The organism is Bifidobacterium sp. WK041_4_12, assembly GCF_041080795.1.
Classification (GTDB): Bacteria; Actinomycetota; Actinomycetes; order Actinomycetales; family Bifidobacteriaceae; genus Bombiscardovia; species Bombiscardovia aquikefiricola.
On record NZ_CP129674.1, the window covers coordinates 1,384,117 to 1,614,802 of the forward strand.

Below are 230,686 nucleotides of genomic sequence, written 5' to 3' on the forward strand. Positions count from 1 at the left end.
ATCGATGAGATTGGATTGTACGGCAATGCCAATGATGGCAAGGCACTCAACCCGCAACAGCAGCAGAGTCTGACGGATAAGGTCAATGCAGTCCTTCCTTCCGGTTCGAAGGCAACGGCGATAACCGGCGACGAGATGCGCAGCGAGAAAACCAAGTCCACGCAGGATTCTCTTGGTTTCATCCAGCCCATGATTCTTATCTTCGCCCTGATCGCGCTCTTCGTTGGATCGTTCATCATAGCCAATACCTTCTCAATGATTGTGCGCGAATCCATGCGCGGGTATGCGTTGCTTCGATCGGTGGGAGCTTCTCCAAGTCAGGTATTTCTCACGGTTGTGGTTCAGGCCATCGTGCTTGGCGTTATTGGCTCTGCCGCTGGCATCGGACTCGGATGGGGCATGATCAAGCTGATCGTCTATGGGTTCGGACAGTCGGGCTCCACGCTCACCGGATCTTCGAACCCTACGATTTCCGACATGCTGATCGGAGTCCTCGTTGGTGTTGCGGTGTCCTTGATAGGCGCTGCGCTTCCGGCACGTCACGCCTCACTTGCTCCGCCCCTGCAAGCGATGAATGAGACGGTCAATCCTGAAAAACCCACGCGCGTGCGAGGCATTCTCGGCTTCGTGATGATAGTGGTCGGCATCGCGTTGTGGGGTCTGGCATGGCTTCAATCCTCCGAAGACAAGAAACTGCCTTGGGAATGGCTTAATTCCGCCAATCCCGCAATTTCGCTCGGCATTGGTGCTGCCCTGATTCTTGTGGGCACCATAGTCATGGCGCCTGCTATCGTTCAGCCCGTCAGCCGGATACTTGGATGGATTCCAACTCTGGCATTCCCTGTAACTGGGCGACTCGCCTCACGCAATCTGTCGCGTTCCAAACGCCGCACTGCCAATACCGCAGCCGCATTGTTTGTCGGCATTGCCATAGTCAGCTGCCTCGGCGTTGTAGCATCCTCGGTGAACGCATCGGTTTCAGGCATCGTTGAAAGCGGCATCAAGGCTGACTTTGCCGTGCTTGCCAACGGTGGAAGGGGAAGAATTCCGCAGCAGGGCTTGGATGACATGGGCAAGGTCGATGGCGTCAAATCGGTCAGCAGCATCAGCTATCTGATGGATGTGACCTATCCGGGGACCACTGACAAGCCCTCAACCTTCATGGCTCAGCCATCACTGTTCACCGATGTGTTCGATCCTGTCGAAACCGCTGGTAATGCTCGTCAGGCCATGGAAGATGGGCAGCTTGTCGTTTCCAAGAAGGTTGCGGACGACAACAACTGGCATGTTGGTCAATCGATTTCGGTGAAATATGCGCAGGGTTCGGAAAGGCTCACCATTGGCGCGATATCCGATAACTCGATTTTCTCGGGTGGCATATATGTGAACCAGGCCGTTGGAAACGCACTCACCACCGAGGCGACACGGTTCATCACCGAGGCGTTTGTCAAGGCTGATGCTGGCACGAACCACACTGCCTTGAAGAAGAATCTTATCGAGGCTGTCAAGCCCTACTATGTGATCAGCGTGATGACGAAGGACGAGTTCAAGTCGACCATCAGCTCGATGGTGAATCAGGTACTGCTGATTGTGAACGCTCTGCTGGCGCTCTCCATCGTGATAGCCATCTTCGGTATCATGAATACCCTCGCGCTCTCGGTTTCTGAACGCACGAAGGAGATAGGTCTGTTACGTGCCATCGGTGCGGGAAGAGGGCAGATTCGCGGCATGATAGCCATCGAAGCCTCGATGATTTCCGTGTTTGGCACGCTTCTCGGACTGATTGTTGGCACTGCGGCCGGTGTCGTGATTCGAAAGCTCTATGCAGGCCAAGGTCTGAGCAAGCTGGATATACCGATCGGCGAGTTGGTGATCTTCGTGATCCTTGCCATCCTTATCGGCATGATCACCAGTTTGCCACCGGCTCGTAAGGCGTTGAAGGTTCCCGTGCTCAACGCAGTCGCCAGCGAGTAGATTCAGGAATCGGCTACTGAGGCCGAGGATACTGAGGCCGAGAGGCTCCGTGCGATGATTCGGGCTTCATGGGTTGTTGCGAAGGCTGTGATCTGTTCTCCGGCCTTCGCAGATTCGATCAGAGCCTGCTGCCACCCACGCTCTGGAATCCTGATGGTATCGTGATTCGCTTCCGTCTGCTGGGTCAAGGAATGCTTATCGCTTGTTCTGCTATCGGTGCTCGCGCTCCCACTGCTGTCCCATGTCTTGCGCTTGTATATGCGAAATGGTTCAGGTGATTGGAAGAACGCGGCAAGCTGCTGCTGTGCCCTGCTCACGTCTGATTCATCCTTTTCGTCAACCGGTTTATCGGATGAAGCTTCACTCAACTGTTCCAGAGACTGCGCAACGGTGTTCAGTCGCGCTGAGAGCTGTCTGAGCAGCGACGCCACATTTGCGGCATCTTCCTCGACCATCGCCTTCGTCCGACCAGGGTCAGTCAAGGAGACCCTGGTCATGTCGCGCCATGAACCAGCGGCAAGAGCCGCCTCAATGTTGCGATCTTCGGAATCGACAAGCATGGATGACAGTGCCGTGGAGACGACATGCGGCATGTGTGAAATCATCGCAGCACTGCTGTCGTGAATGTGATCGTCCAGTGTGATGATTCGATTGCCGACACCCTGCGTAATCATGTCCGCGACCGTAAGAAATCGGTCATAACGAGTGTCGTCATCAACCGTCACTGCCCAGAGCGCATCATCGAACAGTGTGGGATCTGCTGCTGCAAATCCCGAACGTTCATTCCCCGCCATCGGATGAGCACCGACATAATAATGCGAAAGCCCTGCATTCCTGACCTGCTGGCGCACTTCGGTCTTCACGCTTCCGACATCCGTCAGCGTCGTAGCAGGAGACAGTACCGGAGCCAGCTTGGCCAGCACCGCAGGCATGGCTGTCAAAGGTGTGGCAAGGACCAGAACGTCAGGCTTTCCCGCAGCCAACGCTTCAAGCGAATCCACACAAAGGATATTATGTCTGGCAGCGGCCTCGTAGGGGCGGCTGTTATGGTTCCAGGCGATGACGTACCGTCCGCGCTGTGCCAGCCTCAAGGCAAGCGAGCCACCGATAAGGCCTAATCCCGCTATCGCTATCTTGTGTGCCGATGTGAGAATCGGAGAGGCCTGCATGCCGGGCATCGGATGCATGGAGTCGAAGATATGCGGATGATTGTCATCCCACGAGCCTTGGGAGTCCTTGGGACCGGTCGCTGCATGCTGCTGCGAATGTGTAGGCCTTGATTGATTGGTGCCTGAAACTTCACTCATATCCGTATCCTGATCTTCCCGATTCCTGTTCTCTTCATGACCTTTCCCCTCACGGTGGGCTTGCAGCTCACCGTTCCTTGCAACGGATAGTGAAAGCCTGGGCAAGGGCTCATCAGTTCACATGAATTGTGCCTGAAGTCCTGTCAGTGTCTCATGAGTGGCGAGGCTGCCATGCCCGCCCGCACCACCATCAGGGAGCATCCATGATGTCACCGGAGGGTCGGGACGCTCCTGTCTGGCATATACTGCGAGAGTCTTGACCCAATCGCCTCTCCTGATGATGTTCTCCAACGCTGTCTTCAAATCATGCTGCCATGGTGCTGCATCAATGGTGGCTATGAAACTGTAGGTCCCATCATGACCCTTGATGGGGCGAGATATGAAGCTGGTCATGTTCAGACCTGCGTCCCGAAGCAAATCAAGGAGACCAGCCAGCACACCTGCCCCGGTGCTTAAAGGAATGAAGGCGATCACCGATTCATATTCGGTGGATGCCTTGTCATCTCCAAGCATCAGACTTCTTGCTTCATCTCTGGGAGCGAGCAGCAGGAAGTCGGTTCTACTCCCCTGATAGTCTTGGACGCCACGCTGCTTGGTCACCAATCCGTACAGTTCACCACAGATTCGTGGTCCGAGTGCAATCTGCCCTGATGTGATGTCTCTGCATGCCGCAGCATTGGATGCCGCTGGAACTTCTCGAAGACCTAACTGTCTGGTGAATGCACGGCATTGAGCCAGTCCATGGGGGTGAGCGGTGACTTCCTTCGGTTCTGACGCATCATCGGGCAGCATAAAGGCATCGAATTCAATAGCGACGCTTAACCTTCCACATCCCACCACATTGTGAGCATCGATAAGACCATCGATATTGGGAACTACATATCCTTCGACATTGTTTTCCCAGGCTATGACTCCGAAGGCTTGACCTGCATTGACCGCCTCGAGTATCTGGGTGACGTCTTCTGCCGGTCGCAGCATCGTGGACTCTGAATCCTCCGAGGGAGCAGAAGCTGCTGCTCGTGCCATGATACGAGGCAGAAATTGTTTGGCAGCAGCATGGGTGAAGGATCCCTGCGGCCCAAGATAATACACCGGGCGACTATTCATCGTGGCGTTCCTTGCGATCCCACTCAGCATCCTTGACGGTCGATGGGTGCTCCTCTATCGCGCTCACATCTGAAATCGAGGCACTCGTAGCTTCAGCGGTCGGAATTGGAGCGTCATCAGACAGCCTTGGCACTACGACAAACCAGTGCAGGGGCAGCAGCGCGATGACGAACTGCACGACAATCAGCCCTAGCAGCCAGTAATATCCAACATACAATCCAAAGTATGTGGTGAATGCCGCTCCCCCAACGGGAATGAGCACATCACCCATCGGTCCCTGACCGGCAAGCATGCCTACGCCGAAACATGATGCAACCAGATGCAAGACCAGACCGATGATGCCGCTGCGGGCGCGTGCCTCCCATGCGGACAGGCCTGCGAGCACCAATGCCAACAGCAGTCCGTACGGTATGTTCATCGCAGCGCCCATGCGATGGGCGACAGTGCCGACAAGGGCGACAAAAAAACCGAGAAGCAATGAGATAAGAAGCCGCAACCCCATGCTGAAACGGAAGGTCAAGGGCATCAGTGAACGCTGTGCCCGGTCGATGTGCATTCCCAGCATCATCGTATTGAGTCCCTGCATACTCGATTTCATATGGCTCAGCCTAGTACAACGCCCGTTCAATGCCTGTTGTGCGTTCCGAAAAAACACCCGTGCAGCATAGAGAAACGCGCTGCATACTGATCAGCATGCAGCGCGTTCCAGCAGTATCGAATAGTACTCAACTGTTCTTGTTCTGACGACGCTGGCGGGCATTCCACTTGTACCATTGATCGCGATCGAGAATGATCTTGCGCACGCGAATGGATTCTGGCGTGACCTCCACGCATTCGTCCTCGTTGGCAAAGTCGAGCGATTCCTCAAGGCTCATGTCGATTGGAGGGGTCAAGGTTTCCAACACGTCTGCGGTCGCTGAACGCATGTTCGTCATATGCTTTTCGAGCGTCACGTTGATGTCCAGATCTCCTGGCTTATTGGCAATGCCCACGATCTGGCCTTCATATACAGGCGACTGCGGCTTGACGAAGAAGTTGCCGCGAGCCTGAAGCTTCTGCATGGCGTACGGGCTGGCCTTGCCTGAACGGTCGGAAACCATCGAACCGTTCTGACGGGTCGTGATTTCTCCCGCCCACGGTGCATAGCCTGCTGACAGTGACGATGCGATGCCAGTGCCACGGGTGGCGCTGAGAAGAGCGGTTCTGAAACCAATCAGACCACGGGATGGGACGGTGAACTGAAGACGAACCCAGCCTGAACCGTGGTTGCTCATGGAATCCATGCGACCCTTGCGGTCTGCCATCAGCTGGGTGATGGTACCCATGTATTCCTCAGGAACATCAATGGTCGTATTCTCCATTGGTTCATTGAGCTTGCCATCGATGTCCTTGGTCACGACCTGAGGACGACCCACCGTGAGTTCATATCCCTCGCGGCGCATCTCCTCTGCGAGCACGGCCAGAGCCAGCTCGCCACGACCCTGGACTTCCCATGCATCTGGACGGTCGGTATCCACGACATGTATGGAGACGTTGCCGATAAGTTCGTGATCGAGGCGATCCTTCAGCATGCGGGCGGTCAGCTTATGATCCTTGCCTTCGGTTCCTGCGATAGGAGAATCGTTGGTTGCGAAGGTCATTGAAATGGCTGGATCGTCGACATGGATCAGAGGCAAAGGCTTCGGATCGTTGGGATCCACGATGGTCTCGCCAATCATGATATCCGAAACGCCTGCAATGGCGACGATATCACCAGGACCAGCTTCATCGACTGGTGTGCGGTCAAGACCGACCGTGCGAAGAATCTCGGTCAGCTTGAAGTTTTCGATGGAGCCACCTACGCGGGAAAGCCCGTAGGTCTTGCCCTTCTCGAGCTTGCCGTTGTAGATACGCACCAAGCCAAGACGCCCAAGATAGTCGGATGCATCAATGTTCGTGACATGTGCCTGAACTGGAGCACCCTCTTCATATTCCGGTGCTGGAATGTTCTTCAGAATCGCGTCGAACAGTGGCTCCAAATCCTCATTGTCTGGAACTTCACCATCGGCAGGCTGCTTTGTCGAAGCATAGCCGGCCTTTGCCGCACAATAGATCACTGGCAAATCGAGCAATGAATCGAGGTCGAGATCGATGCCCTCTTCGCTGACGTCCTGTGCAAGCCCGAGCAGCAGGTCTGTGCTCTCTGAAACGACTTCCGATATGCGGGCATCGGGACGATCCGTTTTATTGATGGCCAGAATCACGGGGAGCTTGGCTTCAAGAGCCTTACGCAGCACAAATCGTGTCTGCGGCAATGGTCCCTCTGAAGCGTCGACCAGCAAGACAACGCCATCCACCATGGAGATGCCTCGTTCGACCTCGCCACCGAAATCGGCGTGTCCTGGCGTGTCGACAACGTTGATGGTTATGCCTTCCGGCTCATTCAATTCTGCAGCGAGAGGGCCGGTATATTTCACGGCCGTGTTCTTCGCCAGAATAGTGATGCCCTTCTCGCGTTCCAAAGCATTGGAATCGAGAACTCTATCGGGAACCTCTTCGCGCTCGGAAAACACATGCGACTGCTTGAGCATCGCATTAACCAACGTTGTCTTACCGTGATCAACGTGAGCTACAATCGCAACATTCCTGATATCACCGCGTACCGCCATTACAACCTCATTCTGTGGGTAACAATCCATGGGAAGACATTCCCTGGAAGACAAGAGTTCCTAAACCTTGGCAATTCTAGCCACATTTATCGACTTTGAGAGTTTCTTGAAAGTGAACATGCAGCGAATGTCGCGATAACGCTTGCAAATCATTGCAATTGGTCGTCTTCACTCTTCAACGCATTCGTCGCATTCGGCAGGAATGGGGCGAGTGCGGGCAGTTGTTCAAGCGAGTCCAACCCAATCTTTTCAAGGAAGTATGCTGTGGTGACCAGCAACGCTCCTCGAGTGTCCTCGTCGATGCCATTTTCGCGAATCAAGCCTCTGATCAGCAATGAACGCAGCACGCCATCGGAATTCACACCACGTATGGATGCAACCTGTGCGCGAGTCATCGGCTGCTTGTAGGCGATAATCGCCAATGCCTCAAGCGCAGCCTGAGAAAGCCTTGCCGTCTGACCATGGGTGACGAATGCGGCGACGACCGATTCGAACTCTCGCCGATTGACGAACTGCCAGCCTCGGGCTGTGTGTCGCAGGGTAAAGCCGTGTGGATGTGGCGATGCCGCTGCCTCGTAGCTGTCGGTGAGCTCGTGCAGGGCCTCGGCGACATCGGACGGTTCAACGGCGAGAACCCTTGCAAGGTCATCGCCGTGCTGCGGCTGGTCAGCAACCATGAGAATGGCTTCCAGACACGCTTTAAGACCTCCAGGAAAGTCGTTGACATCGAAGTCGACGTATTCTGGACGCGTATCGCTGAGATCTTGCTGAGCCTCGCGCTGTTCTTGATTCATCTGTTCTTGATTCGTCTGTTCTACAGGCACGTTTGGAGACACTGCTGTAAATGCTGTGTCGGAAGTATATTCAGCCATTCGTCAACCTTCTCACGCGAAATCACCGGCATCTATCGACAGAACCGCGCCATCGGTGTTCTTGGCAACCCAGCGAAGAGACAAGGGTGCAAACGGGCCGGACTGCTTGTATTGCACGAAGCCCTGCTTGAAGAATATCAGCACCGCCAAGAAGCGTGCGACTATCTCCAAGCGGCTCGAAGCATCGCGAATCAGCTCTTCGAAACTGCATGCAGCCCCTGGCCTTTCGGTCAACTTCTCACGAATCATCGCTGCCTGGGCTTGCAAATCAACCTGAGGCACATGCAGCTGTTCGAGCGCGACCTCTTCTGGAGGCGCATGCATGAAGGCTTCGGCTGCGAGTCTCGCGATGTCGAGCGCGTCGGTGCTCCACGTCAATTCTGGAAGCATCGCAGCCACCTGCTCAGTGACCACAGCCTGATGGGGAAAGAAGCCTGACTGCGCCGCCAAACGCTCGCGGAAGTTGTTTCCGGCCTCCTTAAAGGCCTTGTACTGCAAGAGTCGCGCAAACAAGAGATCACGATCTCGAAGTGCCTGCATTGTCTGCTCATCGCTGTCACTGGCTTCGGTGTGTGGCAGCAAGGCGGCACTTTTCGCCTCAATCAGAATCGATGCGACATCGATGAATGCGCTGACGGTATCGATGTTGTTGTTCATATCAAGCGTCTGCACAAAATCAAGAAACTCCTGGGTTATCGTTGAGAGTGCCAGTTCCGTAAGATCCAGACTGCGCCGTGCAAGCAGCCCCAGAAGCGCATCGAAAGGCCCTTGATAGACATCGAGATTCACCGAAAATTCTGCATTGCTGTCGCTTTCCAGAATGGAGACATCGCTGGCTTCGTCTGGAGCTATCGGCTGATTGTCGGATGTATGCGCTTCCATCGTCCCTTCTTCGGAGCAGTCGCTACGCTACGATGCCACGAGCGATGAGTTCGCGCGCCACTTCGCGATATTCCTTTGCGGTCTTGTGCTCAGGAGCATACATGGTTATCGGCTCGCCGGAGACTGTGGCGTCGGGAAGCTTGATTGAACGAGTGATGACCGAATGCAGCACCTTGCCCTTGAATGCCTCGTAGATACGCTGGAGCACCTCTTCGGAATGCAAGGTACGCGTATACATCGTCACCAGCACCCCATACACGGTGAGATCTGGATTGATTCGTGTCTGCACCTTTTCGATGGATTGCATGAGCAATGCAACGCCTCTGAGCGCAAAGAACTCGGCAGCTACCGGGATTATCACCCCATCCGCCGCTGTAAGCGCATTCACGGTCAACAGACCCAAGGAAGGCTGGCAATCGATGATAATCAAGTCATATTCGTTGCGAAGAGCGCGCAAGGTCCCAGCCAACACCTGTTCCCTGCCCACCTCGGTGACCAGCTGCACCTCTGCCGCAGAAAGATCGATGTTTGCGGGAATGATGTCCAGATTGGGGAAACGCGTGTGCACGACCACATCGTGAACGTCCATGGAAGGATTGAACAACGCCGTGTAGATCGTATTGTCAACGCTGTTTGCATTGATGCCCAATCCGACAGTCGATGCCCCCTGAGGATCGAAATCGACGATGAGAACACGGCGACCGTAGATGCTCAACGCACCCGCAATGTTAATGGAGCTTGTCGTTTTCCCGACACCGCCCTTTTGATTGCACATCGCAATGATTCTCGCAGGTCCATGCTGATGAAGAGACTCGGGTGCAGCGAAGGTCTCATACTCTCGTCCCAATAAATCCATAGGCATACTGCTACACTACCAACTTCCCCGCTCATGCGTTTGTACGTCTAAACTTGTGCGACATCGCCCCTGTGAGCGAGACTGCTGACGCACATCGTGAATCCGCTCCTTCGATGTATCGTACTCAACAGTGTAGGCACATCATCGAACAGCGCTCGCCATTCATTCATGCATGTTCGTTCCTTGCCGAACTTTCCCCCTTGCATATTCCCGTTCATCTTGCTCTCGGGTGTGCCATGACATAGCTTTCCTTGAGCGTTTCAGGACTCACATGCGTATATATCTGCGTCGTGGTGACCGAAGCATGTCCGAGAAGCTCCTGCACCGTTCGCACATCCGCGCCCCCTTGAATCAGATGCGTTGCAAACGAATGCCGTAGCGTATGCGGGTGTACCTTGTGCGACAGGCCCGCACGTGCTGCCGTATACTGTACGATTTCCCACACCGATTGACGGGAGAGCCTATGCCCGCGAGTGTTGAGAAATATCGCCCGCATCTCCAACTTCGTCTTAGACCTTTTCTGGAGCTCATCTCTTCCATGCTCGCAATATGCCTGAACCGCGCGCTGAGCGTATCCGCCAAAGGGCACGAGCCTCTGCTTTGAGCCTTTACCCATGAGTCGCACTACACGTCCGGCGAGATCGATGTCTTCCCTATTGATCGTCACCGCCTCGGAAACGCGGGCCCCCGTGGCATACATCAGCTCCAGCAACGCCCTGTCACGCAAGGCAATAGGGTCGGTGTCTCCTTTCGGACAGGCTGATTCGAGCATCGCGGCAACCTCGTCTATTGTCAACACATCGGGAAGATGCTGAGGAGCCTTTGGTGCCTTCACCTGCTGCGAGACATCGGCATCGATCTCATGCTCGGCCAGGGCAAAGCGGTGGAATTCATGCACTGAAGCCAGACGTCTGGCACGACTGCGCGCCGATTCCTTCTGCAGACTGGCGACAAAATCTTCCACGGTCTGCGCTTCGACGGTACTGAGGTTCTTGAATCCTTGGGATTGCAGCCATAGGCAGTATCGAAGCAGATCTGACTCATAGGCGTGAACGGTTGCCTTGGCCAGACCTCGCTCCACGTTGATATGTGCAAGGAATTGCGACAGCAGTTCCTTAAACCCTGCGTTCAATGCTGTCGCTTCGACTGTTCCCATACCTTCATCCGTACCTGAATCCATGCCTCAATCATAGATTCTCCAAATCATACGGGATTGCCGTGGTCACAAGAACAGGCCAAGCTCCTGCATTTCACGACTCCAATGGTGGAAAGCGGCATCACATAGCTTCATAGTGCGTAACATATGCAAAAACCCCGCATGAAGCGGGGTCTTTAACGCATATCTTCTCAGCTCAGGCTGCTACCGGAGCGTTGACATCATCGGGCAATGCCTGCTTTGCCTGTTCGACGATGGTCTTGAAGGTATCGGGATCATTCACAGCCAGATCGGCCAGAGCACGACGATCGAGTTCGATGCCTGCAAGGTGCAACCCTTGGATGAAACGGTTGTAAGTGATGCCCTCTGCACGAACCGCAGCGTTGATGCGCTGAATCCAGAGCTTGCGGAAATCGCCCTTGCGAGCCTTGCGGTCGCGGAAGCTGTAGTTGAATGAGTGGAGCAGCTGCTCTTTTGCCTTGCGATACAGACGTGAACGCTGTCCACGATAGCCTGAAGCTCTGTCTAATACGGTGCGACGCTTCTTCAGAGCGTTCACTGCGCGCTTTACACGTGCCATAATCTATTCCTGCTTTCCTTGATAACTAAGATTCGCTACGCTCAGTGATTGAGCATCTTTCGCATGTTCTTGCTCTGGCTTGGAGCAAGAACCTGATCTGCCTTCAACACACGACGCTTGCGAGCTGACTTGTGTTCGAGATTATGGCGCATGGCACTGCCGGCCTGCATCAGCTTTCCCGTGCCAGTGACGCGGATACGCTTCGAAGCCGCGGAATTACTTTTCATCTTCGGCATTGCTGCCCTCCTTGTTATTTATTGTTCTGAGAAGTCTTTGCAGAGGCGATGCGGTGCATGTTCTGTGCCGCACTGCTGGCTGCCGCACTGCTGCGAGTTGGTGTACTCGCATGCCCTGATCCGCTGCGACGTGCACCCGCATCATGCGATGCATGCGAAGTGGATTGTGAGGCGCGACGCTCATGCTGATGCGTTTCGTGAGACTCATGCGTTGCTGCATGATGCTGCTCACGCTTCTCATGCTGCTCCTGAGGCTCTGCAGCCTTCACGGGCTGACCGCCATTCTCCTCTTGCTTGGTCGCCAGACGAGCTGCCTGACGAGCCTGGCGTTCCGCTCTTGACTGGTTGCCACGACGGCGCTGCTCGGATTGCGTATGCACCTTCTTGCCCTTGGGAGCCAATGTCATGATGATATTGCGCCCCTCCTGCTTCGGTGCGAATTCGACAGTCCCCAGATCGCCGACTTCCTGAGCAAGCCTACGCAGTAGATCAACACCACCGATAGGACGGGACTGCTCCCTTCCTCTCAGCATGATGGTGACCTTCACCTTGTCCCCTCCAGAGAGGAAGCGTGAAACGTGACCCTTCTTCACTTCAAAATCGTGCTCGTCAATCTTGAGGCGGAAACGAATTTCCTTGATCTCAGCGGTGCTCTGGTTTCTGCGAGCTTCACGCGCCTTGATCTTTTCGTTGTATTTGAACTTGCCGTAATCAATGAGCTTGGTTACCGGCGGTTTGGCATTGGGCGCCACCTCGACTAAATCGAGACTCGCCTCACGTGCCAAATTCAATGCGACAGAGGTTGCGATAACCCCAACCTGCTCGCCGTTCGGGCCGATCAGGCGTACCTGAGGTACGCGAATCTCGTCGTTAATCCTTGGTTCGTCGCTAATGATGACTCCTTATACTTGCTGCCCTGTTCATTCCGCTATATACCCTATGAAAACCGCGCGGGATCAAGTCCTAAACTGCATGGCGAAGAAGACCCACAATGAATCTTCACTGTCATTCGCATGTGTACGCGAATGATGAAATGATATGCATCATTTCTTCGACTACAGTCGGACCCGAAGCCACAAAAGGCTTCCAGGTGGGATATCTCAACGGGATAGTCCACTTTCCTGATTTCTCAAGCGTTGAACATAATACCACAACACCAGACAATGCTCGCAGCTGTGGCGCTCACTCATGCCGTCTGCGGCGCTGCAGTGCGCACGAGTGTGGTGAATCACTTCACCTGAGACAGATACTTGCCATAGCCTTCCGTCTCCATCTGATCCTTGGGAATGAAGCGCAAGGAGGCGGAATTCATGCAGTAGCGCAACCCGCCCAGTTCTTGCGGCCCATCATTGAAGACATGCCCGAGGTGGATGTCGGATTGCGCTGCACGTACTTCTATTCTGGGTCTGCCAAACAGCGAACGGTCCTCACGATTCGTCACCGTATCGTCAGATATCGGTTTGGAGAATGACGGCCATCCACAGCCTGAATCGAACTTATCGTTTGAAAGAAACAGCGGTTCGCCACTGACGATATCGACGTAGATTCCCGGCTTGTAATTCTCGTCATACTCATTTTCAAACGGCCGCTCCGTTCCGGCATTCTGGGTCACGTCATACTGTTCGGGGGAAAGCTTCCAGATCTGCTCGATGAACTGCTGTCGTTGGGCAACGTTGAGGATCTTCTTCATGGGAATATGGCAGTATCCGCCGGGATTCTTGTCGAGATAATCCTGATGGTAGTCTTCAGCGGAATAGAAGTTTTGCAGCGCCCCTATCTCTATGGCACTCTCCCGCCCGAAACGAGCATGCAGTTCGCGAAGCACCTGGGCAAAGGTCTCTGCTTGATTCGAATCTTCGGCTTGCCAATAGATGCCGCTTCGATATTGTCTCCCGCGATCATTGCCCTGTCGATTCACCGAAAAGGGATCGATGGCATCTATGAACAGCAATGCAAGCGTATGTGCCGAGACCAGCTCGATGTCATAGCTGACTTCTACCGTTTCCACAGCATCGGTTTCGCCGGTGCACACCTGCTCATAGCTTGGATTCGCAAGCTTCGACTGGGCGTATCCGACTTCGGTTGCCGTAACTCCCTTGACACTCTGGAAGTAACGTTGTAAACCCCAGAAGCATCCGCCCGCAAAATATGTTGTTGTCGTCATGCCAAGCATTATTCTCGATTGTTCGAGAAAAGTCTACGACTTTTGCCACATTTTGCCGCAGCGCACAAGCTTTTCGATCACAATGTCGAGTTTTGCGGCAATTCAGAAGTATAAGCGCCCAAAAACCTTGAAATCGGCACGGGAAAATGCCAAAAAACGAGGAAGATACTTGGGAATTGCCGCAAAACTCGATAGTACGAAATTGGGATGGTCGGATTGCACAGTCGGATTGCACAGTCAGATTGATGAGAGAATCGCAGTTGCCATGAAGCATCAGTTCAAGTTCATCAGTCCGGCAATGCCTTGTTCCTTGAGTATCTTTCGATATGGCCCCGCCTGCTCCTTGATGAGTTCGTCAATCGCACGCATGCCGAGCACTTCGACCGGTGCCTTGTCATCGGTGAGCACATACCTCGAAGTGTCTGAAGAACTCATGACAGGCGTCATGCGCAGGGTGAGCGAACTCATGGCAGCGGCCAGGTCATCGCTTCCTGTTCGTTGCATGGTGGTTTCTGGAAGCGATTCGGATGATAGCCCATCGCTGCGGTTCATAGGCTTCTTGGCAAACAGCTCTCGGTTGGTGGTGTCGGGAACGTCCGCCGTTGCGACCAGCGGAGATGAAGCGGGACGCTTCGAACTGCTCCCCTCCTCAAAGACCGAGGAAATCGTTGCTTCCAAAGCTTCGTTGATGGATCCCTTGCCGTCAGAGATCATATTCATGTTCACCACCATGACTCCACCTGGATTGAGATGCTTTCGAACCAGTGTGAAAAACTCGGTGGTCGACATCTGGAAGGGAATGGTGATGTCCTGATAGGCATCGACCATGATCACATCGTATGTCTTCTTGTCGGATGCGAGCCACGCACGCCCGTCATAGGTACTTACCGGTATGTCATCGGGTTCGCTGAAATATCGGTGGGCAAGATTGGTGATCGACTGATCAATCTCCACACCAGTGATGGACATGCTGGGATAGTATTCGCGCAATTGACGTGCGTACGTTCCCGTTCCCATGCCGAGAATCAACGCCGATTGTGCATGTGCTGCCAAAGCCGGGGCTGCGAGCGCTGTGTCGTAATAGAGGCCTGTCAGCCCGCCTGCCTTCATCGTGACCGATTGCACGCCGAAGAGCACATTCGTGGAGAGTATGGTTCGATCGGAGAGATTCTTGACCTGGAGATAGTTGTATTCCGATTCTCCTTCGTAGGCCAGATTGCGCTCCCAGAACGCGAATCCCGACAGCGGCGATACGATCGCCGAGCCGACGAAGAGCACGATGCATACGATGCTGGTGATGATGTAGGTGCGACCGGAGAAGAAGTAGACCAGTGGCAGCGCGAGCAGAATGCCCGCGAAGATAAGGAAGGTCACGAAGGTTCCCACGGTGGGGATGGTAAGGAAGGTCGGAAGAAAGGTGCCGAGAATCGATCCAACCGTATTGCATGCGCCAAGTCGCCCGACGATGGTTGCATTGTCTTTCAGCGAGTCGGTTGTGAATTTCACGAGGCCTGGGGTCACGGTTCCCAGCAGAAACAGTGGGGGCACAAAGATCACCATGCAGCTGATGAATGCTGCAAGGATCAGAAAGTTCGTCGAGATGGTGACTATCAGCAGGCCGGAAATTGCGATGATGACGTATTTGCCGACCAAAGGCACCAATGCCAGCCATACCGCTGCAAACATGATGCGGCGATACAGAAGGTCAGGATCGGGATTCTTGTCTGCCTGCCGTCCTCCCCATACGTTGCCCAGTGCCATGGCAATCATGATGGTGCCGATGATGATGGTCCAGACTATCTGCGAACTGGAAAAATATGGCGCGAGCAGTCTCTGTGCTCCAAGCTCTGCAGCCATGACTGCCATGCCGGAGAAGAATTCAGTGAGATAGAGAAAGATTTTCGAGTTGAGAATCGCCTTTGGCACGTGGGTTTTCAGCATGAGAACCTTTCAATCAGCAGTCGTTGCTGCTATCACCTTACTGCGGGAACCGATCATGCGCCTACAGCAACACTGGATGGGGCGCATACAAAGCTGCCAATTCGATATGGCACTGACATCTCCGCACCGATTGCCTCGTCATGGCGCGTGGATACCGGCCCATTGTGTGTGACGCTGACACCAGCACAGTGTGACGCTGAGTACAAGGCACGCTATGATATGTTCCACACTCGGTGCGCTGCCCTTGTTACGATGCAGCTAAGATGCAGACACGATGCAGATCTGTCGCAACCCGACATGTCCGACGGTCAGTTGTCGTCAAGGCACCACCGACGAGTTCTGTCCAATTATGTTCTGTCGAGTGCGTTCTGTTATGCGATGCGAGGATTGATAGCTATGAACGATGTGCATGCAAGGCAGCAGGGCTCTCACCCTGCCAAGTCAGGCAGCGGCGGCAAAGAGCGGGTATGCGTCATCTTTGCAGCGGGAGACTATTTTGGTATGCCTGCCAAGATTCCTCGGGACGCGTACGTTATCGCTGCTGATGGAGGTTTCGATCATTGCCTCAGTCAGCATGTCCATGCCGACATTGTCATGGGTGATTTTGATTCCATCACCGTGGATGTTCCTGCCGGTACTGAGAGCTTTCATGTTCCATCGGAGAAGGATCTGACCGATACCGCAAGCGCGGTGGCTCTCGGCTGGGAGAAGGGCTATCGCGTGTTTCACATCTATGGCTCATTGGGCGGTCGGCTCGATCACTCGATAGCCAACATGCAGCTCGTGGCAGGGCTTGCGAATCATGGTGGCATAGGGTTTCTCTATGGTGACGATGTGGTGGTGACCGCCATTCGCAATGGCAGTCTGACTTTTCCAGCCTTCACGTGTCCGGAACGTACGATGCTTTCAGTCTTTTCGAGTTCAGACGCTTCACTTGGCGTGTATGAGAAGGGACTCAAGTACTTTCTCGACAACGCAAGTTTGACCAACGATCACGCCAATGCGGTAAGCAACGAGTTCGTCAGCGGCGTGCCGTCCCAGATCAGTGTGGAAACGGGAACCCTTCTTGTCACCTATGCCTCTCAAGCCGAGGCACCGAGCTGGTCCACGCGAGTCGCTCAAGAAGCAACATTTGACACCATAAGCACACAGGTAACTTCAGCTTTGAACACGCCAGGAAACAAGAACGCACACCTTGTCTAATTCTTTAACTCTGAGCCAATGTTCAGCGATATTGCCCCGACTTCTGCGATAATTGAATCGTGAACAGAGTTACTGAATCAATTCATACGTCGTCTGAAGACCACAGCGAACATCCAACGGAGCAAGTCAACGATAGTGGCACTGACAAAGCCCAAGAAGCCATTGAGTTCGTCTGCTACACACCGTGCTCCACATGTGCCAAAGCTCGCGTTTGGCTCAATGACCACGACATACCCTTCAATGAACGCGACATCAAGGGCGACAACCCTTCTGCGAGCGAGTTGAAGTCATGGTGGGAGATCAGCGGACTTCCGTTGAAGCGGTTTTTCAATACCTCAGGACAGGCCTATCGATCGTTGAACATGAAGGATCGCCTGCCTCGAATGTCCAGCGAAGAAGCGTTGGAAGTACTTGCGAGCAATGGGATGCTAGTGAAGAGACCCATAGTTGTGAGCGCTAACAATATTCTCGTGGGGTTTCGTCCTGAGCAATGGCAGGACACTCTGCTCTAGTACAGGCACACGATTACAGTAAATGTTGTTGAAATAACACATAGCCAGTACGCTCTGTAGTTCTCGCAGACGCACGGCCCAATTCCCATAGGGAGATGTAAATGACAGTAAAGATTGGCATTAACGGCTTCGGTCGTATCGGTCGTCTCGCATTCCGTCGTATTTTCGAGCTGCAACATCGTGGCGGCGAAGCCGGTGACATTGAGGTCGCAGCAATCAACGATCTGACCACTCCATCAATGCTGGCATACCTGCTGAAGTACGACAGCACTCATGGAACTTTCAAGCATGATGACGGCACGCCTGTCGAGGTCACCTCAACGGATACCGCAATCGTGGTTGATGGCAAGGAATACACCGTCTACGCCGAAAGAGATGCCTCCAACATTCCATGGGTGAAGAATGATGGCGTTGAATTCGTGCTCGAGTGCACCGGTTTCTACACTTCTGCCGCGAAGTCCCAGGCTCACCTTGATGCCGGTGCGAAGAAGGTTCTTATCTCCGCTCCTGCCAAGGATGATGTTCCTACCGTTGTCTACGGCGTAAACCACGAAATCCTGAAGCCAACGGATGCAATCGTGTCCGCAGGTTCATGCACGACGAACTCACTCGCCGCCATGGTCAAGCTGCTTGACGACAAGTTTGGCGTCAAGGTTGGATTCATGACCACCATCCACGCCTACACCGGCACCCAGATGCTGCTCGACGGACCGCGTGGCAGCAAGGGTCGCAACAACCGCGCTTCCGCGATCAACACCATCGAACACTCCACTGGTGCCGCCAAGGCAATCGGCAAGGTTGTTCCTTCAGTCGATGGCAAGCTGCAAGGCCACGCACAGCGTGTTGCAGTTCCAGATGGTTCCGTCACCGAACTCACCACCGTGCTCGACAAGAAGGTCACCGTTGAAGAGATCAACGATGCATTCAAGGCTGAGTTCTCGGACAAGGATTACTTCGGCTACAACCCAGATGGCATCGTCACCTCAGACATCATTGGCGACACCCACGGTGGCGTCTTCGATCCAACGCAGACCGATGTCAACCAGGCAGGCGACGATCAGCTCGTTCGCACCGTTTCCTTCTATGACAACGAATACGGTTTCACTTCAAACATGATCCGTACCCTGCTCTACTTCGCTGAAATCGCTGAGTGAGCAAGACTCGCAATCATTTCACGCACACGCCTCAAACTGGCACAATGCGTGAAATGATTGCGAACGCAGCTTCATAGTTCATAAGAATCCCCATGAAATCACAGATTTCATGGGGATTTCCTATATCTCATGAGCAGAGTTGCGAGTTTTGTTGCCTTTTCGAAGTATCCAAGCCTCTCTGGGGCTATTTTCAGTCCGGTTTTCCTCAAATTTCGACCTTGCTACTTAGAAAAGGCAACAAAACTCGCAACTCTCGTTTTCGAAGCTGAGATTGCCGCTCTAGAATGAGTGCTGTGAGCAGAAAGTCTAAGTCAAGCAAGGGAAAAGGATCGACGCCCGCAACCGTGATGCTCGAAAAGGCCGGTGTGGACTTCCACCTCTACGAATATGCACATTCGAATGAGCACATGGACGAGGGATACGGTGTCGAAGCAGCAGAGAAACTGGGGTTGAATCCGCATCAGATATTCAAGACCTTGCTCGCAGACACAGGTGCTGAACGTGTGGTCGGCATTGTGCCAGTGAGCGGACACCTCGATATGAAAGCGCTCGCAGCGGCAGTGGGCGCCAAGAAGGCGAGTATGGCAGATCCACGCCAAGCCGAGAGAGAAACCGGATACGTTGTCGGGGGCATATCGCCACTCGGACAGAGGACAAGACACCGCACCGTTCTCGACAGCAGTGCGCTTGAACATTCCGAGATTCTTGTCTCTGGCGGAAAGCGCGGCTTCGACATAGGCATCAATCCACAGGATCTGATCACCGTGCTCAAGGCAACAACCGCCGATATCGGCACATGGTAGAGAAGGGTGAGCAGGCTACCACTAGTATGGTTAGCGAGTATGGTTACCAATGACGATACTGGGAATGATCAATGACGATTTTCAGCAGACCGTAGCCAACCGTTCCTGTTACTTTTCCATGTATCAGAACTTTGCTCGTATCAAAACCTTGGGAGTACACGATGACCATAACCAACATTGAGAAAAGCGCACCACAGACGCTCACGCATGTATCCTCAACGGGTGCCGGACGGTGCGCACACTACACGCCAACACCCATAACCGGTCAGCAGTACTCAATTTCACACGGCACATACAAGGCAACGGTATCGCAGCTCGGCGCAGGATTGCGAAGCCTAACTTACGAAGGCAAGAACATCATCGTCTCCTACGATCCAAATGCGACGATACCCTGCTGCAACGGCTATGTGCTCGTACCATTTCCCAACCGACTCGAAGATGGCGAATATAGCTTCGAAGGCAAAAGCTACTCCATTCCCATCGATGAGCGGGAACGTCAGACTGCCCTGCATGGCCTTGGGTATCGATACCTCTGGCATCTGGAATCGCTCACCGATGCGTCTGTGACGCTCTCATGGCGCTCCCCTGCAATCATCGGCTACCCCTTCGATGTTGTGGTCACGGTGACCTATTCCCTAGACGACAATGGTCTGACCATGCTCACCACTGCCGCAAATCAGGGAAACACTGCAGCTCCCTGGGCATTCGGCATCCATCCATGGCTGTCGAATGGCAAGAATGGCTATGGCAACGACAAGATCGAGGCCGACAATGCTCGCTGCTCGCTACAGCTTCCGTGCGGTCAGCATGTGATTGCAAGCCCTGATAGACTGCTCCCCCAAGGTGAGGAATCCGTTGAAGGAACCCCATATGATCTTCGCGAAAGAACTTCTCTCAGCGGCAAGGCCTTCGACGATGCCTGGACAGGTGTCAATCGTGCCCATGACGGTTCAAGTACCGCGATCTTCACTCGACCAGACGGACTGGCAGTTCATCTGAAGGGCGATGACACGATCAACGCCTGGCAGGTATGCACCGGAACAGGATTCCCCGCCGATGCCCATCCTGCGGGGGTTGCTGTCGAGCCGATGACTGCATATGCCAATGCCTTCAGAACAGGCAAGAATCTGGTGATCCTCAAACCTGACACGACGTATTCAACGACGATCTCCTACCACGTTGAGCACGTCTGAAGACACTGTTCATGACGCTTGATTTGAATTGGTCTGGACAATGTGGGATAATTCATCAGGCTTATTCGCAAGGGAGTAAAGGAGTCCATCATGGGCATGCGTGGACGTAAGCGCAAAGATCGTCGCAAGAAAGCCGCTAACCACGGTAAAAGGCCAAACGCCTGATTTTTTAGCGAACTTAACATCCCTGGCACAGTCTCATTGCCATACATCATTGGAAAGAGATCATGTCAGGGATTTTTCATATTCTCAATACGAGATAATCCAGCGAGCGCAACTGTTCATCTCAGCTGTACTTCTTAATAGTGCAACGCAACAGTCGAGCTCAGCAATGACCGAACCCATGACGTTGCGACGACCTGACTCACTCATTGACGAGAGGTGTCGTCGTGCTTCAAATCTGAAGTGGTTTCATCCATGAAATGGCGCAGCCGCCGCAGCAGGCATTGCGGCGCGACCTGAGGGCGAAGATAATCACGCAAGGCCTCGATCACAGCACGCTCATGGGCATCACAGCACGTACTGGGGTCAAAGCACTGCGATGATGTGCTCACCTTGGTAACCTCAATGCTTGTCTCGACCAGTCGGCCATCAGAATCTCGGGTCAATGATACGTGTTCGGTATGCTCAATACGACCGTCCATATCCGCCCCTCTCCTTGATGCGTGGTGCGTACAACACCGCTGACTTGGTCTTCATGACCGTCATCATGATTGTTACTCTTCTACTCTTACTGTATCGCTGCCCATGGCTTTCGGCTTCACCTTTGGCACTTTATTGCTATCAGCAGCATGGGAATAATGACGAGATTCGGCTCGACCATTGCCATCGGCATCCTGTTCACGGTGAGATGGACGATTGCCTTGGCTGTGCTGACCATACCCTCGTTCGCGAGCGTATGCGGCAAGCTCCTCCTTCAGCTGCGCGCGGGCGCGGTTGAGTCTGCTCATCACTGTGCCAATCTTGATGCCCTCTTCTTCGGCCACCTGATTGTAGCTTTTGCCATCAATGGCCGCATCGATGAAGACCTTGCGACGTTCTGGACTCAACTTTTGCAGAGCCGCCAGAATCTCTTTCGGCGCGAATTTCTCAAGATATTCCTGCTCGGCAGATTTCAGCCCTTCCGAAGCATGGCCTGAAGCGGAGTAGATGTCCCAATCATCGTATTCACCGGTGGAATCGTTCGCTCGCTGCGGTCTGCGCTTGGCTTTCTGATACTGGTTGAAGAAGGCATTGCGCTCGATGGTCGTCATCCAAGCCTCGAAGTTGCTGCCAATCTCGAATCGATCGAAAGCCTTGAATCCGCGTTCGAACGTGTCCTGAACCAGATCCTGAGCATCGTCTGGATTGTTGGTGAGCCTCATCGCCTGCCTGTACAGTGCGTTGACAGCAGGCATGGCTAAAGCTTCGAAACGTCTGCGTTTTTCTTGCAGCTGTTCCGTATTGTCCTGTTGTTTCACAAGCCCCGTCTGATCCGCCACACCTCCATTGTGCCATTGCCGACGAATAAGCATTGTTTCGGAGTGTCCGTGTCAAAACGCACAATTACTGATATGAACGATTTGGCGCAAAGCGAGCAGCTGCTGAAGACATTGGGTTCGGCACCGCAGCAGACCAGTGAAACTCCATTATCGAAGTCATGGCTTCTTGGCTTCGACACAGAAACGACGGGGGCACGTCCCGGGCGCGATGCGATTGTCTCGGCAACGCTCGTGCTGAGAAATCCTGAGCTTGGCCATGACCACGATGTACTCGGCGAGTGGATCATCAACCCTCACCGACACATGAGTCCCGGCGCGAGCAAGGTGAATGGCTTTACCGATGACTATCTGGAAGAGCATGGGATTGAACCGGAAGAAGCTCTCGAATCCATCACTAAGGTGATTGTGAGCGCTCAGAACAGCAACATTCCCTTGCTGGCCTACAACGCACCTTTCGACGTTGCCATGCTCCAACACGATTTGGGTCAGTGGAAGCTTGACACTCTTGAATCCAGAATCACGAACGACTCTTTGCTCATCGTCGATCCTCTGGTCATTGACCGCGCGGTGTCCCATCGAAGCGGCAAGCGCACGCTCAGCTATACGACGGAATATTATGGCGTCGAACCGGACGGTGACTTTCATAATGCAACAGCCGACACGGTCGCTGCAGTCGATCTGATCGGGCCCATGACCACGCTGTATCCGCAGGTCGGTCGCTTGAAGATTGGCGAGCTCATGGCATGGCAGCAACACGCCCATGGCATCTGGAAGGACTCATTCAATCAGTGGTTGACATCCAAGGGACGACGTCCCATTCAGGATGGATGGTTCGAGTAGTCACCATAGCATCACCATTGGCGTTGTAGACTTGCAATGATTTTGTGAGGCTGCGTTGAATGGCTGCAGCATGATTGATCGCCGCACCATAGTGGTGCACCGTTACCATGGTGGAATAGGCATGGTAGGGATTCAGAAGGTGCCTATGGCTGGTGGCTGACGGCTGACGGCCTCGCGGCCTGAAAGATGGCTTGACAGATGGCGGCAGTGAGATCGCCTGGCGCGCATATGGATCGAGAGATTGAAGGAATGGTGTTATGGCTCTGACCTTGGCTTCTGCAACACGGCTGCTGAAACGCAATGGTTTGTTGCGAGAACTGATCCGAGCGGATCGTTGGACCTTGGATCCATACTCATTCGACGGTTTCGACGGTTTCTACGGTGCAGACACCAACTTCACTGACATCACCTACGACACACGCAAGGTCAGCCGAGGTGGTCTGCTGTTCTGCAAAGGACGGTTCCGCCCCGAATTTCTCGATGATATCGACGACACCGGCTTGGCTGCCTACGTTGCGGAAACTCCCTACGCAGACAAAACAGGCTCGGTTGGCATCATCGTCAATGATGTCCGCAAGGCAATGAGTCTGCTGGCATCCGAGTACTACTGCAGACCTCAGGACAGTCTGACAGTCGTGGGGATCACAGGCACCAAGGGCAAGACCACAACCGCATATTTTGTGCAAAGCATACTCAACAGTTTCAGCGGCAATAAGTCTGCTCTGTTCTCTTCGGTGGATGACTGCCTTGATGGCGTGCATTATCATGAATCGAATCTGACCACGCCGGAATCCTTGGATCTGTTCCGCATGATGAGAACCGCACTAGACAATGGCATGCGCTATCTCGTGATGGAGGTCTCGTCGCAGGCCTATAAGGTGGATCGCGTATACGGTCTGCATTTTGACGTGGGCGCGTTTCTCAATATTTCGCCCGATCACATCAGCCCAATCGAACATCCGACATTCGAGGATTACCTGTTCTGCAAGCGCCAGATCACGCAGCATTCATCCCATCTCGTGCTCGGTCGTGATTGCGCCTACGCTGATCTGATTCTCGAAGATGCCAAGGCCTCATCGACGACCGTCTCCCGCTTCGCACTGGGCAAGAGTTGTGTGCGCGATGGGTCTGTATCCTCCGAATCCTCCGAATCCTCCGAATCCTCCGATGCCATTCGCCGCGCCACCGATGGCGACGACTCCAACTCTTCTGCCACAGACAGCGTGGCAACGGTCTGCGCAGTTCCGGTCTCGAATTCTGGAACCGAACGCTACTCGATGTTCATCTCTCATGAATCGCTCACGAAGATCGGAGACTTCACACTCTCCATCGAGGGAGCTTTCAATGCCGCCAATGCCGCCGCAGCCATCGCCATCGCACTGCAACTGGGCATTCCACAGGACAGCGACGCGCTACATGCCTTGGAATCGGTGAAGATTCAGGGTCGGATGGAACGATTCTCTGCGCGCAACATCGTCGCCTACGTCGATTACGCGCATAACTATGCGAGCGTGACGGCACTTCTTGACTTCGTTGACCATAAATATGGCTCCAAACATCCACGAATCACGCTGATAACAGGTTCGGCAGGCGACAAAGCCTATGACCGTCGCAAGGAAATCGTCGACGCGGCGCAGAACCGAATCGCACGATTCATCTTCACCGAGGAAGACACCGAAACTGAACCACATGAGGCCATCTGCGAGCAGATGCTCGGCTATGTCACTAACCCCTCAGTCGAGGCAAGCATCATCATGGGTCGCACCGAAGCCATCGCACAGGCCATAGAAGAAAGCCGGGCTGACAGAACGACACTCAATGTCATTCTCGTCATCGGCAAGGGCGAGGAACGATGGATCAAGGATTACGGTCGGCATAAGCAATATGAAGGCGACGATCATGCTGTCGAGCGTCTTCTTGCACAGTACAATCAGCACGCAGAGGATTAAGGATTCGTTGTGAAAAAGTTTCAGCCATTTCTTCTCGGCAGTGACATCAATGTGTATGGCATGGCTCGTGCATTCCATGAGCAATATGGCATCGTTTCAAAGGCATATGCGCATTTCCAGCTTGCACCGACGAAATACAGCAGGATTGTCGATGTCACGATCGTTCCTCAATTCGATGAATTCGATGCTTTCAGGCACTATATGCTGCAGCTTGGCGCTGCGTTCAAGGCAGAGCACCCCGACACGGTTGCATTGCTTATTCCTTGCGGCGATGTGTATGCCAATCTGCTGAGCCAGTGTGGCGATGCGCTGCGCAAGTATTTTGTCTACAACACGCTCGATGACGATTTGAGCCACCGTCTGAGTAACAAGAGCAGCTTCTATCAGATTTGCGAGCAGTTCGACATTCCGCATCCACTCACCAAAACCGTCGATAAAGCCGACGTTGAGCGCGGCGAGTACCGCAATCTCCCCTTTGGTTTTCCAGTAGCCATGAAGCCTGCCAACAGTGTGGAATGGCTCGATATCGACTTCGAAGGTCGCAAGAAAGCCTTTATCCTCAACACTCCGGCAGAACTCGAAAAAGTCATCAAGCAGTCATACGAGGCTGGCTACAGCTCTGAAATGGTCATTCAGGACTTCATCCCGGGCGATGACGACCGCATGCGCGTTCTGAACGCCTATGTCGACCAGCATCATCGGGTTCGCATGATGTTTCTCGGTCATCCCCTGCTTGAAGATCCGACACCGATTGCAATAGGCAACTATGCTGCGATTCTACCAGACTACAACGAAGAGGTGTTTCGAAAGATAGCCGCATTCCTTGAAAAGATTCAGTACGAAGGCGTGGCCAACTTCGACATGAAGTTCGATGTGCGCGACCAGACATACAAGCTGTTTGAAATCAACCTGCGCCAGGGCAGAAGCAGCTACTTCGTGACACTGAATGGTTTCAATCTGGCCAAGTATTTCGTTGACGACCTGGTCGAAGACAGCGAATTCGATGGGCGTACCGTCTTTGGACGCGGCAGTAAGCTATGGCTTGAGATTCCGCGATCCATCTTTACGACCTACGTTGCCGACAATGCCGACAAGCGAGCCGCGCAGGAGATGCTGAAACGGGGCGACTGGGGCACTACCCTTGAATACTCTCATGACATGAATCCCTTGCGTTGGCTGCTCTTACGGCATATGTTCAATATTTACAAGAAGGGTTACAGGAAGTATTTCATCAAGAAGGCGGATAAGTCATGAAGCAATTCTTTGCAGTGATCGGCGGTATGGGCACACTCGCCACAGAAAGCTATATCCGGCTTGTCGATGAACTGACGCATGCTCACGAGGATCAGGAATTCCTCGATTACGTGGTGTTCAATGATTCAAGTGTCCCAGATCGCACGGAATTCATACTCGGCAACAGTGCAGACAGTCCATTCCCCTATATCGCCGACGACATCCGCAAGGCAACGGCCATCGGAGCTTCATTCATCACGCTCCCCTGCAATACGGCGCATTATTTCTTTGACGAACTTCAAGCCCTCACGCCGGTTCCCATCATTCACATGCCCAAAGTTGCGATTGAGCAGATGTCGAAGCTCTACCCTGCTTCCACGCATCCTCGCGTGGCTTTCATGGGCACGCGAGGCAGTCTGGTGTCTGGAATCTATAGCACGGCAGTCGAGGCAGCGGGCTACGAATTCGTTTCTCCTGACGAGACGATTCAAGAGAAGATCAGCTATTTGATCTATCACGATGTGAAAGAAACCGGCGATCTTAACAAGGAACGCTACGCTGAAGCCCTCGACGCCATGCTCACAGGTCTCAACTGCGATGTCGTCATACTGGGATGCACCGAACTGTCAGTGTTGAATGAGGCATTCCCGATGCCCCAGCTGCCCATAGTCGATGCGCAAGCCGTTTTGGCCGAAGAAACAGTGGTCCGCGCCAAACAACTACGCTAACTTCCCTCTCCATTCAGCATACGGCTCGTTCATTGTGAACTTGTCAAAGTATCAAAGCCGATAATCGTCAATTTTCGAAGGAAAATCGGGGCTATTTCGCGAAAATCTCGCTTGGATACTTTGACAAGTTCACAATGAGCAAAAGATCTGCGCATTTCGTGCGTGGTGAGGTGATTTAGCGTTCGATTTTCTGCGAAAAGACGGCAGTGACGCCGTCATCGCGCATGGTTATGCCGTACAGCGCATCGGCAATGCTCATCGTGCGCTGCTGATGGGTGATGACGATGAGCTGCGCGTGCGAGCGCAAGTCTTGCAGCGCGTTGAGCAGTCTCGTGAGGTTCACGTCATCGAGAGCGGCCTCGACTTCATCCATGACATAGAACGGGCTCGGACGTGCTGTGAAGATTGCGAAGAGCAGTGCAAGCGCCGTCAGGGAACGTTCTCCACCAGAAAGCAGCGAAAGCTGCTTGACTCGTTTTCCTGCCGGGCTTGCTTCGACGATCACGCCTGTATGCAGCAGATCGTCAGGATCCTCCAAGCGCAGACGTCCTGTTCCACCAGGGAACAGGGTGCTGAACACCTTGGTGAAGGCTTGGGCCGTATCGTCAAACGCGGTTCGGAACACGTCCATCATCGTCGTGTCAAGATTCTTTACCAAGCTCATCAGATCATCGCGAGACTGCGTCACATCGTTGCGCTGCTTGTTAAGGAATGCGTTGCGCGATTCCAATGACTCATATTCCTCGGCGGCCAACGGATTCACCTTGCCCAGCTTCGTCAAATCACGGCGAGCCTTCTCAAGCCTTGACTGCTGCTGCTCACGAGAATATGGAACAGTCTGGATACCTTCATCGGTTGAAACAGGCTTGCCGGTTTCATCGAGCACCGGAACCGGCTTGTCAGGTCCAAATCCACTGACGAGTTCATCAAGGTTCAATCCCAGAGTGTCGGAAACCTTTTGCGTAAGCTGGCCGAATTCAGTCGCCAGACGTTCTCGTTCAATGTCAAGAGCATGTTCCTGCTGCTGCAATGCAGCAACCTTAGGCTCCATGCCATCTCTGCGCGCACGCAGATCCTTCAATTGAGCATCGTGCTTGGACACTTCGGACTGCAAGGCGTCGCGCTTCTTCTGAGCGGCTGAAAGAGCAGACTCCACTAGCTTGATGACATGCTGCGCTGCATGGGCAACGGCAGATGACCTGTCGGCCTGCTTTTGTAGGGCTGCATTGTTGCGCTGAATGCGCTCTCGACGTTCGTCAGCGGACTTTGCATTGTCCCGAAGCATCTGTGATTGCCGCGTCAATGATTCTGCCTTCGAAACGGCTTCGTTCCACGCTATCTTCGCAGCAACCTCCTGCTCGCGCGTTGTTGCAAGGGACGCTTCGAGCGACTTTTCGCGCAGCCCGAGTTCATCGAAGCTTGTTTGAGCATCTGACGAATGTTCTGCCTCATTCAAGGTTTCTTGCAGATCATCCAGCTTGATTTCATGATTGTGCGCGTCTTCGCGAGCCTGGCTGCATTTCGCCTGAGCTTCGTGGATTTGATGCTCGATTTGCGTGATGCGACGTTGCAAGTCGTTCACTGATTCACGCATCTGCTTCAATCGGAGCTGAATCTCGGTGCGCTTGTTCCGCAGGGATTCCAAGCTTGAACGCGCCGAGCTATGCTCGGCACTCAGATGCTTCACCGATGTGGTGAGCTCTTCGAGCGTTGCATTCATGTCGTGAACCTGTTTCAAGGCAGCATCACGTCTCGAAACCAGCGAAAGATCGCTTTGTGAAAGTGAGGAGCCGCCTGATGCGCCCACGGCGTTCACGACGTCACCATCAACGGTGACCGCCTGCTGCCAACCCTCTCGAATCGCCGATCGTGCCTGTTCGAGCGAATCGACTGCGGCAATATCAGCCAGCAGTATCCTCACCGAATGCAAAACCGACAATGATATCTGGCTGTCGGCTTCGATGGATTCCCTGACCGAAACGTATTGTGCAAGCGAGGTGCATCCAGACTGACGCGCATGCGCATTCGTCGCATCGACATCGTTCGAGCCCTTGCTGCTTTCAAACCCTGAACTTGGGGACATCAGCACAGCCTTCCCCAGGTTATGGTCACGGACATGCTGGAGGGCGCGTTCAATCTGCTGCATGTCAGGCACGATCACGGCGTTGGCGAACACGTTCAAGGCGTGAGCGACCGGCTCTTCCCAACCGGGCTGCACATGAATGAAATCGGCAAGCTTCCCCATCACATCGATGGCTTCATCCTTTTCCAAGGCACCAGACGCATTGCGGCTCTCCAGAGTATCATCGAGCGCATCCGCCTTGGCCTGCAACGAGATTATCCGACCATTGATCTTTCGTTGCCGCTCATTGGTCTCGTTAAGCTGAAGACCCACTGCCTCGTAAGCTTTCTGAGCCGCGGCAAGCTGATCGTCAAGATCCTGCGCATCCATCTGCTCGCTTTGTGCAAGCATCTCGGCATGTCTGGCTTCAAGATCGCCCAACTGATGGCGCAGATTGCCGACCTGACCTTCAAAATCCTTGCCTCGACTCTGCGAGAGCTGCAACGCCGACTGTTCGCGGGCAACCATCTCACGCAGCTTCGACAGCTGGCGTTCACGCTGCTGCGTCGACTGTCGAAGCTCATTCAAGGTCTGACGGACCGAAGCGAGGTGCTTTTCGAATCCTGCGCGTTCTTCGGTGCTTCGATCAAAGGTCAGGCGAGCGGCATCGGTCAAGAGCTTCTGATGCTTTCCCTGCTGGTCGAGTTCATCAGCTCTGCTGCGTAACATCCCGGGATCATCGCCATTGGCCTGCTGAAATCTTCCCAGTGCGGATTCACTGCGTTCCTGTGCCAAGGCCTTCAAGGAGCGCAGCCTCTCCTGCACTCTGGTGAGCTCGTTGAACCCGTCATTCAGCTCCCGCATTTCAGGACTTGAAGCCGTGCTCTGGCTCTCAATCTGCTCAATCTGCGACTTGATGGTGACCAGTTCGCGCTGCTGCGCTGCAAGTGTCCCGCGTGCCTTGGTCAGTTCAGCCCTCACCGTATCCCGACGTGAACCGAGAGTGACGGCATCCTCCGCCAAAAGTCTGGCCTGTGCGTCGCGCAATGCTATCTGAATGCCATCGGCACGCCGTGAAATCTTCGCCTGTCGTCCCAAAGGCCCGAGCTGACGGTGAATTTCACTCACCAGATCATCGAGTCGAGACAGATTCGTCTCGGTATTCGCCAGCTTGCGCAAGGCTCGCTCCTTGCGCTTGCGATGCTTCAGGATGCCTGCTGCCTCTTCGATGAAAGCCCGGTGACCGGCAGGATCTGCTCTAAGAATCGAATCGAGCCTGCCCTGCCCGATGATGACGTGCATTTGCGAGCCCAGACCCGTGTCGCTCAGCAGTTCCTGAATGTCGAGCAGACGGCAGGACGTGCCGTTAATCGCATATTCCGATCCGCCATTTCTGAAAATCGTACGAGTGATCGTCACTTCGGAATATTCGATGTCCAGAGCATGATCGGTATTGTCAATCGTCAGACTGACCTGCGCACGGCCGAGTGGGGCACGTGCGGACGTGCCGGCAAAGATCACATCCTCCATCGACGTGCCCCGCAAGGTCTTTGCACCCTGCTCCCCCATGACCCATGCGAGAGCGTCAACGATATTCGACTTTCCTGAACCGTTGGGTCCCACGACAGCCGTGATTCCCGGCTCGAAGCGTAAGGTCGTCGCCGATGCGAAGGATTTGAAACCTCGTAGACTCAGATCCTTCAGATACATTACGCTCTCTCCGCCTTCGGTTTCTTCAATTCAGGATTGTCATGCTCTCTGAGGAGGATGCGGGCATCGCCTGCGGTGACGAAGCTGCCGCAAATCAGCACGCCCCGCCCATATCCGACGCCGAGCTCGTCTTCGCTATCTACCAGATTGACGGCTTTCTGAATAGCATCGGTGAGCATGTCCTGACGAATCACGCGGTCGCGGCCAAACACGTTGACGGCTATTTTCTCAAGCTCCTCTGCCGGCATGACACGATCACGCCATGAATTCTCGGTGACGATTATCTGACTGAGTATGGGCTCCAATATTCCGAGGAATTCCTCGACCTGCTTGTCCTTCATCATCGCGACCACGCCAACAAGCTGCTCGAAATGATAGCTTTCTTCTATCGCATCTCTTAAGGCCACTGCCGCATTCACATTATGGCCGCCATCGAGAATGATCGTCGGCGAATTGCGAATCTGTTCGATTCGACCTGGAATCTTGACGCTGCCAAGGGCTTCGGCTACCAGATCACCGTCAAGCGCACCATTGACAGGCAGCACGACTTCTGCAGCGGCGAGCGCTTCCAAGGCATTATGAGCCTGGTGCTTGCCGAACTTGGCAATCGGCACCTGTTCGTAGCGGCCGTTGGGAGTCACCAGGGTGGCGACCTGACCACCGACGGCAGGCATGCGTGATTCAACGCTCATTTCCTTGCCGTCACGAATCAGCTCACGCGCCTGATTCTTCGTGAATGCCTCTTCGATGATCGGCATGACCTTCTCTGCATGAGGTTGTGGGCCTATGACGACCGTTGAATCTTTCTTGATGATTCCAGCCTTTTCGGTGGCAATCTCCTCCACGGTATTGCCAAGCCACTGCATATGGTCCATGTCGACTGGCCCGATGATTGAAACGTCCCCATCAAGCACGTTTGTGGCATCCCACAATCCACCCATGCCGACTTCGATGACCGCCACGTCAACGGGAGCATCGGCAAACGCCCATATTGCCATGGTCGTCAACACCTCGAAGAAGCTCATCTTCGGGCCTCCACGCTTGACGGATTCGGCATCGACGATATCGATGAAATCCTTGACTTGGTTATACACGTCGATGAATCTATTGTCGGAGAGCTGCTGACCATTCACGCTGATCCGTTCGGTGATCTTCTGCAAATGCGGTGACGTATACAGGCCGGTGCTCAGACCATAGGTACGTACGATGGTTTCGACCATGCGGGCCGTCGATCCCTTGCCGTTGGTGCCGGTGATGTGCACGATGCGGAAGGACTTTTCAGGATGACCGAGAAGATCGAGAATCATCTTCATGCGGTCGAGATTGAGATTGGTCGTGTTATGTTCGGGAGGACGCTGCATAATCAGCCTCTGAACATCCTGTAGGCTTTCTCCGCCTTTATTTGGTTCTTCTAATGACAAGTCACGCCTTCTATCTCGTCTTTCTTTCCCCACGCAAGGGCCACTCGACCATTGTAAACGACGCGTGATACGGGTTTGAGGGTTATTGCATGCTCAGAGACGAACACGGTCATCGAAGGCCTCTGTAATCGTTCATGGGTAAGATGGAATGCGTTATTGGGGAACCGAGACGGCCCTGGTCGGTCGAAGGAGAATCATGTCGGAAGTGGAAGAGTTGAAAGCGTTGAATTCCAGCGAAGAAGCGGATAGCGACGATAGTCCAAACATTGAAAGTCGTATCAATAATCGGACATTGAGTCCCTCTTCTGCGAATTTCAAGAAGTTCATGACCACTGGGTGGGGCGAGGAAGACCAGCATGTCACGCCGCTGGAATCAAGCAAGTTCACTGCAAGAAGGCTTGAGGCGCTGGGTCACAGATTCCCGGGAGACCGCATCGTCATCCCTGCCGGCATGCCGAAAGTCCGCAACAATGACTGCGACTATGCGTTCCGTCCCGATACGACCTTTGCCTATTACACCGGTCTTGGAGAGGATCTGGAACCAGGTGCGGTCTTGGTCCTGAACCCCGTCGCGCCGGGATCGGCCGATGCCAAGGCTGGGAAAACCCATGTTCCTGAACTCTTTGTCCATCCTCGCGCCGACCAGAGTACCGAGGATTATTACCGGTCCTCGCAATATGGCGAATACTGGGTCGGATCTCGCGCAGGCATCGAAGAGCTTGGCATCATGACCGGCATTGAAACGCATGACATCGCGCAGCTTTCCGATGCGCTTTCCAAGGATGTAGGCACCGAACAGAGCGCCGTTCGTTTGCGGGTGGTACGTGAGGCCGATGCCGATGTGACCAATCTGGTACAGTCCATCCGCCGCACCCACGGCTTTGGCGATCCGGACAATAACCGTCTGGTCGATGGCAAGCTGCATGAGTTCGCCGCCGAAGCGCGCATGCTTAAGGATGCCTATGAAGTCGGCGAAATGCGTAAGGCCATTGCAGCGACGAAGGATGGTTTCGATCGCATGCTCACACGTCTGCCTCAGGTCAAGGACACGACACGTTCCGAAAGGAAGCTTGAAGGCGCGTTCAATGCCGTTGCTCGCGAAGAGGGCAATACCGTTGGCTATGACACCATTGTCGCCTCTGGCAGTAACGCACCGATTCTGCATTGGATGCGCAACACGGGTGATGTCTCTTCCGGAGATCTGCTTCTGATCGACGCGGGAGTAGAGGTGACAAGCCTGTATACGGCAGATATCACGAGGACTTTCCCCGTTTCAGGCAAGTTCACGCCCTTGCAGCGCAAACTCTACGAAACCGTGCTGAAGGCGCAGCAGGCTGGATTCGAAGCGGCACGACCTGGAGCGACGTATTCAAACATTCACCATGCCGTCATGAGGGTGCTGGCGCAGGCCCTCCACGATTGGGGCATTCTCAAGGTAAGCGTCGAAGAGGCGCTCAGCCCTGAAGGTCAGCAGCACCGTCGTTGGCACGCCTGCGGATGTGCGCATCATCTTGGATTGGACGTTCATGACTGCGCGCAGGCAAGATATGAGTCATATCAGGACGCGCCCATCACTCCGGGAATGATCTTCACGATTGAACCCGGGCTCTATTTCAAGGATAATGATCTGCTCATCCCACCCGAATATCGCGGTATCGGCATTCGCATCGAAGATGACGTGCTGATGACCAAGAATGGTCCGGAATGGCTTTCGTCTGCCATTCCCAAGCAGGTCGACGATGTCGAGGCATGGATGGCGCAGCAGGCACGGAAGGCTTGAGTCGGCGCTTCCGTGGCAATATCGGGATGATACATACCTATGCTGATAAACAAGAATGACGATAGGCACCTTTAACAATAGACAGGGAGTAGATATGGCAACACCAGAGTTCATTCTCAAACTGCGTAAGAAAATAGGTCACGACCCTCTGTGGCTTATTGGGATCACGGCATATGTCCAGTCTCAGGACGGCAGAATATTGCTGGGCAGACGCAGCGATACGGGCGAATGGGCCCTGGTGTATGGCATCAATGAACCGGGTGAAGAACCTGCAGATACCGTAGTGCGAGAGGTCAAGGAGGAAACTGGCATCGACGCAGTTCCCACGGAGCTCGCATCGATCAAGTCGTCCAGCCGCATGCTGACCTACGCCAATGGCGATCAGGCTCAATACATGGACTTGCTGTTTATATGCACCCTCAAGGATGGCGGAAACGCAGAACCGTACGTTGGAGATGAAGAGAGTCTTCAGATTGGATGGTTCAGTCCAAACGAATTGCCCCAACCGCTTGCAAAAACAACGGTCGAGAGGCTCGTCTACGTGCAGAAATTCAAAAATCGCTCCCAAGTCGGCAACAATGCCGCGCTTTTTACTCACAATCTCTGATTATTGTGTTCATTGTGAACTTGTCTGAGTAGAAACACTGAAAATTGGCATTCTGGCGTTGTGATAAAAGGAATTCTTGCTCTGTATACTTCGCAATGTTCACAATGAACGCTATCTGCCCCGAAAGTGACACCGTTGTCTCGCCCCTAAGGAGTACGCAATGAAGCACGCTGCATCCGAAGGCACTCCTTCATCGATGTCTGAGTTGAATCGATCCCGAATCATTGACTTTCTCTTCCATCATGGCGTAAGCTCCCGAGCCCAGATTGCCAAGGCCACCGGGCTTACCGCGGCAGCGATCACCAAAATAACGGCACGCCTCATCGATTATGGCGTAATCATCGAAACAGGCACTATGGAAGGTGCGTTGAACCGTCGCTCCATCGGATTGAAATTCAATGATTCCCAATACCAGGTCATAGCAGTGAAATTTGCTCGAAGTCTGGTACAGATCGGCATCTTTGACTTGAGCGGGCACTCCACTGCCATCCATGATTTTCCATCTGTCAATAACGAAGACGTTGTCGATATTGTTTCGCAGGTCAAGGAGTTTATCAATCGTGCTATTGAAACGAATCCGGCAATCGTGGCCGTTGGCATGGCGGTTCCTGGACCCTATCTAGCAGATGAAGGCAGAATCATCTCGGTCACCAGCATGCAGATGTGGAAAGAGATCAATTTCAAGGATGAATTTACCCAGACTTTCGCCGTCCCCACATTCATCGAGCACGACGCCCGATCAGGAGCACTGGCCCAAAGCCTCTTCGGCATGCACACTGATGAGAACTCACTTGCCTACTTTTTGATTGGTGAGGGCGTTGGGGCCGGAGTCATCGACCGCGACAATCTGATTTCCGGATCGCGCGGTGTTGCAACGGAAATCGGGCATGTGAGCATCGATGTCAATGGCCGACCATGTGAATGCGGCAATGTAGGATGCCTGGAACGCTACTGCTCGACTGGTGCGGTCAAGGCAATGCTACAGGAACCCGGCAATGAGGGAATCGTTGAGGATCTCGAAGCACTTCTGCCCAGGGAAGCGTGTAAACGCCTGTTCCAGAAGTCTGATGCAGGCGATGCGGAGGCGCAGCGGATAGTGCGCGAAATTGCACGCTACGTCGCCTATGGCTGCATCAATATCATCTACGGTTACAATCCCGGCCAAATCATCATCGGCGACATTATTGCCGAGGCTGGCAACACCTTGCTTGACGAGGTCAGAAGAATCGTTGCTGAGCGAGTACTGCCCGATCTCATGAAGAGCACAGCAATCGAGCTTTCAGACCTGCCCACCGATGCAACCCTGAGCGGCGCAGCAGCAGTTGCGGCAAGTCAATTCTTGCGAAACCCTTCCCGATTTGTTGCCGGCATGGACAACCCAAGGCAATGATTTCCAATCCAACGAATCAACATAGTCAACACCCGGTGAAAGGAACAACAATGAGCAAACCAATCGCCGTGAGCCTGGGAGAACTGCTGTGGGACATGTAGCCGAGCGGAAAACGCGCTGGGGGCGCCCCCGTGAACTTCAGCTATCATGCCACCAAGAATGGTGCCGATGGCTATGCGATCAGCGCCGTGGGCGAAGATGCGCTCGGCGATGAATTAATAGAAGCGCTTGCCGAAAGCGGCGTAAAGTCAATAGTTTAGCGCAATGCCTGGCCAACGAGCACGGTCGAGGTCAGTTTGAACGATGGCATACCCGGCACCTCGAATGAGGAAGCCTGCGACTGGTTCCTCCATCAATTCAAACTTGACTACGTAATTCTTACCGCAGGCTCGCAATTCAGTACCATCTTCAGTCATACAGGCGAATCATCAACGATTCCCACACCCCACGTGAGCGTGGTCGATACCGTTGGCGCAGGAGACTGCTTCTCTGGAACCTTTACCATCACCCTGTTGAAGGGCGCAAACCTGCATGATGCACATCGTGCGGCCGTCAATGCCGCAGCCTTTGTCTGCACGCAGCATGGTGCATGGCCCGAATATCCAGAAGTGATGCCAGACTTCCTTGCAGAAAGCGGCTACTCTGACGGCAAGCAGTGACAGCCCTTTGTATTTCAATCCTCACATGCATAGCTCAATTTCGGCTTGAAGCTTGGTTCAGGATCATTTTCGGAATAATGAAGCGTGTTGTGTTGTATAGTTAAATGTCCGACGGAATTTGTCGGGGTTTGATAATTTCATATTGGGGCTGATCGGTTTCGACGGTGACCTGTTCGTCGCAGGGAAGCGTGCCGAGAACGCGGGGGTCCACTCGTTAATGTCCTCCCGCAAACAACAAGTGCTAAATCTAATCGCACTGAGTTCGCTCTCGCTGCCTGAGCTTCGCGCCAGGAATAAACAGTGAGCAGCTGCTCCGTTCACTCCCCCTTGTCTTTGAGGGGATGCTGAGCGTCATTAAGAAGACTTGCCTGAATCATTGTGCTACAGGGTGATTCGGGGACTTTTACTGTGGATATGCTCGTCAATGGTTGTCTGCGACATCGTTGAGAGCAGATAAATTGCCACAAGGCCAGCAGACTACGCACGTAGAATTCTGAGGGTACGGTCATCGGACCCGGGTTCAATTCCCGGCAGCTCCACGAGTACATCAAGGGTCACCCCGCTTGGGGTGGCCTTTTTTGTTGCAAGGGTATGCGTTTCAGGTTATTTTGACATGATGTGTAGCATGGGTTGTAGGCGGTTTTGACCGGTTTAATAGGACATCTAATAGGACGACTAATAGGACAGATTGGTGTATGACGCTGACTGTGCTTTCGCATGAGAGCGCTATCATCCATGCAACTTGGACAGGTCTGATCGGTACAATCGTCGATACCGAGATTCCATGACTTCATTGACACGCATTCCAGCGACCCTGGATAGGATGCTGCGGATAGGATGCTGCGGATAGGATGCTGCTGTTGCAATGGTTGAACGATTCACGCATGTCAACGAAGATTCGTCAGTCCTGCACGCCGAGCATGGCAGCGGCCTGACTCAGTGACACATCCAACGCATCGAGCACCTTGTTGGCCATGTCATCGTTCATCAGCAAACCTGCCTTGAACTGCAGCACCCGCTGATCAAAGTTGGCTCGCATTGCCCACACCCCATTGCGGTAGAGCGCGGCCATCAGTGCGCTCGAACCTTCAGGATGGGTAGTGACAAGCCCCATGATCACGCCACGCTGCCGCACATCTGCAAGAAAACGATGACGAGACTGAATGTCTTGCAAACGCTTCGCGAACAGTTCGCTCAACTGATGCACGTTGCTTCTCGTGGAATCTCGTGAGGTGATTTCAAGAACTTTGCTTCCTACATAGCAGCCGAGCTCGGAAGTGCTGAACGAGGTGGTCTGTGCGAAGCCGTCATCCTTCAGCCATTGTCCGGCGCGGTCATTCATAATAACTGCGCTTATGGGGTAATACCCCCCTGATAGACCTTTGCCAGTAACGATCATGTCCGGTTGAGCACCGTATCCGACGGAACACCACATCGTGCCGCTGCGCATGAGACCGGTCTGCACTTCATCCGCGATATACAGCGCTCCATAGCGATGAGCCAGTTCGGTGACGGCCTTGAAGTAGCCTTCATGGGGAATGGGGAAGCCCGCTGTGGCGGGCAGGCTCTCCAACAGCACGCAGGCGGTGTCGTTCAGGCGCAGTATCTCTTCAAGCTGGTTGAGATCGTCATAATCTACCTGGCTGAACTCGTCCGGGTCCGGCTTCGAATTGAAGAATGCTGCAAAATCCTGAGACCCTGCCTGCATGGCAAACCCCGTTGCTCCGTGGAAGCATCCGTGCACGGTGATGACCCGCTTGCGGCCCGTGGCATGACGCGCAAACTTGATGGCTGAATCAATGGATTCGCCACCGCCTGTATTGACATTCACATAGCGCATGTAATCGGGAGAGATCTTCAGAAGGGCTTCTACGAAATCCATTTTGACGCGGGAGGGGAAATAATGATTTCCCGCATCATACTGTTCCGATCCTTCGATAAGGGCTTGACGAACCTCAGGATTGCAGTGACCTAGGTTGAAGACTCCCCCGTTGATGTGCATGTTGATGATCGTGCGACCGGATGCGAGGTCTTCAAATTCGTATCCGTGCCGCGGTCCGAGCACAATCTCAAGCCCATACTTACGAAATATATCCACTCGTGAGGGATTCCATTCCTCATAAGCCTGGTCATAGATGGCAGCGGTTGCCTGCCTGGAAAGGGTATTGTGATTCATGCTATTGCTCCTGTCAGTGTGTTGACAACGAATGGGATTCGAGTTGACGAATCCTTGAGGGATGATTTCAACGGTAGTGTCGCACGTATTTTCTAGCCAGTATTGCGGTGCCCTTGCCAACGAATGCGACAAGCTCTGGTGTGATGGAAGTCGCCTCGTTGCTCCCTGGATCCGCATTGGTCATGTGATACAGCAATGATTCAAACAGACCGATTCTACGGATCATGATGAAGGTAGGAATTTCGCGCTCCTCCTGCTCGTCAAGCGGGAATACGGTGCGGTATCCTCTCACGATCGCATTCAACACGGCAGGCAGATCGGGTCGATGTTCCATGAATCCGACAATGCCGGCAATGTCTGTCATGTACCATCCCATGCCACAGTCGTCAAAATCCAATACTGCGAGATCGCCGTCGTCGTCGAGCAGGTTTGCGGGACGCAGATCGCTATGGATGAGGCCATAGCGTTCGGGCGATGTGCCAAAAGCTTCCAGCCGCTGCTTCATAAGATCGCGGCAGCGGTCAATCGCTTCTATATCGTGTCTACTGAGCGTGCTGTCAATGTCCCAGTAATGGCTTCCATAGTAGTTGTTCCACTGTTCTCCGAAGGTTGCGCTCCAGTTCCATTCGATGCGGTGTGCGATGCTTTCACGATGGGTCGCGGTCCATGTCAGGGAATCACGACGTAGAATCGCTGCGACTGCACCAATGGAGTGATATAACTGTTCATCCTGCGGTGACAGGGTCGTTGCATTGCCCTCAAGCTTCGTCGTAAGGTTGAATTTCCCTCGTGTGCCGATGCTGTCGTACAGCATGGCGGCGGCCCGAGTGAGCGGAATAGTCACCGATTCAGGTATCGATGCGAGTCTGAGCATCAAGGTGCTGAGTGATTCTGTGTCATCCGTAGAATCGCGTGGTGCCTTTCCCGTCACGAACGTGAAGCAGACCACGTTGCGCTGAGCAGCGATGTCTGGGCAGTCGATGCATTGTATGCAATTGCCGTCAAGTCCGGGAATCGGAGTGGCAAGGCGCAGCTGAGTAGCCTTGCGAAGTTCTTCAATCCATTGGAGCTCTACCTGTATTGAGTCGCGTTGCGCGTAGTCCAGGCGATGTACACGCATGACGAAGCGAGAGTCATGCGCTGTCCCGTTAGCATGACAGTCGATCCGAAATGTGGCGTTCTCGGTGAGGTTGAGGAGCTTGATATCACATGATTGCGCGTCGTATCCCCAACGAGACAACGCTCGGGAGGCGACGTCGAAGAAATGAGCCTTCTGACGCTCCAATGGCAGTTCGTTGAAATGCAGTTGTGCTGCCGATATCATAGGGCCTCCTAGAAACCGTTATGATGAGTCACACGTTGAGCCGTCACCATTGCGGAGAACACACAACATATCATCCTATTAGATTGCATACAATTTATAATAAAGCTGACATGGGTCCCTTCGATATCATCGCTGTGAACGAGGGGTTACAAAGCTGTCAGGCAACGCCGCAATGACACGTTGGCACAGCGAATCCAAGACACAGTTGGCCCAAACACAGTTGGCCTAAAACACAGTGAATCCAGCAAAAGGCACCCTTTACGTACTATTGGTATGGAAAAAGCAGATGGAGCACACTCATGACGCACATGGACCCCTTCAACGAATTCGAGATTCTCGATGATCCACGGCAACTGCCTCGCTACATGTATATCTGCTCAAAAGAAATCATCAAGGCGTATACCCCTCACCTTGAACCACTGAATCTCACATATACGCAATACCTCACCATGATCGCACTGTGGGACGCACACGACGGGGGAAGCGACAATGGCAACGGAAGCAGAGGAAGCGGAGCTCCAAACGTGAAGGAGCTTGGAGCAACCCTTTACCTCGACTCGGGAACGCTTACTCCTTTGCTCAAGAAGCTCGAAGCACAGGGATTCATCACTCGTCTGCGGTCAAAGGTTGACGAGCGTAACGTCAACGTCGAACTGACCGACAAAGGCTTGGCGCTCCGTGCCAAAACAATAGGTATCTCAGGCCAGATTCTCGCAAGGGTGGGTCTGACTCAGAGCGAAGCCGTGGCTCTCTTCCGATTGCTGCGCAAGTCGCTGAAGAATCTTTCCGATTAACGAAGCTCGCCCTTAAACATCGCTTTTCGGTCCTTCATCCATATCGGAGCTACAGTCTTGGCGACACAGCAGCACAGCAGCACAGCAGCACAGCAGCCACAGCTAGTCGGCAATCTTGTAGGGCAGATTCAACGCTTTGGACGCTGCGGACGATGTTACGTCGCGGAAACACAGCGTGCTTTGTCGATGTCTTTCGTGTGTATACTCCAGTTTTACATCGCACACAATCATATTGAATTCGTGCGAATCGTGATCAGCGGGACTCCATCGCATTGCCTCGTCGTTCTCTTCGATGAATGCGCTGTCACCATCGTTATTGTCTGGTTTGCGATCTACGCGCAACACCGTGAAAACACAACGAAGGAGATGAGAGCGTATGACATCCAGAGCATATGAAACTGGCATTGACTCCGATCCGTCGACGGCCGCAATGTCTCATAATGCAACGACTCATAATGCAACGACTCATGATGCGGCGACCGCATCGGACACACCAATCTACGCGGTTTCACCGTATCGATGGGTTGTTCTGATCGCCGCAATACCGATGTTTGCCATCACACAGATGTTTTGGCTCACCTTCTCAACCATTTCCCCTCAGGCAACAGTCTTTTATCACACCACTCCCCTAGCCATTGCCTCACTATCGATGAGCTACATGGTAGCCTACATAGTGTTCTCCCTGCCGGCATCAATGCTGTGCGACCGAAAGGGCATCCGTGCATGCTTCACCCTGGCCGCCGTGTTGACATCGGTCTTCGCCATGACTCGCGGACTCCTATTTTGGAGCTTCCCGATGGTAGTCATCAGCCAATTAGGTTTGGCCATCGCCCAGCCATTCGTCATGAATCCCTTGACGAAGCTGGCCGCAAACTGGTTCCCTGTAAATCAGCGAGCCACGGTAACCGGCATCGGTTCCGTCGCAGGCTATGTGGGCATCGCCGTGGCAACCGCCACGACCCCAGCGCTGTATCAGGCAATGGGCATGGGAGGCATGCTCAAATCCATGGGGTACGTAGCCATACTATGTTCGCTGCTGCTCGTCGTGCTGATGAAGGAAGAGCCTAAGGTGCCTGCAGGCCCGAAGGCGCAACGCAACGGTCATTTTTCCCTTCGTGATGCCATGGCATTGCGACAAAACCACGACTACGTGCTGCTCCTTGTCACGGTCATGATCGCACTTGGGGTTTTCAACGCATTGCTTACCGCGATATCCGACATGTTCGTGTCGCATGGCATAGACAGCGATCAAAGTGGCATCATCGGCACGTCCATCATACTTGCAGGAATCATAGGTGGTGTGGTGCTTCCACTCGCCAGTGACCGAACGGGACACCGCAAGACGTTCATTGTGGTTTCAATGGCGATTGCAATTGTCGCCATCGCTGGGCTGTCCTATGCAAGCGCATATCCAGTGCTGGTGATTTGCGGCGCATTCGCTGGATTCTTCATCATGGGCGCAGGGCCGCTGATCTTTGAATACGGCACTGAGATCGCCTACCCGATACCAGAGAGCACATCATATGGTTTGCTCATGGGCTCCGGCCAAGTGACGGGCATTCTCTTCATTCTGCTGATGTATGGCCTTCAACTGCCGAACAAGTCGATGGTCATTCCACTGAGTGCGATGATCGCCCTGATGATTATTGCAGCTTTCGCCGCTGTGAGAGTTCGTGAATCGACATTGTTAACAGACAACCGTTAACAGACAACCATTTCGGCACAGACACCACGCGGTGACCTCCTACGTTCAACACATATCTCTGTTCGTATGAGAATTCAAATTTTCAATTCCAGTAGCACGCACAGCACCGATGAACGCATTGGCAGACATCGTATTCATATGCGTGTGCCGATGGAGACAGAGGCAGAAACCTTCACCTGATATGTTACTGTGCCCGTCGATGCTTGAAGATCAGGCGAATGATGGTGGCAACCACGAAGAGAGCGACATAGATACCCAACGCGATAAGGCTGTCCTTGTTGAAATGCATCCATATCGGTGGAGCTAAGAAGTGATGATGGTAAGGCGCAGCAAGACCAACTGTAGAATGCAGCACGAAAAATATGCCGTTCAACCACTGCACTGGTTCCATATAATCAGCCAACGTCATCTGCTCGCTGGGAGACGTGCCCGTAAAGTTCACGAACATGAACATCGACATTATCAGGAGATTCAGAGATATCGGCAATTTCCAAATTGGATCGATGATGTTGGGACCTAACACCATGAAGCATACAATCGCATCGCCCATCAGAAAGGCATAGGAACTCACTCCATACACGAAGCCGTGTCGTTTAAAAAATGCATACACTGTCGCCTGCACATGCTTCATCCTCTAGCCACACCACCCAACCGGTAATCACTACGCCCTTCATTCATGCCCTATAGTACTTCACCTCACACTGATGGGCCCACTCGCACACAGACAGACAAACAGCGTCAAGCAATGAACTGACAATCGTTGCTCATGACAGTGCAACCATTGCGCGGGACGATGCTGCGTGCGGCTCATTCCTGTAATAGGCTCGAAGCGCTTCAGCCGTGAAGGAATGCCCGTCCGCGATTAGCTGCTGTACCGGCCCTTCCGAGAGAATGCGCCCTCCCTGCTTCCCTGCACCGGGCCCAACATCGATAATCCAGTCGGCCTGTCCAATGAATCTCAGATTGTGCTCGATAACGACTACGGTGATACCACGTTTGTCGATGATTACCTTGAGCAGGTCGATGATCTGCTGGATGTTCGATTCATGCAAACCACTTGTCGGCTCGTCCAGAACCAATAGATCCGTTGTCTCGTTCATCAGGAGCTTGGCCAGTTTAAGACGTTGAAGTTCCCCTCCTGAAAGCGTGTTGAGCGACTGTCCGATCGACAGATATGGCAAGCCGACTTCCTGCAAGTGTCGCATGGCCGAACCCAGCGATTTCGGATAGAGGCGCTGAGCCTCTTGCGCAGTCAAGGCAAGTGCTTGAGCTATGTTGAGGCCACGATCACGATATTGCAAGGCCTGTTTGGAATATCGAACTCCGTCACATTCTTCGCATCGTGTCGAAGTCTCACCAAGATATGCAATATCAAGCGTTATCATCCCCTTGCCTTTGCATACAGGGCACCCACCTTTCCCATTGTATGAGAACATCGATGGTTCCTTATGCGTTGCTGACGCAAAATCATCACGCAGCATGTCAAAGACACCAAGATATGTTAGCAAATTCGAACGATTGGTTGCATGCACGGGTTTCTGGTCGAGCATGATGCCGTGATGCTGTCTGAGCAATCCTTCTGCGATGAGCGTGCTTTTCCCTGATCCAGCGACTCCAGTGACGACCGTGAGTCTGCGCTTCGGCAATCTTGCCGTCACATTATCGAGATTATGCTTCGTGACATTCGTAATCGTTATAAATTCATTGCTGGGGGCTGTCTGCTGCGACAGCATCCCAGGGTTCCTCAATGCTTGGCCAGTTTTCGTGTTGCTGGACAACAGTTCTGCATAGCTGCCTTGCATAGTTACTGTTCCGCCGTTCTTTCCACCTTCCGGCCCTAGATCGATGATATGGTCAGCAATCTTGATGAGGTCCGGATCGTGATCCACCATAACCAGCGTGTTTCCTTTATCTCGAAGGCCCTGAAAAATTTGAGCGACACCCGATAGGTCGTGTGGGTGAAGGCCGATGCTCGGCTCATCGAAGATATACAGGATGTCATTCAATGGACTGTTCAGAAAATTGGCCAACTTGAGTCGTTGAGTCTCACCGCCTGAAAGCGTCGTAGTCGTTCTATCAAGGCTGAGATATCCCAGACCGACTTCTATCAGGTTGGCAAGCTTTGCAGTCATCGCACCGACTATCACCTTCGAAGAACCTGCATTCAGACGATTTGCCCAGTCAAGTAGCCCCTGTATGCTCATTGAGCTGCAATCAGTGATGCTTGTCCCCTCAATTTTCGAAGACCTAGCCTTGTCGTTCAGACGGCTTCCTTTACAGGCTGGACAAGTTCCGATCTGCGAAATCCGTGCAATGTCCTTCTCATAAGCGTGTGAGTCACGATTCGTCATTGATTTTTCAATTGTTTTTTCAATTCGCGGAATAAGACCTTCATAGCTCGCGCTGCTATGCCATTGCGCCGAAGGATGCACAGGCTTCTGCTTTTTTCCGTGCAGCAGCAATTCCAACGAGGCAGCAGACCAGTCTTTGAGTGGCACATCATTGTTGAAAAATCCAGATTCCGTATATCTCGTCAGTCTCCAACCACCAGGCTGGAATGTAGGAAATCGCACAGCACCCTGATTCAACGACATCGACATGTCAAGAAGCGACTCGGGAGCAATATCTCTGACGAATCCCAGTCCCTGACACTTGGGGCACATGCCCGATGGAGTGTTGAAAGAGTATGCCATCGAATAACCGATGAAAGGCTTGGCCATCCTCGAGAAAAGAAGACGCAGTGAGGTATAGAGATCGCTGTAGGTCCCGACGGTAGAACGTGCGTTGCCACCTATGGGTTTTTGTCCGACCACCAAGGAGAAAGGCACATGTTCCATGCGACCAACCGAGGGAGCCGGATACTTCGGCAATAGCTGCTGAACGTACGCGCTGTATGACGCGTTCACGCTTCGTTGAGACTGCGCAGCAAGTGTCGAGAAGACAAGCGAGGACTTGCCGGAACCAGAGACGCCAGTGACTGCCGTGATCTTATGCTTGGGAATTGTTACCGTAATATCCTTAAGATTGTTGGTGGTCGCATGTTCGATCAGAATGTCACGACGATTCATTGAGCAACCCTGTCCTTGCGAAGCGCATCGATCAGCTTCTGCGACAGAACTTCAAACTGAGACTGCTCACTCTCCGACCAAACAGATCGTGCAACATCCACAAGCTCTTGATGCTGCTGATCAACCTCGTGCATAAATGTTTGGCCGAGCTTGGATAAGGTCGTCTGCAGCTCTCTTCTATCATCCGAGCCCGGCATCTGCTCGACATAGCCCAACGCTTTCAGCACACCGAGATTCTTCGAAAGCTTCGAACGCGCAATGCCTAAGCGTCTGCTGAGCACAGAGGGCAGGAATGGATCATCTCGCAATGCGAACAAGATGTCATATTGCAGCCACGTGACCCGCTGCGGATTCACTCGATTCCTTTCAGCGACAAACTCACACTGCAACAGCATAAGAGACTTTTCGAATGAGGAGATAGACGGATTTATTGATTTCATATGAGAAACTATATCATAGCGGAAACTATATCTGCTTCTGTGTCGAGCTGCGCACGACATACATCCACACGCATCATGCACCGTTGAATCAGGGCCTCGTTAGCCATGAATTCATCTCTACGACATGTCGTCGTCGTGGTGACATCCTATCGTGAAATGAGTCTATTCCTCGAACGCCATGATAGAAAGTTGGTTCCTCCAATGGCAGGATTCGCCGGAAAAACAACATCATGTGAATGTTTTTCCAAAAAGTCTGCCTGCCCTAAGCCTTGGAGAGAGGATAGATATAGTGAGTTGGGAAGGAAGACAATATGTGTGGGATAGCTGGATTCGTCAGCGATGCACCAGAAGACGTCAAGAGACGCGTACTCAAGGACATGACAGACATCATTGCTCATCGTGGACCTGATTCGGAAGGACATCTCGTTGATGCGCATGCGGCACTCGGGTTCAGGCGTCTGAGCATCATCGACCTCCGGGGCGGCGATCAACCGATCTATAACGAAGACCGCACCATGGCGATCACTTTCAATGGCGAGATCTACAACTTTGAAGAGCTTCGCAAGCAGCTCATCGAGCTTGGACATGATTTCACGACAAAGTCAGATACCGAGGTCATTCTCCACGGCTATGAGCAGTGGGGAACTGGAGTGCTGAACAAGTTGCGCGGCATGTTTGCCTTCGTAATCTGGAATAGCGTAACCAAGGAACTCTTTGGTGCACGAGATCAATTTGGCATCAAGCCATTCTACTATGCAATGATGGGCGATACCTTCATGTACGCCTCCGAAATCAAAAGCATGCTGCAGCATCCTGACTTCGTCAAGACTTTCAATGCCGACGCTCTCAAGCCATACATGACCTTCCAGTATTCGCCGCTTGACGAAACCTTCTTCAAAGGCGTGTTCAAGCTGAAGGAAGGACATTATTTCACTTACAAGAACCACAAGCTCGACATTCACGAGTACTGGGATCCTGCCTTTGGCGAGACCAAGCAGCATCTTGACGATCTGGTGGAGTCCGTTGATGAAACCGTCAAAGATTCTGTCCGACATCACCTGATCGCCGATGTAGAGGTCGGCTCGTTCCTTTCAAGCGGCGTGGATTCCAGCTATGTCACAGCTCTGGCAAAGCCTGAACACACGTATTCAATCGGCTTTGGCAAAGATACATACAATGAGTCCACGCAGGCCAAGGATCTTGCGAAGCTGCTCGATGTCGACAACACCTCGGCAACCGTTAAGGAAGACGAAGCATTCGCATACTTTCCGCAGATCCAATGGTATATGGATGAACCGGATTCGAATCCTTCATGCATCCCACTGTTCTTCCTGGCGAGAATGGCATCACGTGATCTGAGCGTCGTCCTGAGCGGTGAGGGCGCGGACGAGCTGTTCGGAGGATATCTTGGCTACGGCGTGCATACCAGGTCGAAGCTCATCAAGGTCATTACCCGCATCCTCGCCCATCTGCCATCCGGCGTGAGGCAGGGTATCGCGCAATGGTGCAAGGGCAAGTCATTCCATGGGGCATGGCACCTCTACGCAAACCTCTCTCAGGCCGAAAACTCCTTCATCGGACAGGCCAGGGTATTCAACGAGAAAGAGTCGGAGCAGCTGCTCAAGCCTGAATATCGGAATGGCCCTAGCGTCCGCTCAATCGTGTCGCGCATCTATGATCGAATCAAGGGGAAGCATCTGTCCGAGATCAAGAAGAAGCAGTATCTTGATCTTCATCAGTGGATGCCTGGTGACATCCTGCTCAAGGCCGACAAGCTCACCATGGCCAGCTCTCTCGAGCTTCGCGTGCCCCTGCTTGACATGGAACTCATGAAAGTCGCGGAAAAGGTTCCAACCAAGTATCTTATCAACGATGAGAACACGAAATATGCCTTCCGTCTCGCCGCAGCACGCCATATACCCAAAGAATGGTATGATCGCGAGAAACTGGGCTTCCCTGTTCCAATCAAGAAGTGGCTGCGCGAAGAACGCTGCTACCTTCACGTTCGTTCCATGTTCACGAAGGACTTTGTGCCCCAATTCTTCGACCAGCAAGCATTGCTCACCATGATTGATGACAATTATGCAAACCGTGTCGATGCAAGGCGAAAGATCTGGACCATCTATACCTTCCTTGTTTGGTATGACATCTATTTCATCCACGATGGTCTCAAACCAGTTCCCCAGTCGATAGCAACAGCCGCTTGATTTCGTAAACGCTGACCCAACGCTTCTGCCAGACCGTGATCATGCCTTTGCGCACTGTGCAAGGACATTCACGGTCTGTGCTTTTTCACCCTGACTCATGCTGAGATGGTACTGGTGCTTGATCGAGGCGCGCTTTGCCATGTAGTCGCAGCGCCAAGCAATGTTCGAGGGGAGCCATACAGGATTCGTGGCAGCGTCCCAATCCACGCCAGCGCCCTTTGCCTCATTGCTGGCCGCGTCCGAGGCTTGCAGCACTTGCGGGTCGTTGTAATAGGTGACTCGCTCCCCCGCTCTGGATGTTTGCCATAGGCCTGATGCCCAAGCATCCTGCACGGCAACAATATGATCGATCTGAATGGCATCACTCGTCTTGGGACCCTTGAGGAAATGCATGCTCTTTCCGGTATACGGATCAAGGAAATCACCGGATTGGACCTTGCAGTATTGATTCATGGCAACATTGGTCAGATCCCGTTGCAACACGTAGTCTCTGGTTGTTCCGTACCCGCACAGGGAGCTGCTTTTCTGCCAGTCTCCAAATTGACTGTTCCGACTATAGCCCTTGATATGTGGCGTTGCCACATTCGACTGCTGGGCATATCCCAGAGCGACTGCGTAGGAAACAGGTGCTTTGAATGCCGGTGCGAACGAGGCACCGGCATTCCCAGACAATACATCTGAAGTGCGTGAAGCCTCGCTCGATGCGGATGCTTGATTCGATGATCTGCTGGCTTGGTCTGATGCGCTGTGTGCATTCCCAAAGCCTTGCCACACCGCAATAAGCACCACGATGATGAGGGCAGCGAGCCAAGACAGTGGACTGTTGCTGAGTCCAGGCACCTGATGCCGTCTACTCATCAACCATTCTCCTGCCGATTATCATTCCCCTATCGGTCATTGTGCTCCCCTGTCGGTCGTCTCTTCCCCTGCCGACTATTTCACCAAATCGACTTGCAGTCCAGCGCAGCCTGCCTCTTCCAGCTCCACGATAATACACCGCCGAGCACTAGGCATGCGCAGTTCGGCGTCGTCGAGCGTGCGTCAGCACAGAAGACTCCGCTCAGACAAGCTTGAGATGCAAATCCATGTTCTTCCTCTGCATCGCGGTGAAGTATATCCAGAAATAGGCGAATGCTTCCAACTCTCGCGTCTTGCTTAAATCTGTGATGCCTTGGGCATCAAAGCCCGCATCCTTCACGATGGCGACAACCGTATCGACAGACGAAGCATCATTGCCGACTACGAACTGCAGTGCGCCACGAGGGTTTGCCAGCACTGGGGCATCAGCATGGTTAAAGGTCTCAATGATTGTTGAATCCTCAAGAAGCTGCTGTACATGCTCAGCTCCCGAATTGCCGTTGAATGTATTGAATCCTGAAAGATCGGCCTTCAGTGGATTCATCATATCGATGACGATCTTGCCTGCCAACTCGCTGGAATATTGCCGTGCCACTTCATATCCTGCATCATAGGGAAGTGCGACGATGACGATGTCGCTGGCTTTGATGGCTTCTTCAATAGAAACTGCGCCGTCCAGCTTGCCAGGATTACGAAGCCCGACGGTTATGGCATTGCCCGCCTTCTCAAGGGTGGCGGCGATGCTTGCTCCTGCATGACCATATCCAAGAATACTTATGCGATGTTCCATATTCATCCAATCTGTGAATCATCATCTCTCCACTTAAGAAATGATCGAAAACCTTAAGCTTAAGCGTGTTCCAGCAGAGCTGCATTCCATTATGCTCTCGACATGAATCCCTTGGTCTTCAGCGAAACATGCCTTCCTCTCCCCTCGCATTGGGAGCAATACAGCAGATACCGAAGCTTATCTAATCGAAATGTGAGATATCTGACATGCCTCAGGCTATTCCATTCGCACAATCGCATGGTGAAGTGAAGGGACTGTGCCTAGAATGTCCACGCTTGGAAAGCGACGCAAGAGAGTAAAAGCAAGAGAAATGGAACGATCAATGGCCTCCCACCAGAATCAACAGAGCTCAGATACGGATGACACGGCTCAACACCTTTCAAGGAACTGGACGTCCCTCGCCGTGCTGCTCCTGGGAGTGGCTATGTCCATGCTGGACACGACCATCGTCAACGTTGCGCTGCCGACGATACGCGTGAGCCTGAACGCTTCGGAAGCCGTGCTCTCGTGGGTGGTTTCTGGGTATGCTCTTGCCTTCGGTCTCGCATTGATTCCAGCAGGCCGCATAGGCGATAGGATTGGCCACAAATGGGTCTTTACCGTTGGGTTGGCTGGGTTCACGCTTGCGAGCTTCTGGTGCGGAATTTCTGACAGCTCCCTCAATCTGATATGTGCCAGAGTCGTTCAGGGACTGTTTGGAGGCATATTCTATCCAGCGGTAACCGCCCTCATTCAGCTGCTCTTCGTCAAGAGAACCAGAAGCCGAGCATTCTCAGTGATGGGTGCGGTCATCGGTTTCTCCACTGCCATAGGACCGGTTCTGGGTGGCTTGCTTATCGAATGGTTCGGTGAAAGCGATGGCTGGAGATCGGTCTTCTACGTGAATCTGCCTTTCGGCGTGATAGCGGTTATCGGTGGCGCTATTCTGCTCCCCACCGTCACGATGAGCGGACATCACCGAAAGTCGGACATCATTGGACTGGCGCTCATGACATGCGCGCTCAGCGCCTTGCTCGTTCCTCTGATACAGGGTCAAAGTTCAGGATGGCCAATGTGGACGTGGCTTCTGATGATTGCGGGCGTCGTTCTGCTGGCTGTCTTCGCTCTGTGGGAGATTCGACTGGAATCACGCGGCATCGTGCCGCTTATCCCTCCTAAGCTTTTCATAAGAGGCCAGTTCACGGGTGGCGTCATTCTTGCGATCGTCTATTTTGCAGCGTTCACCAGCATTTTCTTTACCCTTTCAATACTGTGGCAGGCAGGGCTGGGACACTCTGCTCTTGAATCCGGGTATATGGCAGCTCCATTCGCCATCGGTTCGATCCTGGGCGCTTCACAAAGTCACCGCCTCGCATATACGCTGGGCAGAACCGTGCTCAGCATTGGAACCGGCATGGTTGCGATAGGGCTCGTATGCATCTGGCTTCTGCTCGCATTGCTTCCGACCGGGCAGTTGAATAACTGGGTGCTGCTGCTTCCGCTGCTCATCGCCGGCATGGGGTCTGGTTTCTTCATCGCCCCGAACGTCGATTTCATCGTCGCCACCGTCAAACGTCCCGATGCCGGTGCAGCTTCAGGCATCGTAGGCACCGCTCAACGCGTCGGCGCAGCCTCGGGCATCGCGATCATCGGCTCACAGCTTTTCGGTTCGCTGAACTTTCCCCATGAACGTATCACACATGCCATTGTGGCAGCGACCTTCACCCATGCCGCATCAGTCGCCATGTTTACGAGTGCAGCCCTCGCAGTGCTTGCTTTCCTGCTGGTATTTGCCTTGCCGCGAAGAATCCAGCACTAGAGCGGCTCCCAGATATGGGTACACTTTAGTGGGACTGTAATGTACATGCTGGGGAAAAGGGAAAGCCATTGAATCAGGAAGTCATACTCGCTCACGATCTGCATCGGGTCAAGGTCAGACTCCATAGCGAGCAGAGCGCCGCTGAACCATATGCTGATCACTATCGCAAGCTTCTTGACAACCACGGCAAGATGCTCAGAGCATCACTGGTACTCCTTTTTGCACGAATGCAGCGTGGAGCATCGGCTCCTCTCGACGATTCAGTCATCACGGGGGCTGCATGCATCGAGATGCTGCATTTGGCGACACTGGTTCATGACGATGTCGTAGACGACGCCGACATGCGACGAAACGAGCCAACAGTACAGACCATAGTCGGTAACAAGGCAGCGATCTATTTAGGAGATCTGATCCTGTCCCGATACATTGAAATCATGGCGCAGATTGCACCAGACTTGGATTTCATGCGTGAGCAGGCATCGATTCTCTGCAAGATCCTCAATGGCGAACTCAGTCAGGAATCTGCACGACATCATACACAAACATCGGTAGATCACTATATTGGTGCCATCACGGGCAAGACTGCCGCCCTGTTCGAACATTCATGCATAACCGGCTTACGTCTAAGCACCAACGGGCATCCGAATCAATCGATGATCGAGGCAGCGGCGACATTTGGCAGACACCTCGGCATCGCCTTCCAGATTGCCGATGACATTGAAGATTTCAATCTTGCCGAGGATACCGGCAAACCGAAGCTCGAAGACATCTCCGACGGCATCTATACGCTTCCCGTTCTCCTGGCGCAACAGGAGAATCCAGCAATCACACAGCTGCTTCGTGACAATGACGTGAATGCCGTTCTCGCATATCTGGACAGCAATCCCCAGATTATCGAGACAAGCAAATCCTGGGCAAGGCAGCACATTGCGCAAGCAGAAGAGATCCTCAGCAAGATGTCGATGGAGCAGGGCATCCGTGATCTGCTCGTGTCGATGCTCGACCGTTTCAGTGCAGGCATCTAGCAATTCCGCGCCTCAACTGCTGGTTGCCAGCAGTTGAGCCGAATGATCACATATCGGCGACATCCATGCGGTAGAGCGTTCTGAATCGTTCGTTGCTTCTATACAGCTCGTCAGGATGACCCTGCATGAGGATGTGTCCATGTTCGAGGAAGACCATCCAGTCGGCATGCTCCAAACCTTGCAGATGGTGTGTGACCCACAGAAGCGTTCTGCGCTCATTCGCTTCGAATATCGTGGACATCAGATGTCTTTCGGTGATTGGGTCCAGTCCAATCGTCGGCTCGTCGAGCAACACGATGGGGGTGTCCTTGACAAGGATTCTGGCCAATGCCAGCCGCTCGCGCTGTCCTCCCGAAAGGGTGCTGCCCATTTCGCCGACTACAGTATTCAAGCCTTCTGGCATCTGGTGGACCGCTTCATCCAATTCCACGGTTTTCAAGGCATTCCAGAGTTCTTCGTCCGTTGCCTCTGCCTTGCCTAGACGGACATTGCTGGCAATGCTCGCCCGGAATATGAACGGGTCTTGATTGAGATATCCGAAGAGATGCTTTCTTGCATCCTGAAGTGCCCGGACGGGAATCCCGTTGATGCGAATCTCGCCGCTTGTGGGAATCAAGTCGCCGAGGAGCAGCTGCAGAATGGTGGTCTTGCCTTCGCCGCTTGGCCCGAGCAATGCAACCTTCTGCCCGACCGTAATATGCAGCGAGAAGTCGTCAAGCAGCAGCGTCTCCTCCGGGCCGTAACGGAAGGTGACGTGATCGAAGTCGATGGATTCTATCGGCCCGTCAAGCGGCTGCTGAGGCATTGACGGCAGCTCATTGGCTGCAACCCGAGCGCTCAATCCATTGAGATGTGCCAGAGATTCGCCATACAGCGGTACCTCTTCCACCGCTTGGGCAACCACGATGAAGCAGTCGATAAGCGGGAAGATTGAGAGCACGACCGCTGCAGCATAGTCCGCCAACGAAGTGGAGGAGGTCATCACCAGGGCTGCGGCAACCATGAGAACTACGGCGGCACATGCGAAGGCCAGCTGAATCCAGAAGTCACGCCAACGGTCGAAGGATTCGCGCGCGCTAGTGCTCTGTGCAATCGTATGGGATTCGCTCTCCCCTGCGCTCACGAATTCCTGTGAACGATGGGTTATCATCCAGTCGCTCAGTCCGAGATATTCCTCGGCAACCTTCGTGTATTCACTGTTGCGCGCAGCCTTCTCGCGGTAATAGTGAATGTCGGCATGCTGCAAGGAAATCATTGGCGCGAGCAGAAGGACCAGCGCAAATATGACCAGAATCAGCAGGCATGTCGGCCATGAGAAGATGCCCATGGAGATGGTGACGAGCACCCAGACGATGAATGCGACGATTGTCGGGAAGATGGTGCGCAGATAGAAGTTCTCCAGATGATCGAGATCATCGGCAAGCACGCCGAGTACGCTGCCAGTCTGCTCATGCTCATTGAGGAACGAGGCATCCTTGGCAAGGGTTTTGTACAGATTGAGACGCAGCTTCGAAACGACGTGCAGCACCCAGTCATGGCTGAGTATGCGCTCTGCGTAGCTGAATGTTGGTCTTCCCAGGCCAAAGGCACGGGTCAGTACGATGGGCACATACACCATCAACACGTTGTATGGGTGTCGAGCGGAGCGACTGATCAGATACCCAGAGGTAAACATCAGACCGGCTGCACACACGAAGGTGAGCGCACCCAGACAGAAGATCAATGCCAGATGCCAACGGTTCTGACGCAGGTATGGCCAGAACCAATGGTCATGCTGCCACGCCTGCAGATAGCTGGTCAAGCCATGATGTGCCGATGTCCTCTGAGTTGCAGCATCTTTTGCACTGATGTCGCTGCTGTTCGTACTAGTCGTCAACGTGACCGCCTCCGATCTCACCGATCAACGCTTGCAGCGGTCCAGCCTCTGTCAGCAATTCCTTGGGTACTCCGCTCTGTACCACCTTGCCCTTGTCCAGCACCACAACCCTGTCAACGCTGTCAAGCCAGTGCAGACGGTGCGTGGCGAAAATAACCAGATGGTGACGCATGATGGGCACCAGTGTCTGTTTCAGCTCATATTCCGTCTCAATGTCCAGGTGGGCGGTTGGCTCATCGAAAAGCAGAATCTCACGGCTGCTATCCAGCGTGACGCGAGCCAAAGCGATGCGTTGGGCCTGCCCGCCGCTGATTGCACGGTTGCCCTCCCCGATGGCAGTGTTCAGACCATCCTTCAAGGTGCTCAGCCAGTCTCCGAGTCCTGCTTGCATGGCGGCCGACTGAATCTGCTCATCAGAGGCATCAGGCGTATAGAAACGAATGTTGTCGGCAATGGTGCCATGGAAGATGTACGGCTTTTGTGGAATATACCAAATATGCCGCTGCCAGGATGCAATGTTCAGATGTGTTGTCGAAATCCCATCCAGAACGATGTTCCCCTCCTGCGGAGCGTGAAACCCTGCGAGCATGTCGATAAGGCTCGATTTGCCTGAACCAGATCGGCCTACTATGGCAATGCTCTGATATCCGTGAACATGCAGGGAAATATCCTGAAGCGCATGAGGCGTCGTGACTGTCGCATCCGACTTCTCTTCGTGTGGCATGTCGTATGCGAAGCTGATGTGAGAGAGTTTGAGGTCACTGTCTTCGCTCCATGCGTCAAGGTTGAGGTCTTCATCGCGGGCAGGATCCGGCGTCTGCAGGACGGTCGTGATGTCATTGAGCGCGTTCTTGCCGTTGAGCGTGGCATGATAATCATTGCCGAACTGTCGGATGGGCAAAAAGTATTCTGGGGCCAGAATCAGCACGAACAGCGCCGGAAACAGCGCTACGCTCGCGTGGATCAGGTTGACACCAAGGAACACCGCAACCACGGCAATGCTCAAGGTCGTGAAAAAGTCCAAAGCGAAGGATGATGACATCGCCACCATGATGACGCTCATCGTGCGTTTGCGGAATCGTTCGCTGACCTTGTATATTTCATCCTCATAGTTGTCGCTCACGCCGAGCATCTTGAGCGTGGGAAGGCCAAGGATCGTATCTACAAAGCGATTGTTTAGATTCTGGAATGCTGCATACTGCTTATCGGATTTATCACGAGCCGCTATTCCCAGAATTGCCATGAAGAACATGAGCAGGGGGAACACCACGAGCAGCACGATTCCTGCCAGCGAATTTTCCCACCAGACGACCACGAGAATCACCACAGGGATGATGCCCATATCCAGCATCTTCGGCATGATGGTTTGAATGTATGTTTTCGTCTGATCCAGCCCATCGAGCAGCATCGTAACGGTTGCGCCAGTCCCCCGCTGAGCCATTGAAGCTGGACCCGCCTTGAAAAGCTTGTGCTGCACCTGTGGGCGCAAGTCCTTGACGACCTGATCGGCAAAATGCGATGCGACCCATTTCTTGCCCACTTCGCAGAGCTGACGGGCGATGAAAGCCGTGACGAAGATGCAGACAGGCAGCACAATCGAGTTCAAGGAGTGGAGCTCCCATATGGAGACCAAGGCACGAGTCAGGCCATACGCCTGCCCAACCGTCGCCACCGCCTGAATCGTGGATAGTAGTGCCAGAACACCCATTCTGGTGCGGAATCCTTGAAACTCGAATAGTTTTTTGTCAATCACGGCAATCAATCCACCATTCTTGTTGACTTCAACTCGATACGGCCATCACAAGCTATCCGACATATGGGGAATGTTCGAGGGTCTTGGTGCTCACTCGGCCTCGCTGCATGACATAGCTCCAGATGATGTAGCCCAGCACGATGGGCAGCAGCATGCACAGGACTCCCGTCATGATTTCCAAGGTCAGCGGGGACGCCGAAGCATCCTTGACCAGCAGATCATGCACTCCGCCAGCGGAAACCATTACCCTTGGGAACATGCCATTGAAGATGAAGGCGATGATGCCCACCAGCGTCACGCCCGAAGCGATGAAGGCCGACGCTCCCCTGCTCTTCACCGCCGAACGATGGCCGTAGATGGTGGAAGCGAGGATGATAACCGTAATCAGCCACGTAGTGACGGGATGGACGCTATAGAAGTCGGTAAAGATCAGTGCCAGCACCACAAAGGCGACAAGAGCGGGATACGCAATCCAATACAGTTTGCTTGACGCGTTGAGCATGTGACGCGCATGATCCTTCTCCATCTTAAGACTGAGGAAATGCAGTCCATGCAGGAAGGAGAAGTACACCACGGCGATGCCGCCAACGACGGAAAGTCCGTTGACGATATCGAAGAAGCCCAGCCAGGCGTTGCCCTGTGCGTCCATCGGTACACCCTGAATCAGACTGGTCAGCATCATGCCAAGGAAGAATGGTGCGAACAGGCTTCCGACAAAGTTTGCCCATTGCCATAGGCTGCGTTCACGTATGGTGAGCGCGTGGCTGGCGAACTCGAAGGATACGCCACGGAGAATCAGCGCGACCAGAATCAGGAAGAGCGGAATGTAATAGCCCGAAAACAGGCTTGCATACCACATCGGGAATGCTGCGAACATCGCGCCACCGGCAGTGATCAGCCACACTTCATTGCCATCCCAGTGAGGACCGATGGCTCTCAGATACAGCTGACGTTCCGTATCGTTCTCAGCCATGAAACGGGTAGCCATGCCCACGCCGAAGTCAAATCCTTCGAGTAGAAGGAATACGGCAAACAACAGCGCTACAACGCAGAACCATAAAATCTGTAACACACTCATGCGAGGCTCACACTCCTATCGGCAAGTTTGCTCTGCTGCGACTCCACGTCAGAGATCAACGAACCCTTCCGGGCTGGAACCTTTCCATCGCCGTCGGGACCTTGATACAGCACTCGGCGCGAGTAGGTGATCATGACGGCTCCAATGACCAGGAACAGCAGGAAGTAGACAAGGTTGGTGAAGAACAGGCTGGGAACGGTTGCCGTTGGCGAAACACCATCCGCGATGGTCAGCATGCCATATACCAGCCACGGGTAACGACCGAGTTCGGTGATAAGCCATCCACCGGTGTTGCCGATGAAGGGCAGGAAGGTACATACGCCGATGATCCAGAGCAGCCACTTCGTCTTGTACAAGGTGTTCTTGTTCTTTCTCGTTCCCCACAGCGCCAGAATCGACACCAAGGCGGCGGCAAAACCGACTGCTGACATGAATCGGAAGCTCCAGAACAGCACATTGACGGGAACGTAATAGTTCATGTCCTTGCCGAATTTGCTGTCATACTGAGCATGCAACTGCTTGTTGACCGTATTCATGCCCTCAACCGAGCCTGTTGTCCTGTGATAGGTCAGCAGGGAAAGCATGTATGGCACTTCGATGCCATGGGCGGTCTTGTCGTTCTCGTTGATCAGCGATACCACTGACCAGGAGGCAGGATCGCCAGAATCCTCGTAGAGAGCCTCAGTGGCGGCAAACTTCATCGGCTGGTCGTGAACGACGAACTGTGTCTGCAAATCGCCGGCATAGATGGACAGCACGGCACCGATAAGGGTCACCACAGCGCTGAATCTCACCGACTTGGTGAAGAAGGCACGGTCTGACTCGCTGCTCTGCGTCTTCTTGTGCAGCAGACCAAACGCTGCCATGCCCAAAATGACCATGGCTCCGGTCAGCACGGCTCCAGCGAGCACATGTGGGAACTGTCTCCACAGCTGTGGATTGCCCAGCACGTCCCAGAAGTTTCTGAGTCTGACATGCCCGGTCTTGGTATCGATCTCGAAGCCGGTGGGATGCTGCATGAAGCTGTTGGCGGCAAGAATCCAGATCGCTGAAAGAATCGAGCCGAGGCAGGTAAGCCACATGAACATTGCATGGATGCCTGGCTTGAAGCGATTCCATGTAAACATCCAAGCGCCTATGAACACGGATTCGAGGAAGAATGCAAGCAAGGCCTCGATTGCCAGAGGTGCACCGAAGATATCGCCCATGAAACGCGAATAATTGGACCAGTTCATGCCGAACTGGAATTCCTGAATGATTCCGGTCACGACGCCGACAGCAAAGCTCAGCAGGAAGATCTTCCCCCAGAACTTAGCCATCTTCAGATATATGTCATCTTTCTTGAATACGTAGATTGTCTCCATGATGGCCACGCTTAAGGCCAGACCAATGGACAATGGAACGTAGAAGAAGTGGAATATCGTTGTCATCGCGAACTGAAAACGAGATAGACCCAAGATATTCACGTGTGCACTTCCTTTCTCGCACCTACATCAATTATGCAACAGCGTCAGTCTCAGCGGCTGGCAAGCATTTCCTTCACGTGCGCCAGCTCCAAAACGGAACGGTCGTTTACCAGACGTTTGAGGAGACCAACCTTGTGACCCTTGAACTTCCAGTGGCCCATTTGGTCGATTTCCGCCACACCAGAGCCGGGTCCCAGTGAACAGACGGTTCCGACACTGGAGAATTGGAAGTCGTGCGTAGGTTTGCCTGCGAGCAGAGCCACTATGTTCTCCGCCGCGCAGTCGGCCTGCGCGACTGCGATCTGGGCAGTCGTCGGATAGAAGCGGCCAGAATCGGGATTGGGCACGGCGGCCACATCACCAATCAGGAACTCATGAGGATGATCCTTCACGCTCAGATTGTTCTCGACAACTACACGATTGCGCTTCTGAGCGTAGCCAGAATCGCAGATAACGTGGCTGCCTTGCACGCCTGTCGTCCAGATAATGATGTTGCCTGGGAATTCCTTGTCGTTGCTCACAACCGAATGCTGTCTGACCTCGGTTATCGGTGTGCCGCTATGCATGGTGATGCCATGATCGGCAAGGAACTTCACCGCCCATGAAGAAAGATTTTCGGGAAGCATGGGAAGAATGGTTTTCCCAGCTTCGATGCAGTCCACGGTGATGCCGTTTTGTGGAAGATCATATTGTTTGTTCCACACGGGAATGCGCTCAACCAGTTCGCCGAGCAGCTCGATGCCGGTGAATCCTGCGCCGCAGACAATGATATGCAAGTCATTCTCGTCGTGACTTGTCGCATAATTGGCAAGCGTGTGCTCGATGTGATCTCGCACAGCCAGCGCGGAATCAATGTTATTGAAGGAAAGCGAGTATTCGTCAACGCCTTTGATGCCGAAGCTTTCACTTTCAAAGCCCAGCGCATTCACCAGATAGTCATATGCCACCGGTTGAGAATGCTTGAGCACGACCTGCTGCTTGTCTCTGTCGATGGAAGTCACGGTATCGACGATGAAATCAACTGAGTCCGGTAGCACTGCGCGAATATCGAAGCTGATGTCGGAAGGCTCCTTGTTGCCAACGGCCACCTCATGCAATTGCGTGGATTCGTAGTGATATTCGTTGTCATTGATCAGCACGATATGCGCATCGACTTTTTCGTGAGTCAGCCGCTTCACCATGCGTAGACCTGCGTAACCACCGCCAAGGACTGCAATCGTTTTCATAATAGACCCCCCTCGCACCATCATAGATCCCGGACTTCAGCATCCATAAATCCTGAAATTGGCCGTATAGGAACAAAAATCGACATTCAACTTTATCATGTCTTCACATCTGCGTGCAGACTGCAAAGCCGAAGTCTCAGTTTTCAATGAACCCCATTACCGTGCCGATCTCGAACTCATATGATACCGAATGGTTATTTTAATACCTCTTGCTCGCGTCGATACCGTTTTTCGTGATCTTTGTGAGACATCTCTCATTTCATGACCTTGACGGATGCTCCGTCGAAGGATGCGATGATGTAGGCACATCATCGGGAACTTCGCGCACCGATACGTTGGGGTGAATAACAGGTCTGCGAAGATAGCGGGTTTGCGTGATCAGATGCATATGAGTGCGCTTTGCAGCTCCAGGAAGCATGATGTTGAATTTCACGGAAAGAATTCGCATGGCCACGACAATCACCACTATGAGAATGTCGAGCGCCATCTCCTGACTGATGTCCAGCATGCGAGCCTTGACGAACTTGCCCACGATGACAGTGAGTACACAGCCAAAGAAGGATGGAACCGCGTACCAATGCTTGTCCCGAATGATTATTGGAACTTCATTGATGAGGATATCGCGGATAAGACCACCGGCGAGCGCGGTAATCATTCCCATGAACACTGCTGTCATGCCCGAAGTGTCGTATGCCATGGCCTTGGCTGTGCCGTTGACGGCGAACAGTCCCAATGCCATCGCATCGACAACGATCAGTGTCCAGATGAAATGACTGATCTCAAGATAGGCAAGCGCCACAACGATGCCGGATGCGAGCGCTGAGAGCACGAGTCCTCTATCGCTTATGCCCGCAGGGGGAACTGATCCGAGGAGAACGTCGCGGACTATGCCCCCGCCCAATGCGGTCACCCATGAGATGATGAGAATCGAGAAGATGTCATAGTGCTTGCGCACGGCTGCCAGTCCGCCCGCCAACCCTGAGCAGAATACGGCAAGATATTCGATGCCCATAAAAATGGCATTACTCTCTAACGCAACCTTCATGACTCTCCCCGCAGTGATCTCCGCGAAACCGCTGTACTCTCACATACACCGAGCGTATCGCCAACCATGCATCACTGCAATATGACATATGACTCTGTGACATATGACCCTGTGACATATGCCCCTGTGGCCCATTGCGATTCAGTGTGAGGACGTCGTTGATCCTGCTTCTGGCTGAGCGGTGGACGAGCTTGCCGAGGCAGACGGTGAGGTGCTGCTCGAACTGCTCGCTGATGCCGATGAACTTGGACTGCTGGAAGATGATGACGATGGGGTTGACGAGCTTCCAGAGCTCTGAGACGAGCTTGAGGATGGCGTGGCGGTGGAGTCGTCGTTTGTTGGTGCATGACTTGAAGGTGAAGCCTGTGACGGTTCCGGTTCGCTTGTCTCTTCGTTGGAACGGCTTGGACGAGGGCCGTTCGGCGTCGTATTGGACTGTGAGGGTTCTGGTGCAGCGGTTTTGCTTGGGCTCACGATGTTGCGGACGACCTGATCGGTGCCCTGGCCATTCGTCACGGCGTAGATGATGCCGGCCGTGCCACCGAATGCGACGATCGCACTGACTATGGCAACGATCAAAACCTTGCGTTTGCGCCCATCAAGTTTGTGCCCACCAAAGGGTGAAATCTTGGGTTTGCCTGTAATCTTGGTTTCACCTGCACCGTTCGCATGTGTCGAATGCCCGACAGCCTGCCTTCCAGTACGCTTCGACGTAGCGTCTGAAGCCGGTAAGGTCTGCGTTGCTTCGAGGTCTGACTGATCTTCAGACGTGGATTTGTCATCATCCCCATCGTTTTCTGAACGATTGGGGTTGTAGTGTACGCTGACGACGGTTTTCTGGATTTTCTTGCTGGATTCATCAAGTACTCGCTGATAGATCTGCGTCGTCACCGTCGAGACAATTGAACCAACGGCAACGCCAATGACCGAGCCAGCAATGCCGATCTTTGCAGATAGCAGGAAAGCCGTGACAGCGGCCAAAGCTCCTGCAAATATCTGTGCCCACGAGATATTGTGGAAAAATCGTTTCACAGCCAGCTCCCCTTATGCATCAGTCGTTGTATTGCCCTACGCAACTGTAGAAGACTCTAATGGGACACGCTGAACATTTTCTGAACGAGGTGCACTGCCGCGGAACTCAATGTCCGGAAATGTGAGGGTCTTCCCATTTTTCCGTCTCCGCGACGGAAGGTCCATGGTTGTAATCGATCATCCGCCAGCGCAGAGACCCATCGGGCATGTCGAGCGGAATCAGATGCGTCCAGTGAGCATTGCGCATGGAAATCAGACTCGCGAAGTCATCATGTATCAGGTTCAGTCCCAGCAGCGTCTGCAAGGTTTGAGAAATCCAGGCACCATGCGAGAACATGAAGAGATCGGTATCTGAACCTGCTCGTGAGGACCAATCCATGATCGCTGCAACGCCACGCTTGCCAACCTCTTCCTTGGGTTCAGCGCCATGCTTGAGTTCGCCACCCTGATAGTTTGCCCACAGCTTGTAATCCTGTGGCCACTTCGAACGCATTTCAGAAAGTGACAGGCCTTCCCAGTCTCCGAAGCTGCGCTCTCGGACTCGTTCATCTGTGTGAATCTCAATGCCGAGCGGGTCTGCAAAGGCGTGCGCGGTTGCCATGGCCCGTCCCAAATCCGATGATACGACAATCTGATGCGCCTGTTCCAGCACGGGGTTGACGTAGAGTTCGCCCAACGCAGCAGCGGTCTGCTGAACCTGCCATTGGCCCACTGAATCGAGCGGTATGTCGATCTGGCCCTGCAAACGCTGCGCAGCGTTATACGCAGTTCTTCCGTGGCGTACCAAGGTGATCGAACGCGCGTGCGGATGAGAGCTTGTGACACTCATGTCAGTTGCCTTGCGCAGGATTGGACGAATTCATGTCCGATGACGCAGAATTATCCGCTTCGGCATCTGCAGTGTGCTCCGGCAAATCCAACTCGATCGGTGGGCAATCACGCCAGAGCCGTTCCAGATCGTAATATTCGTGTGCCTCAGGATTCATCACATGGATGACGAAATCGCCATAGTCAAGCAGAATCCACTGAGCTTCCTGCAGCCCTTCACGCGAACGTGCATCTCGCTGCTTACTGATATGAAGCTGCTTCTCGATCTCCTCCGCTATGGCAAGCACCTGACGGTCATTGTTACCGACTGCAATCATGAAAATATCGGTTATTGCGAGTGGCTGCGTCACATCAAACGCCACGATGTGCTCAGCCTTGATTGCATCAGCTGCACGTGCTGCAACCTTCACGCAATCTATTGAGTCCTGAACTGCCGACACGAATCCGCCCTTCTTCTTACCATGCTGTCTTACGCATTGTCCTACCCATTATGCCGCATGTTCAGCGCTATGCCCGAACATGCGAATATATTCGCTCAGCGCTGCCAGGCAGGCTTCCAATGCTTCTTCTCATGCTGCGTATTTTCGGAATACACCATGGAGCCATCGGCAACCTGGTGGCGAATCACCGATCCGGCACCAGTGGTAACCCCATCGCCGACCTCAACGGGAGCGACGAACACATTGTCGGCTCCCACATGCACGTTCGAGCCAATTTCCGTATGGTTCTTGTGTACGCCGTCATAATTGGCCGTTATCGTTCCACCGCCAACGTTGGTGTGTTCCCCGATGTGGGCATCGCCGATATAGCTCAGATGGGGAACCTTCGAATCCTTGTCGACATGGGCCTTCTTCATTTCCACGAAGGCACCCGCCTTGGTGCGTTCCTTCAGCTCGTTGCCCGGACGCATGTACGTCCACGGGCCGATGTTCGCCTCGGCACCGATATGCGATTCCTGCACCCTCGAGCGCTCGACGGTCGCACCCTCGTCAACCCGTGCATCGATCAGCGTGGTATACGGGCCGACCACCGCCTGACTGGCAATAACCGTATGCCCTTGCAGGAAGCACCCGGGAAGCACCGTGACATCGTGAGCTATCTCAACGTCATCTTCGATCCACGTGGTTTCCGGATCGAGAATCGTCACTCCATTGAGCATCCAACGTTCGCATACACGTCGGTTGTGTGCCTTCGCGAGATGTGCCAACTGGATGCGATCATTCACACCTTCGACGGTAAGCGCATCCGAAGCCGAGAATGCTCCGACATGCCTTCCCTGCCGACGTGCCTCTTCAAGTGCGTCCGTAAGGTAGAATTCGCCTTGGGCGTTGTCGGCATCAAGCCCCTTAACTGAAGCGCTCAAGACGTCGGCATCAAAGACATATACGGAAGTGTTCACCTCATGTACCGCCAGTTCGGTGCTGTTCGCATCCTTCTGCTCGACAATGCGAAGCACGTTGCCCTGCTGATCGCGGATAATGCGTCCATAGCCGTGCGGGTTGTTAAGCATGGCGGTCAGCACGGTTGCACCGTTGCCGCTTTCGAGATGGGCATGGATCAAGGACTGCAAGGTCTGAGCATCCAGCAAAGGCATATCCGAGGCAGCAATGAGCACCGGTCCCGAGAAGGTACTGCTCTCTTGTTCACTACACGGTTGTTCACTACACAGTTGCTTCATGGCGCACTGAACCGCACGCCCCGTTCCTGGAACGTCATCCTGACGGATGATGACTGCATCATCATCGTAGGATCGTGCTGCTGCGGCCACGCGTTCGGCCTGATAGTGCACCACGACTGCCAGTCTGCCAGGATTGAGCTGCTGAACTGACGATATGACGCGGTTGAGCAAGGTCTTGCCACCCAGCGTGTGCAGCACCTTTGGAGTCTCGGAACGCATGCGGGTGCCCTCGCCCGCTGCCAGAATGATCGCAGCGGATATGCCTTCATCGCACTCGTGCTGAAGTTGTTCGTCGTGCTGCGCTTGCTGTGAATGCTCTATTGTCAATGTCTCGCCTTGATGTGTTGTTCTGCTTGCAAAATCGCCACGGCTCAAAGCTCAACCTCGCCTGTCTGCGCAACGGGTATGAGATCCTTGATGCCGTCGACGACCCAGTCTGGACGGAATGGGAAAGTCTCTACCTCATTGCGCTGCGTGATGCCCGAAAGGACAAGGAAGGTGTTCAGTCCAGCTTCGACTCCAGCCATGACATCGGTTGCCATGCGGTCACCGATCATGGCAGTTGTTTCCGAATGGCCGCCAACGCGATTCAAGGCGGTGCGGAACATGATGGGATTGGGCTTGCCGACGAAGTACGGCTCTCGACCTGTCGCCTTGGTAACCAGGGCTGCAACCGAGCCCGCTGCAGGCAGAACGCCAAGCTCGCTTGGGCCGGTCGGATCGGGATTGGTGCACAGGAATCGCGCACCTCCAAGAATGAGACGAATGGCCGTCGTGATGGCCTCGAATGAGTAGGTTCTTGTCTCGCCAAGAATGACATAGTCCGGCTTGGAGTCTGAAAGCACATACCCTGCCTCGTGCAGCGCTGTGGTGAGTCCGGCTTCGCCGATGACGTATGCCGAACCCTTGGGAATGGTGCGCGACACGAAGTCAGCGGTCGCCAATGCAGATGTCCAGATGTTTTCTTCAGGAACGTCGATGCCGCTGCGTTCTAGGCGTGCGGCCAAGTCTCGAGGCGTGTAGATGGGATTGTTCGTAAGCACCAAGAAACGTCGATTATTGCTCTTGAGGGTGTCAATAAATTCCGCTGCACCTGGAAGAGCAGTGTTTTCATGGACAAGAACACCGTCCATATCGGTCAGCCAGGTTTCGATTTTTGTAACCGTCATCGCAGATCCTTTCCTCCGACCGGAAAGCTTGCCGGTCGCCAGCGATATTGCATAACGACCGGTTGGCCCAACTTCGTTCCCCCACCTGGATTCGAACCAAGACTAGAGGTTCCAAAGACCCGTGTGCTGCCATTACACCATGGGGGAAAAGCGGAACGCATTCCGCCAACAAAACATTATGCCATGTTCTGTGGATTTAGAAAGTCCCGGCATGGCGAAAACTTCAGCTACCCCGGGTTCGCAAGACCTTTGAAACTGAAATTGCCACATGCCGAACGTTCGGCATGTGGCAATTTCAGGCAGAAGCCAGACTGAGCTGCGGTCAGGCGAACAGGAATCCCTGTCCGTGGTGCTCGGGATAGGTGTCGAAGAGCTCTGCGACAGAGCCGTCATCGAACACGGCCTTGATTGCACTGGCTAGAAGCGGTGCGATGGAAAGGACGGTGAGTCCGTCCCAGCGCTTTTCTTCAGGAATCGGAACGGTATCGGTCAGGACAACCTCGCGAGCCCCGCAGTTCTTCAAACGCTCAACTGCCGAAGCGGAAAGAATTCCATGCGTTGCCACCACGGTGATCGAGTGAGCTCCAGCCTCGTGCAACACGTTGATTGCCTGAATGATGGTGCCACCGGTATCGATCATGTCATCGACAAGCACGCAGTCCTTGCCTTTCACGTCTCCAACGACGCGGTTGGCAACAGCCTGATTTGGACGTGTGATATCTCTCGTCTTGTGAATGAAGGCGAGCGGACCGCCACCAAGTCGCTGCGCCCACTGCTCTGCAACGCGAATACGACCAGCATCTGGCGAAACGACGCTGATGTTGGAAAGATCAAGACGATCTCTGACATAGTCGACAAGCACCGGCATGGCGATCAAGTGGTCAACCGGGCCGTCGAAGAATCCCTGAGACTGAGCTGCATGCAAATCGACCGACATGATGCGGTCGGCTCCCGCAGTCTTGAGCAGGTCGAACATCAAGCGGCAGGAAATGGGTTCACGGCCACGATGCTTCTTGTCCTGTCTTGAATACCCGAGGAATGGGCATACGGCAGTAATGGAACGCGCAGAAGCTCGCTTAAGCGCATCAATCATGATGAGCTGTTCCATGATGGACTTGTTGATTGGTGTTGTATGACTTTGCAGTACGAATACGTCAGCACCGCGAACCGATTCGGTGTAGCGAACGTACATCTCGCCATTGGCGAAGTCATAAGCGGTTGTTTCCAACACCTCAATCCCCAACTGCTCTGCCACATCTGCAGCTAGCTTAGGATGAGACCTACCAGCAACCAGAATCAGATTCTTATCCGGATTTCCTTCGAGAATTGTGCTCACCATTTCTCCAAACTTGGTGTCATTGAAGCGGACAACATCACATAATAACTGCCTACTGTGACAGAAAGCTTTTTGGTGCCGACACTGCTGTCTCAGGCCGCATTCAGCTGCGGTACAGGCCGTGTTTGCCTATGTATTGCACAACGCCGTCAGGAACCAGATACCATATGGGCTCCTGTTTCTCGCAGCGTCTTCTCACATCGGTAGACGATATCGAAAGCGCAGGAATCTCGAGCATGTCGACACTATGTGGCGGCAGATCAAGATTTTTCGTCGTCGAGGAATATCCGGGTCGCGACACGGCCACAAAGTGAGCCAGATCCCACATCTGCTCAAAATCCTTCCACTGCATGATCTCGGCGACGGCATCGGCACCAGTGATGAAGAACAGTTCTGCATCGGGTCGTGCAGCCTTGATGTCTCGAAGCGTGTCGATGGTGTAGGTCACGCCGGGCCGATCAATGTCGACTCGAGACACCGTGAACTTTGGATTGGAAGCCGTGGCGATGACCGTCATCAAATACCGGTCCTCCGCGTTGGTGACCGTCTTGTCAAGTTTGAAGATCGGACGCCCAGTCGGTACGAAAATGACCTCATCCAAGTCATAGACCCAGGCCACCTCTGATGCTGCAACCAAATGCCCATGGTGAATGGGATCGAAGGTGCCGCCCATGATGCCCACTCTCGGCACCAGATGCTTGTTGCCGCGCGCAGAAAGTCGACTCGAATGGGCGATGTTTCGTTCCGTCGAAAGCGTGGCCATATGTCGTCTTGCAACAGCTTCCGTCACGCCTTGTTCTCCTGTTCGTCGCGCTCTTCGCTCTGGTGGTGCTGATGGTCCGTTTCCACCTTCATGCGTTCGATGTCGTCAACGGTCGGATTCGCATTGTCCGGATCGATTCGATCCATGTCTGCAGCCCATTCCTCTTGCACAACCCTGCTGATTTCAGCGAAGGTCGGCAGTGGAAAGTCTGGCTGATAGATTCTTCGCACCTCCGCCACACGTTCGGTAATGCGTATCAGCGTGTCTGCAAGCCCGTCGATGTTGCCCGCTCTTTCCATGTTCTGGAAGCGTGGGATGTAGCCTTCCATGCTGGCAATCTGCTCGTGTACGGTCGCCAGCTGCTGGGCGCCAACATCGACGACATCCTCGGCATCCTGTTCGGGCCAACCGATCAGCACGGCGTCCGCGTATTCCAGAGAAGCTCGCTGTGCGGCCGTGGCGATGCCGTCCTCAATCTGAACGAGGAACACGTATCGAGTCAGACTTAAACGTTCCGATGCCACGCGAAGCCAGATTTTCGGATCTTCCGATGCTTCGCGTATGCGCTTGACAACCGCTTCATTCATGGACGTATCTGCCCCATTCCGTATCCAATCCATTTGGTCGTGGTCAGTTCCTGGAGTCCCATCGGACCTCTTGCATGGAGTTTCTGCGTGGAGATGCCCAGCTCTGCACCAAGACCAAACATGCCCCCGTCGGTGAACCGCGTCGAGGCATTCACCATAACCACCGCAGAATCAACACGTTTCGTGAATTCTTCGATTGCCGCATAATCCTGTGAAAGAATCGCCTCGGTATGCCCGGTCGAATACCGGTTGATGTGCTCGATGGCTTCATCCATCGAGTCGACCGTTTTGATTCCCATCTTGAGCGCAAGGTATTCAGTGTCCCAATCTTCAGCTTCCGCAGCCTGGAGTTGCAAGCCTTCGATGGCCTCGATGCTATCTGCCCCTTCGATGATGTCCTTGGAAATCGCATCTGCATGGAGTTCGACCTGGTATGTGGACAGGGCACGGGCAATCACTGGTAGGAATTCCTTGGCGACATCCTTGTGAACGAGCAGCTTCTCTGCGGCGTTGCAGACACCGACACGCTGCGTTTTCGCATTGATGATGATGGGAACGGCCTTGTCCAGATCGGCGGCAGAGTCCACATAGATGTGAACGTTGCCCGCTCCAGTTTCAATGACCGGTACCTTGGAATTCTCGACGACCGAACGAATCAGTCCAGCTCCGCCGCGTGGCACCAGCAAATCGATGTATCCACGAGCCTGCATGAGCGCGTCGGCTCCCGCTCGTCCAAATTCGTCAACCGATAGCACAAGATTACTGGAAAAGCCCTGATCGGTGAGCGTCTGGGCGATGACGCTCAGAATGGCCTTGTTGGTTTCCTGGGCGGCATGACCACCGCGGAGCAGCACGGCATTGCCCGATTTCAAGGTCAGGGATGCAACGTCAATCGTCACATTGGGGCGAGCCTCATAAATCATGCCGACCACGCCAAGCGGAACACGAACCTGAGTGAGTCTAAGACCATTCGGCAGATTGTTGCCGCGAACCATCTCCCCAACGGGGTCAGGAAGTCCTGCCACATTGCGCACACCATCAGAGGTGGCGGCAATGCGCTCGACGGTAAAATGCAAGCGGTCCAGCAGACCCTGCGACATGCCGCCGTCATATGCTGCTTGCATGTCCACCTCGTTGGCAGCAGCGATGTCATCCGCATGCTCTACCAGCGCATCGGCAATCGCGTTCAGCAGAAGATTCTTACTCTGGCTGGTCGCCTGGGCAAGGCGCGTCTGTGCCTTGCGAGCCTTCGTCGCCATAGCGCAGACCTGTTCAAGCACTCGGGCGAACGGCACCGAAGATGACGCTGTTGATGACATGGATGATGACACCGTTGATGACACCGTAGCGTCTGCTGTCTGCGATTGAGCAGAGCCTGAGGATGGTGACGACGATGAAGCAATCACTGTTGACATGAGCCTTGTCCTTCTCTTGATGGTGTCGATTCTACGACTCATGCACAGTGTTTCGCAGCCATTAAGTCGTCGGTGGACGCAGAAGGAATCCACGCCCACGTTATCAACCGATTGTATGCGAAGCGGTGACTAGTCGATCTGATCAAGCCCAGGATACAGTGGGAAATCATCGACCAGCTTGTCTACGCGTGCTTTCAGAGAGTCCACATCGGCAGACTTGCCCTGGGCGAGCGCCGTGGCGATAATGTCAGCGACTTCCTCGTACTGCACACTGGAGAAGCCTCGTGTGGCAAGAGCTGATGTGCCGATTCGCAGGCCCGAGGCGATTGAGGCGGGACGGGGATCGAAGGGAACCGTATTGCGGTTGATGGTGATGCCTACCTTGGCGAGCAGATCCTCGCCCTGCTTGCCGTCCATGTCGCTGTGACGCAGATCGACCATGACCAGATGCACGTCGGTGCCCCCTGTCAGCACGGTGATGCCATTGTCAGCGACGTCCTTGGACATAAGCCTGTCGGCAAGAATGCGAGCGCCCTCCACGGTGCGCTCCATACGGTTCTTGAATGCTGGCGAACCGGCAACCTTGAATGCCACGGCCTTTGCGGCGACGACGTGCATCAACGGGCCGCCCTGCTCTCCGGGGAACACGGCTGAATTGATCTTCTTCGCATATTCCTTCTTGGCGAGAATGAAGCCCGAACGTGGACCTCCGAGTGTCTTGTGCGCTGTGGACGACACGACATCGGCGTAGGGAATTGGACTCGGATGCAATCCTGTGGCGACCAGACCGGCGAAGTGAGCCATGTCGACCCAGAATTTTGCACCAACCTCGTCGGCAATCTCCTTCATCGCCTTGAAATCCTCGATGCGGGGGTATGCGCTCCATCCACCGATAATCATCGCTGGATGCGTCTCAAGGGCGCGCTTGCGGATGATTTCGGGATCAATCAGGAAGGTGTCTGGATTCACGCCGTACGATTCGGCATGATAGAAGCGTCCTGAAAAATTGATTTTCATGCCGTGGGTCAAATGACCGCCGTGGGAAAGCGCAAGACCCAGGATCGTGTCTCCAGGATTCACCAAGGTCTGATATACGGCTGCATTGGCCTGTGCGCCTGAATGCGGCTGCACGTTGGCGAATTCGGCGTGGAAGAGTTCTTTGGCACGTTCCCTTGCAAGGGTTTCGACCTTGTCCACTTCTTCGCATCCGCCATAATAGCGTCGTCCCGGGTATCCTTCGGCATATTTGTTGGTCAGCACCGACCCCTGAGCCTGCAGCACGGCTTTGGGAACGAAGTTCTCAGAGGCGATCATCTCCAGTCCTCGCTGCTGGCGATCAAGTTCGGCGTTCAGGATCTCGGCGACTTCAGGATCGCTTTGTGAGATTGGAGCGTTGAACGTATCAGTTGTTGTTTGCGCGTGGACTGCTTGCACCATAGGTGTCCTCCTTGAACAGAAGAGATGTTGCCGCTTGCAGGCTCGTCGGGTCTGCAAGCGGTGTGATGTGGTCAGTCTAGCGCCAGAACATGTCACGGGAGGAAACGGAACGGAGCACGGCCTGAATTTGCCTAGAGAAACCGTTAGACTGAATCTGTTTGGATAATCAGGACAGGATCAATCAGGATTGTTGAGGATTCGATAGTGAACACATTTCATAGCACGCGCAGCAACGCTGACCAGCTCACCGCCAAGCAGGCAATACGCAAGGGAATTGCGGGCGATGGTGGGCTGTTCGTTTCCGACTCGCTCGGCGACGTGCAGATTGATCTGGATGCCATCACCGACAAGTCCTACCAAGACATCGCCCATATCGTTCTGGCAGCGCTGCTTCCCGACTTTACGCAGACTGAACTCGCCGAATGCATAGGCGGTGCCTACGGTCCGAAATGGACGGACTCGGGAATCACACCACTGCGTCCCGTTGCCGATGACTTCGTACTCGAACTCTTCCATGGCCCGACAAGCGCTTTCAAGGACGTTGCCCTGCAGATGCTGCCTCGACTGATGGCGAAAACCATCGCAGAGCCTTCCCAATGTGCGCAGGACAAGCATGCATCCAATCTGGATGGTGAGCGAGGTGTCTCCGCCAAGGAACGCATCATGATTCTGACGGCGACATCGGGAGATACAGGCAAGGCTGCGCTGGCAGGATTCTCGAATGCCCCTGACACTGCAATCACCGTGTTCTATCCTCAAGGTCAGGTCAGTGCGATTCAGCAATTGCAGATGACGACCCAGCTGGGCAGCAATGTTGCCGTATGCGCTGTGAAAGGCAATTTTGACGATGCCCAAAGTGCCGTCAAGGACATCTTCGCTGACGCTGATCTGGCCACGGAACTCTATGCGGATTCGAAGACGATACTCTCATCGGCCAACTCCATCAACATCGGCAGACTATTTCCCCAGGTTGTCTATTACTTCGTCGCATACTCGCGATTGCTCACCGATCAGGTCATCAATATCGGTGACGAAGTCGAATTCTGCGTGCCAACGGGAAACTTCGGGAATGTGCTGGCCGGGTATTACGCCATGCGGATGGGCTTGCCCGTGGCAAAGCTGACCGTGGCGAGCGACACCAATAACGTGCTCTGCGATTTCCTCACCACTGGCGTCTATGACCGCAATCGCCCCTTCTTCACCACCAACTCCCCCAGCATGGACATTCTCATATCGTCGAATCTGGAGCGCATGCTCTATTACATGTCTGACGGTGATACCGCGCTGATTTCATCCCTGATGAAGGACCTGAAGGAAACTGGGCGTTTCGAGATTCCTGAAACGCTCAAGACCAAGATTTCTCAGATATTCTCATGCGGTTGGACCAGCGAGGATCAGGTGAAAACGTCGATTCACGATTGCTGGGAACAGCACCACTACCTGATCGACCCGCATACGGCATGCGGCTATCACGTCATGAACGATATGGAAGCAGACCCGCTCACGCCAAGGATTCTTCTCTCCACGGCAAGCCCTTACAAGTTCCCACGCGTGGTGGGCGAATCGTTGGGGCTCAAGCTTCCGGACAACGATTTCCAGTGCATGGATGCCGTCGCCGATGCGACTGGCACCACGCCCCCAAGCCAGCTGCGCTTCCTTGAAACGGCTCCGGTCCGTTTCAAGGATGTCATTTCCATCGCAGACATGAAAAACTACGTGCGAAAAGCCTCAGCTCGCGCAAATCAGGACTGATTGCCGTTCATTGTGAACTTGTCGAAGTATAAACAGGAATTTTGCCCGATTTTTCAGCGGTATTTGGCCGAAAAATGCGGTTTATACTTTGGCAAGTTCACAATGAACATAGAACACAGCTTTAGTGGCGCTGCCAGCCCGGTTTCCAGGTCAGCTGCATGTCGTATGCGCTGCTCCAGAACATGTATTCGTGTTCAACGCCGGTGACGAAGATGTCCACAAGCTTGTCCTTCTCTGTTTCGCTGAGGTTTGCGGACAACCTGTCGATGGTATTGAGCAGCCACACCGAGCCTTGCCAGAAATCATCTGAAGCGTAGGTATTCACCCATGTCTGGTAAGGATTCGATCTGAGACCGTCCCCAGCTTCGAGATAGAGACGCCTGCCATAGTCTGCATACACCCATGCGCAGGGAAGGACAGCGACGAGTATGTCAAGCACGGGCCTGGAAAATGCGATCGCAAGAATGTTCGAAGTATATGCCCGAGAGAAGGCGGATTGCCGTGCATGCAATATCTCGTCCATGGTGATGCCATATTGCTTGACATACACTTCATGCACGGAACTGCGTTCCTTCGCAATCGCAGCCTGAATCTCTACCATGCGTTCGATGATGCTGTCATCCTCTGCCTTGGCCATGATAAGTGCGTGCACCTTGGCATAATCACTGAGATACAGGTAGTCCTGAAGCATGTAGAAGGTGAAGCGGGCACGCGTGAGCGTACCGGCTTCCAGGTCACGGATGAAGGGTTGCTTGTATCCCTCTGCCCACACCTGGCTGGCGGCCTTGTAGAAGCGTCTGGCCATCGGAGAATCAGGCATGTTTCGTAAGGGTGTGGTGAAATCGTTGAAGTCGGTATCTGATTCTTCTTGAAGCGACCGAGGCTCCGCAATCGAAATGGTATTGGTTTGGAGAAGCGCGGGCGATGTTGCCCCGGAAGTCGATGGTGCTTTGTTCTGTGACGTTATGGTTGACATGACAGTCCTTACATGTATGTGTTGCAGAAATACTGTGTTACAGAAATGCTGAGTAACAGATGGTGAGTTACGAAAATATTGAGTTACAGGATGCTTGGCGCATCGGAAAAGTCTTTCAGCGTGCCGTCCGCAGTCTGCTGGATCGCTGCCCAGTCCTTGTCCGAAGAGGCATCGTACATGGCCCAGGTCTGCATTCCTGCGGATTTCGCGGAACGAACGGCGGTGAGAATGTCTTCGAAAACCGTGCATGATTCCGGCCGAACACCGAGAAGTCGGGCAGCATGCAGGTAGATATCGGGATATTCCTTCCCTCTGCAGATCCCGTCGCCCGTACTGCAAACGGCATCAATGTAGGGTACAAGACCTGCATGTTTCATAGCCGGTTCTCGCAGGGTGGGAGGCAGAGTCGTTGCAATGGCGAGTCGTGCGCCCGTCTCATGCAGGTGGCGAATATACGCCAAGGCATGCGGCTTTGGCTTCACACGGTGCGCATATTCATCCGCAGCCATACGATTCCATATGGCCATCAGCTCTTCGGGCGTATCGGACAGGTGGAAGCGTTCCCTGACATACAAGGCGATGTCGTGGAACTGCATGGAGGCAACGGTTTTGGAAAAGTTCTGCGGGCATTCGATTCCCCGCTCTGCGAAGAATTTCATGTCCATGGTATGCCACACACCCATGGAATCCAGCAGAGTGCCATCGAGATCGAAAATCGCCGCCTTGCCTGCGTTCGAGGTTGACGAAATGCTCATGAGTTAACGAACCGTCTGGTTCTTGCCGACAACGGAATCATCCAAACCGTGTTCATAGAGATCCCAGAAATGGTTCGTCGGCCCATTGCCGTTGCCGAGCATAAGCCCATGCCGTATAGCCATGCTGACGTATCGTTTGGCACGCGCAATGGCCTGGTCTCTTCTATAGCCAAGCGCCAGCTGGGAAGCGATGGCCGACGAATAGGTGCAGCCCGTGCCATGCGTATTCTTCGTGTGAATTCTGGGTGCGGTGAACTCGTGGAAGCGCTCCCCGTCGAAGAGGATGTCTCTGGCGTCACCACTGGCATGGCCGCCCTTGACAAGCACGCTCAGACAGCCCATCCGCTGTATGATTTGCGCTGCCTTGCGCTGATCGTCAACGCCTTCGATGGATATGCCGGAGATTCGCTCGGCTTCGGGAATGTTGGGGGTCAGAACGTCAGCGAGCGGAATGATCGTTTCGATCAAGCTGCCCACGCAGCTTGGATCCATGAGCGGATCACCATTCTTGGCATACATGACTGGATCGATCACCACATGTTCGGGCTGGTACTGTTCAAGTTTCTCCGCCACGGCATGCATGATTGCAGCGCTGTCGAGCATGCCGATCTTGACTGCCTTGGGTGGGATGTCCTCGAAGACGGCATCGATCTGATCCTTGATGATGTTCACGTCGACGTTGTGCACGCTGATGACGCGAGCAGTATTTTCGGCAACGACCGAGGTGATGACCGATTCTGCGAACACGCCATTGGCGCTCATGGTCTTGATATCTGCCTGGACTCCAGCGCCGCCCGAGCAATCGGACCCCGCTATCGTGAGCACGGGAACCAACTGTGTTCCCTCATATGTGGCCGTGTTTGTGGTAGCGGCATCATGTATGGCCGTATGTTCCGAGGTGTTCTCCACCATTGTTCCTCCCTACGCTGGTATTAACCAACAGGTTCTAAGGGTCAGGCATATGCCTATCTCAACTCATGACGAGTTCCCCTGTAACTGACAACATGTTGAAACTAACTCGCGACACAGACAATACCTGGAAAAATCAGCGAACTATATCCGACTCGCTTCGAGCAGTTCCTGAGCGTGGCGCAACGAGGTAGCCGACTCACTGCCAGCCAGCATCCTTGCAATCTCGTGCTGTCGTGAATCGCCCTCGACCATGGTCACCTCAGTTTCGACATGGCTTCCCCGTGAACCGTCTGATGCAGATTGAACGGCTCGCTTGCTGACGGTACATTGAGTCTGCGCCCATGACGCCACCTGTGCGAGGTGAGTGACCACGATCACCTGAGCATGGCGGGAGAGCATGGCCAGTCGTCTGCCGAGCTCAACGGCTGCCTTGCCTCCGACTCCAGCGTCTACCTCGTCAAAGATGAAGACTTTGTCATGTTCCGCTGCTGAAGACGATGTCCTATGTCTCGCATCGCTGTCTGCCATGGAGAGTTCCAGGGCGAGCATCAGACGGCTCAGTTCGCCACCGGATGCGCTCTTGCCCATGGGCAGTCGTGCAGAACCTGGGAATGGCGTGAAGAGGAACTCAATATCATCGCAACCGTGTGAATCCAGCAGCCCTTCATCCACGTCAATCTGGGAAGCTTCCTTATCGGTGGAATTATTGGTGGAATTATCGGTGGAAGCGGTGTGGGCTGACTCGAGCGAAGCGTATGTGGAGTCATCGAATCGTGAAGTCACCTGAATATCAAGGCGAGACCCCTGCATGGCCAGGGAAGCGAGCTCCGAACTCACCTGAGCGCCAAGCTTCTTCGCTGCGCGCAACCGTGATTTCGAAAGTCGTACGGCACTGGTGCCGACGTCGTGAAGCAGCTTGACACGCTGCGCTTTCAGCTCGGCGACGTGTTCAGGCGATGCCTCCACATCCTCCAGTTCAAGCTGCGCCTCATCCCTCCATTGCAGCACATGCTCGACATCGGGACCCCACCGTTGGACAAGCTCGTTCAAGGTATGTATTCGACCGTTGATGGCATCCAGATCGCCGTCCTCGTCGTCATTGTCGAGTTGACCTGCGAGAGAGAACACGATGTCAGCAAGCTCCTCATCAACCGATTCGAGGCGTTTGACGCTCTCGTCGAAGACTGCGGGAACGCCTATGTCTTCCAGAGCTCGAATGGCGGCATGTATCGAGGTGACGGCATCGGACTGATCTTCATCCACATCGATCTGTGAAGCATCGAGCGCCGCGAGCGCTCTAGTGACTCCCTGCGTGATGGTTGCCGAATTCTCGATGCGTTCTCGCCGTGACTTCAACTCCTCCAGCTCACCCGTATGCGGCGCAGCATCGTCAATCGCCGCAATCGAGGCACGAAGATACTCCGCCCTATCCTGAGCCGAGCTGCGCTGCCGATTCAAGGTGCTGAGACGTTCATCCAATTGTTGCAGTGCATGCCAGAGCGTGGCGTATTCTTCCCTCGTCTGCTCGTTATGCGCATACAAGTCAAGCATGTCTCGTTGTCTGGCACTTGAAGCCAGCCTCATCTGGTCCGCCTGCCCATGGATGGTGACCAGTTCCGAACCAACATCGTGAAGCAGAGAACGCGGCACGGTATGCCCGTTGAGTATTGCGCGTGAGCGCCGATGTGCAGGCAGGGAACGCGTAAGGAACAGTTCCCCCTCTTCGGGTTCGATGCCTGCGCTTTGGATGATGGATAGCGCGGGGCAATCCTGCTCCACATGAAAGATACCCTGAGCCCATATGTCTGCGTTGGCGGAATCAGTGCGGCCTGTCTGGACACTCGCTCCAGAAATCAGACGAATGGCATCGAGAAGCATGGACTTTCCAGCACCAGTCTCCCCCGTAATGGCCGTCATACCTGTGCCAAAGCCAAGATTCGCATGCCGGATGGGTCCGAGATTGCGAATTTCAAGTTCTTCAAGCATCGAGGTCTCCGTTCGCAGCATCATGCACCGCCATGCTGCTTGGAGCCGTAACCGGCGAATCCGAACCTTCGCTGCGCCCGGCCGACAGCGGCGAGACAGCCTCATTGTCGGAGCCAAGCACGGGGTTGCTTCCCTCGGTTCGACGCGATTGCGCGTAGCTCATATTGCCGAACTGACCCTCATAGTGTCGGTTTTCTCTCCACCCGATGACCGGAAGACTGAACTTGGTCACCAGCCGCTTGGTGAATGATGTTCCGGAAAGCCTTGCCAGACGCAGCCTATCGTGGGACTCGCGCACCAGAACCCTTGAACCTTTGGGAACCCAGCGTTGGCGACGTCCATCGCAGCAAATCCATCCATCTGAAGTGGATTCCTCAAGAACGTCGAAGCTCAGGGTAGAGCTCGAGCCGATGATCAGAGGCCTGGCAAACAATGCGTGGGCAGCCAGCGGCACCATCTGCAACGCCTGAACATCGGGCCATACGATAGAACCGCCAGCAGAGAACGCGTAGGCCGTCGAACCGGTCGGTGTGGCGACAATGATGCCATCGCAGCCAAAGGAACTCATCTCGACGTCATTGACCCGGATGCTCAGTTCAATCATCTTGCCCCGGTCGGAGTGTTCGAGCGTCATGTCGTTGAGCGCCCAATCGGTTATGGGCTGCTTCGCCTCTGGAAGCCACAGGTCGATATGCGCAACCATGCGAGCATCGATGGAATAGTCACGGTCGGCAATCTTGCCAATGGCTTCGCTCATCTGGAAGCTTTCGAATTCAGCGAGAAAACCGACATGGCCGAGATTGATGCCGACTATCGGAACATTCGTGCATTTCACGAGTTCCGCAGCACCCAGCATGGTACCGTCACCTCCGAGAACCACCACGATCTCCGTGTCATCATCGACTACTCGTGGCTGTGAACCATACGCGGGGGCCTCAAGATTATCGATCACCTTGACGGTGAAACCCGAAGCCTGAAGCTGGTCCACGGCCTCGCTGACCACATTGCTGCTGGAACGAATGCGACGATGGGTGACGACCACAGCTTTGCGTTGAACCATAAATCCATGTTCCTTCCCCAGGCAGTACGCGCCGCATTCGGCAACGTTCATGTTCTGCCAACAATCCTAATATCACCCAAAGAACGTTGGGGCTTGTGGCTAAACTCCAGACATAGAGATTGACAATAACCGCGCTTCGAACATGCCTGCGCCTGTGCAATCCTCAGTGAAGCGTGGGTTCATTCAGTTCTTGGGAAAGTCTACCCAGAGCAAATATTCTGCATTGCCGTGAGTCCCCTCGATGGGTGAAGGGGCTGATTCTCGAATGACGAAGCCATGATCGCGTGCACAGTCGATGACCTTGTGCAAGGCTTCCTCACGCAATGTCTGACTCGCCACGATCCCGTGATGTCCCAGTCGCGTGCGGCCCACCTCAAACTGTGGCTTGACCAGCAGAATGCAGCTTGCTGGCTGCCGAAGCAATGAGGCAATTGCAGGAATCACATAGGTGAGCGAAATGAATGAGACATCAGAGACGACGTATTGCGGCTGAAATGGCAGATCATCTGCCGTGACGTCTCGAATATTGATACCATCCATCTCATAGACGCGAGAATCGGCAGCAATCCTGTCATTCAGCTGCCCATGGCCAACATCCAAGGCAATGACTCGCCGTGCTCCTCGGCGCAGTACAACATCGGTGAATCCACCGGTGGACGCTCCGATATCGAGACAATCCAGCCCTGCAACATCCGGCAGACCGTGCGGCAGAAAAGCTTCGAATGCTCCAGCGAGCTTCAAAGCGCCTCGTGAGACATAATGCTCACCCAGATCGACGGAAAGATGATCGCCAGGCTGCACCACGGTCGAACTTTTCACCACAATCTGATCATTGACTCTCACCTGACAGGCAGCGATGGCCTGGTGAGCCTTCGTTCGCGACTCAATGAGACCAGCATCGACAAGCGCCCTGTCAAGCCGCTGCGCAAGGGCAGGCACATGCGCCGGTGTATAGGGTGAATGGGACGCATGCGATGAATAATCAGTGCGTTGCGTCATCTAATTCCCGTTGCAGCCGTTGCAAAACCGTGGTAAAAGCGCGAATCTGATCGCTCAGTGTCGACTCGGTGACATGCTCAAGCTCCGGAAAGCGCTCTTCGATGCTTGCATCAGACGATTCCGAACTCGGAACTGAATTCGAAACAGCCGCCGTGCCTCGCCCGTGCTGCTCACCATGTTCCTGTGTCAGAGGTTCCTGTGTCAGATCAGGTGTCACATCATGTGTCGTATCCATGGTTCAGTCCTCGGATGCGGAGAGCTGCAGCGCCTGCTCGACGGCACTCGTATCGATCTCCTCTGCCGAGACACCGCTATCCATGGCTTCCCAGCAGACACAGCTGCCGGCACGAAGCGCATCAAGGCCATCATGCGCATGAATTGCGGCAGTCGAGGCCTCCAATGCAAGCCGCTTGCCATCGAGACGGACCACGCAATCCCGGCAACGCCACTCGCCTGCGCCGATCCTGTCTACGGCAGGATGCACCATATCGAGCCCCAGAAGGTCTCTGGCGATATAAGTTGGACGCTGAACGACCGAGGCAGTCATGATCATGCGGGCAGTGGCAACGCCGGTAAGCACTACCAGCGAATCATAATCGCCACGGTTGGCTGCTTCAATATCCGTATCCAGACGATCACCGACAGGAAGGCAGCTTTCACCAGGAATGGGCTGACCATCGTGTGAGAACAGCGTTCGTGCCTCGTCATACATTGCCGATTCGGGCTTTCCGGCAGAATCCTGCGGATGCTTGCCGGTTGTTTCGATGACGGGCAGCTGGAGCGCACCATTGCCGGGAGCTATCCCCTGCTCGCGAGGAATCGTCATGTCACGGTTGGTCACGTAATATTGAGCACCCTGCTCGATGGCATAACTCGCCTGAGCCAGTTCGTTGAAACTCAGGTCCTTGTGCCATGACTGCAGCACAGCGTCAGGATGCTCCCGCGCATCGTCAACGACTTCGAAGCCCACCTTGCGGACTTCATCGCGAAGATGCTCAGCGCCGACGATCAGTACCTTGGCACCGCTCGGCAGATGATGGGTAAGCATCCGTGCGGCAACGATGGCAGAGGTGATGATGTCAGCCCCCTGAGCGTTGACTCCGAAACCCTGAAGCTGACGTGCCACGGTATCGGGAAAGCGCGAGGGGTTGTTGGTGGTATATGAAGGCCTCATGCCATCGGATTGTGCCTTCGCGATGCCTTCGGATGCGTGCGCGACAGGATCATCGCCTCGATAGACCACCCCGTCCAAATCGAGCAAGGCAAGGGAATAGCGCCTCGCAAGCGGTTCTTTGCTTTCTTTCAGGCATCGCGTGTGATTCATAACCATCGACCTTCGCTATGTGAATGTCAGTTGTCACTGCTGTTCGTTACCAGTACTGTCAATTGCCACTGTATATCAGTTGTTGCTGGATTCCTTGTCTTCGGACTCAGATGCAGCGTTCGCAGAGTCGTGTTGAGGAGCATCCACAGTGTTTGCTGTAGCTGTTGCATCATCTGTATCGGCTGCATCGGTTACATCAGTTGTCGTTGTCTCAGTTGTCTCAGCTACATCAGCAGAATCTGTGACATAAGCTGATTCCTTGGTATCTGTGTCGGGTGCATCTGTAACATCTGTAACATCTGTGACTTCAGCTTCATCAGGCAGTTCGGCTTCCTGTGAAGCCTTCTGGTCTTGGGCATCGTTACGGAATGAATGGTCTCTGCGGGTCTCGTGTCGCTCATAGCGGCCAGGACGCTCCGAATACCGTTCATCATCCGCCTCAATGCCAAGAGTTTCGAGATCTCTGTCTGAGATCTCCTCCAGATCATGGTCAACGACTATGTCCTCAGCGGATTCATCGTCGTCGGCATCGGCATATTTGGTTTCAAGCTTATCGAGCAGCGTATCAAGTTCTGCTGCCTCATCGGCTCTGCCAGCCTGCTCCAGGAAGTTCTGCTGGGCCTGGACCGCACGCATGCGATATTCGCCGGAAAGCCCCTTGGCATTTGCCAACGTCGTCACGGTTTCTACGGCCTTGTCCAATAACCCAAGGTCTGCGAGAGCTCCTGCATAGACGAGGAACATCTCAGCCTTCGCCTCACCTCTCAGCTGCTTGCCCTCATCCGATGATGCGACTTCCAAGGCCTTCTTGGGATTGCCCACGCCACGCTCACAGTCAGCGATGAACGGCAGATAATCCAGATAGCCGTTCATGCGGAACGCAGTTCTGAATTCGCGCATGGCAAGCTTGTACTCGCCCTGACGGTACGCGATGAAAGCCAGGGTTTCGCGTGCCACATCGACGCGAGACGCCTGTCTGGCTATCCACTTCGCATGTTCCAAGGCAGCCTGCGGATCTTCTTCTTCAAGAGCATAGGCTGCAAGCATGTGCAGACCGGTATTCTCTGCATGCTCCTTGCTCAGGCCACGCAGACGTTCCTTTTCATCCTTGGAGAGCATGGACCATTCCATGCCCCGAGGCATCCGAGGCTCGCCAGGACGTCGGTCGGTATACGGATTCTGCGAAGGGAAACTGATCGTGCCATCCGAGTTGCGACGTGGCTTATCGAAACCACGCTCGTCACGATGCTGATAGCCGCCCGAACCGCCATGTTCGAAACGTCGATTGTCGCGATGTTCTCCGCGGTTGTCGCCATTCCTGTCGAAGCTACGACGCTCGAATCGATGCTCGCCACGCCCACCGTCATGACCATGATCACGACGGTCATCACGGCGATCATCACGATGATCGTTGTACCGGTTGAAATGACGCTCGCCACGATCATTGCGATCGTTGCGATCATGATGCTCGTTGCGATCGAAACGTCGGTTTCCATAGCTGCGATTGCCGCCATTGCGACGCTCCTCGCCACGACTGTCTCCACTGCGACGATCACGGCTGCGATTATCCCTGTCGTAACCTTCGCCATAGCGATGTTCGCCACCACGGTTATCGCGATGATCGTCATGGTTGTAGTTCCTGTGGAAACTGCGGCGCTCGCCACCTTCTTGGCGATCCCTGGATGGAAAACGACGATCACCGCTGCGATGGTCATTGCTGCGGTCGCGATTGTTGAAACGACGATCGCCCGAGCCGCGTCGATCATTGAATTTGCGATGCTCGCCATCATTGCGGCGGTCATCATTGCGACGCTCACCATTAGGGTGGTCATAACTGCGACGGTCATTACTGCGATGATCGTTGTCAACATGACGGTCACCATAGCTACGATGTTCGCCATAGCTGCGATGCTCACCGTAGTTACGATGTTCTCCCGAGTTCCTGTGTTCGTTAAAATTGCGGCGTTCTCCATCGGTGCCGCGATCGTTTCTGCGACGGTCATCAGCATTGCGATGGTCATTGCCGCGATAGCCATGGTCACGATTGTCGAAGCTGCGACGGTCGTTGTTACGGTGCGGTCCGCCGAAGCGACGGTTGCCACCATTGCCACTATTGTGGCGATCATTGCCACGATCATTACTGCGATCTGCACCGAAACGACGATGCTCGTTGTCTCCACCCTCACCATGTGAGCGACTGTGCTCGAATCTGCGAGATCCGCCGAACTTGCCGCGCGAACCCGAATGCTGTGAGCCTGAACGGCCCTTGTAGGATCCTCTTCGCTGCGATGAGCCACCGGCTCTGTTATGGTCGCCGCCACGATTGCCATTGTGTCCCGACTGTCGGGAATTACCTTCATGCTCTGCCATATTCTTATCCTTATTCATACATTGTGTGACATCACATTGATGCCAGTGCGTCGTTTTCCAAACGCCAAGTCATTCATCACTCACTCTTATGTTGTTGCCATGGGTCAGCGACACGTAGCACATGGCTACTGTCCAGCCGCAATCATGCAATGCTAGTCCTGCAGACGAACTGCACCTATGGTTTTCTTTCCCCTACGAATCACTGCAAATCCACCTTGCAGGAAGTCTTCGGCACCAAGTTCGGCATCGGCTTGTTCCACGCGAGCGTTGTTGAGATACATCCCACCCGATGTGACGATCTTACGCGCCTGCGAGACAGAAGCAAACAACCCTGCATGCACGGCTGCTTCGACAAGACGCTCGCCGACCGATGCCGACGCAAAGTCCTTGTCCGCGCCTTCGCCCATCGATACCTTGACTCCATCCAGCGAAGCTGCCAGTGTTTCGCTATCAATCTCGTGGAGATCAGCGCCTCGACCGAACAGTGCAGAAGCCGCGTCAATGGCCTGCTGTGTGGCGCGATCGCCATGCACGAAGCTCGTCACTTCCCAAGCCAACACTTTCTGTGCTTGCCGCGCTCCGGGGTTATCCACGACTTCCTTGGCAAGCTCTTCAATCTCCTGCTTGGAAAGGAAAGTGAAGTATTTCAAGAGTTTGATGACCTGATCGTCAGGCTGATTGAACCAGAACTGGTAGAAACGATATGGGCTCAGCATGGTCGGATCAAGCCAGATGGCTCCACCTTCCGACTTGCCGAACTTCTTACCCTGGGCATCGGTGATGATTGGCGATGTCATCACACTGACATTCTTGCCACGCACCTTGTGAATCAGATCGAGACCGCTGACGAGATTGCCCCACTGATCGTTGCCACCAAGTTCAAGCACGCAGTCATGGGTATCGAAAAGATGCAGGAAGTCATTGCCCTGCAATACCTGATAGCTGAATTCTGTGAAGGAGATTCCCTCGTCGGAGTTGAGACGGCGAGCCACGATGTCCTTGTTCAGCATGGTGCCGAGTCGGAAATTCTTGCCCACGTCACGCAAGAAATCGATGACCGACATCGAGGCAGTCCAGTCATAATTGTTCACGAATTGCACGGCATTGTCACCGTCAGCATCGAGAAATCTGCTGATCTGCTGACGCAGACGCTGCGCCCACTGCTCAACGATCTCAGCGGCATTGAGGGTTCGCTCCCCCGATTCGCGAGGATCGCCAATCAGACCCGTTGCCCCACCGACAAGCGCATAGGGTGTATGCCCTGCAGCCTGTAAATGACGCATGTTGATGAGCTGAACAAGATTGCCAATGTGGAGCGAAGCAGCCGTTGGATCAAAACCTGCGTAGAAACTGATCGGCTTTCCATTGAGGGTTTCGAAAAGCCGTGTCTCGTCAGTGTGCTGAGCTATTAAACCGCGCCATTGCAATTCGTCCGACAACGAATCGAATCCCGCCTGCCTGTAGTTCGTGACTTGCACCATGATCCGTGCTGCTCCCTCTGTACGCTAGAAAAACCGCGATTATCGCCACGCCAGTATGTCAGAGAGCACAGACACGCCAGTATGTCAAAGAGCACAGACACGCCAATCACGACAAGAGTGCACCGGATTGAGTGCACTGGATTGGCGTGGCGACATGTGCCTGCGTCAGGAACGTACCCCAGTCATTGCTTATCTATCCGGCTCGCAAGCGTCTTCAGCTGGATTTCGGCATCATGAATCTGTTCTGCAACGCGTTCGGGCGACGTACCGCCCTTGCCGTTGCGCGCCTTGACCGAACCTTGGGTGGTGAGCACCTCTCGAACCTGCGGAGCGAGGTCAGCATCGATGAAGCCATCGAAGATTTCACTGAACTCTGAATCCTTCAAATCCCACAGTTCTTCGCTTTGGCTTTCGGCACGCTTGACGCATGCTCCTGAAAGCTCATGGGCATGGCGGAACGGCACGCCATGCTTGACCAGCCATTCGGCGATGTCGGTGGCCAGCGCAAAGCCGGTCGGAGCTTCCTCCTCCAAACGTCTGCCATCGAACTGGAGTGTGGCGACCATGCCAGAGAAGGCAGGCAGCACCACTTCGAGCGTATCCACTTGGTCGAAGACCGCCTCCTTGTCCTCCTGCAGATCTCGTGCGTAGGCGGTCGGCAAGCCTTTCAGCGTGGTCATCAGTCCCGTCAGATCGCCAATCAGTCGACCTGCCTTGCCGCGAGCGAGCTCGGCAATGTCTGGATTCTTTTTCTGCGGCATGATCGACGAGCCGGTCGAATACGCATCATCCAGACGGACGAACGCGAACTCCTGCGTATTCCATATGATGATCTCTTCGCTCAACCGTGACAGATCGATGCCAATCATGGCAGCGACGAACGCAAATTCTGCAACTGCATCACGCGAAGCCGTGCCGTCAATGGAATTCTCGGTAACACGTGAAAAGCCGAGATCCTTGGCAACGGCCTGAGGGTCAAGTCCCAGCGTATTGCCCGCCAGAGCACCAGAACCATACGGGCTTGCATCGGCCCGTTTGTCCCAGTCAACAAGTCGGTCAACATCGCGCAACAGCGGCCATGCATGTGCCATGAGCTGATGAGCCAGCAACACGGGCTGAGCATGCTGCATATGCGTGCGACCAGGCATCACCGTCGTCCCGGCAGCATGGGATTGCTTGATGATCGACGCGACCAGGTCGAGCACGTCCTTGGCGACCACGCGAGCATGGCGTCGCAGCCACATGCGGATCAGGGCAGCGATCTGATCGTTTCGCGAACGCCCCGCTCTGAGCTTTCCGCCCAATTCGTCACCTGCAATCTCGAGCAGGCCACGTTCGAGAGCGGTAGCCTCATCCTCGTCCGATTCCTCGGGAACGAATTCACCCGCATCGACCCTGCGTTGAAGTTCATCAAGGGAAGTCTCCATGCGAGTGAGCTCATCATCGGTGAGCAGACCTGCCCGTGCCAGGGCACGGGCATGAGCGCGAGAACCCGCGATGTCATCATCGGCAAGACGCCAATCGAACTGCGTGGATTTGCTCAATCGTGACAGTTCTGGCGAAGGACCCGACGTGAAGCGTCCGCCCCATAATGCGATTGATTCATGACCTTGCTCAGCCATACTCATGCCCCTATTCCCATCGTCAATCCACCGGTGCCGACTATTTGACGTCACCTTGTGGAACTTCCACCGCATTGCCGAACTTCACATCACGCGCTGCGGCGACCTTGCTTGGAAGGCCGTAGATCTCGATGAAACCGTTCGATGCCTTCTGATCGAAGGAGTCGCCGGTCTCGTATGTGGCAAGGGAGTAGTCGTAGAGCGAGCTGTCTGAGCGACGACCCGTCACGACTGCGCGGCCACCGTGAAGGCTCATGCGAATCTGACCGGACACGTACTCCTGCGTGTCCTTGATGAAGGCTGTCAGGGACTTGACCGCTGGCGAATACCATTGTGCGTCATAGACCAGCTCGCCCCAGCGCTTGTCGATGTCACGCTTGATGCGATGCTGTTCACGCTCAAGGCAGCAGTTTTCAAGCTCCTCGTGAGCCGTTATCAAGGCAATGGCACCGGGTGCCTCGTACAGTTCGCGTGACTTGATGCCGACCAGTCGATCTTCAATCAGGTCGATGCGGCCGATGCCCTGTGCTCCTGCGCGGCGGTTCATCTCTTCGATGGCCTGCAGGGGCGTGACATCCTTGCCATCGATCTGGACGGGAATGCCCTTCTTGAAGGTGATCGTCACTTCGTCCTCAACCGGCGGGAATGCTGGGTCGTCAGTGTACGAATAGACATCCTTGGTGGGCGCGTTCCACGGATCCTCAAGATAGCCTGTCTCGATTGCGCGTCCCCATACGTTCTGGTCGATGGAATAGGGGCTTTTCTCCGTCTGCTCTATCGGCAGCTTGTGCTCCTTGGCATACGCGATTTCAACGTCACGCATCAGACCAAGATCGCGGATGGGGCTGATGGCCTTCAGCGTTGGATCGATGGACATGATGGACACTTCAAAGCGCACCTGGTCGTTGCCCTTGCCCGTGCATCCATGGGCAATCGTGTCTGCCCCAAACTGATGCGCCGCATGAACCAGATGCTTCGTAATCAATGGTCTGGAAATGGCGGATACCAGTGGGTATACACCCTCATACATGGCATTGGCCTGAAGTGCCATCATGCAGTATTCGTCCGCAAACTCGTTGCGTGCATCCACAACGTACGATTCGACGGCACCGCAAGCCAGTGCGCGCTGCTTGATTGTCTGGAGGCGTTCACCACCCTGACCCACGTCCAAGGAGACGGCAACGACATCCTTGCCGGTGCGATCCTTCAGATATGGAATGGCGACGGAGGTATCCAAACCTCCCGAATAGGCCAAGACGATTCTTTTGTTGTCACTCATAGCAACCCTTCCGATATATGTTTCACATGTATTATTCGTGCATCGCATGTCATGTGCGCAAGCCGGTGAGCGATACGCAGCAGACAGACGAGACTACCCTTGTTGTTTTGAACTCATATGTGACGATTCTCCTCCGGAGGCGAGCAGTAGAAACCATTCTGCCTTGTCCTGGGCGGTCTCGGCATCGACGGCAATGGCCATGACCGTGTCATCCCCGGCAATCGTTCCGACAACTCCCTGAATGGACTGACGATCCAACACGCTGGCAACGTATTGTGCAGCTCCCGAAGGCGTGTGAATCACCACAAGGTTCTGTGCAGTGGCTACAGAAGTCACGAGACCAGTCAGCGTTCTCGAAAGCTGCTGCTCAGCGCGGTTCAATGTGCTATGTTCTGCGCCATGCTCCGCATCATCCTCATCGTCAGGCATGGGCCGAACCTTGGAGAACTCTCCAGAAACAGTTGATTCCGGTACCACGTAGGCAAAGCTTCCATCGGGCTGACGCTGCTTGCTCGCATGCATCTCGTCCAGATCACGACTCAAGGTGGCCTGGGTTACCTCAATGCCCTGAGTGGCAAGCACCGTGGCCAGCTGCTGCTGAGAGGTTATGGCAGAGTTGGACAGTGCCTGCTGAATTGCACCGTGCCTTGCAGCTCGCGTCGGTGGTCTCCTGAGTCCTGAATATGCTTCATCGCTCATGCCATCACCTCCTTGTCCCAATGGTCGATTGTCAACATTTCACTGCAATTCATGCGAGAAGATCGTCGTCCTCGCGCTGCTTGCCAATCAGCCAGGTCATCAACGCCTTCTGCGCATGCAGACGATTTTCGGCTTCATCCCAGACGACGGACTGTGGGCCGTCGATAACCGAGCCGGTCACTTCCTTGCCACGGTATGCAGGAAGGCAATGCTGGAACAGCGCGTTCGGAGCGGCATGGCTCATGAGCTCGTCATTGACCTGATAATCCCAGAAGGGCTTCGAACGAGTGGCGTACTCACTCTCCTCTCCCATCGAAACCCAGGTATCAGTGAAAATGCAGTCGGCATCCTTCGCCGCTTCGAAAGGATCGGTGGTCACGAGAACCGAACCGTTGTTGTGCTTTGCAATGGTCTTGGCATCGTCGACGATTGCCGGATCGGGCAGATATCCGTAAGGTCCGGCAACGGCGACATGCATGCCCGCAGTGGCTCCCGCCAGCAGATATGAATTCGCCATATTGTTGCCGGCATCCCCGAGATACGCGATGCGCTTGCCTGCAAGGCTATCGACACCTCCACGATGCTGTGCGATGGTAAGAAAATCTGCAAGCACCTGGCATGGGTGGAATTCGTCGGTCAGGGCGTTGATGACGGGAACGGTGGCATAGCGAGCCATCTCCTCGACTCGATCCTGGCCGAAAGTCCTCCACACAATCGTCGAGGTCATGCGTGTGAGCACACGCGCAGTGTCGGCAACGGGCTCGCCACGGCCAAGTTGCGAACCGCCTTTGTCTATCACGAGAGGATACCCGCCAAGCTCGGCCACGCCCACGGAGAAGCTTGATCTCGTTCTGGTGCTGGGCTTGTCGAACAGCACCGCAACGGCTTGCGGGCCTTCGAAAGGTCGTGCATGAAAACGGTTTTCTCGGAATTTCATGCCCAGTCGTAAAATCTGCAGTTGCTCGTCATGTGAGACATCGTCATCGCGCAACATATGCCGTAAAGGTGCAGCCATCTCCATCTCTTCCTTTCATCCTTTGTTTTCAGCGTGAAAGACCTGTACTTCCACGCTGTACCACGTCAAATCCTTGCTCAGGTGAACACCGAGTGAGCTGCATGCTCAGTCATCGGGCAGATCCGAGGGAACTTGCGAGAGTATCGCAATGCAGCTATCGACATCCTCGGCGCTGACCACCAATGATGGAGCCAGACGCAGAGCGTTCGAGGCGACGGCGTTGACAATCAGCCCATGCTCCAAAGCCCAGTTGACCACGGCATGCGCGCATGGATGCGAGAGCAGCACTGCGTTCAGCAGACCTCGACCTCGTGTGGACACAAACAGCTCGTTATCACAGGCATCAAAGCCTGCACGAAGCTGTTCGCCTCGTTTTTCAGCATTATTGACGAGTCCGTCATCCTCAATGATCTGCAAGGTTGCCAGCGCTGCGGCAGCACCCAGAGGATTGCCGCCAAAAGTCGATCCGTGAAGCCCTGCGGTATACATGTCGGAAAGCCTCGAACCAAAGGCAATCATGCCGCCCATCGGGAAACCGCCCGCAACGCCCTTGGCGAAGGTGACGATATCGGGTTGGATTCCCCCGCTCAGGTCGTTGCGCTGGAAGGCGAACCAGGAACCGGTACGACCGATGCCCGTCTGCACTTCGTCAACGATCAGCAGCGCCTGATGCTGATCGCACAGAGCCCTTAACCCTTGCACATATGCAGGATCAAGCGGCAGGACTCCTGCCTCTCCCTGAATCATTTCGATGATCACCGCAGCCACAGGGCCTTTCGCATACTTGCCAATGCCGGTTCTGGCAAAGGCATCGTGCATGGCATCGATATCGTTGGCCTCGACAAACTCGACATCAGGAATCAACGGTTCGAAGGGCTGGCGGATGTCCGGTTTCCATGTGGCACTCAGAGAACCCATGGTGCGACCGTGGAAGCCATGCTTCAACGCTATGATTCTTGGCTCTTTGCCTCCCATGACCGAATGCGCGTTGGGCAAGGTGCAGCCATACAGCTTAGCCAGCTTCAGGGCCGCCTCATTGCCTTCGGTACCGGAATTGCCGAAATACACATGCGATCCGTGTGGTGCCCCCGACAGTTCGATAAGCTTCTCAGCCAGTCTGATCTGCGGCTCGGTGGCAAAATAGTTGCTGACATGGGCCGCCTTCGATGCCTGAGCGGTCAGAGCCTCAATCCAGCGAGGATTCGCATACCCTACCGAATTGACGGCGATGCCTCCAAGAAAATCGAGATATTCATTGCCGTCCACGTCCCAGACGTGGGTGCCCTTGCCATGATCGAGCACGCGAAGTGGCTTGCCAAAGACATGCATGTGCACATCCTGGTATTCGTCCAGCCACTGTTCGTCAAGCTTTCCCAATCGTTCACCTGCTGACATACGAACTCCTCATTTCTATTCCATCTTCAGGAACGACCATCGTGCCAATCCCATATGAAGTAAAAATCTCATTCAACAGGGAATGTGGCTTGCGGCCATCGATGATATGTGCCTGAACGACTCCCCCATCAAGTGCACGTACACACGCTTCCATCTTCGGTTTCATCCCGGTTTCCAAGTCTGGGAGCATGTCTCTGAGGTTTTCTACACCGATGCGACCAATCAGCGAATTCTCGTCCGGCCAATCGGCGTAAAGGCCATCGATGTCGGTCAGGATAAGGAATTTCGAGGCACCGACTGCCGCTGCAAGCGCTGCAGCCGCCGAATCCGCATTCACGTTCAATACCTGCATCGGATTCGATTCGTCAGGAGCGACCGAGGACACCACAGGAATCCTGCCAGCGCTGACGAGATCTTCGACAGCCGAGGCATCAACGCTGACAACGTCACCGACAAGACCGATATCCGTCGCAACACCTTCGATGATGGGCTTTCTCTGCATTGCCGAGAACAATCCGCCATCTTCGCCTGAAAGCCCGACCGCATATGGGCCATGAGCATTGATCATGCCGACCAGCTCTCGAGACACCTTGCCTGTCAGCACCATGCGAACGACATCCATGGCCTCAGGCGTGGTGACGCGCAGCCCGCCCTTGAATTCAGATTTGATACCCAAAGCCTTGAGCATTCTGGAAATCTGAGGTCCGCCCCCATGAACGACAATCGGATGCAGTCCAACCTGTCGTAGGAACACCATGTCTTCAGCAAAGCACTGCTTGAGACGCTGATCCACCATCGCATTGCCGCCATATTTGATGACAATGCGTTCGCCTGAGAATTCCTCAAGCCATGGCAACGCTTCAATGAGCACCTCAGCCTTTTGGTCGGCTCTCAAATCGGTGTGGACGTCGAAGCGGAAGCCTGGTCCCTTTATCTCGCTCATATCATCTGCCTTGTTGCGATGTTCGCCTGTGTCGGATTGTGTCTCATGATTCGTAGTCTGAATTGATTCGTACATATTCATGAGTCAAGTCGTCGGTCCATATGGTTCCCTGAGATTCTCCTGCGTGCAGATTGATAACGATGTCCACGTGACGTGGGGTCATGTCAACGAGCGAGCGGTCCTGACCGGGCTTGCCACCGTCACAGACGCGTATGCCATTGATGTCAACGGTCACCTTGTTGGGGTCGTAGGGAGCAATGGATTCTGGAACGGTGCCGATCGATGAAACGACTCTTCCCCAATTGGGATCGTTGCCCGCTATGGCGCATTTCATCAGATTCGACGATGCGACTGCTCGTGCGCACGCCAGAGCGGCCCGTTCATCGCTTGCGCCGATCACGGTCATGTCGACATCGTGCGAGGAGCCTTCTCCATCGCCGACAATCTGATGGGCAAGCGACGCACAGGCTTCGGCTACTGCCTTATTGAACTCTTGCGGCTCAGGGCTGATGCCGCTTGCACCCGAGGCGAGCAGCAAAACCGTATCGTTGGTGGACATGCAGCCGTCAACGTCGATGCGATTGAATGAGGTCTGAGTGCCTTGTTGCAGCGCCTGCTGCGCCTGCTCAGAGGTCACGACCGCGTCGGTGGTGAGTATGCAGATCATTGTGGCGAGTTGGGGGGCGATCATGCCTGAACCCTTGACCATGCCGCCCACGCGGAATCCTGAGCCTTGGATTTCAACGGTTTTCATCGTGGTATCGGTGGTCATGATCGCATGTGCCGCATCCGAACCGGCCTGTTCGCCATCATCGAGATGATCGAAGGCATCATGGACTCCGTGCAACACATGATCAAGAGGAAGCAGTTCGCCAATCAGCCCGGTCGAAGCGACAGCAACGGCATGTGCATCGGTCCCTATCAGCTTTGCGAGTTCTTGCGCAGTCTGTGTGCTTTGTTCAAGCCCTGCCTGACCCGTGCACGCATTGGCACCACCTGAATTGACCACAACACCCTTGAGATGCCCGTCCTGAACGGCCTTTCTGGACCACTGCACCGGTGCGGCGCAGAATCTGTTAGGCGTGAAGACACCGGCGACGACATCGAGAGGTCCCTGATTGACGACTACTGCAAGGTCGCGCTTGCCTTGATGGCTCGAAATTCCTGCAACAACCCCCGCTGCCTGAAAACCCTGTGCAAATGTGACGCTCATGGCGCTACTCCTATCGTTGTCAAACCGGTAATCTCGTTAAGACCTAAGGCAATGTTGAGTGACTGAATCGCCTGACCGGCAGTTCCTCGATTGAGGTTGTCAATCGCAGCGAAGGCATAGAGACGCTGTGAATTGCGGTCGATGGCGGTCTGAAGATGCGCACAGTTCGAACCGACGATGTTCTGGGTTGCCGGCATCACTCCTTCCGGCAAAAGGCTTACGAAATGTTCCTTGTCGTAGAGATTTTCCCAGCATGCGCGAATCTCGGCATCGCTCAGTTGCATTGCGGCGTCGCTCAGATGGGCCGAAACCGTGGCAAGAATTCCGCGGCTCATGGGAACCAGCATGGGTGTGAATCCAAGCGAAATCTCATGCCATTGTGCAGGTGCTCGCCCGGCTGCATGGGTGAGATTCTGAAGCATTTCAGGAATATGACGGTGAGTGCCGCCAACCGAATACGGTGTTGCAGAGTTGAAAGCCTCAGCCGCAAGCAGATTCATGCGTTTTAGATTCTTGCCAGCGCCCGAATAGGCCACAGCAAGATCCGCGACGATGTCGTGTTCATCCACGAGCTGGTGAGCAATGGCTGGCTGGAATGCGAGCGTCACTGCGGTGACATTGCACCCTGGCCCAGCGATGCGCGTGGCTCCCCTGAGGGAATCGCGCTGCTTTGACAGTCTGCCATGATCATTGCTGGCTATCATTTCAGGAAGGCCGTAGGTCCAGGAACTGGCATAGGCACCGCCATAGTAGCTGTCCCACATCTCCTGTTCCTCAAGACGATGGTCGGCTCCGAGGTCAACAACGACGGCTGAGTCATCCAGCTGTGCAGCCAAAGCGCCCGAAGCTCCGTGAGGCAAGGCAAGAATGATGATGTCATGCCCATTGAGCACGTCTGGAGTCGTATCCTGAATCTCTAGATTGGCTAGAGTAGGGATGTGCGGAAGATATTCACCAAGCCGATGCCCTATGGATGAATGGCCAGTGACGCACGTGACCTGCATGTTGGGGTGGGTTGCCAGAATACGCAACGCCTCACCACCCGCATAGCCCGTGGCACCTGCCACGGCGACTGAATAACGTGCCATGTATAACTCCAAAGCTGTTCAGGCGACAAATCTTGTCTACCAATGAGCAACATTATATACATGTATGCAAGACATTGCATAATTATGCAGAAACGGAGTTTCCTGTCGTCCCCGCTAGACTGCCGATCCAGTCATAGATATCCTGATAGAGCTGGTTCGCATTGATATGGTTGAACCACATCCACACCATCAAGGCCGAATACAGTAGGTTGATGACGATGGCCGCTATTGCAAGACCCTTGCCCTTCATGTGGAAGAATCGCGTTCGATAGACAGAAATCGCACCCATGATTGCCGGCATGAATGGGAAGGGGAAGAACAGCGCGAGCACGAAGGACAGCACTGCATACGGATCCCAGCGACCATACAGCGGATTTTGATTGGGATCATTGGGATCAATGGTCGGATACATGTGACGTCTATTGACGTTTCCCGCATTGCCATATGGCGAAGATGCCGATGATGGCGAAGCTTGCTGACGTGCATCTGGAGAATTGCTGCCGCTCAGTCCATCATTGCCGCCAACGGCCTGCGGAGAGCCAGCAAAGGGATTTCCTGCCCAGGCCCCCTGATGCTGCTGCTGACCCTGCGACGTGTCATCACCGGTCTTCTCCTGCTGAGACGGTTCAGGTCCGCCATACACATAGGGATTCCACCCTGGATACTGGCTGGCCATGGCACCATATTGGGGTTGCCTATTCTGAACGCTGCCGCCATTCGACTGCTGATCGACTGCACGGTGAGGGTAAGAACCCTGCGCTTGATCATGGTGAACATTGCCATGCTGGGGCGTTGGACTGTCAGAAGCTTGAATTCCATAATGCTCTGACGGCCCTGCATTCCTTGAAGGACCCATCTGATCTGGGTTACGTTCACTTGAGCTCATTGATACCGTCCCCCTTGTCGTTCATTCAAGTATAAGCCGCATATGGCACAATCCGGCGATATCAACGATACTAGTCGCCGGATAGAAAACAAAGGAGTCATGAGCATGGACTCAAGCTCTCAGCACAGCTCCCAAATCCTTTGCCGCATCGACGATATGCTTTCGGATCTGCTCGCTGTCCTGCGAGGTCAAGGTCTTGTCAGCCGATCTGAAGGTTACTGAGAAGGCAAGTGACTTTTCATTCTCTTCGACCTGATCCCCCGTATAGACATCGAAGAGTTCGATGGATTCGAGGTCGCTCCCGGCTGACTGGCGAATGCAGTCGGTGAGCTGGTCAGCGGTAACGGCCTTGGGCACCGTGAACGCCAAATCCTGACGCACTGGAGGGAAGGCTGAAATCGGCTTGGCTTGAACGGGCTTGCTGTCAACCGCTTCGAACAGATCGGTCAGATTGAGTTCGAATGCAGCCGTATGCTCGGGAAAGTCCAGCGCCTCATTCACATGCGGATGGAACTCCCCGACAGTACCGATAACAGACCCGTCAGGCAACACCACCTGAGCCGTCCGTCCTGGATGCCAGGAAGCTTCGACGTCTGCAGGCTGCGGCTGATGAAGTCTGAGATGTGCACCGATGCGATCGGAAATGCGACGCACGACCTCGACCGCATCGGTCCAATCCACGGCACGATTCTCGCCCAGCCAGCCGGAATGCTCGGCATGACCAGTGAGAATGCCTGCAACATGCAGCGGTTGCAGCGGCAATCCAGCATCAAGCGCCTTCAACTGATCATCGCTGGGCTTGACAGCTCCGGGAAGCGCTGGAATGGCTGGAGCCTTGGGATTCCACAGGAACACCGATCCAAGCTCATAGACGCTCACATCGTGCATGCCGCGACGAATGTTGCGCTGAGCAGTCAGGGCCAGGGTCATGAGCAGTTCTCTGCGAAGATACGGTCGATCACCAGCCAGAGGATTCTGCAACTCAACGCTCAGCGGCTCTATCTGCTCGGCATCGACCGAAAACGCCTTGAAATCTTCCTCGCCGACGAATGGGTAGCTCAGCGTTTCGACTAACCCATATTCGGCAAGCGTATCAGCGATCCAGCGCCGGCGCAGCTGCTGAGGAGTAAGCCCGCTCCTGCCAATCACAGGTGCAGAGGGGACCTTCACGGGAATTTTGTCATATCCGACAAGTCGTGCGATCTCTTCGACCAGATCGCAGGCTTCGGTGAGGTCTGGACGCCATGTCGGAGGGGCAACAAGGAATTCACCATTGCCACCGCCACCCAGACGGCAGCCAATGTCCTGAAGTCTGGAGGAAATCTCGTTCAGATCGCAGTTAAGACCCGCCAGGCGCGCGACTTCTCTAGCCTTGAAATGAATTGGCTTCGGAGCCTTCGTGTTGTCCACATCGGTTACGGCCGAACTGGCCTCACCCTGACCATAGTGAACAAGCATGTCAACGGCCAACTGAGCCGCTGCAGGCTGCAACATCGTATCGACACCGCGTTCGAAGCGTCTGGAAGCCTCGGAGGGAAGCTTGTGGCGGCGTGCGGAGCGCGCAATCGTAATCGGATCGAAATGTGCTGATTCAATCAGAATGTTCTTGGTGTCTTCCGTCACTTCGCCATATTGACCGCCCATGACACCGGCAAGTCCCAGTATGCGCGAGGCACGATTGCCTTCGGGAGAATCGGTGATTACCAGATCTTCGGGATTCAGCTCGCGCTGCTTGCCGTCAAGCGTCACCAGGCTCTCGCCCTGCTGGGCGCGGCGAACGACTATGGGCATCGAAATCTTGTCAAGATCGTAGGCGTGCAAAGGCTGGCCCAGATCCATCATGACATAATTCGTCACATCCACTGCCAGCGAGATGCTTCTCATGCCTGCGCGTACCAAGCGCCTGCGAATCACATGAGGCGTATGGGACTGTGCAGCGTCGTAACCGTGTATGGTGCGCGCATAGTAGCGATCGCAACCCACCACATCATGGATCGGGTTGCTGTCTTCAATCTCGACCGCAACCTCCGATGCATGTTCCTGAGACGTATCAGGCATCGTCAGCGATGGCTTGGGCAGTTCCTTGTTCAGTTCAAGCACCGGATCGGTGAATCTGGCACCCGTGGAATTGTGATATTCGCGAGCAACGCCGCGATAGGAGAACGCATAGCCGCGATCAGGGGTGATGTTGATCTCAAGAATCGGATTGTCGAGATGAAGCAGGTGCATGACATCGTCGCCAGGCTGCAAGGCATCATACTGTTCCTTGGTGAAGCCATAGTTGCGAAGCAGCAGAATGCCTTGATGTTCCTCGCTCAGGCCCAGCTCACGTTCGGATGCGCACATGCCGTCAGAAATGTGACCATAGGTCTTGCGTGGCTCTATCTTGAAGTCGCCGGGAAGCACGGCTCCGGGAAGCGTCACGACTACCTTCTCGCCTGCAGCCATGTTCGGTGCGCCGCAGACAATGCCGCGTGGTTGTGGCTTTCCGTCTTCGTCTCTGTCGTTATATTCATCACCGACATCAACCTTGCACCAGTTGATGGTCTTGCCATTCTTCTGCTTTTCAGCTTGGGCAGAAACGACATAGCCAACGACGATTGGTCCGACAATCGTCGTCTTATGAATCATTTCCTCTTCAAGTCCAACGCGAACGAGGTCCTTGGCAAGCTGTTCATACGAAAGATCGGCCGGTAGCTTCACATGCTCCGCAAGCCAATCAATATCAACCATTGGCATGACTGATCACTCTCCCATAACGAATTGACGGCTGAAACGCACATCGCCCTCTACGAGGTCGTGCATGTCATTGATATCGTGACGCAGCAATAGCGTTCGTTCCATGCCCATGCCGAAGGCGAAACCTGCATACACATCCGGGTCGATGCCCGCGGACTTCAACACATTCGGATTGACCATGCCGCAGCCTCCCCATTCAATCCAGCCGGGGCCACCCTTCTTGTCAGGGAACCAAAGATCCATCTCTGCACTCGGCTCAGTGAACGGGAAATACGACGGACGCAGACGTGTACGGGCATCCTTGCCGAACATGGCGACCGCAAGCTTGTCGAGCACGCCCTTCAGATCGGCCATCGTAAGATTCTTGTCAATCGCTATCGCTTCGCACTGGTGGAACACTGGTGTGTGCGTGGCATCGAGCTCGTCAGTTCTGAACACACAGCCCGGGCACGCAACGTAGAGTGGGACACCCCTGCTCAGCAGAGAACGAGCCTGCACGGGTGAAGTGTGGGTGCGCATGACCATGTTCGACCCGACAAACCCCGCTGCATCCTTGGCCTGGTTACCTTTGATGTAGAAGGTATCCTGCATTTGGCGGGCAGGATGATCCGGCCCGAAGTTCAGCGCATCGAAGTCATACCATTCCGCTTCTACCTCTGGCCCCTGTGCAATCTGCCATCCCATGGACACGAAGAAATCCTCGACATCTTCCAACAGTTTCGCAAGAGGGTGTCGAGCGCCTATCGGATCGCGTCGAACTGGCAAGGTCATGTCGACTGCCTGGCGTGCGAGTTTGTCGCCTTCTTCTTGTGCCGCAAGCGTTTCCATGCGATTGGAAAATGCTCGTCCGAAGTCCGCGCGCAACTTCCCCATAAGCTTTCCGGCATCTTTTTTCTGATCTGCCGGAAGCGACTTGATTGATTTGCTCCCCAACGTCATCGCAGAATCTGCGCCTGCATATTGTGTTCTGAGCTTGCTCAGCTCTGCTGTACTTGAGGCTTCCTGAATTTTGCTGATTCCCTCGGCAACCTGTGCCTTGATTTCGTCAGCGTCGAACGTTGCAACGTCTGCCAACTGCGGACCTTTCCTCAATTTCACGGTTCAAGCATTCGCAGTGTCTCCTAGGCATGCGAAGAGTCTGTCGCGGCAAGCCCCCATGAGCTTGCGCGACTCTAACAGAACTCATATTGTTCCAACATGACTCGACATCGCAAGGGTGTGCAGCATGATTGCAGCACTTGTGGCCAGATTCAATGATTCAGCTTTTCCGTACATGGGAATATATACGATTCTGCTGCTCTTGCGAAGAATCTCAGCAGGCAATCCACGAGCTTCGTTTCCGAAAAGAGTCGCATGAGAACCCTTGGTGAGCAACGGATCGCGCACCACCTCCTGCAAGGATTCGGACTCGCGCTCCTCAACCCCATGCACATCGGCTGCGATGACTGGAATGTCTGCTTTGTGCATCGAAGTGAAGAAATCGTCTGCGCTCATGCGAATCACAGGAATATGGAAGAGGGAACCCGCTGTCGAACGGATGACCTTGGTGTTGAGCGCATCGACGCAATCATCGACGAACACGACGGCAGAGCATCCTGCGGCATCTGCAGCTCGGATAACGGTGCCGGCATTGCCTGGGTCGCGTATCTGCCAGAATGCCGCCAGCGTCGTTGGCTTCTGCGACTCTGAAGCGTTGAGAAGCTCTTCTATCACATGGATCATGGCACCGGCCTCTGCCACGGCAACGATGCCCTGAGCATCATCGCTGATCTGCTTCATCACGGCATCGCTGACATAGTGCACATAGATGTCTCTCATACGGGGATGGTCGAGAATCCTTGCAATCACTGCACTTGAGTCATGCAGTCTGGCAACCGCGTTGCCATCCTCACGCACATCGTCGTAATTCAGCGCAGTTTGCACGTAGATGTCCTTGATAATCTCCGGACGGTATGTCACCAGCTCTCTGACCGATTGTGGTCCTTCAACGAGAAACAGGCCGGATTTCTTTCTGGCTCTCGATTGCGCGAGCTGTGCGATGCGCTTCACGCGATCAGCGTGAGGATTGTCCATAATCTCATTCGAAACATGCATAGCTCTACTCTAGACACCACCCTCACTCTGGCATTGCGCATGCGCAATGCTGAGATGCGTACTTCAACGCAGTCGGGAGGGATGCCCTCGACAGAACATCTGATTCAGGAAATCTTAAGAATCCTTTCGGACTCATGTAAGCAATGCCACAGACCCCATACACGAAAGCCGTGTTGTATCTACATTACGGGACGCATCGGCTGTACCAGGATCGGACCCGGTCACTTCATTAACGGTAAGGAATCCAATGTTCGTGTTCAAAAACGCATGGAAAAGCGTTGTGCGGAACAAAGGCCGCAATATTCTCATCGCGATAATCGTCGCAATCATCGCAGCAGCCGCGACCATCGGGCTGTCCATTCGTCAGGCCGCTGACTCGGCAAGAACCACCGGTCTGGAAAACACCTCGGTCACCGCGCAGATCAGTGTCAACAGAGAAAAACTCATTGCAGCGGCACAGTCAAGCGGCAGCAATTCCACCAGACCAGACTTCTCGGCAATCCGTACCGCACTGACCAGCAAATCGCTGTCCTTGGCCGATTACGAAACATATGCCAAGGCTTCAACGGTACCAACCTCAACCTATTACACAGAAACATCATCGGTTTCCAAGACCGATTCCTTCCAGCCCGTTTCCACGACTGACACTTCCTCTTCCTCCAGTTCAGGCAGCTCATCGTCAACAAACAGCACGCAACAAGGCGGCACGGAACGAGACCGAGGAGGAATGGGTGGCGGCTTCGGAGCTGAGGAGACACAAACCGGAGACTTCAAGCTCGTCGGCTTCTCCTCCGACACCGCGGTGAAGCACGCCACGAATGGCACCTTCACCATGACCTCAGGCAAGGTGTTCGGCTATACGAGCGCCTCGAACAATGACGTGATCATCAGCAAGCCACTTGCAGACTTCAACAAGGTTGCGGTTGGCGACACCATTTCCGTCACGAATCCGTATGACACAGCCAAGACGATTTCCTTGAAGGTCGTCGGCATCTATAAGAATTCAACCGACACCACAAGCACCAACAATGGTCCGCAGCAGTCGAACTCGTCTGACCCGTCCAACGCCATCTACACTTCAGTATCGACGCTGAAAGCCCTTGGACTCGACACTTCAAGCCAAGTCACGACAACCGATTCATCGGGAACCTCCACCAAGTCCTCAGCTGCACAGCTCAGCTTCTCCTACGTGCTCGGCAGCAAAAATGACTACACCACCTTCACCAAGGATGTGAAAAAGGCAGGCCTCTCCTCCGACTACACCGTATCTTCTGCCGACGTGGAAGAGTATGAGTCGAGCCTGCTGCCATTGAATAACCTGGCCAAGTTTGCGCTGACATTGCTGATTGTAGTGCTGGCAGTAGGCGGCGTGGTACTCATCGTGCTCAGCCTGTTCAACGTCCGCGAGCGCAAATACGAAGTTGGTGTTCTTACCGCGATGGGCGTGAAGAAGGCAAAGGTTGCCACTCAGTTTGCCATCGAGCTGCTGATTGTCACGATGATCGGTCTCGGCTTGGGCGCTGCGGCAGGAGCAGCCGCATCGGTGCCAGTTTCGAATCAGCTGCTCGCCAGCCAGGTTTCGCAGCAGGAATCTCAAACCGCATCGCAAGAGGCTCAGTTCGGACGCGGGGTTAATGCCGGAGCTCCTGGATCCTCCACAACAGGTCGCTCGAATTCAGCGAACGGTTCAGGTACAGGAACGAGTGGCAGAGCTGCAGCTCCAGCACAGGGTACAGGCAATCCGTTCAGAACTCGCGCCGTGAACTACATATCGTCCATCAACACGACGGTAAGCATTTCAGTGGTGGGCCAGCTTTTGCTTATCGGGCTTGGATTAACGCTGATATCCGCTCTGGTTGGCGTCATATTCGTCATGAGATACGAACCTCTGCAGATACTTGCCGACCGATCGTAGAAGGTCTTGTCACCATACATGCCCATGAATCACACACAGCTTTGAACGTAAGGAAATGCAATGAATACAACACAGCGGTTCGATGAAGCAGAGCCATCATCGAGCGATCACTCCCCCGTCAATCAAGATAAGCATGCACAGAACCCCGGTCTCAACGATGCCTTGGTGTCACGTCCCGCAAGCGATGCCGTCACGTCTGCTACGGGTCCGGCGATTTTGGAACTGGTCGATGTCTCATATGCATACAGCAAGGGTGGCAAGCAGATTCTGCATAATCTTTCGCATGCATTCAAGCCAGGCTTGGTGTACGCAATCACTGGTCCTTCCGGCGCGGGTAAGACGACACTGCTCTCCCTGATTTCAGGCCTGACGTCGCCAACGGGCGGCAAGGTGCTCTATCAGGGCAAGGACCTCGGCAAGCAGGACCGCTATGACTTCAGAAGTCACGACATTGGAGTCATCTTCCAGAGCTTCAATCTGCTCCCCGCTCTGACGGTGACCGAGAATATCGTGCTCTCGATGGATGCCTCGGGTAAGAAGTTCAACAAGCCCAAGCAAGAGATAGCTCTTGACCTTCTTGAAGCGGTACACCTGCCCAAGGAATATGCGAATGAGAGAATTCTGCATCTCTCCGGTGGCGAGCAACAGCGTGTCGCCATCGCACGCGCCTTGAGCTACGACCCGAAGATCATCGTCGCTGACGAGCCGACCGGCAACCTTGATCTGGGAACGCAGCGCGATATCATGGACATCTTTGCCAGACTGGCTCACGAGAATGATAAATGTGTGATTATCGTCACGCACAGTCCTGAAGTCGCGCAGGAATCCGATGAAGTCTTCCCATTGGCTCCCTTACGCAGAAACAAGCCGACAAGCGCGCTTCGCCCGGCAGCATCTGGCCGCCACTAGGGTGCGAACTCGTCACCCAGCACCGGTGGAATTATCGCCCAGTATCACTAAGCGCGAAGAATAAACGTTGGGAAAGCGGTGATGTTCCACTACTGTTAAGTCCTAAGGCCGGGTCTTTGGTCTGGAGCAACAACAAACAAACGAATCACTTCATGTGGTTTCAGGGGAAGTGTTCCCGAAACCCAGTCAAAGAGGAGAGTGCATATGCCTATCTATACTTTGCCGGATTTACCCTATGATTACTCGGCGTTGGAGCCGTATATCTCAGGAAAAATCATGGAACTTCATCATGACAAGCATCACAAGGCCTATGTCGATGGTGCGAACACGGCTTTGGAGCAAATCCATGATGCGGCGGATTCTGGAGATGTCAAGAACTCAAATCTGCTTGAGAAAAACCTCGCGTTCAACCTTGCAGGGCACAAGAACCACACCATCTTCTGGAAGAATATGGCCCCTTCCAACGGTCAGGAACCAGAGGGCGAGTTGAAGGCTGCCATCGAAGACCAGTTCGGCTCATTCGAGGGGTTCAAGACGTATTTCACCTCCATGACTGCGGGCATTCAGGGTTCCGGCTGGGCAGTTCTCGCATGGGATGCACTCGGCGAACGCCTGATTACGCTGCAGCTCTATGATCACCAGGGCAACTTGCCTGTTACCGTATTCCCATTGCTGCTTCTGGATCTGTGGGAGCACGCCTATTACCTTGATTATCTCAACGTTCGTGCCGACTATGTCAAGGCATGGTGGAACATCGTGAACTGGGAGGATGCCACCAAGCGTTTCGACGAGGTTCGCAACATCAACACCACGCTCGCGAAGTAACGAACAACTCAACCCAACAGCCAATCATTGATGTGAGTCCATGCTAGATACATAGCGATACCAATGGATGACACCACCAGTGGTTAGCAACTCAATATGTGGGGGGAAGACGCCTCGGCTTGCATCAAGCCGAGGCTTTGTTATGCGTGATTGCTTTTCTGTTGTGCTTGTTTGCTTGACAAATCTCTATCTGCCGCCTAGGAATACATAGCTTCCCGCGAATGCCGCTGCAACAAGGGCTGCTATGGGAATAAGCACGCAGAGGATAAGAAAGCCATAGTCTATGCCTCGCAGTCTAGAAACGCGGGCGTGGCTTCGTGGCAGTGCACTGCCAAAGCCTCGTGTCTCCATCGCCGTTGCCAGCATGGTCGAGCGACGAATTGAAAGCACCAGCAACGCGAATGCCTGTGGGAAGAACGCAGCAACGGCGTTCTCGTCACCCAATCCACGAGATCTGCGCGATGAAGTCAAGGCTGCCCAGTCATCCTGCAATACGCTGAACAGGCGTATGCCCGCCAGACCCCCATATACGAATCTGTCTGGCAGATGCAGAATCTGCGTGAACGAGTCGGCCAGATCGGTCGCATCAATGCCGAATACCATGATTATCGCGGGAATGCCGATAGCAAGAATACGGATGGCGGTCGCGATAGCCAGTGTTGCGGAACGGTCGGTGACATGGATCATTCCCCATTGCCACCATGTGTCGCCACCCACTTTTCCGTAGAGCAGCACCGCCAGTGCTGCGCCCGGCGCACCCACGAAAATCGGCCATGAATATGTAAGTATTCTCCATGGCGATAGACCAGCGCACAGGAAGCCCAGCAGCTCAAGGCCGAGTGCGACGCTTGCAGAAACCCAATCGAGGCTCAGCAATAGTGGGATGGTCATCATCATGGCACCAATGAGTCGTATCGCTGGATTCAAAGCCGCTATGAAACGGGAATGACTGGATTGGCGAGGAGGCTCTCGGCGATCTTCCGCGTCACTCACCGCAATCATGTCGTCATGGGTCTGACTGTTCGCATGCTCGGCTTTCCAAGCCTGTTCGGAATCAGACGACGATGGAACCAATTCAACGACACGCGCATCCAACGCCGTGACCATCTCGAGGTCATGCGTCACGACGATGATGCACACACCCTCGCGGCGCAGGGAGTCGATGTATCGAACGATCTGCATCCATGTGCATCGGTCCTGACCAAATGTGGGTTCATCGAGCAGAAGCACCTTTGGAGCCGCAGCCATGGCCGATGCGACCGTCAATCGTCGCTTCTCTCCGCCAGAAAGCGTGTAGGGATTCGCCTTCGCATACTGCAGAAGATTGAAGCGTTCCAGCAGCTTGCGGGCAATGGAATGTGCCTGCGCCTCGTCCATGCCGATCTTGAGCGGTGCAAGCATCACCTCTTCCAACACGGTTCCCTTGGCGAACTGATGCTCAGGATTCTGGAACACGTATGAGATTCTCGATGCCAGATCGGTTGACTTCCATGCATGCGGGTCGTCGCTCTTGAGATTCCCTGCAAGTTCAGGTGTGGCCCTGACCGTGCCATTCACCGGTTTCAGCAGTCCAGCAAGCGTCATCGAAAGCGTTGACTTCCCCACCCCGTTGGCTCCCACAAGCGCCGTTATCTGCCCTTGTGCAAACTCAAGGTTGATATGCTCGGCAATCGCCTGACCGTGACGTCCGATAGCGAGATCGCGCGTAGTGAGCATCGTCGTTCCCGTGCCCACCTGTGCAGATGTATCAGGCTTGCCTTCGCCGTGCACGCGCCGAATCTCGTCCGTGGCCTTGCGATATCGCCTGGGCATCCATATGCCCAATGCTGCGAAATCCAGCGTCGTGTCGGTGAACACTTCATCCGGCGTGCCATCGGCAACGATAACCGTGCGTCTGAAACCCTTCCGGGAAATTTCGTCAGTCGACGGATCGGATGGCTTGACAGGCGATGTACCCTCGCGTTCAAGCCCGAGCACGACAACCCTGTCGATCATATCGATCCAAGGCTCTGCCTTATGTTCCACGAGCACCATCGTGGCATGCTGAGTGTCGACGACATTGCGCACCGCGCCGACAATCTGGCGCACTCCATCCGGGTCGAGATTGGCAGTCGGTTCATCGAGAAGCAGCACACCTGGACGCATGGCGAGCACACCTGCAAGGGCAAGACGCTGCATCTGACCACCACTGAGATGCGTGGTCGAACGATGCAGCTGCACATCGTCCAGGCCGACTTCATGAAGGCACGCTTCGACACGTTTCCAGATCTGCGTCCGAGGCACGTTCATATTTTCCGGACCGAATGCCACATTGTCACCAAGACGCTGAAAAATCGTCTGGGCATCCGGGTCCTGCAGCACGAGTCCAACCCGTCCTATGGCATCGTACACGGGCTGATCTCCGACATAGATCGAACCTTCTGTCGTGCCACCATCGCTGTCAATGAGCTGCGTGGTTGACTGCGTGGTTGACTGCGAATGTGAATCAGATGACTCAACTGAATGAGATGACTCGGTCGGCGTGGCTTCGACTGCATCGACTCCCAGCAGGCCGGCAGCCCCTTCAAGAATCGTGGATTTGCCAATGCCGGATGCTCCAAGCAGCAGCACACGTTCTCCGGCACGAATGTTGAGATTCAGATTTCGCACTGAGAAGTTACGACGTGATGCATGTCGGTATCCCCAGTTGCGCCATGACAGCGAAGCCGCCTGTCCAGCGGCTATTGCCTCCGAACGGCTGGAGAGGGAGACCTGCTCCGTCTCCGTCTCCTTCTGCGCTGTATGGGAATTCACTTCAGGAACGTGTGTCTGCATTGCCATCGCCAAATGTCTTCTCCGTTATGTTTATGTGCATGACGTTCAGGCTGTGATTCCGCGAACATCGCGGCCTGATGCAAAGCGGTCGAGCGCACCCGTATGGGCTATGGCGATATAGAGATACCACATCAGAACTCCTGCGACGAGCATGGCAGAAATGATGGTGGTTATCAGGTTGATGAATCCGTATGAGCCAGCCCAGTTGATTGCCTGAAGATTCGTGAAGAATGTATATCCCCAGCAGCCGATGCCCGCGAGCACACCAGAGAGAGCAGTCACCGCAAGATTCCACGTGCGATACATGAAGATGACGAATGCGATCTCAGCCATGAAACCCTGAACCAGACCGATATAGAGCGTGGAAATTCCCCACGCGTTGCCTAGTATGGCTTCGAGCACTGCTGCGATGACTTCCGCGTACACCGCAGCCCCTGGCTTTCGAACGATGATGGCAGCAAGAGGCCCTGCGAACAGCCACAGGCCGTTAAGCAATCCGGAAAGACCTGGAACGACAGCCTCCATAGGGCTTCCTGCGACGTTCCAGAGCAGTGCAGCCGCCCAGAAAATCAATGAACTCACCACTCCGATGACTGATGCAACGGCGATGTCGACAACCCGCCAGCGGAGTGACGTGTGCGAAGAACTTGTAACTGATGTCATGATGTGCCTTATCTCTCAGATATGCATCTCTGATGTGCATATTCCCTAAAGGCACGGGAAAGATGGACTTCCGTGCGCCGGCATTACCCGGTATACGTTCGTTCGGTCGAGGCTAGGCCTCATCTCAGCCGTCCGCAATCCGGACAGCCCCCGTGTCTGCATTCGATAATAACCTATCCCATGACCAAGGCTGGATATCGAGCGATACTCCCTATTTTCAGTTATCACATCGTGCAGCAGTCAAGCCAGCTAACTCAAGCCAGATAGCGCAAATGAGCTAGCTGGCAGAGCGTGAGACATCACTCTATCGACCTAGGGCTTGCATCAGCAAGGCTTCGGCGACGATATTCCTACGCAGTCCATAGAGCGAGATGGATTCGTTCGGACTGTGAGCATTCGATTGTGGATCTTCCGGTCCCGTAACCAGCACCTGCGCATGGGGGAACAGCCTCTGCAGTTCGGGAATGAACGGGATCGAACCTCCCTCCCCTTTGTTGATGGGTTCAACGCCGAAAGCCTGTGCCATCGCTGCCTGCGCATCCTTGACTGCTTCGCTGCTGGGATCCATAGCCCAACCCATGCCGTTCTCCAAGGGCTTGACCTCAACGACCGCTCCGAATGGCGCATGCTCCTTCAAGAATTCCGTCAATGCCTGCTGCGCTTCTTCAGGGCGTTGCGAAGGCGCCGTACGCAAGGAAAGTCTGAAGGTGGCAGAATCCGCGAGCACGTTGAATGAACCTTCAACCGGATGGGCGTCAAATCCGATGACGGAAACGCTTGGCTTGGTCCAGAGCCGGGAAGCCAAGGAATCGGTGCCGGTCATCTTCCATGACGGCAGCACGGCAGCATCATGACGAAGCGTTGCCTCATCGATATCCTGCTGAAGTCCTCCAACGGGCTCCTGACTCTTCAGCCCTGGAATCTGCAAGGAACCATCGGCATCGTACATGCTTGCAATAAGCATGGCCGCCACGGTATTCGCATCAAGAATAGGGCCGCCGAACTGGCCGGAATGCACCGGATGTCCCAGAACCCGAACGGTCACGTCAACATCCGTATTGCCGCGCAAGGATGTGGTCAGACTGGGAATCTTATCGGACCAGTTGCCCGAATCCGCAACGATGATCACATCTGATTCGAAGGCATCCTTATGAGCCTTGATGAAGGGAATGAAGCTCGGTGAGCCCATCTCCTCCTCGCCTTCGAAGAACACCTTGATGTTGACTCTCAGGTCCTCGCCCAGCGCCAGCAGACTTCCGGCATGAATGGCAATTCCGCCGCCATCGTCGGCAGCCCCGCGACCGAACAGGCGATCACCCTTCGTAGTGGCGGTGAATGCGTCGGTATCCCATTGCGAAGGATCAGGAACAGGCTGCACATCATGATGCGCATATAGGAGAACGGTCGGAGCATTCTCGTCAACGATCTTGGAGCCAACCACTTCAAACGCGCCTGGCGTTCCATCGGGATTGGTCGACTGCACGACGCGAGTGTCAACACCCAGTTTCCTGAGCTCATTGGAAACGAAGTCTGCGGATCTGCGCATATGGTCCCCGGTGATTCCCTTCGCGGAAACGGCTGCGAGGGCAACCTTCTTCGACAGCACATCGACAATCGCATCCCAATGCCTGTCAACGCGAGACCTTATTTCGTCCAACGTGATTTCGGTCATAGCCTATCTCCTCCGCTCGCACATGTGGCCTGTTGAAACGCATCACGCGTCTATGCGTCACCGTAACCTGTTCGCATGACATGGAACCCACTCAAACGTAAGAATGACGCGGATAATGCGGCACAAGTAGCCTTCGATTCCGAGCCGGAAGGCACGGGCAAGGGACGCCCGACGCCAAAGCGAAAACAGGCCGAGGCAGAGAACCTTCACCCCATCGTTCCCAAGGATCGAAAAGCCAGTCGAAAGGTCGAACGCGAAAAGCTTCGTGTCCGCCAGGACAGCGAATATCAGGCCATGCGCACTGGCGACGTGAACCACATGCCAAAGGCGGAACGGCTTGCATCCCGCGTATACGTGAGGGATTACATCGATGCCAGGTGGAACATCGCAGAGTTCTTCGTTCCTATCGCATTCATTATTCTGCTGGGCTCGTTTATCGTCTCATCATTCTATCCAGTGCTTTCGGTGCCGCTGCTGATTCTGATGTATGTCTATCTGTTCGCCTCGGTAATCGATATTGCTATCATGTGGCGCGGTCTGAAACGCAAGCTCATCGCCAAGTTCGGCGAGCAGTCAGTGGCCAAGGGCTCCCGCATGGCAAGCTATGCATGGTCGCGTACGCTGCAGATGCGTCGCTGGCGCATGCCACGCCCCAGCAGCAAAAAACATGGGAACTGGCCAAAGTAACTCTCAACAGCGATACATCACTGCCATACGGCATCGTTATGTAGCTCTGTTTACGGCACACTCACAGAGCGCTGCCGCACAACAGTCGCACAACTGTCACACAGCGCTGTCGCACAACAATGCCGTTGCTGCGTTCATGCCACAGCCCTCGCATGCGCCCGCCGTCAATAAGGAATCAGCGAATCATCAATCCCGATCCCTATTCACGGTGGGCGTATTCCGTTCAATCCGTGTAAGAACGCTGCCATGTCCTTATGCTTGAAACCATGAACCCTACAGGAGTCGAACGCTTGACTCGTGCAGACGAAGTAACTGAATCGATACATCTAGGAGGCTTCACCGTTGACTGATTCATCGCATACACCAGGCTCAGAAGACACCTTTGATCTGGTAGTCATAGGCTCGGGCCCTGGAGGATACACGGCTGCACTGCGGGCTGCTGAGCTTGGTTCCAGCGTGGCAGTCATCGAAAAGGATGACGTCGTCGGTGGCGTGTGCCTGAATCGAGGATGCATCCCCACGAAGGCACTGATCACCGCCGTGCATGACATTGAGACCGCGAGGCACGCTCAGTCCGTTGGCGTCAATCTGGAATTTCATGGCATCGATTACGGTGCACTGATGAAGCATAAGCGTCATATGGTGCACACGATGACCGAAGGACTTTCTGCGCTGTTGTCGCATCGCAAGGTGAGAGTCGTCCACGGCGAGGCGAGCATTGCCATGAATCATGACGTCATCGTAGACGAGGGTGATTCCAAGCGCACGCTCAAGGCCAGTGACATCATCGTAGCCACCGGATCAGTAGCTCGACCTTTCAACGACCAACCATTCTCGCACTCAGTCATCGATTCAGATCGGGCTCTTGCGCTCGACACCTTCCCCACCAGTGCCGTAATCATCGGTTCGGGTGCGGTTGCCTTGGAGTTTGCCAGTCTGTGGAACACCGCCGGAACCAAGGTCACGCTCCTTGCTCGACGTGACCGTGTCCTCTCGCATTGGAGCCGCAGAGCAGGGGTGACCCTCACCAGAGAGCTGCAACGCAATGGGATCAAGGTCATCACACATGCCGACACCACCAGCATCGACAGTGGCGAGAATCTCGGCGTAACCGTCCACTACGACCTGGCTGAACAGCGAGCTTCTGAGTCCGAAAGCGGCGACAGCACAGAATCCACGTCGCATCAGGTATCTGCCGATGTGGTACTTGTGGCCATAGGCCGCACGCCGTCTACAGGCGCTGCATGGTTCAAGGAGGCAGGCATCGAACTCGATAACCATGGTCTGGTGAAAACCGACGAGCTGGGTCAGACCAGCGCCAAGCATATCTGGGCAGTCGGCGACATAACGGCCGGCCGTCAGATGGCCCATCGTGCCTTCGAACAGGGCATGACAACGGCTGAGGCGATTGCCGGGCTCAAGCCTGAGCCTGTTGACAACGATACGATTCCTTCAGTGGTCTTCAGCTCTCCCGAGGCTGCATGCGTCGGTCTGACGCTCGAAGATGCCGAGGCACGCGAAGAACTCAACGATGTCAAGGAGACCGCCTTCCCGATGCTTTCGAATGCGCGCGTGCAGATGACAGGGCAGAATGGCTCTCTTTCTGTGGTTACTGGCTGCGAACAGTCGCATCCAGACACTCCTATCATTCTTGGCATGCATATGGTTGGCCCGAGTGCCACCGAGCTGATAGCCGAGGCGGAAGAGATGGTGGGCAACAAGACACCATTGAGCAAGGCGGCGCGTCTGATCCACCCGCATCCAACCATCAGTGAAACCATAGGCGAGGCATTGCTCAAGGCAGACGGCAGACCGTTAAACTCACGTTGAGCCCATGGTGATTGTTTCACTGACAGTTGACTGACAGTTGTGAGGGTATGTGCAAAAATTCGTGGGTAGACATTCGTGGGTCGGCGGATAGTCGTCGCTCTAGAACCGTTCGTCAGCTTTCTTGATAGACTATCCTGTCAGAGATCCACATGCAGATGTTCCCGAAGTAACATCGCATGTGGAGCCTACATGCGTGGCCAAATCGAATGAGGGATGGTAATGGCAGACAAGACTGAGCAGACGAGCGCTAAGAAGTCCAAAAAGAAAAAGGACAGCACACTCTCCCAGATCATACAGATTTATAAGTTCACAGTGAAGGATGATCCGGCGCTTCCCTGGTTCCTTGCGGGCGCAGTGATAGCGCCAATCCTTGTGGCAGTCATCCTGGTACTCGTATTCCATATGGGCATCATTGCAACGATCATGACCGTCATCACCGGTATCATGCTCGGCGTTCTTCTCGCAACGATCACATTGACTCGCCGTTCCGACCGAGTCGGATACAAGCGCATGGAGTCTCGCACTGGCGCGACGGGTGCAGTGCTGAATCGCATCACCCGTGGCGGTTTCAATTTCCCACAGGTTCCGGTGTGGATCGACATGAAGACCAAGGATGCCGTCTGGCGCGGCTCTGGTCGAACAGGCGTATATCTGGTTGGCGAAGGCGATTATGGCCATGTCATGAGAGCTCTGGACCGCGAGGAATCCAAAATCAAGCGCATCACCCGTGGATCCGATATTCCCATCTATAAGATCAGCGTCGGCCATGGCGAGAAGCAGGTTCCTCTGAACCAGCTTCAGCGCACGGTCATGCGAAAGAAGATCAAGCTCACCAAGCTCGAACTCGGTGTGTTGAACGAGCGTCTGACCACATTGCAGCAGAAATCCTCCCTGGGTGTGCCCAAGGGCATAGATCCGACCAAGGTACGCGTCAATCGCAGAGCAATGCGGGGTCGCTGACCTTAAGTCCTGTCGTTCTGATAGCGCAAGGCTTCATAGCGCCAGACTTCATAGCGCCATGCAATTACATGTCGCTGAGGAGAGTCTTGCAGGACAGACGCTTGCTTGATGAATGAGAAACGCAGCAATGTTTCAACCAATAGGCGGTTTTGATGAGTTATGGCTCACCAGAACCGCTTTTTTATAGCCTTTTGCCATATTCAACACCCATCCGAAACATCCTCGTAACGTAAGCGGCCAGTTCGCGAAACCCATGCTTCTAGACTTAGGTAACGTACGTTCTCATGAAAGGAGCAGTTCATTGAGTGAACTGAAGACAAAGGCCGATTGCGAGGCTCTGATTAACAAAGAGGGTGTTGAGTACGTTTCCGTACGCTTCACCGATTTGATCGGCATCCAGCAGCATTTCACTGTGCCGGCACAGGACTTCCTGAACGATGCGTTCACTGATGGAATGCCATTCGATGGTTCCTCAGTGCAAGGCTTCCAGGCCATCAATGAATCGGACATGAAGCTCGTTCCAGATCCAACGACGGCTTTCATTGATCCATTCCGCAAGCACAAGACGCTTGATGTGGCTTTCTCCATCGTTGACCCTGTCACCGATGAACCATATTCACGCGATCCACGTCAGGTCGCTGCCAAGGCTGAGGCATTCCTCAAGTCCACCGGCATTGCCGACACTGCATCATTTGCTCCTGAAGCAGAATTCTTCATCTTCGACAAGGTTCGTTTCGAGAACAGCATGAACCGCTCCTTCTACGAAGTCGACTCCATCGAAGCTCCTTGGAATTCCGGTACAGACATCGAAGATGACGGCACACCGAACATTGGCTTCAAGAACCGTGTCAAGCGCGGTTACTTCCCAGTCCCTCCAACGGACCACAACCAGGATCTTCGCGACGACATGGTTGCCAACCTGCAGAAGGTCGGTTTGATTCTTGAGCGCTCTCACCACGAGGTTGCCGGTGCAGGTCAGCAAGAGATCAACTACCGCTTCAACACATTGCAGCATGCTGGCGATGATTTGATGAAGTACAAGTATGTCGTTCACGAGACCGCAGCACAGGCCGGCAAGGCAGCAACATTCATGCCTAAGCCCATGGCTGGAGATAACGGAACCGGCATGCACTGCCACCAGTCCCTCTGGAAAGACGGCAAGCCACTCTTCTACGACGAGCTCGGCTACGGCGGTCTCTCCGACATTGCACGCTGGTATGTTGGTGGTCTGATCAAGCACGCTTCAGCCGTGCTCGCCTTCACCAACCCTTCCATGAACTCTTACCACCGCTTGGTTCCAGGATATGAAGCTCCTGTCAACTTGGTCTATTCGGCACGTAACCGCTCTGCTGCCATCCGTATTCCTCTCGCAGGAACCTCACCGGCTGCAAAGCGCATCGAGTTCCGCGCACCAGATCCAAGCTCGAACCCATTCCTCGCCTTCTCCGCACAGATGATGGCAGGACTCGATGGCATTCTCAACCACATCGAGCCACCGGATCCAGTCGACAAGGATCTCTATGAGCTTCCACCAGAAGAGCATGAGAAGATTGCTCAGGTTCCAGGATCCCTTGAAGAGGCTCTCCACGCGTTGGAAGAGGATCATGACTTCCTTCAAGCTGGCGACGTCTTCACCGACGACCTGATCCAGACCTGGATCGACATGAAGAAGGGCGAACTCGACTTGGCTCGCCTCGCTCCAACTCCACTCGAGTACGAGCTCTACTTCCAGATCTGAAGCCTTGTGTAGCTGATAGCTTCTGTTTTCAAGAGTCGCCCCGCCACAGCAGTGGTAGGGCGACTCTTTTGGTTCTGCGGGCTTGAACCTGTCGGGATTTCCTACAGGTTCAAGTTGAGGGGAACCGCAATGTCACTAGAAACATCCCAAACTACAATCTTGATATGATTTTGTCAGTAGGATATCGCGTGAAAAGCAGAACCGCCACCCAATTCCGAATATGGGCAAATGATCGACTCCGCGATTTTCTTGTCAAAGGTATGACATCGTCACATAAGAGCCACGACATAGCAGTTTCATCGTGATACCAGCATGTGCGATGCCTCGGTAATCAACACAATCAACATGATGGCATCGAAAGTGCTGGTATCATAAACGTTAGGAATTCTGGATTTCTGAAATGCCAAGGAATCCACATCGAAAGGGATACTTCATTGAGTTCTCGTTGACTTCATACACGTAGCATTCATATCCATGCATTGTGGAAATACATAGTGAAATCACCTTGTGGAATCACATTGCTGGAGCACACTGTTGGAGCAACCATGAAACAATTATCCGTATTTTCTTTACACCATATTTCTTTTCAATATCCCGACTCTTCCGAGTATCTCTTCTCGGATATCTCGGTAACCTTTCCGCTCGGCTGGACTGCCCTTATCGGTGACAACGGCATGGGAAAAACAACCCTCATGCACATTGCAACTGGGCAGTTGAAACCCAGTGAGGGCACTGTCATACCTCATCCAGGACAGTTCATATCCGGCTATTGCCAGCAGACGACTGACCGGGCTCCAGCGAATCTCGATGATTTCGCCAATGACTGGTCTGCAGAGACCATGAATGTCAGACGCGCCCTTGAAATCGGGGATGATTGGCCTTGGCGGTATGACACATTATCGGGAGGCGAACGAAAACGTCTCCAGCTGGCCTGCGCTCTTGCGCTACGTCCAGAACTCCTGATCCTGGACGAACCAAGCAACCATGTCGATGCGCGCACGCGTTCAGCCATCGTCGCTGCAATGCAGACTTACCGTGGTGTGGGAATCCTGATTTCGCATGACATAGATCTGATCGATGCAACGGTACAGCAGTGTGTTGTACTGCAACGTCAGCACGTCAACGGGAAAAATCAAACTATGGCGATTACTCGCCCCGGAAATTATTCACAGGTGCATGAGCAGATCGCCGGCGAAACCGCCACAGCCGAGTCGAATCTTGCCCAGACACGGCACGAGCTCCACCGACTGAATCAGGTGAAGGCGCAGCGTTCACAAGCCGTACAGCATGTGGAGGCCTTGAAGGATGGCAGCCGCATCAATCGCAAGGATCATGATGCGCGAGCCAAGCACAAGCTGGCGAAGATGTCGGGCATGGATCTCAAAGCTTCTCAGGCAAGTGGCCGCCTGAACAATCGCTTGAAGCGCGCCGAAAATGCCCAGTCTCAAATTGTCACGGCCGCGAAGCGCTATGACGGGGATATCTGGTTTCATACAGAGCCAAGCCATCGCAAGGAACTCCTGCATATGCAGAAGGGCTTCATCCCCTTCGAAGCCAGTGTGCCGGTTGCACCACTACAAGGTACATCCTCACCAAGCGACGCTGCCAAGGCTGGTGCTTTCGGCGATGACTCTACTGCAAGGGATGCCTCCATGAGCAGCATTCCGGGCTTGTGGATTCCAACACTCAGCGTTGGCCCACTTGACCATATTGGCATTGTTGGAGACAACGGCACCGGAAAAACGACACTATTTCACCGGATGAAGGCGATGCTTGAGATCAGCGACACCAGCGATACAGATCTTGGATTCCCCTCTCCCGAAGCTTCGCCGCATCGTTCATCGTCACATGAAGCAGTGCGTGCACTTGTCATCGAGCAGGAACAGACTCAGGATCAAATCGAATCATTGTTCAACGCTGTCGAACAGCTGAACCATGAGGAATACTCTCAGCTTTGCAGTTCTCTGGCCCAGCTCAATGCCGATCCGGAGCGAATTCTCGACAATCGGGCACCCTCTGCTGGAGAATTCAGAAAGCTGCAACTCTGCCTCGGAGCGTTGCGGCACCCTCATCTGATTATGATGGACGAGCCGACCAACCATCTTGACCTTCATTCAGTCGAATCGCTTACTCGCGTTCTCCAAGCCTTCACCGGAGCGATCATCGTCATATCGCATAACGACCATTTTCTGAGTCACATCACCAGCATTCGGTGGCGAATCGAGCGGAAATCACGAATTTACACCACATTGAGCATCGCATAGTCGAGTTTTGTTGCCTTTTCTGAGTATCAATGCCTCATAACCGCATCATTGCTACGCAGAAAAGCCAATTTTGAGCTTGTCTACTGGAAAAAGGCCGCAAAACTCGATACTGAGCTATGAAAGTTGAACTATTCGGGCTTACCGGTGTCAAGAAGACGGTGGAATGCGGCTTCGTCTAGGGTTGGGACACCAAGCTGCTCCGCTTTGTCAGCCTTGGAGCCAGGATTTTCGCCAACAACCACATAGGTGGTTTTCTTGCTCACCGAACCCGATGCCTTGCCGCCATGCTCGATAATCGCTTCCTTGGCTGAATCACGCGAAAAGTCCTCAAGACCACCGGTCACCACAACCGTCATGCCATCCAATGTCTGAGGCCGATGAATCTCGGCAACTCCCTCACCAACACCGTTGCGCTTCCAGCTTTCAAGAATCTGCCCCCGCCAATCACCTGGCTTGTGCGCTTCAGTGAACCATTCGACAATGGATTGGGCTATCTCCTCGCCTACTCCATCGAGTTCGGCAAGCTCGTCTACGCTTGCCTCTTCAACCTTGGTGAGTGAGCCGAAACGAGAAGCAATGCCTCGCGCCGATGTCGGCCCCAAATGACGAATCGAAAGCGCTACCAGAACTCTCCACAAATCTGCTTGACGCGCCTGATCGATCTCTGCGATCATGGCTTGCGTCGTGCGTGAAGGAGATGCCTTGCGCACCGACTTCTGCTCTTCCTCGGAAGCATGGAGGGTCTGAGGCTGAGCTCCCGCAGTTTCCTTAGTCGTTCTTGCGTTCTTTGGCTGATTGTAGAAGGCATAGATCTGATGCCACAGACCACTGCCGCCAATCCTGCGCCGCTTTCGATGGCGCTTGCCATGCGATTCAGTCTCGCTTACCTCTATGATCGGAGCCTCGCGCCATACCCTGACATCCGCCAGATCTTCGCTGCGAATGTCGAAAAGACCAGCCTCACTGGACAGCACAGGGTGCTGAACGGGAGGAATCTTGAGTCCTTCCAGCGGCTCATAGGGTTCAGGTTCCTCGCCGGGCTTGACTATGACCTCGGTGATGTTCGGCGCAAATACCTCCACAGAGTCCGGCCGATTGTCTTCGGGATTGGTCAATGCAATGGCACTCTGCTCCCCCAGATGCTCGATGTCGAAGGCCTTTCGAGAAGCCATATGGATCACGCGTTCGGTTAGCTGGGCTGGGCAGGATTCGACATTGGGGCATCGTATATCAACGTCCCCCTCTTTCGCCGGGGCGAGTTCCGCGCCGCAGCTTGGACAATGCTGAGGCATCACGAATGCACGGAGCTTCGACTCTCTCCCCTTGCGTCTTTCGACAACCGGTCCGACCAACTCGGGAATCACGTCTCCCGCCTTGCGCACAACAACCGTATCCCCTATTTGGATGCCTTTGCGCTCAACCTCTGCAGCGTTGTGCAGCGTGGTTCTTGAAACGGTTGATCCAGCCACATATACCGGCTTAAGAATCGCTACAGGAGTCACACGCCCGGTTCTACCCACCTGCACGGTGATGTTCAACAGTTCGGTATTGACCTCTTCGGGTGGATACTTGTAGGCGATCGCCCATCGGGGCGCACGAGAGGTAGCTCCAAGCCGACGCTGCAGTCCCAGATCGTCCACCTTCACGACGATGCCATCCAATGCGTGTTCGATATCGTTGCGGTGTTCGCCGTAGTAGTCGATCATGTCGGTTATCTGGCCGAATGATGTGATCTCACGATTGTGCGGCGAAACTGGAATACCCCAGGTCTTGTAAAGCTCATACGCCTCTGACTGGTCATCGATCTGGTCATGTCCGGCGCGAGAAGCCTTCGCTCCCCAGCGAAGCGTGCCGATGCCGTGGGCATAGAAGCTGAGCTTTCTCGAAGCGGTGATTCTCGGATCCTTCTGTCGCAGTGACCCGGCCGCGGCATTGCGAGGATTGGCAAAAGGCGCTTTGCCGTTGCGTGCATTGTCATCGTTGAGCGCCCTGAAATCATCGAAGCGCATGAATACCTCGCCACGAATCTCAACCATCTCAGGTATGTCTCTCGCTGGCCCAGACAGCCTGTTCGGTATGGTTGGGATCGTGTGAACGTTCAGCGTGATGTCTTCGCCCGTCACGCCATCGCCACGTGTCAATCCCTGCTTGAGCATGCCATGTTCATATATCAGGTTCAACGCCAGCCCGTCGATTTTGACCTCACAGGTCATCGGCAATTTCTTCGAATCGGACCAGTCCAGATCATTGTATATGCCATCGAACCATTGATGGAGCTCCTCGATGCTGAAAACATCGTCAAGGCTCAGCATCCTTGAAGGATGGCGAACGGAAGCAAAATCATTCGAGAAGCTTCCACCCACTCGATGTGTTGGAGATTCAGGCGTGTCAAGAGTCGGGAACTGCTTTTCGAGCTGCTGCAGGCATCGCATCCGCTCGTCGTAGGCCGCATCGGAAGACACCGGCGCATCCTTGATGTAATAGGCAATCTGGTCGGATTCAACCCATGACGATAGCTTGGTCCAGAGCTTGGTCGCCTGCTCCGTGGTCAGCTGCTCGACATTCAGATCCTTGAGCCTCATCGCATCGGCATCACTATTCTGCAATGCAGCAATCCACGAATCGCTGCCTAGTGCCATGCCCGACGTTGAATCTGCGATGTCATCCAGCTCGAATGTTTGCTGCGTCGACGCATCACTCTCATCTTTTGACGCATCACTCTCATCCACCGTGTCAACTTGCCCTGCATCAGTGCCGCTCATGGCAACCCCTCCCTGGACCTCCACCGTTACTCTCGCGATTCACGACTGACCTCAACGCTCTGTTCGCCCGTTCCTGCCATCTCTCAGGCGTTGAGTGAGCGCAGGAACTGGACCTGCACCACATCGACACCATCATTATCGTCATCATTCATTCGTGCAGCAGCAACGGAAAGCGTGCGAGCCGGAACGAACATGCCCTCATCGACGCAGACGCGTGCCGCCTTTCGAACAATCGACGATACTTCAGTGTGTGGCCAGACGGGCAAATCATGAGCAACCAGCAGTTGCTGAGCTTCTTCGATGGTCTGTGGGACGGGAATGCATTGTGATTGTGCGCGGGCAAGCAGTTCTTCAAGTTCACCTTGCAGTGTGGGAATCTTGCCAGAGCTGATATGGTCGCTCATCATGTATGCAGCCACTGCGACATCGAATTCGTCACGCATCCATTCCGCATAGGCAAAACGGTAATAGGCAAAGGCGGCATCATCCCTATCGAGTGCAACCCGCAAGGCATTCAAGGTCGCTGCACGAGCGGAATCCCAGTCCTCATTTCTTGCCAGCTGCACGGCGAGCTTCAAATGAGAGAGCGGGTATGCAGGAGCATAGGCAACCATCGCATTCAAATGCGGCAGGGCAGCCGTAGCCCCCTTGATCTGAGCCAGAATATCGGCCAGTTCCATATGCGCGTAGAAGAGATTGTCAGGAATTAGCACCGTGGATTCCTGCGGCAGTGCAAAAAGCCTGTTATAGACGACTCGCTCGGCATACGAGTTGAAGTAACGCGGTACGCCATCGTTGGCGGCGAACTGCGCGTCGAGTTTTGACACCGCTGCCTCGACAAGCCCCAAGGCTTGTTCAACCTGACCGGAGAAGAGCAGATCTCGCCCTTTCAGACGCTGCGCGTCGAGGTCATGGGCGAGCGAGAATTTGAAATCTGGAGTGTCTTCAGAATCGATCAGAGCCTTGGTTGCCTGCGGAGCAAGCCGTGTCAGCTCGGGATCATTGATCTGGTTGACCAGTTTCATTGCCTGACGAGCCTTGTCGACTGTGGGGATCGTGGTATCGCCCGCAATGCGATGGAATTCATTCACCGCATTCTGCAGCAGGTCCTCACGCTGAATCGACAGACCTGAGGCATATGGGGATCCAAGAATCCTTGACACGGAGGGTGAGAGCTGGACATCGGCAAACTCGGGCTCCTCCTGAGCACCTCTGGGAGAGAAGCGATTGTCGCGCAGATCGAAATCAGCGTTGACGGGGTTGAGACCGCCAGCGCCATCCACATCCATGACTGCCTCGAAGTCCTTGTAGAAATCCTTCGGCTTGGCCAGTCCATCGCGACGCAGACGCGTGAGGAATGCCTCTCGTTTGAAGGTGACCGTAACCATGTTGCGAACGGTTGGGTTCTTGCGCAGTACATTCAATGGATCGGAAGAATGCTCTCCACCCTGTGCATCTTCGTGCATGTCGCCATTGGACAACGCGCCTCCCTCTATGCTGCCATCATCAAAGCCATTGGAGAAGGCTTCGCCATGCCCGTTATCAAGATCGGCAGCATCTGAATCGGATGATTGTTCACCATTCGTGGTGGGATCGGATGATTTCGATGCGTCATCGTTCTGTGCACCATCATCACGATCAGCCTCTTGCCCGTCATGATGTCCATCGTTCTCCCCATCATGAGGGTTGGCGAAGCTGATTTCGTCAAAGTCGACATCCTGCATCATGTTCTGGAAGGTCTGATTGATCGATTCATCCGATTCGTCAGGGTCATACACCCCGTTATGCGTGTTGCCATGTGTCGGATCGCCGTGAATGTCGCCGTCCTTGGGGTCGGCCTTCGAACCGGAAGCATGCACTGACCCATTTCTGATGCTTTCGAATGCGGTTAGTGCCTGGTTCATCAGCTCTGCAATGGCTGAATCCTGCTCGGCAACGGCCTCTTCGAGTCCTATCGAATCAATGTGCAATGACACGCGTCGAACATGGCTATCGGCTCCGAACGCGATTGCGGCCATGATGATTCCAACGCGCATGTTGTAATCTGCGCTCATAGACGCTCGTTCGGCCTCGCTGATGTTAACCCATCCCTGCTGTCCTTCATCGAAACGGCTCGAAGGCATCATGGCCTGGCCTGCTGTGGTGAAGCCCAAGGCAACGTCGCCTCCCGCGAGATTCGAACGCAGCTCGACATCGAAGCGATATGGCAGATGCAGTTCTCTCAACATGGTTGACACGGCTTGGCGATAGACCCATTCGGAGCCGTGCGCATCTTCGAAAGCAAGGAATTCAAGCGGATGATGCGCTCGTGCCGCAGGATCTGGGTAGGCATCCCAGATATGTGAAGCCACGCCACGCGAAACACCCTCGATATGCGAGGCTGCGCCTTTGGCATCGTCATGCATTGGATCGAAGCCTGCGGGCGGATAGTCGTCAACCTGCAAGGCCGACAACGCCGGGTTGAGCAGAAGAGCAAAGTCAATCTGCGCTGCCTCGGCTCGTGTGACCGTATCTTCCGTGGGGAACACACCCATGCGCGCATTGCGCTCAAGCCATGTGCTGACTGAGGAGAATCTGTTCAGATTGCCCTCGATCTTCAAGGATCGCAACGCAGGTCCGAATGCCAAACCCGAATCCCAGGAGAAGAAATAGCAGCCCGAGTACGAGGATGTGAACAGATGCAGCGGTTCCGCGCCATGCACGGCCTCCAGCCCACCTACGGGATCGAGCGCACCTGCCTCGCGCATGAGATCCGCAAAGTGGTCTTCAAGACCGGATGCGCGCAGTCCCTTTGCGCGTGCTTCGATGGTATCCCTGACGGCACGCCGGATTGCACCGATGGGAGCCTCTCGATTGAGCCTTCTGAAGATATTCCCCGATCCAAAGCCAATCAGGAATCCGTCGAGCTGAGGCAGCATGTAGGTGGTGAAGAATCCGATGGCGAGCGCGTCTCGATATTCGAGGTTGAAGCGCATCTCGTGTGGCAGCTGCGGCCGCAACTGCTCAAGCGTATAGCGGTTTCCACTCTTGAGCCATGACGCGAGCCATGTCATCCGACCAGTCTGATCGCGGCCGACCATACCACCCTGCACCGCCTTAATGAAACGCTGCTCGGTCGCCTCTTCGCTCCCGAAGCGTGGGCCAGAAGGCAGACTGACATCTCCCTCCTTGCTGAACATGAAGCTTGCATCGAGACCGTGCGTGTCCATGCCCGTATCCGATCCAAGGAACACGCGTCCCTTGTCGTCGGCAAGAGCCACCTGCGCGAAGTGGGTATCGTCAGGAAAGACGCCAAGCGAAAATGCCTTGCCCTTCATCGACGGGAATTGCACCCATCCAATCGCAAGACCCCCGGGAATGCCCCCCATTGCGGGCAGAATCCGGCGTTTCACCCACGGGCTCAGCGCTTTCGAAGACTTCAGCAGCTCTTGCATCATCCGGTTCTGCTCGGGATCGTTGTCCTGCCTGTTATCGCTACCTGCATGGAATGCATGGTCGTTGCCATGACTGGTGACGAATTCACCGAAGCGTCCGACGTGCGACTGCAGTTGTGCGAGGCGTTCTGGAAGAGACAGCTCCTGCAATGAAGTGTGCAATTCCTGCTGCATCAATCGCATGCTGCGCCTGTATGCTGCAAAGTCGAAGAAATGATTGATGTTAAAGGGCATAACCATCATTGTTTCAATCCAACACGACATGAAGCCCATAGAAAAAGGGGCGCATGCCTTGAGGAAAGCTTCAACATGCCGCTCTCATTCTGGTGTTGCGCAACCATGCGTGCAACAATCGGTTGGCAGGGCACACTATACGATGGTGAGGGTGAAGCGCATGTCATTGTCACGGTTCAATCCGAATCGAAGTCGATATGGAATCGCTGTTGCCGCTTTGACTGTGCTCGTGCTGATTGCATGTGTCGAAATCTTCGGATTCAATCTTGCCCATTGGCGGACGCTTTCGAACGATCCACAAACTTTGCAGCTCGCAGATGCAAGCCAGCACAAGGCTGGATCACATATCATCCTTGGCTCAGGATTGCGCTATTCAACGGCTTCAGAAACGCTCACGGTCACCGATGCAACCAGCGCATACCTTGATGTTTCAACGAATGCAAACAGCATATCCTCGCTCACCATGCATGTGCGCGAGCAGCATGTGGCCCTGTCCGATTCACAGAATGTGAGCGTAAGAATCGACACACGCGCCTATGATTCCAGCAGTAAGACTGCAAACCGAACAAGCTCGAACGCCGCTGAAAACACTGAACACGCGAAAAACGCTGACGGAACTGCATCTTGGTCAGTCTCGGGAACGCACACGATCAATGCCGAAGTCAGCAGTAGCCTCACGATGCGAGTGCGACCGACCTCAGCCCAATCCTCAACAACTCGCATCTGGATTCAAGAGCCAAACGATACGACGCTTACCATCAGCTCAATCACGCTCAATCCGCGAATTCCCTTGAACTTCAGCCCGCTGCGCATGGCATTGATGGCACTGGCCGTGGCGGCGGTTCTCGCGCTTCTGCCTCGCTCTCGTCTATGGAGCACGCAGCTCGACACGTCACGAAAGGGCCAGCGCTGGGTCATGGGAATCACCATCGCAGCGATAGCGATCTATGGACTGGTTGGCATCATCACAAGCATCGCAGCCTTTACACCTCAGCAATTCCATCATCCTGGCAGCTACACCTACGATTACAACCAGTATGCCTACCTTGCCGATGCTCTGCTTCATGGACGCCCCTGGCTAGATCTGGAAGTCCCTCAACGCTTTGCACAGCTTGCAGATCCTTACGATGTAGCCGCTCGCGAACGATTACTGGGCAGCGGAGTCACCCCCATCTATTGGGATTATGCCTTCTTCAATGGACGCTGGTATTCATACTTTGGCGTGATTCCAGCAGTGCTGCTGTATATGCCGTATCAGGCAACCACATCCCTGTGGGTCAGGAACGGGCTTATGCTTCCCACACCTGCCGCCATGAGCCTGCTCACAGCGCTAGGCATGATATTCGCCGTGCTTCTGGTAATCCGCATATTGCGTCGCCATTTTCCACACGCTTCGCTTGCAACCACTGTCATAAGCGTTATCACGGTGCTTCTTGCCACCAACTTCCCCTATCTCACCAGCTCGGGCATGTTCTATACGATTCCCACTGCAGCTTCGCTGGCACTCACTTTCATGGGTCTATGGTTCTGGCTAGGAGCTCGAGGATCATCGGCAAGGCTTTCGTACGCACACATCGTTGCAGGCTCGGTGTGCATCGCGATGAATCTGGGCTGTCGTCCGACCTTCATCCTGGCAGCGTTGCTTGCGATACCGATTTTTGGGCCCGATGCCATGAAATTCATCCGCACACGCCACATCAAGGCCTTCTGCACCACACTGGCCTGCGGCATAATCCCAGCCATTGTCATTGTCATGCCCCTGCTCGCTTACAATTACTGGCGTTTCGGCAGCATCACCAACTTCGGCAACAATTATCAGATCACCGTCACCAACATGACGCAATACACAGCGCCACTGTCAACGATGGCACCGGTCATCGGATACTATCTAGCGCTGCCACCGAACTTCACGTCTTCATTCCCGTGGGTGGATTATGCTCCTGTGCCCCTGAACTCATGGCAATACGCAGAACCAGCACTCGGCGGCATCTTCTTCATAGCACCCATGCTTCTGATGATGGCCGCACTGCCATTCCTGACTTCGAGACTCCACCAACGCCACATCCTTGCATCCGCATACTCCATGCTCGGATTGGGAATCCTGTTGCTGCTCTTCAATGCCTACAAAGCCGGATTCTCATGGCGATACATGCTCGATTTCACTTGGCTGTTTTCGCTCGTATCCGTGCTCTGCATCGCAGAAGTACTCTCACACATCCCACCTCGCACATCAACGGATGCCAGCTCAATCACAACGCACGACATGGGCCAATTTCACAGCAACGAACACGCCATCGCACATCAAACCCTCATTCAGTGGATTATCCTAGCCTTACTCTTCATGACCGCCATCATGAGCGTGCTCGGCGTACTCCTCCTCTCGGAACGCAACGACCCCACCTCCACGCTCGCAATCGCACAGTGGTTTTCAATTACACAGTGGTGCTCAATTGCTTAGTGGTTCTCAATGGCTTAGTGGTTCTAGCCACAGTGGTTCTAGCCACAGTGGTTCATGCATTGAGGAGCCATGTGATGATGTTGAGCTGTTGGATGCCCTCATCGTTGTATTCCTCGGCATCTTGGGTCAGAAGAAACTTCGGGTAGCTATTCCTGATACGTTTGAGGCTTGAAACTTCACGCTGATACGTGTCGGGGTTCTGAACGGTTTCGCTCACCTGATAGTATTCCGTAACGCCCTGTTTCGTAGCGACAAAATCAACTTCCCCATTCGCTATCGTGCCCACGTAGACATCGTATCCACGTCGTCTGAGTTCAAGGAAAACCAAGCTTTCAAGTTGACTGCCACGGTTGGGTCGTTTCAAGCCGAGCAGCGCACGGCGCAATCCTGAGTCAACCGGATATATCTTGGAATTGATCGAAAGATATTTCTTTCCAGCAATGTCATACCTATCGCAGCGGTAGAACAGATACGCACTTTCAAGGTCGGTAAGATAATCGTTGACGGTCTCAGCCGAGGTCTTCAAGCCCGCTGAGGTGAGCGCATTCGCAATGTTTCGAGGGTTCACAAGATTGCCGGATACATCTATCAGATACCGGGCCAAGCCCTGCACCAGATTGGTATCACTGCGATGCCTTCGATTGAGCACATCTTTAATCAGCACCGAATCGACGATGCCGTTCATATAGTCCCGATAGGTCAGTTCATCGTCGATTGATGCGGTAAATGGGAAACCGCCATGAGTCAGATATGTGCTGAATAGTTTCGTAACTTCCGGATTGAGAGGATTCTTTGATGAGCTCGCAATGGTTGAGCACATTTCTGCAAAACTCAACGGGTAGACGTGAATCTCGATATATCTGCCGGAGAGCAGCGTCGCAAGCTCTCCAGAAAGCAGGAAGGCGTTGGAACCGGTGACATACACATCCACATTGTCTTTGATGAACAGGCTGTCGATGATTTTTTCAAAATGGGGTATCTGCTGAACTTCGTCAAGGAAAATGTAGTTAGTGCTCTCTGGAAGCAATGCGGCATTGAGCTTCTTGTAAATCTCAGAATAATGCTGAGATTGCAGGTCCAGATCTTCGAAGTTCATAGAGTGAATCTGACGATCCTCGACTCCCTCCGCTCTCAATCTCCGTTGAAATAACTTGAAGAGCGTCGATTTGCCGCATCGTCTCACCCCGGTAAGCACCTTGATGATGTGCTTGCCGCGCAGACGATTGAGCTGTTCTATATATCGCGGTCGTTCAAACATGCTCCCATAATATCAGTCAATATCGAATTAATTCGACATTGGGGACAGAATTGTGTGCAATATCGAATTAATTCGACATTCGCGAGCATTTATTCTGGCTTTTTGTTCTCTTTATCGCGTATTCATCATCGTTCATCGCTCAGGGACTCGATGTGGCATGGGCAGTGCGTCGGCTTCGGTGATTGGGCGGATTACCTTGCACGGCACTCCCGCTGCAAAGCTGTTTGCCGGAATGTCGTGTGTCACCACTGACCCTGCACCGATCACGCAGCCTTCTCCGATTGTCACTCCACCGGTGACGGTGACGTTGCTTGCCAGCCAGCAGTTATCACCGATCGTGATGGGTGCACCGTGTTCATAGTCGAAATCGCTGCCATCCGCGGCTTTGCGGATGTTGCGGTCCTGCCAGCGCATCGGATGTATTGGGGTGACGATGCAAGCGTGAGGGCCAAACATGACCTTGTTGCCGATGGTTACCGGGCATACGTCAAGGATGGTGAGATCGAAATTGGCATAGAAATCTTCACCAATGGTGACGAAATCGCCATAATCCAGATACAGAGGGCCTGCAATATAGCCGCGTGCACCCATATGTGGCAAGACTTCGCTCTGGATTTTCGAGCGCAGCTGCACATCTGTTTCACTGGAGTGGTTGTACGCATCGCAGAGCGCATGGGCGCGTTCACGCATGGCTGACAGCTGCGGATCGGCGGCGTTATACAGTTCGCCTGCAATCATGTGTTCGAGTTCAGTGGTCATGTCGGTTCTCCTTATGAAACGGCTCCGAATCGGATATGTATCTGAAGCATGTGATGCCATGCGTTATCATGCGAGCGCAGAAAGACGATTATGCCTGCAACAGCTCGTCAATCTGTGAAAGGACCGCCTGAATCTGCCTTTCAAAAACTTGTCTCTCCGGCAACAGCGACACGGCTAGCACACCGTTGGATGGCATGTCGAAATAGTAGCCTGGCTGGGCACTCAACCGATGCTTGCGCAGCAATGACAGTACGAGCGCATCCTCGTCGATAACCGAGGGAAATCGTAGCAATACGTTCCATCCGGCCTGTGCTGGAAGCACGTCCGCGACACCTGTCGGATGCTCTGCAACCATACGCAGCAGCGTTGCATAGTTGGTTCGGACGCGTGTTCGTACCTTGGCCAGCTGAGTGTCGGCAAGAGATAGCAGCTCTGGAATGCGCTGAGCGATGATGTTGCTCATGGGAAGGTAGTCATCGGCTATGGTGTCGATCCGAGCCAGTGCCTCCTGCCTTTCGCGCTGCGGTCCAGAAACGCGAATCCATCCGACCTTCGCGTGAGGGGCCGCCAGAAGCTTTGAAAAGCCGTCCAATGCGAAAGTCAGTACTCGCGATTCCCCTGCAAATCGTTGCCCTCCGGTTCCGGCTCGTTCAAGCTCTTTGGTATCGGACTGAAGATCGTATTCAAAGAACACTTCGTCGGCAATGATGGCGATGTCATAGCTGGCGCACAGCCGGATCAGCTGCTGGCGTTCCCAGCTCTGTACATACGATGCGGTCGGATTGTTGGGATTAATCAGCACTATGGCGCGGATATGCTGAGGATTGCCGTGAGCCAGCCGCTCTTCTATCGCAGCAATGTCAATCGTCCACGATCCATCGAAATGCAAGGGGTAGCTGATGGAACGCACGCATTCGAGCCTTGCTATCGAATCCACAAGAGGATAGCCGGGCTTGGGTACCAACACCGAATCCCCAGCGTCACAGAGCAGCTTCATAAGCCATGAATAGGCCTGTGATGTTGAGCTCAACACGAAGAGCTCGTCTGAATCGATACGTGCCGTGCCTTCGTGCTTGGCCAGAAACGAGCAGATTGTCTCGCGCGATTCACGCGGCCCTCTCGGATCCGCCTTGTATGGATCCGACAATGTTTCTGGCGCAAGCCCATGAATCGTGGGGTTGGCATCGTTGAGCTTGGAGAATTGCACTCCCCTGCTTCGATCCTTCGCCTCTTCATCCGCAATCGGGTTAAGTCCACCATATTCCACACGAGACGAAAAATGCATAAGCCCGACTATCCCCCACATGCTCGACACGGCACGTGGCATGACTGCGCTGTGACACATGACTGCACGGTGACATGATTACACGGTGACACCTTTACACGGTGACACCTTTACACAATGGCGTAGAGAGGAGCTTCAGCCCTCGTGGATCATCGCATGATAGGCCGCACCGACGATGCCTGCCTGATTGCGTAGCTGTGCGGGAACGATAGGGGTTTCAATCTCAATCAGCGGAATGAACCGATCACTCATACGGCTCACTCCACCACCAACGACGAAAAGATCGGGATTGAAATAGGTTTCCAGCATGCGATAGTACTTGGTCAGGCGCTTTGCCCATTTCTTATACCCAAGATTTTCGCGTTCGCGAACCGAAGCGGCAGCATAATGCTCGGCATCGTCGCCTTTGAGCGTCACATGGCCAAGTTCACTGTTGGGAATGAGCACGCCGTTATAGATCATTGCCGAACCGATACCGGTGCCCAGCGTTGTGGCGATGACGAAGCCCTTCTCTCCTTTGGCTGCACCAAACTGCACCTCGGCAAGACCTGCTGCGTCTGCATCGTTGACCACATCAACGTGCCGGCCGACCGACTCGCTGAGCGCTTTCTGCACGTCGATGCCGAGCCATGACTTGTCGAGATTGGCCATGAAGTTCAGTGGCTTGCCGGGTCGGATCGGAGCGGGGAAGGCGATGCCAACGGGCATGCTGTCAGGCACTGCGAAGCGGTCTAGCATTTCCTTGACGACCTTGCCCACGGCATCTGGCGTTGAAACCTCAGGGGTCAGGATCTTCTGACGTGGTTCGGCGATATCGCCTATATTCAGATCGACTGGAGCTCCTTTGATTCCGGAACCCCCAATATCAATGCCAAAGGCCTGAGCAGTTTCAATCATCTTCGATCTCCTTGTATCAAACGTGACATCAGCGCAACCGCCTTCATTGCAATCCGCGCTGTTCGTTGTTTCATCAACAATCAAGTCATGCAAACGATGGCATTCACCGGTGTCCCCATCACTTGTTTGCCACAACTGTAACGAGCCGTAGAGACAGATATGGCGTGCCGTATTGCACGACACGCCGATCTTAAGAACTTCGGACAGCAAACGTTTTCATTACGCTCGAATATTCTGTTATTTCAAAGCAGGCATGGGTTTCCAGGACGGATCATGAAGCAGTGCACGCGAGTTCCACCATCCGCGAATCAGCTCTCGAACGCCTGTTATGAAATGCTTGCGATCTACAGCAGCGAGGCGTATGACTTCCTTTGCAAACGTGGCAAGCGTGCCCACCGCGAACAGCAGCGGACGATAGTCGCCATGAAGCATGAAGTAGCGGGCCATGTAGCCACGGTTGCGCATGATGTGATAGCGGTTCATGTCTGATGTGGAATTGAGCTGCCGGACTCCTGCGATGTCCCAGTTTGCAATCTCTCGCGTGCGTCTCATAACCATATCGGGGATGATGATCGGAGTCGTGACCTTGCTGGCCAGATATCCATACAGCGTATCGTCCCAGTAGATGAAGAAACGAGGGTCGGGCAAACCGATTTTCTCGACAACGTTACGAGAGATCAGGCCACCTTCGAAGCACATGGTGTTCATGACCTTGTATCCGGCATAGCCGAATCCTGCAGGCGCAATCGGATCGGGAATCCCCAGCGACACGAGGAAGTGGTATTGCCAATAGAACGGCCCGCCATCATAGTCGAGACGAGAGCCTTGAATCACCTCGTGAGAGTCCGACCATTTCTCCAGCCGGTCGAGGCCTTCTGGCAGCACTGCAACGTCATCGTCCATAACCCAGAACCATTGAGCGCCGAGGTCATATGCCTTGCGAATGCCAGCGGAAAAGCCGCCAGAGCCGCCAGCATTGTGATCCATCGGATGGTATACCACACGCATGTCATTGCCACTGGCATCAGGAATCGTCTTTCCCCATTGCCGCGTGATGTCAGCACTGAACGCTTCAACCATGTCGGCCGTTTCGGACGAGTTTTCATTGTCGACGATCACGATGCGCCAAGGTGCCTGGGTGAGCTTGGCGATTGATGCGAACAACACCTCCAAAAGTTGTTGACGTTTAAAGGTGACTACAACCATTGCAACTTTTTCCATACGCCCCATTCTCCCACCATCCACACGACTATGCACGCGCAACGTTACTTCCACGCCAATTCTCAATACAATTCTCTAAAACCCGACTCAAGGAATGCTCCTCATTCACCTGTGCATATGCATCAGACTGCTCGCTATCAAGAAGCACAGATGTGCTTTGATTGTCATTTTCGTCTTGAGTTTCGGAAGCAATAAGCCCGCATTAAGCGGACACCCTCATCTTTGCAACCTTGTCAACTTGTAACATAGAACGATGAACATGTAGAAATATCCTATGACCGATCTTGCGTTCGTAGATGCGCTGAAAAGCCTGAACAGTGATTTCACACAGTTGTGGGGTAAAAAAGATATCGATGCATCGGGCCACTGTTCATGGCTTCCGTTGGTGCAGCACATGGTTGATACGAGCAATGTCATGGGCTTGCTCTGGGAGCACTGGCTCAGTGGCGAGCAGCAACAGCTTTTGACTCATGCTGTGGGCAATGCTGACAAGGCGAAAAACATCGCATTGTTTCTTGGCGCAGTCCACGACATTGGCAAGGCAACTCCAGTTTTTCAAACTAAAAAGTCATACCAACAATCTGACGAGCTGGACAGCCAAATAATCGAAAAACTGGTACGAAGCGGTTTTGAAGACCTTGATAATCTCTACCTCGCTGACATGAATAAGGCTCCACACGCTCTCGCAGGAGCGTGTGTGTTGCACAACAGCAATATTCCGGAAAGTCTTGTGCTGCTCGTCAGTGGTCATCATGGTAAACCGGCTGACTCGTTGCACAGCATTACAGAACTTGAAAGCAACTATCGCAAGCACTTGTATCAAAGCCAGGATTCTGGAAGCGCAATTGCGAAACGATGGCAATCTGTCCAACGGGAATTGCTGCATTTCGACCTGTCACTCAGCGGTTTGAATATTGCAGATCTCAATGATGTTGTGCTCACAGAACTGCCATCGCAGGTGATATATGAAGGCTTGCTGATTATGGCAGATTGGTTGGCAAGCAACACTATATATTTCCCACTTCAATCCATTGACTCCGACTTTCAAGACAGCGAAGGTTTTCAAAACGACCGACTTGAACATGCGTGGCAGAAGATCAGCGGCGATATCCAATCGCTTGATCTGGACTGGCCTGGGGATTACATTCCCGCTGAATCAATAATTCACAAACGCTTTGGATTTGAAGCTCGGCAAGTCCAGACAGAGATTCTCCAACGCATCGAGCAGACCAGCGAAGCTGGAATCTACATTATTGAAGCCCCGATGGGTATTGGGAAAACCGAGATTGCCCTTTCGGCCGCGGAAATTCTCTCCCACAAGTTCAAAACAAACGGAATGTTTTTTGGGCTGCCGACCATGTCAACTGCTGATGGAATTTTCAAACGTATCGAAACCTGGCTCGAAAAAACAGACCCGTATGATACGAAATCATTGCGGCTCATTCACAGTAAGTCTCAGTTCAATGAAGACTTTGAGAAACTGCAGGATGCGTCTCAGGTTGATATCGATGGTGAGCCAGAAAACGGCACGGTCGCCGTAAATTCTTGGTTTTCCGGTGCGAAACTCCGTATTCTTGATGATTTTATTGTTGCCACAGTTGACCATTTCCTCTTGGCAGCCTTGAAACAGAAACATCTGGCGTTGCGACATTTGGGCTTGTCCAAGAAAGTCATCGTCATCGATGAAGTTCACGCCTATGACGCTTATATGGGCCAGTATCTGTATCGAGCGGTGCAATGGATGGGCAGTTACGGTGTTCCCATCATCATCCTGTCTGCAACCTTACCTGCGGCGCGCAGAAAGCAGCTGGTTGAGTCATATTTCAGAGGAACTGACAGGAAATGGCGAAATAGAACAGCGTTGGTTCCCAATTGGGAAGAAAGTAATGCATACCCGCTGCTTACATACACCGATGGTGAAGAAATCAATCAAATATCACAGTTTGAAACGATTCCCAACCACAAGGTCCGAGTTAAACACATCGACGAAGCAGCAATTCACAAACTTCTTCAGGAACAATTATCAGAGGGCGGCGTAGCTGGCATCATCGTCAACACCGTGAAGAAGGCACAGGAGTTATATGAGTCGTTGAAACGTGATTGTGAGGTCGAACTCATTCACTCCAGTTTCCTTGCTCCGCATCGCGCTGAAAAAGAGCGTGCGATTCTTCAACAGATTGGTAAAGACTCCAGCAACAGGCCCAGTAAAAAAGTGTTCATAGGAACCCAGGTGCTTGAGCAATCCTTGGATATTGATTTTGATGTTCTTATCACATACCTAGCTCCTATGGATTTGCTCCTTCAACGGGTTGGTCGTTTGCACCGCCATAATCGTCCAAGACCTGAAAAACTACGTGACGCTCGCGTGTATGTAGCTGGTATCAATGCTGACGGCACTTTTGATGAAGGAACAAGTTTCATCTACGGTGACTACCTGCTGATGCGAACCCAGCATTTTTTGCCAACAGTATTGAATTTGCCGTCTGACATCTCTCCATTGGTCCAAATGGTCTATTCCGAAAAAGATGAGGATCAGTTGAACTCAGATCGGTACAGACAAGCTAAAGCTGAAAGCAAGTCGCTTATGAAAACAAAAGAGGAAAAAGCGGGAACCTGGGAATTGCAAACCCCACAGGGATCGTTAGAAACGACATTGGTGGGATGGCTGAACAACCCTTCAACCAATACAGATGAAGAACATGGTGTAGCGCAGGTGAGAGATGCTGAAGATTCTATAGAAGTGATATTGCTGCGCAGAACGGCTCAGGGAATTCAGCTACTTGACACTGATGAAATAATCACGGAAGCATGGTTGAAGAAGCCTGCGAATGCGAAAAAACTTGCTCAGCAGACCATACGACTGCCAAAGATTTTTTCTAGACTATGGTCAATTGACTCGGTCATAACAGAACTTGAACGCTTGAATAAGGAAAACCTCGCGTTCTGGCAACAGATTCCTCTGCTTAAGGGATCGTTAGGTCTCATTCTGGACGAGCATAACAAGACAGAACTTCATGGCTACATTTTGGAATACTCCAAGAGCCTGGGATTACAGTTCGAGAAGGAAGATAGCAATGCCTGACAGACAGTTTAATGTACTCGACGAGCCGTGGATTATGGTAATGGTCGACGATAAAGGGACAACCAAAGAAGTCGGACTGCTCGACCTGTTCATGCATGCACACGAATACAGGGCACTTGCCGGCGAAACACCAACACAGAATTTCGCAATTCTGCGATTGCTGTTGGCGGTCCTGCAAACAGTGTTTTCACGATATGATGCCAGCGGTACTCGCTATGATTTCGAGTCGTTGGAATTTGATGAGAACGATATTCCTCTTCATGAAGTTGACCAGGACGATTTCGGTGAATACTCGAATGCACTACTCCAGACGTGGGATTCGCTCTGGAAAGCTCAGCGGTTCCCTGAGATCGTGTGCAGGTATTTGGAACATTGGCGTGACAGATTTGATTTGCACGGTGAAACTCATCCCTTTTATCAGGTCACACCGATTCAATTTGAAAGTGTCGCGTCAGCTTCCAAAAAAGGCGATTATGGAACTCCCACAAAATTCCGTCTTCTCAATGGCATGCTTTCCGAGTCAAGTAACAAACTGTCGCTGTTCACACCGGTTTCAGAGCGTAACAAGGATGTACTCAATTCTGCAGAATTTGCCCGTTGGCTCGTGACATTCCAAGGCTATGCAGGAGGGTCCAAGGCAAAATTACAAGGGTTCAAATATTCGCCGTCGGTCGGGACACTGTGGAGTTTGGGCGGGATATATTTCGAGGGAAGCACTCTTTTTGAGAGCTTGATGCTCAATGTGACACTTGATGAGCGTGAAAGCCGACTCGTGGAGACCCCCTTCTGGGAGAATGACTTTGAACAGTGGATTTCCTTGTTCACGACATTGCAATCAATTCCAACTGCCAACGGAAATCAACAGTTTTCAAGCCAACGGCCCGAGAACCTAGCTTCACTCTATACGTGGCCTTCTCGATTGGTTTCATCACATATGGACTCTGCTGGCGAGATACGAAGCGTCGCTCTGCCGAAGTTCGTCCAAACAAATTATTTCAATGTTGAACCATTGAGTAAGTGGGCCACCAGTGCCAACAGTAAAGAGCATGAAGTGTATCCCAGAAGATTCAGGCCAGATCGAGCTATGTGGCGAGAATTTGGAGCGTTAACTAATCTGCAAGAATCCAACTGCACTCCGAGAATTGTCACGTGGCATGGGCAACTCATTGATAAGCATGTTCTGGCAAAAGGTTCTGTTTTCAGTTTAGTTGCCACAAGTATCGCAGAGGCAGGGCAGGCAAGTTATCCGGGCGTGGGAGAAATCTACGCTGACGAGTTGCGGAATGAGTAATTTCGTCCTGAATTCAGATACTGCATCAGTTGATGCAAGAGAACGAATCAACAATACCGTCAACACAACACAACGTGTGATAGAGCTGTTAAGAAAATTCGCCAAAAGTGTTGAAAGGATCAGAAATCTTCAAAAAGGTTCACTGGGCGACAACGTTTCTCGATCTGCTTTCTTTGATATTGACAAGCCTTTTCGAGATTGGCTTTTGGGATTGCGCCCCAGTTCTGATATCGACCAAGCCATTGGTAGCTGGTATGAACAACTACGAACAGTGGTCATTGGAAAGGCACAGGAGATCGTTAATAATTCCTCGATGAGAGACTTCACGGTCTCCGAAGATACAAAGAACTTGCCACAACAATTCAACATGTTCATTGCAAAGGTCAACAAAGAGATTGAGATACACCAATGACGGAAACAGAGAAATCACAGGACAGCATATATGGCGCCACTTCGTCGGTGTTACAGCAATTGGGTAACACTCTCGATAGTTCTTCAACCAAAGGCATTCTAGCATCGCTGAGAAACAGTGTCGGACGAGAGTTAAACGCAAGCAGTGAGGTGTGGCCGCTTCTATTTGAGTCAATCAATCCAGACTATCTCAGCAAGAATGGAATCCCCACAGCTCAGGAAACCGCAATGTTTGCAGCACTCCAACTCTATGGCATAGGTCAACAGGGGCGTTCGCAGTCTGTTTTTGCCCGAGGAGCCGACTATCGATTAGGAAAGGCACTCGGAACATTCAGGAAGTCTTTGGATGACTCTCAATCGTTTGATCGCAGATTTAATCAACTTGTCACATCAAATTCGATTCAGGAACTGCTGAATCATCTGCGACATTTGATAAAAATCGCAAGCGGACCGAGTAATTCTCAATGGAAGATGGACTATGCATCGCTAGCCGAGGACTTGTTCTATTTTCAGGTCGCCAATAGCAATCAAGTTGTTTTCCGATGGGGACAGAGCTATTACTGGCAGCCTGCCAAGCAGAACAAGTAACAGTGTAATCACCATCCACATTATAGATAAGAAAATAGGAAAGTAGATTATGACAGATCAAAGATTATTCATCGACATTCATGCAATTCAATCAGTGCCACCGTCAAACATCAATCGTGATGACACAGGAAGCCCCAAAACAGCGCAATATGGTGGCGTTGTTCGTGCTCGCGTGAGTTCTCAGGCATGGAAGAAAGCGATGAGAGACTACTTCAGAGAACACGGTGAATTACGCAACGTAGGAACTCGCACACTGGAAGTACCTCGCTACATCGCTGATGAAATACTCAAACGCGACGACAACTTGACAGCCGACGAGGCCATTGATCGAGCCGTCAAGGTTCTGAATAATGCCGGCGTATCCACAGGAAAGGATAATCGAGTCAAGGCGCTATTTTTCATTGGATATCAGCAAGCTCAAGAACTTGCAGAACATGCAGTGAATGAAGATTATGATAAAGCTTCACTTAAATCGATTTTGAAGCATAACACTGCAACAGATATCGCATTGTTTGGTCGAATGGTGGCTGACGATCCGAGCCTGAATGAAGATGCTTCCGCTCAAGTTGCTCATGCCATTTCAACTCATGCGGTGCAGACAGAATTCGATTATTTTACCGGAACCGATGACCTTGCGCCCGCAGATAACGCAGGGGCCGGAATGCTTGGCACTATTGAATACAATTCCTCCACTCTGTACCGTTACGCTAATGTGGCTGCGCACGAGCTGGTTTCGCAACTTGGCGACGATAAGGATGCTGCAATCACTGCACTCAAACTCTTTGTTGAAGCGTTCATTACATCAATGCCCACAGGGAAAATCAATACCTTCGCAAATCAAACGTTGCCAAGTGCAGTTGTTATTGTCGGGAGAAGCGACCGGCCTATCAACCTAGTCAATGCGTTTGAGACACCAGTGAAATCGCGCGAAGGCTACATCGATAAATCTATCGATAAGTTGAGGTCAGAGTTCGAAAAAGATAATAAATTTGTTGAAAGCCCAGCTTTTACGCTTACGCTTAACGTTCCAGAGCTTCAAGAATCTCATGAAGCGGGCACTTTTGGCGCATTGTTGAACGATCTTGACGAGCAGCTACGCAGGAATCTGAAATGAAAACATTGCTTCTCAAACTTGCAGGCCCCTTGCAATCATGGGGCACACATTCACATTTTGAGGTGCGCAATACCGATCCATATCCATCGAAAAGCGCAATAATCGGATTGATTGCTGCCGCATACGGGTATAGGAGAGAAGGGTCTGATGAAGATATTGAGCGACTGAACAGACTCGACTTTGCTGTCAGAATTGACCAGCCCGGTAATCTGCTTCAGGACTTTCACACAGCTCACCCGGTGAGTAGCAAAGGTGATATACGCCAGGCTTATGTAACTCGAAGATACTATCTTCAGGATGCCATTTTCGTTGTTGCTCTCGGTGGGGACGATGAGTTCATTGATGCTGTGCTGAGAGCAGTGAGTCACCCCTATTTTCAAGGCTTCCTCGGCCGCCGTTCTCTACCGCTGTTGGACGATTTCATCCTTGACATATCCGGAAAGGGAGTAATTGAAGCCATCCAATCTGCACCTTGGCAAGCGGCGGATTGGTATAAAAAGAAACACCGTACATCGCAATATGATGCCGAAATCTACGCCGACGCAAATCTTGCTGAGAATCAACAGACTTTCATGGCCCGGGATCGCGCCGTATCGTTCTCACAACAACATCGACTGCACGGTTTTCGACCAGTTGTGCGTATTCGTGAAGTGATGTCACATGCTGTGTCAGAAACCGATCACGATGTCTTTTCCTCGCTTGGAGGTGAGTGATGTATCTCAGCAGAGTACAAATCGATTATGATAACCGCGCAAAGATACGTGATTTGACACATCTTGGCGCTTTCCACAACTGGGTGGAACAAAGCTTTCCCGATGAAATTAGCGAAGGCCGGCATTCTCGCAAACTGTGGAGAGTGGATGCACTCAAGGGAAAACGTTATCTGCTTATTGTCAGTGAGTCACAACCCAATCGTGAAAAGCTAGAACGATATGGCGTCGTTGGAACAGCGCAATCGAAGGATTACGATACTTTTCTCTCATCACTCCAACAGTCACATCGCTATAATTTCAGAGTTGAGTTGAACCCGGTAACAACCGTTACTGATTCTTCGGGGAAGAAACGAAAAATCCCTGTGGGAGCAGCCAATAATCAACTGCAATGGTTTCTTGGCCATGCGGAACAATTTGGAGTTGAATTTCAGCCTGATTCCGTGCTGCTTACAAGCAGAGGCGAAAAAATTCTGAAGCATCGGAAGCAACGAGTCACATTGTCTTCGGCTATTTTTGAGGGAATGCTGACGGTTATAGACGTAGATGCGTTGAAATCAGTTCTCACCAATGGTTTCGGTCGAGAAAAGGCTTACGGTTTTGGCTTGCTGACACTGATACCGGCACAATAATCAGGAATGGATTGAATGAACTATGACGAATATTCCTGGTGCTAAGAAAGCGGAACTACCTGAGCTTCCAAAAATATCTGATCGAATCACATTTCTTTACATCGAGCACTGTCAAATAAACCGTAAAGATAGCGCAATCACCGTTACAGACTCACATGGGGTTGCAAACATTCCCTCGGCAATGATTTCGGTGCTGCTCCTTGGTCCAGGAAGCGACATAACGCATCGCGCCATGGAGCTTATTGGTGACTCGGGTACCTGCGTGCTGTGGGTTGGTGAACAAGGAGTCCGTCAATACGCCAGAGGTAGGGCATTGAACCATTCCAGCCTATTGTTGGAAAAGCAGGCGCGATTGTTTTCAAATGTCAGAACTCGCGTTCACGTTGCTCGAACCATGTATCAAATGCGATTCCCAAACGAAAATGTTACAGAAGACAGTATGCAGGTGTTGCGAGGGAAGGAAGGAGCCCGAGTTCGCTCAATCTACCGAAAATGGTCCAAGCAGACTGGTGTCGCTTGGGATCGTCGCACATATGATCCTGATAATTTTGAGTCTGGAACGCCCGTTAATCAAGCGTTGTCTTCTGCAAACTTCGCTTTATACGGCCTTGCATACACAGTTATTGCTGCGTTGGGAATGTCACCAGGCTTAGGCTTTGTGCATACAGGTCATGATTTGTCATTCGTATATGATTTTGCTGATTTATACAAGGCGGAAACGTCAATCCCTTTGTCTTTTCAAGCAGCACAGTCTCTTGAAGAGGGCGAAGACATCGATAGCAAAATTCGAAGAATGATGAGAGACGAGTTTAAATCTACACATCTGCTCGAAAAGATGGTTTCAGATTTGAAATATCTTTTCGATATACACGATATAGAGCTACCTGAAGCTGACACCATCAATTTATGGGATGACAAAGAGGGTCTTGTACCCAACGGTGTGTCCTATTCGGAGTATAGCCATGCCTCTAGTGACGATAACCTTAACTAAGGTCCCTCCCTCGCTCCGGGGAACCTTAAGTAAATGGCTCCAAGAAATTGACACCGGTGTTTTTGTGGGAAACATCAACACAAAGATTCGAGAACAACTGTGGAAAAGAGTGCTTGATAGCATCGGAGATGGTCGGGCAACCATCAGTTTTTATCAAAATAATGAGCAAGGCTATAATTTCGCAACAGAAGGGTTCCGCAAAGAGGTTAGAGATTTTGATGGTGTCTCAATCATCACTGATTTGCCTTTGGAACGAGTTGCATCTCATATGAAAAGCGGCTTCAGCAATGCTTCAAAGTATCGAAAAGCGAGAAAGTTTAGTTCAGGACATTCAGCACATACAGAGCGTACAAGACGTGCAGACCAATCAGCGCAAGACGGTGGGCAACAGCATAGTTGTGTTGTTCTAGACATTGAAACCACCGGGTTGGACCCTTTCAAGGATTCAATAATTGAACTTGGGGCAGTAAAGATTGTTGGCAAATCTGTCGAACGGTTCGAGAGATTGATTGCAATTGAAAGTACAATCCCTGCCAGCATTGTCACATTGACGGGAATCACAGATGACATGCTGCATTCCTCCGGAGTGCAGGTGAAAGATGCGTGTTCCGAATTGCTGAGTTTTATCGGCGCCGATACCGTTATCGGCTGGAATGTACGATTTGATATCGGATTTATTCATCGGATTTGTCCTGAATGGGAGCCAGCTCAAATTGTTGACATCATGCGGCAAATTAAAAAGGAACACCCTACGTTGCCAAGCTTTAAACTCGCACACGTCGCCAACAGTTATGGTATACCGGCGACCGTCCACCATCGCGCATTGCAGGATTGCGAGCTGGCCTTGGAGATATACAAGAAGACAAAGTCATATAAATCCAATTTTCAAAAGAGAAAAAGCCCGAAGTTGCTAGGATAATTAAGTGTCTTCCCCGCGCGAGCGGGGGTGATCCCCCCGACCCGACCCGACCCGACCCGTTACTCTCTCAACGTCTTCCCCGCGCGAGCGGGGGTGATCCCAAGCACCCAGACACAACAATGGCCACCCCTTTGTCTTCCCCGCGCGAGCGGGGGTGATCCCTGGCTGGAAATCATTCCTAGTGTTCTCGGTGGGTCTTCCCCGCGCGAGCGGGGGTGATCCCGACGCGACTCCCATCGCGAACGAGTCCTCTCTGTCTTCCCCGCGCGAGCGGGGGTGATCCCGGTCGGCTACTACGAGGACGGCACCCCAAAGAGTCTTCCCCGCGCGAGCGGGGGTGATCCCGGGACGAGACCAGCCCGCACGGGCTCATGTTCGTCTTCCCCGCGCGAGCGGGGGTGATCCCGTTTCTCCTGCGGCGAGCGCGGCTCCACCAACGTCTTCCCCGCGCGAGCGGGGGTGATCCCAGACGGCTGGTGGGCAGTTTCGTGGACTGCCTGTCTTCCCCGCGCGAGCGGGGGTGATCCCGTACGACGATCACGGACAGGAAGGAACAACTGGTCTTCCCCGCGCGAGCGGGGGTGATCCTCACTGGATGAAGGAATCCGATCTAGGTTTCAGGTCTTCCCCGCGCGAGCGGGGGTGATCCCGAGATCATGCCCTACTACAATCAACTCTATCTGTCTTCCCCGCGCGAGCGGGGGTGATCCTGTTCGAAGCGGTCGGGAAGTAACTGGAATCCCGTCTTCCCCGCGCGAGCAGGGGTGATCCTTCGTATTGGATGCAGTCGGCGTTGGCGGTGCGGTCTTCCCCGCGCGAGCGGGGGTGATCCTAAATTTCGTGTTCTCACAGCATTCCCAAGATAAGGAGGGATGATGACCGGTAATCAAGAAGAAGATGATATATGTAGGGCAATCTTCCCATTGGTGCATGCTGGAATGAGTGCCTATCAACAGCAGGCAACAATGGACCAGCTCGACGCTGGAGAAGCTTACGAGGCACTGACATGGCTGCTGGCATTCGCAGTCCATGACCATGTATCGTTGCCAAACGACCTTGCTATACAAGCATTCAGCATGCTTGATGTTGACGACAGAGACCAATATCGAAGCATCCTCGACACAGCGACGCAGCTTAGTCTTCCCCGCGCGAGCGGGGGTGATCCTATAGGGGGTACCATCGCGAGACACTCTTTCTGGTCTTCCCCGCGCGAGCGGGGGTGATCCTATTCGCCGGTGCCCTCAACGCGGGTCATCATCGTCTTCCCCGCGCGAGCGGGGGTAATCCTACGGCACATTGCCCACCGCAAGATCAAAACCGGTCTTCCCCGCGCGAGCGGGGGTGATCCCGGTTTTCGACTGACGACCACCCTGACGACCTGGTCTTCCCCGCGCGAGCGGGGGTAATCCTGTGTCTTTACGAGATTCAGTGCGTGACAGTGAACTTCGAGTCCATCAGGAATCGATATTGTTCTTTGTCGTCATCGTTCAGGCAGTTGAAAGCGTCAGTCAACGCGGTAAGGGGAATGGGCTGTGGGTTCCTGATAAACCCCATAAGTATGGTCAGGGCAATGTAGTGTTCGTTCGCGTCAATGCATGAGGCATAGTCCTCTTGAGCTTCGGTGTCCATGAGTGGGAGAACGCAGGGGGCTAGGTTTCTGGTCGCTTCCTGTGCCGTTCGAGTATCTGCCATAGCCTGCTCCTTTCCTGTTTGGTGATTGGGTACGCCGTCCACAACATGTAGCGATCTCAGGTATTGCGCGTCTTTTTGCAACCGGACGCGGATTACCTGATCCTCGATAGCTTTATATCATTTCATGCGTTCGGTACCAAGTCTTCCCCGCGCGAGCGGGGTGATCCTGATTGGTGAGCGGGTAACATTGAATGGTATGATTCGCTTTCGCCGTGTGCTGGCAGTCCTGACGGTCATCGTCTTGACCGGTTCTGGCATGACAGGTTGCGCCTTGGGAGGGAACGAATCTCCCTCACAGTCAGAGGAGACAAGCCCAGGATATGATGCCACAGCGTTGCCGCCCTCATTCTCGTCGAAGGATATTCAGCAACATAAAAACCTTAATGACGAACATTCCCTGTCATGGTATCGATATGACATTGTTTCAGACCGGCTGGTGCGCGTGCACTTCACGATGGGCAACCCAGAATGCTACGGTGTGCGTGCCGTTGTCAATGAAGAAACGAACACTGTGAGAATTGCCCTCCACGAGGGCACTCTTCCCGGTTCACCAGCACACTGTTCACTTTTCGCAGCTATGGCATCACTTCTTCTCACCACACAAAATCCAATCGGAACACGTTCCATTGTTCCCGGAGACTGACTTTTCCCCGGTCTAAGCAACTAAGCTCGAAATCAAGCGCCGGCGTGCTTCGTCACAGCCGGCGGTGTTGCGGGTTATAGACAAAAATGTGGGGTTAATTGGTAATTTGTGGGTCTTATTTCTTGCTTTGGTCTTGCTGGTGTCTTGTGTGTCGGGGTGTGATTAATGGTTGTGGCGTTAATGCGGGAGTGTGCTTGACTTTCTGGTTTTGTATGTTCCATGAACGTGCTCCTCTATATGGTCTATATGGTCTATATGGTCTATATGGCAGCAAAAACCTACGACTGGCCCAAAGACGACACAAGCAACCCATCCATACCATCTCGCTACTACGATCAGGGATGGAGAACGATTGCAAAAGGGCTCGGGCTGCTCTATATCGGCGCGCCTGTGGATGCGACCGACGAGCTGAAGCGATCCCTATCGAAGAAGCGTCAGGCAACCGCGAAGAATCGTATCAGCCGCGCTTGGACATTTCTCGCCGATGCGAGGCTGCTCACAAGAATCAAACCAGCATCACTCGGCGACAACGCAGGATATGTGCTGCTCCTTGGCGACGATGAAGAAAATACCGAAGTCGTGGATGATGCGAAGAGCCTGCTCGGCCTTGATGACAATATCATCTTCGACCGCAGGCAATACGCGTGAGTAACATGGCTGGCAATGTTCAAACAACACAGTTGTTGAGAATCGAGGAATCATGAAGTTTGGGATGCGCACACCCAGTCTGAAACGGTCGATCAAGGCTCGAACCACGTCGAAGTGGAAACGCCAGGCCAAGAAGGCACTCATACCAGGATACGAGAAGAAAGGCATGGGCTGGATCCGAAACCCGCGCAAGGCCACCTACAACAAGGTCTACAGGAAACGACGTTCAGCTTCTGGGATCTTTTCAAATGAAATATGGCATCGGTTCGGCAAAGCTTTTCGTATAAACAAAGAAAAGCCCGGCACAAGGCCGGACTGCCGCATGCGAAACTCAGGAATCGGGTTGAAAGAGTTACCGCTTCATAAGAGATTTAGGTATTATGAACTGAGTCTGCTCGCGATTTTTACCATGTGGACAAATTGTACGATGCCATATGTGATACTGCTGGTCCGTTGAGTCTACTCCACCATCTTCAAAACCAGCGTTCTCAAACATCCTGATACTCGCTTCGTTTCTTGGATCAATCTGAGTTAATACTTGATGAGACCGGTTGTGCCAAAATGAATCTACGCTTATATCGTCAAGAACAATGAGAAGGATAGATGCACCAAGGCCATTACCGGAGCAGTCCGAAGAACGCGCTATCCATGAAATCGCGTATGTGTCAGACTCTTCAATATAACCGTATTCGGCGAAAGCAAAAATTTTCTCAGATTGGGCTGTCGTCAGAATCGTTTTCGTTACTTTTTCGTCAAAATCTGATTCCTTCAGCCCACGGATATATCGTTGCGGGTCGATCTCATATTCCTTGGGTTCTTCTTTATTGCCGCAACAGCTAAACTGCCTTAGCAAACGAATGTCGTCAGCAGTGCACTCTCTGCTGACGACAATGGTCATTAACGCATTCACAATCTAGGCTTAGTCTCTCGAAGATCTCTTCATGAAAGTCTCTGCTGATTTCGCAAGCGAATTCCATTTTGCACTTGTCACATTGTCAGATGTAGCCTTACGCACATATGCAGGGACTTCTAGTCTTGATTTATTTCTTATCTTTGTCACCGCCAGTACCGTCAATGCAGCCACCACCTTTCATTTTTATTCAACAGCCAGGGCAATGCTTGAACAGCAAAAACCAGACGATGAACGCGCACCGCTGGCTTTAAATCAAATATGCCCTTTTCTGTTGTACAGCAAGCGTAACACTTGTATCCGATTATATGATTTTATTTCGTGAAGTTGAGTGGCATTTCGAACGCCTCTCGACATTCCTATCGTTCGACGCTCAATACCGCCTTTCCCGTGATTTCTGCGAGTGCTTTGGTGTTCCAGTGGGTGTGTCCGGCTGTGGTGTTGATGTTGACGTGTCCCATGATGCCCCAGGCGTGTCATTCTGGGTGCAACCGGGATCGGTCGATCGAACCCGATTCGCGTTTGTCATAAACTATCGACAACCGGAGTAACAAAGAACCCCGAGAAATATTCTCGGGGCTTCTCAGCCCTACTTTCGTAAAGCTACTCATATGGCTCCTGCGACTGGGCTTGAACCAGTGACCGTCCGATTAACAGTCGGATGCTCTGCCAACTGAGCTACGCAGGAATGTTGTGTGTGGCATCCGCCGCACACAAGAAGTAAATACTACCTTCTTCTCTCGCCTAATGCAAATCAGCGCGTCTTAGCTTTTTCGTGTCGCGACGACAGCACCAAGGGAAGCACGAAAACCCCAGAGCGTTCACAAAGCGAGGACCATACACAAGCAAAGATGCCAAGTGAACGCACCCAGCGGGCCGTTACATCACGATCTTGTCCATTGGCATAGCTGAATCAATGCCGAAATCTGGGTTGGATGGGCGAATCCCTGCATCCACGAGATTGACGCCTAGCATGGCTACCATCGCTCCATTGTCGGTGCACAAGGCAATGCGAGGAATGCGAATGGCGATGCCATGTCGCTCCCCCTCTTCTATGAGACGCGCGCGCAGCTGAGAGTTTGCGGAAAATCCTCCACCGACGATCAGAGTGTCGGAATCATACTGTTTGCAAGCTGCTATGGCTTTCCTGGCCAAGACTGTGGCTACGGAATCCGCCAACGAAGCGCACACATCGTCAATGGGAATCTCATTGCCCAAAGCTTGCTGCTCTTCCACCCAACGAGCGACTGCGGTTTTCACGCCGGAGAAACTGAAATCGTACGGATGCCTTGCAGCAGCCTTTCCCTGAGTCAATCCCTGTGGAACGTGCATCGCATGTGGGTCCCCATGCTGAGCATGACGGTCGATATGGGGCCCACCGGGATAGGGGAAGCCCAGCAGCCGAGCAATCTTGTCGAAGCATTCTCCGGCAGCATCGTCAAGTGTTGTGCCCACAACATCGACATGCTTCGCCACATCCTGAACATGAAGCAAGGAAGTGTGACCTCCTGAGACAATCAGTGCCAATACGTCTTCTGGAAAGTCTCCGAATTGTAGCTGCGTCACGGCAATATGGCCGATTACGTGGTTGATTCCATACAGGGGTTTGCCTGATGCCGCCGCCAGCGCTTTGGCACCGGAAACACCGACTGCAAGGCATCCGGCAAGGCCCGGGCCAGCAGAAACCGCGATGGCGTCAACGTCGTCAAGCGTCATGTTGGCGTCGCTCAAAGCTTTGGACACCACGGGAATGAAGGATTCAGCGTGCGCCCTGGATGCAATTTCTGGAATCACCCCACCATAGCGTGCATGCTGTTCCATCGAGGATGCGACGACGTTCGAAACCAAGCTTCTGCCACGCACGATTGCGGCTGCGGTCTCATCGCAAGTCGATTCAATTCCCAACACTACAGTGGCGCTCTGCCTATCTGAGACAAGCTTGTCTGCATCTGGTCTTGCTGTTTCTGACATCACTCATTACCCTTCATCGATGCTAGCCCTGCCGCTGTAGCCTGCCATTCGTTGATATCCAACGCCATCGTATAAGCGTCGATACCCTCTGGCTGATAATAATGCTTGCGCAACCCGATACGCTCGAATCCAAAAGCCTGATATATCGCAATCGCGGTGTCATTGTCCACACGAACCTCAAGCAGCATTCTTCGAGCTCCCTGCTCGGCTGCCTGTCTGAGCAAGGTTGCGAGAATCGCTGATCCTATCCCCTGACGCTGATATGGCGTGTCTACGCCTATGGTCATCAGTTCAGCATCATCGCCGTCATACCAAAAGCCCCCATAGCCGCGTATCACGGCATTGGCGGCAATTTGCGGATTGCCGTGTTTCGCATCCTCAACGTCAGCAACATCAACGACATAGGTACGTGCCGGGGCATTCAACTCTTCGCGAATCATGGCGTAACTCCATGCGCCCTTGCCGAACAGATGAGCTTCGATAGGTACGATCTGTTGAATGTCAGACTCTTGAATTGCGCGAATCATGATGCATTCACCACTCGTTTGAGAGGGTTGGGCACCTGAACGTCGGGGCGTCTGACATACAGCGGATTTGCCTCGACATCGTCACCATGTGCGCTATGTGCAAGGGCAAGTTCGGCGAAAGTGCGCACACCTTGAGCACCCGCCTCAAGCAGCGACCCATCATGCATCGTTCGCAGACGCGCTATGCCCTGCAGTATGTCTGCGTACCGCTCAACGCCATGGCCCATCACGTCAACCGTTATATCGCCTCCTGCTTCGTGAGCGACATCATCTATGTAGGTGTTCACGCGATCAACGATGTTGTCAGGATAATCAATGTCCATGGGCATCACGGTGTTCACGGTGTTCACGGTGTTCAGCAGTTTCCCTGCCTGTGAACGCTGCGCTGAGACCGGGTCAACCTGATACAGTGCCCAATACAGCTGTTTGCGTCTGGCATCATTCACCGCCAGAACAAGATGCGTTGCTGCATCCCCGTTGTCAGCGCCATTCGACTCTTGAAGCGGTGAATCGCTTGAATCTGCATCGGATGCCGTGTCAGCTGATGCAGGAAGCCCCTGAGCCGCCATCCACAACGCCTCAGCCTCGAGAACGTTCTGTCCGACGAGTGAAGCGCCAGTGACAAAAGCCAAAGCTTTGGCAGTCACGATTCCGGCACGCAGTCCCGTAAACGGCGCAGGGCCAGTACCAACGACGATTGTGGAGATGTTGCCCAGCGTCAAACCAGCCCGTTCCACCGCCTGATTGATATTAACTTCAAGATGTTCGACATGCGATCGTGAATCGCGTTCTGCAATGGTCTCTTGCCCCACAATTCCAACAGTGGAGCCAAAAGAGGTATCAATGACCAGAATTGGGGCAGAAGAATCGTGACCGGTGCTGATATGATTCAAAGCTTGCTCTTCTTGTGCTGCATTCATGATGCCAACGCCTCCCGCAGTCCGTGCATTCTATCAGCCCAAGCAGAGCCTACTCCCCTGAGCGCAACCTCGCGAGTCCCTTCACTGCTCAGCTCATCGCCGCCATGTGCAGGCCCAGTCAACTTCATGCCTGAAGGACGTTCAATATGGATTTCCAAACGTTCCGACGCAAGCTCCTGCGCCATCTGCTCACCCCATTCCATCAGCACCACGGTGGATTGCCCTGGACTCTCCAACTCCTCATCAAGACCCAAGGATTCAAGTTCATCGAGCAACCGGTCGCGAACGCCGTTACCCGGTTCAAATCCTTCACTGCCCAGACGATAGGCATCAACATGAACCAGATGAGCAGGGCTTCTATCGGCGAAGCTGCCATTGAGTTCCCTTGCAATGGTGAAGGTCGGGGAAACTATTGGCTTTTCGATGCCGAGTCCTTTGCCAAAGCCCTGAGCTAAGGTGGTCTTCCCTGCTCCGAGGGGACCTGAGAGCACGATAACGTCCCCGCCCCGAACGAGACGGGCGATACGGTAACCCAGATCTTTCATGTCTTCGTCTGTGGGAACTTCAATCCGTATGGCGAGTGCTGCCTCGCTGGATCCATCGACGTTCGTTTCGCCTCGTTCACTCAGTTCACTCAGTTTGCTCAGTTTGCTCAGTTCACTCATGATCTGTATCGTCCCTGATTCCTTGAGTTCCCCAACCCATTCATGTCCCTACCTTTTACGGATATTGCACCGATTGCCCGTTCAAGAGCATAGACCGGGTCGCCACCATTGCTTTTGCACTGCTCGTCAGCCCATGCAAGCGCTTCAATGCATCTGCCAAGCCCTTGGGAAGACCAGCCCGACAGTTCTCGCCCAGCTGCCCTCAGCTGCCAAGGGCTTGCCTTGGCTTCTGCCTGCGAAATCGTACCGTGCCTGATCGCTGACGCCTTCGCCAAGGTTCGTAGCTTCAATCCCAGAGCGCCTATCAGCGCCAAAGGAGCGATGCCCTGCTCGATGGCTGCACGAAGCCCAAGCACAGCGCCTGCCACATCGCCTGCGACGGCTTTGTCTGCAACCGCGAATCCAGTCACCTGTGGGTCAGCGATCAAATAGCGATCAGCCGTTGCTCGTGAGATTGGATCTTCGTCAAAGTCAAAACAGAGCTGCGAACACATTGATGCCAGTTCGCCGGTTCTTTCGCCAAGCACATTGACCAGTTGCTGGGCTGCCAAGGGTTCAATATGACGTTTCTGCCGCTCAAACAATGCATAGACGAAGTTGATCTTCGCATCGAATTTCTTGAGGTCGGGAACCATCATCACCTCGGCACCCTTGTTCTTCAAGGTACTTATCAGACGCTTGCCCTTGTTACCGCCTTCATGCTGACATATGACGACACTTGAATCCTGAGGATGTCTGGTGGCATCGGCGCAGAATGTTTCAAGCGCCTTCCCCAGTGCCTCACCAGCGTGTTGCAGATTGCGAAGCACGACAATCGAAACATCACTCAACAGCGTGGGACTCACCGCTTCATCGAAACTGTATGCATCACAATCAGAGGCATCCAATTCGATGACCTCTGCATCCGGCCTTTCTGCGCAAGCCCTATGCTCAGCTTCACGAACGTTGCGCTGATTGAGGTATCCGTCTCCCCCGACGACCAGTATCATTGCCGAAGCTCGACTCCTCTTGTTTGCCATGACTCAAATTTCTCGTTATCGCTGGACATGATGCTCGGCGCGGAAGCACTTGCGAATATACATGGAAAGCGTGCGGCGCGGGTGCGAAATGCGATATTCTGGTGAATCTGTTATGTCAAGCAGCTCAGTCGTTGTGCCCCACCATAACCTGATTGCATCCAACTTCGATTTCTCGAATTGCTTGCCTTGATATCCGCTGAATTCAGCTTCAATTCTCGTTCTTCTTTCTTGGATTTTTTCTCTCACTCTTGCAATGCCCCAGCAACCCGCAACGATGGCTACTTCAAAGCAGGCAGCGAGTACTGCGCCGGGAATTCCCTGTGCCCAAGGCAACTTCGCCCACTCCGGCTCCGCGCATATCGCAGCCCACCGATCGATGATGGAGGTCGCGCAGCTTGCCAACCATACCAACAGCCAGCCGAGTTGAGGCACACACCATGAGACCACAACAGCCAACAAGCCACAGACCGTTGCGAAGCCGACAAATGGTGCGACTACAAGATTGGCTGGAATGGAGAGCACGGTTATTTCTGGCTGCAGGAGAATCTGAATTGGCAGCGTGAACGCCTGAGCCGATACGGTGAAGGATATCCCCTGGGCAACGGCTATCGGCATGATTCTTCGCAGGATTGCCGTCATCCTGCTGGCCCATAGCCCTATTCCCAGCACGGCAGCGCATGAAAGCGCAAATCCATAGCTTGCCGCGAGCGCCGGTCTAGCAATCAGAACCAGGGACACGATGACGCTCAACTGTTGGACGGTCTGGCCTTTTCTTCCGACTACCATCGCAAGGGAGACAAGGCTCGCGGTCGTTGCCGCCGCACGCAGCACTGAATCCGATGGGAACACGAGCACGCATAAAATGCCGCTGAAGACGCTGTGCATGATGGCGATGGCGAGTCTGGGGAGTCTAAACGCTGCCCGAATCCAGTGGCAGAGGGTTGCCACCAATGCAAAGTGGCCGCCTGAGACAGCCATGAGGTGTATGATTCCGGCTGATCTGAACTGTTGTTTGCTTCGCTGAACGAATCGTTCATCCAGCTCTGGGCTGATCTGTGATTCATCATCGTTCAGCTGCATTTCGGTCAGTGTGCCCAGAGTGAGGCCCGTTACGAGCAGTCGTCCCTGGTCGCTGAGACCTCTCACTACCTTGGCGAAACTGCCGTGCATTGCGTTGACTGTCCGCCAGAGCAGCGGTGGCCTTTCGAGCTGGATAGGCTGCGTTTCGGCGCTGAGCCATAATGCTTCGCTTCCCCATGGCGATTGTTCCAGCGTTCCGAAAACTGTATATGTTCCACCTCGCTCTAGCTTGACAGAGTCACCGGAGATAAAGAGCTGCACGGTTGCGGATGTCTGCGTGACCACATGATCGTATGCGATGGCTCTGAGCTTGCCCTGCGTCATGGCAGTGTATCCCAGGCGTGCGGAACGCTGCCATGGCTCTTCGAGCCGTATCACTGCCGTTATCGTCATGCTGCCAGACTTTGCCTGTGTACGCTCAGCTGTCTTTGTCTCCGTTGTCGTTTCACTTGTATGCATTGCTGTGGCTCTGTCACGCAAGGGGTTGCTGGTCTGCGTCATCATTGTCGATAAGAGGCATGCGATGGATGCTATGGCAATCGCCGCCATGAGTGCCATGAAAGAAGGCATCAGTCGAAGGATGCGCGCGTAGAGCCGATAATGCCACGTTTTCAGCATGACGGGTATGACGATAAGAGCAACGGCGAGAACACCGATAAGAACACCGATGAAGTCTGGTCTGCTCAGTGCTAGCGACGGTGATCCGATGCGATATTCACGGGCAAAGACGGATATTCTGATTGAAGCCTGTTTGATGACATTCTGTTCGATCATCAGTGGCAATAGCAGATCTGTCAGCCAGATTGCCACGGCTATAGGTAGCATGCGCAGATCATTGTTGCCGTTGCTTTGATCGTCAACGATGCCTATTTGCGGGTCTGCCTGGCACTGTACGGACATGTCATCGTTCGATAGGCACCTTCGCCCCCGAAGGAAAGCCTTGCCATGAGGAGCATACTTCATCGGATTGTCACCTGGGGACGCAGCTTTTCCAGAGTCTTGGCTCCTATGCCACTGACTTCGAGGAGTTCATCGACGCTGCGGAAGGTGCCGACCTTCTTCCGATATTCGAGGATGCGCTCTGCCGTAACAGGGCCGATGCCTTTGATTGTCATCAACTGGGCTGCGTCTGCCGTATTGAGGTTGATTCGCTGGTCTGTATCGGATTGTTGCTGAGCCTGAGAGGAACTCGTTGATTCGTCAGTGTCGGCGGCATCAGCTTCTGCACGGTTCTCTTGCTCTTGTTCCTGCTCTTGCACTTGGGGAGTCTTGGTCGTGGATGGTTGACGCTCAGCGTCGTCGCCATCATTCGCTTCTTTAGAATCGTTCGTTGAGTCCGCTGCCTTGGTGCGCGAATGCTTGCCGATATCTTGGGCAAGTTCAGCAAGATTCTCGCTGTTCCCGTAGTTGATTCGCTGACGAACGAGCAGTGTCAGACTTGCGGCCAAGGCGCAGCTCAGAATCAGAATCACGATAATTGCCTGCGCCTGATTCAGCACAAGTCTCGGCCGATTGCGTACGGTCTCCGCCAGAGGTGACTGTGGGTCAGACACATCAAGCATGCGCATATCATCAATATGCGCATGATCGCCGCTGGCCGCAGCAGACGTTGATGTCAGCTCGCTGAGGATATCTTCAGAATGGTCTGATGAATGGTTGCGAGCTGGAGCATGTGCTGCCCTGTCACGATGTTCGCTGATGCGATGAAGGCGAGTTGCGTGTGGATCCATCGCTTTATCGTCAGCGAAAGCCCCCGCATTCACAAATCGTCACAATATGTGTGGTCGAATGTGGCAGATTCAACCTGAAATTCCTAAAAAACGCGGTCAAATACGATGGGATGTCGAGTTTTGTTGCCTTTTTCAAGTACAAACGGTGAAAACCCTGTTCTGGACATACGGAATTGGCCAAAAACGGGCTTTGTACTTGGGAAAGGCAACAAAACTCGACATCTGCGTAATATTGATGCTGCGAATCAGGCTTGTGGCACCACTGAGACGATCTTCGGAGCCTTGACGATCACCTTGCGCGGCGGCTTGCCGCCAAGATGCTCCTTGACCGCAGGAAGAGCCAAAGCCAGGGCCTGCAGTTCGTCTGCCGAAATGTCAGGCGAAACCTCAAGCTTTCCACGAATCTTGCCCTTAACCTGAACGACTGCAGTGACATTGTCCTTGCCGAGATACTGCTCTTGGGCGACTGGCCACTTGGCTGACGAAAGAGGCTCGGCATGGCCAAGCTTCTCCCACAGTTCCTCACAGATATGTGGTGCAATCGGCGAAAGCATAATCACCAATGGCTCGACGACCGAGCGTGGAACCGCCTTCAATGAAGTCATATGATTGTTCAATACAATCAGCCTTGAGATGGCGGTGTTAGGCCGCATGGCTTCCATCTCTTCGGTCACTTCGTGAATCGTATTGTGTAGCAGCTTCAGAGTCTTCAGATCAGGCTGTTCATCGACAACCTTCACTTCGCCAGAATTCTCATCAAGCACGTTGCGCCACAAACGCTGCAGGAATCTCATGCCGCCGATCACATTGCGCGTATTCCACGGGCGCGACTCCGAAAGAGGCCCCATGCTCATCTCGTAGAGACGGAACGTATCGGCACCGTAGGTGCTGTACATGTCGTCCGGCGTAATGATGTTCTTGAGACTCTTGCCCATCTTGCCGAACTCACGGAAAGCTGGCTCACCATTCCACGTATACGTGGTATCGGAACCATCCTGATGCTCTTCAACTTCCGCAGCCGGAACATACTGACCGCGGCTGTCGGTATAGGCATACGCTTGAATCATGCCCTGGTTGAACAGCTTGTGGAAGGGTTCCATCGAATCCACGAAGCCCAAATCGTAGAGCACCTTGTGCCAGAATCTGGAATAGAGCAAGTGGAGCACGGCATGCTCAACACCGCCCACATACAGGTCAACACCACCGGAAGCGCCCGCTGTCTCATTGTGATTCGGTCCAAGCCAATACTCACATTCAGCAGGATCAACCATATGGTGACTGTCCTCTGGATCGATATAGCGCAGGTAGTACCAGCAGGAACCCGCCCAATTGGGCATCGTGTTGGTATCGCGGTGATAGCGCTTGGGTCCGTCTCCAAGATCGAGCGTGACATGAACCCAGTCGTCATTGCGACTCAGCGGTGCCTCCGGATCGGTTTCAGCATCCTCTGGATCATAGGTCTTCGGCGTATAGTCAGGTACTTCAGGCAGGTTCACGGGAAGCATGCTGTCTGGAAGCGTGTGCGGAACATTGTCATCGTCATAGACGACGGGGAATGGCTCTCCCCAATACCGTTGACGCGAAAACAGCCAGTCGCGCAAACGATACGAAACCGTACCTTCACCTACATGAGCCTTCTGCAGCCATGCGGTGACGCGAGCGATGGCATCGTCGACGCGCAGTCCATCGAGTGACAATGCATCGCCAAGCTTCTCAGTTGCTTCAGTTGAAGAATTGATGACGATGCCGTCATGGGACACGAATGCCGACTTGCCCTCATAATTGCTCAGATCATCGTCTGAATCGGGCAGTGGCTTGACGGTGTAGACCACGGGGAGACCGAACTTTGTAGCGAAGTCGTAATCGCGGTCATCGCCACCAGGAACGGCCATGATTGCACCGGTTCCATAGTCCATCAACACGTAGTCTGCCGTGAATATCGGCAGCTTGGCACCTGTAATCGGATTGGTCGCATAGAGACCGGTGAACAGTCCGGTCTTCTCGTTCTGCTCGTCTACTCGATCCTTAGAAGTCTTCTTTTCGGCTTCGAGGCGGTATGCATGCACTGCCTCGGCAGGAGTTGCGTAGCCGCCCGTCCACAGCGCTCTCTTATCGGATGGAATGCTGTCTGGCCACTCCTCAGGGACGCTGTCAAGCAAGGAATGCTCCGGTGAAACGACTGCAAACGTGGTACCGAACAAGGTGTCGGGACGAGTCGTGTACACCTTCATGTCCTTGCGCTCAGAAGGGGTTTCCACTTCGAAATGCACGGAAGCCCCGTGAGACTCGCCTATCCAGTTGCGTTGCATGAGCTTGACTTTCTCAGGCCAGTCAAGCGTATCCAAGTCCGCGATCAGGCGATGACCGTAGGCGGTGATGCGCATGGACCACTGACGAAGTTCACGCTGAAACACGGGGAAGTTGCCACGTTCGGAACGTCCTTCCGAAGTCACTTCCTCGTTTGCGAGCACGGTACCCAGACCCGGGCACCAATTCACTGGCGACTTGGAAATGTATGCGAGACGGAAGTCGTTAAGCACATCGCTCTGTTCCTGCGCACTCAATGAATCCCAAGAATCGGTTTCATGCCCCGGAATCGCGCGCCTGCCACTTGTGAAGGCCTCGATTAGCTCGTCAATGGGACGTGCGGAGCCCTTGCCGCCGTCCTTGCGCACGAATTCTGGATCGTACCAGGAATTGTATATTTTCGTGAAGATCCATTGGGTCCAGCGCATGTATCCTGGATCGATGGTGGCAAATGACCGGCGATCGTCAAAGCTTAGGCCGAGGCGGTGCAATTGACGACGCATGTTGGCGATATTCTGTTCGGTCGTGATTCTCGGGTGCTGTCCTGTCTGTACCGCATATTGCTCGGCAGGCAGACCGAAGGCATCGTAGCCCATCGCATGCAGCACGTTCTCACCCTTCATGCGGTGATATCGGCTCACCACATCGGTTGCGATATATCCCAGAGGATGCCCCACATGCAGGCCCTTCCCCGAAGGGTATGGGAACATGTCCATGACGAAATATGGAGTGCGTCCATCGGCGTGCCTGCCACTGCCATCCGTCAGCCTGCCATCGGTGTTGGCTGCCCAGAAACTACCTTGCTGCTGCCAGCGTTCCTGCCACTTGCCCTCGATTTTTTGAGCGAGTTCTGCGTTGTACCGATATTCTGGTTCGGATGGAACGTCAGCTTGTCCGTTATTACCCTGTTCAAAAGCCATAAGTCGCATTATCTCCATGTATGTGGACACTGTTGCTCTCACAACAGCAGTTTCGACGATAACCAGCATTGCTCGATTGTTCAACGCATTCGAGCATGCCAAATCACCGCACAATACGAAAGACGTCCACTGACAAAGCGGACGTCTTCTTTGATCATGTCACAGAACCTTACTCCTGTGGATCAGAACGCTTGGGTTCATGTCCATGTTCTTGATGGCTGGTTCTCCAATGACTGGACACTGCATTCGAGCCATGGTAATGGTCGTGAAAATCAGGCTCCGTGCCGCTCAACGGCAGCTCTCGCTCCCCGGCCCGCTCAATCATGCTCGCATTCGAGGGATCGAGAATGGCGATGGGGGCCTGAACCGGCTCAACCGCAAAACCTGCGGTACGCTTCTGCATCCTGGCAGGCAGTCCCTCGGCAAGACGCGACAGCAGATAGCTGAGCACGAAATAGATTACCGCCGCAACGACCAGCGCTTGCAGCATGTTGAAATATGCGGACCCGAGCCTGCGTGACTCCTGCAGCAGCTCCGTATAGGTGATGATTGATCCCAGTGCCGTGTCCTTCAGCACAACGACAAGCTGGGTAATCAATGCGGGAAGCATGGCTATCAACGCCTGCGGAACCTCAACCGTCATGAGCGAACGTACCGGACTCATGCCCAATGCCAGAGCCGCCTCACGTTGGCCACGCGGCAGATTGCCTACGCCGGAACGCACCAATTCAGCGACAACCGAACCATTGTAGAGAATCAATCCCCATGTGACTGCTAGAAATGCCGAGGTGTTGGAAAATCCAAGAACCGCAAATGCCTGCCAGAGAAAAATCATGAACAGCAGCACGGGAACAGCGCGGCAGAATTCAACGATAATTGACGACAGCCATCGAATAGGAGCGAAATTGAGCAACCGTCCGATGCCGAAAACGATGCCGAAAACAACGGAGCCGATGACGGCCAGAACCGAGGCTTCCACGGTACTCAACAATCCTGGGAGATAAAAGTCCTTCCAGGCTTCCCACTGCAATGCAGGCTTCCACAGGGTCCAGCTCAGCTGATTCTGACCTTGCGGGGGGCTTGCCAGACGGCGCAGAACGAGAGCGATCAGAATGATGAAGATCACTGCGCCAATCACATTTGCGATGGCAATCTTACGCTTCATCTTCGGTCCTGGCTCATCGAACAGGACGGAACGGGTGGCATCTGAAGCCCTCCGCGTCAGCTTTGGCTGGTTTCCAACCGTTGCGGGTGTCGACACTGATGATGCACTCATGATGCTCCTCTCCTATCGTCTCACCGCAAGTCTGTTCGACAACCAGGTTGTGAGCAGGCCTATGGGAATGATCAGGATGACATAGCCGATGGCAAAAATAAGGAAGATGTAGAGAATCATCGAGGCATTGTTTTCAATCATCGAACTCATCAGACTCGAAGTTTCCGTGCTGACCGACGCTGCAGCGGCAACCGTGGAATTTTTCAATAGTGCGATAAACGTGTTGCCAAGCGGTGCCACAGCCCCTCTGACAGCCTGTGGCAAGATGATGATTCCAGCGGATTGCATAAAGTCCAATCCAAGCGAACGAGCGGCTTCGGCCTGACCGATCGGAACCGTGTTGATGCCCGAACGAAGGGATTCACAGACGAAGGCAGCCGTATAGAGCGAGAGTCCACTCACCGCAAGCCAGAAGAAGTTGGTGTCGAAGTTATTGGAGAACTGAAACTTGAGCTGTCCGAAAGCTCCAAGCACCATGAATACCATGATGATGGTCAGCGGCATATTCTTGAACAGCTCGACATAGCCTGTGGCGAATCCTCGCAGGCTGGACACTGGACTGATCCGCATCATCACCAACACAAGTCCGATGACAAGCGAGAACAGCGTGCTCCATAATGTGAGTTCAACGTTGACCTTGAATGCGCCCAGCACATTGTATGACGTCAACAAGGATACAAAATCCGACATACTTCATCACTTTCCACACGTCGTATAAGCTTGATTTGCATTCGTCCGCTGACTCGAAAACCAATGCAACGAAACTTCCATGCTGCTATTCGTTTATGGTTATCGGGCCTGCACATTGCGTTAGCACTGAAATCGAGGTCACCTGCCCATCGATGAAGCTCGCACTGCCATAATTGGCACTGCGAGCTATCGAATCTCAGAAATCAGTGGTACTCGACTTCGCATCGAACACTGTCGGTGGGTTGAACTCTGAATTTGGCGTGTATCCGGTGCCTTTGGTTGCAGAATCAATGTATTTCTTCCATGAACCGTCGCTGATCATGTCTTTGAGCGCCGCATTGATCTTCTTCACCAACTCGGTGTCGCCCTTCTTCACGCCGATGCCGTAACGTTCCTGGGTGAATGGCTTTCCAACGACTTTCAGCTGTCCGTCTCCCTTGGCTGCTGCCAAACCTGCAAGGATGATGTCATCGGTTGTCACTGCATCCACAGTGCCGGAAATCAAGGCTGTGACGCATTCCGCATAGCCGGTCTGCTCCATCAGCTGCACCTTGTCCGCAAAATGGCTCTGGATTGTCTGGGCTGAGGTTGAACCGGTGACCGAGCAGAGTTTCTTGCCGTTCAACGATTTCGGACCGGTGATGGACGTGTCGTTGGCGCGGATGAGCAGATCCTGGCCTGCTACAAAATACGGTCCTGCAAAGTCAACGACCTTCTTGCGGTCATCGGAAATGGAATAGGTTGCGACGACCATGTCAACGTCACCATTTTGGATCAGTGTCTCTCGCTGTTTTGAAGGTGCTTCCTTCCATACAATCTGATTCTCGGAATAGCCAAGCTTCTTTGCAACGTATTTAGCGACATCCACATCAAATCCAGAATATGTGCTGCCTTGCTTGAACCCCAGACCAGGCTGATCGAATTTGATGCCTATCTTGAGTTGCGGGCCACTTGATGTATTGCTCGATGAGCTGCCGCACGCAGCCAACGAACCCAAAGCGGCAATGGAAACAGCCGCGGCGAGAATCTTGCGCATTACTCTCTTCATATGATTCTTCTTTCTTTTCTCTATCTCAACTTATCGGGACTGCAGCGAGATTGCAGAAAATATCATTATTTGATATGCAGCTCACATAGTGAAATGTGAGAGAGTCTGCATACCCCCTTGCATTGGTCTAGTCACGGGTGTGACAAAACTCAACCAGGCACAATGTCAACACTGCAAGCACTGCAAATCAGTGATCTAGGATTTTGCTCAGGAAATCCTTGGCACGATCGGTCTTGGTGTGAGTGAAGAACTCTTCTGGAGTCCCGTCCTCAAGAATCTCACCATCGGCCATAAACACCACGCGATTGGCCGCCTGTCGTGCGAAGCCCATCTCGTGAGTGACAACAATCATGGTCATACCTTGTTTTGCAAGGTCAACCATCACATCGAGAACCTCATTAATCATCTCAGGGTCCAGAGCACTAGTCGGCTCGTCGAACAGCATGACCTTCGGATGCATCGCCAGCGAACGGGCAATCGCCACACGCTGTTGTTGACCGCCGGAAAGCTGTGCAGGCAATTTCTGTGCCTGCGAATCGACACCAACCCGCGCCAGAAGCTCCATGGCCTCTTTTTCTGCGTCAGTCTTGCTCAAGCCGCGAACCTTGCGCGGAGCGAGCGTGACGTTGTCAAGAATGGTTTTATGCGAGAACAGGTTGAATGACTGGAACACCATGCCAACCTCCGCGCGAAGCTTTGTCAGCTGCTTGCCTTCCTCGGGAAGCGGCACACCGTCTATCGTGATCGTACCCGAATCAATCGATTCCAGACGGTTAATAGTGCGGCACAGCGTTGACTTGCCGGAACCGGATGGTCCGATGATAACAAGAACTTCGCCTTTGGTGACCTTGAGATTGATGTCCTTGAGCACATGAAGATCACCGAAGTATTTCTCCACATGACTCATTTCCAGCAACGGCTTATCTTCGTCAACCACTGAGCTGTCTGTCGTATCCAGAGATGCAGGCGCAGTACTTGTTGTCATATCGCAACGATCCTTTCTTTGCGGTCATGCGACCATTGAGGGTCGGCTCGCGTAATCGGGTAATTGCGCACGCCCCCCTCATTATTGTCGATAACTTAGCACGGTATTGTAAACGTTGGGTTCCAACGTTCACATCACTTAAACAGTCTTGAACGCGTCAGGAACCATGTCACAACGACTGAAAGTACCATGGAGACTATCACGATTGCGGCGAATCCCCAAGGTTTGTCAGTCAAGGGCATTCCGAACATGCCTTGATTGAAGTTCATGCCGTACATGGAAAATATGAGTGTCGGTATCGATAGGGTGATGGAGATGATGGTGAAAATTCGCATCACGTTGCTCACATTATTGGACACCACCGAAGCGAAGGCATCGGTCATTCCAGAGAGAACTCCCGAATAGATGTTAGCCATTTCGATGGCCTGCTTGTTCTCGGTGATGACATCGCCAAGCAAATCCTCATCGTCTGGATATTGGCGGATCCGTTCGAGACTGGTCAGTTTTTCGAGCACGATTTCATTAGACTTCAAGCTGGTTGCAAAGTAGACCAAGGTCTTGCTCAGCTCCAGCAGCATGATAATCTCGCGATTCTGCATCGAATGACGAAGCTTCAGTTCGAGCTTGTCCGATTCCTTGTCGATGAATCTCAAATAGCGCAGATAGGTTGTTGCATTGCGATACAGCACCTGCAGGATGAAACGGGACTTCATGTAGGTGTTGAAGCCGCGAATGGAGCCTTCCATGAACGGGTGAAGCAAGTTCGTGTCCTGTATGCAGACCGTGATGATGAGGTCCTCTGTAACGATGATTGACAGTGGGATGGTCTCATACCAATCTCTGCCGCCGCGTTCTTCAACGGTGGGAATGTCAACGATGATCATCGAATAGTCATCTTCCACATCGACTCGGGAACGTTCTTCGTCATCGAGGGGAGCACGCAGATCGGCAAGGTCTATGCCTGAAGATTGAGCAACATTGGCAAGCTCAACATCCGAGGGATTGCTCAGGCATAACCATGATCCAGGTTCCGGTTTATCTATTTGCTCTATTTGTCCGCTTACGGTGCTGAATACCCTCATCATCGATATCACCTGCCTCTCATGCATGACGCTTACGATCAAACGCTGCTGTTCGGTTCGGTTACCTATAGTGCGATCTTCTGGTCGCGCAACCTCAATAAGGATAGTCGGGACGCTGACAAACGGTGATCGCCATAAACCAAGGAGCGACGATGTGCGGCCAGCATCGCTATGCTTCGTTCAGCAATGGCTGATGGTTTGCATAGCGCTTCAGATTCTCAACGACAATGCCGATGACCTTGCGGCCTGTCGCCTCAAGATGACTTCCGCCAGCGACATGAGGAGTGATAAGGCAATGCGGTTCACTCCACAATGGATGATCTTCAGGCAATGGTTCTGGCTCCGTAACATCAAGGCCGGCCGCCTGAATTGTCCTATCGTGCAATGCCGCTGCCAGGGCATCAGCATCAATCGCATCTCCCCTGCCGACATTGAGCACTATGGCATTGGATTTCATCAGGCTCAGCGTATGTCTGTTGATCAGATGCTTGGTATCCGGCGTCGAGGGAAGACTCATGGCTATCACATCAGCGTGCGGCAGCAGGGATTCAAGCTCGTCGAAACCATGCATGTCATCGATGCCTGGCGCGGGTTGAGAGGCATTTCTGCGCACACCTGCCGTGTAGCAACCCACGGCTTTGGATAAGACGGCAAAATGCGAACCGATGTCTCCGGTTCCCAGCACCAGGACCTTCACCTCATCCGGCGTGGAAACAGGACCTTCATCCTGCCATAGATGTTTGCTTTGATTGTCTCGGTACAGCTGAATGTTCTTCAACAGCGTCCACATCATGGCGAACATGTGCTCGCCGACGGCCTGTCCATACGCGCCTGATGCTCCAGACAGCTTGGCTCCTTTGGCAAGAATTCCCTCTCCCACATACGTATTCACGCCAGCGCTGAAAGTTTGGAGCCATTTCAGGTTCTTGCATTCCTTGACCTCGTCTATCGGAACGTTGCCGATAATCGCCGTCGCAGATTCGCGTAATTCCTGCGGCACATGGCATGGCCATATCATGTCGGCCCTATGCTTGGGATCACCGACAAATTCTTGACGCACACTGGGAGCAGCGCTGCGGCACCGCTCCCTTTCCTCCTCAGTCAGCGGCAGGCAATTCACGATCATTTCATCAGCCATATCATTTTCCCCCGTATTTCCTAGTATTCCCTAGTATTCTCACCCGTGAGCAGGGTGTCTGCAGTCCAAGACCCGCAAGCAGTAACCTGTATCCGCTACCATGTTCGCGCACCGTTCGGACCATTCGGACCATTCGAGGGACATAATATCGTGTTTATTCTGCAGCGTCGTTTGTCTTACAAAGCTGCCGAGTTTTCATGACAGTTGTGTACCTTAAGAACTGCGATATGAAGTATTTCAAAGCAGTCAAGCAAAGGATGAAGCATTGAACGCGATTATTTTTCACGGCACTGGACCACACGCCTCGTACGATAAATTCTGGTACAGGCCCCTTGCCCAGTCACTCACTGAAGCGGGCATTGATGCCGATGTTCCCGAACTTGCCCAGCTTGACCGCGAGCCTTTGGACGATACGCTGAAGGAATTTGACGCACTCAATATTCCTATCGACGAGAACACCGTTCTTATCGGGCATTCTGCTGGTGTCAGCTTCATTCTCGCTTTGCTCGAGCGCTTGCACAGTCCAGTCAAAGCTTGTTACATGATTGCCGGATATTGTTCGCCGAACGGCATGAAGCACGCAGCGCTCAAGGACTCATACGCGTGGGACGACATCAAAGCTAATGCTGGCGAGTGCTATATCTTCAACTCCTTTAATGACCCCTTCAAGTGTAATCAGGATAAGGGCATAGAATTGTTCAATCATGTAGGCGGCACATTACTTCTCCGCAATGATGGCCATTTTCTACAGAAACAGCAGCCACTGCTACTCAAGCTTATCCTTCCCTGAGCTATTCAGAAATTGCCCTGGAAGCGAGATTTGAATATGGGAAATCCAACACACAATAACACGCCGGTGTGTCTGAACCATGATCTGTGGGAATTTATAAGGTATTTGACCATTCCTTGGGAACAGCACACAATCCCGGTATCGTCACCACGCCAGAATCGTCACGCTCCCTCAACCACACCACACCCTCGCCACGCTCGCCACTCCTGACAAACACATCCACCAGACCATCGACCTGCCCACGATCCACAAACAAACTACGCGGATACCCCGCATCAGGGAACGGCGAACGCACCCCCCAAAAATTCACCGGAACATCATCGCCGGAACCAACACGACCCGTAGCCGACGCCTGCCACACGTCCTCACGAAGCTCCCCCAAACGACTACGGCTATACCTAGTCCAGAACACCACAAACGACGAGCCAGAGCAACACACGTCCAAACGACACCCGCCACCAGCAAACACACTCACCGAACCATGACCAGCACCCGCCACACCATCCACAGCACGACGCACTGCCCCCACATCAGAATCCACCAAACACACCGAGCCGTCACGAACGTCATCATCCGAAGCAGACCCCGTCCCCGAATCCCCATGACCAGACCACACGCGCGACCTCAACAACCGCTCAACACCAGAACCAAAATACATGCCTGCACCCATATAAGACATGAGCCAAGCCAGTGAGACAACGCTGATGTCATGATCCGCAACAAGATTCACGGGATAGCCAATAACACCCAGCCCACCTATGCCAGGTATCAGAATCCATAACGGTGACCAGCCCTTAGCCATCACCACCCCCTGGCACAAACCATTCACCAGAATAGATATCAGCGATGTCACGCACACCAAATGAAGCAACCTACCATTGCCCGCAGCATAATAGAACGGAAACACGAACAAAAGCACCGCAGAAATAGCGGCAGGCCCCCAACTCAGAAAATTATGACGACGCTTACGTGATCTACTCCCCATCCCATCAACCCCCTACTACCAACGCAATGGCACAGTACACAAAAAACCATACGCCACCTTGTTACAAGGGACTGTCTTGAGGGGGCTATCACAGAGAACTCGCCCTACCCCACACGATCAGCACAGGCATGAGCACAAGCATGAATGGCACGCCCTGTGCGTCAGGGTGCGGGTGTTAGGCGTGCTATTCGAGGAGGTTGGCGGTGGCTTCGGCGTTGTGGGACAGGTAGTAGGGCCGGATGGCGAGGATGCCGACCGCGGTGCCCAACAGGAGCAGGATGGCGATGCCGACGCTGCCCGTGTACGGCAGACTCGCCAGGCCCACCCTGGGATCCATGAGCATGACGGTCGACCCGTCCTGCGACACGCTTGCCAGGACCGAGCCGTCCGTCTGGTACGAGACGGCCTGCACCGCGGACAGGTCGTTCGACCACACCGCCACCGCCCGCACCATGACGCTCGGCAGCCTGAAATAGCCGTCGGGAGCCTTCGTCTCCCGCAACGTCAGCATGCGAGCCTCCACACCCCGCACGACCAGCCTGCCACCCAAGCCCGTCACCAACGTCTGGGTGGTGCCCGCCTCACCGTCCACGGCCAGCCGATACACGCCGTCACCGGCCTGCTTGAACTGGAGGGTCTGCACGCCCGAACCGTCAGACGCCAGCCGGTCAGCCTCGAACTCGGCACCCGGAAGGAACTCGGTCGCACGCCCCCTGTCCGCCTTCACCAGATCCAGCTCGAACGAATACGCGTGCGCCGTAGCCGACAGCGAACTATCGACACTGCCATCCTGCATGGTCCTGGACAGGGTCACGGTATTGTCGTTCGACTCGACCACGCCACCCGCATCCGTCCACGAAGCATTCGCGTTCACCTTCGCCACGTAGCGCACCCGGATCAGGGCACCCACCGGCACCAGACTGTTCGACACCGGACTCGCGCCATTGTCCTGCGCGAACAGGGCCTTCAGCCCGTCCACCGTGAGCGTCTGCCCGCTCACGCCCACACCCACCAGAGGGGTCACGTCCAGACCCGGGGACGGCAGACCATTACCAGGGTCCACGTCCATGGACACGCGCACCCCCGACACGTCCGGCAGCGTCAACCCAGGAGCGGCCACGTCAGACAGGGAGAACGCATACGACCCATACGCCGTCGTATGGCCATTCAGGTCGGGGACCCTGGCCATGACCTCGAACTCCACGCCCGCACCCACGTCGAACCCATCCACCCCCCCCCCGCATCGTTCACCACACGCTTCGACAGGTCCATGCGCGACGTCTTCAACTCCGCCACGCCCAGACGATGCCTGCCATCCACGCCCGCACCCGCGAAGTCCACCATCACGCCCTCGTCACCCAGAGCATCGTTGAACGCCTTCGTGCCCACCACGATCGGCAGCGACTCGCCACTGTCATCCACTATCAGATACAAACCCGGACCCGACACCGACAGACGCACAGTCCCACCACCGCCCGAGAACGTGCCCGCAGAAAGACTGCCCGCGGGAGGACCCAGCGAACCGACATCATCCGCCAGCGACTGCGCGAACAATTGCAGCTGCCCCGCATACGGGTCAAACGCCGACACCGCATCATCCGACAGAGGGTCAGACGGATAGCCCAGCCACCGGGCCACCACCCAACCCATGGGATTGACCCCATCCACATTCGAACCACCAGCAGAACCAGCAGCAGACACGACCGCCGACCCCACAGACACCGGAGTCGACACCTTCACCGACTTGAGCGCACCCACCTGATCGAACGCCACATCCTCGTACCTGCCAATCCTGTACGCCTTCAACCCACCATCCGTCACACCCGACACGTCAATGCCAAACTGAGGAGGGGGCGTCACATTCCAATCCTTGATCGTCGCCTTCACCGGCTCCGTAGCCCTGTTCGTCAGACCCGCCGTCGCGCTCCCATCCTGCTGACCCCACACATACAAGTCATAATCCTTCGACTCGTCCGTCATCAACGCCTCCGGCAACAGCGCATTGCCACCACTGCTCGTCCTGCCCGACCCCAATACCGTGCCTGTGCCGGGATCGACAATCTTCCAACCCAGCTCCGAACCCAGATCGGAACTACCCGACAGGTCCAACGCGCGCGAACCCGCCCCACCCGTAACCGAAGCCGACCACGCACTCAGTTTCATGTCCGGATCCACGAACGTCAGACGCAAATCACCAGACGCGCTCTGGCCTTGACTGCTGCTGTCTGCCGACAGCAGCAGACTATCAAGATTCAGACGAAGAGCCAGCCGCAACCCGAGACTGTCGCCGGCCGTACCCGCACTGCGCGGGTCACCCTCGGCCCTCACAAAGTACGCACTGACCGTGTCGAACCAGTAAGCAGAACGTAACCAAAAGCCAGAAACACCATTAGCACAAGCGTTCGAAGGACAAGCAAGATTAGCATCCACCGACCAGCCGCTCGTGTGATTGAAATACTGCCTCACATCACCAATCGACAGCGGAAACACCTTATACGAATTCACAGAAACCGACTGCTGTGTATAACTGCCAGAACCACACCCTGTAGGCTGGGCAGCGGTGCACACACCCTCAACCGGAGCAGATCGCAACAAGGACTGCTCAAAACTCGAATAATTAGCCGCACCCACCGCATCAGACACCAGAGCCAGATTCGACCTATACGAACCCGTCGCACTATCGAACGAATTACGATACTTACTGTTCGCATCAAACGCAAAACCCGACGTCACCACATCATCGGCCCACAGCAACGCCTCACCAGCAGCAACCGACGTCGTAGCCGACTTCGAATACGCCTGATTCACACCAAAATCAGCATCAGGCACACTCGCCACAGCACCCTTCGCCAAGGTCTTATACCCACCAGACACTGTGCCACCGTTATACGTGCCTGAACTCCCCTGCTTGCCGAACACAATACGACGCGTCGAAGCCCAACCAGCCGACGCGACCGGCCTGTCACCAACATTCAACGTACTGAAATACCCATCAGGACCCAGCTCAACCGTATCCGCAGACGCACGCTCCACCGGCGAGACCACGACCACGCCCGCGACAGCCAGCGCCATGCCCAGACACAGACAGCACACCACACGCACGACACCACTGAAACGAGAACACGAAACAAGACCCTTCATGGGGGAACCTTCCATCAAGCCAAAACAGCACCCCCCCCCCCGCTCTGTTAGCTCCGCCCAAAAGCTGCCTGAAATGAATCATCTGAGCAATCGCACTACATCGCAAGAGGAAAATACATAACGTACAACATAATACATCATGTATCTATTGTGTTCATTCCTCTTTGCTGCTTCCATTGTCGGCATAACTCACATTCACCGTTTGTACCCTTTGTGCAGTGCTTCCACCTGAGAGAGCACCACATGATTCTCATTTCTTCCGCATAACCACCCAAGCGTTAAATGCTCACTTTTAGGGATTAGAATATGTAGTTTTTCAAGTACAATTGTCATTAATTGAGTAAGGGTTTATTAACTGTATAGGAGGATTCTCATGTCACTGTCATCTGCGTTGTCAGTTATGGATAGACTCGTGCCCATAAGCGATTTCAATAAAGGACATGCAACCAAGGCATTTGAACGTGCAGAAGACGGCAAACCCATCTTCGTCATGAAACGAAATGTCCCGACTGCCGTCATTCTTTCTTATCATGAATACAAAGGACTCATAGAAGAGCTTGAAGACTCCTCGGACTTCCGTCTTGCTGCAGAACGCATAGAATCAGACGACAACACAGCTAATCTCTCACGTTCCGAGGCACTGCATGCCATGCAGTTGAATGAAAGCGACATAGAAGCAGCAGAGCAATTGGAGATTTCATGACATGGACCCTTCTCTTTGCTCCAGACACCATAAAAGACATAAAAAAGCTGGATAAAACCGTAAGAGCACAAGTAATGTCCGCGCTAGAGAGAGTATCAATGAACCCACTCCCCAGAAACGAAGGCGGATACGGAAAGCCGCTCGGGAACAGCAGCCGCTCTCATACTCGCCTCGGCGGATTATTCAAAGTCAAATTTCAAAAAGTCGGAGTTCGAGCGATATATCGACTCAAACGCTCCGAATCCGAAATGATTGTTGAAGTTGTTGGAGTGAGATCGGATTGCGAAGTCTACCAGCTTGCGCAGCAGCGTAGAGACAGGGATGGATTCTAAGATACGACTACCGTGCAGTCACCATTGGCCTGATTCATTCTTAGACATGGTATTCGGCATGATTCGTAAGCGGAGCAGAGTCGAAATGACTCATGGACTATTCCTCTCAGCGAAGTGCTGTGATACATTAGGTTTCGTCAGTTTCAGGGTTTGGTGAAATTCCTTACTGGCGGTAACGACAGCGTTCACGAACATAATGACGCACATGCGAAGCCCGCGACCCGCGAAAGCGGCTGATTCGGTGAGATTCCGAGGCCAACGGTTACAGTCCGGATGGAAGAAACGGGGCTCAGCATGAGCATGCCTACACACAGTGTCGATTCACATGACAGTGTTAATTCATCACAAAGTGTTAATTCACCACAGAGTGTTAATTCACAGCACAGTGTCGATCCACATTCAACCAAGGGCAGTAGCGAAGGACGCTGGTCAACCAGACGCATAGCAATCTACGCATTATTCGTCGCACTGGCCATTGTTGCAAGCTTTATCGAATTACCAATTTTCCCCGCAGCGCCGTATCTCAAGTATGACCCTTCCGGGATTGTGTCGCTGATCGCAGGATTCGCCTTCGGACCGATGGCAGCCGTGCTGGTAAGCATTCTTTCCTCAATACCTCACATGTTCGCAAATCCGCTCGGCAGCATCATGGCAATCGTCGTTGCACTCGGATTGAGCGTTCCAGCTTCTCTGCTGTATCGTCGTTTCCATTCACGCATCGGTGCGCTCTACGGTATCCTGCTCGGATCTGCATGCGCCTTAATCATTGCGATACTCGGCAATCTCGTAGTAACACCACTGTATGCAAATATTTCCGTCAGCCAGGTCATAGCTATGATTCTGCCGATTCTGCTGCCGTTCAACCTGCTTAAGCTCGCCATTCATGGTGTGGTCACCTTCATCATCTACAAGCCGATTTCGATGCTCGTGAAGCGGTGAAACACACATGATTCATACCGATACGCCCGCCGCACCTGCGGTCTCCCCTGCCATTTCCCCTTCGAAAGCCGTAGATGCCAGCGCTCAGACCGATGATGCCGATCAGGTCAATCAGACTGTGTCTGGTTCACATGTGAAACCGGCCAAGAATGTTCGGCTCAACGATGTGAGATTCAGCTATGACCATGGCAAGAGCTGGGCACTGGATGGCATATCCTTAGATATTCACGAAGGTGAATACATCTGCATTCTTGGGGCTAATGGCTCTGGAAAGAGCACGCTCGGCAGAATTCTGGCAGGATTCGTCAGTCCCGATGCCGGTCAGGTCAACCTTATGGGCCAGCAGGTTTTTTCCGGAACCCAAGCTGACGAACAGGCGTATAGGCAGGCGCGCCAGCATATCGGTATGGTATTTCAAAATCCTGAAGATCAGATAGTTACGACGGTTGTCCAGGATGATGTGGCTTTTGGCCCTGAGAACCTTGGCGTGCCGCATGACCACATTGCAACGCGCGTACATCAGGCACTCGAACAGGTTGACATGCTCGACTTTGCTCTTGCCGACCCTTCGCGCCTTTCAGGTGGGCAACAGCAGCGAGTCGCCATTGCTGGCGCGCTGGCCATGCATCCGGGAATGCTCATTCTCGACGAACCGGTTGCCATGCTTGATGATGCTGGCCGTCAGGAAGTGTCGGGAATTATTCAAAGACTTCGTGATGAGAAGACAACCATCATCAATATCACCCATATGTTTGACACAGCCCGCACCGCAGATCGCTTGATCGTGCTCGATCATGGAACGATTGCGTATGATGGTCGTCCGCACGGATTCTTGAATAACTCAGCATTGGTGGACGCTCATGGACTTGAAGATATTCGCAAGCATGACATCGATGCGCAGACATTGACTAAGTTTGCCGGCTCATACGACATTTCAGACAACATTGCAGACGACATTGGCAAAGAACGCAAGCAAACCTTGGCGATACATCATGTGACATTTCAGTTCTCCGATGCCCATAGGCCAGCCTTGAACGATGTGAGTTTCAGCGCACATCAAGGTGAAATCGTTGCCATCGTCGGAAGAAACGGTTCTGGAAAATCAACCTTGGCTCGTCTTATCTGTGCACTTGCCAAACCTGAAAGTGGTTCGATCGAAGTCAATGGCATCAACGCCTATGGTGCTCGAGGGAAACAAGGCAGGAAACTTCGCAAATCCTTGAGAGCCTGCGTGGGATATGTGATGCAGCATCCCGAGCGCCAACTCTTTGCAGACACGGTTGCAGCGGATGTTGCGTATGGACCCCATAACCTCGGCTGCTCTGACGAACAGACCAGACAACGAGTAGATGACACGCTCGAATTCCTTGGCATTGCCGCATATGCTGACCGCTCGCCCTTTGCGCTTTCTGGAGGCCAGCAACGCTTGGCTGCGATTGCAGGGGTTATCGCTTCCCGACCCACCGTGCTTGTTCTGGACGAGCCCACGGCCGGTCTCGACGCTCGTGCGCGTTCTCGAATGTATACACTGATTGCGCAGCTCAAGGCGCAAGGTACGACGATAATCATGACGACACACTCGCATGACGAGGCTGAACTGCTTTCAGACAAGGTTGCGCTGCTGCATCACGGTTCGCTTCTCGCCTTTGGAAAACCGAAGGACGTGCTGCCCATGTATGACGAGATCACGGACAGTGCCTTGAACCTGCATGTGCGCTCAGATCAGCCGCGGCATGGATTCAATCCATCGGAGCGCTCCCCCATCGCCAAGAAATCTTCATTGATTCATCTGCTCGATCCGCGCATCAAGATGATATCGGCTCTGGCGATGATGTTCACGGCTTTTGCAATTCACAGCCTCTGGCAGCTTGGCTTGGCTGCGGTCGTGGTGTTTGGCATTGTTGCAATGTCTCGACTCGGTTTTCGCCATGTGCTTCACACGGTAAAGGTCTTGCTCACGATGCTTATCATCATGGGAATTCTGAATCTTCTGGTGACTCGCAGCGGCACGGTGCTCTTCCAATGGGGTGCGCTCATGGTTACCGATGCCGGCATCATGTCAGCCGTGCTGTACAGTTGCAGATTTGCTCTTGTTGTGATGCTTGGAGCAGTGGTCTTGCAGACCACGACTCCTACAGAGATGACGGACTCCATGGAATCGCTGTTATCTCCTTTGAAGCGTTTCGGATTCCATGTTCAGGAACTCTCTTTGGTTATGTCACTGGCCTTGAGGTTCATACCCACGCTGACACGCGAGGCGCGGCAAATTATCGACGCCCAGGCTGCTCGCGGTGGTAGCGTTGAAACCGGTGGACCTGTGCAGCGCGTGAAGGCGCTGTCTTCCATTGTTGTTCCAGTGTTTGCCGGTGCGCTGCGTCATGCAGACAATGTGAGCCTTGCTCTTGATGCCCGCTGCTACGAGGGGGGTTCGGGGCGAACTCACTTTAGAATGCTCAGCACTGATGCGAAAGATTACTGTTTCCTCGCCGGATCGGTCCTCTATATCGCGTTGCTCCTCGCAATTCCGACGATTATCTGACCTGCAGACAGGTCATCATACAAGCGTTGCTGAGTTTTTGACGAGCATAGTTGAGTTTTGCGGCAATTCTGAAGTAGAACGACGAAAAATCGTTGATATTGGGTCGAGAAAAAGCCATTTATGAGCTTTGATACTTGAGAATTGCCGCAAAACTCGATATCACACTGAATCGCAATGCAAATGCCCGCTCACTTGGACAAGTGAGCGGGCATGTTGCGTATCTTACGTGTCTGAATCGCTGTTCAGACCTTACTCTTTCGCACTTCCATCATCAGTCGGAGATGCGCCAGAGTCTGGGTCCTGATCTCCCGATGGGGTTCCCACCGAGGCACCAACCAACTCAGGCTTGTCGCCCTCTGCATCAGGAGCGAAAGGCTCTCCCTTAAACGTGAACTCGCCGAGGATGCCTTCGCCGGATGCGTCGATATGGACGTTCTCGTTGTCTCCGAGGTCTCCCATAAGAATCTTCTCGGAAATGGCATCTTCAATGTCGCGCTGAATCACACGACGCAACGGACGTGCACCGAGCAGAGGGTCAAAGCCCTTCTGCGCAAGCAAATCCTTGGCTGCATCGGTGAGTTCGAGAGACATGTGACGTTCGAAGAGTCTGTCATTGAGCTGGTGGATGTCAAGATCGACAATCTCACGAACCTGCTGCTCGTTGAGCTGACGGAACACGATGATGTCGTCAAGACGGTTCAGGAACTCAGGACGGAACTGCTGCTTGAGTTCTCCCGAAACCTGATCCTTCATGCGCTGATAGGTCGTATCGGAACCTCCACCGAGATTGAAACCAGTGTTGGCAGCCTTTGCGATATCGCGCGTACCGAGATTGGTCGTAAGAATGATGATCGTATTCTTGAAATCAACCTTGCGTCCCTGACCATCGGTCAAATGACCATCATCAAGCACCTGCAGAAGCGTGTTGAAGATATCAGGGTGAGCCTTTTCGATTTCGTCGAACAGTACCACTGAGAATGGCTTGCGACGCACCTTTTCAGTGAGTTCGCCACCCTCTTCATAGCCGACATACCCCGGAGGTGCACCGAAGAGACGCGAAGCCGCGTACTTCTCGGAGAACTCCGACATATCGACGCGAATCAATGCGTCTTCGTCGTCAAAGAGGAACTGTGCCAAGGTCTTGGCCAATTCGGTCTTTCCAACGCCTGTCGGACCAGCGAAGATGAATGAACCAGCGGGACGACGTGGATCCTTCAAACCAACACGAGTGCGTCGAATCGATCTCGACAAAGCTGAGACAGCCTCGTCCTGACCAATGATGCGCTTGTGCAGTTCCTTCTCCATGTTGAGCAGCTTCTTGGACTCAGCCTGCGTAAGCTTGAAGACGGGGATACCAGTGCTTGAAGAAATAACCTCGGCGATAACATCTTCATCAACGACCATGCGTACGTCGGATTCGCCTTCACGCCAGGCCTGCTCCTTCTCCTTACGTTCGGCTTCCACCTTCTCCTGCTTGTCGCGCAGATCGGCAGCTTTCTCGAAGTCCTGATCCTTGATTGCCTGATCCTTCTCCTGATTCAGCTTGGCAACCTTCTCGTCAAGCTGACGCAGCTCAGGAGGTGCCGTCAGACGCTTGATACGCAGACGCGCACCAGCTTCATCAATCAAGTCGATAGCCTTGTCAGGAAGATTGCGATCCTGAATGTAGCGAGCGGAAAGCTCCGCAGCCGACTGCAACGCGCCATCCGTGATGGTCACATGATGGTGGTTCTCGTAACGGTCGCGCAAGCCCTTCAAGATTTCGATGGTCTCTGCGATAGTCGGTTCTGGAACCTGTATGGGCTGGAAACGACGTTCGAGAGCTGCATCCTTCTCGATGTATTTGCGATATTCGTCGGTTGTGGTGGCACCGATGGTCTGAAGCTCGCCACGCGCCAGCAGCGGCTTCAACATGTCGGAAGCGCCTAGCGCTCCGTCTGCCGAACCGGCACCAACGATGGTGTGAATCTCGTCGATGAAGAGCACGATATCGCCGCGTGTCTTGATTTCCTTCAGCACCTTCTTCAAGCGCTCTTCGAAATCACCACGGTAGCGCGATCCTGCAACCATGGAACCCAAGTCAAGCGAATAGATCTGCTTGTCCTTGAGAGTCTCAGGAACGTCTCCATCCTTGATCTTCTGTGCCAATCCTTCGACAACTGCCGTCTTGCCCACGCCGGGTTCGCCAATGAGCACAGGATTGTTCTTGGTGCGCCTGGAAAGCACGACCATAACACGTTCGATTTCCTTGCTACGCCCAATAACGGGATCAAGCTTGCCTTCGACGGCCTCTTGGGTGAGGTTTCTGCCGAATTGGTCAAGAATTGCCGATCCGGTCTGCCCTTGCTTGCCTTGGACTCCACCAGCATTGGCCAGATCGCCCTTGGGAGCATCCTTCGAATCATGGCTGCCACGAATCGTGTCAATGGTGCTTGTGCGAAGATCTCCAAGGTCTACGCCCATCTTGATTAGCACCTGCGTGCCGACACCCTCGCCCTCGTGGATCAAACCGAGGAGGATGTGTTCAGTGCCGATATAGCTGTGACCGAGCTGCAATGCTTCTCGCAGACTCATTTCCAAAACCTGCCGCGCGTGAGGAGTGAAAGGAATGTGGCCGTTTGGAGCGGCATTTCCCTTGCCTATCATCTCTTCGACTTGCTTGCGGGTTGCTTCAAGTTCGACACCCTTGGCTGCGAGCGCTTTCGCCGCAACCCCTTCACCTTCACGAATCAACCCAAGCAACAGGTGTTCCGTACCGATGTAATTGTGTTGAAGGGCTCGAGCCTCTTCCTGCGCCAGCACTATTACGCGCCGCGCACGGTCGGTAAACCGTTCGAACATGCTTGTCCTTCCCTTGATGACTGTATGTAACTCTACAGATTCGCGCTGACGTTTATTTCCAAGCACTCTTTGATTGCGCTATCAACGCAAATCAACGATATGCTTGGGATGGAATACCACAGAAGGAATGAAGATTCCAAGACCACAAGGTTGGGAGAATTTCATGGCTGAAGAACGTGTGACGGATCAGCAGGGCGAAGCACCGAAAGATGCAGCCCCGCAATACGAAGCATCCACGAATGATGTTGTCGTGGGGCTCGATGGCTCTCGCGAATCATTTGCTGCCTTGCGCTGGTCGTTGGCAGAGGCCAGCGCTTCGGGTCAAAACGTCAATGCAGTATTTGGATGGACACCATCGTGGAATGCTGGCAGCGAGCCGAAGACAGACAAGGAATGGGACGAACTACGGCAAACGCTGATCAGTACCCTGAACGATTGGGTCGATGATGCGATTCCTGACTTTGACATGGATCCAGAGCGACTCACCCTTACCTCCGTGCAGGCCTCCGGCCCTGCAGCGTTGCTCGAAATCGGAAGCCATGCCCAGCAGATAGTCGTCGGCAAACGAAACATTGGTCCTTTGACGCGATGGTTCCTGGGATCGACCTCCGCACCATTGATCGAGGATGCCAAGGTTCCGGTAACACTCGTGCACATTCCACCAGAGGATTCCGCGTCCGTAAGTGCCAGCATCGCCGCTGCCCTAACTGGAGCCGGCGCAATGTCTGGAGCCACGTCACCCTCCAGAATCAAGCCTTTGGTAGAGCCGACCGACGCGGCAGAAGATTCTGCAGAAGATGCGGCAAATGATGCGGGTACTCAATCAGATAAGCAGTCAACGAGGGAAGAGACGCAGCTGCAAAATCGCAGCCCGCTGGTTGTGGGAGTCGATGGTTCACAGATTTCCTTGAGGGCCTTGGAATTCGCCGTGCATGAGGCAGACGTTCATGGATTCGACCTGCATGTGCTTCTGTGCTGGCAGATGAAGGATTTGGGCACGATACCTGGCTATGAAAATGCGGTCGCTCCGATTCATGTCGGACAGGCGCGGGCCGAGGAGAAGCTGCGCGACATTGTCGCGAGAGTTCACATTCCGAGCTCAGTGACGGTTCATCTTCATGCATTCCATACCACGGCAGTCAAGGGAATCATGGATGCTGCGAAATATGCTGGCTGGATTATCGTCGGTTCTCGTGGTCTGACGGGCATGAACGCTCGACTGCTTGGATCAGTGAGCAGACAGCTTGTGAACCTTGCAGAATGCACGGTCACCATCGTTCACTAGAGAAAATATTTCACTAGAGAGAATATTTCACTAGACAGAACAAGTTCGCGTAGACAGAAAAGTTCTCAGAAACATTTTTCTGCCTACGCGAAGGTGTTTGTATGCGCTTGGACTCCAGCGTGTGGAAATTGAGGGATTACTCAGAAGCTTTCGACGAATCTGTGCTGTCTTTCACTGAGTTGTTGTCTTTCACTGAGTTGTTGTCGTTCAGTGAATCCGTATCGTCGGATTGAAGCTTTTCGATCAATTCGACTTCAGGGTGTTCCTCGCGCGGTGCCTGCTTCACGATGTCAATATGGAGATCATCGAATGCAGGTTCCGATTGCACCCACAACGGATTCATCTCGGGTGGATTGATGTCGGAGTGCTCGCCACAACCATGATCGAGCGACACCACTCGCCCATCATCAGGACTCCAACGGTTGGCGCATACGCCGAACATGGTTCCCAACTCACCACTCAAAGGAATGTAGAATCCGCATTCATCGCAGGTATGGCCTTCCGCCGCCTTCGTTGACAACGACTTTGGACCACCCTGCCCCGCATACCAGCGTTTCGCAGCCTCAGACCGACCAAGCGGACTCAGCACACGGTGACGGGAAAGATGCAGGGTATCTACGGCCTCTTCAAGATCCTCGTTCGAATCCTTGCTTGCATCCTCGCTCGTATCCTTGTTCGAGTTCTTGCTTGTGTCACTGTCCTCAGCCTGAGATGCGGCATCAGCGTTTTCAGAAGCATTAGCATTTTCGGAAGCATTAGCGTTTTCAGAAGCCTCGACCTTGCGAAATCCGTCTTCGAGTCGCTTGTCGTCACTTTCGGTACCCATGGCATCAGTAACCGAAAAGTCCTCAGGGACAAGCCGATCTTTCCATGGCACCCACTGTGGGGACAGCAAAGCCCCTTCTGCAGGTATCAAGGACGATTCATCCACGGTCCAGCGATTGGCATCGACATCATGGAACAAGGTCACTGACCACTGCCAGCTCTCATACCCCGGGATATGCGCTTTGAATCGGAAATCGGTAACGCCGTCGCCAATATCCTGCGAAGTGACGAATTCCCCTACTTCGCTCTCCTGCGAAGCCACCTGAAGTGCGGTAAAGCGCGCCATCTCTTCGGGATCAATGTCCGAATTCATGTCTCGATCCTCAGTCATACGATGCTGTATCCTCGTATCTCTTTCTAGAAGATTCTGTAGCTTCTAGTCTTGTACGTCAAAATTATCGGCAACTGCACGAAGCAGCGTGGCGAGTTTCTTGGACTCCGCAGGCGAAGGGTAATGATGTCTGCGCAGACCATTGCCGGCTGAATCAAGCAGCTTGATGAGATCCTCAACGATTGCTGCCATGTCATCGGCCTTGGGTCTGGTTGCCTTGACAACCGATGGTGCCGGTCCGACAAGTGTCACGTCCAAGGCTTGCGGCCCCTTACGCCCTTCAGCCACGGAAAACTCGACTTTAGCGCCTTTGCGGAGAGTCTTCACGCCCGCGGGCAGCGCGAGAGCAGGCAGGAACACATCCTTGCCTTCGTCGCTTGTGATGAAACCAAAACCTCTGGTCGCATCGAACCACCGCACTCTTCCGCTGGGCATAATCCACCTCTTCACATCTTGGGACACGTCTGCGCATGTCTTGGTAAGCGTCTTGTCACATCAAACACCCAGTCTACCTCAGGGTCAGCTCAGCAGTGCCGAGTTCCGGCTCTGAGCTAGATTTCGAAGGGCTTTCAGCCTTTTGCCGAATGCTGTTGAGAAGCAGCAAGCGTGTTGTCCTCCATATGGATGTCCTTCATATGGGTGTCGCCGCTGAGTTCGTTACTTCCACCACTCACATGGTTCACATCGCCTTGTGCCTTGCCCTTGGCCGCAGCCTTGGCCGCAGTCTTTGCAGCGGCCTTGTGCTTAACATCGCTTTTCTGTCCCTGGGCAGACGATTTCTGATATGTGGCGATCTCAGCAAGTGGAAGCACCATGGTGAAGGTCAAGCCGCCCCCATCGCTTTCAGTGGCGCAAATCAAACCTTGGTGCGCCTTCACGATGGACTGCGCAATGGCTAGGCCAAGTCCCGTTCCGCCCTTTTCGCGAGCACGCGAGGGATCGGCAGTATAGAAGCGTTCGAACAGTTTCTGCCGGAATTCTGGTGGGACGCCTGGTCCATGATCGATGCACTGCACCACCGCATAGTAGCTGCCGATATGGGTCGTTTCTCCAACTTCAACGGCTTCGATGAACTTGGCGAAGGACGCGTAGTTCGAAGGCAGTGAGGAAAGCTCATGGGGATCTATCGTTGCAGGAAGCACGTTCAGGGCTATCTGGACAGGAGAATCGCTTGGCGTGTAGCGATGAATGTTGCCCACGATGTTGGTCACCACCTGCCGAATTCTGGTTGGATCACCTTGCAGATGTACCTCGGGAATCGCGGATTCACGGAATTGGAAGTTCATGGGCTGCGTCGACGTTGAAACCGTTGAGCGGGTTCCTCCGAGATCGATGATCCCCAGCTGAATCGTTCGTTCGGGATCAAGGGCGTGCAGATCATCGGAAGCGTCGTTGACCAGGGCCGTGAGATTGATTTCATGGTTGAGTTCAATGCCTCGGCCTTCATCGAGGCGCGCCAGCGACAGAAGATCCTCGACCAACACGGCCATACGTGTGCTGGATGACTCGATATGCTCGATTGACTTATCAGCCCGTTCCAGCGCTCCAGGATAGTCACGCTGCATTTTATAGAGTTCCGCATACCCATGAATCGCCGCCAAGGGCGTTCGCAGTTCGTGACTTGCGTCGGAGACGAAACGTTTCATCTTATTGGTCGTTTCAGCCTGCTCGTGGAAGCTTTGCTCAATGCGTGCCAGCATGGAGTTCAACGATGCGGAAAGCGAACCGACTTCAGTCGTTTCTGGAACTGCCGGAATGCGTTGGGACAAGTCCCCTTGGGCGATCTTTGCTGCAGTCTTCTCTATGCGCTTGAGAGGCGTGAGCGTCGAATTCACAATGAACAGTGCCAGCGCAGCACCCATCAGAACCATGGATGCGCCGAAGACAATGCAATATTTCGTCAGCGTCTGCATGGTGTCGATCTGATCGCTGAGTGAAAGCCCGATGAACAGCACGCCATGCGTGTCACTCTGACCTTCAGCGCCCTGGACTTCCCACTTCAGCGCGAGCACTCTCCAAGGTGCCTTGGCAATACTGACCGTAGTCATATCAGGCTCTGCTGGACCACTGGCATGGCTCACATGAGCGGATGTCGTGAACGGCACCGAAATCTGGACGTTTCCCATCGTTCCCGACGCAGGAAGATTGGGGGTGGAAATGATTCCCGATGGCAGGCTCGGAGTCAGCGGAGTCGTCATGATGTTGCTGCTCTCATCACGGATCTGCAGGAAGTAGTCTGTTGGACCGAGCGCGGACTTAGCGCTATCTTCCTGACTGAGCTGACGGATGTTGCTGAACACCAGTGAAGCCTGCCGATTGAGCTGCGTATCGGTTTTTTTCAGGAGGTATCCACCGACCATCTGGCGGATAGCTACAGTGATGCCGAAGGTGCCGAGAATCAACACCACGATCATGCTTGCCACGAGCTTGGTACTGAGCGGTATGGAATCCACACTGTGTGCGAAGCCTTGTGAAAACTTTGAAAAGCGCTGCTTTATTCTAGCCCGGAACGAGCGTTTTGCCTCGCTCGCATCAATACGTGCGTCCATTATGATTCCGCATTAGTCTTCGGTTCGCGAATCATATATCCGATTCCACGCTTGGTCTGGATCAGCGCATCGACCTTGTGGGTCTGGCCATTGCCATCCTCCACCTCGATGCCATCGACTTTCTTGCGAAGATACGAGATGTACGATTCAACGATTGCCGCATCGCCGCCCCAGTCATATTGCCACACATGATCCAGAATCTGCGCCTTGCTCAGCACTCTGCCTTCGTTGTCCATAAGATAGCGCAGCAGCTTGTATTCGGTAGGACTCAGATCGATTGACTGTCCCGCTCGGGAAACATCGTGCGAATCTTCGTTGATTTCCAAGTCACCGACCTTGATGATCGGATCATCCTCGACCTGTTCGCGCGTTCTGCGCAGAATGGCACGGATACGCGCAACGACCTCTTCAAGGCTGAAAGGCTTGGTGACGTAATCATCGCCGCCGACCGTCAGACCCATGACCTTATCCTGCGTGTCGTCTCGAGCGGTAAGGAAGAGCACGGGCGCATCAATGCCCTCCTGACGGATGCGTCGCGTGACGGTAAACCCATCGATATCAGGCAGCATCACATCGAGCACAATGAGATCTGGCTGTGTCTTCTCTATGACCTCGATGGCCTCTGAACCCGAGGCTGCGGTTTCGACTTCAAAACCGGCAAAGTGCAGGGATGCGACCAGGAGATCCCTGATCGAAGGTTCATCATCAACAACCACGATTGTGGCTTCTATTGGCTTGCTCATGGTCATAGCCTGACTCTAAAGGCTGGAGGTTTCCTGAGAACTTTCTGCATTATTTGTGCCATTATGCTTACTCTCGCTTTCAGCAGAATTTCCACCATGCCGCGCATGCCTGCTTCGTGATGTCTTCTTCAACGACACACCGGTATTCTTGCGCTCTCCACGGTGCGAATGAGTGCGTCCACTGGGTTCCTTGCCCGCGTGCCTTCTACGCATAATCGTTACAGCCACGGTGATGATGGCCAGGAGAAGCAGCACTGCCGCGAAGATTCCGACCCCCACCCATACGGTCGAGGTAGTCGTCGAGGTCTTCTTTTCCTGAACGATGGCATTCATCATGTCTTTGGCAGAGGCGGCCCAATCGGGAGTGCTGTCAGCCACGATGGGGTGGAGCGCAGCCTTCGACAGATCGTCAACCGTTGACTGCTTTCTCAACCATTCATCTGAATTAGAAGAGACCGCAACGACCAGGTTGCCGTCCTGTGATGCCACGGCGAGCATCACGGTATTGGGCTGAGGATTCAGCGATTCCAGAAGCTGACTCGTCCAAGTATCAGGATTCTTGCCTGCTTCAAACTGTGCCAGGTACAGCAGTCGCACGGTGACGCCTGTCTCTTTCTTGGTGTGGGCAATCGCGTCCGTCACTGATGAAAGATCGCCGCCAAGAAGATTCTGCGTATCGGTGATCGCATCGGAGATTCTCGCCGATGACGAGCCGCTCGATGAAGCAGCTGCAGACGAGGAAGCTGACGATGAAACTGACGAGCTTGAGGATGCACTGGGTGTGGCCGCCAGAGCAGGGCTGCTCGATAGCGCGGCAAGACTGATTGCAGCAAGCAGGGCAAAGGCCATGACCATAGCTGCAGCGATAACGCTGACCAGCGCCGCACGGCTTCGCTTACTCACGCCATCGTTGCGCTCAGCATATTCGACCACATTGCCGTGACCGTTGTCGGCTCTGTCCATTATTCCCATATCCTCCACCATAGCGGCTGGAATATTTGTTTCCCCGTATTCGTACCCATTACCTTATGCGAAAGGAATACCTATGCCAAATTATCAAGTTGATTCCGAACGAATTCGCTCTTCAAGCGCAGCTGTCTCTTCTTCGATCACTGCAATACGCGATGCGGTCTCAGGCATGTATGCACATATCAACGATCTGCAAAGTGTGTGGACGGGCGGAGCAGCATCCCAGTTCAATACCGTTGCCGACCAATGGCGAAGTACGCAGCAGCAGGTCGAGCAGTCACTCGAAGCGATTCAAGATGCTCTTGCCAAGGCTTCGACGCTCTATGAAGACGCAGAATTGCAGGCTTCTCGCCTTTTCCTGTGAGTTCATAAGCACAGCAGCCATGCACAGCAGCTCAACAAAACATCTCAACACCATACATCTGCAGCGTGCATATACAAGTGCATATACAAAAGGAGCGGAGAGAACGTATCTCTCCGCTCCTTCTCATGAATGAATCACTTCAATTCACAAGGACGCCGTTACACGTCTACTGAATCACCGCTGGACTCAGTAGCCCATGTCAGGTGCGCCACCCTGTGCCTGTGGTGCCGGTGGTTCCGGCTTCGTGGCCACAACAGCTTCTGTGGTCAGGAACAGGCCTGCAATGGAGGATGCATTCTGCAGGGCAGAACGGGTCACCTTCACAGGATCGGCAACGCCAGCCTTGAGCAGGTCTTCGTAATCGTTGGTTGCAGCGTTGAAGCCCTCGCCGTCAGGCAGCGAACGAACCTTGTCGATCACGACTGCGCCTGAAAGACCAGAATTCTCAGCAATCTGCTTGATAGGAGCTTCGATGGCGCGGAAGACGATGGCAGCGCCAGTTGCCTCGTCACCCTCGAGCTTGACGTCCTTCTCTGCCTTGGCAGCTGCTTGGATAAGAGCAACGCCACCGCCAGGCAGCAGGCCTTCCTCGATGGCAGCCTTCGCGTTACGCACTGCATCTTCAATGCGGTGCTTGCGTTCCTTGGCCTCGACCTCGGTTGCGGCACCCACCTTGATGACTGCAACGCCACCGGCGAGCTTTGCGAGACGCTCCTGCAGCTTCTCACGGTCATAGTCGGAATCGGTGTTCTCGATCTCGCTGCGAATCTGCGAAACGCGAGCATCGACTTCATCCTTTGCACCGCCGCCGGAAACGATGGTGGTTTCGTCCTTGGAGACGATGACCTTCTTGGCAGTGCCAAGAACGCTCATGTCGATGGAATCAAGCTTGAGACCAAGTTCATCGGACACAACCTGTGCGCCGGTAAGAATTGCCATGTCCTGAAGCATTGCCTTACGGCGATCGCCGAAGCCAGGTGCCTTGACTGCGCATGAATTGAAGGTGCCACGAATCTTGTTCAGAATCAATGTTGGAAGAGCTTCTCCATCGACATCCTCTGCAACGATCAGCAATGGCTTGCCGGACTTCATGACGAGCTCAGCGATATGTACCACGTCTTGCTGGCTCGACAGCTTGCCCGAAGTCAACAGAATGTAAGGATCTTCAAGAACAGCGGTCTGCTCGTCGGCGTTGGTGACGAAGTAAGGCGCAATGTAGCCCTTGTCGAAGCGCATGCCCTCGGTGAAGTCAAGATCAAGGCCGAAACGGTTGTTGTCCTCAACGGTTACGACGCCGTCCATGCCAACCTTGTCCAAAGCCTCAGCGATCTTCTCGCCAACTTCAGGATCTGCAGCGGAAATCGTTGCGGTGGCAGCGATCTGCTCCTTGGTCTCTACATCCTTGGCGGCCTTGACAAGCTCCTTGACGATTGCATCTGAAGTCTTTTCGATGCCACGGCGAAGTGCGATGGGGTTGGAACCTGCAACGACGTTCTTCAATCCTTCGTGAACGAGGGACTGAGCGAGAACAGTTGCGGTCGTGGTGCCGTCGCCTGCAACGTCATCGGTCTTCTTGGCGACTTCCTTGACCAATTCCGCGCCGATGCGCTCATAAGGATCTTCGAGGTCGATTTCCTTGGCGATTGAAACACCATCGTTGGTGATGGTTGGTGCGCCGTAGGTCTTGTCGAGAACGACATTGCGTCCCTTTGGACCGAGCGTAACCTTTACTGTGTTCGCAAGCTTATCCAAGCCAGCGAGCATTCCCTGACGAGCTTCCTCGTCATAAGCAATGATCTTTGCCATTGTCTCCTCCATAAACGGCTTGAGGTATTAAGTACTCACTCGTATGCGAGCCTGACCGATAACCAAACCGTCAGCTGTTCGATTATCACTCTCGTATCTCGAGTGCCAACTGCGAGATTAGCACTCTCCACCTGAGAGTGCCAACTACGCGTGCTGCGAACAGCAAAAATTATTCTTCTCGTCTTCCATCGCACACACATTGAGCCCTTTCGAGCGATCAAAGCAGCAGGACTTTCGAGTTTTGCGGCATTTTTCAAGTATCAACGCTGATTTTGGGCTTTATTCGGACACATTTTCAACGATTTTGAGGTCTGATACTTGAGAATTGCCGCAAAACTCGCAATCTCCTGTTGAACCCGTCGAAAAAACTCGAAAAAACATCGGAACTGACCGCAAAAGAATATAAAAAAGGCTCCGGGCGACCGGAGCCTAGGCTAAAAAGTCTTGATTGAATCAGATCTTGGTGACCTTCGTCGCCTGGAGACCCTTAGGTCCCTGCTCTACCTCGTACTCGACCTTGTCGCCCTCATCGAGGGATTTGAATCCATCGGACTCGATAGCTGAGTAGTGAACAAAAACGTCTTCTCCACCATCGTTAGGGTTGATGAATCCATAACCCTTGCCAGCGCTGAAGAATTTCACAGTGCCCTGTGCCATAACAAACTTCCTTAGAAAAGTGCCGCGTCACGGCAGAAGCGAAACTCACCGCTACTATCCGGTCGGCATATACATTCTAGACACGAAAAAGAGCGAAACGCCGAATTTGACGAATTTTTCTCAGCTTTTTTGAAGAAATTGCTGATACAAGGCTGTCTTTCATCTTGCATAGCAACGAAACCCAGCGCTTATTGCATCAACGAATCATTACATCAGTACGACAACCACCGGCGCGGCGACAGAAGTCATCTGTGTGACGGTGGAAATGCCGAGCGAGCTCGCAACCGCTTCGGCAGTTGCCTTGTCGGTTTCATTCTGATACCAGACAACGCTTGCAGCGGGCAGACTTCCTGTTGGATTCGCGGCTACGACATTCGTGAAGCCGGCATTGTTCAGCGTCGTCTTCTGTCTGGCAGCGAAGCCCGTTACGGAAGTGCCGTTGATCACACGAATGCTCGTGCTCTTATTGACTGCCTCCGAAGCACTCGAAGACGCTGGGGAACTTGGAGCAGACGAGCTCGGCGATGACGAGGCTGAAGACGATTGCGTAGTCGATGCCGATGATGAAGCCGAAGCCGAATTCTTATCAGACGACGATTTCGATGCGGAACCTGACGATACCGAGGTCGAGGAAGAGCTGTTCGAAGCTGCCGTCCAAGGCATCTTGATGCTGGAAGCTGCTCCAGAGAGCAGTGCCCACGCCAAGAAGCCCAGCAATACTGCAATCAGCAGGACAATGAGATATGGCATGGTGCGCGAAGCCAAGGAGCGCGTACCACGGTGGACGCCCATTGGACCTGCAGGCGGGTTATCGAACTCATCTCGCGTGTAGGAATCATAACCTGTTCGCTCAGTGCGCTTGCGTGCCATATAACCGCTCCTCATCCGACTACATACAGAGTGTAATATCCTCACAGTCCAAGAGGACAATTCCCTCAACATCCTATACGATGTGCACTCACATCGTATGCTCACCTTCACGTCCTGATGGCTACTACTGTATTCCATATGGAACAATCCTCACCGACACCGCACATCAAACCCCTCAATCAGCTCGTCGAAGCTGGATGGGCACAAGCTCTGGCACCCGTCGAGGCCAACATTCACCATATGGGCGATTTTCTTCGCACCGAACTCCGAGAGGGCAGGCCATTCCTGCCTGCAAGCGCAAACATTCTCAGAGCTTTCAGCATTCCCTTCGATTCGATTCATGTGCTTATCGTCGGCCAGGACCCCTATCCGACACCGGGTCATCCGGTGGGTCTGAGCTTTTGCGTGGATTCGCATGTCAGCCCATTACCAGGAAGTCTGCGCAATATCTACACTGAACTGATGTCCGATGTTCATGTCCCGCAGCCTGCGAACGGAGATCTGACACCTTGGACGGCACGTGGAGTGATGCTGCTGAACAGATGCCTCACGGTAGGTGTCGGCAAACCAGCGAGCCATCGCAACAAAGGCTGGGAACAGGTAACCGACGCTGCAATCACGGCTCTCAACGCGCGCAAGGATGCACAGGGCAAGCCCGTTCCGCTGGTTGCAATATTGTGGGGCAGACAGGCGCAAAGTCTCGAACCATTGCTGAGCAATGCCTTCATCATCGCCTCTCCCCATCCAAGTCCACTTTCCGCACGGTACGGATTCTTTGGTTCCAAGCCGTTTTCCAAGGCCAATGCAGCGCTCCAATCGATGGGTGCTGAACCCATCGATTGGAGCCTCCCAAGCGGTGAACAAGGCAATGGTCTCAACTGAATCAGGGATCACAGTCAGAAACAGCAGTTACAGTGGTGGGTATGGCATTATTTCCTCCGCAACCACAAAATAGCGCACAAAGCAACGCTCCCGAGGATGTACGGCATCGCTCGGCTGACTCTCAGACAGAGAAGACAGAACAGACAGAGCAAGCGGACTTACCTAAGAAACCGGAGAACCTCATGCGCACAGCTGACAAAGGGCCACTCACCCATGATGACGAGCAGCGTGCTCGACAATTCGCTGACATCATTCGCTCGCGATTCGCTCAAACACTCATTGGTCAGGACAATCTTCGTGAATCCCTGATTGTCACCATGGTCGCCGGTGGTCACATTCTTATAGAATCAGTTCCCGGTCTGGCCAAGACCACGGCCGCACAGACCTTGGCAACATCGGTGTCGGGCAGCTTCAAGCGAGTGCAGTGCACCCCCGATCTGATGCCTTCCGACCTCGTGGGCACTCAGGTTTTTGATTTCTCGACGCAGCACTTCACCACCATGATTGGCCCCATTCACGCCAACTTCGTTCTACTTGACGAAATCAATCGTTCCAACGCCAAAACGCAGTCAGCAATGCTCGAAGCCATGGCTGAGGGTACGACGACCATCGGCGGAGAAGCCATCAAGCTTCCCAAGCCATTCATGGTTATCGCTACGCAGAACCCCATCGAAGAAGAAGGCACCTACAACCTTCCCGAGGCACAGATGGACCGTTTCATGATGAAGGCCGTCATGACATATCCAAGCGCTGAAGACGAGCAGAAGATGCTCCAGCTGCTCACCAAGCGCGGTACAGATACGGTGAACACTGAGACTCTTGGCGCTGACATCATCTCTATCAAGGATGTCGAATTCCTGCGTACGGCTGCCCGCAAGGTACATGTTTCCGACGCAATCATGAACTATGCCGTCGATCTGGCCGCAACAAGCCGTGGAGCGGGAACTCACCCCATTCAGGGTCTTGCGAACCTGGTCCGTCTGGGTGCAAGCCCTCGAGCCTCAATCGCCCTGACCCGCATTGGTCAGGCAAACGCCTTGCTTGCAGGTCGTGATTTCGTCATTCCCGAGGACATCAAGGCTTACGTGCACGAGGTGCTTCGTCACCGCATTCTGCTCACATTCGAGGCTTTGGCCGACGGCGTTGCAAGCGATGAGGTGATTGATTCCATCGTGCAGGCGGTGCCAGTACCATGAGTTCGCTGAATCTTACAACACACTCCGATGCACAGGATGCCGATGCACAGGACGACCCTATCCGCAGAAAGATAGAGTCGCTGGGCAGAACGCTGAGTCTGCCCACGGTACGTCGTGCAATGGGCACTCTTGAGGGTGAACATGCGTCACGGCAACGTGGCGGCAGTCAGGACACGCTCGACATCAGAGCTTATGAACCGGGAGACGAGGCGCGTCTTATCGACTGGAAAACCAGCGCACGCACTGGCCGTCCCATGATTGCAGAGAAGGAACGACCCTCCACAAGCCGCGTGTGGATGCTGCTCGACATGGGTGTGGAAATGTCAGGCAGCTGCGAAGACGGGGAGTGCGCGCTGGATGTGGCATGCAATGCGCTTGCCATGTTCGCGACGCTTTCGCTGCGACGTTCGGACGACATCTCACTGGTTTTGGGCGATGCTGCAAACATCACGCGCATTCAGTTCAACGGCGGCTTCGCACAGTTCGAACGCCGTCTGGACGATGCAACCCAGCGCGAACTGGACAGGCCGCGCAATCTTGATGCACTGCTGGACTATGGCAGAAGAATTCAGGACCGCAATGCGCTGATAGTGCTGGCAACCGACGATACTGCTTTGGAAAAGCCTCAACTTGAGAAGATCAGGCAACTGGCGCAGTCACATCCAGTTGTGGTCATCAGCGTGGTCACGGTCAATCCATTCTCACGGCCCAAGCGCTATCGCCGTGTCGTCGATGCCCGAACAGGCCGATACATTCCGGCATTTCTCGCCAAGCAGTCCAATGCTGAAGGCGTCGAGAACCATCGGCGTTTCAACGCAGCCCAGCTCCGTCACGAATTGCAGAAATCAGGTTCACGAATGCTGCGTTCCAGTTCGAGCGAACTGATGTTCCATGACTTCGTCAGACTCGTTTCGGTATCGCTGGCGCGAAGCTCAACGAATCGCATTGTGAAGCCGTACACGCAGCATGCGAGTGCGGCAAAGGTTGGAGACGGCGCTCAATGAACGATGCTTTCAACCTTGCAGCGTTGCTTTCCCCACGAGCAGCGACTGCCACTCTCGCAACCATCGATACTTCACAGTTAACCGTCGCTGGGCCACTGGGAGTAGGTGGCCTCTGGATTGCGACACTCGTAGGCATATTACTGGTGTGCGCGTTGATTGCGCTGATCATATGGCTATGGCATCCGCGCAAGGTCAAACTGCTCAAACGGACCGGAGCACACAGTCAGACTTCGCGCACCGATCCTTGGCATGGCCGCATAGACGATATAGAACAGCGCTACGAGTCAGGTGAAATCACCCGTGAGGAGGCATTCGTCGCATTGGCTCGGGTGGCTCGTGAATACGCCTCGCAGAATTTGAGCAAAGATGTCAGATCCAGCACGCTTGCGGAATTTGCCAATGAATCGAGAATGGGCAGCAACAGGCAAGGCATCGATCTGTTGCGTCAGACGATAGCTGCACTGTATCCGCCTGAGTTTGCCGACACGACGAATCGTCAGGCCAAGGAGTCGACAGTGCATGAGGCGGCGCGCTGGGTTGGTCGTCTCACAGAAAGGTGGCGCATATAAATGGGAGTGCTTATATGGCGCTGGCCTGTCGCTTTCGCAATCGTGGCATGTGCAATCGTCGCGGTGCTGCTCTACATGTGGTGGCGCAATCGGCATGCGTATTCGACTGATGTGCGCAACGACGATGCCGAGGTCTGGAACATCGACGCCCACATGCAGACGGAAAGTGTCGCAGAGCAATACCGTACATGGCGCAATATCAATCGGATTGCCTTGGGACTGCTCTCCCTGGCACTGATAGTAGCTGGCATACTCAATGCGCGACCATCATCGGTGGACACGAGCGAGGAACACAGCAGTACCCGAGACATCGTGCTGTGTCTTGACGTTTCCGGTTCTGCCCTCCCCTATGATCGCACCATCATCGCCACATATCTCGGTCTGGTTTCGAACTTTCAGGGTGAACGCATCGGCATGAGCATATTCAATTCAACGTCCCGCACGGTCTTTCCACTCACCGACGACTATTCTCTCGTCTCTGCGCAGTTGCGCAAGGCCGACAGAATCCTCGACGGCGTGCAATCCCAGAAAGACATAGACAAGATGAGCGACAAGGATTATCAGGCAATTTCCGATTGGCTTGATGGAACGCAGAACCGTGAGAACGAAACATCTCTGATAGGCGATGGTCTCGTGAACTGCTCGGCCATGCTTCCCGGTTTCTCATACTCGGGAACCAGCGCAACGGGTACGAATTCCAGCCGTTCATCATCCATCGTTCTCGCAACGGATAACGTCGTTTCCGGGCAATCCACCTATTCTCTGAAGCAGGCGCTCGACTTGGCACAGTCTGCAAAGATCAACGTCGATGGACTCTTCGCCGGTCCTCAGGAAAGCGAAAATGATGCGACGACCATCCAGATGAAAGATGAAATTCAATCGCATGGGGGTATTTTCCTTGCGACCAGTGCGAATGCCGGAGTTGAGGATTTGGTGAAGCAGATCGAGAGCAGGCGCAATGGCAGCGAGGAATCGAACAATCAGGCGAGCGTCGTGGACGAGCCTACATGGTGGGTTCTCGCCCTTGCAGTCATCTATGGCGGATTCATGCTGACCGTGTGGAGGTTGCGCCGATGAGTGGATACATGCTTTCCCCATCTCTCGGATGGATTGGCGGCGGCATCATTGCTGCTCTGCTGCTCGTTGCAGCCATCTTCAATGTGGTGCTCTTCATACGTCGAAGAAACACCAGCGACACCAGCCTCGTGGCATGCATACGCCGCAGCGCCATCGCCGTTCTGATAGCCATCATGGCTCTGACTCCTAGCGTCATGGCAACTACGACGAGTCGGGCCATCAATGCGACCGATGTCTATGTTGCCGTGGACGTGACCGGCTCAATGGCTGTGAATGACGCGCAATATGGCAGTAATGACAAGATTGCCAGGATTAACGCGGCCAGCAAGGCCGTAACCGACATCACTGCGCTCTACCCCAACGCCAGTTTCGCAGGATTAAGCTTCGGAGCAAGCGCGAGCCTTGACGTTCCCTTGACTCCTGATTCCAATGCACTCACCAACTGGGCTGATACCTTGCGAACCGAACCGACCGCAAGCTCTTCGGGTTCGAATCTTGACGCCCCACTCGATAAGTTGCTTGTCAATCTCAAGGCGACGCATGACCAGCATCCAGACGATTCAATCATCCTCTATGTCATCACCGATGGAGAGCAGACCAGTTCGGCAACGCGCAGAAGCTTTTCATCGTTGCGCGGTTACATCAATGACGGTTTCGTCCTTGGCGTGGGCTCCACAGCAGGCGCCCAGGTTCCGGTAACTCAGGTCACGGCCTCCGGAAACCAGACTCAGGCAGGCGATTGGGTGATCGATCCCAGCACCAAGCAGCCTGCTGTGTCGAAGATGGATCCCAAGAATCTGGCTGCCATGGCGGACGAGATCAGTGGACGCTACATCGCGCTGAATGCCAAGAATACACTCTCTAACTCGGCTTCCAAGGATGCTTCGAAGCGATATCGCGTTTCGACGACTGTCAAGAAGCGCAGGCGAGCAACGCCAGTAGTCTGGCCATATGCCATCGCTGCGGGCGTGCTGCTGCTCTGGGAATTCGGATCCTGGCTGGCGATGTCAAGGAGGATGCTATGAACAAGCAAGCAACACCGAAAACACCCCCCGAGGCGTCGTCCACCGAGACGAAACCGAAGACTGCCACGATGAGGGCTCCCCTGTTTGCAAGAATCGTGCTGATCGTTCTTGCCGTCGCGGTGTTTCTTGGCATAGTGCTCACGATGGTGAACATACGCGCAGCGGGAACATACAATCAGGCGACGCAGAGCCTTCAGACCAATCTCAAGGCTGCTGCCAAGGAGAATGCCGACCTCAATGAGCTCAAGGCATCGCAGCAACAGAACGATGCGCAATTATCCGATGCCAAAACCTTCTCTTATGTGCTGCTGCCAAGCATTTCACAGAGCATCGCCTCGAATGCCAAGACCTCTCAGCAGCTCACAGCTCTGATCAATCAGGCGTTAACCGCGCAGAACGGCGGAAATGGCAGCACCTCTTCAAGCAATGCCAGCGGTGCACGATCATCTTCTGCAAGCAGTACTCCCGAATCCAGTCTGAATGCCGAGCAGCGCAAGAAGGTTGATGAATTGCTCAAGCAGAATCAGGAGCTTCAGCAGTCCAACGCAAGCTCATCCGCAAGTACTTCCAGCAGTCCTTCGAGTTCGTCCAGCTCAACCACCAAGCCGTGGTGATAAGGCTCTGAGGTCTTGCCCGCTGACATGTGAACAGAATCAGGATTGTCCACATTCGACCAGGTTTGACTACATTCGAGCACATTCGACCACATGGACCTTCATGGTTTGAGATTGATGACGAGCGCATGCTGCACTGGGGTGATGAACAGCACGACATCGAAGCACGGCTTCGCTCCTCAATCAGCATCGTTATCACCGATATTGCCATCACCGCCAGAACTGTCATCTCCATGGCTGGCCGGAAGCAATGCCTTGGCGGGCAACACCGCAATTCCCGGCACTCTGGCACAGATGCCATGCCCATGCATCGCCGTGGCTCGTCGCCATATAGACCATCTTCTGCTTTCGATTGCAGCAACCGGCAATCGGCTTACGGACGCGCAGATGGCACTTCAAGGCGCGCACACGATAGTGTGGGAAGGCTCTGCTGCATCGCAGGCTCGTGAAGAAGCCAGACAATTGGCGCTCAGCTGTCAGCATCGTGCACGAGCTGTGCAGGAGCTGCGTCTGAGGCTCGAAAGCTGGAGATGACATGTCTGCCCATTCGAGTCTCAGCGCTTCATCAATCTATGGTGGCTATGGTGGGCACGCCGTCACTGCTCCTGACGCGCAGCATTGCGCCACTCTGGTTCATCAGCTCGAAGCTGCTGCACAAGGCCTGAGACTATGCGCCTCACCATGGCACGATGCCACCATCCAGACGGGCGCATTGCGCGCTCAGGTTCCGCTATGCCCTGCGCTCTGCGGCCAGACGGTCTCCTACGCCTCGACCACCATCTCGACGGTGCATACGCGCTTGCAGCCTTGGCTGCTGATTCCTCTGGTCAGTGACCTTGGCATCGCGCTGCAGCAACTGAGCAACGACATAGGCGAACTGGCAGCGCTGATCGCTCGTGCGCATTCGCTCTACTCTCAGGCGGAGCAGACAACCTGGCGCTTGCTGACAGGCCTTGTGACCGGTTCTGCAGTGGGGTTCTTCGCAAATGGTCTCAGCGCATGTACCGGCATGATTTCCGCTCTGGCGCAAGGCAATCAGTTGCGTGTGCTGCCGGTCAGCGGAACCGCGCTCCCTGCGGTGACTTCCATTGAGGGGACTCTCTCCAACCTGCAGCTGCTCTCTTCCCGCAGCGACTATGCCACCATTGCCATACAGCAGTATGTCGATCAGCGTGGCAAGAGATCCTGGATGGTGACGATTCCTGGAACCGACGCCCATGCAGACTCTCCCATCGGCTGGCTGCAGAATGTGGAACTCATGAGCGACATGTCATCCACACGTCTGCAGGCAGACAGTGTTCGATTCGTGCTCGATGCCATGAAGCAGGCGGGCATCGCTCCATCAGAGCAGGTTACCCTTGTGGGTCATTCACAGGGCGGCATCGTTGCAGCAACGATTGCAGCAGACATGGCCGAGCACTATCAGATTTCACATGTCATAACGGCAGGTTCACCCATTGCCAACCATCCGATACCAAGCAGTACCTGGGTCACGAGCATCGAAGTCGAAGCCGACGTGGTACCCGACCTTGATGGAAGACACAATCCCAGCAGACCAACATGGCTCACGGTTCGAGCTCGGGAGGCCAAGAATCAATCCGCATCAGGATCTGACGAGGAACGAGAATCCGCTCAGAACTCAGCAAAGGCAACGAAGCCAGCCCAGAGCAAAGCATCGTCTCAAGCTTCGAAAAGCGAGTCCCACAGCATGAACAAGCAGCAGGAAGCATGGCGTGACGCCTTGTACCTTGGTTCACCCGCAGTGGAGCTTCATGATGCCCATATCAGGGAGCTCACGGCTGGCACGCTGGAATCAACGCAGTACTACCAAGGACGACTTGACTCCAACGAGATGGGCACTCAACCCTCCCCTGAAGCTGTTGATTGACGATGCCCGCCAAGCGTTCAGGGCTTCGCGTAGTCTGTTGGCTATGAAGCTTTCTGAAATCGAACCAGCACTTGCCCTCAGCCCTCTTGATGGACGCTATCAATCGCAGACCTCTCCCCTTACCGAATACTTGAGCGAAGCTGCGCTCAACCGCGAAAGAATGCGTGTTGAAGTTGAATGGATGATTCTGCTTGCCAATGGTTTCGACGGCAACGGCAATCAGCCGATCATCCCGGGAGTGAACCGGTTTAGTGAAGCAGAGCAGGCGTATCTTCGAGAAATTCCCGAGAACTTTGGCAAAGATGGCATCGCAGAGCTCAAAAGCATCGAAGACGTGACTCACCATGACGTCAAGGCCGTCGAATACTACATCGACCGCAGACTTGATGCCGCAGCCGAGCGACTCGGGGCAGAAACCGAGCTTGCACGCCTGAAGCCGCTCGTGCACTTTGCCTGCACAAGCGAAGACATCAACAATCTCTCATATGCCCGATGCATCAAGGATGCCGTGCAGCATGTCTGGCTCCCCGCAACGCAGGAACTGGTCGACTATCTCAAGGCGAAGGCTGAGGAATTCAAGGCACTCCCGATGCTCAGTCTGACGCACGGACAGCCTGCAACCCCAACCACACTCGGCAAGGAGCTCGCCGTATTCGCATACCGCCTTGGCAGGCAAATGAACCATGTGAAGAATCAGGAATATCTGGGCAAGATCAACGGCGCAACGGGTACTTTCGGCGCTCATATTGCAGCGCTCCCCGATGTTGACTGGCTGCAAGTCTCTCAGGAATTCGTCATCAACCGCATGCATCTGACATGGAATCCTCTCACCACCCAGATTGAATCCCACGACTGGCAGGCAGAGCTCTACGGCAGCATCAGCCATCTCAACCGCATTCTGCACAATCTTGCCACCGATTCATGGATGTATATTTCGCGCGGCGTATTTGCGCAGACACCAGTCAAGGGTGCAACCGGTTCGAGTACCATGCCTCATAAGGTCAATCCGATTCGCTTCGAGAACGCCGAAGCCAATCTTGAGATTTCATGCTCATTCTTCGACACGCTTGCCGCGACGTTGACAGAGACTCGCTGGCAGCGCGATCTGACCGATTCGACCACACAGCGCAATGTTGGTTCCGCATTCGGATATGCGCTGCTTGCACTGAACAACCTTCTCGGTGGTCTCACATCGATTCATCCCAACCTTGCTGTGATCAAGCAGGAATTGCAGGATAACTGGGAGGTTCTGGGAGAGCCGATTCAAACGGCCATGCGCGCCGCAGCACTCGATGGCCGCTCGGGAATGGACAATCCTTACGAACGAGTCAAGGAACTGATGCGCGGCCACACCATCGATCATGCAGCCGTCGAATCCTTTATTGACACCATCAACTTTGATGAGGAGACTTCTCAACGCTTGAAGCAATTAAGCCCAGAACGCTATGTGGGCATTGCCGAGCGTTTGGTAAGCTTCGACTGATATGGGAAACAAGCTCTCGTTTCGTGATCATGACCGTGATCACGACCACGGTCCTAACAAGGCTGCCGGTTCTACGATGGAAGGCAATGAAACGGACGTGCACGGTGCGCCTTCCAATACTGCACCAAGAATAACCGACACTGCGCCCGAACGTGTGCACGATTTCGGCGACCTGGTTCGCGCTGGAGCCGCGCTGCTGGCTGTAGCACTTGTCGTGCTGGTGTCCGTGTATCTCAAAGGGCTGACTACGGGCGTGGAATCCGATGTTCACACCACGGCTGGGCATGCGTTGGAATGGCTGGTCGATATACCAACCAGTCTGCTCCAGCAGTTCACCACCATCGTGATCGTCATATGGGTGCTGGTGCAGCTGCTGATCAATCGCGAATGGTTTCAGGCCATAACGTCAACGCTTGCACTGTTCAGCGGCTATATCGCTATGCGACTGCTGTCGCTGCTGATTATGGACATCGGGAACCGCACATTGACCGAATCATTGAGTTCGTCGGCGCTTATGACAGGCGTCGGATTCCTTCCCGACATCTATGCCGGGCTCGGAGCTTTCCTCACGGCCGCAGGGCCACGACGCATGCGCAACTCTCTGGTGTGGGGATGGAACGTGCTCCTAGGCGTGGGAATCATCTCGGTGGCCCTATCGTCAAATTCGCTCTCTGCTTCGCTGGTCTCTCTCGCCATTGGATGTGTCCTGGGCTTGCTCATTCGCTTCGCTTCGGGCACGCAGAACAAGGGTGCCTGGGGTAATGCGATAGTGCAATCTCTGAGGACCATCGGCATCGAGACCACGGTTCTTGAACGCCTCTCCGATGATTCGGCACGGAATCTGGTCACAGATTCCAATGCAGCATCCGGGCAAGGCAATGAGTATGGCATGCATGACAGCGGGCAGAATGCGAATCAGGGCGGATTCTCCCTGCTAGACGACAACTCCTCCCAATCTCGCATCTACGAGGTCATCGATGCCGATGGCAAATCCTATATCGTTTCGGTGCTCGACAACCAAACCCACACCGCCGGGTATCTGGTGCAGGTATGGCGCTGGATCAAGTTCTCAGGCATTGCCATGCGCCGAGATCGATCCGCCCACGCCACGGCCGAACATCATCTGTCCATACTGCTTGGACTGCGCAACTTCGGGCTCGTCACGGCTCACCCCTACGCGATGTCAGATGTCGGCGAATCGTCCATCCTGGTATTCGAAACCGATGTGAAGCTCGAATCCCTGCCCTTCAACGACATCAGTGATGACGATGCGAAAGCGATGATGCATTATCTCGAAATCGCCCATACGCATGGCTATACGCATCGTCATATCTCCGCTTCGAATCTCTCGCATGACGAGCACGGTCACATCGTGATCGCGGGCTGGCAGAACGGCGATTATGCGAGTTCGGCACCCAACGTGAGCATCGACCGCGTGCAGCTTCTCGTGCTGCTGAGCTGTGCCATAGGCAGAGAGCGCAGCCTGAAGCTTGCGTGCGAGGTCTGGGGCAAGGATGCTGTGATTCAGCTTGTTCCCTTCATGCAGAAGGTTGCAATTCCAGCTTCGACGCGCGCGCTCCCATCTTGGGACAAGAACACGATCAAGACGTTGCGCGATGACGTTCGCAAACTCGGCGATGAAGACACCGTGGAATCTCTTGAGACTGTGAATCTATCACGTTTCAGTTTCCGATCCTTCGCGGCTCTGGTATTGCTGATCGTTGCCGTCGTGGTTATCATCACCCAACTGAATCTTCAGCAGGTCATCGATGCCGTTACCCATGCAAACCCGTGGATGGCCGGTCTATGCTTCCTCTTCGGCGTGATGGCGTGGATGGGCGGTGCCATATCGCTTGGCATCTTTGTCGACAGGGAGAAGCGCAACTATCTGGGACTGTTCTTCACACAGGTCGCCTCAAGCTTCACAGCGGTATCAATGCCCTCAGGCGTAGGACCAGCCTTCGTGAATCTTCAGTATCTTCGCAAAAGCGGCTACAAGAACAGCACCGCGACAGCCATCATGAGCGCTGTCGTCGCCGTGCAGTTCGCCACCACATTCCTGCTGCTGGTCGTCATCGGCATATTCTCAGGACGCAACACCTTCTCTGGAATGATTCCTACCAATACGCTGGTCAGTGTCATTGGCATCCTTGCCATAGTCATTGCGCTTGCCATCGCCATCAAGCCGATTCGCCAATACGCGCTCAATCGCCTGCTGCCAATCGTTTCGACGTATACCCGTCAGCTGCTTGATGTGCTGACGCAGCCGAAGGAACTGATCATCAGTTCCCTTGGTTCTTGGATGCAAAGCTTCGGACTCGGCTTTGGCTATTGGGCAGCTCTTATGGCATTCGGATATCATACAAACATTCTGGAAACCACCTTCATCTATCTGCTAGCCAATACGATTGGTTCGGCAGTTCCGACCCCGGGCGGTCTGGGTGCCGTGGAAGCCGCATTGACATTCGGATTCTCAAGTCTCGGCGTTCCCACTGCCGTATCACTGTCGGCAACCGTGCTTTTCAGGGTTGCAACCTATTGGATTCGCATTCCCCTAGGTGCTTTGGCCGCGAAATGGCTTGGTAAGCATAACCTTTTGTGACCCCTAGGGAACGTTCAGATGACGCGCATATGACGATGATGTGAAAATGCTTGTCAAGATAGCGGCGTTTTGCACAAAAAACCCTGAGAACACAGCAATCTCAACGGATATGCGCTAATATCGTCTGTGACCGATGGGTTTCCCGGCAAGGATGGGGGCCCCCAACAGAAGGATGCTCATATGGCATACAACAAGTCTGATCTCGTCTCAAAGATTGCACAGAAGTCGAACCTGACCAAGGCTCAGTCCGAGGCAGCAATCAACGCATTTCAGGATATTTTTGTAGAGTCCCTCCAGTCAGGCGAAGGCCTGAGACTTACGGGTCTTTTCTCGGCAGAGCGCGTCAAGCGTGCTGCTCGCACCGGCCGCAACCCACGAACCGGCGAAACCATCAAGATTCCAGCAAGCTACGGCGTTCGTATCAGCGCTGGCTCACTGCTGAAGAAGGCAGTAACCAAGTAATTTGGGGATTACACGGTTTTCTCTCCCGGCCAATAACGGTATTGGCCGGGATTTTTTGATTTCAACCTGACTTATGCTCCTATTTGGCGAGCATCTTCGAGTTTTGTTGCCTCGAATGCAGATATCGGCAATACAACCACAGTTATCGCTTGCATTTGCAGCGGTTTTCAGGGTTGATACTTTAAAAAGGCAACAAAACTCATACTCTCCAGGTATCAGCGGGTATCAGCGGATCGTATCGATGAATTGTTCGAACTCAGGCGTGGCCTGGGACATAAACGGATCCATGATTTCGAATTCTGCATGCCTTTCCTCACCGGTTTCTGCCAGTCCTGTGGCAACCAGATGCGTCCAGTCGCACGACCATGGGATGTCCTTCGCGAGGGCTGCCTGAATGAAACGTCCACGGAGATGGGCTCGCGTGTTCGCAGGCGGATTGGTGACGGCATCGGCAATCTGACTCGTGGAGATAAGAGTTCGCATGCGATGATGCGCTTCCATCGATTCGAAGACATGACCATTGATGATGTCATGATATTCGAAGTCAAGCATTTTCAGCTGAGCCCACGATGGAGACGAGCCGGATTCATGCGTTAGGACATATCTGCGTTTGAACGCATTGATGATGCTAAGCTTCGCTGCCCAGTCAACCCAGCTCGACAATGACTGCCAGTCCCCTGTTTCAATCGCTTGCAGGGCATCACTCCACACTGCAAGCACCTGACCGGCATCGTCAAGCATCACGTCACCGTCATCACTATGTCTCGTTACGAAATCCTGCGCTGCTTCAAGATACGCCCGCTGAATCGAGAGAGCGGAGCAGCGCATGGAAGCATCACTATCTGCCAAGCCCACCACATCGATGGACGCCTGACCACTTACATCCTTGCTCACCGCGCGTATAGCCTTACCTGGGTCAATGAGCGCATATGGTTCACATGGTGACAGAGTGCCCTGCTCAACGGCTTCCTCGATCATGCAGAGCACCAGATGCGTCGTTGCCAGCTTCATCCAAGTTGCAGTCTGGGAACGATTCGAATCGCCAACGATAACATGCAGTCTGCGATACAGATCAGGATTGGCATGCGGCTCGTCGCGAGTATTCACCATGGGGCGAGAGCGCGTGGTCGCGCTCGATACCGCCTCATCAAGGTAATCCGCTCGCTGTGAGAGCTCAAAGCCGCTGCGCGTGACCTTTCCCGCCCCGGCAAAAAGCTGACGCGTGACCAGAAACGGTACGAGCAGTCTTCTCACATCGTCAAGCGAAACCTGTCGTCTGAGCAGATAGTTCTCGTGGCAGCCAAATGACTGTCCCGACGCGTCAACGTTGTTCTTGAACAGATGCACCCTTGCCTGAGAGCCATGCTGTCGCTGCAGCTGATCCTGAGCACGCTGGGCAAGACCAATCATGATGCGCTCCCCCGCAAGATCCTGCTTCAGAGCGTCCAGTGGCGATCGCGTCTCTGCTGTCGCATATTCGGGGTGAGAGCCAACGTCGAGATAGAGCCGTGCACCATTCTGCAGATAGGTGTTCGTCGAGCGGGATCGAGAAATAACCGGCTGGAACATCGTTCTGGCCACTTCCGGGGCCGGGCATGGTTGTTCGGTTCCGGTCACACTGATGCCATATTCGGTCTCTATGCCGAATATGCGGTCGAAACTGCCGTTTGAAGTCTCCAGAAAGCTGCCGCTCTGAACATCGTCCGTGTGAGAATCTCGTAGCTGCGGCACATCACTCGCCACCTTTTTGGACGAAGCGGTCGACATATTCTTCGGCGTTTTCGGAAAGCGATGTTTCGATGTCGTCCAGAATCGAATCGAGGTCATCGATGTGTGACTCGTTGCTGCTCTGATGCTTCGTGGATTGCAGATTCACATCCTCTGCATGAGTGTGCTGCGTCTTCCGCTGCTGTTCCTGTGGCATAACGACCTTCCTTCACATGGTGAATGCATGGTGGGTGGATACATGGTGGGATAAATGCGATTCTGCACTGCGCTCGGCAATGTAGCACAGCCCAATCCGTTCACCACTCCATTCACCAATCCATTCATTGATGCATATATCAATACTGGTTGAGATACGGCTGCAAGTCGGCATCGATGAGGCCGTTCGTCGCCACGATGTCGTTATCTCGTCCCCAGTCGATGGGACTGCCGTTCCACCGGTTCAATGTGCCTTGTGACTCCCATACAACCACAGTTCCGGCCGACACGGCAGGAATATCCCAAGAATGAAGTTTCGGCTCGAAATAGGCATCGTAGGTACCATCAGCAACCTTGCACAAGTCGAGCGAAGTCGGTCCGACACGTTTGATGTCGGCCGGTCTGCCCGCCATTGCAGCCACGGTTCGCAATGCTCGCTTGGATTCACTCGGAAAATACGACATGCCGAAGCTCACGACTGAACCGTCCAGAGAATCCGTCGTCGAAGGAATGATTTTCTCTCGCTTGTTGCCAATCGGAGTGCGCCGGATGCGAATCGCACCCTGACCCTGTGCTGCCAGATAGGTCAACCCCAGCGCTGGAGCGTGGACGACACCGATGATGGGCGATGGCACGCCATCGTCCTGAATCTCAAACAAAGTGAAGGTGACTGCCCATTCCGCCATGTTTCTCACATAGTTGATGGCTCCATCGATATTGCCAATGCACCAATATCGGCTGCCAGGCGTGCGATCGGCGCCCTCGTCTTCCCAGAACCCATCGGCTGGATCGATTTTCGAGATGCCAGCCCTGCAAAAGCGCATCAGTCGAGTGTCAACTTCGGAAGTGAAACGTTGCTCGGACTTCGGTTGGACGCGATACTTCAGATCATGCGGATTGACCTGATCCTGAAGAGCATGCTCACCGGCTTCAGATGCCAAATGAGATACCCTTGTGGTTAAATCCCGCAAATCCATCAATCCCACCTCAATCCTTGTCGATAGAAATGATACAGAATAGCAATGATTTATCGTCGATCATGATTCCTCAGATTGTGCGGTGTCCTCTACGCAATCTGTAACGCAATCTCTAGCATTGTTTTCAGCGTGTTTCTTTGCGGAATCTTCTGTGTAACCTTCTGCATAATCTTCTTCGCCACCGCTGAAACAATGCGGCCTCTGCACAGTCATTTCTCTCAGACATGCGAGGAGTCCGACTCGTTTGCCGAGAGCAGTTCGATGCATTCGGCGGCACTGCGAGCCTGCACCAGTGCAGCCTGGCAATGACTCTTATCAAAGTTCGAAGAATCACGCATGTCAAGCGTCAGAGTGCTTGGATTGCCACGATGACGCGAATCGGCAACCGTGATTCTCCCCCAAGCAACGCCCACGATCTGCTCGGGGAATCTATGAATCAGCTGCGAGCGCAGCCATGCCCGCGTGGTTTCAGGTGGTTCATGGCATGCCTTGTCCAATTTTTCGGAGTCGATCAGATGCTCACATCGGCTGCTGAGCGTTGGGAAGATACCGTGCTGCGAATCCAATGCAGACCATGACAGGTCCAGGGCTTTCAGTTTCGGCGCGGCCCATGTTGTGGCATCAGTCTTGTCACCGTTGGAAGACTTCATGCGTCGTCTGAGCAATTCCAATATCTGCCACTTGGCGAACCATTCAATGCGAGAAGATTCGTCTCGCATAGTAAGACGCTGATTATCGTCGGCATCTCGGATACGTTCCAGATCGGAGAGAATGCCGTGCCACAGGTTCATGACGCTGTGCGTTGGCTTGTCGGGCCAATTCACTTGACTTGCATCATCATCGCGGCATCCGTAAACGTCGCGTCCCGTCTGCTCAACGGCTCGATACAGACGGGTCTGCATCTCGATTGCGGAACTTTCGCTGCCATCGTCAAGGGCGTATCGCTTGGCAAGACTCATATCATAAGAGATTGCATGCAGGGCACCCACCGGGTTGACGAAGTCGATGGATTCCCCGGGTTCGCTCATCTGCGAGGTGTGCCACGAGTGCCGCACTTCCAGCATCCAGAGCAACATGCTTGTCGTTCCGAGCTTCAGCACCTGCGGCACATCCATGCGGTTCGCATCGCCTACGATGACATGAAGACGCCGTCTGTCAGCCGTGCTGTGCGATTCGTCGCGGGTATTGATGATCGGGCGTTCGAATGTGGTCTGCAAGCCCACACGACGGTGGATGTAATCGGCGCGCTGGCTGAGCTGATATCCTGCCGTTTCGGAGCGTTCGCCAATGCCGACTCTGCCTGAACCTGCAAAGATCTGCCGTGAGACGAAATGCGCGGTCATGAGCCGCTGCACCTGCTCGAAAGGCACGTCTCTGAGCATCTGATAGTTCTCGTGCGTTCCCCAGCTTGCACCCTTGCCATCCACGTTGTTGCGATGGAGCTCGATGCGTCTTCCAGTCCGGCTGCTCGCCCTGACTGCGGCCTGTTCCATCAGCACATCTCCGGCATGGTCATAGCGCAGCGCAGTGAAGGGGTCTGTCGTTTCGGGTGCTGAATATTCTGGATGCGCATGATCGACGTATATGCGGCCACCATTGGGAGCTATCACATTCGTGATGTGCAGCTGGGGTGCATCGGTCAGCATGCTTGCCGGCGCTGAAGCTCTGCTCAGTCTCATGCCTCGTGCATCGTTGGTTGGATCCTCTTCGCCGTAATCCCAACGGATGCCCTTCGTCTGCGGGTCTGCAGCACCGGCGACAACGTCGAAGGGCAGCTGCAGCGGGTTTATGGTGGAGTCCTCAAAATCGCTGACCGCATATTCGGTTTCGGTGCCCATCAGTCGCAGCACGCTCATGCGCGCTCACCTTCTGCATTCCTGGAACGCTCGATGCGAACCACATGTCCTACTACATCCAAGCCAGTGATGTTGGACCATTGGGATGGGTCGGCATCGCCGATGGAATCGGCGCTCTCCTGAAACTCGTCCTGCACCGCCTCTGCGCATATGGCGGCGCTCAGCGCCACGTCACTCCCGCTCTCTATGGATGCCTTGACCGCCTTGGTCTTGGCACGGTCGATGATGTTCTTCAGCATGGCACCAGAGACGACATCGGCAAAGAATATGCTGGCCCACTGACCCCGTTCGTCGCACACGTCGCAGACTTTCCGGCGGTCTTCGCGAGCAAAGATATCGTGCACGATCAACGACACCAGACTGTCCGAATCATTGTCGAGCTGAATCGGCAGATCATTCGTCAGATAGTGTTGCAGAATGTTCGCTGCCTGCGAGCTGTCCGGCCTATCGATGCGAATCTTGACGTCGAGTCTGCCTGGGCGCAGCACTGCCGGGTCGATCATGTCGACACGGTTGGAGGCACCTATCACGATCACGTTGTCCAGAGCTTCGACGCCGTCCAGCTCCGCCAGGAACTGCGGCACTATCGTGGTCTCGACATCCGATGACACGCCGGATCCTCGTGTGCGCAGCAGCGAATCCATCTCATCGATGAAAACGATGACCAGCGCGCCCTGCGCGGCACGCTCGCGGGCACGCTTGAAGATGCCACGAATGAGACGTTCAGACTCACCGACGAATTTGTTGAGCAGTTCCGGCCCCTTGACCGAGAGAAAGATGCCATGGCGGGCATGCGTGCCGAGGGCGAGGGAATTCGCCACCGCCTTGGCAATCATGGTTTTGCCATTTCCTGGAGGACCATACAGCAGAACGCCCTTCGGCGGTCGCAGATCATAGCGTTTGAAGAGTTCACGATGTTCGAAAGGCAGCTGCACGGCATCGCGGATACGGCCTATCTGAGAATCGAGACCACCGATGTCGGCGTAACTGACGTCAGGTGTCTCTTCAAGAACCAGATTCGTCTCGTCTTCAGCGGGAAGCAGGTCGAGCGCGATACGGCAGGAGTCATCGAGTATGACTCGGTCGCCGACAACGATTCGCGTGTCCATCAATGCCCCTGAACGTGTTACCACCGAAGCGCTGCCGGAGGAATCCTGCACCACCACATTCGGTGCATCCAGCACTTGCAGCACGGCACGAACCTGACCGGCCCTGTGCTGACCCCTGCATTCCACAAGAATCATGTTTTCGTTGAGCAGTACCGATTCACCGCGTACAGCTCGCTGTATGTCGATGTTTGGTGCGACAGGAACGATCATGCGCCTGTTGGCGAGTGCGACTTCTGCCGTCGCATGGCGAACGTTATGACTGTCGAGCGAGATATGGTCTGGAGCGATGAATACGGCGAAGCTCATGGGTGGCTTGGCCAGCTGCTCCATCTGGGCCTTGGCCTTGCCCAGCTCCTCTGCGGCTTTGGTGAGAGCCGCTGCAAGCGCATGGTTCTTTCGCTGTGATGCATCAAGCCGTGCAGCCATGTCTTGGAGCTGACTGGTAGGGCGAGCCTCCTGCAGGCGCTGCGATTCATCGCGCATGCTCTTGGCACTAACATCCATCGCCTCTTGATCCAGATGCTCACTCATTGCATTGTCTCCCCACAGCCTTACGCCTGTACAAGTCCAGAAATCCCGTTGGCAATGGCCGGCCGACCATGCTACTGCCTCTGCGATCCATGCCGTTCTCGTATCAGATTACGCACCCACAGGCCAACCAGCAGCACAATGACCACTATGGCGACAACGATGACGGCATCTTCCATAATGCCAATGACACCAAGAATCGAACACCACTGTTCACCAAGACCGAAACCGAAACCTATGAGCAGACTGTTCCATACGGCCGAACCAAGCAGCGTCCATGCGGTGAAACTCCAGAAATTCATCGCACCCAGGCCCGCAGGTATGGAAATCAGGGAGCGGACAACGGGGATGACACGCCCGATAAGAACCGACCATGTTCCGTACTTCTCAAACCAATGGTTCGCCTTTTCGAGATCGCGTGACTTCACGCCAGGAATCCGGGTGGCGATGCGTTCCAGTCGTTCGAAGCCGATCCAACGCGAGACTCCATACAGCGTCCATGCTCCCAGAAGAGAGCCGAGCGTGGCGGTGACGATGGCTTCCAGAAGGCCAATCTTGCCCTGTGATGCGGTGAAACCAGCCAGAGGCAGAATCACCTCGCTGGGAATGGGTGGAAAAATCGATTCGAGTGCGATGGCGAGCGTTACTCCGACACCTCCCACCTGATGCATGACTTCCACAAGCCATTCGGTGATGGTGCCGATGATGCCAGATTGTTCCGTGGTGCATGAGGAAGCGGCCATAATGATATGAGTCGGATTCATATTCGATATTGTCCCAGCGATTGCAGAGAATCGAAACCATGCACAACCAAACTTTGCAAGCTCCGAACAACTCGCCGGTACAAGATCAGGTCAGTCCCCAAAGGTTACTCGTCATGGATGTGGACTCGACGCTCATCGACGAAGAGGTTATCGACTTGATTGGTGAGGCCAGTGGCAAGGGCGAGCATATCGCAGACATCACGAACCGAGCAATGCGCGGAGAATTGGATTTCCGGCAGGCTCTCGCCGAACGGGTTCGTCTGTTGCAGGGAGTGCCGGTCTCGGTGCTCGACGATGTCTTCAATGCAGTGCATTTCACCAACGGAGCTCTTGACATGATCGCCACCGCACATGATCGTGGCTGGACCGTAGGCGTGGTCTCGGGCGGTTTTCATGAAATCGTTGACAGATTGGTGGCATTGGCGGGAATCGATCACGCCATCGCCAACACGCTTGAAACAAAAGATGGTTTCCTTACGGGCAGAACGCTCGGCGAGGTCGTCACCAAGGAAACGAAGTTACGTGCGCTGCAATCTTGGGCCGATGAAGATGGTGTTGACATGGCCGACACGGTCGCCATCGGCGATGGGGCCAACGACATTCCGATGATTCTTGCCGCAGGAACAAGCATTGCCTTCTGCGCCAAGCCCGCGGTACGGCAGGCTGCGCCCCATGCGCTGAATGTCAGAGATTTACGACCGGTTATTTCAATAATCGATAGCGTTTGGCAGAACAATCAGCAGTGAATTCGACATTTCGAGTTAGGAATACGAGTTTTGCGGCAATTGCGAAGTATACAAGCTCATTAGCCCTGTATTTTCATCGAAAAATCGCCACTTTCAGCCTTCTATACTTTGCAATTGCCGCAAAACTCGAAATCACACTGTGAAACCCTATGAAAACCCATGAAACCCCGTGAAATCCAGCTATGGTTACGCGTGCTCTAATCGATATGTGCGCTTTCGGTCAGGCGCGCGCCCCTAGCCCATGCTGCCGCATCCATCGCCTTGCGACCCTGAAGCTTGACCTGTCGCAGTTCGAGGGGCTTGGTCAATGTTCCCACCCAGACATGCTTCTTCGAGGTAAGCAGTTCTCCAGGTCGAAGAAGCTTGCCCTGCAACTCCTGTGGCATCTCGTTGGGAAGATATGTGGCCTCGCGCGCATCGAGCACATGCATCAGCAAGCCATCTTCACCATCGTCGCTCTGATCGTGCAGATGACCCCAGGCGCCCGGCTCCGGCGTGCATGCACGAATCTGGCGTTCTACTGCATAGCCGGGTGCATGAAAGTCTATATGGGCATCTTCCACGGTGATTTTCTCAGCCTTTTCAAACACGCCTCGTTCTTGCTGCTCGGGACGTGCCCGACCTTCAACCACAGCCTTCAATGACATCGTCAGCAGATGGGAGCCGTCGATGGAAAGACGGTTCAGGAGTGAGCCTGCAGTCTCGTGCCTGCCGATTTCGGCCGTCGACTGAGCGACAATCGGCCCATCATCAAGCCCTTTGGTAATGCGAAAGACCGTAGCGCCAGAAAGACTGTCGCCAGCCCAGATGGCGCGCTGCACAGGGGCAGCGCCGCGCCATTGCGGAAGCAGTGAGAAGTGAAGGTTGTACCATCCGAATGGCAGTGCATCGAGTACGTTCTCGCGAAGAATTCGACCGTATGCAACCACAGCGGCAATCTCTGCCCCTGTCGATTTGAGCGTGTCCACGAATTGCGAATCGCTTGGATTCGCTTCCAGCACCGGAATCTTCAACTGCTCTGCCGCCTGCTTTACCGGGCTGGCAACCAGTCTGCGACCTCTCCCCTGGGGAGCGTCTGGTCTGGTCAGCACGGCGACAATCTCGAAATCATCGTCTGCTGCCAAGGCTTGCAGCGATGGTACGGCAACCTCCGGCGTACCTGCAAATAACAGTTTCATATGCTTCTCCCCCCTATTGCCTCACACACGTGCAAGTCTTTCGCATGGCTCACGCCAAGTCATGGCACTGCGACATTATTGCGCTGCGACCTCATGACACTACAACCTCATTGCACTGCGGCATCATTACGCCGCGACCTCATGACACTGCGGCATCATTGCACTGATGGAATGGCGACTCCTGCGGCGATCAGGGCGTGACGCAGCTTATAGGAATCTGAGAACTGGAACGCTCTCATTCCCGAGGCATTGGCTCCGAGCACATTCTGCGACTTGTCATCTACGAACAGGCTGGTTTGTGCATTGATGCCGAACTGACGAATGGCTAGGTCAAAGATGTCCTTGTGTGGCTTGCGCATGCGAACATTGCCGGAGACGACCTTGTCCTGCAGCAGATGCAGTATGCCGAACTGCTTCCATGCGATGGGGAACAGCGTCCGTTCCCAGTTCGACAAGCCCCATACGCCTATGCCTGCAGCCTTCAGATCCTCAATGAGCATGCGAGCGCCGGGAACCACGCCGGTCAGCGAGTCTTCGAAATGGTCAAGGTAGAAGCGGAAGATGTCGGCGTTCTCACGTCCGTGGGTGCGTTCCATCCATGCCGTCACATCTTCTATCGGTGCTCCCCCATCGAGGAAATCGTTGGCCTCGAAGAAGCCAGAAACCTTGTCGTCAAGAAAATGATTGATGGTGTTCGGGCTGTATCTGCTTACCAGGGCCGCGCTCGGCTCCCAATAGACCAGAACATTGCCGAAATCGAAAACGACATCGGTGATGGGCTGCTCCGAAGCCTGCTCTGCAGGGCCTTGGGCGGTGATGACATTTGCTGTGACAAGGTCAGCGGTGACGATGTCTTTGGGGGCATTTGGCGATTCAATGGGTTCAGGCATTTCAATCTGTCCTTTCTCTTGCTCCTCCATACATGGAAACACTGAGTATGGAGAAACTACATCAGATCCTTCGGATCCATTTTAAAATGCAATTCCTTGGGATTTCGCGTCGCCATATGCTTGGCCACGCTCGCACGCAATCGCAATGCCAGTTCATCCCTTGCCTGCACGCGCACACGCACAATCGCCCGCACGCGGTCATGCGTGCCTTCGAGCTGACGTGCCGCAATGTTGCGCGGTGGTGCAATCGGCACGGGTCCAAGAAATCCGGGAACCTCCTCGCCATTGATTTCCACGGCAGCATAGTCTCCCCTGAGAACCCCGATCTCATTCATCGTGTTCATGACGGCATCGCGGTTACCCCATATGCATGCAGCGGCGACGACAGGCGGCAGCGCGGTTGCTGCGCGGTCCTTCAACTCCTGCTTTGCCAGCACGCCACTGTCCCACAGCATCAGCGACTGAGCCAGTGCCGGATCGGTTTCTCCGATGAGCATGACCTGACCGCCCTGCGTTCGAGGAAGGCACAGCGAGGAAGCGTGCATCCAGTCCGTCAGAGTATCGATTCTGGCATCAACCCCGAAGGCATAGAGGCTCGCCCATGCATCAAGAATGGCCACAGCCTGATACGACGACTGTTCGCGCATTCTGGATGCCTCAGCCGAGTTCCCAACCGAGCTTCCATTCGAGTTTCCACCTGAGTTTCCAACCGGTCTCACACGAGGCTCAGCCCCCGGTGTGGCTATCACGATCTGCGGCTTGTCAACGATGTCGGTAACCACTCCTCTGGGCTGCTGTGGTGTTGACACCACAATCGGAACATGGCGGAACAGACCTTTCAGTTCCGCAGCCGTGCCCTGTGCGCCGACGCGCAGAACGCGCATGGATTCGTTGCCGCAATTCGCACATGACCAGTCGACGGCAGCGGCACCACACCATAGGCAGTGTGGGACGCGTCCATCGTGAATGGTGCCCATCAATGGACCCGTGCAACGATTGCAACGCGCCTGACGATGGCACGCACTGCAGCACAGTACCTCGTGGGAGCTTTCACGAGGGATGGAAAGCAGCACCGGGCCAAGCTTCAGCGCACGAAGTATGACCGCGACGGCCGTATGCGGGACACGAGCGCCGATTGCCGGATCCGCGAGCCGGGCGAGTTCCTCGCGATTCAGCCATCGAATCCATGGCGACTGCTCCTGCGTCACGGTACGCAATCCTCGAACGTTGATGCTGGTGCCGCACACCGAGTTGGCTGCATGGCTTTCATCCTGGATTTCCCATTGGCTGATGGGGCTGCGCACTGCGGAAAAGTCGATGAAGGTACCTCTATGGTTTCTCGCACGCAGTCGCAGCACCCCTCTCGCATGGGCGTAGGGCATGAAGCCGTCCGCATTCTGGTAGGCGTTATCGTCCATGATGGCGAAGACTGCGCTGCCCTCGACTGGCGCATACATCACGGCGCGCGTGCCGATGACGCATCGAATCTGTCCGCTCGCAACGGCCTGGAAAGCCCGATATCGTTCCTCGGGCGGCAGGGCTGCGCCGAGCACAGCAAAGTCTCCATCCCACGAACCATGAGCTGCCTTGCTTGGGGCAAAGCGTCGTAGTCCCGCGTTCTGCAGCACCTCAACCAGATCGAGAACATGCCGCATATCAGGCAGTACCATGATTCCAGCCTTGCCGACAAGCAAAGCCTCGATCAACGCCCATGCGGCATCGTACGCCCATCGTAGCACTCCGGGCAACACGTTCCACACATATCCTGACGACGCATGAGACGCAATGCTCGCGCGAAGCTGCCCCATATGGTCGTAGCTGCGTTCCAGCGTGGCATATCGTTCGTCACACCACGTCTGCAAGTGCTGCTTCAACGCTTCGCTCACCCCTATGGCGAAGCGTCCGGTGACCAGCTGCTGTTCCACGTCGACGCGCGCCACCCTGGGGGGCACTGCCATTCTGAGAATATTGGCTCTGGTGCCGCCGTATGCGTTCGCGATATCGGTGATGTCTGCCCTGTTCTGCTCACTGACTGCGACCTGTGGACTGACCACTCGCTCTATGTAGCGCAGCGCTGATGGCGGCGCAGAACTGGATGCGACGCGCTTCCAGATGAATCCAAAGAGCAGCTGATGGCCAAAGCGCACGCGCACGCGCACTCCCGGCTGTGCAGCCTCGTCATCCTTGGATTGCACCAGATAATCGAAGGTTGAACCAAGCTGGGTTGCCTGCACGTCCAAGATGACCTGAGCTATCGGATTGCGTTCGGCAGGTACACGCTCTGCAGGGGCTCTTTTGCGGCGTTTGCGAGGAGCAAGGCCATCAAGTGCCAACTGCTCTGCGTTGGAACCGACCATGAACCCTCCTTGCTATGGACGCAGATATTACGAGCATACGAATGTAACCGCAAGTGTAAGCACATACTGCGCCTACTGCGGCGCCCACCCCACGCACTACATCGGTAGACAGGAAGGGCCGAATACCGTCTTGATCTCGGCAAAGAGGCTGGTGTCCCTATGCACGCGGAAATCGTCACCGAAGGTCAGCACCTGCACGCTGCCATCATGCTGAAGCACGATGAGCTTGACCTCGCAATATCCTGGATGATTCTTGATGATGCTGCTCAGACGGTCCAGATGAACCCTGTCCAAGGCCGGTTTGGGAAGCGCTATCATCAGCGGACGCTCGTCTGCCGACTCGATGCTGGGCACCTCCAATTCCATGGCACGCATCGAAACCGTTTCGTCACGAACTTCGACCTGTCCACGAATCTTGACCAGCGTGTCGATGGAAAGATCGGCAAGGCTTGCCTCGTACACTTTGCCAAAGAACATGCACTGTATTGAGCTTTCCAGATCCTCGACCGTCACGATGGCCCAGGGATTGCCCTTGCGTGAGACGCGCCGATCAACATTGGTGATAAGGCCTGCAATCGTCACGGTTCTGACGTTGCCGTCATCCATGGCCTGCGCGCTGTCCACGAGCTTGGCAATGGAAATGTCGCGAAGACCGGCCAGAACCGAAGCCATGCCGCTCAATGGGTGGTCGGAGACGTAGAGGCCGAGCATTTCGCGCTCGAAGTTCAACTTCGTTGACTTATCCCACTCGTCGATGTTCGGAACGGTCACTGCGGCATCGCCCATCACATCGTCGTTGCTGCCGCCGTCAGGGTCAGCGAACAGGTCGAACTGTCCCTCGGCCTGCTTGCGCTTGAGAGGAACCAGCGAATCGATGGCGCTTTCATGGATCTGATAGAGCGCTCTACGGTTCGGGTCGATGCCGTCGAAGGCACCGGCCTTGATCAGCGACTCAATGGTTCTGCGGTTCAGCACGTTCAGCGAGACCCGTCGCACGAAGTCTACGAAGTTCACGAACTTGCCGTGGGAGCTCTTGCGCTGGGCGATGATGTCAGCCACTGCCTTGTCACCGACGTTGCGTATCGCACCGAGTCCGAATCGTACGACGTCACCGACAGCGGAATATTCAAGCACCGATTCATTCACGTCGGGCGGCAGCACCTGAATGCCCATGCGTCGCGCCTCACCGAGATACAGTGCCGTCTTGTCCTTGTTGCTGCGTTCGTTCTGCAGCAGGGCAGCCATGAACTCAACAGGATAATGGGTTTTCAGATACGCGGTCCAGTAGGAGATCATGCCGTAGGCAGCCGAATGCGCCTTGTTGAACGCGTAGCCTGAGAACGGCACCAGAATGTCCCACACGGCCTGAGCCGCCTCCTGGGAGTATCCGTGGTCCTTCATGCCCTGGAAGAACGGCACCTTCTCCTTGGCCAGCACCTCTGGCTTCTTCTTGCCCATCGCTCGTCGGAGCACATCGGCCTTGCCCAGAGAGTATCCGGCAAGGATACGAGCGGCAGACTGCACCTGCTCCTGATAGACGATCAGGCCATAGGTCTCGTCCAGAACCGCCTTCAACGGTTTCTCGACCTCAGGATGGATAGGCGTTATCTTCTGCAGCCCGTTCTTGCGCTTCGCATAGTTCGTATGCGAATTCATATCCATGGGACCAGGGCGATACAGCGCGATCAGTGCCGAAATATCGTTGAAGTTATCCGGTTTCAAGGTTTTGAGCAGCGATCTCATGCCATCGGAATCGAGCTGGAACACGCCGAGCGTATCGCCGCGTGAAAGCAGCTGGTAGGTTTCCTTGTCATCAAGCGGGATGTCTTGGATGGTGATGGCATCCTTGCCGTTGCGCACGATGTTCTTCAAGGTGTCTCGAATGACCGTAAGGTTGGAGAGGCCAAGGAAATCCATCTTCACCAGTCCTAGCGTTTCACAGGTGTGGTATTCGAAGGTTGTCGTGATCGTGCCATCGTTGCGCTGCATGAGCGGCGAGGTGTTCGTGATCGGCTGCGATGCCATGATCGTCGCGCAGGCATGTACACCGGTCTGACGGATGATGCCCTCGATGCCCAGAGCCTGCTCGGTGATCTTCTTCACATCGGGATCTGAATCATAGAGATCCCTGTATTCCTTGGCTTCCGCATAGCGTTTCGCCGATGGATCGAAGATGTCCTTGAGGCTGATGTCCTTGCCGTTTGCGGCCGGCGGAATCGCCTTGGTCACCTTGTCTCCCATCGAGAACTCATAATCCATGATTCTCGCGGAATCCTTCAACGCCTGCTTGGTCTTGATCGTGCCGTAGGTGACGCACTGGGCAACCTTGTCGGCACCATACTTCTCCGCCACGTATTCCAGAACCCTCATGCGACCTTCCGGGTCGAAGTCCACATCGATATCAGGCAGGGAGACACGTTCAGGATTCAGGAATCGTTCGAAGATAAGCCCGTGCTTGATGGGGTCAAGTTCGGTGATGCCCATCGCATAGGCCACCATCGAACCTGCGGCAGAGCCACGTCCAGGACCAACCATGATGCCATTGGCCTTCGCCCAGTTGATGTAGTCAGCAACCACCAGGAAGTACCCTGCAAACTGCATCTGGCAGATGACACCGCACTCGTAGTCAGCCTGCTTGGCCACATGCTCGGGAATTCCATCGGGGAAGCGCTTCTCCAGTCCCTCCTCGACATCGCGCAGGAACAGCGAGGTCTCATCCCATCCTTCAGGGCAGTCAAACTGCGGCATGAAGGCGCCATCCTCATGATCGTCGAACATCACATTGCAACGCTCCGAAATCGCGAGCGTATTGTCGCACGCCTCAGGGAATTCCTTGAACAGTTCCCGCATCTCTTCAGCGGATTTGATGTAATAGCCACTGCCATCGAATTTGAAACGCCCTGGCTCGTCAAGCCTTGACCCTGAATTGATGCACAGCAGCGCATCCTGAGCCGAGGCATCCTGCTCATGAACATAGTGAGAATCGTTGGTCGCAACAAGAGGAGCATTGATTTCCTTGGCGATGCGAAGCAAGTCTCTGGTGACTCGGCGTTCGATTTCGAGTCCGTGATCCATGAGTTCCACGAAATAGTTCTCGCGTCCGAAAATGTCCTGAAATTCAGAGGCCGCCCGCAATGCTTCATCGTATTGTCCGAGTCTGAGTCTGGTCTGCACGATGCCTGACGGGCAGCCAGTCGTCGCGATGACGCCCTCATGATATGTCGAGAGCACTTCCTTATCCATACGAGGCCACTTGCCAACCAGTCCCTCAAGATTGGCAACCGACGAAGCCTTCAGAAGATTCACCAGACCCTGATCGTTCTGCGCCAGCAGCGTCATATGGGTGATGAGTCCATTGCCTGAGACATCGTCTGAATGCTGCGCGTCGGTTCCCCAATGAATACGCGTCTTGTCCTGACGGGCCGTCTCAGGCGTGACATATGCCTCGATGCCGATGATCGGCTTGACACCTGCGCCAACGGCCGTTTTCCACAGCTCGTATGCGCCATGCATGTTGCCATGATCGGTTATCGCGATGGCTGGCTGTCCCAGAGATTTCACCTGCTCGACCAGATCGGGAATGCGAGAGGCACCATCAAGCATCGAATAGTGCGTGTGGGTATGAAGATGAACGAAGCTGCGAGTTGCCATGTTCTCTAACTTAATGCAATGTCTGCCATAAGCAACCAGAAGTCATCTCGAAGCCAAAGCCACGCGCTATTGCTGGGAGTGTCGCGCTCGGATCGCATCGAGGGCGTGTTCGAGGTCGGTGGGATACTGTGAATCCACTCGAGTCCAGACATGCGTTCTTGGATGTCTGAACTCCAGACGCATGGCATGCAGCCACTGACGGTCCAGGCCAAGCTCTTCGGCCATCTTTGGATTGGCACCATACATGTGGTCGCCCACGAGTGGATGCTTGATGGAAGAGAAGTGCACGCGAATCTGATGCGTTCTGCCGGTTTCAAGATTGACGCTGACTAGGGTTGCCTCGGAGAAGCGCTCAAGCACATCCCAATGCGTGATCGCTTCCTTGCCCATCGGTGTGACGGTGAATCGAAAGTCTGAGACTTTCGCCCGTCCAATCGGTGCCTCGATGGTTGCCCTGTCCTGTTCAAGATTGCCCTGCACCAGAGCGTGGTAGGTTTTCACCACCTCGTGCTGGGCGAACTGACGGCGCATTTCCTTGTATGCGAGTTCAGACTTGCAGACAAGCATAAGTCCGCTTGTACCCACGTCCAGACGGCTCACAATGCCATGTCTGCCGGGAGCGCCATAGCTGGTGATGTGCACTCCCCTTGCCATGAGGCTGCCAAGGACGGTCGGACCTGTCCAGCCGACCGACGCGTGCGCCGCAACGCCAACGGGCTTGTCAACCACGACTATGTCATCATCTTCGTATGCTATCGACATTTCGCTGGCAACAGGCTCGACATGATGGCTGGGGCTTTCAAGGCGCACTTCCATCGCGTCGCCGTCAAGCAGCACGGTCGATTTCGAATAGGGGCGATCAATCAGAGCCGCATGCCCGGAATCAATCAGATCGCTCGCCTTGGCTCTCGACAAGCCCATCATCTTGGACAATGCCACATCGAATCGTCTTCCAACCAGAGCGTCGGGTACCGGCAGCACACGGCTCTTGCTGTCGACGTCATTGATCCGTTCATTCATTGCTGTCATGGGTGTCCGCGCTACCGTGATGGTTGTCCGCATCCTGGTCGCTGATTCTCCAAGGAACGCCTACGCATACCAGAACGACCATGCATATGCCTGCGAGCATGAGGAAGATATCTGCGACATTGCCCACCGACCAGCCGTAATCGAGGAAATCGACCACCTTGCCGTTGAGCATCCCATCGGCGTAGACCACACGATCAATCAAGTTGCCCGCCGCACCAGCGAAGGCCATGCCCAGTACGATTACCCATAGCCTTGAGGTCGAACGGAACGCAAGGATGACAAGTGCGATGCATGCGGCTATGGCAAGCAGCGAAATAACCCATGTGGAATTGGAGCCAAACCCCAGCGAAGCCCCCGGATTTCTGAGCAGGCGTAGCGAGAGCAGATGGGGTATCACCCGCTTGGATTCGTCAAGCGAAAGGTATCGTAGTGCTAGCAGTTTGCTTGCACGATCGATGATGAGACCTACAAGCGCCACACATGAGAAAACGGCCACGCTTCTGCGCGGCCGTTGTGCAGCAATTCTCGAAGGAGTATTGCTGTCTGATGTCACTTATCTTCGCCTTTATCCGAGCCAATGCCATCGAATGAATCGGTGTTCGCGACCTGCGAGACGAGCTGACCAAGGAAGGACTTCAAGCGGCTGCGATATTCAGTCTCGAACTGCTTGAGTCCCTGAATGTTGCCCTCGATGACCTTCGACTGCTCGACCAGCTTGTTCTTGACATCGGCTTCGTATTGATCGGCATTCGAACGTGTGCTGCGGTCGTAGGCCTGAGCCTTCTGATGAACCTCAACCTCGTAGGTGTCGGCTTCGGCGCGCTTGTTCTTGGAGTATGTGTCGGCATCCAGACGAGTCTTGCCTGAGTATGCATCGGCTTCCGAACGCACACGGTCGGAGTATCCATCGGCTTCGTCGTGAACGCGCTTGGAGTAGCTGTCGGCATCCGCGTGGGTGCGATGCATGTAGGAATCGCCCTTAGCCACCAGATCATCGTGCTTGGCCTGACCATCGGCGATAAGTTCGGCACCCTTGGCCTTGCCCTTGTCAACGTACTGATCATGCAGCTGCATGGCGAGTGTGAGCATGGCCGTTGCGCGTTCCGGCTCGGAATTCGCGTCGGCACCTGCGCCTGCGATCTTCTTCAGGCTGCCAGTCTCCGTCGATGGCTCCATCTTGGAGACCTGCTGACGAAGCTGCTCTTCGCGCTGCTTCGATTCGTCAAGCTGATGTGACAGGGTGTCGTTCTTCGTGGCAAAGTCGCGTGCGCTCTGCTGAACCTGGAAGAGCTGCTGCTTGCTCTGTCCGAGCTGCTGGGCGAGCTCCTCGCCCTTTGCTCTGAACTGGTCGCGTTCCTTGCTTACGGCAGCCAGCTGAGCGGTGAGCGCCTCGGTGTTGTTGCCCTTGGCGGCCTGAGCGGTGAGCTGATCGATCTGGGAATTGAGCTGATCGACCTGCTGCTTGAGCTGATCGTTCTGCTGCGTCAGCGCCTGAACCTGCTGCTGAGCCTCATTAAGCTCGCGGCTGCTTGCCTGCGATGCAGAATTCTCCGATTCGGCGTGTTGTTCCTTGAGCTTCTTGTTCTCGCTCTGCGCAGCCTCAAGCTGAGCGGTCAGGTCAGAAATCTTGGTGTTCAGACTGGTAACGTCCGGACTCAGTGATTGCGTAGACGCACCACCTTGAACGGCCTTCTGTCCTAAAGCCTCAACGGTCTCAGTTACCTGATCGAGGAAGTCGTCCACCTCGTCAACGTCATAGCCTTCCTTAAACCTCACAGTTTGGAAGATATGCTCTCTAATGTCCTTTGGCGTCAAAAGAGCCATTAATGTTCCACCTCGCTTCAAGCAACATGCTTTGCATTCTTGGTATCAAATCAAGACTCTAGCACGTAGCTGAGTCTTGTGTCTTCTTCGAGTCCGCAACACGCTAGATAAGTATTTGCTAGATAAGTATTTGCAAAACGACGAGTACAAAATACAACACCATAAAGCTCATGTCCAGTTGGATTGCACCGAGCGGCAATGGCGGAATGAAACGGCGGAGCCATCGAAGCGGTGGATCGGTCAGACGATAGACGATTCGCAGCAAGGAGGCGACAATGCCCCTTGGATACCATCGCGGAGCGAGAATCTGGGACCAGTCTAGAATCATTCGAGCAAACAGAATCAGCAGATATGCGCTGATTGCCCAATGGAGCAATGCGTGAATCAACGAAAAAAGCATGAACCTCACCCTAGCAGACAGATTCCTGATGAAGCTGAGTGTTTTCTTAGAACCAGCGTTGCCTGAGAATCAACGTTGCCTGAAAACAAGTGATGCCTGAAAAACTCAGTCCGAGAACAGATCGTGTGACGATGAGGTGGGCTTCGGGTCCTCGACCTTGATGTTGACCTGTGCAGGGCTGAGCAGGAACACTCGTGGCGTGACACGCTCGATGGAACCGCGAACCCCGAACACGACACCTGCTGAGAAGTCCACTATGCGATAGGCCACGGCCTCGGTGACATTCGAAAGATTGAGCACGACTGGCACGCCATCACGCAACGCGCGTCCAACCAGCTGGGCGTCTTCATATGATTTGGGGAGAATGGTGGTGATTCTGCTGATTTTCGTTGAGAAATCACCGTGGCTGCGCAGTGGAACCGAATTCGAAGACTCCTGGGACATCGGCGTGACCGATCTGTCGCTGTCGAAATCGGTGGCGGGATTGTCGCTCTGTGCAGCGGCAACGTCCGCATCTTCGTCCACAACATCAGCCATACCAAGGTACGACATGGCATTCTTCATGAAATTCGCCATTTTAGCCCCCTACTCGATCAGCGAAGAAAATCAGGGATATCGAGATCCCCGGAATCCGATGAATCATCGTCATCTGTGGAATCGTACTCACGTTGTTTCGGCTGGGCACTTTCCTGACGTTCAGGCTGAGCCTCGGCCGCCTGAACGACCCTGTGCTCGGATGTCTGATCCGAAGCGGATTCGTCAGACTGCGGCGCATCTGCAGTATGAATTGGGGTCAGTGGAGGCACGATTGGCTGGGCATTGCTCTCGGCCTTGTGCTGAGGTTGATGCTCGTTATGTGCACCTTCATCGTCATTCTTGGCGTTGGCATCGAATCCCGCAGCGATCACGGTCACTCTGACTTCATCGCCATAGGCATCGTCAAGCGCAAGTCCCCAGATGATCTGCGCTTCGGGATGGATGGCATTCTGCACCAGCTGTACGGCGGCTGAAGCCTCTTGCATGCTCAGATCAGTCGGGCCTGCAATGTTGATGAGCGCCCCATGCGCCCCTTCGATGCTTTCTTCGAGCAATGGCGAGCTGATGGCGATCTCGGCTGCCTGCGTTGCGCGATCCTCGCCTCGCGCGGCACCGATGCCGAAGAGCGCCGTTCCAGAATCCTTGAGGATTGCAGTCACATCGGAGAAATCAACGTGAATGTATGAGTTCATCGTTATCAGGTCGGTGATGCCCTGCACACCTGCGAGCAATGCCGTATCTGCCGTCTTGAATGCATCCATGACGCTGACTGTGCGATCTGAAAGATCGAGAAGACGGTCATTCGGAATGACGATCAACGCATCGACTTCATTGCGAAGGTTGGCGATGCCGGTTTCCGCTGATGATGCACGGCGAGGACCTTCAAAGGAGAATGGCCTGGTGACCACTGCGATGGTCAGTGCGCCGAGTTGACGAGCGCTTCGTGCGACAAGCGGGCTAGCTCCCGTTCCAGTACCGCCGCCTTCGCCTGCTGTCACGAATACCATATCGGAAGCCTTCAGTGCTTCTTCAATGTCAGATTGGTGATCCTGCGCCGCCTTGGCGCCTCTTTCAGGATCGGCACCAGCGCCCAAGCCACGACTGGAATTGTCCGACAACGAGATTTTGACATCCGCGTCTGATCGCAACAAGTCTTTCGCATCGGTATTCACAGCCACGAATTCAACGTTCTGCAGACCTTCGGCAATCATTCGATTGACTGCGTTACCACCTGCACCACCAACGCCGACGACCTTGATGTTGGTTTTGTCGTTGAAATTGTCAATCTGGGCAATCTCGCTCACAGTAAGCTCCTGTTCTCACGCTTTGTTCCAACTCTATCGCAGTTCATACCCTTAACAAGCGCAATTCTGGGCGTGTACCGTTGTTTTTTCCACAATTAACAACAATCCTCTCCCTAAGTTACCCAAGCCTAGTCGGAAGTTACGCCGTATTACAACATTGTCGAACAGCTGTGTCGAACAACAGCTGTGTCGGGCGCACAGCTGCATTCAACATGTCCGTATTCAACTCCGCCACATTCAGTCAGGTAAGAATCCAACTAATACTGATCGATAATACCCAAGAATTAATACGAGGCATCCATCGGATCATCACCAAACAACTGTTCGCGTTCCTCTGCTGGCAGACTTCGCGAATCAAGCCATCCGTAGGGAAGATGAACCTTCCTTGCATATCTGACACGTCCACGGGGCTGATCGGCAATTGCCATCGGGAATGGGGTGTCCTGATCGAAATCGGCAACCTTGGCATCGACGTCAGCGACGCTTTCGCATTCCATGAACTGCCTGCGCACCTCGCCACCGACCGGGAAGCCCTTGAGATACCAGGCGACATGCTTGCGAAGGTCGTGTACTGCCATCTTCTCGTCACCGTCATAGAAATCGGTGAGCAGTCTGGCGTGCTTACTGATGATCTGACCGATCTGACCAAGTGTGGGATTGACCCTTGCGGATGATCCCGAGAACGCATTGGCGATGTCTGCGAAAAGCCAAGGCCGTCCCTGACAGCCTCGGCCGATGGCAACTCCGGCACAACCGGTCTGATACATCATTGCCAGGGCATCTTCGGCAGTCCAGATGTCTCCGTTGCCGAAGACTGGAATGCTCAGTTCCTGGGCGAGTTCACCGATGCGATTCCAATCGGCATGACCTCCGTAGTATTCCGCAGTCGTTCGAGCGTGAAGCGTCACTGCCGCACAGCCCTCCTCCTGCGCTATGCGACCGGCCTCAAGGAAGGTTTCATGCTCATGGTCGATGCCAACCCTGATTTTTGCAGTGACGGGAACGCCTGCCGGCTCGCATACGCTGATGACTCTGCGAATCAGCTCGGCGAATACATCCAGCTTCCAGGGCAGCGCAGACCCTCCGCCATGGCGAGTTACCTTGGGAGCTGGGCATCCGAAGTTCAAGTCGACATGGTCGGCCATGTTGCCGTCCACGACCATTGCAGCTGCCTGACGCGTGATCTCAGGATTGACGCCATACAATTGAAGGGATCGTGGATGTTCGCTAGGAGCGAAACGACATAGCCTGAAAGCCTTCGGATTCTTGGCAACCAAGGCACGAGCCGTAATCATTTCGGCCACGTAGAGACCATTCGGGCCGAACTCTTCGCACAGCACGCGGAACGGCCAGTTGGTAACGCCAGCCATCGGCGAAAGCATCACTGGAGTGTCAATATGGATGCCGCCGAGATCGATTCCGGGAAACTGCTCATTGGTGAGCGTTGCAGCAGATGTGCTGCTGTTGCCGTGACTGTCTTCTGAAAGCATTTCCCTCCTCGATCCTTCATAGCGACCTGCAGACGACACGAACATCATCCGCATTCCCTGCATAAACCTTCCCTTGAGCGCATAAGCCTTCGAGCACATGCGCCAATTGGATGGCAGTGGAATCAGTAATTGCCACCGGCTTCAGCGACCTTGACGGGCGCAGATTCATCGATGCCCTGCTCCTTGGTCACGTCGACCGAGCCATCGGCTGCGGTTTGACCTGTTATCTTCGCCGGACCTTCAGGATAGCGGACGCGCTTCTCCTGAATGCGAACACGTACGTATTCCTCGACCTTGTCAAGGGCGATGCGTTCCTGCTTCATCGTGTCGCGATCACGAATCGTCACTGCATGATCGTCAATCGTGTCGAAGTCCACCGTGATGCAGAGCGGCGTGCCGATTTCATCTTCACGACGGTAGCGGCGTCCGATGGCTCCGGCTTCGTCGTAATCGATCATCCACTCGTTCTGGCGCAGGTCTGCGGCAAGGTTATGCGCAATCGTCTGCAGTGCAGGCTTCTTGGACAGTGGAAGCACGGCAGCCTTCACAGGTGCGAGCCTTGGATCGAGTCGCAGCACGGTACGACGGTCAACGCCGCCCTTCGTGTTAGGCGCTTCGTCAACGTCATAGGCGTCGACAAGGAATGCCATGAGCGAGCGGGTAAGACCTGCGGCTGGCTCGATGACGAATGGCGTGTATTTCTCACCCGAAGCCTGATCGAAGTAGCTCAGATCCTCGCCAGAATGCTTCGCGTGCGCGCTCAAGTCGAAGTCGGTACGGTTGGCGACACCTTCAAGCTCACCCCACTCGGAACCTTGGAATCCGAAGCGATATTCGATGTCGACGGTGCGCTTCGCGTAATGGGCAAGCTTTTCCTTGGGATGCTCATAGTGGCGAAGATTCTCAGGGTTGACACCCAGATCGGTGTACCAGCGCGTGCGGGTATCAATCCAGTACTGATGCCAATCCTCGTCAGTGCCTGGCTGGACGAAGAATTCCATCTCCATCTGCTCAAACTCGCGGGTTCTGAAGATGAAGTTTCCGGGCGTGATCTCGTTGCGGAAACTCTTACCCATATTGGCAATGCCGAACGGGGGCTTGGAACGGGAAGAACCCATGACATTCTTGAAATCAACGAAGATGCCCTGTGCAGTTTCCGGACGCAGATAGTGCAGACTGTTGTCGTCCTGAACCGGGCCGAGGTGGGTCTGGAGCATCATGTTGAAGTCACGCGGTTCGGTCCAGTTGCCCTTGGTGCCGCAGTCTGGGCATGGAATGTCTTTCAGACCGTCCTTGGGCTCGTGGCCATGCTTCTCCAAGTATGCCTCTTCCAAGGTGTCGGCTCTGTGACGCTTGTGGCAGGTCAGGCACTCGATCAGAGGGTCATTGAAAACGGTTACGTGGCCGGAGGCAACCCATACGGCAGTAGGCAGAATGATTGATGTGTCCACGCCGACCACATCGCCACGGGTGACGACCATGGAACGCCACCATTCGCGCTTGATGTTGTCTTTCAGCGCGACGCCGAGAGGACCGTAATCCCAAGCGGAACGCGTCCCGCCATAGATTTCTCCAGCCGGGAAAACGAAGCCACGACGCTTCGCCAGCGACACAACGGCATCAAGTTTGGATTCTGACACGGAACACCTCTTGTTGGATTTCACCAGGATTTGAACGAGTTCAAGGTTATAGCCACCGCGTGACACTGACAGGCTCTCTTATCCTTGCTCATTCCTTGCTCATTCCTTGCTCTGGCGAGCATTGCAGACGGTTTCATGTCTGCGTTGTCATTTAGTCTGAAAAGGTCGTGCAGGGGAACTCGCTTGAGTTGAGAAGGTACAACCTGACCCTTGGAACCTGTTGGTTAATACCATCGTAGGGAGGCATGCAATGACTGAATCATTGCCAAACGCATCATCAATACCAAACACATCATCACTGTCGTCATTATCATTATCATCGGCATCGGCTTCGGAATCGGAATCGGCTTCGCCATTATCGTCAGCGCAATCAGAGGCAGTGCGAACAGCTGCAGTGCGATCAACTGCAGTGCGAACAGCGTCGATTTCCAAGTCTTCGCAAAACCTGTCACTGAACGATCCCGTTCGTGAACGGATCAGGACAGCGTGCGAGGAAGTTCGTCAGAAAACGCCGCTCGCACAATCATTCACGAATTTCGTAACCATCAACCTGGTTGCGAATGCGCAGCTTGCCGCAGGCGGGAGCGCGGCGATGAGCTTTCTACCCGATGACATCAAGGATATTGAGGCAATTTCCGGCGCAAGCTACATCAATGTCGGCACGCTCCTGCCCTCGTATGAGGACGCGCTGAAGGATATAGCCAAAAGCTTCTTCGAGCGCACATCACTCTGGGTTCTTGACCCTGTGGCAGCAGGACTGGGCTCGACACGAACGCGGATACTGAAAGCTTTCGCCGAATACCCTCCAACAATCGTGCGCGCGAACGCATCCGAAATCATTGCCCTGTGCGGCATTTGGGATATCAGCCTGAAAACGGATTCCAACGGCAAGGTGAATCGTCCTGCCGGCGTTGAATCCGTAGACGACGTTGACAGCGCGACCCTTCATGCCATCGAACTCGCTCGGTACCTTCGTGAACATAACGCAACGCATACCGCAGCGGTTGCCGTTTCAGGAGAACGCGATCTGGTAACCGACGGCGACCGTGTCTATCGGCTTCCCGGTGGCAATGCCATGATGACGAAAATCACCGGTGCCGGTTGCTCTCTGGGAGGTGTGACGGCAACCTATCTGGCAGTAAGCGACCCATTGACCGCAGCACTCGCAGCTTCCCTGCATTTCAACTGCGCTTCCGAACAGGCTGGCACAGTAGCTCAGGGGCCTGGCAGCTTCCAGACAGCATTCCTGGATGCCCTGTGGCAGATTCAAGCTGCAGAAATCGCAGATTCAACCATCATTGACATGCATTGAAACATCAATCGTTGCATGAAGCAATACGCGATTACACGAAGAAATACGTGATTATACAAAGAAAATCGAGGAAAGAATGAAAGTTTCAACGCAGGTCAATGATTTTCCTTCGTTACGGAAGGTACTTGACATTTCGGCCTATCTGGTAATTGGGCCAGAGAACACGAATGGTCGTGACGTGGCAACGATAGTTAAGGAAGCGCTTGCAGGTGGAATCACATGCGTGCAATTGCGCGCCAAGCACTCCGACGCTTCAGAAATCATCGCACTCGCCCGTCAGATTGCCGAAGTCATCGAAGCTGCTGGGAAGAGCGATAGCGTCGCGTTCGTGATAGATGACCGCGTCGATGTCGCGTGGGAATGCAGATGCATGGGAATCAAGGTCGATGGCGTTCATGTCGGTCAGACTGACATGGATGTTCACTACTGCAGACAGTTGCTCGGAGATAACGCGATCATTGGTCTTTCGGCGGCAACAGACAAACTTGTAGATTTGGTGAACGAGCTGGATGAAGGAGTCATCGACTATGTTGGCGCAGGCCCTGTGCATCCTTCCGTGAGCAAACCCGATTGCGGTGTGGGAGACGATGGGCAGATGCATGTTCTCGCCGTTCAAGGCATCAGCAGGCTGGCAGACATCAGCCGATACCCCGTTGTCGCTGGAGGAGGTGTCAGCGTTGCTGACGTTCCCGAACTGGCCCGAACCAAGGCTGCAGGATGGTTTGTTATCTCTGCCATAGCAGGTGCCGATGATCCACAGAAGGCAACGGAAGCTTTGGTCAAGGCATGGCGCTCGGTTCGGGACAGCCAATAATTTCACATGTTCAATGCAAAAGGAGAATTTCATGAGTGAAGCAGAAATAACGAAGGAAGCAGCATCTCAGGCCCAGTCCACGCAGACTGGCAATTACATCAATACCGTGGCCGCATTATCGATTGCGCCCAGCGGTGTGGGAGAAGAACTCTCCGAATATGTCGCTCAGGCAGTCAAGGTGATTCGTGACTCAGGATTGCCCAATGAAACGAATGCCATGTTTACGAACATCGAAGGAGACCTCGATGATGTGCTCGATGTCGTGCGCGATGCGACGCTGAAACTCGCAAATCAGGGCTTCCGCACCGGGGTGGTGCTCAAACTGGACATTCGTCCAGGTGTCAAGGGGCAGATTCATAAAAAAGCTGAACTTGTGGACGAGATTTTGAGCAAATAGGCTCATTATTTTTCGCGATTGCGAGTTTTGCGGCAATTTTGAACTATAAACGGGTATTTTTGTTGACATTTCAAGATCATTTCACGGTTTTGGAGCATGTCTACTTGATATAGGCAACAAAACTCGCAATCACCCTCGAAAATATCCCGTTTGCTCTATTTGGTGCCACCAAAACGGCGATCTCGATGCACATAGTCGTTAATCGCGCGCCAGAGCACGTCGCGCCCGCAGTCTGGGAATAGTTCTGGAACAAAGTCAAGCTCAGAATATGCCGCTTCCCACGGCAGGAAGTTGCTGGTCCGCTGCTCCCCCGACGTTCTTATGACCAGATCGCAGTCGGGAATGTCTGGATTATATAGGTGCTCGGCAATCATCTTCTCCGTGACTCGATTGCCCTTGATCTTGCCCTTTGCGATTTCCTTGGCAATTTCAGAGGCCGCATCGGCTATTTCCGCACGTCCGCCGTAGTTGATGCAGAAAACAACATCGATGACATTGTTGTTTTTGGTCTGTTCCATGGCATCTTCAAGCTCGTTGATCACGGACTTCCACAGTCGCGGCTTTCTTCCCGACCAGCGGACACGCACCCCCCAGGCATTCATCTGCGATACGCGGCGGTGAATGATGTCGCGGGAAAATCCCATGAGAAAACGCACTTCACTTGGCGTGCGCTTCCAATTTTCCGTGGAGAAGGTGTACAGGCTCAGATATCGCACGCCAGCTTCGATTGCCCCGGCAATGATGTCGAACACCACAGGTTCAGCGGCCTGATGACCGTCGGTTCGTACCAATCCACGTTTCTTTGCCCAGCGTCCATTGCCGTCCATGATTACGCCAACATGACGAGGCACCTTGTTCTTGGGAAAATACGGAATCCTATCGGGCTGGGAAAATGGTGCTGCGGGCACATCCAGCGACTTGTAGTCGACGCGGTCAAAAGTCATACATTCGAATCTAACAACCGCAGTGAACGAATTGGCCGTTCAAGATAGTATTCTCCCCATTCCTCAACAAGTTCGTCAACTTTGGAGGTCAAATCGTGTGAATCCAGCAACGACCAGTCCCCGGAAAGCAGTGCATTCATCTGCGAGATCGATAGCGTATCGATGACTCGTGCATCTGGCGTATGGTCTGCCAGACACATCATCCCGCCCATATGCACCGAAAAATAGCCAAGATCGTCGTGTCTTCCGCATACGACGCATGAATCCATTCGAGGACTCCACCCAGCCAGAGAGAGCGCCCGCATGACATATGATTCGCCGGTCGCCTTGGGGCTGTGCCTGTGCTTGGCCATCGATGCGAGGGCTGAAACCAGCAGCGAGTATTGATCCAGTGAACGTTCATGCTCGGTACTGACAATCTTGTCAACCGCCTCGACGATGACACCTGAATTCATGTACGCATCATAGTCCGCACAGATGGGGTCAGCGTATGTGGCGATGCTTACAGCCTGCGAGATCACGTCAAGATTGCGGCCTTGCGCAATGAGCACGTCGGCACGCATGAAGGGTTCGAGCCTGCCGCCAAACCTCGAACGGGTTCGTCGCACACCTTTCGCCACTGCCCGCACCTTGCCATGCATCTTGGTGAGTAGGGTAATGATGCGGTCAGCCTCTCCCAGCTTGACGGTTCTGAGGATCACACCTTCATCACGATAGGTTGCCATGGATTGGTCCAACCTCTTCTCTCACGCCGAAATTCGATAAGCCTGTAATTCTCTGCCTCGCATGAGCATGTGGCAGTTCTGCTCGCCACCATCTCATCACGTCAACACCTCGACACCTCAGCACCTTACCTCGCCATCCGAAGCACGTCATCCGAAGCATTGCATGCATCTCACTCTAGTAGATGAACAGGCCCCAGAAGGCAAACAATAGCAGTATGCAGAACATGGCTATGGTTGTGTTCACGAAGAGCACCTTGCCAAAGCGCGTATAGGAGATGACAGGCAGCGTCTGACCTTCCATGTCATCGGTCTGGTGGCCTCTATGCCTTCTGAAGAGGAGATCAGTAAGGGTTGCCAGCGTTGGAATCTTCAACAATCCTCGGATGGACGCCACCTCGATAAGCCTGGCGAAGACTCGAGACCATGCCCACACCACAAGCGTTGACACTATCTGAATGACCGGCCAGCTCCAATAGATCATGCCCGCAGTTTCAGGGGCACCTCCCCAGATCAGTTTCACCACGGCATAGACGACCTGCGCGAGGCCAGAGAAGAAGAGCACCAGAGTGGCCAGCGTAGTTCCAGTGATAAGAATGAGAATTTCACCGAAGCCATGCGTGAACCCGAGAACATGCCGTGAATCGCGACGCAGAAGCGCTCGAATCTTTCGTATGAGTGCCACGATCCACATGATGATCGTCGCCAGAACAAATATCAATGCAGCGCCATGAATCACCAGCATGTAGATGGTGAGGGTTGGACGCGATTTCAGATCGAAGGGGACGGCGATGGATTGTGTGATCGTTGCACCGGTGACCAGCTGCGAGGTCTGCTTCAAGCCATGCGTCACGCCAACGGCCCAATCCACCATATCGTTCTCATACGAGTCTACGAGCGGTGTGTTCAACTGCGCCTCGTCACCAAGGCGAAGCACATGATTCGCCAGTGGATAGTTGCGAATCGTGACATTCCAATTATTCGCCTCATGCGCGAGCCTCATGATGGTTTGGGCACCATCGACCTGAGCGGTCATCACATCCTTGGCACCATAGGCCACGAAGGTCGGAATCGCATAGGCTGCAGGCTTCAAGGTAGTGATGTCCATGTTATGCAGCCCGAACAAATCCAGGTCGGAGCTGAACAAACGCCTCACGATGGATTGATAGCCCGGATTTGCACCTACCATGGCAAAATCCTGGGCGGCAAGAAATCCCAGGGAGTGACGCGGCGAATGCACCATGGGGCTTAGAAGAATCTGGAAGGCCACCTCGTGGTCGCTCTGCAGAAGATATGAGCTTATCCACGTACTTTCGCTCGTTGCATAGATTCCAACGCTTGAAGCGTCTACGTTCGAAAGCTGGCGCAGATAGTCGATAACCTTGTCATATGCCTGGGCGGAAGCCGGATAATCGCGGTTCAAATCAGAGGTGTTCCATACAGGTTTATCGATTACTGCCGAGACGAAACCTGCAGAGCTCAAATCGGAAGCGACGTCACCGAACGAATCCTCAGCCGTGCCATACCCGGCTCCATGCATGAATACGATGCCTGGAAGTTTGCCGGATATTCCCTTGGGCTCACGGATGAGAACATGAATGTGCTGCATGATGCCAGTAGCCGTCTGCTTGACATCGATAGTGGCTCGATGTTCGACAACGTCATAGCTGCCGCGCCTCGCAAGACTGAGTTGCTGAGGATTGGCGAAGTCGACCGATGTGTCTGAATTCACGGTTTCCATGCTCTGATCGGTGGGATGGTTGTTCCACGGAACTGCTGTCGCATTCGAAACGGAGGTCAATACTGCTATGAACATAATGAAAATGGGCAGACTCAAGGTCAGACGCTGAGACCAGCTCCATGCCTTGGAGCTCTCCGCACTTTGATCTTGGTTTGACACGGGGCTTATTGTATATGCCTATGCCGAATTCGAGCTGACAACGATGTTTGACATGCGTCAGCAATGCCCCATCGCAATGCTCCATCAGGCTCGATATGACACGATACGGTTCAATAATGATTCTGCCGACAATCGAGTTTAGGATTGTCGGCAGAATATTCGGTGCAGGTCATGCCATGTCCGTCAGAGCGCCTGCGCTACCTCATTATTGCTTCTGGGCTTGCGACCCGTTGTCCCCATTGTTGAACATATTTCGTGAAGTGTTATGCGGTGATTGACCGGAGCCGTTTCTGTCTGCGTGGTTCCCCGTGGACGAATTGGTGCCTGCAGCGTTGCCGCCATCCACAGAATCTGTGGTGGGGAAATCCAAGTCAGGAATATCGAGATCGACCTTGGGGAACGAAGTGCTGTCGAGTATTGAATTCAGTGAAGCCAGATATTGATCGGTATCTTTGCTGTCAGGCTGGCTGTCTGCCACCGGGAAGCTCAGCGGCGATGACTTCGAGGCTTCTTCTCCTGCAGACTGGTTCCCTTCAGTGCGATGATTCGTCCAATCATTGCTGGAGGTATCGCTTGAAGTTTCTGAAACAGGATGCTCACGCTCACGCTTGGAATCATCCTGATTCGCGAAGGCACTGCTTTCAGCCTCGCCCGAATTCGTGTTCGCAGACTTTGACTTTCCACGTCCCCAGAAGTCGAAGGTGGATGATTGCGGAGCCTGCTGTGGCGCTGATTCCTGCGAGCTTCGACTCGTCTCCGCAGCTGCATCATTCGAGCTGCCCAAGTTTGAGTGTGTCTGCCCGTCTTCAGGATAGTTGACTTTACCCGCGTTGGCCTGCTGAGGTACAAGATCGCTATCTGCTGGACTTTGCGTCACGGAGCTGGTGTGAGACGAATATGATTGCTGCGGTTTTTCTGGCATCTGCGCCGTTGCCTTGGCTTCAGTCTGGGATTCACCTTGTGACTGGTTGAATATCGCCTGCTCTTCACGATGCAGGTTCTTGAACATGGCGCGACCATCGTTCTGCGAAGCTGATGCATCCGAGGAAGGTCTGTTGTCCGAATACGATTCATTCGCATATGCAGCAGCATCGTCTCTTGCCTCGGCGGAATCTTCGCCGAGCCTATGGCTGTCACGGATTCTCGATGGAGGTGTTTGTATGGAGGAGCCGTTCTCGTCAAACAAAGGACGAATGGTTTCAGTGGACTGTCCAACTTCACGCTGTGAGAGTCCGTCAGAATGCGAAACGTCTGTCGCATCCTGTGTCGTCGGTTGGCTTATTGGCTGGAAAACCTGTGTTTCTTGCGCATTAGGATTTTCTTGTTCTGCAAGTGCAGCCAACGAACCAAAATCGGAAGCCTGAGGTTCATAGCTTGGCACGGTCTGTGGTGACAAGGTCTGTGGTGGCACGGCCTGTGGCGCATCCACCTTTGAATAATCCGTCACCCGCGCATATGATTCAATTCTTGAGAGAAGCTGCACGCCATAGTTGAGGAAATAATCCACTTGACGCTCGTCGTATCCCTTTTTGCCTTTTCGCTGTGTAAAGACAACGTTCGAGACTCGGGTCGGTGTCAGATCGACCAGCTCGCCGGACTCCTGCGCATGCGTAGAGGACTCTCCAAGCTCCTGCGAAAGCTTCTGAGACAGCTGGTCGAGCAAACGATCGACCTGCTTTCGGTCATAGGATGGGTTGCTTGATGTGCCGGGCTTGAAGCGCTCATTCTCCTTGCGTTCACAATGGCTTATGAACTTGCGGTACATGGCTTCGGTCTGGCCGCGCCATGCGACGCGCCCGCTCTGGGCGATCTCCCACTGAGTCTGCTTGTCAACGACGGCACGTTCCAAACGTGCGAGCGCCGCATCAACCTGGCCGACGGCATACCCGTTCTTGCGAAGTCCGAAGGATACATCCTGTATGTCTCTTTGCGTGAGCTTAGGTTCAGGACTCTCGTAGAGCTTGTGCGCATTGTCAAGGAACTCATCGACCTGTTGAGAGTCATATCCCCACTTATGCTTGCCTACCCGGGCTATGTTCGTACCATTGCCGTTGGCTTCGGGCTTTCTCGCCATGGGACATCGACCTCCTACTTCTTGAGAAAATCTCAATAAGTTAACTCACTTCAAAAATCACACTACGTGAATGTTGAGACTCCACGTCTCGATTGCCGGGCTATCGCTTTCTTGCGCTCAAGCCGTGACAACTACCACTGTCAGATACCACTGTCACATCTTAGTTGATGTATACGCCTAGTTGAAGTATACGGCTGACAAGTATACATATCTGAAAAAACACTGAGATGTTGCACATATCCACATGGATGGTAGGCTATTCTAGGTTTCTACGGAGTGAAGCAGCTGGAAAGCGTGCTGATGTCAACTTCGGTCAAGAACACTTTCGGGCGATTAGCTCAGTTGGCTAGAGCGCCACCTTTACACGGTGGATGTCGGGGGTTCGAGTCCCTCATCGCCCACCCGTCGTGATTGCGTTGGAATTGCAATGTTCCTTGAAGCCTCTCCCCTTCCTCCTTGTCGCATACTTGTACCTATACGGCTCAACATCGGTGCGATGTCACACCAATGTCACAGCACCGGCACAATCTAGACCGATGGCGCCCAGCAGAGAGAATGGATTGTTGGCATTGACATCATAGGTGCGTGCGATGCGTTGCCGCATGGCTTTTTCGTCTGGAAGCACACCGTCGATGAATGCCTCGACTGGCTTCCCTGTCCATGATTGAGCCCGCCGAGGCATTGATAGAGACAATGATGCACCGGCATCCTCGCCCATATCGTATGTGAAAACATGTCTGCCATCGTTCTCTTCCCTGAGAATGCCAATCCGCTTGCCTTCGAGGAACACGACGAGCTCTTTTGACTTCATGCGATTTCATCCCCTTCGATACCACCTAAGTTCTGCTGCTTGGCGCGCAGGGCAAGTGTCTTAAGGATTGTCGCGGCATTCTTTGACGGCCGCTGTTGTCTCGATCGCTTTTCGTCCGCCATCTTGTCGCTGATGCTTTCAGTGATGTTTTCTTCCCTGCTTCGGGTTTCGCCTTCCTTTGCCTTCTCATGGGGCGATGCTCTACGGTTCATCGCATCTGGGTCTATTACATCTGGGTCTATTGCATAGGAAACGGTAAGGGTGATGCCGAGTATGTTACACAATGTAAGAATGCGGCTGAAACTCGGCTCGGCAATGGCAGTCTGCTCAAAACGGTTGATCCAGACTCTAGAAAACCCTGACCGCTCTGCCAGATCTTCCTGCGTCCATCCACGCGCCAGACGCGCATCGCGCACGACTGTTGCCATACTATGAATGCTGAATATGCTGGCGACGAATTGCCCCATCAGGATTTTCTCCCGCACAATCTTCAATGTTCAATGTTCAATGTTATGAAATCATAACATTTTACAAATGTAACAGATTCATTATAT

Annotated in this window: 188 protein-coding genes, 3 tRNA genes, 1 other RNA gene, 3 pseudogenes, 2 CRISPR repeat arrays and 4 riboswitches (1 of these 201 cut by a window edge); of the genes and pseudogenes, 69 read left to right on the top strand and 126 right to left on the bottom strand. The window is 53.9% G+C overall.

The features are described from left to right. Positions 1–1,974 carry the 3' portion of an ABC transporter permease gene (locus tag QN215_RS05935; protein ID WP_369343424.1) on the top strand. The gene continues 660 nt to the left of window position 1, outside the view, so only the last 1,974 of its 2,634 coding nucleotides appear in the window; the start codon falls outside the window, past its left edge; its stop codon occupies positions 1,972–1,974. Between the two features lie 2 nt (positions 1,975–1,976). Here QN215_RS05935 and QN215_RS05940 read toward each other — a convergent pair whose 3' ends face one another. The 13 genes and pseudogenes from QN215_RS05940 to QN215_RS06000 all read right to left on the bottom strand — a co-directional run bounded on the left by QN215_RS05940 (position 1,977) and on the right by QN215_RS06000 (position 15,723). Next, positions 1,977–3,143: a prephenate dehydrogenase gene (locus QN215_RS05940; protein ID WP_369345092.1), complete on the bottom strand. Its 1,167-nt coding sequence runs from the start codon at positions 3,141–3,143 to the stop codon at positions 1,977–1,979. A 255-nt stretch (positions 3,144–3,398) separates the two neighbouring features. Continuing rightward, positions 3,399–4,388 (bottom strand): prephenate dehydratase, encoded by a 990-nt coding sequence (locus QN215_RS05945; RefSeq protein WP_369343425.1) that lies wholly within the window; start codon positions 4,386–4,388, stop codon positions 3,399–3,401. Continuing rightward, positions 4,381–4,986 carry an alcohol dehydrogenase gene (locus tag QN215_RS05950; RefSeq protein ID WP_369343426.1) on the bottom strand — a complete coding sequence of 202 codons (606 nt, stop codon included), beginning with the start codon at positions 4,984–4,986 and terminating at the stop codon, positions 4,381–4,383. The genes QN215_RS05945 and QN215_RS05950 overlap by 8 nt, the downstream gene beginning before the upstream one ends. A 127-nt stretch (positions 4,987–5,113) precedes the next feature. Beyond that, the gene (typA, locus tag QN215_RS05955) at positions 5,114–7,036 is read right to left on the bottom strand and encodes a translational GTPase TypA (RefSeq protein WP_369343427.1); all 1,923 of its coding nucleotides are present in this window, start codon (positions 7,034–7,036) and stop codon (positions 5,114–5,116) included. 149 nt (positions 7,037–7,185) lie between these two features. Further along, a complete protein-coding gene (gene scpB / locus QN215_RS05960) occupies positions 7,186–7,830 on the bottom strand; it encodes an SMC-Scp complex subunit ScpB (protein ID WP_369345093.1) in 645 nt (214 codons plus the stop codon). Positions 7,831–7,920: 90 nt separating this feature from the next. Continuing rightward, a complete protein-coding gene (locus QN215_RS05965) occupies positions 7,921–8,790 on the bottom strand; it encodes a ScpA family protein (protein ID WP_369343428.1) in 870 nt (289 codons plus the stop codon). A gap of 22 nt (positions 8,791–8,812) precedes the next feature. Then, positions 8,813–9,652, bottom strand: coding sequence for a ParA family protein (locus tag QN215_RS05970; protein WP_369343429.1), 840 nt, complete (start codon positions 9,650–9,652; stop codon positions 8,813–8,815). Between the two features lie 208 nt (positions 9,653–9,860). Further along, the gene (xerD, locus tag QN215_RS05975) at positions 9,861–10,802 is read right to left on the bottom strand and encodes a site-specific tyrosine recombinase XerD (protein WP_369343430.1); all 942 of its coding nucleotides are present in this window, start codon (positions 10,800–10,802) and stop codon (positions 9,861–9,863) included. Positions 10,803–10,998: 196 nt separating this feature from the next. Then, positions 10,999–11,382, bottom strand: a complete 384-nt coding sequence (gene rplT / locus QN215_RS05980) for a 50S ribosomal protein L20 (RefSeq protein WP_369343431.1) — start codon at positions 11,380–11,382, stop codon at positions 10,999–11,001. Positions 11,383–11,423: 41 nt separating this feature from the next. Continuing rightward, on the bottom strand, positions 11,424–11,618 hold the full coding sequence (rpmI, locus tag QN215_RS05985) for a 50S ribosomal protein L35 (protein WP_369343432.1): 195 nt from the start codon (positions 11,616–11,618) through the stop codon (positions 11,424–11,426). Between the two features lie 260 nt (positions 11,619–11,878). Beyond that, positions 11,879–12,514 (bottom strand): annotated as a pseudogene (gene infC / locus QN215_RS05990) (translation initiation factor IF-3); the annotation flags it as partial. Positions 12,515–12,846: 332 nt separating this feature from the next. Then, positions 12,847–13,791 (bottom strand): peptide-methionine (R)-S-oxide reductase MsrB, encoded by a 945-nt coding sequence (gene msrB, locus QN215_RS05995; RefSeq protein WP_369343433.1) that lies wholly within the window; start codon positions 13,789–13,791, stop codon positions 12,847–12,849. 264 nt (positions 13,792–14,055) lie between these two features. Beyond that, positions 14,056–15,723, bottom strand: a complete 1,668-nt coding sequence (locus tag QN215_RS06000; RefSeq protein ID WP_369343434.1) for a spermidine synthase — start codon at positions 15,721–15,723, stop codon at positions 14,056–14,058. Positions 15,724–16,119: 396 nt separating this feature from the next. Between QN215_RS06000 and QN215_RS06005 the strand changes: the two genes are divergently transcribed. From QN215_RS06005 to QN215_RS10080, 6 genes are all read left to right on the top strand, one after another. Next, a complete protein-coding gene (locus QN215_RS06005; RefSeq protein ID WP_369343435.1) occupies positions 16,120–16,926 on the top strand; it encodes a thiamine diphosphokinase in 807 nt (268 codons plus the stop codon). Between the two features lie 59 nt (positions 16,927–16,985). Beyond that, positions 16,986–17,438 (top strand): arsenate reductase family protein, encoded by a 453-nt coding sequence (locus tag QN215_RS06010; protein ID WP_369343436.1) that lies wholly within the window; start codon positions 16,986–16,988, stop codon positions 17,436–17,438. Positions 17,439–17,539: 101 nt separating this feature from the next. Next, complete coding sequence (gap, locus tag QN215_RS06015) at positions 17,540–18,592, top strand: type I glyceraldehyde-3-phosphate dehydrogenase (RefSeq protein WP_369343437.1); 1,053 nt, start codon at positions 17,540–17,542, stop codon at positions 18,590–18,592. 284 nt (positions 18,593–18,876) lie between these two features. Continuing rightward, entirely contained in the window at positions 18,877–19,395 is a 519-nt protein-coding gene (gene ybaK, locus QN215_RS06020; RefSeq protein WP_369343438.1) for a Cys-tRNA(Pro) deacylase, read from the top strand. Positions 19,396–19,556: 161 nt separating this feature from the next. Beyond that, positions 19,557–20,588 carry an aldose 1-epimerase family protein gene (locus QN215_RS06025; protein ID WP_369343439.1) on the top strand — a complete coding sequence of 344 codons (1,032 nt, stop codon included), beginning with the start codon at positions 19,557–19,559 and terminating at the stop codon, positions 20,586–20,588. A 90-nt stretch (positions 20,589–20,678) separates the two neighbouring features. Continuing rightward, the gene (locus QN215_RS10080; protein WP_003817083.1) at positions 20,679–20,753 is read left to right on the top strand and encodes a 50S ribosomal protein bL37; all 75 of its coding nucleotides are present in this window, start codon (positions 20,679–20,681) and stop codon (positions 20,751–20,753) included. Positions 20,754–20,956: 203 nt separating this feature from the next. Here QN215_RS10080 and QN215_RS06030 read toward each other — a convergent pair whose 3' ends face one another. Together QN215_RS06030 and QN215_RS06035 are read right to left on the bottom strand one after the other, a co-directional pair. Beyond that, the gene (locus QN215_RS06030) at positions 20,957–21,232 is read right to left on the bottom strand and encodes a hypothetical protein (RefSeq protein ID WP_369343440.1); all 276 of its coding nucleotides are present in this window, start codon (positions 21,230–21,232) and stop codon (positions 20,957–20,959) included. A 72-nt stretch (positions 21,233–21,304) separates the two neighbouring features. Beyond that, positions 21,305–21,985 (bottom strand): sigma-70 family RNA polymerase sigma factor, encoded by a 681-nt coding sequence (locus QN215_RS06035; RefSeq protein WP_369345094.1) that lies wholly within the window; start codon positions 21,983–21,985, stop codon positions 21,305–21,307. 156 nt (positions 21,986–22,141) lie between these two features. On the opposite strand from QN215_RS06035, the gene QN215_RS06040 reads away from it, so the two are divergent. The 4 genes from QN215_RS06040 (at position 22,142) to QN215_RS06055 (ending at position 26,819) form a co-directional block, all read left to right on the top strand. Beyond that, a complete protein-coding gene (locus QN215_RS06040) occupies positions 22,142–22,909 on the top strand; it encodes an exonuclease domain-containing protein (RefSeq protein ID WP_369345095.1) in 768 nt (255 codons plus the stop codon). Between the two features lie 257 nt (positions 22,910–23,166). Next, positions 23,167–24,858: a UDP-N-acetylmuramoyl-L-alanyl-D-glutamate--2,6-diaminopimelate ligase gene (locus QN215_RS06045; RefSeq protein ID WP_369343441.1), complete on the top strand. Its 1,692-nt coding sequence runs from the start codon at positions 23,167–23,169 to the stop codon at positions 24,856–24,858. A gap of 9 nt (positions 24,859–24,867) precedes the next feature. Continuing rightward, positions 24,868–26,112, top strand: coding sequence for a carboxylate--amine ligase (locus QN215_RS06050; RefSeq protein ID WP_369343442.1), 1,245 nt, complete (start codon positions 24,868–24,870; stop codon positions 26,110–26,112). Next, the gene (locus QN215_RS06055; protein ID WP_369343443.1) at positions 26,109–26,819 is read left to right on the top strand and encodes an aspartate/glutamate racemase family protein; all 711 of its coding nucleotides are present in this window, start codon (positions 26,109–26,111) and stop codon (positions 26,817–26,819) included. Before QN215_RS06050 ends, QN215_RS06055 begins: the two co-directional genes overlap by 4 nt. 175 nt (positions 26,820–26,994) lie before the next feature. On the opposite strand, the gene smc is transcribed toward QN215_RS06055, so the two are convergent. Together smc and QN215_RS06065 are read right to left on the bottom strand one after the other, a co-directional pair. Then, positions 26,995–30,591, bottom strand: coding sequence for a chromosome segregation protein SMC (gene smc, locus QN215_RS06060; RefSeq protein ID WP_369343444.1), 3,597 nt, complete (start codon positions 30,589–30,591; stop codon positions 26,995–26,997). Next, positions 30,591–32,012: a folylpolyglutamate synthase/dihydrofolate synthase family protein gene (locus QN215_RS06065; RefSeq protein ID WP_369343445.1), complete on the bottom strand. Its 1,422-nt coding sequence runs from the start codon at positions 32,010–32,012 to the stop codon at positions 30,591–30,593. Before QN215_RS06065 ends, smc begins: the two co-directional genes overlap by 1 nt. A 196-nt stretch (positions 32,013–32,208) precedes the next feature. On the opposite strand from QN215_RS06065, the gene QN215_RS06070 reads away from it, so the two are divergent. The 5 genes and pseudogenes from QN215_RS06070 to ssrA all read left to right on the top strand — a co-directional run bounded on the left by QN215_RS06070 (position 32,209) and on the right by ssrA (position 36,990). After that, positions 32,209–33,792: an aminopeptidase P family protein gene (locus QN215_RS06070; RefSeq protein ID WP_369343446.1), complete on the top strand. Its 1,584-nt coding sequence runs from the start codon at positions 32,209–32,211 to the stop codon at positions 33,790–33,792. A 94-nt stretch (positions 33,793–33,886) separates the two neighbouring features. After that, a complete protein-coding gene (locus QN215_RS06075) occupies positions 33,887–34,399 on the top strand; it encodes an NUDIX domain-containing protein (protein WP_369343447.1) in 513 nt (170 codons plus the stop codon). A gap of 160 nt (positions 34,400–34,559) precedes the next feature. After that, complete coding sequence (locus QN215_RS06080; protein WP_369343448.1) at positions 34,560–35,789, top strand: ROK family protein; 1,230 nt, start codon at positions 34,560–34,562, stop codon at positions 35,787–35,789. 50 nt (positions 35,790–35,839) lie between these two features. Continuing rightward, a pseudogene (locus tag QN215_RS06085) lies at positions 35,840–36,448 on the top strand (PfkB family carbohydrate kinase). Positions 36,449–36,592: 144 nt separating this feature from the next. Beyond that, positions 36,593–36,990, top strand: a transfer-messenger RNA (tmRNA) gene (ssrA, locus tag QN215_RS06090). A gap of 359 nt (positions 36,991–37,349) precedes the next feature. Here ssrA and QN215_RS06095 read toward each other — a convergent pair. Both QN215_RS06095 and QN215_RS06100 read right to left on the bottom strand, forming a co-directional pair. Then, positions 37,350–38,624: an aspartate aminotransferase family protein gene (locus tag QN215_RS06095; protein WP_369343449.1), complete on the bottom strand. Its 1,275-nt coding sequence runs from the start codon at positions 38,622–38,624 to the stop codon at positions 37,350–37,352. 67 nt (positions 38,625–38,691) lie between these two features. Continuing rightward, positions 38,692–39,948, bottom strand: a complete 1,257-nt coding sequence (locus QN215_RS06100; RefSeq protein WP_369343450.1) for a phosphotransferase enzyme family protein — start codon at positions 39,946–39,948, stop codon at positions 38,692–38,694. 299 nt (positions 39,949–40,247) lie between these two features. Between QN215_RS06100 and QN215_RS06105 the strand changes: the two genes are divergently transcribed. Together QN215_RS06105 and QN215_RS06110 are read left to right on the top strand one after the other, a co-directional pair. After that, a complete protein-coding gene (locus QN215_RS06105; RefSeq protein WP_369343451.1) occupies positions 40,248–40,742 on the top strand; it encodes a MarR family winged helix-turn-helix transcriptional regulator in 495 nt (164 codons plus the stop codon). Positions 40,743–41,118: 376 nt separating this feature from the next. After that, positions 41,119–42,447, top strand: coding sequence for an MFS transporter (locus QN215_RS06110; protein ID WP_369343452.1), 1,329 nt, complete (start codon positions 41,119–41,121; stop codon positions 42,445–42,447). A gap of 184 nt (positions 42,448–42,631) precedes the next feature. On the opposite strand, the gene QN215_RS06115 is transcribed toward QN215_RS06110, so the two are convergent. The 3 genes from QN215_RS06115 to QN215_RS06125 form a co-directional block, all read right to left on the bottom strand. Continuing rightward, positions 42,632–42,907 (bottom strand): hypothetical protein, encoded by a 276-nt coding sequence (locus QN215_RS06115; protein ID WP_369343453.1) that lies wholly within the window; start codon positions 42,905–42,907, stop codon positions 42,632–42,634. 304 nt (positions 42,908–43,211) lie between these two features. Then, positions 43,212–45,515: an ATP-binding cassette domain-containing protein gene (locus QN215_RS06120; protein ID WP_369343454.1), complete on the bottom strand. Its 2,304-nt coding sequence runs from the start codon at positions 45,513–45,515 to the stop codon at positions 43,212–43,214. Then, on the bottom strand, positions 45,512–45,871 hold the full coding sequence (locus tag QN215_RS06125; RefSeq protein ID WP_369343455.1) for a MarR family winged helix-turn-helix transcriptional regulator: 360 nt from the start codon (positions 45,869–45,871) through the stop codon (positions 45,512–45,514). The genes QN215_RS06120 and QN215_RS06125 overlap by 4 nt, the downstream gene beginning before the upstream one ends. Positions 45,872–46,266: 395 nt before the next feature. Between QN215_RS06125 and asnB the strand changes: the two genes are divergently transcribed. Next, complete coding sequence (gene asnB, locus QN215_RS06130) at positions 46,267–48,162, top strand: asparagine synthase (glutamine-hydrolyzing) (protein ID WP_369343456.1); 1,896 nt, start codon at positions 46,267–46,269, stop codon at positions 48,160–48,162. Between the two features lie 39 nt (positions 48,163–48,201). Here asnB and QN215_RS06135 read toward each other — a convergent pair whose 3' ends face one another. Continuing rightward, positions 48,202–49,020: a hypothetical protein gene (locus tag QN215_RS06135; protein WP_369343457.1), complete on the bottom strand. Its 819-nt coding sequence runs from the start codon at positions 49,018–49,020 to the stop codon at positions 48,202–48,204. Positions 49,021–49,222: 202 nt separating this feature from the next. Next, positions 49,223–49,816 carry an NADPH-dependent F420 reductase gene (locus QN215_RS06140; protein WP_369343458.1) on the bottom strand — a complete coding sequence of 198 codons (594 nt, stop codon included), beginning with the start codon at positions 49,814–49,816 and terminating at the stop codon, positions 49,223–49,225. Between the two features lie 316 nt (positions 49,817–50,132). On the opposite strand from QN215_RS06140, the gene QN215_RS06145 reads away from it, so the two are divergent. Beyond that, positions 50,133–51,608, top strand: a complete 1,476-nt coding sequence (locus tag QN215_RS06145) for an MFS transporter (RefSeq protein WP_369345096.1) — start codon at positions 50,133–50,135, stop codon at positions 51,606–51,608. A gap of 68 nt (positions 51,609–51,676) precedes the next feature. After that, on the top strand, positions 51,677–52,633 hold the full coding sequence (locus QN215_RS06150) for a polyprenyl synthetase family protein (protein ID WP_369343459.1): 957 nt from the start codon (positions 51,677–51,679) through the stop codon (positions 52,631–52,633). A gap of 46 nt (positions 52,634–52,679) precedes the next feature. Here the strand turns inward: QN215_RS06150 and cydC are convergent, their stop codons facing one another. The 17 genes from cydC to glyA all read right to left on the bottom strand — a co-directional run bounded on the left by cydC (position 52,680) and on the right by glyA (position 71,322). Beyond that, positions 52,680–54,509 carry a thiol reductant ABC exporter subunit CydC gene (gene cydC / locus QN215_RS06155; RefSeq protein ID WP_369343460.1) on the bottom strand — a complete coding sequence of 610 codons (1,830 nt, stop codon included), beginning with the start codon at positions 54,507–54,509 and terminating at the stop codon, positions 52,680–52,682. Next, positions 54,499–56,217 carry a thiol reductant ABC exporter subunit CydD gene (gene cydD, locus QN215_RS06160; RefSeq protein WP_369343461.1) on the bottom strand — a complete coding sequence of 573 codons (1,719 nt, stop codon included), beginning with the start codon at positions 56,215–56,217 and terminating at the stop codon, positions 54,499–54,501. Before cydD ends, cydC begins: the two co-directional genes overlap by 11 nt. A gap of 97 nt (positions 56,218–56,314) precedes the next feature. After that, a complete protein-coding gene (gene cydB, locus QN215_RS06165) occupies positions 56,315–57,340 on the bottom strand; it encodes a cytochrome d ubiquinol oxidase subunit II (RefSeq protein WP_369343462.1) in 1,026 nt (341 codons plus the stop codon). After that, positions 57,337–58,806 carry a cytochrome ubiquinol oxidase subunit I gene (locus tag QN215_RS06170; protein WP_369343463.1) on the bottom strand — a complete coding sequence of 490 codons (1,470 nt, stop codon included), beginning with the start codon at positions 58,804–58,806 and terminating at the stop codon, positions 57,337–57,339. The genes cydB and QN215_RS06170 overlap by 4 nt, the downstream gene beginning before the upstream one ends. A 50-nt stretch (positions 58,807–58,856) precedes the next feature. Beyond that, a complete protein-coding gene (locus tag QN215_RS06175; RefSeq protein WP_369343464.1) occupies positions 58,857–60,032 on the bottom strand; it encodes an NAD(P)/FAD-dependent oxidoreductase in 1,176 nt (391 codons plus the stop codon). A 259-nt stretch (positions 60,033–60,291) separates the two neighbouring features. After that, positions 60,292–61,077 (bottom strand): trimeric intracellular cation channel family protein, encoded by a 786-nt coding sequence (locus QN215_RS06180; RefSeq protein ID WP_369343465.1) that lies wholly within the window; start codon positions 61,075–61,077, stop codon positions 60,292–60,294. Positions 61,078–61,218: 141 nt separating this feature from the next. Further along, positions 61,219–62,109 (bottom strand): hypothetical protein, encoded by an 891-nt coding sequence (locus QN215_RS06185; protein ID WP_369343466.1) that lies wholly within the window; start codon positions 62,107–62,109, stop codon positions 61,219–61,221. A gap of 106 nt (positions 62,110–62,215) precedes the next feature. Then, positions 62,216–62,938, bottom strand: a complete 723-nt coding sequence (locus tag QN215_RS06190) for a histidine phosphatase family protein (protein ID WP_369343467.1) — start codon at positions 62,936–62,938, stop codon at positions 62,216–62,218. 1 nt (position 62,939) lies between these two features. Then, a complete protein-coding gene (rsfS, locus tag QN215_RS06195; protein WP_369343468.1) occupies positions 62,940–63,377 on the bottom strand; it encodes a ribosome silencing factor in 438 nt (145 codons plus the stop codon). A 95-nt stretch (positions 63,378–63,472) separates the two neighbouring features. Then, positions 63,473–64,876, bottom strand: coding sequence for a bifunctional UDP-N-acetylglucosamine diphosphorylase/glucosamine-1-phosphate N-acetyltransferase GlmU (glmU, locus tag QN215_RS06200; protein WP_369345097.1), 1,404 nt, complete (start codon positions 64,874–64,876; stop codon positions 63,473–63,475). Positions 64,877–64,986: 110 nt separating this feature from the next. After that, entirely contained in the window at positions 64,987–65,784 is a 798-nt protein-coding gene (locus QN215_RS06205; protein ID WP_369343469.1) for an HAD-IIA family hydrolase, read from the bottom strand. A gap of 76 nt (positions 65,785–65,860) precedes the next feature. Next, positions 65,861–65,931, bottom strand: a tRNA-Gln gene (locus tag QN215_RS06210). 175 nt (positions 65,932–66,106) lie between these two features. Continuing rightward, positions 66,107–67,123: a ribose-phosphate diphosphokinase gene (locus tag QN215_RS06215; RefSeq protein ID WP_369343470.1), complete on the bottom strand. Its 1,017-nt coding sequence runs from the start codon at positions 67,121–67,123 to the stop codon at positions 66,107–66,109. Positions 67,124–67,223: 100 nt separating this feature from the next. After that, positions 67,224–67,883: a nicotinate-nucleotide adenylyltransferase gene (nadD, locus tag QN215_RS06220; RefSeq protein WP_369345098.1), complete on the bottom strand. Its 660-nt coding sequence runs from the start codon at positions 67,881–67,883 to the stop codon at positions 67,224–67,226. Positions 67,884–67,906: 23 nt separating this feature from the next. After that, positions 67,907–68,470, bottom strand: a complete 564-nt coding sequence (locus QN215_RS06225; RefSeq protein WP_369343471.1) for a phosphoribosylglycinamide synthetase — start codon at positions 68,468–68,470, stop codon at positions 67,907–67,909. Then, positions 68,467–69,729 carry a glutamate-5-semialdehyde dehydrogenase gene (locus QN215_RS06230; protein WP_404978520.1) on the bottom strand — a complete coding sequence of 421 codons (1,263 nt, stop codon included), beginning with the start codon at positions 69,727–69,729 and terminating at the stop codon, positions 68,467–68,469. Before QN215_RS06230 ends, QN215_RS06225 begins: the two co-directional genes overlap by 4 nt. Positions 69,730–70,014: 285 nt before the next feature. Beyond that, positions 70,015–71,322 carry a serine hydroxymethyltransferase gene (glyA, locus tag QN215_RS06235; protein WP_369343472.1) on the bottom strand — a complete coding sequence of 436 codons (1,308 nt, stop codon included), beginning with the start codon at positions 71,320–71,322 and terminating at the stop codon, positions 70,015–70,017. Between the two features lie 201 nt (positions 71,323–71,523). Here glyA and thrC point away from each other — a divergent pair, with 201 nt between their 5' ends. Beyond that, positions 71,524–73,074: a threonine synthase gene (gene thrC / locus QN215_RS06240; protein ID WP_369345100.1), complete on the top strand. Its 1,551-nt coding sequence runs from the start codon at positions 71,524–71,526 to the stop codon at positions 73,072–73,074. Between the two features lie 121 nt (positions 73,075–73,195). On the opposite strand, the gene tenA is transcribed toward thrC, so the two are convergent. From tenA to QN215_RS06285, 9 genes are all read right to left on the bottom strand, one after another. Continuing rightward, the gene (gene tenA / locus QN215_RS06245) at positions 73,196–73,894 is read right to left on the bottom strand and encodes a thiaminase II (RefSeq protein ID WP_404978521.1); all 699 of its coding nucleotides are present in this window, start codon (positions 73,892–73,894) and stop codon (positions 73,196–73,198) included. Positions 73,895–74,133: 239 nt separating this feature from the next. After that, positions 74,134–74,805 (bottom strand): HAD family hydrolase, encoded by a 672-nt coding sequence (locus QN215_RS06250; protein WP_369343474.1) that lies wholly within the window; start codon positions 74,803–74,805, stop codon positions 74,134–74,136. 3 nt (positions 74,806–74,808) lie between these two features. After that, positions 74,809–75,717 carry a bifunctional hydroxymethylpyrimidine kinase/phosphomethylpyrimidine kinase gene (gene thiD / locus QN215_RS06255; protein ID WP_369343475.1) on the bottom strand — a complete coding sequence of 303 codons (909 nt, stop codon included), beginning with the start codon at positions 75,715–75,717 and terminating at the stop codon, positions 74,809–74,811. Then, a riboswitch (TPP riboswitch) is annotated at positions 75,707–75,807 on the bottom strand. (Overlaps the previous gene by 11 nt.) A 51-nt stretch (positions 75,808–75,858) precedes the next feature. Next, positions 75,859–77,703 (bottom strand): DNA repair protein RecN, encoded by a 1,845-nt coding sequence (gene recN / locus QN215_RS06260; RefSeq protein WP_369343476.1) that lies wholly within the window; start codon positions 77,701–77,703, stop codon positions 75,859–75,861. Further along, a complete protein-coding gene (locus QN215_RS06265) occupies positions 77,696–78,763 on the bottom strand; it encodes an NAD kinase (protein WP_369343477.1) in 1,068 nt (355 codons plus the stop codon). Before QN215_RS06265 ends, recN begins: the two co-directional genes overlap by 8 nt. 183 nt (positions 78,764–78,946) lie before the next feature. Further along, the gene (locus QN215_RS06270) at positions 78,947–79,762 is read right to left on the bottom strand and encodes a TlyA family RNA methyltransferase (protein WP_369343478.1); all 816 of its coding nucleotides are present in this window, start codon (positions 79,760–79,762) and stop codon (positions 78,947–78,949) included. Next, entirely contained in the window at positions 79,746–79,997 is a 252-nt protein-coding gene (locus QN215_RS06275) for a hypothetical protein (RefSeq protein ID WP_369343479.1), read from the bottom strand. Before QN215_RS06275 ends, QN215_RS06270 begins: the two co-directional genes overlap by 17 nt. A gap of 3 nt (positions 79,998–80,000) precedes the next feature. After that, a complete protein-coding gene (locus QN215_RS06280) occupies positions 80,001–81,086 on the bottom strand; it encodes an HAD-IIA family hydrolase (RefSeq protein WP_369343480.1) in 1,086 nt (361 codons plus the stop codon). A gap of 75 nt (positions 81,087–81,161) precedes the next feature. After that, positions 81,162–82,205: a hypothetical protein gene (locus QN215_RS06285; protein ID WP_404978487.1), complete on the bottom strand. Its 1,044-nt coding sequence runs from the start codon at positions 82,203–82,205 to the stop codon at positions 81,162–81,164. Between the two features lie 150 nt (positions 82,206–82,355). Here QN215_RS06285 and QN215_RS10085 point away from each other — a divergent pair, with 150 nt between their 5' ends. Further along, positions 82,356–83,279, top strand: a complete 924-nt coding sequence (locus tag QN215_RS10085; protein WP_404978488.1) for a hypothetical protein — start codon at positions 82,356–82,358, stop codon at positions 83,277–83,279. Between the two features lie 329 nt (positions 83,280–83,608). Here the strand turns inward: QN215_RS10085 and tyrS are convergent, their stop codons facing one another. The 13 genes from tyrS to QN215_RS06350 form a co-directional block, all read right to left on the bottom strand. After that, positions 83,609–84,937: a tyrosine--tRNA ligase gene (gene tyrS, locus QN215_RS06290; RefSeq protein WP_369343481.1), complete on the bottom strand. Its 1,329-nt coding sequence runs from the start codon at positions 84,935–84,937 to the stop codon at positions 83,609–83,611. Positions 84,938–85,119: 182 nt separating this feature from the next. Then, entirely contained in the window at positions 85,120–86,559 is a 1,440-nt protein-coding gene (argH, locus tag QN215_RS06295; RefSeq protein ID WP_369343482.1) for an argininosuccinate lyase, read from the bottom strand. A 40-nt stretch (positions 86,560–86,599) separates the two neighbouring features. Then, the gene (locus QN215_RS06300) at positions 86,600–87,838 is read right to left on the bottom strand and encodes an argininosuccinate synthase (protein WP_369343483.1); all 1,239 of its coding nucleotides are present in this window, start codon (positions 87,836–87,838) and stop codon (positions 86,600–86,602) included. Positions 87,839–87,931: 93 nt separating this feature from the next. Next, the gene (locus QN215_RS06305) at positions 87,932–88,537 is read right to left on the bottom strand and encodes an arginine repressor (protein WP_369343484.1); all 606 of its coding nucleotides are present in this window, start codon (positions 88,535–88,537) and stop codon (positions 87,932–87,934) included. Between the two features lie 49 nt (positions 88,538–88,586). Next, on the bottom strand, positions 88,587–89,552 hold the full coding sequence (argF, locus tag QN215_RS06310; protein WP_369343485.1) for an ornithine carbamoyltransferase: 966 nt from the start codon (positions 89,550–89,552) through the stop codon (positions 88,587–88,589). Positions 89,553–89,657: 105 nt separating this feature from the next. Continuing rightward, the gene (locus QN215_RS06315) at positions 89,658–90,947 is read right to left on the bottom strand and encodes an acetylornithine transaminase (protein WP_369343486.1); all 1,290 of its coding nucleotides are present in this window, start codon (positions 90,945–90,947) and stop codon (positions 89,658–89,660) included. Further along, positions 90,934–91,890, bottom strand: a complete 957-nt coding sequence (gene argB, locus QN215_RS06320) for an acetylglutamate kinase (protein ID WP_369343487.1) — start codon at positions 91,888–91,890, stop codon at positions 90,934–90,936. The genes QN215_RS06315 and argB overlap by 14 nt, the downstream gene beginning before the upstream one ends. A gap of 43 nt (positions 91,891–91,933) precedes the next feature. After that, positions 91,934–93,103: a bifunctional glutamate N-acetyltransferase/amino-acid acetyltransferase ArgJ gene (gene argJ, locus QN215_RS06325; RefSeq protein WP_369343488.1), complete on the bottom strand. Its 1,170-nt coding sequence runs from the start codon at positions 93,101–93,103 to the stop codon at positions 91,934–91,936. Next, on the bottom strand, positions 93,100–94,191 hold the full coding sequence (argC, locus tag QN215_RS06330; RefSeq protein WP_369343489.1) for an N-acetyl-gamma-glutamyl-phosphate reductase: 1,092 nt from the start codon (positions 94,189–94,191) through the stop codon (positions 93,100–93,102). Before argC ends, argJ begins: the two co-directional genes overlap by 4 nt. A gap of 82 nt (positions 94,192–94,273) precedes the next feature. Further along, on the bottom strand, positions 94,274–95,077 hold the full coding sequence (locus QN215_RS06335; protein WP_369343490.1) for a DUF4190 domain-containing protein: 804 nt from the start codon (positions 95,075–95,077) through the stop codon (positions 94,274–94,276). A gap of 111 nt (positions 95,078–95,188) precedes the next feature. Beyond that, the gene (gene pheT / locus QN215_RS06340; protein WP_369343491.1) at positions 95,189–97,816 is read right to left on the bottom strand and encodes a phenylalanine--tRNA ligase subunit beta; all 2,628 of its coding nucleotides are present in this window, start codon (positions 97,814–97,816) and stop codon (positions 95,189–95,191) included. A gap of 6 nt (positions 97,817–97,822) precedes the next feature. Then, complete coding sequence (gene pheS / locus QN215_RS06345) at positions 97,823–98,890, bottom strand: phenylalanine--tRNA ligase subunit alpha (RefSeq protein WP_369343492.1); 1,068 nt, start codon at positions 98,888–98,890, stop codon at positions 97,823–97,825. 108 nt (positions 98,891–98,998) lie between these two features. Then, positions 98,999–99,910: a TrmH family RNA methyltransferase gene (locus QN215_RS06350; RefSeq protein WP_369343493.1), complete on the bottom strand. Its 912-nt coding sequence runs from the start codon at positions 99,908–99,910 to the stop codon at positions 98,999–99,001. A gap of 247 nt (positions 99,911–100,157) precedes the next feature. Between QN215_RS06350 and QN215_RS06355 the strand changes: the two genes are divergently transcribed. The 3 genes from QN215_RS06355 to QN215_RS06365 all read left to right on the top strand — a co-directional run bounded on the left by QN215_RS06355 (position 100,158) and on the right by QN215_RS06365 (position 103,559). Continuing rightward, on the top strand, positions 100,158–101,825 hold the full coding sequence (locus tag QN215_RS06355; RefSeq protein ID WP_369343494.1) for an FtsX-like permease family protein: 1,668 nt from the start codon (positions 100,158–100,160) through the stop codon (positions 101,823–101,825). Positions 101,826–101,885: 60 nt separating this feature from the next. After that, positions 101,886–102,734 (top strand): ABC transporter ATP-binding protein, encoded by an 849-nt coding sequence (locus QN215_RS06360; protein ID WP_369343495.1) that lies wholly within the window; start codon positions 101,886–101,888, stop codon positions 102,732–102,734. A gap of 204 nt (positions 102,735–102,938) precedes the next feature. Further along, a complete protein-coding gene (locus QN215_RS06365) occupies positions 102,939–103,559 on the top strand; it encodes a superoxide dismutase (protein WP_369343496.1) in 621 nt (206 codons plus the stop codon). Between the two features lie 186 nt (positions 103,560–103,745). On the opposite strand, the gene QN215_RS06370 is transcribed toward QN215_RS06365, so the two are convergent. From QN215_RS06370 to QN215_RS06380, 3 genes are all read right to left on the bottom strand, one after another. Beyond that, positions 103,746–106,373 (bottom strand): ATP-binding cassette domain-containing protein, encoded by a 2,628-nt coding sequence (locus QN215_RS06370; RefSeq protein WP_404978522.1) that lies wholly within the window; start codon positions 106,371–106,373, stop codon positions 103,746–103,748. A gap of 45 nt (positions 106,374–106,418) precedes the next feature. Continuing rightward, positions 106,419–107,036: an ECF transporter S component gene (locus QN215_RS06375; RefSeq protein WP_369343498.1), complete on the bottom strand. Its 618-nt coding sequence runs from the start codon at positions 107,034–107,036 to the stop codon at positions 106,419–106,421. 51 nt (positions 107,037–107,087) lie between these two features. Continuing rightward, positions 107,088–107,200, bottom strand: a riboswitch (TPP riboswitch). A 140-nt stretch (positions 107,201–107,340) separates the two neighbouring features. Next, a complete protein-coding gene (locus QN215_RS06380; RefSeq protein WP_369343499.1) occupies positions 107,341–108,708 on the bottom strand; it encodes a dipeptidase in 1,368 nt (455 codons plus the stop codon). Between the two features lie 75 nt (positions 108,709–108,783). Between QN215_RS06380 and QN215_RS06385 the strand changes: the two genes are divergently transcribed. The 6 genes and pseudogenes from QN215_RS06385 to QN215_RS06410 all read left to right on the top strand — a co-directional run bounded on the left by QN215_RS06385 (position 108,784) and on the right by QN215_RS06410 (position 116,187). Beyond that, on the top strand, positions 108,784–109,395 hold the full coding sequence (locus QN215_RS06385) for a DUF3043 domain-containing protein (RefSeq protein WP_369343500.1): 612 nt from the start codon (positions 108,784–108,786) through the stop codon (positions 109,393–109,395). A 342-nt stretch (positions 109,396–109,737) separates the two neighbouring features. After that, positions 109,738–111,225 (top strand): dihydrolipoyl dehydrogenase, encoded by a 1,488-nt coding sequence (gene lpdA / locus QN215_RS06390; protein ID WP_369343501.1) that lies wholly within the window; start codon positions 109,738–109,740, stop codon positions 111,223–111,225. 219 nt (positions 111,226–111,444) lie between these two features. Next, the gene (locus QN215_RS06395; RefSeq protein WP_369343502.1) at positions 111,445–112,185 is read left to right on the top strand and encodes a DUF4191 domain-containing protein; all 741 of its coding nucleotides are present in this window, start codon (positions 111,445–111,447) and stop codon (positions 112,183–112,185) included. A 301-nt stretch (positions 112,186–112,486) separates the two neighbouring features. Next, positions 112,487–113,923, top strand: a complete 1,437-nt coding sequence (gene glnA, locus QN215_RS06400; RefSeq protein WP_369343503.1) for a type I glutamate--ammonia ligase — start codon at positions 112,487–112,489, stop codon at positions 113,921–113,923. Positions 113,924–114,021: 98 nt separating this feature from the next. Beyond that, positions 114,022–114,228: pseudogene (rhuM, locus tag QN215_RS06405) on the top strand (RhuM family protein); the annotation flags it as partial. A 240-nt stretch (positions 114,229–114,468) separates the two neighbouring features. Further along, complete coding sequence (locus QN215_RS06410; protein ID WP_369343504.1) at positions 114,469–116,187, top strand: ATP-binding cassette domain-containing protein; 1,719 nt, start codon at positions 114,469–114,471, stop codon at positions 116,185–116,187. A 128-nt stretch (positions 116,188–116,315) separates the two neighbouring features. On the opposite strand, the gene ligA is transcribed toward QN215_RS06410, so the two are convergent. Both ligA and QN215_RS06420 read right to left on the bottom strand, forming a co-directional pair. Beyond that, on the bottom strand, positions 116,316–118,949 hold the full coding sequence (gene ligA, locus QN215_RS06415; RefSeq protein WP_369343505.1) for an NAD-dependent DNA ligase LigA: 2,634 nt from the start codon (positions 118,947–118,949) through the stop codon (positions 116,316–116,318). A gap of 83 nt (positions 118,950–119,032) precedes the next feature. Then, a complete protein-coding gene (locus QN215_RS06420; RefSeq protein ID WP_404978523.1) occupies positions 119,033–122,386 on the bottom strand; it encodes a tetratricopeptide repeat protein in 3,354 nt (1,117 codons plus the stop codon). A gap of 391 nt (positions 122,387–122,777) precedes the next feature. Between QN215_RS06420 and QN215_RS06425 the strand changes: the two genes are divergently transcribed. Then, positions 122,778–125,075: a hypothetical protein gene (locus QN215_RS06425; RefSeq protein ID WP_369343507.1), complete on the top strand. Its 2,298-nt coding sequence runs from the start codon at positions 122,778–122,780 to the stop codon at positions 125,073–125,075. Between the two features lie 52 nt (positions 125,076–125,127). Here the strand turns inward: QN215_RS06425 and QN215_RS06430 are convergent, their stop codons facing one another. The 5 genes from QN215_RS06430 to QN215_RS06450 form a co-directional block, all read right to left on the bottom strand. Beyond that, positions 125,128–126,333, bottom strand: coding sequence for an ATP-binding protein (locus QN215_RS06430; RefSeq protein ID WP_369343508.1), 1,206 nt, complete (start codon positions 126,331–126,333; stop codon positions 125,128–125,130). A 132-nt stretch (positions 126,334–126,465) separates the two neighbouring features. Then, positions 126,466–127,092: a sugar O-acetyltransferase gene (locus tag QN215_RS06435; protein WP_369343509.1), complete on the bottom strand. Its 627-nt coding sequence runs from the start codon at positions 127,090–127,092 to the stop codon at positions 126,466–126,468. An 88-nt stretch (positions 127,093–127,180) separates the two neighbouring features. After that, on the bottom strand, positions 127,181–128,377 hold the full coding sequence (locus QN215_RS06440) for a pyridoxal phosphate-dependent aminotransferase (protein WP_369345101.1): 1,197 nt from the start codon (positions 128,375–128,377) through the stop codon (positions 127,181–127,183). Between the two features lie 135 nt (positions 128,378–128,512). Beyond that, positions 128,513–129,274: a polyphosphate--glucose phosphotransferase gene (gene ppgK, locus QN215_RS06445; protein ID WP_369343510.1), complete on the bottom strand. Its 762-nt coding sequence runs from the start codon at positions 129,272–129,274 to the stop codon at positions 128,513–128,515. Between the two features lie 237 nt (positions 129,275–129,511). After that, a complete protein-coding gene (locus QN215_RS06450; protein WP_369343511.1) occupies positions 129,512–130,504 on the bottom strand; it encodes a glycosyltransferase in 993 nt (330 codons plus the stop codon). Positions 130,505–130,769: 265 nt separating this feature from the next. On the opposite strand from QN215_RS06450, the gene cas3 reads away from it, so the two are divergent. The 9 genes from cas3 to cas2e are packed head-to-tail and all read left to right on the top strand — an operon-like array spanning position 130,770 to position 140,233. Beyond that, positions 130,770–133,577 carry a CRISPR-associated helicase Cas3' gene (gene cas3 / locus QN215_RS06455; protein ID WP_369343512.1) on the top strand — a complete coding sequence of 936 codons (2,808 nt, stop codon included), beginning with the start codon at positions 130,770–130,772 and terminating at the stop codon, positions 133,575–133,577. After that, positions 133,570–134,868 (top strand): type I-E CRISPR-associated protein Cse1/CasA, encoded by a 1,299-nt coding sequence (locus QN215_RS06460; protein WP_369343513.1) that lies wholly within the window; start codon positions 133,570–133,572, stop codon positions 134,866–134,868. Before cas3 ends, QN215_RS06460 begins: the two co-directional genes overlap by 8 nt. Beyond that, positions 134,861–135,280 (top strand): type I-E CRISPR-associated protein Cse1/CasA, encoded by a 420-nt coding sequence (locus QN215_RS06465; RefSeq protein WP_369343514.1) that lies wholly within the window; start codon positions 134,861–134,863, stop codon positions 135,278–135,280. The genes QN215_RS06460 and QN215_RS06465 overlap by 8 nt, the downstream gene beginning before the upstream one ends. Then, positions 135,277–135,867 carry a type I-E CRISPR-associated protein Cse2/CasB gene (gene casB, locus QN215_RS06470; RefSeq protein WP_369343515.1) on the top strand — a complete coding sequence of 197 codons (591 nt, stop codon included), beginning with the start codon at positions 135,277–135,279 and terminating at the stop codon, positions 135,865–135,867. Before QN215_RS06465 ends, casB begins: the two co-directional genes overlap by 4 nt. Before the next feature lie 49 nt (positions 135,868–135,916). Continuing rightward, positions 135,917–136,981: a type I-E CRISPR-associated protein Cas7/Cse4/CasC gene (gene cas7e, locus QN215_RS06475; RefSeq protein WP_369343516.1), complete on the top strand. Its 1,065-nt coding sequence runs from the start codon at positions 135,917–135,919 to the stop codon at positions 136,979–136,981. Further along, the gene (cas5e, locus tag QN215_RS06480; RefSeq protein WP_369343517.1) at positions 136,978–137,694 is read left to right on the top strand and encodes a type I-E CRISPR-associated protein Cas5/CasD; all 717 of its coding nucleotides are present in this window, start codon (positions 136,978–136,980) and stop codon (positions 137,692–137,694) included. Before cas7e ends, cas5e begins: the two co-directional genes overlap by 4 nt. After that, complete coding sequence (cas6e, locus tag QN215_RS06485; protein ID WP_369343518.1) at positions 137,694–138,323, top strand: type I-E CRISPR-associated protein Cas6/Cse3/CasE; 630 nt, start codon at positions 137,694–137,696, stop codon at positions 138,321–138,323. The genes cas5e and cas6e overlap by 1 nt, the downstream gene beginning before the upstream one ends. A 22-nt stretch (positions 138,324–138,345) precedes the next feature. Further along, complete coding sequence (gene cas1e / locus QN215_RS06490; protein ID WP_369343519.1) at positions 138,346–139,314, top strand: type I-E CRISPR-associated endonuclease Cas1e; 969 nt, start codon at positions 138,346–138,348, stop codon at positions 139,312–139,314. Further along, entirely contained in the window at positions 139,286–140,233 is a 948-nt protein-coding gene (gene cas2e / locus QN215_RS06495; RefSeq protein ID WP_369343520.1) for a type I-E CRISPR-associated endoribonuclease Cas2e, read from the top strand. The genes cas1e and cas2e overlap by 29 nt, the downstream gene beginning before the upstream one ends. Positions 140,234–140,239: 6 nt before the next feature. After that, positions 140,240–141,067: direct repeats of the CRISPR family, unit length 29 nt; unit sequence GTCTTCCCCGCGCGAGCGGGGGTGATCCC. 303 nt (positions 141,068–141,370) lie between these two features. After that, a CRISPR array of direct repeats spans positions 141,371–141,643; the repeat unit is 29 nt; unit sequence GTCTTCCCCGCGCGAGCGGGGGTGATCCC. Positions 141,644–141,658: 15 nt separating this feature from the next. On the opposite strand, the gene QN215_RS06500 is transcribed toward cas2e, so the two are convergent. Continuing rightward, entirely contained in the window at positions 141,659–141,925 is a 267-nt protein-coding gene (locus QN215_RS06500; RefSeq protein WP_369343521.1) for a hypothetical protein, read from the bottom strand. 196 nt (positions 141,926–142,121) lie between these two features. On the opposite strand from QN215_RS06500, the gene QN215_RS06505 reads away from it, so the two are divergent. Both QN215_RS06505 and QN215_RS06510 read left to right on the top strand, forming a co-directional pair. Further along, positions 142,122–142,568, top strand: a complete 447-nt coding sequence (locus QN215_RS06505) for a hypothetical protein (protein WP_369343522.1) — start codon at positions 142,122–142,124, stop codon at positions 142,566–142,568. A gap of 219 nt (positions 142,569–142,787) precedes the next feature. Beyond that, positions 142,788–143,216 (top strand): hypothetical protein, encoded by a 429-nt coding sequence (locus QN215_RS06510; protein WP_369343523.1) that lies wholly within the window; start codon positions 142,788–142,790, stop codon positions 143,214–143,216. Positions 143,217–143,568: 352 nt separating this feature from the next. Here QN215_RS06510 and QN215_RS06515 read toward each other — a convergent pair whose 3' ends face one another. Next, the gene (locus QN215_RS06515) at positions 143,569–144,114 is read right to left on the bottom strand and encodes a hypothetical protein (RefSeq protein ID WP_369343524.1); all 546 of its coding nucleotides are present in this window, start codon (positions 144,112–144,114) and stop codon (positions 143,569–143,571) included. Positions 144,115–144,157: 43 nt separating this feature from the next. On the opposite strand from QN215_RS06515, the gene QN215_RS06520 reads away from it, so the two are divergent. Then, entirely contained in the window at positions 144,158–144,451 is a 294-nt protein-coding gene (locus QN215_RS06520; RefSeq protein ID WP_369343525.1) for a hypothetical protein, read from the top strand. A 287-nt stretch (positions 144,452–144,738) separates the two neighbouring features. Here QN215_RS06520 and QN215_RS06525 read toward each other — a convergent pair. From QN215_RS06525 to QN215_RS06595, 15 genes are all read right to left on the bottom strand, one after another. Further along, positions 144,739–144,814: transfer RNA gene (locus QN215_RS06525), tRNA-Asn, on the bottom strand. 191 nt (positions 144,815–145,005) lie between these two features. After that, on the bottom strand, positions 145,006–146,097 hold the full coding sequence (gene tsaD, locus QN215_RS06530) for a tRNA (adenosine(37)-N6)-threonylcarbamoyltransferase complex transferase subunit TsaD (protein WP_369343526.1): 1,092 nt from the start codon (positions 146,095–146,097) through the stop codon (positions 145,006–145,008). Further along, the gene (gene rimI, locus QN215_RS06535; RefSeq protein WP_369343527.1) at positions 146,097–146,624 is read right to left on the bottom strand and encodes a ribosomal protein S18-alanine N-acetyltransferase; all 528 of its coding nucleotides are present in this window, start codon (positions 146,622–146,624) and stop codon (positions 146,097–146,099) included. Before rimI ends, tsaD begins: the two co-directional genes overlap by 1 nt. After that, complete coding sequence (gene tsaB / locus QN215_RS06540) at positions 146,621–147,544, bottom strand: tRNA (adenosine(37)-N6)-threonylcarbamoyltransferase complex dimerization subunit type 1 TsaB (RefSeq protein ID WP_369343528.1); 924 nt, start codon at positions 147,542–147,544, stop codon at positions 146,621–146,623. The genes rimI and tsaB overlap by 4 nt, the downstream gene beginning before the upstream one ends. Next, positions 147,541–148,089 (bottom strand): tRNA (adenosine(37)-N6)-threonylcarbamoyltransferase complex ATPase subunit type 1 TsaE, encoded by a 549-nt coding sequence (gene tsaE / locus QN215_RS06545; protein ID WP_369345102.1) that lies wholly within the window; start codon positions 148,087–148,089, stop codon positions 147,541–147,543. The genes tsaB and tsaE overlap by 4 nt, the downstream gene beginning before the upstream one ends. A gap of 116 nt (positions 148,090–148,205) precedes the next feature. Further along, positions 148,206–149,228 (bottom strand): DNA polymerase III subunit delta, encoded by a 1,023-nt coding sequence (holA, locus tag QN215_RS06550; protein ID WP_369343529.1) that lies wholly within the window; start codon positions 149,226–149,228, stop codon positions 148,206–148,208. Positions 149,229–149,243: 15 nt separating this feature from the next. Then, positions 149,244–151,208 (bottom strand): ComEC/Rec2 family competence protein, encoded by a 1,965-nt coding sequence (locus QN215_RS06555; protein WP_369343530.1) that lies wholly within the window; start codon positions 151,206–151,208, stop codon positions 149,244–149,246. Positions 151,209–151,267: 59 nt separating this feature from the next. Beyond that, positions 151,268–152,038 (bottom strand): ComEA family DNA-binding protein, encoded by a 771-nt coding sequence (locus tag QN215_RS06560; protein WP_369343531.1) that lies wholly within the window; start codon positions 152,036–152,038, stop codon positions 151,268–151,270. A gap of 245 nt (positions 152,039–152,283) precedes the next feature. Beyond that, a complete protein-coding gene (leuS, locus tag QN215_RS06565; RefSeq protein WP_369343532.1) occupies positions 152,284–155,265 on the bottom strand; it encodes a leucine--tRNA ligase in 2,982 nt (993 codons plus the stop codon). Positions 155,266–155,434: 169 nt separating this feature from the next. Next, positions 155,435–156,430 (bottom strand): amino acid ABC transporter permease, encoded by a 996-nt coding sequence (locus tag QN215_RS06570; protein WP_369345103.1) that lies wholly within the window; start codon positions 156,428–156,430, stop codon positions 155,435–155,437. A 123-nt stretch (positions 156,431–156,553) separates the two neighbouring features. Then, positions 156,554–157,231: an amino acid ABC transporter permease gene (locus QN215_RS06575; RefSeq protein WP_369343533.1), complete on the bottom strand. Its 678-nt coding sequence runs from the start codon at positions 157,229–157,231 to the stop codon at positions 156,554–156,556. Positions 157,232–157,427: 196 nt separating this feature from the next. Further along, positions 157,428–158,279 carry a glutamate ABC transporter substrate-binding protein gene (locus QN215_RS06580; protein WP_369343534.1) on the bottom strand — a complete coding sequence of 284 codons (852 nt, stop codon included), beginning with the start codon at positions 158,277–158,279 and terminating at the stop codon, positions 157,428–157,430. A 187-nt stretch (positions 158,280–158,466) separates the two neighbouring features. Then, positions 158,467–159,186, bottom strand: a complete 720-nt coding sequence (locus tag QN215_RS06585) for an amino acid ABC transporter ATP-binding protein (RefSeq protein ID WP_369345104.1) — start codon at positions 159,184–159,186, stop codon at positions 158,467–158,469. Between the two features lie 212 nt (positions 159,187–159,398). Beyond that, complete coding sequence (locus QN215_RS06590) at positions 159,399–160,349, bottom strand: magnesium transporter CorA family protein (protein ID WP_369345105.1); 951 nt, start codon at positions 160,347–160,349, stop codon at positions 159,399–159,401. A gap of 166 nt (positions 160,350–160,515) precedes the next feature. Next, entirely contained in the window at positions 160,516–161,484 is a 969-nt protein-coding gene (locus QN215_RS06595) for a D-2-hydroxyacid dehydrogenase (RefSeq protein WP_369343535.1), read from the bottom strand. A gap of 265 nt (positions 161,485–161,749) precedes the next feature. On the opposite strand from QN215_RS06595, the gene QN215_RS06600 reads away from it, so the two are divergent. Next, a complete protein-coding gene (locus QN215_RS06600; RefSeq protein WP_369343536.1) occupies positions 161,750–162,274 on the top strand; it encodes an alpha/beta hydrolase in 525 nt (174 codons plus the stop codon). Positions 162,275–162,368: 94 nt separating this feature from the next. On the opposite strand, the gene QN215_RS06605 is transcribed toward QN215_RS06600, so the two are convergent. The 3 genes from QN215_RS06605 to QN215_RS06615 all read right to left on the bottom strand — a co-directional run bounded on the left by QN215_RS06605 (position 162,369) and on the right by QN215_RS06615 (position 166,400). Continuing rightward, positions 162,369–163,076 (bottom strand): hypothetical protein, encoded by a 708-nt coding sequence (locus QN215_RS06605; RefSeq protein ID WP_369343537.1) that lies wholly within the window; start codon positions 163,074–163,076, stop codon positions 162,369–162,371. A gap of 367 nt (positions 163,077–163,443) precedes the next feature. Further along, positions 163,444–164,475 (bottom strand): hypothetical protein, encoded by a 1,032-nt coding sequence (locus tag QN215_RS06610; protein ID WP_369343538.1) that lies wholly within the window; start codon positions 164,473–164,475, stop codon positions 163,444–163,446. Beyond that, the gene (locus QN215_RS06615; protein WP_369343539.1) at positions 164,427–166,400 is read right to left on the bottom strand and encodes a hypothetical protein; all 1,974 of its coding nucleotides are present in this window, start codon (positions 166,398–166,400) and stop codon (positions 164,427–164,429) included. Before QN215_RS06615 ends, QN215_RS06610 begins: the two co-directional genes overlap by 49 nt. 373 nt (positions 166,401–166,773) lie before the next feature. On the opposite strand from QN215_RS06615, the gene QN215_RS06620 reads away from it, so the two are divergent. The 3 genes from QN215_RS06620 (at position 166,774) to QN215_RS06630 (ending at position 170,913) form a co-directional block, all read left to right on the top strand. Continuing rightward, on the top strand, positions 166,774–167,103 hold the full coding sequence (locus QN215_RS06620) for a type II toxin-antitoxin system prevent-host-death family antitoxin (protein ID WP_369343540.1): 330 nt from the start codon (positions 166,774–166,776) through the stop codon (positions 167,101–167,103). A gap of 467 nt (positions 167,104–167,570) precedes the next feature. Then, positions 167,571–167,724, top strand: a riboswitch (FMN riboswitch). 11 nt (positions 167,725–167,735) lie between these two features. After that, positions 167,736–168,374 carry an ECF transporter S component gene (locus QN215_RS06625; protein ID WP_404978524.1) on the top strand — a complete coding sequence of 213 codons (639 nt, stop codon included), beginning with the start codon at positions 167,736–167,738 and terminating at the stop codon, positions 168,372–168,374. Positions 168,375–168,381: 7 nt separating this feature from the next. Then, positions 168,382–170,913, top strand: coding sequence for an energy-coupling factor transporter ATPase (locus tag QN215_RS06630; RefSeq protein WP_369343542.1), 2,532 nt, complete (start codon positions 168,382–168,384; stop codon positions 170,911–170,913). Between the two features lie 249 nt (positions 170,914–171,162). On the opposite strand, the gene QN215_RS06635 is transcribed toward QN215_RS06630, so the two are convergent. Continuing rightward, complete coding sequence (locus QN215_RS06635; RefSeq protein ID WP_369343543.1) at positions 171,163–173,754, bottom strand: ATP-dependent Clp protease ATP-binding subunit; 2,592 nt, start codon at positions 173,752–173,754, stop codon at positions 171,163–171,165. A 163-nt stretch (positions 173,755–173,917) separates the two neighbouring features. On the opposite strand from QN215_RS06635, the gene QN215_RS06640 reads away from it, so the two are divergent. Further along, a complete protein-coding gene (locus QN215_RS06640; protein WP_369343544.1) occupies positions 173,918–175,039 on the top strand; it encodes a universal stress protein in 1,122 nt (373 codons plus the stop codon). 136 nt (positions 175,040–175,175) lie between these two features. Here the strand turns inward: QN215_RS06640 and QN215_RS06645 are convergent, their stop codons facing one another. The 5 genes from QN215_RS06645 to QN215_RS06665 all read right to left on the bottom strand — a co-directional run bounded on the left by QN215_RS06645 (position 175,176) and on the right by QN215_RS06665 (position 180,459). Continuing rightward, complete coding sequence (locus QN215_RS06645; protein WP_369343545.1) at positions 175,176–176,195, bottom strand: DUF3027 domain-containing protein; 1,020 nt, start codon at positions 176,193–176,195, stop codon at positions 175,176–175,178. 45 nt (positions 176,196–176,240) lie between these two features. Continuing rightward, positions 176,241–176,630 (bottom strand): cold-shock protein, encoded by a 390-nt coding sequence (locus QN215_RS06650; RefSeq protein WP_369343546.1) that lies wholly within the window; start codon positions 176,628–176,630, stop codon positions 176,241–176,243. Positions 176,631–176,764: 134 nt separating this feature from the next. Continuing rightward, positions 176,765–178,609, bottom strand: coding sequence for an ATP-binding protein (locus QN215_RS06655; RefSeq protein ID WP_369345106.1), 1,845 nt, complete (start codon positions 178,607–178,609; stop codon positions 176,765–176,767). 134 nt (positions 178,610–178,743) lie between these two features. Beyond that, positions 178,744–179,487 carry a response regulator transcription factor gene (locus QN215_RS06660; RefSeq protein WP_369343547.1) on the bottom strand — a complete coding sequence of 248 codons (744 nt, stop codon included), beginning with the start codon at positions 179,485–179,487 and terminating at the stop codon, positions 178,744–178,746. A gap of 15 nt (positions 179,488–179,502) precedes the next feature. Next, positions 179,503–180,459 (bottom strand): TPM domain-containing protein, encoded by a 957-nt coding sequence (locus QN215_RS06665; RefSeq protein ID WP_369343548.1) that lies wholly within the window; start codon positions 180,457–180,459, stop codon positions 179,503–179,505. A 73-nt stretch (positions 180,460–180,532) separates the two neighbouring features. Here QN215_RS06665 and QN215_RS06670 point away from each other — a divergent pair, with 73 nt between their 5' ends. Then, positions 180,533–180,820 carry a WXG100 family type VII secretion target gene (locus tag QN215_RS06670; RefSeq protein WP_369343549.1) on the top strand — a complete coding sequence of 96 codons (288 nt, stop codon included), beginning with the start codon at positions 180,533–180,535 and terminating at the stop codon, positions 180,818–180,820. A gap of 186 nt (positions 180,821–181,006) precedes the next feature. Here the strand turns inward: QN215_RS06670 and groL are convergent, their stop codons facing one another. The 3 genes from groL to QN215_RS06685 all read right to left on the bottom strand — a co-directional run bounded on the left by groL (position 181,007) and on the right by QN215_RS06685 (position 183,730). Further along, positions 181,007–182,626, bottom strand: coding sequence for a chaperonin GroEL (groL, locus tag QN215_RS06675; RefSeq protein ID WP_369343550.1), 1,620 nt, complete (start codon positions 182,624–182,626; stop codon positions 181,007–181,009). A gap of 453 nt (positions 182,627–183,079) precedes the next feature. Beyond that, positions 183,080–183,283, bottom strand: coding sequence for a cold-shock protein (locus QN215_RS06680; RefSeq protein WP_094694657.1), 204 nt, complete (start codon positions 183,281–183,283; stop codon positions 183,080–183,082). A gap of 207 nt (positions 183,284–183,490) precedes the next feature. Beyond that, the gene (locus QN215_RS06685; RefSeq protein WP_369343551.1) at positions 183,491–183,730 is read right to left on the bottom strand and encodes a LytR C-terminal domain-containing protein; all 240 of its coding nucleotides are present in this window, start codon (positions 183,728–183,730) and stop codon (positions 183,491–183,493) included. 4 nt (positions 183,731–183,734) lie between these two features. Between QN215_RS06685 and QN215_RS06690 the strand changes: the two genes are divergently transcribed. The 13 genes from QN215_RS06690 to QN215_RS06750 all read left to right on the top strand — a co-directional run bounded on the left by QN215_RS06690 (position 183,735) and on the right by QN215_RS06750 (position 196,955). Continuing rightward, entirely contained in the window at positions 183,735–184,115 is a 381-nt protein-coding gene (locus QN215_RS06690) for a hypothetical protein (RefSeq protein WP_369343552.1), read from the top strand. Positions 184,116–184,291: 176 nt separating this feature from the next. Further along, on the top strand, positions 184,292–185,035 hold the full coding sequence (locus QN215_RS06695; RefSeq protein WP_404978525.1) for a uracil-DNA glycosylase: 744 nt from the start codon (positions 184,292–184,294) through the stop codon (positions 185,033–185,035). Positions 185,036–185,217: 182 nt separating this feature from the next. Beyond that, positions 185,218–186,231, top strand: a complete 1,014-nt coding sequence (locus tag QN215_RS06700; protein WP_369343554.1) for an AAA family ATPase — start codon at positions 185,218–185,220, stop codon at positions 186,229–186,231. Beyond that, positions 186,228–187,235 carry a DUF58 domain-containing protein gene (locus QN215_RS06705; protein WP_369343555.1) on the top strand — a complete coding sequence of 336 codons (1,008 nt, stop codon included), beginning with the start codon at positions 186,228–186,230 and terminating at the stop codon, positions 187,233–187,235. The genes QN215_RS06700 and QN215_RS06705 overlap by 4 nt, the downstream gene beginning before the upstream one ends. Then, positions 187,232–187,804: a hypothetical protein gene (locus QN215_RS06710; RefSeq protein WP_369343556.1), complete on the top strand. Its 573-nt coding sequence runs from the start codon at positions 187,232–187,234 to the stop codon at positions 187,802–187,804. The genes QN215_RS06705 and QN215_RS06710 overlap by 4 nt, the downstream gene beginning before the upstream one ends. Then, positions 187,805–188,881, top strand: a complete 1,077-nt coding sequence (locus tag QN215_RS06715) for a VWA domain-containing protein (RefSeq protein WP_369343557.1) — start codon at positions 187,805–187,807, stop codon at positions 188,879–188,881. Further along, the gene (locus QN215_RS06720; protein ID WP_369343558.1) at positions 188,878–189,906 is read left to right on the top strand and encodes a VWA domain-containing protein; all 1,029 of its coding nucleotides are present in this window, start codon (positions 188,878–188,880) and stop codon (positions 189,904–189,906) included. The genes QN215_RS06715 and QN215_RS06720 overlap by 4 nt, the downstream gene beginning before the upstream one ends. Next, the gene (locus tag QN215_RS06725; protein ID WP_369343559.1) at positions 189,903–190,520 is read left to right on the top strand and encodes a DUF6466 family protein; all 618 of its coding nucleotides are present in this window, start codon (positions 189,903–189,905) and stop codon (positions 190,518–190,520) included. Before QN215_RS06720 ends, QN215_RS06725 begins: the two co-directional genes overlap by 4 nt. A 144-nt stretch (positions 190,521–190,664) precedes the next feature. Beyond that, positions 190,665–191,054 carry a hypothetical protein gene (locus tag QN215_RS06730; RefSeq protein WP_369343560.1) on the top strand — a complete coding sequence of 130 codons (390 nt, stop codon included), beginning with the start codon at positions 190,665–190,667 and terminating at the stop codon, positions 191,052–191,054. Position 191,055: 1 nt separating this feature from the next. Further along, positions 191,056–192,408: an alpha/beta hydrolase gene (locus tag QN215_RS06735; protein ID WP_369343561.1), complete on the top strand. Its 1,353-nt coding sequence runs from the start codon at positions 191,056–191,058 to the stop codon at positions 192,406–192,408. A gap of 43 nt (positions 192,409–192,451) precedes the next feature. Then, positions 192,452–193,891, top strand: a complete 1,440-nt coding sequence (gene purB / locus QN215_RS06740; protein ID WP_369345107.1) for an adenylosuccinate lyase — start codon at positions 192,452–192,454, stop codon at positions 193,889–193,891. Between the two features lies 1 nt (position 193,892). Beyond that, the gene (locus QN215_RS06745; protein ID WP_369343562.1) at positions 193,893–196,493 is read left to right on the top strand and encodes a YbhN family protein; all 2,601 of its coding nucleotides are present in this window, start codon (positions 193,893–193,895) and stop codon (positions 196,491–196,493) included. Positions 196,494–196,673: 180 nt separating this feature from the next. After that, positions 196,674–196,955, top strand: a complete 282-nt coding sequence (locus QN215_RS06750) for an HU family DNA-binding protein (RefSeq protein WP_094694680.1) — start codon at positions 196,674–196,676, stop codon at positions 196,953–196,955. A 225-nt stretch (positions 196,956–197,180) separates the two neighbouring features. Here the strand turns inward: QN215_RS06750 and QN215_RS06755 are convergent, their stop codons facing one another. From QN215_RS06755 to QN215_RS06780, 6 genes are all read right to left on the bottom strand, one after another. Then, on the bottom strand, positions 197,181–198,686 hold the full coding sequence (locus tag QN215_RS06755; protein WP_404978526.1) for a proteasome accessory factor PafA2 family protein: 1,506 nt from the start codon (positions 198,684–198,686) through the stop codon (positions 197,181–197,183). 1 nt (position 198,687) lies between these two features. Continuing rightward, complete coding sequence (locus QN215_RS06760; protein WP_369343564.1) at positions 198,688–198,879, bottom strand: ubiquitin-like protein Pup; 192 nt, start codon at positions 198,877–198,879, stop codon at positions 198,688–198,690. 139 nt (positions 198,880–199,018) lie between these two features. Next, complete coding sequence (locus QN215_RS06765) at positions 199,019–199,855, bottom strand: inositol monophosphatase (protein ID WP_369343565.1); 837 nt, start codon at positions 199,853–199,855, stop codon at positions 199,019–199,021. Between the two features lie 218 nt (positions 199,856–200,073). Then, entirely contained in the window at positions 200,074–201,711 is a 1,638-nt protein-coding gene (gene dop, locus QN215_RS06770; RefSeq protein ID WP_369343566.1) for a depupylase/deamidase Dop, read from the bottom strand. Next, entirely contained in the window at positions 201,708–203,303 is a 1,596-nt protein-coding gene (gene arc, locus QN215_RS06775; RefSeq protein ID WP_404978527.1) for a proteasome ATPase, read from the bottom strand. Before arc ends, dop begins: the two co-directional genes overlap by 4 nt. A gap of 119 nt (positions 203,304–203,422) precedes the next feature. Beyond that, the gene (locus tag QN215_RS06780; protein WP_369343567.1) at positions 203,423–204,112 is read right to left on the bottom strand and encodes a DedA family protein; all 690 of its coding nucleotides are present in this window, start codon (positions 204,110–204,112) and stop codon (positions 203,423–203,425) included. Positions 204,113–204,225: 113 nt separating this feature from the next. Between QN215_RS06780 and serB the strand changes: the two genes are divergently transcribed. After that, positions 204,226–204,858 (top strand): phosphoserine phosphatase SerB, encoded by a 633-nt coding sequence (gene serB / locus QN215_RS06785; protein ID WP_404978489.1) that lies wholly within the window; start codon positions 204,226–204,228, stop codon positions 204,856–204,858. A gap of 197 nt (positions 204,859–205,055) precedes the next feature. On the opposite strand, the gene fmt is transcribed toward serB, so the two are convergent. From fmt to QN215_RS06845, 12 genes are all read right to left on the bottom strand, one after another. Then, complete coding sequence (gene fmt / locus QN215_RS06790) at positions 205,056–206,036, bottom strand: methionyl-tRNA formyltransferase (protein WP_369343569.1); 981 nt, start codon at positions 206,034–206,036, stop codon at positions 205,056–205,058. A 155-nt stretch (positions 206,037–206,191) separates the two neighbouring features. After that, complete coding sequence (locus QN215_RS06795; RefSeq protein ID WP_369343570.1) at positions 206,192–206,956, bottom strand: HAD family hydrolase; 765 nt, start codon at positions 206,954–206,956, stop codon at positions 206,192–206,194. Between the two features lie 26 nt (positions 206,957–206,982). Next, the gene (locus QN215_RS06800) at positions 206,983–209,283 is read right to left on the bottom strand and encodes a primosomal protein N' (protein ID WP_369343571.1); all 2,301 of its coding nucleotides are present in this window, start codon (positions 209,281–209,283) and stop codon (positions 206,983–206,985) included. Positions 209,284–209,379: 96 nt separating this feature from the next. Then, entirely contained in the window at positions 209,380–212,934 is a 3,555-nt protein-coding gene (dnaE, locus tag QN215_RS06805; protein WP_369343572.1) for a DNA polymerase III subunit alpha, read from the bottom strand. A 66-nt stretch (positions 212,935–213,000) separates the two neighbouring features. Beyond that, on the bottom strand, positions 213,001–213,954 hold the full coding sequence (locus tag QN215_RS06810; RefSeq protein WP_369343573.1) for an RluA family pseudouridine synthase: 954 nt from the start codon (positions 213,952–213,954) through the stop codon (positions 213,001–213,003). Further along, complete coding sequence (locus QN215_RS06815) at positions 213,947–214,516, bottom strand: signal peptidase II (RefSeq protein WP_369343574.1); 570 nt, start codon at positions 214,514–214,516, stop codon at positions 213,947–213,949. Before QN215_RS06815 ends, QN215_RS06810 begins: the two co-directional genes overlap by 8 nt. Then, the gene (locus tag QN215_RS06820) at positions 214,513–215,787 is read right to left on the bottom strand and encodes a DivIVA domain-containing protein (protein ID WP_369343575.1); all 1,275 of its coding nucleotides are present in this window, start codon (positions 215,785–215,787) and stop codon (positions 214,513–214,515) included. The genes QN215_RS06815 and QN215_RS06820 overlap by 4 nt, the downstream gene beginning before the upstream one ends. A 118-nt stretch (positions 215,788–215,905) precedes the next feature. Next, positions 215,906–216,187 (bottom strand): YggT family protein, encoded by a 282-nt coding sequence (locus tag QN215_RS06825; protein ID WP_369343576.1) that lies wholly within the window; start codon positions 216,185–216,187, stop codon positions 215,906–215,908. 105 nt (positions 216,188–216,292) lie between these two features. Further along, a complete protein-coding gene (locus QN215_RS06830) occupies positions 216,293–216,763 on the bottom strand; it encodes a cell division protein SepF (RefSeq protein ID WP_369343577.1) in 471 nt (156 codons plus the stop codon). 17 nt (positions 216,764–216,780) lie between these two features. Further along, complete coding sequence (ftsZ, locus tag QN215_RS06835) at positions 216,781–218,028, bottom strand: cell division protein FtsZ (RefSeq protein ID WP_369343578.1); 1,248 nt, start codon at positions 218,026–218,028, stop codon at positions 216,781–216,783. 284 nt (positions 218,029–218,312) lie between these two features. Next, a complete protein-coding gene (gene dusB, locus QN215_RS06840; RefSeq protein WP_369343579.1) occupies positions 218,313–219,518 on the bottom strand; it encodes a tRNA dihydrouridine synthase DusB in 1,206 nt (401 codons plus the stop codon). A gap of 122 nt (positions 219,519–219,640) precedes the next feature. Next, positions 219,641–221,158 (bottom strand): glycine--tRNA ligase, encoded by a 1,518-nt coding sequence (locus tag QN215_RS06845; protein WP_369343580.1) that lies wholly within the window; start codon positions 221,156–221,158, stop codon positions 219,641–219,643. Between the two features lie 161 nt (positions 221,159–221,319). After that, a riboswitch (TPP riboswitch) is annotated at positions 221,320–221,418 on the top strand. 149 nt (positions 221,419–221,567) lie between these two features. Between QN215_RS06845 and QN215_RS06850 the strand changes: the two genes are divergently transcribed. The 3 genes from QN215_RS06850 to QN215_RS06860 all read left to right on the top strand — a co-directional run bounded on the left by QN215_RS06850 (position 221,568) and on the right by QN215_RS06860 (position 223,681). Next, entirely contained in the window at positions 221,568–222,470 is a 903-nt protein-coding gene (locus QN215_RS06850) for a hydroxyethylthiazole kinase (RefSeq protein WP_404978528.1), read from the top strand. Between the two features lie 76 nt (positions 222,471–222,546). Continuing rightward, entirely contained in the window at positions 222,547–223,284 is a 738-nt protein-coding gene (gene thiE, locus QN215_RS06855) for a thiamine phosphate synthase (protein WP_369343582.1), read from the top strand. 31 nt (positions 223,285–223,315) lie between these two features. After that, entirely contained in the window at positions 223,316–223,681 is a 366-nt protein-coding gene (locus tag QN215_RS06860; protein WP_369343583.1) for an MTH1187 family thiamine-binding protein, read from the top strand. A gap of 155 nt (positions 223,682–223,836) precedes the next feature. Here the strand turns inward: QN215_RS06860 and QN215_RS06865 are convergent, their stop codons facing one another. From QN215_RS06865 to QN215_RS06880, 4 genes are all read right to left on the bottom strand, one after another. Further along, the gene (locus tag QN215_RS06865) at positions 223,837–224,625 is read right to left on the bottom strand and encodes an isoprenyl transferase (protein WP_369343584.1); all 789 of its coding nucleotides are present in this window, start codon (positions 224,623–224,625) and stop codon (positions 223,837–223,839) included. Further along, entirely contained in the window at positions 224,622–225,350 is a 729-nt protein-coding gene (gene recO / locus QN215_RS06870) for a DNA repair protein RecO (RefSeq protein WP_369343585.1), read from the bottom strand. The genes QN215_RS06865 and recO overlap by 4 nt, the downstream gene beginning before the upstream one ends. Before the next feature lie 175 nt (positions 225,351–225,525). Then, entirely contained in the window at positions 225,526–227,163 is a 1,638-nt protein-coding gene (locus QN215_RS06875; protein WP_369345109.1) for an alpha/beta hydrolase family protein, read from the bottom strand. 289 nt (positions 227,164–227,452) lie between these two features. After that, positions 227,453–229,321, bottom strand: coding sequence for a DivIVA domain-containing protein (locus QN215_RS06880; RefSeq protein ID WP_369343586.1), 1,869 nt, complete (start codon positions 229,319–229,321; stop codon positions 227,453–227,455). A 327-nt stretch (positions 229,322–229,648) separates the two neighbouring features. Here QN215_RS06880 and QN215_RS06885 point away from each other — a divergent pair. Continuing rightward, positions 229,649–229,722 (top strand) — tRNA-Val (locus tag QN215_RS06885). 98 nt (positions 229,723–229,820) lie between these two features. Here the strand turns inward: QN215_RS06885 and QN215_RS06890 are convergent. Both QN215_RS06890 and QN215_RS06895 read right to left on the bottom strand, forming a co-directional pair. Further along, positions 229,821–230,132: a HipA N-terminal domain-containing protein gene (locus tag QN215_RS06890; RefSeq protein ID WP_369343587.1), complete on the bottom strand. Its 312-nt coding sequence runs from the start codon at positions 230,130–230,132 to the stop codon at positions 229,821–229,823. Continuing rightward, on the bottom strand, positions 230,129–230,560 hold the full coding sequence (locus tag QN215_RS06895) for a multiprotein-bridging factor 1 family protein (protein ID WP_369343588.1): 432 nt from the start codon (positions 230,558–230,560) through the stop codon (positions 230,129–230,131). The genes QN215_RS06890 and QN215_RS06895 overlap by 4 nt, the downstream gene beginning before the upstream one ends. Positions 230,561–230,686 lie beyond the last annotated feature (126 nt).

Excerpts from the sequence above, each read along its gene's own strand:
- ligA (WP_369343505.1), bottom strand. The coding sequence starts at position 118,949 with ATGAGCGGCACTGATGCAGGGCAAGTTGACACGGTGGATGAGAGTGAT.
- QN215_RS06890 (WP_369343587.1), bottom strand. The coding sequence starts at position 230,132 with ATGAAGTCAAAAGAGCTCGTCGTGTTCCTCGAAGGCAAGCGGATTGGC.
- QN215_RS06680 (WP_094694657.1), bottom strand. The coding sequence starts at position 183,283 with ATGGCACAGGGCACTGTGAAATTCTTCAGCGCTGGCAAGGGTTATGGA.
- cas5e (WP_369343517.1), top strand. The coding sequence starts at position 136,978 with ATGAAAACATTGCTTCTCAAACTTGCAGGCCCCTTGCAATCATGGGGC.
- nadD (WP_369345098.1), bottom strand. The coding sequence starts at position 67,883 with ATGGCCACGCTTTCGACGGAACGAAACATCGCCCATTCGAGTCGACTT.
- QN215_RS06865 (WP_369343584.1), bottom strand. The coding sequence starts at position 224,625 with ATGACTTTTGACCGCGTCGACTACAAGTCGCTGGATGTGCCCGCAGCA.
- QN215_RS06465 (WP_369343514.1), top strand. The coding sequence starts at position 134,861 with ATGAGTAATTTCGTCCTGAATTCAGATACTGCATCAGTTGATGCAAGA.
- QN215_RS06075 (WP_369343447.1), top strand. The coding sequence starts at position 33,887 with ATGGCAACACCAGAGTTCATTCTCAAACTGCGTAAGAAAATAGGTCAC.
- QN215_RS06510 (WP_369343523.1), top strand. The coding sequence starts at position 142,788 with ATGAACGTGCTCCTCTATATGGTCTATATGGTCTATATGGTCTATATG.
- QN215_RS06875 (WP_369345109.1), bottom strand. The coding sequence starts at position 227,163 with ATGTTCATAGCAGTATTGACCTCCGTTTCGAATGCGACAGCAGTTCCG.
- QN215_RS06695 (WP_404978525.1), top strand. The coding sequence starts at position 184,292 with ATGGAACAATCCTCACCGACACCGCACATCAAACCCCTCAATCAGCTC.
- casB (WP_369343515.1), top strand. The coding sequence starts at position 135,277 with ATGACGGAAACAGAGAAATCACAGGACAGCATATATGGCGCCACTTCG.
- QN215_RS06140 (WP_369343458.1), bottom strand. The coding sequence starts at position 49,816 with ATGAATATGGAACATCGCATAAGTATTCTTGGATATGGTCATGCAGGA.
- QN215_RS06370 (WP_404978522.1), bottom strand. The coding sequence starts at position 106,373 with ATGCAGACACACGTTCCTGAAGTGAATTCCCATACAGCGCAGAAGGAG.
- QN215_RS06300 (WP_369343483.1), bottom strand. The coding sequence starts at position 87,838 with ATGAGTGACAACAAAAGAATCGTCTTGGCCTATTCGGGAGGTTTGGAT.
- QN215_RS06605 (WP_369343537.1), bottom strand. The coding sequence starts at position 163,076 with ATGGCTAAGGGCTGGTCACCGTTATGGATTCTGATACCTGGCATAGGT.
- QN215_RS06760 (WP_369343564.1), bottom strand. The coding sequence starts at position 198,879 with ATGCCACAGGAACAGCAGCGGAAGACGCAGCACACTCATGCAGAGGAT.
- QN215_RS06500 (WP_369343521.1), bottom strand. The coding sequence starts at position 141,925 with ATGGCAGATACTCGAACGGCACAGGAAGCGACCAGAAACCTAGCCCCC.
- QN215_RS06005 (WP_369343435.1), top strand. The coding sequence starts at position 16,120 with ATGAACGATGTGCATGCAAGGCAGCAGGGCTCTCACCCTGCCAAGTCA.
- recN (WP_369343476.1), bottom strand. The coding sequence starts at position 77,703 with ATGCTTGAAGAACTTGAAATTCGCAATCTCGGACCCATCCGGCATGCG.
- QN215_RS06225 (WP_369343471.1), bottom strand. The coding sequence starts at position 68,470 with ATGAATGAAGCGGTTGTCAAGCGCATACGCGAAGCATCGGAAGATCCG.
- QN215_RS05940 (WP_369345092.1), bottom strand. The coding sequence starts at position 3,143 with ATGCAGGCCTCTCCGATTCTCACATCGGCACACAAGATAGCGATAGCG.
- ppgK (WP_369343510.1), bottom strand. The coding sequence starts at position 129,274 with ATGATTGAAACTGCTCAGGCCTTTGGCATTGATATTGGGGGTTCCGGA.
- QN215_RS06750 (WP_094694680.1), top strand. The coding sequence starts at position 196,674 with ATGGCATACAACAAGTCTGATCTCGTCTCAAAGATTGCACAGAAGTCG.
- QN215_RS06105 (WP_369343451.1), top strand. The coding sequence starts at position 40,248 with ATGACGCACATGGACCCCTTCAACGAATTCGAGATTCTCGATGATCCA.
- QN215_RS06730 (WP_369343560.1), top strand. The coding sequence starts at position 190,665 with ATGAACAGCACGACATCGAAGCACGGCTTCGCTCCTCAATCAGCATCG.
- QN215_RS06670 (WP_369343549.1), top strand. The coding sequence starts at position 180,533 with ATGCCAAATTATCAAGTTGATTCCGAACGAATTCGCTCTTCAAGCGCA.
- QN215_RS06175 (WP_369343464.1), bottom strand. The coding sequence starts at position 60,032 with ATGAAAACGATTGCAGTCCTTGGCGGTGGTTACGCAGGTCTACGCATG.
- QN215_RS05945 (WP_369343425.1), bottom strand. The coding sequence starts at position 4,388 with ATGAATAGTCGCCCGGTGTATTATCTTGGGCCGCAGGGATCCTTCACC.
- xerD (WP_369343430.1), bottom strand. The coding sequence starts at position 10,802 with ATGGGAACAGTCGAAGCGACAGCATTGAACGCAGGGTTTAAGGAACTG.
- QN215_RS06135 (WP_369343457.1), bottom strand. The coding sequence starts at position 49,020 with ATGAGTAGACGGCATCAGGTGCCTGGACTCAGCAACAGTCCACTGTCT.
- QN215_RS06505 (WP_369343522.1), top strand. The coding sequence starts at position 142,122 with ATGATTCGCTTTCGCCGTGTGCTGGCAGTCCTGACGGTCATCGTCTTG.
- QN215_RS06275 (WP_369343479.1), bottom strand. The coding sequence starts at position 79,997 with ATGGATACGACACATGATGTGACACCTGATCTGACACAGGAACCTCTG.
- QN215_RS06625 (WP_404978524.1), top strand. The coding sequence starts at position 167,736 with ATGCCTACACACAGTGTCGATTCACATGACAGTGTTAATTCATCACAA.
- QN215_RS06590 (WP_369345105.1), bottom strand. The coding sequence starts at position 160,349 with ATGATGAGGGTATTCAGCACCGTAAGCGGACAAATAGAGCAAATAGAT.
- QN215_RS10085 (WP_404978488.1), top strand. The coding sequence starts at position 82,356 with ATGTTCGAAACGTCGATTGTCGCGATGTTCTCCGCGGTTGTCGCCATT.
- QN215_RS06425 (WP_369343507.1), top strand. The coding sequence starts at position 122,778 with ATGTCATTGTCACGGTTCAATCCGAATCGAAGTCGATATGGAATCGCT.
- rpmI (WP_369343432.1), bottom strand. The coding sequence starts at position 11,618 with ATGCCGAAGATGAAAAGTAATTCCGCGGCTTCGAAGCGTATCCGCGTC.
- QN215_RS06595 (WP_369343535.1), bottom strand. The coding sequence starts at position 161,484 with ATGGCTGATGAAATGATCGTGAATTGCCTGCCGCTGACTGAGGAGGAA.
- cas7e (WP_369343516.1), top strand. The coding sequence starts at position 135,917 with ATGACAGATCAAAGATTATTCATCGACATTCATGCAATTCAATCAGTG.
- QN215_RS05965 (WP_369343428.1), bottom strand. The coding sequence starts at position 8,790 with ATGGAAGCGCATACATCCGACAATCAGCCGATAGCTCCAGACGAAGCC.
- QN215_RS06180 (WP_369343465.1), bottom strand. The coding sequence starts at position 61,077 with ATGAAGGTTGCGTTAGAGAGTAATGCCATTTTTATGGGCATCGAATAT.
- QN215_RS06780 (WP_369343567.1), bottom strand. The coding sequence starts at position 204,112 with ATGAATCCGACTCATATCATTATGGCCGCTTCCTCATGCACCACGGAA.
- QN215_RS05970 (WP_369343429.1), bottom strand. The coding sequence starts at position 9,652 with ATGCCTATGGATTTATTGGGACGAGAGTATGAGACCTTCGCTGCACCC.
- argJ (WP_369343488.1), bottom strand. The coding sequence starts at position 93,103 with ATGAGCGTCACATTTGCACAGGGTTTTCAGGCAGCGGGGGTTGTTGCA.
- QN215_RS06025 (WP_369343439.1), top strand. The coding sequence starts at position 19,557 with ATGACCATAACCAACATTGAGAAAAGCGCACCACAGACGCTCACGCAT.
- typA (WP_369343427.1), bottom strand. The coding sequence starts at position 7,036 with ATGGCGGTACGCGGTGATATCAGGAATGTTGCGATTGTAGCTCACGTT.
- dusB (WP_369343579.1), bottom strand. The coding sequence starts at position 219,518 with ATGCTTTCAGAAGACAGTCACGGCAACAGCAGCACATCTGCTGCAACG.
- tsaE (WP_369345102.1), bottom strand. The coding sequence starts at position 148,089 with ATGAAAGATCTGGGTTACCGTATCGCCCGTCTCGTTCGGGGCGGGGAC.
- QN215_RS06030 (WP_369343440.1), bottom strand. The coding sequence starts at position 21,232 with ATGGACGGTCGTATTGAGCATACCGAACACGTATCATTGACCCGAGAT.
- QN215_RS06795 (WP_369343570.1), bottom strand. The coding sequence starts at position 206,956 with ATGGAGGAGCAAGAGAAAGGACAGATTGAAATGCCTGAACCCATTGAA.
- QN215_RS06035 (WP_369345094.1), bottom strand. The coding sequence starts at position 21,985 with ATGCCTGCTGTCAACGCACTGTACAGGCAGGCGATGAGGCTCACCAAC.
- QN215_RS06575 (WP_369343533.1), bottom strand. The coding sequence starts at position 157,231 with ATGTCGGATTTTGTATCCTTGTTGACGTCATACAATGTGCTGGGCGCA.
- QN215_RS06080 (WP_369343448.1), top strand. The coding sequence starts at position 34,560 with ATGAAGCACGCTGCATCCGAAGGCACTCCTTCATCGATGTCTGAGTTG.
- QN215_RS06215 (WP_369343470.1), bottom strand. The coding sequence starts at position 67,123 with ATGGTGAGCACAATTCTCGAAGGAAATCCGGATAAGAATCTGATTCTG.
- QN215_RS06800 (WP_369343571.1), bottom strand. The coding sequence starts at position 209,283 with ATGGTCGGTTCCAACGCAGAGCAGTTGGCACTTGATGGCCTTGCTCCT.
- QN215_RS06280 (WP_369343480.1), bottom strand. The coding sequence starts at position 81,086 with ATGAATCACACGCGATGCCTGAAAGAAAGCAAAGAACCGCTTGCGAGG.
- argB (WP_369343487.1), bottom strand. The coding sequence starts at position 91,890 with ATGAGCGAGATAAAGGGACCAGGCTTCCGCTTCGACGTCCACACCGAT.
- QN215_RS06450 (WP_369343511.1), bottom strand. The coding sequence starts at position 130,504 with ATGGGGCGTATGGAAAAAGTTGCAATGGTTGTAGTCACCTTTAAACGT.
- arc (WP_404978527.1), bottom strand. The coding sequence starts at position 203,303 with ATGCGCGATGAATCGCAGCGCCTGCAGGAGGCTCGCCCTACCAGTCAG.
- rimI (WP_369343527.1), bottom strand. The coding sequence starts at position 146,624 with ATGATTCGCGCAATTCAAGAGTCTGACATTCAACAGATCGTACCTATC.
- QN215_RS06230 (WP_404978520.1), bottom strand. The coding sequence starts at position 69,729 with ATGGCGACGAAGGCTCGCAAGGCACAGACGCGCCTTGCCCAGGCGACC.
- QN215_RS06285 (WP_404978487.1), bottom strand. The coding sequence starts at position 82,205 with ATGCTCTCCAAGGATGAAAAGGAACGTCTGCGTGGCCTGAGCAAGGAG.
- groL (WP_369343550.1), bottom strand. The coding sequence starts at position 182,626 with ATGGCAAAGATCATTGCTTATGACGAGGAAGCTCGTCAGGGAATGCTC.
- QN215_RS06560 (WP_369343531.1), bottom strand. The coding sequence starts at position 152,038 with ATGGATCCACACGCAACTCGCCTTCATCGCATCAGCGAACATCGTGAC.
- QN215_RS06645 (WP_369343545.1), bottom strand. The coding sequence starts at position 176,195 with ATGACTGAGGATCGAGACATGAATTCGGACATTGATCCCGAAGAGATG.
- QN215_RS06725 (WP_369343559.1), top strand. The coding sequence starts at position 189,903 with ATGAACAAGCAAGCAACACCGAAAACACCCCCCGAGGCGTCGTCCACC.
- QN215_RS06690 (WP_369343552.1), top strand. The coding sequence starts at position 183,735 with ATGCTCGTGCTCTTATTGACTGCCTCCGAAGCACTCGAAGACGCTGGG.
- QN215_RS06265 (WP_369343477.1), bottom strand. The coding sequence starts at position 78,763 with ATGGTTCAACGCAAAGCTGTGGTCGTCACCCATCGTCGCATTCGTTCC.
- QN215_RS06355 (WP_369343494.1), top strand. The coding sequence starts at position 100,158 with ATGTTCGTGTTCAAAAACGCATGGAAAAGCGTTGTGCGGAACAAAGGC.
- QN215_RS06860 (WP_369343583.1), top strand. The coding sequence starts at position 223,316 with ATGAGTGAAGCAGAAATAACGAAGGAAGCAGCATCTCAGGCCCAGTCC.
- msrB (WP_369343433.1), bottom strand. The coding sequence starts at position 13,791 with ATGCTTGGCATGACGACAACAACATATTTTGCGGGCGGATGCTTCTGG.
- QN215_RS06880 (WP_369343586.1), bottom strand. The coding sequence starts at position 229,321 with ATGGCGAGAAAGCCCGAAGCCAACGGCAATGGTACGAACATAGCCCGG.
- QN215_RS06205 (WP_369343469.1), bottom strand. The coding sequence starts at position 65,784 with ATGACGGTTACAAAAATCGAAACCTGGCTGACCGATATGGACGGTGTT.
- argC (WP_369343489.1), bottom strand. The coding sequence starts at position 94,191 with ATGGCACGTTATTCAGTCGCCGTGGCAGGTGCCACGGGCTATGCGGGT.
- scpB (WP_369345093.1), bottom strand. The coding sequence starts at position 7,830 with ATGAATCAAGAACAGCGCGAGGCTCAGCAAGATCTCAGCGATACGCGT.
- QN215_RS06380 (WP_369343499.1), bottom strand. The coding sequence starts at position 108,708 with ATGACCGAAATCACGTTGGACGAAATAAGGTCTCGCGTTGACAGGCAT.
- QN215_RS06735 (WP_369343561.1), top strand. The coding sequence starts at position 191,056 with ATGTCTGCCCATTCGAGTCTCAGCGCTTCATCAATCTATGGTGGCTAT.
- holA (WP_369343529.1), bottom strand. The coding sequence starts at position 149,228 with ATGGCAAACAAGAGGAGTCGAGCTTCGGCAATGATACTGGTCGTCGGG.
- argH (WP_369343482.1), bottom strand. The coding sequence starts at position 86,559 with ATGGCTGAGCAAGGTCATGAATCAATCGCATTATGGGGCGGACGCTTC.
- QN215_RS06145 (WP_369345096.1), top strand. The coding sequence starts at position 50,133 with ATGGCCTCCCACCAGAATCAACAGAGCTCAGATACGGATGACACGGCT.
- QN215_RS06655 (WP_369345106.1), bottom strand. The coding sequence starts at position 178,609 with ATGATCGTGGTGTTGATTCTCGGCACCTTCGGCATCACTGTAGCTATC.
- rplT (WP_369343431.1), bottom strand. The coding sequence starts at position 11,382 with ATGGCACGTGTAAAGCGCGCAGTGAACGCTCTGAAGAAGCGTCGCACC.
- cas3 (WP_369343512.1), top strand. The coding sequence starts at position 130,770 with ATGACCGATCTTGCGTTCGTAGATGCGCTGAAAAGCCTGAACAGTGAT.
- QN215_RS06270 (WP_369343478.1), bottom strand. The coding sequence starts at position 79,762 with ATGACGCAACGCACTGATTATTCATCGCATGCGTCCCATTCACCCTAT.
- cas6e (WP_369343518.1), top strand. The coding sequence starts at position 137,694 with ATGTATCTCAGCAGAGTACAAATCGATTATGATAACCGCGCAAAGATA.
- QN215_RS06630 (WP_369343542.1), top strand. The coding sequence starts at position 168,382 with ATGATTCATACCGATACGCCCGCCGCACCTGCGGTCTCCCCTGCCATT.
- tsaD (WP_369343526.1), bottom strand. The coding sequence starts at position 146,097 with ATGTCAGAAACAGCAAGACCAGATGCAGACAAGCTTGTCTCAGATAGG.
- cydB (WP_369343462.1), bottom strand. The coding sequence starts at position 57,340 with ATGAGTGTGTTACAGATTTTATGGTTCTGCGTTGTAGCGCTGTTGTTT.
- pheT (WP_369343491.1), bottom strand. The coding sequence starts at position 97,816 with ATGCCAATGGTTGATATTGATTGGCTTGCGGAGCATGTGAAGCTACCG.
- QN215_RS06410 (WP_369343504.1), top strand. The coding sequence starts at position 114,469 with ATGAAACAATTATCCGTATTTTCTTTACACCATATTTCTTTTCAATAT.
- QN215_RS06375 (WP_369343498.1), bottom strand. The coding sequence starts at position 107,036 with ATGACATCAGTTACAAGTTCTTCGCACACGTCACTCCGCTGGCGGGTT.
- tyrS (WP_369343481.1), bottom strand. The coding sequence starts at position 84,937 with ATGGTGCAAGTCACGAACTACAGGCAGGCGGGATTCGATTCGTTGTCG.
- serB (WP_404978489.1), top strand. The coding sequence starts at position 204,226 with ATGGATGTGGACTCGACGCTCATCGACGAAGAGGTTATCGACTTGATT.
- argF (WP_369343485.1), bottom strand. The coding sequence starts at position 89,552 with ATGGCTGCACCTTTACGGCATATGTTGCGCGATGACGATGTCTCACAT.
- QN215_RS06430 (WP_369343508.1), bottom strand. The coding sequence starts at position 126,333 with ATGTTTGAACGACCGCGATATATAGAACAGCTCAATCGTCTGCGCGGC.
- QN215_RS06825 (WP_369343576.1), bottom strand. The coding sequence starts at position 216,187 with ATGCTTTTTTCGTTGATTCACGCATTGCTCCATTGGGCAATCAGCGCA.
- QN215_RS06190 (WP_369343467.1), bottom strand. The coding sequence starts at position 62,938 with ATGAGTGTCACAAGCTCTCATCCGCACGCGCGTTCGATCACCTTGGTA.
- QN215_RS06745 (WP_369343562.1), top strand. The coding sequence starts at position 193,893 with ATGGGAAACAAGCTCTCGTTTCGTGATCATGACCGTGATCACGACCAC.
- QN215_RS06810 (WP_369343573.1), bottom strand. The coding sequence starts at position 213,954 with ATGAATGAACGGATCAATGACGTCGACAGCAAGAGCCGTGTGCTGCCG.
- leuS (WP_369343532.1), bottom strand. The coding sequence starts at position 155,265 with ATGGCTTTTGAACAGGGTAATAACGGACAAGCTGACGTTCCATCCGAA.
- recO (WP_369343585.1), bottom strand. The coding sequence starts at position 225,350 with ATGGCAACCTATCGTGATGAAGGTGTGATCCTCAGAACCGTCAAGCTG.
- QN215_RS06315 (WP_369343486.1), bottom strand. The coding sequence starts at position 90,947 with ATGTCAGCAGGTGAACGATTGGGAAAGCTTGACGAACAGTGGCTGGAC.
- QN215_RS06820 (WP_369343575.1), bottom strand. The coding sequence starts at position 215,787 with ATGGCTCTTTTGACGCCAAAGGACATTAGAGAGCATATCTTCCAAACT.
- dop (WP_369343566.1), bottom strand. The coding sequence starts at position 201,711 with ATGAGCGTGCTGCGACTGATGGGCACCGAAACCGAATATGCGGTCAGC.
- thiD (WP_369343475.1), bottom strand. The coding sequence starts at position 75,717 with ATGGTGGAGAACACCTCGGAACATACGGCCATACATGATGCCGCTACC.
- ybaK (WP_369343438.1), top strand. The coding sequence starts at position 18,877 with ATGAGTGCTGTGAGCAGAAAGTCTAAGTCAAGCAAGGGAAAAGGATCG.
- QN215_RS06420 (WP_404978523.1), bottom strand. The coding sequence starts at position 122,386 with ATGATGCAAGAGCTGCTGAAGTCTTCGAAAGCGCTGAGCCCGTGGGTG.
- QN215_RS06120 (WP_369343454.1), bottom strand. The coding sequence starts at position 45,515 with ATGAATCGTCGTGACATTCTGATCGAACATGCGACCACCAACAATCTT.
- QN215_RS06765 (WP_369343565.1), bottom strand. The coding sequence starts at position 199,855 with ATGGATTTGCGGGATTTAACCACAAGGGTATCTCATTTGGCATCTGAA.
- QN215_RS06585 (WP_369345104.1), bottom strand. The coding sequence starts at position 159,186 with ATGAGTCATGTGGAGAAATACTTCGGTGATCTTCATGTGCTCAAGGAC.
- QN215_RS06580 (WP_369343534.1), bottom strand. The coding sequence starts at position 158,279 with ATGAAGAGAGTAATGCGCAAGATTCTCGCCGCGGCTGTTTCCATTGCC.
- QN215_RS06895 (WP_369343588.1), bottom strand. The coding sequence starts at position 230,560 with ATGGCAACAGTCGTGCGCGATGCGCGTCTGGCGCGTGGATGGACGCAG.
- QN215_RS06055 (WP_369343443.1), top strand. The coding sequence starts at position 26,109 with ATGAAGCAATTCTTTGCAGTGATCGGCGGTATGGGCACACTCGCCACA.
- QN215_RS06665 (WP_369343548.1), bottom strand. The coding sequence starts at position 180,459 with ATGGGAATAATGGACAGAGCCGACAACGGTCACGGCAATGTGGTCGAA.
- QN215_RS06515 (WP_369343524.1), bottom strand. The coding sequence starts at position 144,114 with ATGACCATTGTCGTCAGCAGAGAGTGCACTGCTGACGACATTCGTTTG.
- QN215_RS06045 (WP_369343441.1), top strand. The coding sequence starts at position 23,167 with ATGGCTCTGACCTTGGCTTCTGCAACACGGCTGCTGAAACGCAATGGT.
- QN215_RS06700 (WP_369343554.1), top strand. The coding sequence starts at position 185,218 with ATGCGCACAGCTGACAAAGGGCCACTCACCCATGATGACGAGCAGCGT.
- QN215_RS06335 (WP_369343490.1), bottom strand. The coding sequence starts at position 95,077 with ATGAGCTCAAGTGAACGTAACCCAGATCAGATGGGTCCTTCAAGGAAT.
- QN215_RS06385 (WP_369343500.1), top strand. The coding sequence starts at position 108,784 with ATGACATGGAACCCACTCAAACGTAAGAATGACGCGGATAATGCGGCA.
- QN215_RS06705 (WP_369343555.1), top strand. The coding sequence starts at position 186,228 with ATGAGTTCGCTGAATCTTACAACACACTCCGATGCACAGGATGCCGAT.
- cydD (WP_369343461.1), bottom strand. The coding sequence starts at position 56,217 with ATGGGTGTTCTGGCACTACTATCCACGATTCAGGCGGTGGCGACGGTT.
- QN215_RS05950 (WP_369343426.1), bottom strand. The coding sequence starts at position 4,986 with ATGAAATCGAGTATGCAGGGACTCAATACGATGATGCTGGGAATGCAC.
- QN215_RS06615 (WP_369343539.1), bottom strand. The coding sequence starts at position 166,400 with ATGAAGGGTCTTGTTTCGTGTTCTCGTTTCAGTGGTGTCGTGCGTGTG.
- tsaB (WP_369343528.1), bottom strand. The coding sequence starts at position 147,544 with ATGAATGCAGCACAAGAAGAGCAAGCTTTGAATCATATCAGCACCGGT.
- QN215_RS06395 (WP_369343502.1), top strand. The coding sequence starts at position 111,445 with ATGGCAGACAAGACTGAGCAGACGAGCGCTAAGAAGTCCAAAAAGAAA.
- QN215_RS06040 (WP_369345095.1), top strand. The coding sequence starts at position 22,142 with ATGAACGATTTGGCGCAAAGCGAGCAGCTGCTGAAGACATTGGGTTCG.
- QN215_RS06620 (WP_369343540.1), top strand. The coding sequence starts at position 166,774 with ATGTCACTGTCATCTGCGTTGTCAGTTATGGATAGACTCGTGCCCATA.
- QN215_RS06100 (WP_369343450.1), bottom strand. The coding sequence starts at position 39,948 with ATGATATCGGCAGCACAACTGCATTTCAACGAACTGCCATTGGAGCGT.
- smc (WP_369343444.1), bottom strand. The coding sequence starts at position 30,591 with ATGTATCTGAAGGATCTGAGTCTACGAGGTTTCAAATCCTTCGCATCG.
- QN215_RS06710 (WP_369343556.1), top strand. The coding sequence starts at position 187,232 with ATGAACGATGCTTTCAACCTTGCAGCGTTGCTTTCCCCACGAGCAGCG.
- purB (WP_369345107.1), top strand. The coding sequence starts at position 192,452 with ATGAAGCTTTCTGAAATCGAACCAGCACTTGCCCTCAGCCCTCTTGAT.
- QN215_RS06715 (WP_369343557.1), top strand. The coding sequence starts at position 187,805 with ATGGGAGTGCTTATATGGCGCTGGCCTGTCGCTTTCGCAATCGTGGCA.
- QN215_RS06110 (WP_369343452.1), top strand. The coding sequence starts at position 41,119 with ATGACATCCAGAGCATATGAAACTGGCATTGACTCCGATCCGTCGACG.
- fmt (WP_369343569.1), bottom strand. The coding sequence starts at position 206,036 with ATGAAACTGTTATTTGCAGGTACGCCGGAGGTTGCCGTACCATCGCTG.
- QN215_RS06365 (WP_369343496.1), top strand. The coding sequence starts at position 102,939 with ATGCCTATCTATACTTTGCCGGATTTACCCTATGATTACTCGGCGTTG.
- QN215_RS06650 (WP_369343546.1), bottom strand. The coding sequence starts at position 176,630 with ATGCCCAGCGGAAGAGTGCGGTGGTTCGATGCGACCAGAGGTTTTGGT.
- QN215_RS06460 (WP_369343513.1), top strand. The coding sequence starts at position 133,570 with ATGCCTGACAGACAGTTTAATGTACTCGACGAGCCGTGGATTATGGTA.
- dnaE (WP_369343572.1), bottom strand. The coding sequence starts at position 212,934 with ATGGCAACTCGCAGCTTCGTTCATCTTCATACCCACACGCACTATTCG.
- QN215_RS06070 (WP_369343446.1), top strand. The coding sequence starts at position 32,209 with ATGTCGGAAGTGGAAGAGTTGAAAGCGTTGAATTCCAGCGAAGAAGCG.
- QN215_RS06660 (WP_369343547.1), bottom strand. The coding sequence starts at position 179,487 with ATGAGCAAGCCAATAGAAGCCACAATCGTGGTTGTTGATGATGAACCT.
- QN215_RS06830 (WP_369343577.1), bottom strand. The coding sequence starts at position 216,763 with ATGGCGAATTTCATGAAGAATGCCATGTCGTACCTTGGTATGGCTGAT.
- QN215_RS06720 (WP_369343558.1), top strand. The coding sequence starts at position 188,878 with ATGAGTGGATACATGCTTTCCCCATCTCTCGGATGGATTGGCGGCGGC.
- QN215_RS06555 (WP_369343530.1), bottom strand. The coding sequence starts at position 151,208 with ATGTCCGTACAGTGCCAGGCAGACCCGCAAATAGGCATCGTTGACGAT.
- QN215_RS06360 (WP_369343495.1), top strand. The coding sequence starts at position 101,886 with ATGAATACAACACAGCGGTTCGATGAAGCAGAGCCATCATCGAGCGAT.
- glyA (WP_369343472.1), bottom strand. The coding sequence starts at position 71,322 with ATGGTGCAAGCAGTCCACGCGCAAACAACAACTGATACGTTCAACGCT.
- QN215_RS06520 (WP_369343525.1), top strand. The coding sequence starts at position 144,158 with ATGAAAGTCTCTGCTGATTTCGCAAGCGAATTCCATTTTGCACTTGTC.
- QN215_RS06095 (WP_369343449.1), bottom strand. The coding sequence starts at position 38,624 with ATGAATCACAATACCCTTTCCAGGCAGGCAACCGCTGCCATCTATGAC.
- QN215_RS06250 (WP_369343474.1), bottom strand. The coding sequence starts at position 74,805 with ATGAGCATTTCGTCAACCTCGAACGCAGGCAAGGCGGCGATTTTCGAT.
- QN215_RS06000 (WP_369343434.1), bottom strand. The coding sequence starts at position 15,723 with ATGCTGAAAACCCACGTGCCAAAGGCGATTCTCAACTCGAAAATCTTT.
- QN215_RS06440 (WP_369345101.1), bottom strand. The coding sequence starts at position 128,377 with ATGCATTTTTCGTCTCGTGTGGAATATGGTGGACTTAACCCGATTGCG.
- tenA (WP_404978521.1), bottom strand. The coding sequence starts at position 73,894 with ATGCCTGATTCTCCGATGGCCAGACGCTTCTACAAGGCCGCCAGCCAG.
- cas2e (WP_369343520.1), top strand. The coding sequence starts at position 139,286 with ATGCCTCTAGTGACGATAACCTTAACTAAGGTCCCTCCCTCGCTCCGG.
- cas1e (WP_369343519.1), top strand. The coding sequence starts at position 138,346 with ATGACGAATATTCCTGGTGCTAAGAAAGCGGAACTACCTGAGCTTCCA.
- QN215_RS06115 (WP_369343453.1), bottom strand. The coding sequence starts at position 42,907 with ATGTCGATGTTCATGTTCGTGAACTTTACGGGCACGTCTCCCAGCGAG.
- QN215_RS06305 (WP_369343484.1), bottom strand. The coding sequence starts at position 88,537 with ATGAGCGATGAAGCATATTCAGGACTCAGGAGACCACCGACGCGAGCT.
- QN215_RS06640 (WP_369343544.1), top strand. The coding sequence starts at position 173,918 with ATGGCTGAAGAACGTGTGACGGATCAGCAGGGCGAAGCACCGAAAGAT.
- gap (WP_369343437.1), top strand. The coding sequence starts at position 17,540 with ATGACAGTAAAGATTGGCATTAACGGCTTCGGTCGTATCGGTCGTCTC.
- QN215_RS06635 (WP_369343543.1), bottom strand. The coding sequence starts at position 173,754 with ATGTTCGAACGGTTTACCGACCGTGCGCGGCGCGTAATAGTGCTGGCG.
- thiE (WP_369343582.1), top strand. The coding sequence starts at position 222,547 with ATGAAAGTTTCAACGCAGGTCAATGATTTTCCTTCGTTACGGAAGGTA.
- asnB (WP_369343456.1), top strand. The coding sequence starts at position 46,267 with ATGTGTGGGATAGCTGGATTCGTCAGCGATGCACCAGAAGACGTCAAG.
- QN215_RS06435 (WP_369343509.1), bottom strand. The coding sequence starts at position 127,092 with ATGACCACTGAACTCGAACACATGATTGCAGGCGAACTGTATAACGCC.
- QN215_RS06350 (WP_369343493.1), bottom strand. The coding sequence starts at position 99,910 with ATGCATGTTTCGAATGAGATTATGGACAATCCTCACGCTGATCGCGTG.
- QN215_RS06570 (WP_369345103.1), bottom strand. The coding sequence starts at position 156,430 with ATGAAGCGTAAGATTGCCATCGCAAATGTGATTGGCGCAGTGATCTTC.